This window comes from Thiomicrorhabdus chilensis DSM 12352 (assembly GCF_000483485.1).
Lineage (GTDB): Bacteria > Pseudomonadota > Gammaproteobacteria > Thiomicrospirales > Thiomicrospiraceae > Thiomicrorhabdus > Thiomicrorhabdus chilensis.
Genome location: NZ_KI519609.1, coordinates 835,460 through 1,066,145 on the forward strand (window position 1 = coordinate 835,460; position 230,686 = coordinate 1,066,145).

212 protein-coding genes and 3 tRNA genes (1 of these 215 only partly in view) are annotated in these 230,686 nt (G+C 47.8%); 137 read left to right on the forward strand and 78 right to left on the reverse strand.

What is annotated here, in order from left to right:
* Positions 1–96 precede the first annotated feature (96 nt).
* Positions 97–231 (reverse strand): hypothetical protein, encoded by a 135-nt coding sequence (locus B076_RS13385; protein WP_281168941.1) that lies wholly within the window; start codon positions 229–231, stop codon positions 97–99.
* A gap of 265 nt (positions 232–496) precedes the next feature.
* On the opposite strand from B076_RS13385, the gene B076_RS0103965 reads away from it, so the two are divergent.
* From B076_RS0103965 to B076_RS13145, 9 genes are all read left to right on the forward strand, one after another.
* A complete protein-coding gene (locus B076_RS0103965; protein ID WP_028486168.1) occupies positions 497–1,171 on the forward strand; it encodes a response regulator transcription factor in 675 nt (224 codons plus the stop codon).
* Positions 1,168–2,535, forward strand: coding sequence for a sensor histidine kinase (locus B076_RS0103970; protein ID WP_028486169.1), 1,368 nt, complete (start codon positions 1,168–1,170; stop codon positions 2,533–2,535). Before B076_RS0103965 ends, B076_RS0103970 begins: the two co-directional genes overlap by 4 nt.
* 83 nt (positions 2,536–2,618) lie before the next feature.
* Positions 2,619–3,971: a TolC family protein gene (locus B076_RS0103975; protein ID WP_028486170.1), complete on the forward strand. Its 1,353-nt coding sequence runs from the start codon at positions 2,619–2,621 to the stop codon at positions 3,969–3,971.
* Between the two features lie 86 nt (positions 3,972–4,057).
* Positions 4,058–5,236: an efflux RND transporter periplasmic adaptor subunit gene (locus B076_RS0103980; RefSeq protein ID WP_157753505.1), complete on the forward strand. Its 1,179-nt coding sequence runs from the start codon at positions 4,058–4,060 to the stop codon at positions 5,234–5,236.
* Between the two features lie 2 nt (positions 5,237–5,238).
* The gene (locus B076_RS12050) at positions 5,239–8,346 is read left to right on the forward strand and encodes an efflux RND transporter permease subunit (RefSeq protein ID WP_051347158.1); all 3,108 of its coding nucleotides are present in this window, start codon (positions 5,239–5,241) and stop codon (positions 8,344–8,346) included.
* 11 nt (positions 8,347–8,357) lie between these two features.
* Positions 8,358–8,693, forward strand: coding sequence for a DUF3240 family protein (locus tag B076_RS0103990; RefSeq protein WP_028486172.1), 336 nt, complete (start codon positions 8,358–8,360; stop codon positions 8,691–8,693).
* 290 nt (positions 8,694–8,983) lie between these two features.
* Entirely contained in the window at positions 8,984–9,886 is a 903-nt protein-coding gene (locus B076_RS12055) for a DUF6502 family protein (protein WP_211230180.1), read from the forward strand.
* The gene (locus B076_RS0104000; protein ID WP_028486173.1) at positions 9,883–10,947 is read left to right on the forward strand and encodes a DUF5666 domain-containing protein; all 1,065 of its coding nucleotides are present in this window, start codon (positions 9,883–9,885) and stop codon (positions 10,945–10,947) included. Before B076_RS12055 ends, B076_RS0104000 begins: the two co-directional genes overlap by 4 nt.
* A gap of 126 nt (positions 10,948–11,073) precedes the next feature.
* Entirely contained in the window at positions 11,074–11,244 is a 171-nt protein-coding gene (locus B076_RS13145) for a DUF3012 domain-containing protein (protein WP_169721405.1), read from the forward strand.
* Positions 11,245–11,457: 213 nt separating this feature from the next.
* Here the strand turns inward: B076_RS13145 and B076_RS0104015 are convergent, their stop codons facing one another.
* Complete coding sequence (locus tag B076_RS0104015) at positions 11,458–14,340, reverse strand: choice-of-anchor O protein (RefSeq protein WP_028486174.1); 2,883 nt, start codon at positions 14,338–14,340, stop codon at positions 11,458–11,460.
* Positions 14,341–14,511: 171 nt separating this feature from the next.
* Between B076_RS0104015 and B076_RS0104020 the strand changes: the two genes are divergently transcribed.
* Positions 14,512–15,276 (forward strand): nitrilase-related carbon-nitrogen hydrolase, encoded by a 765-nt coding sequence (locus tag B076_RS0104020; RefSeq protein WP_028486175.1) that lies wholly within the window; start codon positions 14,512–14,514, stop codon positions 15,274–15,276.
* Here B076_RS0104020 and B076_RS0104025 read toward each other — a convergent pair.
* From B076_RS0104025 to mutS, 7 genes are all read right to left on the reverse strand, one after another.
* Positions 15,273–17,963 carry a cation-transporting P-type ATPase gene (locus B076_RS0104025; protein WP_028486176.1) on the reverse strand — a complete coding sequence of 897 codons (2,691 nt, stop codon included), beginning with the start codon at positions 17,961–17,963 and terminating at the stop codon, positions 15,273–15,275. The genes B076_RS0104020 and B076_RS0104025 overlap by 4 nt on opposite strands.
* 138 nt (positions 17,964–18,101) lie before the next feature.
* Entirely contained in the window at positions 18,102–18,953 is an 852-nt protein-coding gene (locus tag B076_RS0104030) for a hypothetical protein (protein WP_028486177.1), read from the reverse strand.
* A gap of 193 nt (positions 18,954–19,146) precedes the next feature.
* Complete coding sequence (locus B076_RS0104035; protein WP_028486178.1) at positions 19,147–19,701, reverse strand: DUF1415 domain-containing protein; 555 nt, start codon at positions 19,699–19,701, stop codon at positions 19,147–19,149.
* Between the two features lie 66 nt (positions 19,702–19,767).
* The gene (locus B076_RS0104040; RefSeq protein ID WP_028486179.1) at positions 19,768–20,604 is read right to left on the reverse strand and encodes a DUF5718 family protein; all 837 of its coding nucleotides are present in this window, start codon (positions 20,602–20,604) and stop codon (positions 19,768–19,770) included.
* A gap of 22 nt (positions 20,605–20,626) precedes the next feature.
* The gene (locus B076_RS0104045; RefSeq protein WP_028486180.1) at positions 20,627–21,169 is read right to left on the reverse strand and encodes a cytochrome b; all 543 of its coding nucleotides are present in this window, start codon (positions 21,167–21,169) and stop codon (positions 20,627–20,629) included.
* Between the two features lie 122 nt (positions 21,170–21,291).
* Positions 21,292–22,155, reverse strand: a complete 864-nt coding sequence (locus B076_RS0104050; protein ID WP_028486181.1) for a tetratricopeptide repeat protein — start codon at positions 22,153–22,155, stop codon at positions 21,292–21,294.
* Between the two features lie 15 nt (positions 22,156–22,170).
* On the reverse strand, positions 22,171–24,759 hold the full coding sequence (mutS, locus tag B076_RS0104055) for a DNA mismatch repair protein MutS (RefSeq protein ID WP_028486182.1): 2,589 nt from the start codon (positions 24,757–24,759) through the stop codon (positions 22,171–22,173).
* Positions 24,760–24,801: 42 nt separating this feature from the next.
* Between mutS and B076_RS0104060 the strand changes: the two genes are divergently transcribed.
* From B076_RS0104060 to B076_RS0104115, 11 genes are all read left to right on the forward strand, one after another.
* Positions 24,802–25,332, forward strand: a complete 531-nt coding sequence (locus B076_RS0104060; protein WP_245566312.1) for a CinA family protein — start codon at positions 24,802–24,804, stop codon at positions 25,330–25,332.
* Positions 25,333–25,617: 285 nt separating this feature from the next.
* Complete coding sequence (gene recA, locus B076_RS0104065; protein WP_028486184.1) at positions 25,618–26,655, forward strand: recombinase RecA; 1,038 nt, start codon at positions 25,618–25,620, stop codon at positions 26,653–26,655.
* A gap of 10 nt (positions 26,656–26,665) precedes the next feature.
* Positions 26,666–27,250: a regulatory protein RecX gene (locus B076_RS0104070; RefSeq protein ID WP_028486185.1), complete on the forward strand. Its 585-nt coding sequence runs from the start codon at positions 26,666–26,668 to the stop codon at positions 27,248–27,250.
* Positions 27,251–27,324: 74 nt separating this feature from the next.
* Positions 27,325–29,916 carry an alanine--tRNA ligase gene (gene alaS, locus B076_RS0104075; RefSeq protein WP_028486186.1) on the forward strand — a complete coding sequence of 864 codons (2,592 nt, stop codon included), beginning with the start codon at positions 27,325–27,327 and terminating at the stop codon, positions 29,914–29,916.
* Positions 29,917–29,933: 17 nt separating this feature from the next.
* Entirely contained in the window at positions 29,934–31,160 is a 1,227-nt protein-coding gene (locus B076_RS0104080; RefSeq protein ID WP_028486187.1) for an aspartate kinase, read from the forward strand.
* A 239-nt stretch (positions 31,161–31,399) separates the two neighbouring features.
* Positions 31,400–34,432: an LVIVD repeat-containing protein gene (locus B076_RS12060; RefSeq protein ID WP_169721406.1), complete on the forward strand. Its 3,033-nt coding sequence runs from the start codon at positions 31,400–31,402 to the stop codon at positions 34,430–34,432.
* A 140-nt stretch (positions 34,433–34,572) separates the two neighbouring features.
* Positions 34,573–34,776: a carbon storage regulator CsrA gene (csrA, locus tag B076_RS12065; RefSeq protein WP_051347160.1), complete on the forward strand. Its 204-nt coding sequence runs from the start codon at positions 34,573–34,575 to the stop codon at positions 34,774–34,776.
* 139 nt (positions 34,777–34,915) lie between these two features.
* Positions 34,916–35,008 (forward strand) — tRNA-Ser (locus B076_RS0104100).
* An 80-nt stretch (positions 35,009–35,088) separates the two neighbouring features.
* Positions 35,089–35,165 (forward strand) — tRNA-Arg (locus tag B076_RS0104105).
* 184 nt (positions 35,166–35,349) lie between these two features.
* Positions 35,350–35,934, forward strand: coding sequence for a phosphonate metabolism protein/1,5-bisphosphokinase (PRPP-forming) PhnN (gene phnN, locus B076_RS0104110; protein ID WP_051347161.1), 585 nt, complete (start codon positions 35,350–35,352; stop codon positions 35,932–35,934).
* A gap of 16 nt (positions 35,935–35,950) precedes the next feature.
* A complete protein-coding gene (locus B076_RS0104115; protein WP_157753507.1) occupies positions 35,951–36,802 on the forward strand; it encodes an amidohydrolase family protein in 852 nt (283 codons plus the stop codon).
* Between the two features lie 80 nt (positions 36,803–36,882).
* On the opposite strand, the gene B076_RS0104120 is transcribed toward B076_RS0104115, so the two are convergent.
* The 6 genes from B076_RS0104120 to B076_RS0104145 all read right to left on the reverse strand — a co-directional run bounded on the left by B076_RS0104120 (position 36,883) and on the right by B076_RS0104145 (position 42,046).
* Positions 36,883–37,947 carry a DUF4382 domain-containing protein gene (locus B076_RS0104120; RefSeq protein WP_028486190.1) on the reverse strand — a complete coding sequence of 355 codons (1,065 nt, stop codon included), beginning with the start codon at positions 37,945–37,947 and terminating at the stop codon, positions 36,883–36,885.
* Positions 37,948–38,128: 181 nt separating this feature from the next.
* Positions 38,129–39,139 (reverse strand): tryptophan--tRNA ligase, encoded by a 1,011-nt coding sequence (gene trpS, locus B076_RS0104125; protein ID WP_028486191.1) that lies wholly within the window; start codon positions 39,137–39,139, stop codon positions 38,129–38,131.
* 149 nt (positions 39,140–39,288) lie between these two features.
* The gene (locus B076_RS0104130) at positions 39,289–39,735 is read right to left on the reverse strand and encodes a methyltransferase family protein (RefSeq protein ID WP_038150758.1); all 447 of its coding nucleotides are present in this window, start codon (positions 39,733–39,735) and stop codon (positions 39,289–39,291) included.
* A 158-nt stretch (positions 39,736–39,893) separates the two neighbouring features.
* Positions 39,894–41,000, reverse strand: a complete 1,107-nt coding sequence (locus B076_RS0104135) for an MBL fold metallo-hydrolase (RefSeq protein ID WP_028486193.1) — start codon at positions 40,998–41,000, stop codon at positions 39,894–39,896.
* A 14-nt stretch (positions 41,001–41,014) separates the two neighbouring features.
* Entirely contained in the window at positions 41,015–41,431 is a 417-nt protein-coding gene (locus B076_RS0104140) for a hypothetical protein (protein ID WP_038150406.1), read from the reverse strand.
* Between the two features lie 27 nt (positions 41,432–41,458).
* Positions 41,459–42,046 carry a TetR/AcrR family transcriptional regulator gene (locus tag B076_RS0104145; protein ID WP_028486195.1) on the reverse strand — a complete coding sequence of 196 codons (588 nt, stop codon included), beginning with the start codon at positions 42,044–42,046 and terminating at the stop codon, positions 41,459–41,461.
* A gap of 224 nt (positions 42,047–42,270) precedes the next feature.
* Between B076_RS0104145 and B076_RS0104150 the strand changes: the two genes are divergently transcribed.
* From B076_RS0104150 to B076_RS0104180, 7 genes are all read left to right on the forward strand, one after another.
* Complete coding sequence (locus B076_RS0104150; protein WP_028486196.1) at positions 42,271–42,939, forward strand: hypothetical protein; 669 nt, start codon at positions 42,271–42,273, stop codon at positions 42,937–42,939.
* A gap of 118 nt (positions 42,940–43,057) precedes the next feature.
* Positions 43,058–44,521: a polynucleotide adenylyltransferase PcnB gene (pcnB, locus tag B076_RS0104155; protein ID WP_028486197.1), complete on the forward strand. Its 1,464-nt coding sequence runs from the start codon at positions 43,058–43,060 to the stop codon at positions 44,519–44,521.
* Between the two features lie 5 nt (positions 44,522–44,526).
* On the forward strand, positions 44,527–45,024 hold the full coding sequence (folK, locus tag B076_RS0104160; RefSeq protein ID WP_038150407.1) for a 2-amino-4-hydroxy-6-hydroxymethyldihydropteridine diphosphokinase: 498 nt from the start codon (positions 44,527–44,529) through the stop codon (positions 45,022–45,024).
* A gap of 27 nt (positions 45,025–45,051) precedes the next feature.
* Positions 45,052–45,846, forward strand: coding sequence for a 3-methyl-2-oxobutanoate hydroxymethyltransferase (gene panB / locus B076_RS0104165; protein WP_028486199.1), 795 nt, complete (start codon positions 45,052–45,054; stop codon positions 45,844–45,846).
* Positions 45,846–46,700 (forward strand): pantoate--beta-alanine ligase, encoded by an 855-nt coding sequence (gene panC, locus B076_RS0104170; RefSeq protein ID WP_028486200.1) that lies wholly within the window; start codon positions 45,846–45,848, stop codon positions 46,698–46,700. The genes panB and panC overlap by 1 nt, the downstream gene beginning before the upstream one ends.
* A gap of 29 nt (positions 46,701–46,729) precedes the next feature.
* Positions 46,730–47,497: a motility protein A gene (locus tag B076_RS0104175; RefSeq protein WP_028486201.1), complete on the forward strand. Its 768-nt coding sequence runs from the start codon at positions 46,730–46,732 to the stop codon at positions 47,495–47,497.
* Positions 47,490–48,200, forward strand: a complete 711-nt coding sequence (locus tag B076_RS0104180; RefSeq protein WP_028486202.1) for an OmpA/MotB family protein — start codon at positions 47,490–47,492, stop codon at positions 48,198–48,200. Before B076_RS0104175 ends, B076_RS0104180 begins: the two co-directional genes overlap by 8 nt.
* A gap of 62 nt (positions 48,201–48,262) precedes the next feature.
* Here the strand turns inward: B076_RS0104180 and panD are convergent, their stop codons facing one another.
* The 4 genes from panD to B076_RS0104205 form a co-directional block, all read right to left on the reverse strand.
* Positions 48,263–48,652: an aspartate 1-decarboxylase gene (panD, locus tag B076_RS0104185; protein ID WP_028486203.1), complete on the reverse strand. Its 390-nt coding sequence runs from the start codon at positions 48,650–48,652 to the stop codon at positions 48,263–48,265.
* A gap of 197 nt (positions 48,653–48,849) precedes the next feature.
* The gene (gene ppc, locus B076_RS0104195; protein WP_028486204.1) at positions 48,850–51,639 is read right to left on the reverse strand and encodes a phosphoenolpyruvate carboxylase; all 2,790 of its coding nucleotides are present in this window, start codon (positions 51,637–51,639) and stop codon (positions 48,850–48,852) included.
* 170 nt (positions 51,640–51,809) lie between these two features.
* Positions 51,810–52,346, reverse strand: coding sequence for an inorganic diphosphatase (gene ppa, locus B076_RS0104200; protein ID WP_028486205.1), 537 nt, complete (start codon positions 52,344–52,346; stop codon positions 51,810–51,812).
* Between the two features lie 84 nt (positions 52,347–52,430).
* The gene (locus B076_RS0104205; RefSeq protein WP_028486206.1) at positions 52,431–53,402 is read right to left on the reverse strand and encodes a class 1 fructose-bisphosphatase; all 972 of its coding nucleotides are present in this window, start codon (positions 53,400–53,402) and stop codon (positions 52,431–52,433) included.
* Positions 53,403–53,602: 200 nt separating this feature from the next.
* Here B076_RS0104205 and thiI point away from each other — a divergent pair, with 200 nt between their 5' ends.
* Positions 53,603–55,045: a tRNA uracil 4-sulfurtransferase ThiI gene (gene thiI, locus B076_RS0104210; RefSeq protein WP_028486207.1), complete on the forward strand. Its 1,443-nt coding sequence runs from the start codon at positions 53,603–53,605 to the stop codon at positions 55,043–55,045.
* Between the two features lie 24 nt (positions 55,046–55,069).
* Here the strand turns inward: thiI and B076_RS0104215 are convergent, their stop codons facing one another.
* Entirely contained in the window at positions 55,070–56,596 is a 1,527-nt protein-coding gene (locus B076_RS0104215) for an MltF family protein (RefSeq protein WP_245566313.1), read from the reverse strand.
* Between the two features lie 205 nt (positions 56,597–56,801).
* Here B076_RS0104215 and B076_RS0104220 point away from each other — a divergent pair, with 205 nt between their 5' ends.
* From B076_RS0104220 to rlmB, 3 genes are all read left to right on the forward strand, one after another.
* Positions 56,802–58,214 carry a dihydrolipoyl dehydrogenase gene (locus B076_RS0104220; RefSeq protein ID WP_028486209.1) on the forward strand — a complete coding sequence of 471 codons (1,413 nt, stop codon included), beginning with the start codon at positions 56,802–56,804 and terminating at the stop codon, positions 58,212–58,214.
* A gap of 123 nt (positions 58,215–58,337) precedes the next feature.
* Positions 58,338–60,674 (forward strand): ribonuclease R, encoded by a 2,337-nt coding sequence (gene rnr, locus B076_RS0104225; protein ID WP_028486210.1) that lies wholly within the window; start codon positions 58,338–58,340, stop codon positions 60,672–60,674.
* On the forward strand, positions 60,671–61,408 hold the full coding sequence (rlmB, locus tag B076_RS0104230; protein ID WP_028486211.1) for a 23S rRNA (guanosine(2251)-2'-O)-methyltransferase RlmB: 738 nt from the start codon (positions 60,671–60,673) through the stop codon (positions 61,406–61,408). The genes rnr and rlmB overlap by 4 nt, the downstream gene beginning before the upstream one ends.
* 109 nt (positions 61,409–61,517) lie before the next feature.
* Here the strand turns inward: rlmB and B076_RS0104235 are convergent, their stop codons facing one another.
* Positions 61,518–62,720: a PfkB family carbohydrate kinase gene (locus B076_RS0104235; RefSeq protein WP_028486212.1), complete on the reverse strand. Its 1,203-nt coding sequence runs from the start codon at positions 62,718–62,720 to the stop codon at positions 61,518–61,520.
* Between the two features lie 492 nt (positions 62,721–63,212).
* Here B076_RS0104235 and fnr point away from each other — a divergent pair, with 492 nt between their 5' ends.
* From fnr to B076_RS0104275, 7 genes are all read left to right on the forward strand, one after another.
* Positions 63,213–63,962, forward strand: coding sequence for a fumarate/nitrate reduction transcriptional regulator Fnr (gene fnr, locus B076_RS12070; RefSeq protein WP_051347164.1), 750 nt, complete (start codon positions 63,213–63,215; stop codon positions 63,960–63,962).
* Positions 63,963–64,023: 61 nt separating this feature from the next.
* A complete protein-coding gene (gene pal, locus B076_RS0104245; RefSeq protein WP_028486213.1) occupies positions 64,024–64,545 on the forward strand; it encodes a peptidoglycan-associated lipoprotein Pal in 522 nt (173 codons plus the stop codon).
* A gap of 99 nt (positions 64,546–64,644) precedes the next feature.
* Entirely contained in the window at positions 64,645–67,281 is a 2,637-nt protein-coding gene (gene pepN, locus B076_RS0104250) for an aminopeptidase N (RefSeq protein WP_028486214.1), read from the forward strand.
* A 108-nt stretch (positions 67,282–67,389) separates the two neighbouring features.
* Positions 67,390–68,691 carry a penicillin-binding protein activator gene (locus B076_RS0104255; RefSeq protein ID WP_157753508.1) on the forward strand — a complete coding sequence of 434 codons (1,302 nt, stop codon included), beginning with the start codon at positions 67,390–67,392 and terminating at the stop codon, positions 68,689–68,691.
* Between the two features lie 90 nt (positions 68,692–68,781).
* Positions 68,782–69,849, forward strand: a complete 1,068-nt coding sequence (locus B076_RS0104260) for a hypothetical protein (protein ID WP_157753509.1) — start codon at positions 68,782–68,784, stop codon at positions 69,847–69,849.
* 291 nt (positions 69,850–70,140) lie between these two features.
* Positions 70,141–70,689 (forward strand): LPP20 family lipoprotein, encoded by a 549-nt coding sequence (locus B076_RS0104270; protein ID WP_028486218.1) that lies wholly within the window; start codon positions 70,141–70,143, stop codon positions 70,687–70,689.
* A 59-nt stretch (positions 70,690–70,748) separates the two neighbouring features.
* Complete coding sequence (locus B076_RS0104275; RefSeq protein ID WP_028486219.1) at positions 70,749–71,036, forward strand: hypothetical protein; 288 nt, start codon at positions 70,749–70,751, stop codon at positions 71,034–71,036.
* Positions 71,037–71,180: 144 nt separating this feature from the next.
* Here the strand turns inward: B076_RS0104275 and B076_RS0104280 are convergent, their stop codons facing one another.
* The 4 genes from B076_RS0104280 to flgA form a co-directional block, all read right to left on the reverse strand.
* Positions 71,181–71,768 carry a PilZ domain-containing protein gene (locus tag B076_RS0104280; RefSeq protein ID WP_028486220.1) on the reverse strand — a complete coding sequence of 196 codons (588 nt, stop codon included), beginning with the start codon at positions 71,766–71,768 and terminating at the stop codon, positions 71,181–71,183.
* A 203-nt stretch (positions 71,769–71,971) separates the two neighbouring features.
* Positions 71,972–72,439: a flagellar export chaperone FlgN gene (gene flgN, locus B076_RS0104285; protein ID WP_157753510.1), complete on the reverse strand. Its 468-nt coding sequence runs from the start codon at positions 72,437–72,439 to the stop codon at positions 71,972–71,974.
* Between the two features lie 54 nt (positions 72,440–72,493).
* Positions 72,494–72,805: a flagellar biosynthesis anti-sigma factor FlgM gene (gene flgM, locus B076_RS0104290; RefSeq protein ID WP_028486222.1), complete on the reverse strand. Its 312-nt coding sequence runs from the start codon at positions 72,803–72,805 to the stop codon at positions 72,494–72,496.
* Between the two features lie 109 nt (positions 72,806–72,914).
* On the reverse strand, positions 72,915–73,634 hold the full coding sequence (flgA, locus tag B076_RS0104295; protein ID WP_028486223.1) for a flagellar basal body P-ring formation chaperone FlgA: 720 nt from the start codon (positions 73,632–73,634) through the stop codon (positions 72,915–72,917).
* A gap of 104 nt (positions 73,635–73,738) precedes the next feature.
* Between flgA and B076_RS0104300 the strand changes: the two genes are divergently transcribed.
* From B076_RS0104300 to B076_RS0104595, 59 genes are all read left to right on the forward strand, one after another.
* Complete coding sequence (locus B076_RS0104300) at positions 73,739–74,716, forward strand: chemotaxis protein (protein ID WP_028486224.1); 978 nt, start codon at positions 73,739–73,741, stop codon at positions 74,714–74,716.
* 22 nt (positions 74,717–74,738) lie between these two features.
* On the forward strand, positions 74,739–75,995 hold the full coding sequence (locus B076_RS0104305) for a hypothetical protein (protein WP_245566314.1): 1,257 nt from the start codon (positions 74,739–74,741) through the stop codon (positions 75,993–75,995).
* Between the two features lie 538 nt (positions 75,996–76,533).
* A complete protein-coding gene (flgB, locus tag B076_RS0104310; protein ID WP_028486226.1) occupies positions 76,534–76,932 on the forward strand; it encodes a flagellar basal body rod protein FlgB in 399 nt (132 codons plus the stop codon).
* Between the two features lie 35 nt (positions 76,933–76,967).
* Complete coding sequence (gene flgC, locus B076_RS0104315; protein ID WP_028486227.1) at positions 76,968–77,378, forward strand: flagellar basal body rod protein FlgC; 411 nt, start codon at positions 76,968–76,970, stop codon at positions 77,376–77,378.
* An 11-nt stretch (positions 77,379–77,389) separates the two neighbouring features.
* Positions 77,390–78,079: a flagellar hook assembly protein FlgD gene (locus B076_RS0104320; RefSeq protein WP_028486228.1), complete on the forward strand. Its 690-nt coding sequence runs from the start codon at positions 77,390–77,392 to the stop codon at positions 78,077–78,079.
* 80 nt (positions 78,080–78,159) lie between these two features.
* Positions 78,160–79,746, forward strand: a complete 1,587-nt coding sequence (locus B076_RS0104325; protein ID WP_028486229.1) for a flagellar hook protein FlgE — start codon at positions 78,160–78,162, stop codon at positions 79,744–79,746.
* A 428-nt stretch (positions 79,747–80,174) separates the two neighbouring features.
* Positions 80,175–80,918 (forward strand): flagellar basal body rod protein FlgF, encoded by a 744-nt coding sequence (locus B076_RS0104330; protein ID WP_028486230.1) that lies wholly within the window; start codon positions 80,175–80,177, stop codon positions 80,916–80,918.
* A gap of 29 nt (positions 80,919–80,947) precedes the next feature.
* A complete protein-coding gene (gene flgG, locus B076_RS0104335) occupies positions 80,948–81,739 on the forward strand; it encodes a flagellar basal-body rod protein FlgG (protein WP_028486231.1) in 792 nt (263 codons plus the stop codon).
* 61 nt (positions 81,740–81,800) lie between these two features.
* Positions 81,801–82,511: a flagellar basal body L-ring protein FlgH gene (locus tag B076_RS0104340; protein WP_028486232.1), complete on the forward strand. Its 711-nt coding sequence runs from the start codon at positions 81,801–81,803 to the stop codon at positions 82,509–82,511.
* Positions 82,512–82,937: 426 nt separating this feature from the next.
* Positions 82,938–84,038 (forward strand): flagellar basal body P-ring protein FlgI, encoded by a 1,101-nt coding sequence (locus B076_RS0104350; RefSeq protein ID WP_028486233.1) that lies wholly within the window; start codon positions 82,938–82,940, stop codon positions 84,036–84,038.
* A 48-nt stretch (positions 84,039–84,086) separates the two neighbouring features.
* Positions 84,087–84,545, forward strand: coding sequence for a rod-binding protein (locus B076_RS0104355; protein ID WP_028486234.1), 459 nt, complete (start codon positions 84,087–84,089; stop codon positions 84,543–84,545).
* A 53-nt stretch (positions 84,546–84,598) separates the two neighbouring features.
* The gene (gene flgK / locus B076_RS0104360; RefSeq protein WP_028486235.1) at positions 84,599–86,482 is read left to right on the forward strand and encodes a flagellar hook-associated protein FlgK; all 1,884 of its coding nucleotides are present in this window, start codon (positions 84,599–84,601) and stop codon (positions 86,480–86,482) included.
* Between the two features lie 3 nt (positions 86,483–86,485).
* Positions 86,486–87,520 (forward strand): flagellar hook-associated protein FlgL, encoded by a 1,035-nt coding sequence (gene flgL, locus B076_RS0104365; RefSeq protein WP_028486236.1) that lies wholly within the window; start codon positions 86,486–86,488, stop codon positions 87,518–87,520.
* Positions 87,521–87,573: 53 nt separating this feature from the next.
* A complete protein-coding gene (locus B076_RS12955; RefSeq protein WP_051347165.1) occupies positions 87,574–88,839 on the forward strand; it encodes a murein transglycosylase domain-containing protein in 1,266 nt (421 codons plus the stop codon).
* A 90-nt stretch (positions 88,840–88,929) separates the two neighbouring features.
* Entirely contained in the window at positions 88,930–89,925 is a 996-nt protein-coding gene (locus B076_RS0104375; RefSeq protein WP_028486237.1) for an NAD-dependent 4,6-dehydratase LegB, read from the forward strand.
* Complete coding sequence (locus B076_RS0104380) at positions 89,918–91,102, forward strand: LegC family aminotransferase (protein ID WP_245566315.1); 1,185 nt, start codon at positions 89,918–89,920, stop codon at positions 91,100–91,102. Before B076_RS0104375 ends, B076_RS0104380 begins: the two co-directional genes overlap by 8 nt.
* A complete protein-coding gene (locus B076_RS0104385; RefSeq protein ID WP_028486239.1) occupies positions 91,095–91,772 on the forward strand; it encodes an acetyltransferase in 678 nt (225 codons plus the stop codon). Before B076_RS0104380 ends, B076_RS0104385 begins: the two co-directional genes overlap by 8 nt.
* A 6-nt stretch (positions 91,773–91,778) precedes the next feature.
* Positions 91,779–92,948 (forward strand): DUF2920 family protein, encoded by a 1,170-nt coding sequence (locus B076_RS0104390; protein WP_157753511.1) that lies wholly within the window; start codon positions 91,779–91,781, stop codon positions 92,946–92,948.
* Complete coding sequence (gene neuB / locus B076_RS0104395) at positions 92,945–93,946, forward strand: N-acetylneuraminate synthase (RefSeq protein WP_028486241.1); 1,002 nt, start codon at positions 92,945–92,947, stop codon at positions 93,944–93,946. Before B076_RS0104390 ends, neuB begins: the two co-directional genes overlap by 4 nt.
* A complete protein-coding gene (neuC, locus tag B076_RS0104400; RefSeq protein ID WP_028486242.1) occupies positions 93,939–95,138 on the forward strand; it encodes a UDP-N-acetylglucosamine 2-epimerase in 1,200 nt (399 codons plus the stop codon). Before neuB ends, neuC begins: the two co-directional genes overlap by 8 nt.
* 9 nt (positions 95,139–95,147) lie before the next feature.
* Entirely contained in the window at positions 95,148–96,227 is a 1,080-nt protein-coding gene (locus tag B076_RS0104405) for a nucleotidyltransferase family protein (protein ID WP_028486243.1), read from the forward strand.
* 5 nt (positions 96,228–96,232) lie between these two features.
* Positions 96,233–96,949, forward strand: a complete 717-nt coding sequence (locus B076_RS12080) for an acylneuraminate cytidylyltransferase family protein (protein ID WP_051347166.1) — start codon at positions 96,233–96,235, stop codon at positions 96,947–96,949.
* Positions 96,950–96,966: 17 nt separating this feature from the next.
* Positions 96,967–99,411 (forward strand): motility associated factor glycosyltransferase family protein, encoded by a 2,445-nt coding sequence (locus B076_RS0104415; protein ID WP_028486244.1) that lies wholly within the window; start codon positions 96,967–96,969, stop codon positions 99,409–99,411.
* 323 nt (positions 99,412–99,734) lie between these two features.
* On the forward strand, positions 99,735–100,601 hold the full coding sequence (locus B076_RS0104420; RefSeq protein WP_028486245.1) for a flagellin N-terminal helical domain-containing protein: 867 nt from the start codon (positions 99,735–99,737) through the stop codon (positions 100,599–100,601).
* Between the two features lie 146 nt (positions 100,602–100,747).
* Positions 100,748–101,614, forward strand: a complete 867-nt coding sequence (locus B076_RS0104425; RefSeq protein ID WP_028486246.1) for a flagellin N-terminal helical domain-containing protein — start codon at positions 100,748–100,750, stop codon at positions 101,612–101,614.
* Positions 101,615–101,646: 32 nt separating this feature from the next.
* A complete protein-coding gene (locus B076_RS12960) occupies positions 101,647–102,054 on the forward strand; it encodes a flagellar protein FlaG (RefSeq protein ID WP_051347167.1) in 408 nt (135 codons plus the stop codon).
* A gap of 25 nt (positions 102,055–102,079) precedes the next feature.
* Positions 102,080–102,538, forward strand: a complete 459-nt coding sequence (locus tag B076_RS12965; RefSeq protein ID WP_051347168.1) for a flagellar protein FlaG — start codon at positions 102,080–102,082, stop codon at positions 102,536–102,538.
* A 195-nt stretch (positions 102,539–102,733) separates the two neighbouring features.
* Complete coding sequence (fliD, locus tag B076_RS0104440) at positions 102,734–105,076, forward strand: flagellar filament capping protein FliD (protein WP_028486247.1); 2,343 nt, start codon at positions 102,734–102,736, stop codon at positions 105,074–105,076.
* 30 nt (positions 105,077–105,106) lie between these two features.
* Positions 105,107–105,541 carry a flagellar export chaperone FliS gene (fliS, locus tag B076_RS0104445; RefSeq protein ID WP_051347169.1) on the forward strand — a complete coding sequence of 145 codons (435 nt, stop codon included), beginning with the start codon at positions 105,107–105,109 and terminating at the stop codon, positions 105,539–105,541.
* 4 nt (positions 105,542–105,545) lie between these two features.
* A complete protein-coding gene (locus B076_RS0104450) occupies positions 105,546–105,836 on the forward strand; it encodes a flagellar protein FliT (RefSeq protein WP_157753512.1) in 291 nt (96 codons plus the stop codon).
* 92 nt (positions 105,837–105,928) lie between these two features.
* Positions 105,929–107,041, forward strand: coding sequence for a sigma-54 interaction domain-containing protein (locus tag B076_RS12095; protein WP_051347170.1), 1,113 nt, complete (start codon positions 105,929–105,931; stop codon positions 107,039–107,041).
* Between the two features lie 31 nt (positions 107,042–107,072).
* The gene (locus B076_RS0104460) at positions 107,073–108,221 is read left to right on the forward strand and encodes a sensor histidine kinase (RefSeq protein WP_028486250.1); all 1,149 of its coding nucleotides are present in this window, start codon (positions 107,073–107,075) and stop codon (positions 108,219–108,221) included.
* Positions 108,218–109,588, forward strand: a complete 1,371-nt coding sequence (locus B076_RS0104465) for a sigma-54-dependent transcriptional regulator (protein WP_028486251.1) — start codon at positions 108,218–108,220, stop codon at positions 109,586–109,588. The genes B076_RS0104460 and B076_RS0104465 overlap by 4 nt, the downstream gene beginning before the upstream one ends.
* Before the next feature lie 261 nt (positions 109,589–109,849).
* Positions 109,850–110,188: a flagellar hook-basal body complex protein FliE gene (gene fliE, locus B076_RS0104470; RefSeq protein ID WP_028486252.1), complete on the forward strand. Its 339-nt coding sequence runs from the start codon at positions 109,850–109,852 to the stop codon at positions 110,186–110,188.
* Positions 110,189–110,237: 49 nt separating this feature from the next.
* Positions 110,238–111,932, forward strand: a complete 1,695-nt coding sequence (gene fliF, locus B076_RS0104475; protein WP_028486253.1) for a flagellar basal-body MS-ring/collar protein FliF — start codon at positions 110,238–110,240, stop codon at positions 111,930–111,932.
* Between the two features lies 1 nt (position 111,933).
* Positions 111,934–112,956, forward strand: a complete 1,023-nt coding sequence (gene fliG / locus B076_RS0104480; RefSeq protein WP_051347171.1) for a flagellar motor switch protein FliG — start codon at positions 111,934–111,936, stop codon at positions 112,954–112,956.
* Entirely contained in the window at positions 112,957–113,745 is a 789-nt protein-coding gene (locus tag B076_RS0104485; RefSeq protein ID WP_028486255.1) for a FliH/SctL family protein, read from the forward strand.
* 90 nt (positions 113,746–113,835) lie between these two features.
* On the forward strand, positions 113,836–115,179 hold the full coding sequence (gene fliI / locus B076_RS0104490; RefSeq protein WP_028486256.1) for a flagellar protein export ATPase FliI: 1,344 nt from the start codon (positions 113,836–113,838) through the stop codon (positions 115,177–115,179).
* 35 nt (positions 115,180–115,214) lie between these two features.
* Positions 115,215–115,655 (forward strand): flagellar export protein FliJ, encoded by a 441-nt coding sequence (gene fliJ, locus B076_RS0104495; RefSeq protein ID WP_157753513.1) that lies wholly within the window; start codon positions 115,215–115,217, stop codon positions 115,653–115,655.
* 90 nt (positions 115,656–115,745) lie between these two features.
* Positions 115,746–117,659, forward strand: coding sequence for a flagellar hook-length control protein FliK (locus B076_RS12970; RefSeq protein WP_028486258.1), 1,914 nt, complete (start codon positions 115,746–115,748; stop codon positions 117,657–117,659).
* Positions 117,660–117,669: 10 nt separating this feature from the next.
* A complete protein-coding gene (locus B076_RS13390) occupies positions 117,670–118,668 on the forward strand; it encodes a methyl-accepting chemotaxis protein (RefSeq protein ID WP_084205704.1) in 999 nt (332 codons plus the stop codon).
* Between the two features lie 58 nt (positions 118,669–118,726).
* Positions 118,727–119,578 (forward strand): flagellar motor stator protein MotA, encoded by an 852-nt coding sequence (gene motA, locus B076_RS0104510; RefSeq protein ID WP_028486260.1) that lies wholly within the window; start codon positions 118,727–118,729, stop codon positions 119,576–119,578.
* Positions 119,579–119,608: 30 nt separating this feature from the next.
* Complete coding sequence (gene motB / locus B076_RS0104515) at positions 119,609–120,487, forward strand: flagellar motor protein MotB (RefSeq protein WP_028486261.1); 879 nt, start codon at positions 119,609–119,611, stop codon at positions 120,485–120,487.
* A 52-nt stretch (positions 120,488–120,539) separates the two neighbouring features.
* Positions 120,540–121,136, forward strand: a complete 597-nt coding sequence (locus tag B076_RS0104520) for a flagellar basal body-associated FliL family protein (RefSeq protein WP_028486262.1) — start codon at positions 120,540–120,542, stop codon at positions 121,134–121,136.
* Between the two features lie 21 nt (positions 121,137–121,157).
* The gene (gene fliM / locus B076_RS0104525; protein WP_028486263.1) at positions 121,158–122,177 is read left to right on the forward strand and encodes a flagellar motor switch protein FliM; all 1,020 of its coding nucleotides are present in this window, start codon (positions 121,158–121,160) and stop codon (positions 122,175–122,177) included.
* On the forward strand, positions 122,170–122,628 hold the full coding sequence (fliN, locus tag B076_RS0104530; RefSeq protein WP_028486264.1) for a flagellar motor switch protein FliN: 459 nt from the start codon (positions 122,170–122,172) through the stop codon (positions 122,626–122,628). Before fliM ends, fliN begins: the two co-directional genes overlap by 8 nt.
* Positions 122,628–123,146 carry a flagellar biosynthetic protein FliO gene (gene fliO, locus B076_RS12105; protein ID WP_051347172.1) on the forward strand — a complete coding sequence of 173 codons (519 nt, stop codon included), beginning with the start codon at positions 122,628–122,630 and terminating at the stop codon, positions 123,144–123,146. The genes fliN and fliO overlap by 1 nt, the downstream gene beginning before the upstream one ends.
* Before the next feature lie 25 nt (positions 123,147–123,171).
* The gene (gene fliP, locus B076_RS0104540) at positions 123,172–123,885 is read left to right on the forward strand and encodes a flagellar type III secretion system pore protein FliP (RefSeq protein ID WP_038150410.1); all 714 of its coding nucleotides are present in this window, start codon (positions 123,172–123,174) and stop codon (positions 123,883–123,885) included.
* Complete coding sequence (fliQ, locus tag B076_RS0104545; RefSeq protein WP_028486266.1) at positions 123,885–124,154, forward strand: flagellar biosynthesis protein FliQ; 270 nt, start codon at positions 123,885–123,887, stop codon at positions 124,152–124,154. Before fliP ends, fliQ begins: the two co-directional genes overlap by 1 nt.
* Before the next feature lie 9 nt (positions 124,155–124,163).
* Positions 124,164–124,943, forward strand: a complete 780-nt coding sequence (gene fliR / locus B076_RS0104550) for a flagellar biosynthetic protein FliR (protein WP_028486267.1) — start codon at positions 124,164–124,166, stop codon at positions 124,941–124,943.
* Positions 124,944–124,948: 5 nt separating this feature from the next.
* A complete protein-coding gene (gene flhB / locus B076_RS0104555) occupies positions 124,949–126,073 on the forward strand; it encodes a flagellar biosynthesis protein FlhB (protein ID WP_028486268.1) in 1,125 nt (374 codons plus the stop codon).
* Between the two features lie 31 nt (positions 126,074–126,104).
* A complete protein-coding gene (gene flhA, locus B076_RS0104560) occupies positions 126,105–128,198 on the forward strand; it encodes a flagellar biosynthesis protein FlhA (RefSeq protein ID WP_028486269.1) in 2,094 nt (697 codons plus the stop codon).
* Between the two features lies 1 nt (position 128,199).
* Positions 128,200–129,378, forward strand: coding sequence for a flagellar biosynthesis protein FlhF (gene flhF / locus B076_RS0104565; RefSeq protein WP_028486270.1), 1,179 nt, complete (start codon positions 128,200–128,202; stop codon positions 129,376–129,378).
* Complete coding sequence (locus B076_RS0104570) at positions 129,368–130,246, forward strand: MinD/ParA family protein (RefSeq protein WP_028486271.1); 879 nt, start codon at positions 129,368–129,370, stop codon at positions 130,244–130,246. The genes flhF and B076_RS0104570 overlap by 11 nt, the downstream gene beginning before the upstream one ends.
* A gap of 9 nt (positions 130,247–130,255) precedes the next feature.
* Positions 130,256–130,984 carry an RNA polymerase sigma factor FliA gene (locus B076_RS0104575; RefSeq protein WP_028486272.1) on the forward strand — a complete coding sequence of 243 codons (729 nt, stop codon included), beginning with the start codon at positions 130,256–130,258 and terminating at the stop codon, positions 130,982–130,984.
* A gap of 35 nt (positions 130,985–131,019) precedes the next feature.
* Complete coding sequence (locus tag B076_RS0104580) at positions 131,020–131,424, forward strand: chemotaxis response regulator CheY (protein WP_456154823.1); 405 nt, start codon at positions 131,020–131,022, stop codon at positions 131,422–131,424.
* 84 nt (positions 131,425–131,508) lie between these two features.
* On the forward strand, positions 131,509–132,192 hold the full coding sequence (locus B076_RS0104585) for a protein phosphatase CheZ (protein ID WP_028486274.1): 684 nt from the start codon (positions 131,509–131,511) through the stop codon (positions 132,190–132,192).
* Between the two features lie 126 nt (positions 132,193–132,318).
* Positions 132,319–134,307 (forward strand): chemotaxis protein CheA, encoded by a 1,989-nt coding sequence (locus tag B076_RS0104590; protein WP_028486275.1) that lies wholly within the window; start codon positions 132,319–132,321, stop codon positions 134,305–134,307.
* Between the two features lie 18 nt (positions 134,308–134,325).
* Positions 134,326–134,826: a chemotaxis protein CheW gene (locus B076_RS0104595; protein WP_051347353.1), complete on the forward strand. Its 501-nt coding sequence runs from the start codon at positions 134,326–134,328 to the stop codon at positions 134,824–134,826.
* Positions 134,827–134,926: 100 nt separating this feature from the next.
* Here the strand turns inward: B076_RS0104595 and B076_RS0104600 are convergent, their stop codons facing one another.
* From B076_RS0104600 to B076_RS0104620, 5 genes are all read right to left on the reverse strand, one after another.
* Positions 134,927–135,223 (reverse strand): EscU/YscU/HrcU family type III secretion system export apparatus switch protein, encoded by a 297-nt coding sequence (locus B076_RS0104600; RefSeq protein ID WP_028486277.1) that lies wholly within the window; start codon positions 135,221–135,223, stop codon positions 134,927–134,929.
* Positions 135,224–135,259: 36 nt separating this feature from the next.
* Positions 135,260–135,535 (reverse strand): STAS domain-containing protein, encoded by a 276-nt coding sequence (locus B076_RS0104605; RefSeq protein WP_028486278.1) that lies wholly within the window; start codon positions 135,533–135,535, stop codon positions 135,260–135,262.
* A gap of 82 nt (positions 135,536–135,617) precedes the next feature.
* On the reverse strand, positions 135,618–135,977 hold the full coding sequence (locus B076_RS0104610; protein WP_028486279.1) for a response regulator: 360 nt from the start codon (positions 135,975–135,977) through the stop codon (positions 135,618–135,620).
* Between the two features lie 60 nt (positions 135,978–136,037).
* Complete coding sequence (locus B076_RS0104615) at positions 136,038–136,562, reverse strand: chemotaxis protein CheW (protein ID WP_051347173.1); 525 nt, start codon at positions 136,560–136,562, stop codon at positions 136,038–136,040.
* Positions 136,563–136,729: 167 nt separating this feature from the next.
* Positions 136,730–137,767 (reverse strand): flagellar hook-length control protein FliK, encoded by a 1,038-nt coding sequence (locus B076_RS0104620; protein WP_028486281.1) that lies wholly within the window; start codon positions 137,765–137,767, stop codon positions 136,730–136,732.
* Positions 137,768–137,878: 111 nt separating this feature from the next.
* On the opposite strand from B076_RS0104620, the gene B076_RS0104625 reads away from it, so the two are divergent.
* The 3 genes from B076_RS0104625 (at position 137,879) to B076_RS0104635 (ending at position 141,302) form a co-directional block, all read left to right on the forward strand.
* Complete coding sequence (locus tag B076_RS0104625; protein ID WP_028486282.1) at positions 137,879–138,706, forward strand: CheR family methyltransferase; 828 nt, start codon at positions 137,879–137,881, stop codon at positions 138,704–138,706.
* 41 nt (positions 138,707–138,747) lie between these two features.
* A complete protein-coding gene (locus B076_RS0104630; RefSeq protein WP_028486283.1) occupies positions 138,748–139,875 on the forward strand; it encodes a protein-glutamate methylesterase/protein-glutamine glutaminase in 1,128 nt (375 codons plus the stop codon).
* A gap of 188 nt (positions 139,876–140,063) precedes the next feature.
* Complete coding sequence (locus tag B076_RS0104635) at positions 140,064–141,302, forward strand: methyl-accepting chemotaxis protein (protein WP_028486284.1); 1,239 nt, start codon at positions 140,064–140,066, stop codon at positions 141,300–141,302.
* A gap of 82 nt (positions 141,303–141,384) precedes the next feature.
* On the opposite strand, the gene B076_RS0104640 is transcribed toward B076_RS0104635, so the two are convergent.
* Positions 141,385–141,654 (reverse strand): hypothetical protein, encoded by a 270-nt coding sequence (locus tag B076_RS0104640; protein WP_028486285.1) that lies wholly within the window; start codon positions 141,652–141,654, stop codon positions 141,385–141,387.
* Positions 141,655–141,759: 105 nt separating this feature from the next.
* On the opposite strand from B076_RS0104640, the gene B076_RS0104645 reads away from it, so the two are divergent.
* The gene (locus B076_RS0104645) at positions 141,760–142,077 is read left to right on the forward strand and encodes a Nif3-like dinuclear metal center hexameric protein (RefSeq protein WP_028486286.1); all 318 of its coding nucleotides are present in this window, start codon (positions 141,760–141,762) and stop codon (positions 142,075–142,077) included.
* Between the two features lie 244 nt (positions 142,078–142,321).
* Here B076_RS0104645 and B076_RS0104650 read toward each other — a convergent pair whose 3' ends face one another.
* Both B076_RS0104650 and trxB read right to left on the reverse strand, forming a co-directional pair.
* Entirely contained in the window at positions 142,322–143,014 is a 693-nt protein-coding gene (locus tag B076_RS0104650; RefSeq protein ID WP_028486287.1) for an FKBP-type peptidyl-prolyl cis-trans isomerase, read from the reverse strand.
* A gap of 81 nt (positions 143,015–143,095) precedes the next feature.
* Positions 143,096–144,049, reverse strand: a complete 954-nt coding sequence (trxB, locus tag B076_RS0104655) for a thioredoxin-disulfide reductase (RefSeq protein ID WP_028486288.1) — start codon at positions 144,047–144,049, stop codon at positions 143,096–143,098.
* Between the two features lie 270 nt (positions 144,050–144,319).
* On the opposite strand from trxB, the gene B076_RS0104660 reads away from it, so the two are divergent.
* From B076_RS0104660 to serS, 5 genes are all read left to right on the forward strand, one after another.
* Complete coding sequence (locus tag B076_RS0104660) at positions 144,320–146,842, forward strand: DNA translocase FtsK (protein ID WP_028486289.1); 2,523 nt, start codon at positions 144,320–144,322, stop codon at positions 146,840–146,842.
* A 77-nt stretch (positions 146,843–146,919) separates the two neighbouring features.
* Complete coding sequence (locus B076_RS0104665) at positions 146,920–147,540, forward strand: LolA family protein (RefSeq protein ID WP_028486290.1); 621 nt, start codon at positions 146,920–146,922, stop codon at positions 147,538–147,540.
* Positions 147,540–148,904, forward strand: a complete 1,365-nt coding sequence (locus B076_RS0104670; RefSeq protein ID WP_028486291.1) for a replication-associated recombination protein A — start codon at positions 147,540–147,542, stop codon at positions 148,902–148,904. Before B076_RS0104665 ends, B076_RS0104670 begins: the two co-directional genes overlap by 1 nt.
* 28 nt (positions 148,905–148,932) lie before the next feature.
* Entirely contained in the window at positions 148,933–149,328 is a 396-nt protein-coding gene (crcB, locus tag B076_RS0104675; protein ID WP_211230181.1) for a fluoride efflux transporter CrcB, read from the forward strand.
* Positions 149,329–149,543: 215 nt separating this feature from the next.
* On the forward strand, positions 149,544–150,830 hold the full coding sequence (gene serS, locus B076_RS0104680) for a serine--tRNA ligase (protein WP_028486293.1): 1,287 nt from the start codon (positions 149,544–149,546) through the stop codon (positions 150,828–150,830).
* Positions 150,831–150,952: 122 nt separating this feature from the next.
* Here the strand turns inward: serS and B076_RS0104690 are convergent, their stop codons facing one another.
* Entirely contained in the window at positions 150,953–151,291 is a 339-nt protein-coding gene (locus B076_RS0104690) for an MGMT family protein (protein ID WP_051347174.1), read from the reverse strand.
* Between the two features lie 132 nt (positions 151,292–151,423).
* On the opposite strand from B076_RS0104690, the gene B076_RS0104695 reads away from it, so the two are divergent.
* Positions 151,424–151,514: transfer RNA gene (locus tag B076_RS0104695), tRNA-Ser, on the forward strand.
* A 111-nt stretch (positions 151,515–151,625) separates the two neighbouring features.
* Here the strand turns inward: B076_RS0104695 and B076_RS0104700 are convergent.
* The 4 genes from B076_RS0104700 to B076_RS12110 form a co-directional block, all read right to left on the reverse strand.
* Positions 151,626–153,260, reverse strand: a complete 1,635-nt coding sequence (locus tag B076_RS0104700) for a GGDEF domain-containing protein (RefSeq protein ID WP_028486295.1) — start codon at positions 153,258–153,260, stop codon at positions 151,626–151,628.
* A 202-nt stretch (positions 153,261–153,462) separates the two neighbouring features.
* Complete coding sequence (locus tag B076_RS0104705; protein WP_028486296.1) at positions 153,463–153,996, reverse strand: DUF2062 domain-containing protein; 534 nt, start codon at positions 153,994–153,996, stop codon at positions 153,463–153,465.
* 70 nt (positions 153,997–154,066) lie between these two features.
* Positions 154,067–155,362, reverse strand: a complete 1,296-nt coding sequence (locus B076_RS0104710; protein ID WP_038150420.1) for a 6-phosphofructokinase — start codon at positions 155,360–155,362, stop codon at positions 154,067–154,069.
* Positions 155,363–155,426: 64 nt separating this feature from the next.
* Positions 155,427–156,602 (reverse strand): ribonuclease D, encoded by a 1,176-nt coding sequence (locus B076_RS12110; protein ID WP_051347175.1) that lies wholly within the window; start codon positions 156,600–156,602, stop codon positions 155,427–155,429.
* Between the two features lie 45 nt (positions 156,603–156,647).
* On the opposite strand from B076_RS12110, the gene mpl reads away from it, so the two are divergent.
* Together mpl and B076_RS12115 are read left to right on the forward strand one after the other, a co-directional pair.
* Positions 156,648–158,036, forward strand: coding sequence for a UDP-N-acetylmuramate:L-alanyl-gamma-D-glutamyl-meso-diaminopimelate ligase (gene mpl, locus B076_RS0104720; protein WP_084205705.1), 1,389 nt, complete (start codon positions 156,648–156,650; stop codon positions 158,034–158,036).
* Positions 158,037–158,160: 124 nt separating this feature from the next.
* Positions 158,161–158,811 carry a DNA-J related domain-containing protein gene (locus B076_RS12115; RefSeq protein ID WP_051347176.1) on the forward strand — a complete coding sequence of 217 codons (651 nt, stop codon included), beginning with the start codon at positions 158,161–158,163 and terminating at the stop codon, positions 158,809–158,811.
* Between the two features lie 34 nt (positions 158,812–158,845).
* Here the strand turns inward: B076_RS12115 and B076_RS0104735 are convergent, their stop codons facing one another.
* The 8 genes from B076_RS0104735 to B076_RS0104770 all read right to left on the reverse strand — a co-directional run bounded on the left by B076_RS0104735 (position 158,846) and on the right by B076_RS0104770 (position 166,148).
* Positions 158,846–159,388 (reverse strand): elongation factor P hydroxylase, encoded by a 543-nt coding sequence (locus B076_RS0104735; RefSeq protein ID WP_028486299.1) that lies wholly within the window; start codon positions 159,386–159,388, stop codon positions 158,846–158,848.
* Between the two features lie 87 nt (positions 159,389–159,475).
* Complete coding sequence (gene hemL / locus B076_RS0104740) at positions 159,476–160,756, reverse strand: glutamate-1-semialdehyde 2,1-aminomutase (RefSeq protein WP_028486300.1); 1,281 nt, start codon at positions 160,754–160,756, stop codon at positions 159,476–159,478.
* A gap of 18 nt (positions 160,757–160,774) precedes the next feature.
* Positions 160,775–161,278 carry a peroxiredoxin family protein gene (locus tag B076_RS0104745; RefSeq protein WP_028486301.1) on the reverse strand — a complete coding sequence of 168 codons (504 nt, stop codon included), beginning with the start codon at positions 161,276–161,278 and terminating at the stop codon, positions 160,775–160,777.
* Between the two features lie 198 nt (positions 161,279–161,476).
* Positions 161,477–162,142 carry a ribose-5-phosphate isomerase RpiA gene (gene rpiA, locus B076_RS0104750; protein ID WP_028486302.1) on the reverse strand — a complete coding sequence of 222 codons (666 nt, stop codon included), beginning with the start codon at positions 162,140–162,142 and terminating at the stop codon, positions 161,477–161,479.
* Positions 162,143–162,301: 159 nt separating this feature from the next.
* The gene (locus B076_RS0104755; protein ID WP_051347177.1) at positions 162,302–162,772 is read right to left on the reverse strand and encodes a hypothetical protein; all 471 of its coding nucleotides are present in this window, start codon (positions 162,770–162,772) and stop codon (positions 162,302–162,304) included.
* Positions 162,773–162,851: 79 nt separating this feature from the next.
* Positions 162,852–163,361: a copper chaperone PCu(A)C gene (locus B076_RS0104760; protein ID WP_038150421.1), complete on the reverse strand. Its 510-nt coding sequence runs from the start codon at positions 163,359–163,361 to the stop codon at positions 162,852–162,854.
* Positions 163,362–163,449: 88 nt separating this feature from the next.
* Positions 163,450–164,061, reverse strand: coding sequence for an SCO family protein (locus tag B076_RS0104765; RefSeq protein ID WP_028486305.1), 612 nt, complete (start codon positions 164,059–164,061; stop codon positions 163,450–163,452).
* 83 nt (positions 164,062–164,144) lie between these two features.
* Positions 164,145–166,148, reverse strand: a complete 2,004-nt coding sequence (locus tag B076_RS0104770; protein WP_028486306.1) for a TonB-dependent copper receptor — start codon at positions 166,146–166,148, stop codon at positions 164,145–164,147.
* 291 nt (positions 166,149–166,439) lie between these two features.
* Between B076_RS0104770 and ilvA the strand changes: the two genes are divergently transcribed.
* Positions 166,440–167,966, forward strand: coding sequence for a threonine ammonia-lyase, biosynthetic (gene ilvA / locus B076_RS0104775; RefSeq protein WP_028486307.1), 1,527 nt, complete (start codon positions 166,440–166,442; stop codon positions 167,964–167,966).
* 106 nt (positions 167,967–168,072) lie between these two features.
* On the opposite strand, the gene B076_RS0104780 is transcribed toward ilvA, so the two are convergent.
* The 6 genes from B076_RS0104780 to purM form a co-directional block, all read right to left on the reverse strand.
* A complete protein-coding gene (locus B076_RS0104780; protein ID WP_157753514.1) occupies positions 168,073–168,486 on the reverse strand; it encodes a hypothetical protein in 414 nt (137 codons plus the stop codon).
* Positions 168,487–168,595: 109 nt separating this feature from the next.
* Positions 168,596–169,639, reverse strand: a complete 1,044-nt coding sequence (gshB, locus tag B076_RS0104785) for a glutathione synthase (RefSeq protein ID WP_028486309.1) — start codon at positions 169,637–169,639, stop codon at positions 168,596–168,598.
* 242 nt (positions 169,640–169,881) lie between these two features.
* The gene (dcd, locus tag B076_RS0104790; protein ID WP_028486310.1) at positions 169,882–170,499 is read right to left on the reverse strand and encodes a dCTP deaminase; all 618 of its coding nucleotides are present in this window, start codon (positions 170,497–170,499) and stop codon (positions 169,882–169,884) included.
* Positions 170,496–171,257 carry a DUF3108 domain-containing protein gene (locus tag B076_RS0104795; RefSeq protein WP_028486311.1) on the reverse strand — a complete coding sequence of 254 codons (762 nt, stop codon included), beginning with the start codon at positions 171,255–171,257 and terminating at the stop codon, positions 170,496–170,498. Before B076_RS0104795 ends, dcd begins: the two co-directional genes overlap by 4 nt.
* A 59-nt stretch (positions 171,258–171,316) precedes the next feature.
* Positions 171,317–171,976, reverse strand: coding sequence for a phosphoribosylglycinamide formyltransferase (purN, locus tag B076_RS0104800; RefSeq protein WP_028486312.1), 660 nt, complete (start codon positions 171,974–171,976; stop codon positions 171,317–171,319).
* A gap of 108 nt (positions 171,977–172,084) precedes the next feature.
* Complete coding sequence (purM, locus tag B076_RS0104805; protein ID WP_028486313.1) at positions 172,085–173,134, reverse strand: phosphoribosylformylglycinamidine cyclo-ligase; 1,050 nt, start codon at positions 173,132–173,134, stop codon at positions 172,085–172,087.
* A 169-nt stretch (positions 173,135–173,303) separates the two neighbouring features.
* On the opposite strand from purM, the gene B076_RS0104810 reads away from it, so the two are divergent.
* The 8 genes from B076_RS0104810 to B076_RS0104845 all read left to right on the forward strand — a co-directional run bounded on the left by B076_RS0104810 (position 173,304) and on the right by B076_RS0104845 (position 179,514).
* Positions 173,304–174,458 carry a DUF2066 domain-containing protein gene (locus B076_RS0104810; protein WP_038150422.1) on the forward strand — a complete coding sequence of 385 codons (1,155 nt, stop codon included), beginning with the start codon at positions 173,304–173,306 and terminating at the stop codon, positions 174,456–174,458.
* Entirely contained in the window at positions 174,459–175,166 is a 708-nt protein-coding gene (gene hda, locus B076_RS0104815; protein WP_028486315.1) for a DnaA regulatory inactivator Hda, read from the forward strand.
* A 113-nt stretch (positions 175,167–175,279) separates the two neighbouring features.
* Positions 175,280–175,822: a TlpA disulfide reductase family protein gene (locus B076_RS0104820; protein ID WP_245566316.1), complete on the forward strand. Its 543-nt coding sequence runs from the start codon at positions 175,280–175,282 to the stop codon at positions 175,820–175,822.
* Positions 175,823–175,865: 43 nt separating this feature from the next.
* Positions 175,866–176,399 carry a thioredoxin family protein gene (locus tag B076_RS0104825; RefSeq protein WP_038150423.1) on the forward strand — a complete coding sequence of 178 codons (534 nt, stop codon included), beginning with the start codon at positions 175,866–175,868 and terminating at the stop codon, positions 176,397–176,399.
* Positions 176,392–177,786: a TolC family protein gene (locus tag B076_RS12120; RefSeq protein WP_169721407.1), complete on the forward strand. Its 1,395-nt coding sequence runs from the start codon at positions 176,392–176,394 to the stop codon at positions 177,784–177,786. Before B076_RS0104825 ends, B076_RS12120 begins: the two co-directional genes overlap by 8 nt.
* Positions 177,783–178,316, forward strand: coding sequence for an efflux RND transporter periplasmic adaptor subunit (locus B076_RS0104835; RefSeq protein ID WP_245566317.1), 534 nt, complete (start codon positions 177,783–177,785; stop codon positions 178,314–178,316). Before B076_RS12120 ends, B076_RS0104835 begins: the two co-directional genes overlap by 4 nt.
* A gap of 102 nt (positions 178,317–178,418) precedes the next feature.
* Positions 178,419–178,679: a hypothetical protein gene (locus tag B076_RS0104840; RefSeq protein WP_028486319.1), complete on the forward strand. Its 261-nt coding sequence runs from the start codon at positions 178,419–178,421 to the stop codon at positions 178,677–178,679.
* A gap of 16 nt (positions 178,680–178,695) precedes the next feature.
* A complete protein-coding gene (locus tag B076_RS0104845; protein ID WP_028486320.1) occupies positions 178,696–179,514 on the forward strand; it encodes a PilZ domain-containing protein in 819 nt (272 codons plus the stop codon).
* A gap of 106 nt (positions 179,515–179,620) precedes the next feature.
* Here the strand turns inward: B076_RS0104845 and B076_RS0104850 are convergent, their stop codons facing one another.
* The 6 genes from B076_RS0104850 to ylqF all read right to left on the reverse strand — a co-directional run bounded on the left by B076_RS0104850 (position 179,621) and on the right by ylqF (position 185,396).
* On the reverse strand, positions 179,621–180,289 hold the full coding sequence (locus B076_RS0104850; protein WP_028486321.1) for a dienelactone hydrolase family protein: 669 nt from the start codon (positions 180,287–180,289) through the stop codon (positions 179,621–179,623).
* Positions 180,286–180,942: a phosphoribosyltransferase gene (locus B076_RS0104855; RefSeq protein ID WP_038150424.1), complete on the reverse strand. Its 657-nt coding sequence runs from the start codon at positions 180,940–180,942 to the stop codon at positions 180,286–180,288. The genes B076_RS0104850 and B076_RS0104855 overlap by 4 nt, the downstream gene beginning before the upstream one ends.
* A 173-nt stretch (positions 180,943–181,115) precedes the next feature.
* Complete coding sequence (locus B076_RS0104860) at positions 181,116–182,321, reverse strand: ABC transporter permease (protein WP_028486323.1); 1,206 nt, start codon at positions 182,319–182,321, stop codon at positions 181,116–181,118.
* A complete protein-coding gene (locus B076_RS0104865; protein ID WP_028486324.1) occupies positions 182,318–183,013 on the reverse strand; it encodes an ABC transporter ATP-binding protein in 696 nt (231 codons plus the stop codon). Before B076_RS0104865 ends, B076_RS0104860 begins: the two co-directional genes overlap by 4 nt.
* On the reverse strand, positions 183,010–184,269 hold the full coding sequence (locus B076_RS12125) for an efflux RND transporter periplasmic adaptor subunit (RefSeq protein ID WP_038150778.1): 1,260 nt from the start codon (positions 184,267–184,269) through the stop codon (positions 183,010–183,012). The genes B076_RS0104865 and B076_RS12125 overlap by 4 nt, the downstream gene beginning before the upstream one ends.
* Positions 184,270–184,454: 185 nt before the next feature.
* A complete protein-coding gene (gene ylqF, locus B076_RS0104875) occupies positions 184,455–185,396 on the reverse strand; it encodes a ribosome biogenesis GTPase YlqF (RefSeq protein WP_028486325.1) in 942 nt (313 codons plus the stop codon).
* A 261-nt stretch (positions 185,397–185,657) separates the two neighbouring features.
* On the opposite strand from ylqF, the gene B076_RS0104880 reads away from it, so the two are divergent.
* A complete protein-coding gene (locus B076_RS0104880; protein WP_157753515.1) occupies positions 185,658–185,978 on the forward strand; it encodes a hypothetical protein in 321 nt (106 codons plus the stop codon).
* A gap of 56 nt (positions 185,979–186,034) precedes the next feature.
* On the opposite strand, the gene B076_RS0104885 is transcribed toward B076_RS0104880, so the two are convergent.
* On the reverse strand, positions 186,035–186,823 hold the full coding sequence (locus B076_RS0104885) for a M90 family metallopeptidase (RefSeq protein WP_084205708.1): 789 nt from the start codon (positions 186,821–186,823) through the stop codon (positions 186,035–186,037).
* A 191-nt stretch (positions 186,824–187,014) separates the two neighbouring features.
* On the opposite strand from B076_RS0104885, the gene B076_RS0104890 reads away from it, so the two are divergent.
* A complete protein-coding gene (locus tag B076_RS0104890; RefSeq protein WP_028486328.1) occupies positions 187,015–187,902 on the forward strand; it encodes a DUF808 domain-containing protein in 888 nt (295 codons plus the stop codon).
* 56 nt (positions 187,903–187,958) lie between these two features.
* Here B076_RS0104890 and B076_RS0104895 read toward each other — a convergent pair whose 3' ends face one another.
* Together B076_RS0104895 and B076_RS0104900 are read right to left on the reverse strand one after the other, a co-directional pair.
* Positions 187,959–188,282 (reverse strand): DUF6172 family protein, encoded by a 324-nt coding sequence (locus B076_RS0104895; RefSeq protein ID WP_028486329.1) that lies wholly within the window; start codon positions 188,280–188,282, stop codon positions 187,959–187,961.
* Positions 188,283–188,398: 116 nt separating this feature from the next.
* Positions 188,399–188,707, reverse strand: coding sequence for a peptidylprolyl isomerase (locus B076_RS0104900; RefSeq protein WP_038150426.1), 309 nt, complete (start codon positions 188,705–188,707; stop codon positions 188,399–188,401).
* 180 nt (positions 188,708–188,887) lie between these two features.
* Here B076_RS0104900 and B076_RS0104905 point away from each other — a divergent pair, with 180 nt between their 5' ends.
* The gene (locus B076_RS0104905) at positions 188,888–189,436 is read left to right on the forward strand and encodes a DUF2058 family protein (protein WP_028486331.1); all 549 of its coding nucleotides are present in this window, start codon (positions 188,888–188,890) and stop codon (positions 189,434–189,436) included.
* A gap of 109 nt (positions 189,437–189,545) precedes the next feature.
* On the opposite strand, the gene B076_RS0104910 is transcribed toward B076_RS0104905, so the two are convergent.
* The 9 genes from B076_RS0104910 to B076_RS0104955 form a co-directional block, all read right to left on the reverse strand.
* Complete coding sequence (locus B076_RS0104910; RefSeq protein WP_028486332.1) at positions 189,546–189,827, reverse strand: hypothetical protein; 282 nt, start codon at positions 189,825–189,827, stop codon at positions 189,546–189,548.
* Positions 189,828–190,026: 199 nt separating this feature from the next.
* Positions 190,027–191,742: a proline--tRNA ligase gene (locus B076_RS0104915; protein WP_028486333.1), complete on the reverse strand. Its 1,716-nt coding sequence runs from the start codon at positions 191,740–191,742 to the stop codon at positions 190,027–190,029.
* Positions 191,743–191,850: 108 nt separating this feature from the next.
* Positions 191,851–193,863 (reverse strand): putative bifunctional diguanylate cyclase/phosphodiesterase, encoded by a 2,013-nt coding sequence (locus tag B076_RS12130; protein WP_051347180.1) that lies wholly within the window; start codon positions 193,861–193,863, stop codon positions 191,851–191,853.
* The gene (locus B076_RS0104925; protein ID WP_028486334.1) at positions 193,864–194,748 is read right to left on the reverse strand and encodes a substrate-binding domain-containing protein; all 885 of its coding nucleotides are present in this window, start codon (positions 194,746–194,748) and stop codon (positions 193,864–193,866) included.
* Between the two features lie 132 nt (positions 194,749–194,880).
* Positions 194,881–195,675, reverse strand: a complete 795-nt coding sequence (locus B076_RS12135; RefSeq protein ID WP_051347181.1) for an SDR family NAD(P)-dependent oxidoreductase — start codon at positions 195,673–195,675, stop codon at positions 194,881–194,883.
* A gap of 242 nt (positions 195,676–195,917) precedes the next feature.
* Positions 195,918–198,395, reverse strand: coding sequence for an AsmA family protein (locus B076_RS0104935; protein ID WP_028486335.1), 2,478 nt, complete (start codon positions 198,393–198,395; stop codon positions 195,918–195,920).
* 215 nt (positions 198,396–198,610) lie between these two features.
* Positions 198,611–199,237 (reverse strand): DUF2238 domain-containing protein, encoded by a 627-nt coding sequence (locus B076_RS0104945; protein ID WP_245566318.1) that lies wholly within the window; start codon positions 199,235–199,237, stop codon positions 198,611–198,613.
* The gene (locus tag B076_RS0104950) at positions 199,234–200,460 is read right to left on the reverse strand and encodes an APC family permease (protein ID WP_028486337.1); all 1,227 of its coding nucleotides are present in this window, start codon (positions 200,458–200,460) and stop codon (positions 199,234–199,236) included. The genes B076_RS0104945 and B076_RS0104950 overlap by 4 nt, the downstream gene beginning before the upstream one ends.
* A 21-nt stretch (positions 200,461–200,481) precedes the next feature.
* Positions 200,482–200,667, reverse strand: coding sequence for a hypothetical protein (locus B076_RS0104955; RefSeq protein ID WP_028486338.1), 186 nt, complete (start codon positions 200,665–200,667; stop codon positions 200,482–200,484).
* A 356-nt stretch (positions 200,668–201,023) separates the two neighbouring features.
* Between B076_RS0104955 and B076_RS0104965 the strand changes: the two genes are divergently transcribed.
* Positions 201,024–202,391 carry an anti-phage deoxyguanosine triphosphatase gene (locus B076_RS0104965; RefSeq protein WP_028486340.1) on the forward strand — a complete coding sequence of 456 codons (1,368 nt, stop codon included), beginning with the start codon at positions 201,024–201,026 and terminating at the stop codon, positions 202,389–202,391.
* A gap of 26 nt (positions 202,392–202,417) precedes the next feature.
* Here the strand turns inward: B076_RS0104965 and queG are convergent, their stop codons facing one another.
* Positions 202,418–203,620: a tRNA epoxyqueuosine(34) reductase QueG gene (queG, locus tag B076_RS0104970; RefSeq protein ID WP_028486341.1), complete on the reverse strand. Its 1,203-nt coding sequence runs from the start codon at positions 203,618–203,620 to the stop codon at positions 202,418–202,420.
* Positions 203,621–203,663: 43 nt separating this feature from the next.
* Here queG and tsaE point away from each other — a divergent pair, with 43 nt between their 5' ends.
* From tsaE to B076_RS12975, 3 genes are all read left to right on the forward strand, one after another.
* Positions 203,664–204,125: a tRNA (adenosine(37)-N6)-threonylcarbamoyltransferase complex ATPase subunit type 1 TsaE gene (gene tsaE / locus B076_RS0104975; RefSeq protein WP_245566319.1), complete on the forward strand. Its 462-nt coding sequence runs from the start codon at positions 203,664–203,666 to the stop codon at positions 204,123–204,125.
* Between the two features lie 65 nt (positions 204,126–204,190).
* Positions 204,191–205,705: an N-acetylmuramoyl-L-alanine amidase gene (locus B076_RS0104980; RefSeq protein WP_028486343.1), complete on the forward strand. Its 1,515-nt coding sequence runs from the start codon at positions 204,191–204,193 to the stop codon at positions 205,703–205,705.
* A gap of 160 nt (positions 205,706–205,865) precedes the next feature.
* Positions 205,866–208,112 carry a sensor domain-containing diguanylate cyclase gene (locus B076_RS12975; protein ID WP_051347182.1) on the forward strand — a complete coding sequence of 749 codons (2,247 nt, stop codon included), beginning with the start codon at positions 205,866–205,868 and terminating at the stop codon, positions 208,110–208,112.
* A 74-nt stretch (positions 208,113–208,186) separates the two neighbouring features.
* Here the strand turns inward: B076_RS12975 and B076_RS0104990 are convergent, their stop codons facing one another.
* The gene (locus B076_RS0104990; RefSeq protein ID WP_038150428.1) at positions 208,187–208,792 is read right to left on the reverse strand and encodes a 5-formyltetrahydrofolate cyclo-ligase; all 606 of its coding nucleotides are present in this window, start codon (positions 208,790–208,792) and stop codon (positions 208,187–208,189) included.
* 305 nt (positions 208,793–209,097) lie between these two features.
* Positions 209,098–209,370: a cell division protein ZapA gene (locus B076_RS0104995; protein WP_028486345.1), complete on the reverse strand. Its 273-nt coding sequence runs from the start codon at positions 209,368–209,370 to the stop codon at positions 209,098–209,100.
* A gap of 119 nt (positions 209,371–209,489) precedes the next feature.
* On the opposite strand from B076_RS0104995, the gene B076_RS0105000 reads away from it, so the two are divergent.
* The 6 genes from B076_RS0105000 to B076_RS0105025 all read left to right on the forward strand — a co-directional run bounded on the left by B076_RS0105000 (position 209,490) and on the right by B076_RS0105025 (position 216,054).
* Positions 209,490–210,080 carry a UPF0149 family protein gene (locus B076_RS0105000; protein ID WP_028486346.1) on the forward strand — a complete coding sequence of 197 codons (591 nt, stop codon included), beginning with the start codon at positions 209,490–209,492 and terminating at the stop codon, positions 210,078–210,080.
* 31 nt (positions 210,081–210,111) lie between these two features.
* Positions 210,112–211,482, forward strand: a complete 1,371-nt coding sequence (gene pepP, locus B076_RS12145) for a Xaa-Pro aminopeptidase (protein ID WP_245566320.1) — start codon at positions 210,112–210,114, stop codon at positions 211,480–211,482.
* 45 nt (positions 211,483–211,527) lie between these two features.
* Positions 211,528–212,727, forward strand: a complete 1,200-nt coding sequence (locus B076_RS0105010; protein WP_028486347.1) for an FAD-dependent monooxygenase — start codon at positions 211,528–211,530, stop codon at positions 212,725–212,727.
* Positions 212,724–213,998 carry a UbiH/UbiF/VisC/COQ6 family ubiquinone biosynthesis hydroxylase gene (locus B076_RS0105015; protein WP_051347183.1) on the forward strand — a complete coding sequence of 425 codons (1,275 nt, stop codon included), beginning with the start codon at positions 212,724–212,726 and terminating at the stop codon, positions 213,996–213,998. The genes B076_RS0105010 and B076_RS0105015 overlap by 4 nt, the downstream gene beginning before the upstream one ends.
* A gap of 27 nt (positions 213,999–214,025) precedes the next feature.
* The gene (locus B076_RS12150) at positions 214,026–214,871 is read left to right on the forward strand and encodes a potassium channel family protein (RefSeq protein WP_051347184.1); all 846 of its coding nucleotides are present in this window, start codon (positions 214,026–214,028) and stop codon (positions 214,869–214,871) included.
* A gap of 229 nt (positions 214,872–215,100) precedes the next feature.
* Positions 215,101–216,054, forward strand: a complete 954-nt coding sequence (locus B076_RS0105025) for a LysR family transcriptional regulator (RefSeq protein ID WP_028486349.1) — start codon at positions 215,101–215,103, stop codon at positions 216,052–216,054.
* 92 nt (positions 216,055–216,146) lie between these two features.
* Here the strand turns inward: B076_RS0105025 and B076_RS0105030 are convergent, their stop codons facing one another.
* Positions 216,147–217,559, reverse strand: coding sequence for a PhoH family protein (locus tag B076_RS0105030; protein WP_028486350.1), 1,413 nt, complete (start codon positions 217,557–217,559; stop codon positions 216,147–216,149).
* Between the two features lie 48 nt (positions 217,560–217,607).
* Positions 217,608–218,078 (reverse strand): peroxiredoxin, encoded by a 471-nt coding sequence (locus tag B076_RS0105035; RefSeq protein WP_028486351.1) that lies wholly within the window; start codon positions 218,076–218,078, stop codon positions 217,608–217,610.
* Positions 218,079–218,283: 205 nt separating this feature from the next.
* On the opposite strand from B076_RS0105035, the gene dapA reads away from it, so the two are divergent.
* From dapA to B076_RS12980, 5 genes are all read left to right on the forward strand, one after another.
* Complete coding sequence (gene dapA / locus B076_RS0105040) at positions 218,284–219,159, forward strand: 4-hydroxy-tetrahydrodipicolinate synthase (protein WP_028486352.1); 876 nt, start codon at positions 218,284–218,286, stop codon at positions 219,157–219,159.
* Between the two features lie 108 nt (positions 219,160–219,267).
* Complete coding sequence (gene bamC, locus B076_RS0105045; RefSeq protein ID WP_157753516.1) at positions 219,268–220,314, forward strand: outer membrane protein assembly factor BamC; 1,047 nt, start codon at positions 219,268–219,270, stop codon at positions 220,312–220,314.
* 63 nt (positions 220,315–220,377) lie between these two features.
* On the forward strand, positions 220,378–224,247 hold the full coding sequence (gene purL / locus B076_RS0105050) for a phosphoribosylformylglycinamidine synthase (protein WP_028486354.1): 3,870 nt from the start codon (positions 220,378–220,380) through the stop codon (positions 224,245–224,247).
* A gap of 191 nt (positions 224,248–224,438) precedes the next feature.
* Positions 224,439–226,352 carry a 5'-nucleotidase C-terminal domain-containing protein gene (locus B076_RS0105055; RefSeq protein WP_028486355.1) on the forward strand — a complete coding sequence of 638 codons (1,914 nt, stop codon included), beginning with the start codon at positions 224,439–224,441 and terminating at the stop codon, positions 226,350–226,352.
* A 228-nt stretch (positions 226,353–226,580) separates the two neighbouring features.
* A complete protein-coding gene (locus B076_RS12980; RefSeq protein ID WP_051347185.1) occupies positions 226,581–227,768 on the forward strand; it encodes a nicotinate-nucleotide--dimethylbenzimidazole phosphoribosyltransferase in 1,188 nt (395 codons plus the stop codon).
* A 159-nt stretch (positions 227,769–227,927) separates the two neighbouring features.
* Here the strand turns inward: B076_RS12980 and B076_RS0105065 are convergent, their stop codons facing one another.
* The 3 genes in view from B076_RS0105065 to ettA are tightly spaced (at most 26 nt apart) and all read right to left on the reverse strand, a layout consistent with a single transcriptional unit that may run on beyond the window.
* Complete coding sequence (locus B076_RS0105065; RefSeq protein WP_028486356.1) at positions 227,928–228,422, reverse strand: DsrE family protein; 495 nt, start codon at positions 228,420–228,422, stop codon at positions 227,928–227,930.
* 26 nt (positions 228,423–228,448) lie between these two features.
* Positions 228,449–229,363 carry a sensor domain-containing diguanylate cyclase gene (locus B076_RS0105070; protein ID WP_028486357.1) on the reverse strand — a complete coding sequence of 305 codons (915 nt, stop codon included), beginning with the start codon at positions 229,361–229,363 and terminating at the stop codon, positions 228,449–228,451.
* Between the two features lie 12 nt (positions 229,364–229,375).
* Positions 229,376–230,686 carry the 3' portion of an energy-dependent translational throttle protein EttA gene (gene ettA, locus B076_RS0105075; protein ID WP_028486358.1) on the reverse strand. Its footprint extends 360 nt past the window's final position, so the window shows 1,311 of its 1,671 coding nt (coding positions 361–1,671); the start codon falls outside the window, past its right edge — the gene reads right to left on this strand; its stop codon occupies positions 229,376–229,378.

Sequence of the window (230,686 nt, forward strand, 5' to 3'; positions counted from 1 at the left end):
GCAGTGATACCGAAAGTCAGTAGAGCAGCTAAGATAATCTTTTTCATTATTAAATTCCTTTTGTTTTCACTTAAATCAAACCGTTTGGGTTCGAGCTTAAAATTCCATCGTTAAGTGTGCGGATTGATCCGGAATGTTGGAGCCTGCATCAGGGTTAGCCGAAAAATGGTGGGCTGAAGCTGTGGCAGTGATACCGAAAGTTAATAAAGCTGCAAGAATAATCTTTTTCATCTTTTACCTCTTCTTCCTAGAAGTTCAACCCGTCAAGCAGGTTGTGAATTTATGTCCTGGCAATAATCCTAGGTCAGGACCTTTCGACTAAATGTGAAAGTTTTACATTTAATCTATGGGTGCAGTTTATATGGTAAATTTTCCCATGTCAAATGTTTTTTTGATCTTTTTCAATTTGCTTGAATGGGAAAAGCCCGCTTTTATTATTGGACCAATGTTTTAGAATAGGGCGATACGAATTCATTAGTTTATAAAGAGAGGTGCTGTGAAACTTTTGCTTGCAGAAGATGAAGCCTTGCTGGCTGAAAGTTTAAGTCAGCAGTTGATACGGTGTGGTTTTGTTGTGGATTGCGCCGCTGACGGGGAAGAGGCACTGTTTTTGATAAACGAGCATCCTTACGATCTGATCATATTGGATTTAGGCCTGCCGAAACAATCAGGCCTGTCGGTTTTACACAGCATGCGAAGCCAGCAAAATAACACGCCGGTCATTATTTTGACGGCACGTAACGGTTGGCAAGATCGTGTTGAGGGTCTGAAAAAGGGAGCCGATGATTACGTTGGCAAACCTTTCCATTTTGAGGAATTGCTGGCTCGTATTCAGAATTTGATGAAACGAGTTTTGCCGGAAACGGATGGGAGTCACGTGATGGCCATGAACGGTCTGAGGTTGGATTTAAATACCCAACAGGTGGAAACCTCGGAGGGTTCAAAACACAATTTGACCCATACCGAATTCAGGTTGCTGCGTTTTTTAATGAGCCACCCTAACAAGTTGCTTTCCAAATCGGAGATCATGGCCAAGATTGTTGATCAGAACTATGACCGTGACAGCAATGTGCTGGAGGTTTACATTCGAAGATTACGTAAGTTAATCGGAAAAGAGCATATCGAGACACAAAGGGGACAGGGGTATCGTTTTGTGGTGAATTCGTTATGAGATCGCTTGAAAAACAACTCGGATACACCTTAACGCTGACTTTGGCGGGGCTGTTTGTGGTGTTCTGGTGGGTGACAACCTATACCATCCACGAATTGACCGAGCGTTATATTGTCACCCGTCTGGAACATGATTCGGACACCTTGTTACGCCATCTCAAACTTGAAGACGGCCAGTGGCATCTGTCCGAGAACGCGGCAGAAGCGATTTATCTTAGACCCCACTCGGGACACTATTATCTGATCAAGTCCAGACCGCCTTCGCGGATAGCGAATCTTTTATCACCTTCATTGCAGGGGTTTTCCCTGTATACGCCCATCACTGAAAATCAGGCTTCGGTGTATGAAACCAATATGCCGGACAGTTCGCATACCTTGGTCTTAAGGGTGCCGTTTGAGAGAGATGGCGAGCACGGGTATTTATTTGTGGCCGAGGACCATTCACCGATTCAGGATAGCTTGCGCACGTTTGATGTGCTGTTCGCTCTGTTTTCATTGATGGGGTTGTTGGTTTTGTTGTGGACCCAGCGCCGCATTCTAAAACGCGGGTTTGATAGCCTAAATCCGGTGAAACAGGCGTTGAATGAAATTCAATCGGGCAAACAAGTGGCCATTCAGGCCGAGGTGCCTCAGGAAATCGCACCATTAGTGGAGACGCTCAATCAGGTGATGTCCCAGCTTCATGCGCGTTTGGAGCGTTCGCGAATGGCAACCGGCAACCTGGCGCATGCTTTGAAATCTCCGCTGAACTTGATCTATCAGTTTCTTGAAGACGAACGTATTAAGGCGCATCCTCAGTTACAGGGGGCATTGCAGGAGCAGGCGGAACGCATTCTTAATTTGATTGACCGTGAACTCAGCCAGGCACGAATGGCCGGAAGCGGCGTGGCACTGCAAGCCTTTCAGTTTCCACAAGATCTGCAAGACCTGATCAACACGATGCGGCAGCTGTATCGTGACAAGGCCATTGAATTTGAGATGAATTGTCAGATTGAAGATTCGCTACCTTTTGATCGCGAAGATCTGTTTGAACTGTTGGGCAATCTTCTGGATAACGCCTGTAAATGGTGTCAAAGTCGGGTTCGGATTTCGGTTGAAACTGAGCAGGCCTGGTTGGTCATCCATATTGAAGATGACGGCCAAGGCGTCGCGCAAAAAGACATCGATTTGATGAAGAATCGCGGCATCCGTTTGGATGAATCTCAGCCCGGTCACGGTTTGGGGCTGTCAATCGTGCATGAAATCGTCAAGGCTTATGACGGTCAAATCGCCTTCACGCAAAAGCAGCCTTTTCAGACGCATCAGCCGCCATTATCGGGTTTGCAAGTCACCATTCGCTTACCCTTACACACTTCCAAGGGATGAATTAAAAGAGTAAACGCCATTTTCAGCTTCAATTCAGTTTCATTTTTTAAAGTATCGCTTGATGATTCCAAAAAGGATTGAATATGAAATGTTTGACACGACTTTCTCAAAACGCTGAGCGCCTGAATGCTGGCTCTCAAGGTCGCCATCGCTATCGGGTTAATGTGTTTAGAACCGGCTTGTTGCTCTCGCTGCTCCATATCAGCCCGCTTCAGGCTCAGCCTTCAGTAGAGACACACAGCGCTTCGGCACCGGCCGATCTTAAAGCGGTTCTGCAAGCGGTCATCACCAAACAGCCCGAACAATTCGAGGTACCAAACTATACCTCTTTGGCGGCCAGTCACCAGAAGGTTTCTCAATCGTGGTTGCCCAATGGTATGAATATGATGGTGCGTCATGAAAGCGATGCGCTGACCGACGATACCGGATTCCAAAGCTGGGAAACCGGCGTGAGTTTTCCAGTCGCCATTGGCGATCAAGCCAACGCTTATGCCCAACTCGGCGAAGTGTATCAACAACAATCCATTCACTATCCCCAATTGCTCAATTTGCAGGCTTCGGCTTTGACTCGGCAATTGGTTTGGGAATTAAAAATGGCAGAGGTCGAATGGCAGCGTAGTCAACAAAACCTTGGGCTGGTCGCCGCTCTGGCTTCAAAAGTTGAAAGCTTGGTGAAAGCCGGAGACAGCCCGAAAATGGACCTGGTTCTGGTGCAGAAAGAGCGTGTACAGGCCGAAAAATCCAGTCTGGAAGCACAAAACCAATATCAGCAAAAACTGGCCAACTATCAGTTCTGGACAGGCTTTTCACAATTGCCACACGAAATTCAAGAGGTTCAAGCACCAGACTGGACGAATGCCCAGAACCAACTTGAATCCCATCCTCAGGTGCTTTGGGCACAAAGCCAGCTGCAGCAGGTTCAGGCTAGAAAGCAACTTGCAGAGACGCAGTCTGTAGAAAAACCGAATCTGTTTGTGGGAGCCAAATCCGAGCAGGATGATCAGACTTCCGCACGCACCAGTCTGATGCTGGAAATGAGCTTCCCTCTCGGTAAACCAGCCCGCTATTCTGCGCAGATGGCTGAACAGAATCTGGCCGTGAGTGAGTCTCAAGTTCGTTTGCAGAAAACTCAGCAAAACCTCTTTAACCAGGCCCGTCAGGCCTATCAGGTACTTCTCCAATCGCAGCAATTGGCCGACTTGGCGAGACAACAGGTTGGCCTGTCCGAACAAGCTTTAAGCATGGCGGAAAAAGCCTATGAGCTCGGAGAAACCAACATACAGACCTTGCTTCAGGTGCAAACCCAGATGTTGAAGGCGCTGCTGGACTCCGAACGGCAGCAGGTGCTTGTACAGCAGAATTTAGCCCTTTATTGGCAAGCATTGGGGCATGGGGTCGGTCAGGGAATCGATCACGCAGCTTCTATTGCGCAATAGCTAAGATTCAGCAGGCCTGTCCCTTGAAGGCTTAGGGAAGCTTGATTGAAAACGAACAAATAAGAATGTGAATTTAGGAAATGGACATGCAAACAAATCAGTATTTGAACCAGTTGAATCAATCATTCAAAAAGAACCTGGGGTTGACCGCGATGAGTGTCGCTTTATGGTTTGGTGGCACCTTGCCGCTGGCCGCCGCCGAAAACATTGCTCTGGATACCGTCCAACAGGAGGCGATGGGGTTTGAGTTTTCTGCTCTGGAGAAGGCGACGGAAGTCAGAAGTTATGCCTATCCGGCCAAATTGAGTTTGCCAGAACCTCACCAGCAAATGTTGACGGCTCCAATGGACGGTTTGGTTACGCAGGTATTCAGAGTTCATGGTTCCGTGTCTGAAGGTGAGCCGGTGATCGAGCTGTTAAGTTCCGATATGCTCAAGTCACAAAAAGAGTATCTGACGACCCTGTCCGAATTGAAGGTGGTGCAGCAGGAGTTGAAACGTGCACGCAGTCTGGTTCAGTCAGGCGTGGTCTCCAAAAAACAACTTCAGGCGACGGAAAGCCGTATGAATAGCCTGAATCAGCAGGCTCAGCAGCAACAGCAGGATCTTCAACTGATGGGCATGTCAGAGGCCGCCATCGACGAGTTGAAGCGAAGCAATCGTTTGCAGCCGGCCTTATTGACCATTAAAGCGCCCGCTAATGGAGAATTGTTCGATTTGACGGTTAAAAAAGGCATGCGTTTGACGACGAATCAGACCATTGCCAAATTTGCCGAATTGGATAGGTTGGTGGCGGAAGTGTTCGTACCGATAAACGAATCCAGAAAGTTGAAGCTTGGACAAAAAGTGCGCATCCCAATGGCTTCAGCGCAAGGAGAAATCGCCTACATCAGCCATCAGGCGGATCCCATGACACAATCCGTTGAGATTCATTGTGTATTCCCAAACACCGACGGAAAGTTGATTTCTGGTGCATTGCATTCACTGGAGTTTATTTCTGAATTGCCGCAACAAGCCGCCTTTAAGGTACCGCAAACGGCGGTGACTGAGGTGAACGGACAAACGGTGATTTTTTTGCGTAAAAAAGGTGAGAAGGCAAGCTTGATGATGCAAGCGGTGACACGCATCGAACAGCCAGATCAGATGGCAGTGGTTACACCACTTGAGCAAGCCTCTGGGGTACTCAATTTTGATCAATGGCAGGTCATGACTCGCGGAGCGGTGGCCATGCTATCGGTTCTGTCTGCGGGCGAAGGGGAAGAGTAATTATGTTGTCACGTTTAATGACATTCTTTCTAGCGCAAAGAGTCATGGCGCTGTTATTGGCGGTCGGCCTGGTGTCGGCTGGTTGGATGGCGTTCCAGAAAACACCGGTTGACGCTTTTCCGGATGTGTCTCCGACTCAGGTTAAGATCATTATGAAAGCGCCCGGTATGACGCCTTCCGAAGTGGAATCACGTATTATCGTGCCGATTGAAGTGGAGATGCTGGGCGTACCAGGGCAGCAGATGCTGCGTTCCATGGGAAAATACGGCATTGCCGACATCACCATCGATTTTGTTGAAGGCACCGACATCTACTGGGCCAGACAGCAGATTTCGGAACGCTTGTCGGGCGTCAGTCTTCCTGAAGGCATTTCCGGCGGTATCGCGCCTATGACGACCCCATTGGGTGACATCTTCATGTTTACCGTGGAGGGCGACACCCTTGATAATATGGAAAAACGCGATCTGCTGGACTGGGTGATTCGTCCGGCCTTGCGTGCTGTGCCGGGTGTGGCCGACGTCAACGCTCTGGGCGGGAAGGCCAGGGTCTATGCCGTGGTGCCGGATAGCCGCAAAATGTCGGCACTTAAAATTCCTTTTAGCGCCCTAACCGAGGCTCTAAATGCCAATAACCGTAATGACGGGGCCGGTCGTCTCACTCAGGGAGAAGAGGCTTTACTGGTGCGCAGTATCGGTAATCTGGAAGGGGTGGAAGACATTGGTAATATTGTGGTGGCCACCTATGAAGGCCGTGCCATCCATGTCAAAGACATCGCTGACGTCCGTGTTGAAGCGCTGACCCGCTATGGAGCCGTAACCCAGGATGGTCAGGGTGAAGCGGTTCAGGGATTGGTGATCGGTCTACGTGGCGCGAATACCAGTGAAGTGATTAAGGCAGTTCGCGATCAATTAGAATTGCTGAAACCGGCTTTGCCGGACGGCATCAGTGTGGATGTGTTCTATGACCGTGGCGACTTGATTGAAAAAGCGATCTCTACGGTTTCCAAAGCTTTGGTGGAAGCAGTGGTGTTGGTTGTCTTGTTGCTGCTGTTGTTTTTAGGCAATGTCAGAGCCGCGGTCACGGTCGCCTTGGTGCTGCCGTTGGCGGCGTTGATGACCTTTATTTTCATGAATTGGTTTGGCTTGTCGGCCAACTTGATGTCGCTGGGTGGTTTGGCGATTGCCATCGGGATGTTGGTGGATGCTGCCGTGGTGGTGGTTGAAAACATTGTCACCCATCAAGCCAAAGAAGCGCAGGGCTCGCACAGGCGTTTGCCAAAATTGCATATCATTTACCGTGCCATGCAGGAAGTGGCCATGCCGGTGATTTCCGGTATCGGCATCATCATGATCGTCTTCTTGCCGTTACTGACCCTGCAAGGTCTGGAAGGTAAACTGTTTGTGCCGGTAGCTTTGACAATCGTGTTTGCATTGGGCAGCGCCTTGATTCTGTCGCTGACCATTATTCCGGTGATTTCGTCCTATCTGCTGGGAGAGGCTTCGCATGAATTGCCTTGGTTAATGCGTCATCTGAGTCGCGGCTACCGTCCTTTGCTGGAATGGGCTCTGAAGCATGATCGGCTGGTGATGGTTCTAGCGTTGGTCGCCCTGCTGTTTGCCGGCGTTATTTACACCCAAGTCGGCAAGACCTTTATGCCACAGATGGATGAAGGGGATCTGATTGTGCAGCTTGAGAAGGTGCCTTCCATCTCCTTGGAGGAGTCCAAGCGTTTGGATCAGCAGGTGCAGAAGGCTTTATTAGCGCAAGTTCCTGAAATCGAACGTATTGTGGCGCGTCTGGGGGCGGATGAGATTGGTCTGGATCCGATGAGTTTGAATGATACCGACAGCTTTTTGGTACTCAAACCGCGTGATCAGTGGCGCATGGCAAGCAAAGAGGCTCTGATTGAGGAGATTCGACACATCCTGGAAACTCAGTTTCCAGGCATTAACTATGCTTTCACCCAGCCGATTCAGATGCGTGTTGACGAAATGCTGACCGGTGCCCGCGGTGATATTGCCATCAAAATATTCGGGGATAATCCGCAGGAACTGACCGTAACCGCCGAAAAAGTGGCGGCGCTGGTTGAGACCATCGACGGGGCAGAGGATGTATTCACCTCACAGAACGACGGTATGAAATACGTTCAGTTGCAGGTGGATTCCTATCAGGCCGGACGTTTGGGCGTATCTGTAAATGCCTTGCAAGATCGTTTACGCGCTTACCTGGAAGGCATGCCGGCGGGGGTCATCTATCAGGGCAATCGCCAAATTCCGTTGATTATTCGTGCTGACGGTTCCAGTCGCGCGTCTAAAATGGAATTTCTCAACCAGGCCATTGTACTGGACAACGGTCAAAGCGTGCAGTTGAATCAGTTGGTCAAGGTCGTGGAAGTGGACGGGCCGGTTTCGATTCAACGTGAGAAAGGCAAGCGCTTTTCGGTTGTGGTCGCTAACGTCAGCGGGCGCGATTTGGTGAGCTTCGTTGAGGAAGCCAAACTTAAAGCGGCTGAACTGGACGTGCCACCCGGTTATTATTATGTGTGGGGCGGTGAGTTTGAGAACCAGCAGCGTGCCGCTCAACGTCTTATGATTGTGGTGCCAATTGCATTGATCCTGATTTTCATCATACTTTTCAGTACCTTCCGTTCGGCGACCCAAGCTACAATGGTGCTCTCCAATATTCCGTTTGCACTGATTGGCGGGATCGTGGCCTTGTGGCTGACCGGCGAATATCTGTCGGTTCCCGCTTCGGTGGGGTTCATCGCTTTATTGGGGATTGCAGTGCTCAACGGGGTGGTGATGATGACCTACTTCAATCAGTTGATTGCCCAGGGCATGCCGGTGGAGCAAGTGGTTGTGGAAGGGGCAATGCGCCGTCTTCGTCCGGTGTTGATGACCGCCAGTATTGCCGCTTTAGGCTTGATCCCCTTGGTGTTTGCGAGCGGGCCTGGTTCTGAAATTCAACGCCCATTGGCCATTGTGGTGATCGGGGGGTTGATTACCTCAACTATCCTGACTTTGCTGATATTGCCGATTATTTACCGTATGTTCGGTGTTAAGTCGTTGGGCTTGGCGGATCAACCAGTGCAGTCAAGTCAGTCGAAATAAAAGGAACCATCATGACAACACAATTCAATTCCGATTTGCAGGCCGCTGATGAGAGTGTGGTTCTGCATCTTATTTTACCGGCGGACCAGGTTAATGATGTGGTTGATTGCCTGTTGGCCGAGCAGCCGCCACTGTTTTTTTCGGTGGTGGACGTCCAAGGTTATGGTCAGCCTCAGGAACGTTTAAGTGTTCGTGAGCAGGTGGCCGGGTATCAAAAGAAGGTCATGGTGCAGATCGAATGCCATCACAGCCTGAGCCAGCAAATACTCGCCAATATTAAGCACAGCATGCCTACCGCGACCATCAGTTATCGTATCCTGCCATTGATTGAGCATGGCCAGCTCTGAAAATCGTCAAATCTAGAAATGAACAGGCCTGGTTAATCCAGGCCTGTTCATTTTGGTTTGTGTGTTTATTTAATGGGTCTGCAGTATTCCAAGGCAACCGCTTTATGCCTATGCATAAAATGCAGTGCGGAATTCAGGCCAAAAAAAACCTGTCGATCTGACGATGGACAGGTTAAGGATCTGTACTCTGAGGAGACTTAGACTACATGATAAGCAATGATAATTCACTCCTGTGTGAAAAATTACCATTTCTTAAGGATTGGACTTTAGTCTAAATGTAAAAATTTACCATGTCAAATTTATTTTGCTATAATGGCACCATGAATGACATTACCGAAATCCAACAGAAGGCTTTATTCAAAGCCATCAAAAAAATCCTACGCCCTCTGGTGAGTTTATTGCTGCGCCAGGGAATCACCTACACGGCATTGATTGACCTGCTCAAAACCACCTATGTGGAAGTGGCCGATCAACAATTTACTTTGCAGGGCAAGAAACAGACGGACAGCCGTATCAGTGTCTTGACCGGTGTGCACCGCAAGGAAGTCAAGCGCATCCGCCAAGAAGAAACCTCCGAACTCGACGCCAAAGAGCGTAAAGCCAGTTTGGGCGCTCAGTTAATGGCGACGTGGTTGGGTAACCCTGAGTATCTGTGTGAAAAAGGCTTGCCTAAAGCGCTGCCACGCAATTCCGAAGGCTCCGAGGTGTCGTTTGATACCATGGTTCGCAGTCTCACCAAGGATGTGCATCCTCGATCCTTGTTGGACGAATGGTTGCATCAGGGCGTTGTGTTCATGGATGACAACGGATTGGTGGTGTTGGAAGAGTCCGGTTATGTACCTCAAGAGGATTTTGAGGAAAAGCTGTTTTTTGCAGGTAAAAACATTGGCGATCATCTCTCGGTCGTCACTCATAACCTGTCTGGCGAAACCGAAACCATGCTGGATCGAGCGGTTTATTACGAGGCACTTTCACAAGAATCCGTTAAAGCGCTGGAGACCTTTGCCAGAAAACGCTCTTTAGATTTGTTGACTGAGGTCAATCAGATGGCGAGCCGCTTGCAGCATCAGGATAAGAAGGCGCAGGACGGTGAGCACTCAATGCATTTCGGGGCTTATTTTTACCATTGTGAAACGTCTGAAGAATCAGTCGATCAGGCAAGTGAACAGGCCGATCAAGGATTAGAAAAATGAAGCCTTTGATGTGGATTGCCAAACTTTTGGTGTTGACGCTGTTTGTGCAGATGTCGGCGTGCACCACCACCGGTTCCGGAAAACAGGAGACATCTTCTGAAAACCAGATCGTTTTGCTCTCTTCCAATTCAGGATTTGGCGGAACCGGACGTACTCAGCCCGAGCAACAGGTTGCTATGGTTGAACCAGATTCGTCTATTGGGCACACGATGCAGCTGGACAGCGGATTCGGAGGCACGGGCCGGACTTCCAAAGGTTTTGGCGGCACCGGAGTGATTGGCACGATTGAGCAGTTTGGCAGTATTTGGGTGAATGGCATTGAAATCGGCTTGGGTCAGAAAACCCGTATTCACAGTAATGTGCCGGATCAGTCCAAAGAATTGCAAGCCAGCGATCTGCGAATCGGTCAGCAGGTTTGGCTGGAAACCCATCCAGATCCGGATAAGACCACCACGGCCGACATTCATATCTATTATCCTTTGGCGGGTAAGATCGAAGCCATGCAGACCCAAGATATGGCCACCGAGATTCAGGTTAATGGGCAAAGGGTGTATGTGGATGAAAGCACGCGATTGGCCAACAATCTTCAGTTGAAGGTGGGTGAGTTTGTACGCATCAGTGGATTGCCGGTCTATCGTCATGACAGTCAAGAGCGTGAAAACGCTTGGCGGGCGACCTTGGTCGAGCCTGAAGTCTCCGGCAAGACTTGGTTGAAAACCCATCCGGATGTGGTGTTTTCCGATCAGGTTAACCGGGTGGCGATGCAGGGTAATTGGTTGAAGGCCTATCATGCTGGGGAGTTCACACAAATCCCACCTGGTTTGTCGTCGCAACCAAAAATCAAGCTGGAGGGGCCAGACAAACAACGAACCGGGGATGCTTCCGGTGCTCAGGATGATTCAGCATCCCGGGCTCAACCGGATGCCGGAGTGACAGGCGTTGCAAGTTCCAGCCGAACCTCCTGGGGTGGGGTTGACAGTCTCCAGAGAAACAACAGGCCTACTGGTTTTTCTAGCGCCTTGCAAGGTGCTAGTGGACGGGCTTCGCCTGCAAGACGCTGATTGAATATCGATTCTTTTTTAATGAAACGCCTGAAAGGGCGTTTTTTTATGGGATTTTTCAGCTAAGATTATGGCGAAGATGAAGTTGAATTTTTAATCAATCGCCTTAAGCAAGGAGTGTGTTTTATGCTGGAGTCTGTGTCGGTAATGTTGTTAATGGTGGGGTTCGTATTGTTGTCTGGCTGTTCTGCGGAAATAGGCAGTGATGCTTGGTGTGCGGATCTCAAGGAAAAGCCAAAAGGCGAGTGGACGGCCAATGAAGCGACGGATTACGCCAAACACTGTCTGTTGAAGTAAAGGTGGTTAACAAACCTTGATGGGAAAACAACCGGGCTTTCTTTTGAAAGGGTGGGTTGTTTATCTTGCTATAAGATGCAAGCGGTTAAAACGCATCCAGTTTGCTTTGAAACAGGTAATAAAAAAGGCTTTTATCCATCAGGATAAAAGCCTTTTAAGTTTAAGGGCTCCGTCATAAACGGAGCCAGAATGTAACGTTCGGATTAGCGAATCTTATTCGGTGTAATCTTTACGCTGTCCCCAGATGTCACTGCCCAGCAGATAGTCTGCGGCGCTTTCTGAGGCTTCTTCAGGATCCAGCTCTTGCAGCCAGACGGTGTACAAGGTACTGCCATCCGGTGAAGCGATGTTCTGCACCTCTTTTTCTTCCGCCTCGGATTTGACAATGGCCTCATTGGTAGGTGAGCCGTCAACCGTTGCCGGAACGGTATCCCAGTTTTCACCATTGTCGGTAGTGCGAGTTACGAACAGATCAAGCTCCAATCCAGACGCCATCTCCGCAGTACCGTAGGTCACAAAGACCGTATTCGGTGCAGCGGTTTCCAGTCCTGCAATCGGTTCCGATGTTGGAATCAGACGTGGATCCAGCGTGGTAATGATGTTGTTGGAAATGTTGGAGATGTTTTTCGGTTCTTGCCAAGTGCTTCCATTGTCAAACGAACGAATGACATTGAAGTTGTTGGACAGATGACCGACCGACGCGACACGCCAAGACTGGGTGTACTCGTAACCGATAAAGATGGTGTCCCCTCTCAAGAAACCGCGTGGTGAGAACGTGTTCTCCCAGTTGTTTTCCCAGGTGGCATCATCCAGGTTAGTCGCATTCCAGGTACCAATCACGGTTTCTTCCGCATCAGCGGTACGCGAACTCAGGTTCCAGCTGTGGGAACTCCAGGTCTCATCCCCCATGATTGTCTGCATGTCTGCAACCGTATTGAGGTCTTCGACAGAATAACCGCCTTTGGCCAGACGCAAATACATGTCCGATGACGCCCCTTGGGTTTCAATGCCGGACTTGTAGAGGATACCCCATAAGTGATTATCGGCTGTCGCTTCAGAAGAGTCCACCTGGCTGACCATGGTCAAACGACGCACGTTTTCCAGAACAGGCGTGCCGTCTTCTTCATTAGGTCTTAGTTCATTGACGATTGTCCCGGCTGAAATCGGCGTTGGATCGGCCATCTTGAATGAATGCACATAAGCGATTTTACCTTGCGCTTCCAACGGAATGCTGTCCAATGTTTCCGTGTTAGGAACGCCTGGTAGGCTTTCTGCTTCCCCTTTGGTTTCCTCATAACCCAAGATAACGTTGTCACCAAAAATCCCAAGAATCGGACGGGATGCGCCAGTATCGCCGTTCAACAACTGTTTCTCTGTACTTTCCGGATCGTAAATGGCACGAATCGGATCCAGCTCGCTGGTATAACACTTGCCATCGTCATTGCTGGTAGCATCGACCAGATAACCGTTGTCAGTACAGATTGCAGCGCAGTAAAGCGCACTGGTGCCGGAATCAACATTTTCCTGTTTACAGACGGCGTTGTCACTAATGGGTACCGGATAGCTTAGATTGTAAAGCGACTTCGGTTTAACCGAGTCGTCAGTAACTTCTTCTGTGGCTGCAAAATAGTCATTACCCGCTCCATCTTCTAACGGAATATAGCTATACCAGATATCGGTTCTATGGTTGGTGGAAGCACCACTCCAACCTTCACCTGGACCGGCACCGCCACCAGGACGCAGGCCTTCGGTATCTTCTTGCCAGGCCATCACAAACCCTTCTTCACTGGATGAGATGGTGATCTTGTTGGAATCACGGCGTCCGGAAGTTAGCTGCATAGGGGCATGCCAGTCGATTTCATGGGTTTCTTCATTAAAGACACCGCGAGCCGTCCATACACAGCTGAAAGGCACTTCGTGCGCCGGAACCACGTCTTCACCGTAGGTTTCGATGCCTTCATAATTGATGGTGCCTTGCGGACCGTTCACCAGATACAAGTCTTCCGTGTCCGGATCCGCCAATTCAGAAGGATTTCCAGTTGGGCAGTACTTGTCGTTCCAAGCAACTAACACTTTGTTACCTTCGGTTTTGATGGCCGGTTTGAAAGAGTGGCCGTAGTAGTCATGTTTAACACCATCTCCCCAGAAATCGACCTGGATAGAGCTCTTATCTGCCGTATTGGAGATGTTGATCGGTTTCCAGCTCACGCCTTTGTCCAGCGACAGGGCGACAAAGGTATCGGCGACGTGGTCGATGTCCGGAATTTCCGAACTACCGGTTCCCATCTGGAAATCACCGGTGACGATGTCGGTGTAACTGACCAGCAGTGGGCGTGTCAATGCCGTCTCTTCAGAAGCTTCACCGGAAGCGTGGTATTGTGAGGTGTGAAGCATCATGCTGGTGACGCTGTGCCCACCGCTCCCCGCGCCCGGGGTTCTAGAAATGTTTTTATGCAAGGTGATGTCGCCACCGATGGTGGTGAAGGTGAAGTGCTCGACCGCTTCTTCCTCGGTGACCACGCCATCTTCATCGCCTTCTTCAGTCGGAGGTGTACTGGCAACGACGTCGGTCAAAGCAGGGATCAAGGTGGTGTCAATAAAGGTGCGCGCTTCTTCAACCGTCATGGTGGAAAAGTCGACACCATCCAGTAACCCTCGTTCTTCAAGCGCACGTTCCAATTCGGTTATCGCGCGGTTGGAAATATTAATGCCATTTCCTGCATCATTGTCTTCATCCAAAGACTGTAATAGGATGAGAATGGCGACCACTCGAGGATCGTTGACGTCTGCGCCTTCAAAGAAATCCAAAGGGGTGACGTTAAAGGTGCTTCCTTTCAAGCTTCCTAAGATGACTTTGTCACCAACTGAAAACTTGACCATGCCATTCTCTTTGAAACGGTATTTACCGCCATCTGCGGTAGTGCCGCTGACATGGCCGGTGTAGGTCAAACCGTTGACCGGCGAGTCGACAAAGGTACCGGTTTTGATGGTTGGATCGGTGCTGGTGGAAGAGCTGCCGCCGTTACAGCCATACAGGGTGACCCCCATAATGGCTGCCAGGGCGGCCGCTAAAGGTTGTGGGTGAAACTTGATCATGTTCTGCTCCTCATGATACGACTTACGTTATTTAAGCTTATTGCCTTGATTAACGATACTCTTTATTTATGCTACGTAAATCACCCAACTGGGTGAGTTATTATGTTTTTTGTTAAAAGTTATTTAAGATCATGTTTTTTAATAGGGTTTATAAGAAATGGGATGGTTTGTATGAAGGTATTGAGCGTGCAGTTGGACAGCATTTGGCAGGATGCGGAAGGAAACCTCTTGAAATTGAGAAAGCATTTTCAATCATATGAGATGGGGCAGTATGATGTGGTGGTTTTGCCTGAACTGTTTTATTGTGGCTTTTCCATGCAGGTTGATCAGGTATCGCAAACCCGACAAGGTGCGGTTTACAAGACTTTGAGTGAACTGGCCCAGCAATACGGGGTGTACATAATTGCCGGTTTTGCCGAAAGGGTTTCGTCAACTCAGGCGCGTAATTGTGCCTTGGTATTTGACCGAAACGGAAATGAGCAGGCCTGTTATGTGAAGAACCGGGCCTTCCAGTTCGCGGGTGAGGGAAAGCATTATCAAGCGGGAAACGAGTCGGTTCTGTTTGAGGTGGACGGGGTCGTCTGCAGTGTGTTTATCTGTTATGACTTGAGGTTTCCGGAGCTGTTTCGCCAGGTTGTACCGCAAGCCGAAATGGTCTTTGTCATCGCCAACTGGCCTGAGAGTCGTCAGTCCCACTGGGAGGTTTTGCTGCAAGCCCGTGCGATTGAAAACCAGTGTTTCGTCGTGGGGGTCAACCGCATCGGTCAAGACGGCAATGGGCTGATGTATGTCGGTGGCTCCATGGTGATTGACCCTTTGGGCGAGATCCTGTCTTATGCCGATTCCGAGCAGGCCTGCCAAATCACCGAAGTACCTATCAAACAAGTCAAATTGGTGCGCCTACAATATCCTTTTTTGGAGGATATAAAGTCTTAATTCTTTTTGGTGAGAAAACGCAGGCGCAGCTGTTTTTCGGTTTCAATAATGACAAACAGCATGATTCCCACGGCTAGAATTAGCAGTAGGTCTTGACCTGACAGGGCCTGGGTTTCAAATACCGCTTGTAGAGCCGGAATGTAAGTAATCGCAATTTGGGCGATCAACACCAAGGCAATCGCAATCCACACCTCTTTGGTGGCCTTGAGTGCACTCCAATCCAATGAGGTGGTGTTCATATTGCGGATATAAAGCAGCTGAAACACTTCCATGATCACCAGAGTGTTGACCGCCATAGTGCGAGCCTGTTCTATCGAGTAGCCGATATTAATGGCATGACTGTAAACACCAAATACACCGACAATAAAAAGCGAACTGACCAGAAAAATGTACCAGACCAGGGTTTTATCCAGCAGTGGCTGGTTGCGTGGGCGAGGAGGTTGCCGCATGGTATGACTGTTGGTCGGCTCAAAAGCCAGGGCGATGCCTAAGGTGGTCGCGGTAATCAAGTTGATCCACAGGATTTGCACCGGCGTAATCGGTAACGACATGCCCAGAAGAATCGCCAAAATAATGGTGGCGGCTTCCCCCGAGTTCGTAGGTAAAGTCCAGCTGATGACCTTTTTGATATTATCGTATGCGGTGCGACCTTCACGCACGGCGGCAGCGATGGATGCGAAATTGTCATCCGCCAATACGATTTCTGCGGCCTCTTTGGCGGCTTCGCTGCCTTTTTTACCCATGGCGATGCCGGCGTCGGCTCGTTTTAATGCGGGGGCATCATTGACGCCATCACCTGTCATGGCGACGGTCATGCCCTGGGATTGCAATGCCATCACCAATCGCAGTTTGTGTTCCGGACTGGTGCGGGCAAAGATGTCGGTTTCCAGCACTTGCTTGTGTAATGCCGGGTCGTCAAGTTTGTCCAGATCCAGTCCTGTCAGCACGCTATCCGGATTTTGCAAGCCGATCTGTCGGCCGATAGCCGACGCGGTGATGGCATGATCGCCGGTAATCATTTTGACTCGAATGCCTGCGGCATGGCATTCGCTAACGGCTTCAATCGCCTCTTCTCTTGGGGGGTCGATCAAACCGATGATGCCGAGCAGGGTCAAACCGTTTTCTAGATCGGGTCTTTCAAGAACGGTATGGTTCGGTTCAACCTGCTTGGCTGCAACCGCTAATACGCGTTGTCCCTGTGCAGCAAGCTGCTCGGACTGAGCAAGCCAAAAAGGTGCGTTGAGAGGGCAGTCATCACCATTTTCGAGCCGTTGGCTTGAACACAATTCCAGCAGTTTTTCAGGCGCACCCTTAAGGAAGATGAAAGCGTGGTTTTCATGGTCATGATTCAAGGTGGCCATAAAACGATGTTTGGCATCAAAGGGAATCAAGTCGGTGCGTGTCCAGTGTGTGCGTTCATCGTGCGTGTCGATGCCAGTTTTACCGGCAAAGGCCAGCAGAGCGCCTTCCATTGGATCGCCTGCCACAGACCATTCGGTCTCGGACTCACGCAGTTCGGCATCGTTGCAAAGGGCAATGGCGCGGCCAACTTCCTGTAACAAAGAGTAAGTTTGCGGCTCAATGGTTTCGCCGTCTTGTTGGATGTTGCCAATCGGCGCATAGCCGGAAGCATCGACTTCGAAAAACGATTCGGCCGTGAACAGACTGGCAACACTCATCTCATTACGCGTCAAGGTACCGGTTTTATCAGTGCAGATGACCGATACAGAGCCCAGCGTTTCGATGGCGGGCAGACGTCTGACGATGGCGTTGCGGTGCGCCATCGCTTTGACGCCCACCGCAAGAGTAATCGTGAGTACCGCTGGCAAGCCTTCGGGAATGGCGGCGACCGATAACCCGACCACTGCCATGAACAGTTCGCTAAAACTTTGTTCTTGAATGAATATGCCAAATCCGAGAATGAGGACGGCGACGCTGAGTATGACAACGGTGAGCCATTTGGCAAACACATTCATCTGCTCGACCAAGGGGGTGGTGAGGGTTTCTACTTTTGAAAGTAGGCCGCTGATGCGCCCTATCTCCGTCAGAGCACCGGTACCGATGACCACCCCCTTGCCTTGTCCGCTGGTTACGGTGGTGCCGCTGAACGCCATACAGAAACGGTCTCCGAGTGGTGCTCCCGGCTTGACCGCTTGAATGTGTTTGTCGATTGCGGACGATTCGCCCGTGAGGATCGCTTCTTGAATTTGCAGACCGTGGCTTTGCAGCAGTCTCAAGTCCGCCGGCACCTTATCGCCGGCTTCGAGCAAGACGATGTCACCTGGTACCAACTCTTCGCCGGCTATTGAATGCCTTTGGCCATCACGAATCACCGCAGCTTGGGGGGCGAGCATACTGCGAATGGCATCCATGGCTTGTTCGGCCTTGCCTTCCTGTATCAGCCCGATAATGGCATTAATCAATACGACGGCGAGGATGACGGCCGTGTCAATCAAATGTCCCAGTAAAAAGGTGATGCCCGCTGAAACAAGCAGAACATAGATGAGAATATTATGGAACTGTAGCAGAAAACGTTTTAACAGACTGGGTTTGACCGGTTGTGGTAGACGGTTATTTCCGTATTCCAATCGTTTTTGTTTGACTTGTTCGGCACTTAAACCGTTGGAATCGCTGTTAAGCTCAGACAATGCTTGCTGTGGGGGTTTTTCATGCCATTGTGTCGCCATGTTTGCATTCCATTGGATTGAGTCGTGAGTTTGAAAAATACCCTTTAGAGATTACAACAGAAAACACAGTTATGGAAAGTCAAAGATAAAGTTTTTATATGAAGGTTTTATGTGAAGGTTTAGGGGGTGTGTTTTTTGCTATTTTGCTATTTTGCTATTGTTATGTCGCCAATGACCTAACAATTTCAGAACCATTTTCTTTAAGAGACTGGAATTCGTTTCCTCAGTGTGTGAGGTAGGCATGGAAAAATTCGAAGGTTTTACGGTGACGATTCGGTCAATTGCTTTTTGCACCTCAATGGTTTCGGCTTGGTAGGCGTGGATATACACCTCAAACTTATCGTCTCGGTGCCGCTCAAGCCAAAGTCGCGCTTTTTCCTCTAAATCTGATTTCTTTGTTGACTTGGAGCCGAGCGCTTCGTTTTTTAATAGGCCATCGTGTAAAACCAGGTCTATTTCATGAGCCGAAAATTCCAGCAGGGTTCTCAGTCGTGATACGGTTTCCGCAGGCGTTTTGGGTCTTGCTTGGTTTGAAGAACCAGCAGGTTGCACATGCCTTTCCAAGGCGGGAATGGCTTCATAGAGTTCTTCATGATCCAGCTCGGTCAGCAGTTCGGAAAGGGTCAGTTTGAGCTGTATCTCCGATTTCTCGGATACCAGGTTTTCCAGCTCATCCGCCAGGGATTGCAGGCCGAGAAGGCGTTTTCGTTCCAGATCGAACAGTGCATCTTCAAATTGGAGTTTGAATTCAGTGATCCAGAAAGTAATGGCCGGAATCACCTGACGTATGCCTATGGCCGGATTTGTGAGCATGCGCCGCAACTCACTTTCCATCGACTCATCCTGGTTCTCCAGGCGTGTTTGGCCGGTATGTATGCTGCGAGAACCGTGTTTGCGAATAAAATCTTCGGCAACCGTTTCGATAACGTGCAGGTTAAGGTCTGACAGATCATTCAATGCGTTGGCTTGATTGAGCATTTGACCTGGCATCTATCTGTCCTCAAGGTTGATGTCGCATGATTATTTGATCAATATTAAAAAATACGTATCAATAGGTCAATAGAAACCATTTTGTTTTCCGGTTTTTATTTTTAATGGGGGAGTAAAGTAAGCTTGAGGTTAAGGTTTTGAAAGGACTTCTGAAAATCAGCAGGCCTGGTGTTGGGGGGCCGATTCAGAGCACTCAATCAGAAGAGTTAAGGTGAGGGAATAACTGCCGTATTTGGGTTTTTGTTAGGTTGCAAACGGTGTCAATATTGCGTTGAGGAATGGCCTTTGGATTTGGATAGTGTTTTAAAACCTTTTCGATACTGGCTTCGCGAATCATGTGCAATATCGGGTAAGGACTGCGGTTGGTGAGGTTTTCCGCGTCCTCCGGCTGGGTGCCGGAAAATTGGTAAAACGGGTGAAAACTGGCGATCTGATAGAAACCGGTCCAGCCAAGTTGCTCCAGCAGCGCGTCCGCCATATCCAGAAAGGCATTATAGTCATCAAAGTTCTCCAGCATCTGAGGTAACACCAGTAGGGTGGTCTCAAGCTGCTGCGGTTCGTGTTTGTCCAGAAACTGCAATTCTTCCGCCAGTTGCGCCAGCAGGCAGGTTGGCTCTTCGCAGTCGCTGATGACGATGCGTACCTGATTGTCGAGATAAGGTTTGGAGGCGAAAGGGCACAGATTAAGCCCGATTACGACCTGTTCGAGCCACAAGCGAACTTCATGTTCAATGTCGGTGTGCTTCATCGGTTTCGCCTCTGCTCTATTGAGCATAAGATTAATCAAAAAGTGTAGGCCGTTACTCGATTTTTCCTACAGTACCTGCTGTTTCAGAACCGAACTGTTGTGAAGTTCAATTTTTTCTCCAGAAGCGTGTCGCTTGATGCTGTTCAGATCGTTTTGAGTCGCGTCGTAAACATAAACGGCGAGTTCATCTCCAGGTTGTAAAAATTCGTTTTCACCAAAGTGGGTATAGCTGGTGGCCCCCAAACTGATGAGAATCTGTTTTGGGAAACCGGCGTTTGCGATGATTTCAGACAAATCCTCAAGCGGGCCAAAATCTCTTTGTTGATTGAGTTGTTTGAGCATCCAGGTTTTGAGTTTGCCGTAAAAATAATTGTAGGTCAGCACCGCACTGTCTTCGCCGTAAGCATGCAGTTGGCCGTCGCGTTTGACAAAAGAGGCGATATGGAACCCATCCATCTCCCCGCCTTCTTCAAAGCGACTGACGCTCAAGAATTGCTTGGATACGCCTTTGCTGCTGGGTCCCCAGTTTTTCTTTTCGCTGATTTTTTTGGCACCTTCCTTACGGATGGAGCAGTCATTGAAAGCCGCAAACGCTTTGGGAAGCAAGTCGCTGATTTGGCCATCAATGTAGCTGGCTTCAAACAATACACACACCTCGGCCTCAAGATGCAGGTGGGCGTCTTTTTGCAGGTTCTTGGGGTAGTGGATTTCGTCATGGCTCAATGGGTAGGTGCCCAGAGAGGTTTGAGAACCCGGTATGTAATAGGGAAACAAACCTTTGGGGGCACTTTCACATTCGGTGGTGACGTTGACGAAGTCGGCGTTTTCTCCGGCTTGTTCCAGATGGTGGGCAAAGTTGCCGGCAATGCCGAAACACAAGGTGTTGTTTAAATTGAAATTCATAGTCTTTAATAGCGCTTTTTAATTATTTTTTACCCAGCATGCGTTTCAGGGTGTTGTCTTTATAGATCAGGTGATGTTTCAGGGCTCCGGCGATATGCAGTGCAATCACTAGAATCATCAAAGGCCCCATGGTGCCATGAATGCCTTCTGCGATTTCATGCACGGTTTCGTTTTCGCCAACCAGGTTCGGCAAGGTGAACAGATTAAAGAAGGCGACTTCGTGCCCACCGGAATTGGACATGATCCAGCCGGAAATCGGCATCATAATCATCGCCAGATAGAGAATGCCTTTGACGCTGTGTGCAAGGATGTGTTCGAAGCGGTTATGCGAGATTTGTTCCGGATTGGGGCTGATTTTCAACCAAACCAAACGCAACATCATCAAGACGAACAGGCCGATGCCTAAAGATTTATGCAGGTCATACAATTCGAATTTTTCCGGGCTTTTCGGCAGTTCGTGCATGTAGATGCCCAGTGCGATGAGGCCGATGAATAGAAAAGCCGAAATCCAGTGATTAGCACGACTGACCAGTCCGAAAGCGTTTGTATCGTTGTAGAGTTTCATTCTGTTTCCTTACAGTTAAGTGTCAATGGAATTGAAGCGTAAAAATGCTGAGTGGCTTAAGTTTACATCGAATCTATGAAATTTGGATGAATTTATATGGTTGGCTGCACCCGTTATTCACCTTAATAAAGCAGGCTTTGCATTTGTCTGCGACCCGCTGATACCAGTTGTGGATGGCTGTCGGAGAGCATGTCGAACAAACTGATCAGGGCTTTTTGCGGTGCGCCTTCCTGGTAGGTTCGGTCTATTTGAAACAGCTTGAGCAGGGTTTGCATCGCTTTTTGCGGATGATTGTGCAGTGCTAAATAAGCCGCCAGTCCGTATAGTGAATCGGGATCGTTGGGGTCTTGTTGCAGGGTTTGCTGAATGCTTTCAATATCAGCGGAAAAGTCCGCAATCTTCGAAAAACTTAAAATTCCCCTTAGGCGTTTTCCTTCAGCAGATTGGTGCGCTTCCTCAGGCAGTTTGTCGAACAAGTTGGTGGCTTTGTCGAGGTGCCCGGTGAGCAGGTACATCTGCACCAGATCCAAGTGAACCCTGAAGTTATTGGGGTTGGTTTTGGCCGCTTCTGCAATTAATTGTACCGCCTCATCAAACTGGCCATTGGCAAAGGCCGACTGTGCTTGCTCGCGAAGCTGTTCGGATGGGTCTTTTACAAGATGCGGTTCAAGCAGAGTACGGTAGTCGGATTCGCTCTGCACTCCTGCCTGCTCAGCAATGATTTCGCCTTTAAATACTAATTTGTAATAAGGCACTTCACTGACTCCGGAACGGCTCGCCAGTTCCGGGTGTTGTCCGGCATGAATTTTGGCGAGGATGAATTGACCGGCAAATTCTTCCGCCAATTTTTCCAGCAAGGTATTGGCTTGCAGACTGGCTTCATTCAGCGGTTCCCAAAAATGCATCAGCACCGGGAGGGTGCTGGAGTGGCCAAGAATTTCGCTCAAGTTTTCAGTGGTGATGTCGGTAATGTACGCGTCTGACATGGATTGGGTGGCCTTTTAATTAAGCGTCGCTTTGAGTTGGTAGAGGGTCTCGAGTGCCATTTTAGGGGTCATCTCGTCCGGATTGAGGGCTTGCAAAGCCTCTTTAAGCGCCTCCGCTTGCGGGTCGGGTTGGACAGAACCGAACATATCAAACTGTACTTGGTCTAGCGCTGTTGTTTGAGACGTCTCGATGGTCTGGTTTTCCAGTTTGGCCAGATGCTGTTTGGCACTGTGAATCACTGCTTGCGGTACGCCAGCCAGTGCGGCGACCTGAAGCCCGTAGCTTTGCGAGGCCGGGCCTTCCTGAACCTGATGCAGAAATACGATTTTATCCTGATGCTCAATTGCATCCAGATGGACATTGACGGTGTTGCCGAACTGTTCGGCCAGGGTGGTCAGCTCGAAATAGTGGGTGGCGAACAGGCAGAACCCTTGGATGCGGGTGGCCATATGTTCGGCTATCGCCCAAGCTAATGCCAGGCCGTCGAAAGTCGAGGTGCCGCGACCGACCTCGTCCATCAGAATCAACGATTGTTCGCTGGCATGATGCAGGATGTTCGCGGTTTCAGTCATTTCCACCATAAAGGTTGACCGTCCTGAAGTCAGGTCATCGGAGGCACCAATGCGGGTGAAAATGCGATCAATAGGGCCAATCTCAGCAGAATCCGCCGGCACGAAGCTGCCCATGAACGCCATCAGGGTAATCAGTGCGGTTTGGCGCATGTAGGTGGATTTACCGCCCATGTTCGGCCCGGTAATGATTTGTAGCTGTCTTTGTTCGTCAAAGCGGGTGTCATTGGGGATAAAGGGCTCGTTAGAGACCGCTTCCACCGTCAAATGGCGACCTTTGGAAATGAGCAGGCCTGGTTGTTTTGTGAGAGTCGGACGGGTCAGGTTCAAACGCATGGCCTGGGTGGCGAGGTTCACCAAAACGTCCAGTTCAGACAGGGCACGGGCGCTTTGCTGCAAAGCGGAAAGAGACTGGTTAAGGGTTTCCAGTAATTGCTGGTAGAGCCATTTTTCGCGGGCCAGGGCTTTCTCACCGGCACTGAGGATTTTATCCTCAAAGCTTTTCAGTTCGGGAATGATGTAACGTTCCTGCGCCTTTAGGGTTTGGCGGCGCACATATTCGGCGGGAACCTGTGCCGAGTGTAATTTGCTGATTTCAATGTAGTAACCGTGAACCCGATTGTAGCCGACTTTTAAGGTGTTGATGCCGGTGCGTTCGCGTTCGCGTTGTTCAAGTTGCAGCAGATAATCCCCAGCCTCATTCTTGAGATTGCGCAACTCATCGAGTTCGGCATCGTAGCCTTCGGCAATCACGCCGCCGTCGCGGATCAGCATCGGCGGGTTGTCAGTAATCGCTTGATCAAGCAAATCCGCCAGTTGCGGATAGGTGGCGATCTGTTGAGCCAGCGTCTCCAGTTTTTCAACCTGGTGCGAAGCCAATAAGGTTTGCAGGTCCGGCAGGGTGTTGAGCCCGCGACCAAGTTGAAGCAGGTCGCGGGGGCGTGCCGAGTAGAGGGCGACTCGGCTGAGTATGCGTTCCATGTCGCCAATTTTTTTCAAGGATTGGTGCAACAGTTCGTCGTTTTGCAGGGCAATCATCTCTTCAATGGCATCCAGGCGCGCATTGACGGTATCTTGGTTGCGCAACGGCTGGTTGAGCCAGCGCTTCAGCATGCGGCTGCCCATGGCGGTGGCGGAATGGTCCAGAATAGAGGCTAGGGTATGCAGTGTACCGCCGTTCAGGTTGGTGTCGATTTCCAGGTTGCGGCGGCTGATGGCATCGAGCACCAGGGTGTCGTCGGTTCGGTAGGTGTTCAAGCTGTGGATATGTTCCAGAGCGTTTTGCAACATGGTTTTGGCATAGTGTAAGATGCCGCCCGCCGCAGAAGAGACGGCCGGTTTGTCATCACAGCCGAATGCCATCAAGTCTTGGGTGCCGAAGTGTTCGGTCAGGCGTTTTTTGGCGCTTTTGCTTTCAAAATGCCAGGCTGGATAGCGCACCAGGCCTGCGCGTTTTAGAATCGACTCCGGAAGTATCTCGCGCAGCAGGTCATCATCGGGCAACAGAAGTTCGGAAGGTTTGAGGCGTTCGATTTCGGCATTGAGTTGACCGACGCTTTCCAGTTGCGTGGCTTCAAAGCGGCCGCTGGCGACATCCAGATAGGCTAGGCCGTAAAGCTGGTTTTCCTGGGTAATGGCGGCCAGCAGGTTTTCGGAGTGGTCTTCCAGTAGCGCTTCTTCCACCAAAGTGCCCGGTGTGATGATGCGCACGACCTTTCGTTCCACCGGCCCTTTGCTGTTGGCCGGATCGCCGACCTGTTCGCAAATGGCCACCGATTCTCCGAGTTTGACCAGCTTGGCCAGATAACCATCAGCCGAATGGTGGGGAATGCCGGCCATCGGAATTGGCTGGCCGCCCGATTTGCCGCGCGCCGTCAAGGTAATGTCGAGCAATTCTGAGGCTTTTTGGGCATCTTCATAAAACAGCTCGTAAAAATCGCCCATGCGGTAAAACAGCAAGTGAGTCGGGTGCTCGGCTTTGATTGCCAGGTACTGCTGCATCATCGGGGTGTGTTGTGTCGATTTTTCGGCCATATTTTATGTTTGTGTCAATTTGAATAAAAGGTAAAAAAGGGTATGCTAGGGCATATTAAAGTGGATAGCAATAATGGAGTGGGTCTGATGGGGTTTGCAACCTTGGTTTCGGAAGTGGGAAAAATGTTGGTGGACAAGCAGAGCATGGTGGTCACCGCCGAGTCGTGCACGGGCGGGATGATTGCCGAGGCCTTGACCTCCATTGGCGGAAGCACCGCCTGGTTTGACCGTGCTTACGTCACCTACAGCTATGAATCTAAAAAAGAGATGTTGGGTGTTAAAGAAAGTACCATTCAAAAGAAAGGGGCAATCAGCCAGGAGTGTGTGCTGGAAATGGCTTTGAGTGCGCTGCAGCAATCGCATGCTAAAATCAGTGTGGCGTGCAGTGGCATTGCCGGGCCGGGCGGCGGCACACCGGACAAGCCGGTGGGCACGGTTTGGATTGCCTGGGCCAGACAAGGACACGACCAGGTTGAGTCTCAATTATTTCATTTTGACGGCGATCGCCAGTCGATTCGTGAACAGACGACTCAGGCGGCATTGATGGGGATTATGAAAATCCTTCAGGACTGACTTGGAGGCACGCTTGCCGAATCCGATTATTCCCAATCTAAACGCTAGGATTTGATTTTAAATTGTGGGATAATTCGGCGGCTATTTGGGTGACTCAAAAGTTCAGAGTGGCGGCGAATAACGCCGGCCTCTTGGAAGCGTTCTTTAAGAGCGCGCAGAGCCTTTGTTTAAACGATAGGATACGTCGCTTAAACAAGGGCTTTTTAATTACAAAGCCAACCGAAAAGCGGTATAGCCGTTTGCCGTCTGGATCAAGTTTAAGCCAATTAAAGGAACCGTACAGAGATGGATGAAAATAAGCAAAAAGCACTGGCCGCTGCATTAGGTCAAATCGAAAAGCAGTTTGGTAAAGGTTCGATTATGCGCATGGGCGACGAAGGTGTGGCGCGCGACATCGAAGCAATCTCTACCGGTTCTTTGGGCTTGGATATGGCGTTGGGCATAGGCGGTTTGCCTAAGGGGCGTGTTGTTGAAATCTATGGCCCTGAATCTTCCGGTAAAACCACTCTGACGTTACACGCCATTGCCGAAGCGCAAAAAATGGGCGGTACGGCGGCGTTTGTGGATGCCGAACACGCGTTGGACCCGATTTACGCTGAAAAGTTGGGTGTCGACATCGATAACCTGTTGGTCTCTCAACCGGATACCGGGGAGCAGGCGTTGGAAATCACCGATGCCTTGGTGCGTTCCGGTGCGGTGGACATCGTGGTGGTGGATTCGGTTGCGGCCTTGACGCCAAAAGCCGAAATCGAAGGTGATATGGGCGACTCACACATGGGTCTGCAAGCGCGTTTGATGTCGCAGGCGTTGCGTAAACTGACCGCCAATATCAAGCGCACCAATACATTGGTGATTTTCATCAACCAGATTCGTATGAAGATTGGTGTCATGTTCGGTAGTCCGGAAACCACCACCGGTGGTAATGCATTGAAATTCTATGCATCGGTGCGTTTGGACATTCGCCGTATCGGGGCCATCAAGAAAGGTGACGAAATCCTGGGTAACGAAACCCGTGTCAAAGTGGTGAAAAACAAAGTCTCTCCACCATTCAAGCAAGTGGAATTCGATATCCTCTATGGCCAAGGGATTTCGCGTGAAGGTGAGATCATCGACCTGGGCGTTAAAGAAAAATTGATTGAAAAGTCCGGCTCCTGGTACAGCTACAACGACCAGAAAATTGGTCAAGGTAAAGATAATGTTCGTCAATATTTGGTTGAAAATGCCGATATCGCTGAAACGCTGATGGCTCAAATCAAAGAACGATTGATGCCGGCCAAAAAAGTCAAAGATGCGGAAAAAGAAGCGGCGGCTGAAGCCGAGTAAGTGCTGAGCTTTGAAAAGCGCGGAAGAATTCCTACGGCAGTTTTCTGCCGACGATGTTGAGGTGAGTTCAACCACTGAGCGGGACTTGCAGCATGAGAATGCGGAACTGGCCGAACTGGCTCGAAAGATTGAAAACAGAGCTGTGGCTTTATTGGCGATTCGTGAGCATGGTGCCAGAGAATTAAAAGCCAAACTCTTGAGTAAGTTTCCTGAAACCACTGAATTGCTGGCCGAATGCCAGGAACCGGCAGGCCTGGTTGGACGGGTAGTGGAGCAGGTGATTGAACATTGCCAGCAGCGTAATTGGCAGAGTGATGATCGCTATATCGAGCAGGCGGTGCGCAGTCTGATGGAGAAAGGGCAGGGGCCCTTGAAAATCCGTCAGAAATTACAGCAGGCCTGTGAGCGAAGTGACCTGATTGAAGTCCACTTGGAGATGGATCAGGCCGATTGGCTGGATAGGATTCAGACGGTGTTGTTGAAAAAATATGGTGAAACGGCTAGACCACAGAATCGTAACGAGCAGGCCAAACGCATGCGCTTTTTGCAAAGCCGGGGGTTTCCGCCCGAACTGATTTGGAAGGCGTTCCGCTAAGCCGTTGGGCTTGATGATCACCCTGAGAAAGTTATTTAACAGAATTATTTATTATTGAATTAAGGTTTAATCCTATGACCAGTGCAGAACTTAGAAAGGCTTTTATAGACTTTTTTGTTAAGCAAAACCACACGGCCGTGCATTCGAGCCCCGTGGTACCGGCTAACGATCCGACGTTACTGTTTACCAACGCAGGCATGGTGCAGTTTAAAGAGACTTTTTTAGGTCAGGAAAAACGTGATTACAATCGTGCCACTACCGTGCAGCGATGCATTCGCGCTGGTGGAAAGCACAACGATTTGGAAAACGTTGGCTATACCGCTCGCCATCATACCTTCTTCGAAATGTTGGGTAACTTCAGTTTTGGTGATTATTTCAAGCGTGAAGCGATTCAATTTGCCTGGGATTTTCTGACCAAAGAACTGAAGCTGCCGGAAGAGAAGTTGTGGATTACGGTGTTTGAAGAAGATCAGGAAGCCGAAGACATCTGGTTGAAAGAGATGGGGGTGAGTGCCGAACGTTTTTCCCGCTGCGGTGCTAAAGATAATTTCTGGTCAATGGGTGATACCGGGCCGTGCGGGCCTTGCAGTGAAATTTTCTATGACCACGGTTCAGACGTGGCCGGTGGTCCTCCGGGATCGCCGGATGAAGACGGTGACCGTTACATAGAAATCTGGAACCTGGTGTTCATGCAGTTCGACCGTGCTGCGGATGGAACTTTGACGCCGCTTCCAAAACCTTCGGTGGATACCGGGATGGGCTTGGAACGTCTGGCGGCGGTCATGCAGGGTGTGCATAACAACTACAATATCGACCTGTTCCGCGCATTGGTCAAGAAAGCGAGTCAACTGACGGGTGAAAAGGACTTTGCAAACAATTCCTTGCGTGTGATTTCCGACCATATCCGTTCGTGTGCTTTCATGATTACCGACGGCGTTTTGCCTTCCAACGAAGGGCGCGGTTATGTGTTGCGTCGTATTATCCGCCGCGCGATTCGTCATGGCTATAAGTTGGGTCAAAGCCAACCGTTTTTCCATCAATTGGTCGATACGCTGGTTGAGCAGATGGGCGAGGCCTATCCGGAATTAAAAGCCGAAGCGGCCAATGTGGAACGTGCTTTGAAGCTGGAAGAGGAGCGTTTTGCGGAAACCCTTGAAAACGGCATGAAGCAGTTGGAAGACTATGTAGCGCAAATGAAGGGAACGGTGATTGAAGGCGATATGGCCTTTAAACTCTATGACACTTTTGGTTTCCCTCTGGATCTGACCGCTGACGTGGCGCGTGAAAAAGGCCTGACGGTGGATGAAGAAGGCTTTGCCAAGGCGATGGAAGCGCAACGTGAACGCGCACGTTCCGCCAGCAGCTTTTCAGGCAGCGCCCAGAGCCGCGTTGATTTTGAAGGTGAAACCCAGTTTGTCGGTTACGATCGTGATGAGGCGGATGCGACCATTCTGGCTATTTTTGTGGACGGTCAATCTGTCGCATCGGCCGCCGAAGGCACGGATGCCATCGTGATTCTCGGCAGCACGCCTTTTTATGCGGAATCCGGTGGGCAAGTCGGTGACAGCGGAAGTTTGACCGAAGGTATGAACAGTTTCCACGTCAACGATACCCATAAGCAAGGCAAGTTGTTCCTGCATCATGGAACAGTCACGGCGGGCAGCATTCACGTTGATCAGGATATCCATGCCAAGATCAACATCTCCGACCGCCGTGCCTGCGAGAAGAATCATTCGGCCACGCATCTGTTGCACGCGGCTTTGCGCACGGTTCTAGGTACTCATGTCCAGCAGAAAGGTTCTCTGGTGAAGCCGGATCGTCTGCGCTTTGATTTCTCACACTTTGAACCGATTTCAGCGACGCAACTGCGTGAAATCGAAAAAATGGTGAACCATAACATCATGTTGAACGAGCCGGTTGGCATGAATGAGATGGATATCGAATCGGCCAAAGCCAAAGGCGCGATGGCGCTGTTTGGTGAAAAATACGGCGATGTGGTGCGTGTGGTCGATATGGGCGATTTCTCAGTCGAGCTGTGCGGTGGAACTCACGTGAATTCGGTGGGTGATATCGGACCTTTCCGTATTGTCTCGGAGAGCGGTATCGCTTCCGGTGTGCGTCGTATCGAAGCGGCCACGGGTGAACAGGCCTGGTCAATGATCTATGATGAAGACGCGCGTTTGGAGCAGATTGCGGATTCGGTTAAATCTGATAAAAATCTGGTGGCGGAAAAAGTATCGCAGATGGTGGCCGATTATAAAGCGCTTGAAAAAGAGCTGAAACAGCTGCAAGGCAAGTTGGCCGCCTCCCAGGGGGACGATTTGGCGAGCCAGGCGCTTGAGATTTCCGGTGTCAAGGTGTTGGCGGCCAAGATGGAAGGAGCCGACACCAATACCTTGCGTGAAACCTTGGATAAGTTAAAAGATAAGTTGGAACCCGCTGTGGTGATTTTGGCTGCGGTTGATGGTGAAAAAGTGACCTTGGTAGCTGGCGTGAGCAAATCCGTGACCAACCGTTTTAAAGCGGGCGAGCTGGTCAATCATGTAGCCCAACAGGTTGGTGGTAAAGGTGGGGGTCGTCCTGATATGGCGCAAGCCGGCGGAAAAGACCCAAGTAAATTGGCAGAAGCATTGGCCTCGGTGAAAGCCTGGGTCGAGTCAAAATAAGAAGAAAATAGAAAGCAATGGCATTAATTGTTCAAAAATACGGGGGTACCTCGGTAGGCAATATCGAGCGTATCCAGAATGTGGCGAATAAAGTCGCCAAGTTCGTTGATGATGGCCATCAGGTAGTGGTCGCGGTTTCCGCTATGAGTGGAGAAACCAACCGTTTGACGGCGATGGCGCATGAAATTCAGGCGCGTCCGATCAAACGTGAAATGGATGTGTTGCTGACCACGGGTGAGCAGGTCACCATCGCCTTGCTGAGCATGGCGTTACAGGAAAAAGGCTATCCTGCGATTTCTTATACCGGATGGCAGGTGCCCATTAAAACCGATGCGGTACACAGCAAAGCCCGCATTGAGGAAATCGATTCAGAAAAGATTTTTGGGCAGTTGAACCAGGGCAAGGTCGTGGTGGTAGCCGGTTTTCAGGGAGTGACGCCGGATGGCGATATCACCACCTTGGGACGTGGTGGTTCTGATACCACGGCGGTGGCTTTAGCCGCGGCCCTGAATGCCGATGAATGTCAGATTTATACCGATGTGGATGGGGTCTACACGACCGATCCAAGGGTCGTGCCTCAAGCCAAGCGTTTGGATCATATCACCTTTGAAGAGATGCTGGAAATGGCCAGTTTGGGAGCCAAGGTGTTGCAGATTCGTTCGGTTGAATTTGCCAGTAAATACAATGTGCCGCTACGTGTTCTGTCATCCTTGCAGGATGGTGGTGGGACGCTTATTACTTCAGAAGAGAATTTTAAGGAAAACGAGATGGAAAAGCCGCTTATCTCTGGTATCGCGTTCAGCCGCGATGAAGCGAAATTGATGATTTTAGGTGTGCCTGATAAGCCGGGTGTGGCCTACCAGATTTTGGGGCCTATTTCTGATGCCAACATTGAAATTGATATGATTATTCAGAACCAGGGTATTGACGGCACCACCGACTTTACCTTTACGATAGCCAGAGGCGACCTGCCGGTGGCGTTGGATCTTCTTAAAAGTACCGCCAATAAACTGGGTGCGCGCGAAGTCTTGTCTGACGATACGATCGTTAAAATCTCGATGGTCGGCGTAGGCATGAAGTCGCACTCTGGCATTGCCAGTCAAATGTTCAAAACTTTGGCTGACAATGACATCAACATTCAAATGATCGGCACCACAGAAATTAAGATTTCCGTGGTAATTGATGAACAGTATCTGGAACTGGCGGTGCAATCGTTGCACGAAGCGTTTGAGCTGGATAAGTAATCAAGTCATTTCAAATGGATCAAATAAAGCCCGCTTAATGCGGGTTTTTTTATGTCTGAGTGTCATCTTCTCGCGTTTATCGGAAGATCAGCCTCATAACTTTAATTACCATTATTTTATTAATGTAATTTACATTAACAATTTGTTTTATAAGCAATTTTGATTGTGATTGTTCTTGCCAAGCTGTTTAAATGAATGGACTGTTATGGGGTATTAAATGTTTTCACATGGAGGTGAGCATGAAACGTCTGTATATAAAATCAAATGGTGATGCATGGTTCAAGTTTGTGTTTTCTGGCTTGATTCTGAGTGGTCTTCTGTCTTTTTCCGGTTGTAGTAGTAACAATAATGGTGGTGTGCAAGAAACCTGTAATATTCCTCAAGAAGCCTCATTGACGAGTCTAGAGCGAATTGGGGGTGCGATTTCCTCTGTTGAGTTGTTTAGCGAAGAAGGAACCGAATGGACGCTTTTCAATTTGGCTAATGAATTGAAAGCGACACAAGTCGGCACCACAAAAACCACCGAGTACAGCTTTGAAGTGGCAGGTTTCATTCATGACATTGATGTGGTGACTCAAGAAGATGGAAGTCGTTATGCCTTGCTGGCAATGGGGGATGAAGGGATTGCGGTTGTGAATGTGACCGATCCAAGCGCCATGACTTTAGTGACGTCCGTTAAGGTCAATTACGAGCAGACTGGAATTATTTGGACAGAAGGCGGCGGAGATGTCATTGGCGATGATGAAGACCCCAATACCATCGCCAGTACTCGAGCCCCAATTAGTTCTTTGGCAGTTTATGATGATGGTGATGAGAACACGCCCGTTGAGCTGCTGATAGGAGATGAAAATTATGGCTTGCATAAAACTTCCCTGTCGAATCTGTTTAATGAAATTCAAGGTGAAGGACGCGAAGCCGATGGGACACTGACAATCGATTCTGAGATTTATACCTTGCAGTATGCCGGAGAGACTGCATGGGGTGGCCCTAAAAACCTGACACTCTATGGTGACGGAGCCAACCAAAAATTGTTTGTTGCTCAAGGTTTCTTGGGAATGGGGATTTATGATCCAGTTACGCTCGAGAAAATCGGTCAATACAACCTCTACACCGATGCTACTGAAGCCAATGGCGGTGAAGACTGGTTTATTGATATGAATGTTGCAACGGAAGTTCAAGCGGGCAATATTGATGCTTGTACTGGAATGCCGAATTATAATCAGGCCAGTTTTGAGATCCAGGAAGTGTGGCACGGTGATGTGGATGCCCCTACGCCTTGGGCGGACTTTGATCGTTATGGCAAGTTCTATTATGACGCCCGTAAAATTGAAGTCGTCAACTACCCGGATGCAGGTGGGCCGGGTATTGATCAAACCATTGCCTATATCGCTTATGGATTGGCGGGTATGGTCGCCGTGGATGTCACTGGATACGACACAGCAGGGGCGCGCAATGCCGCTTGTGACGCGAATCTGGATGACGCCAATCCGTTTCTTCAAGCCAGTTATTTGGGTTATGCGCCTGCCGTACCCGCTCACGGGCCTGACGATCAGACTGGAGAAGAAGCTAAAAGTTTATATCCGTACTTTGGCGCAGGGATGTTGAAAGAAGCGGGTGTGGTGGATGTGAAAGTGGATGCCGCTAATAACAATGCGTATTTCTCTGACCATTTTGCCGGCATCGTGGTGCTGGGAAATGCCGATGACCCTGCGCAATGGAAAGGCGATAACGCGCCCTATAATAATGACGAGGTTGGGGGAACCTTAGGGGATCACTGGCCGGATTATGAGTTTGTCACTTCTTATGACATGACGCCAATCCCAGAAGGAGAAGAAGAGATTCCCCAATACCTCGAAGAGTCACCGGTATTATTGGCGACGGGTGAGGTCAGTGGCCATGGAAATAACTTTGCCTTATCCAGCGTGTTTGATTCTGCTACGAGCGGTCAGGTGGATTTATTGGCGACTTCTGGCGGCGGCGGTTTAAGTTTCATTGATGTTCAAATCAGTGGTGCTCTAGCCAGCAACACTTTTACTGTGCCGGTGCATTATGCAACTACAACAGAAATTGGCGCGGCGGCAGACGGAAGCGCCACTCAGGAAATCAATATTGGGCACTCCGAAGGGGTAGCGGCTTACGGTAGCTTTGTTTTCTTGGCTGATGGCCCGCATGGCATGTCGGTTTGGCAAGTTGCGGATGAAGACTGTAACCCGATTGATGACGTTCACCTGGTGGCCAATACCCTTCAAAGCGAGTATCCGGTGACCATTGGGACCGAAACCATCAACCCGACTCCGCATGCGTATGACGTGGTGTTGGATGTGGCCAATCAGTCTGCCTTGGTCATGTCTCAAAGCAGGGGGTTGCGACGTGTGAGTACTGTGCAGGAAGGTGCAGTCGGCTCACCTGTATTGCTTTATCCCCAAGACACGGATATTTTTGAGCACAATACCGATTCTGGAAATGTCGTCGACTATTTACATATGCAGGATCATACTTATGGGGTTGCCCTAAAAGGTTCCTTGGCTTTTACCGCCGATGGCAGTAATGGTCTGACCGTGTATGATTTGAGCAAAGACCCGACCGATCCAGCCAGTGGTTATGTAGTCAGTAATCTTGGTGGTGACACCAATTCGCAACCCGATTTGGGGCGTGCCTCGAGCGTGGCGCTGTGGGAGGATGCTGATAACAGCAAAACCTACGCGTTTGTTGCCGCAGGCAGTAACGGTATCGGCGTGGTCGATGTGACCGATGTTGAAAATATGGCTTTAGTGAAGGTGTTCGAGCCCATCAAAATGGAAGATGATCATGTGGGTAAAGCCGACGGTAAAAGTGTTGTGGTCAAGGTGGTGGATAATCACGCCTTTTTCACCTATGACAGTTTTGGTGTGGTTTCCTACAGTATCGCAGACTTGATCGCCCCTTTGGTTGAAGGTACCGATCCTACAAAAATATGGGCCCAAGGAGGAGAGGATCAGCGACCTGTGGCCAAAGCGCGATTTAAACTCCAAGATGAAACGATGTTTGGCAGTGCATCACTTTCTGAGTTAAGCGGCGGTTCATCCGGTATGGATGTAGTGCAAGTTGATGGCAAAAACCTGTTCTATATCGCCTATGGTGATGCTGGGGTCATCAAGGTTGACTGGACGGATCCATCCGCACCAGTTCTGTTAGAACATGCTAATACAGTGGGTTCGGCATTGGATGTGACTGTGATTAACGGACGTGCCTATGTTGCCGACAGCGGTGGCGGCATGGCTTTGCTCAAGTAAACTCTGTGCCCCAGCCGTTCTGTGGTTGGGGCAACCAACACTTTATAAGTGTTTTCTTATATTTTGAAATAAAAATTATGTATTATACGTAGTCTTCTGGTTGGCCTACACTATAGTTGTATTTCAAATGAGTATTTCTTATGTTAGTTTTAACGAGAAGAGAAGGTGAGGCCATGCTTATAGGCGATAATATTCGTTTATCGGTCATTGCCGTTAAAGGCGGTCAGGTACGTATAGGAATCGAGGCACCAAAAGAAGTGGCGGTGCATCGTGAAGAGTTGCTTTCTCAGGATTCGACAGGCCTGTCAGAACTTACCCGATTGAACGAAGACCTTAAGGTTTAGTTGAAAGCTTGAAGCCTGAACAGGCTGCCATTCTGATTTTGGTTCAATACCGTTCTCCGTGCAGGATAAAAAAACGCACAAATAACGCACTTTAGGTTTACAACCCTGCATATAACTTGTATCATACGCGCCTGAAATAGGAGACGTGGCCGAGAGGCTGAAGGCGCTCCCCTGCTAAGGGAGTATGGGGTTTGTAGCTCCATCGAGGGTTCGAATCCCTCCGTCTCCGCCATTTCATAACCAGTAAAAATTAAAGTGAAAAGTTTCTTGACAGTTTTATTAAAACTACCTAGAATACGCCACACTTAATAAGCGCCCGTAGCTCAATTGGATAGAGTACTCGGCTACGAACCGAGCGGTTAGGGGTTCGACTCCCTTCGGGCGCGCCATTATTCTTAAACCCCGTTTAGTCATTCGATTAAACGGGGTTTTTTATTATCTGACGTTTTATTTTCCTTTTTTATTTTCCGAACTGAACCGTTTCCTTGAACTGGTGTTTTCAAGCCATGCTTGCTTTAATACAATGATGCGAATGAATCTAGTTTTAAAGTTTGATTGAATAGGGCGGCGAAGATGTCACGTGAAAAGCAAAATTTGAATTCCGACAGGCCTGGTAGGTTGTTTTATGTGATGGGTCCCTCCGGTGCGGGTAAGGACACTTTGATGGCCTATGCCCGTGAGTCTTTGTGTGAAGCGCCGGTGATCTTTGCGCATCGTTACATTACGCGTCCAGTTGAATTGCACGGCGAAAACCACATCCACCTATCGGAAGCCGAGTTTGCCAATCGATTGCAGCGCGGCTGCTTTAAATTTCATTGGAATAGCCACGGTTGGTCGTATGGGCTGGGAACGGAGGTGGATACCTGGCTGAATCAGGGTTTGAATGTGGTGATGAACGGTTCTCGCGGCTATTTTGAGCAGGCCTGCCAATTGCATGCGGATTTGGTCGCGGTGCTGGTAACGGCCTCAGAGAGCACCTTGAGGGAGAGGCTGCTGGCAAGAGGGCGGGAAAGCGCGGCCGAGATTGAAGAGAGAATTGGCAGAGCGTCGAATTTTGAGCGTCTGGCGGCGGCGAATCTTCACCGAATCACCAATGAAGCTTCGATAGAGGCGGGTGGAGAGGCCTTGATCAACATATTTTCAGAGCAGGAAGGGTGACAAGATGGTTGGGGGCGTGAAACGTTTTTTAAAATCAGCAGGCCTGGTGGCTTTGATGGCCAGCAGCTATACCGTTCAGGCGCAAATGCCTATTTTTGACAGTCATCTGCATTACGGTGGCGAAGATACCAAAGTCTATAATCCTGCCGAGGTGATGGCGATATTTGACCGCAATCATGTAACTCATGCCCTGATTTCGAGCACACCGAATGACGGTACCGAAGCGTTGTATCATTATGCGCCGAAACGCATCATTCCTTTTTTGGGAGTGTATGAGACTTTACAGGACAAACGCGATTGGATGTGGGATGAATCGGTGTTGCCCAAGGTGGAAGCCGCTTTAAAAAAGGGTATTTACCGTGGTATCGGTGAGTTTCATATCTTTGCAAAGGATAAGAAGAGCCCGGTCTTTAAAGGCATCGTCAAATTGGCGCAAAAGCACGGTTTGATGTTACAGGCGCATGGTGATGCAGAAATCATCGACGAGATTTTTTCGATTGCGCCTGATGTCACGGTATTATGGGCACACATGGGCACGCGTCCGGAACCGGATTTTTTACGTTCGGTATTGCAGCGTCATCCCGAAAATTTATATATCGATACCTCGGTACGCGACACACTGTTGTTGGGTACAGACGGCTACTCCGACCATCATGGCCTGACACTGCAATGGAGGCAGTTGTTTATCGATTATCAGGATCGCTTTATGGTGGCGGTGGACACTTTCAGTGTGAACCGCTGGAATACCTTTGATTCGGTGGTGGCGGATATTCGTGAATGGTTGTCGCAACTCCCCGAACCGGTTGCGAGAAAGCTGGCGCATGAAAATGCGCAACGTCTTTTTTTGACTAAAAAGAGTCGTGAATAAGTTTAAAAGAGGTGGCTTGGTGAAATAACGGCCCAGTATTACTGGGCCGTTTGTTTATAAGGCAATATAAGCCGTGTTAGTTAAGATGCAGGTGGCGCTTCAATCGCCGGTGCGTTAATGGTAACTGGAGTAGTTTGGCCTGCCGTGACGGTGACAGTTTGGGTGCCGATGAACTGTAAATCATCACCGCTATTGGCTTGCATAGTAATATTGCCTTGGCCATCATCCGTTTCGGTGTAGCTTTCTGCGTCGGCATTACAGGTAAAGGCAACCTGATATTCTCCCGCTGGAACATAGCCGAATTCAAACTGGTAGACCCCTTCTGTGTTGGCCGTCACTAAAGCTGTGCTTAAAGGCTCACTGCCTGTCTCACTGATGTCTACCAATGGGTCGGTTATGCCTGAGAAAAGATAGGCTGCGTTGTAGCTGTTTACATCATCATCTGAACAGCTCCACTGACTGCCAACGGTATCCGTAGACAAAAGCTCTGTCGCAACGCTACCCGAAATGGTTCCGGTTAACTCGTCCTGAATAAGTTTCAGAACAGGTTTGAGTTTATATTCTCCATTACCTTGAACCACAATTGATTTACGCACATCAAAATCAATGGTAAAAGCGGCTTCGCCGTTTTCTGGAATGGTAATGTCGCCTTTAACTTTCAACCCTGTTTGCAGGCCGCTTGGAATGGTGATTTCGTGCTGGGCTCCCCCTTCAGTCAGGGTGATGTAATTTTCTAGATCCCCATCTTGATCATCTGTGTGAATATGAAGACGGATCTCAGAATAAGTGCCTGTTTCCAATTCTTGTCCGGACAGCAGTTTATAGTTCTGACTGCCTTGCAGGTCTAGCAGGTTAATGGAAACCGGAGCATCGAAAGTGATGTTGACCCACTCTGAAGAGTCAGCTGTATCTTCTTCCGTTGCTTCACTTGTTGTGTTTTCTGGCTGAGTGTCTTCGGTTTGTTTTTTGATTGAAACGCCACTGAATTCTACAATCACTTGACTGGCCTCATCGATCGGTGCATCGGTTAAGCTAAGATTGAGTGTTCCGGTTGTGCTTGTGCTGTCTACAGAGCCAGAACCACCGCCGCAGCCAGTTAATAAAATCGGTAAAGTCAGCAGGCCTGCTGTCAGCACGCTCTTCATGGTTCGCTCCTTATTTTTGCGTTATTTGTAAACCATTATAAACAGAATGCATGGCTGTGTGAAATAATCCCATTTACTTAGTATTTAAGGTCGTCGAATAGTTGAAAATATTTTGAACAGGCTTGGTTGTAAAAAAGCCCCGCTTTGCGAGGCTTTTAGTTGTTGCGAAACTGCTGGAGAATTACGGCAATACAAAACCGATGGTTTCGTGCACGTTTTTAAGGGTTTGTTGAGCCTGTTCACGAGCCTGGTCGGCACCTTTTTTGAGAATGGCGCGCAGTTCGCTTTCTTCACCGCGAATTTCATGGAATCGGGTTTGAATCGGTTCCAGGTAATCCACAACCAATTCGCCTAATTCGACTTTCAAGTGGCCGTACATTTTGCCTTCAAAATGCTGGACCACCTCTTCAATCGGTTTGCCGCTGATGACCGAATAGATGGTCAGCAGGTTGGAGACGCCCGGTTTGTTTTCCACGTCATAGACGATTTCCGATCCGGAATCGGTGACCGCTTTTTTGAATTTTTTGATGATCTTTTTGGGATCGTCCAGCAGGGCGATGAAGTTGTCTTTGTTTTCGTCCGATTTCGACATCTTGGATGTCGGGTCCTGCAGGCTCATGATGCGTCCGCCGGAGGTGGCTGGCGGAATGAATGGCTCAGGAATCTTAAAGACTTCGCGGTCAAAACGGTTGTTATAGCGAGTCGCCAAATCACGAGTCAGTTCCAGGTGTTGTTTCTGGTCGGCACCGACCGGCACCATTTCGGTCTGGTAGAGCAGAATGTCGGAAGCCATCAGCACCGGGTAGTCGAACAGGCCGACATTGATGTTTTGCGAGTGCTTCTGCGATTTATCTTTAAATTGCGTCATGCGATTGAGTTCACCCATGTAGGTCGAACAGTTCAAAACCCAAGCCAGCTCTGCGTGTTCCGGCACGTGCGATTGAATGAAGACCGTGCTTTTATCCGGGTCAATGCCTGACGCAAGGTAAAGGGAGATAAAGTCCAGGCTGCGGTTGTATAGGTCGTTCGGGTCTTGTTCTACGGTGATGGCGTGCATGTTGACTAAGGAGAACAGGCAGTTGTAATCGTCCTGCATGTTTACCCAGTTTTTGATTGAACCGATATAGTTACCGATCATCAGGTCGCCGGAAGGTTGGATGCCGCTAAATAGTGTGGGTTTTGTGTTTGCCATGAAAAGATACTTTTAGTAATTACGTTTAGTTGGCTTTAGTTCGCTGGGATACAGCGCTTTGAGCGTTAAATGGGAGTTATTTTCTCATTTTCTGAGCATAATGACTAGCGATGACTGGTCTGCAGCTTGAAGACTTGGGATTATTGGCCTTAAAACACAAATGGAATGATGCGTTTGCTGATTTCTTGATAGGCTCCATATTCCGGCAGGGCATCGATCAACAGGCTTTCTTCGTAAGTGGCTTTGATGAGCAGTGTGAGAATCAGACTGGCATAGAGGGCGATCGGCAGCCAGCTAAGGTTGAGCACGATCAGTGGCAGAAAAAACAGCAGGATAGAAAAATACATGGGATGACGGATGAAACGATAAGGGCCATGCGTGACCAGTTCAATTTCCGGCATGGGATCGGGTACGATATTGAAATGCCCCAAATGCATAGTTTGTACCGCCCACAGGCCGATGATGATGGCCAAGGCCTGCACGCCCAGGATGATTGAGTTTAGGCTTAAAGGCAGAATGAGTAATAAGATTCCGATTAAGGTGAACTGCAGTGCCACCAATGAAAACGAGATGATCGGATGTTTGATGCGTGTCATGTCTGAACCTCGAATAAAAAGCGAAAACCTAAAAGGGCTGGTTGCCGATAAGTTTATCAGTAAGTAAGCAAAAAAGGCACGACCCATTTCATGGATCATGCCTTGCCTTTATTCTAAACGTTTGGCGACTTTATCGCCTGGTTGTTATTCAGCGCTTCTTATTCAAAGCTTTGCCCCAAATCCCCTCCGGTCATTTCTTTGTAGATGTGTACCGCATTGTTTTCATGGGTTTGTTCATACACCGAGCGATGCTGGTAGGCGGATTGGTCAATTTTGTTCAAATCGATCTCTGTGCCGCCCGCATCGATGATCGTCTGCACCTCTTTGTGCATGAACTTAAGGTAGTCGTAAGTGTCTTGTTTGACTTGTTGCAAGCTGGTCGGGCCGCCGTGACCGGGTATGACAATCACATCTTTGGGCATGGCCTCCATAAACGCCTCAAAGGTTTCGGTCCATTTTTGCGTATCGGTGTAGGAGAACAATGCCAGCATGCGTTGGTTGTAAGCCAAGTCTCCGGGCAAGACGATATTACGCTTCGGCAGATAGACAATGGTTGATCCGGGGGTGTGTCCGGGACCGAAATTCATGATCTCGACCTGTTCGCCGCCGCCGACGTCCACTGTGATTTTGTCGTCAAAGGTCGTGAATAGATCGGAGACATCGCGTGCATTTTCGGTCAGCTGGTGGCCGACACGATCCCCCCAGCTTTTTTTGATATACGGATAGGCATTGTGAAAATCTCGGTTGGCGACACTGTGTGAATAGAGGTGTTTGACTCCTTGGTCAACCCAATAGCTGGCACCAAGGTAGGCATGCCCCTGACTGTTTTCCACCGCCAGCCACTTAACCGGCTTGTCGGTGATTTGTTTGATTTGTTGATGAAACGCATAAGCCACGGCCGGGTTAGGCCCGGCATTGAACACAAAGACACCGTCTTCAAATTCCATAAAAGTCAGGTTGTTGTTTAAGCCGAAATTGCTGGGATTATGCCAGATTAAACTGCCGACCACGGTATAAACGCCATCGGCCACTTTGATTGGTTTAGGCAGAGTCAGTTCTTTGCCGATGTAACCAACCGATTTCTGGGTTCGACTGACGTCTTGTGCATAATCCGAAAAAGAGGCTGCAAGTCCCTCGCCACCCTCATATTTCTTCATCTCTTCGGCGTAATGGCTGAAACTTTCAGTATAGGTATCCGCGGCTATTGCATGATGAGTGCTTGCAAGAATCAAGCTCAGGCTGCCGATTAGTAGATTTTTTTTCATAATGGACTCCATTTTTATGCAGACGGTAACTGTGTTTTTTGAACACTGCCAGAAACCGGTTTTGTAAAGAAGGTTTGCCAAATCATCGACAGGCTGTAGGGTTCAACTTTGTTCCATGGCATGAGCGACATGAAGCGCGCCAGAAAGCAGTAATTGACTAACACCATGGCCGTGGTTCCGATGATTTGCAGGTAGAAGACAAAAAACAGCGGTGGATATATCGCCACAACCAATAAAAGCAGGTAAGCGATTCTGACTTGAACGGCAAAGTTCGACAGTTTAGGGGTCAGCCAATAAAAATGCAGAACCTGAACTGCGTTTAAGATAATCGCCAGTTTGAGTGCCGCCGGCTCCAGTGTCACCCCTACAATGAGAAGAATGTCGGTGATGGCCCAGTAGGTCCAGATGAGATTGAATTTATCCGATTTCATTATGTTTTCCTGTATTGATTGAGTTGATTAAGTGGCCACGCTGCGCCAGCTTGCTTGGGTGATCTCATCCAGGTAGCTCATCAAAGGGCGCTCGAGCATGTTGTCCAGACTCAACTGTATGAGTCTGAGTACACCACCATAGGTACAAGCGGCGGCGACCATTAAATCCATTTGAATGATGACGCCTTCGTCCATGCCTTGTTGTATGGTGTTCCTCAGAGTCGTAAAGGGTTTTGACGAGCAGATAGGGAGCAGGTCAGGCATGAACTCTTTATGTCTGGCATGAAGGACAAACTGAGTGACGTGGGGGTGCCGTTGGGCAGTCAGCATTAACCATTCGGATAAGGCATAAAACCGATCCCAGCTTGTTTTGTGTTGTTCAAGTATCTGGGTTTGTTCGCGTTCAATCTGTTCCAGCAAGGCTTGCATCAAGGATTCTGCAATATCCTGTTTGTCTTTGAAACTGTGGTAAATCGAACCGGTACTCACACCGGAATGTTTGACTAAGTCCGGAATGGAGGTTTTGAAAAAGCCCTGTTCAACAAATAGGTAGAGTGCGCTGTTGAGTACTTTGCGCTTTACTTCTGGGAGTTCCGGCGTGTTGAGGTATGACATGATCGACCTTTTAGAATGTTCTTTCTAGAATGTATATTCTATTTTAAAGGTTGGGGAATTGCACGTTTTATTTGAAAAATTTGAAAGGTCATTATTAGCTTATGGGCTACATAAAAATTAGTAATGCTTGTATCACAAGGAATGATTTCATTTTTGGGGTCGGGTGAGGGTAGAATTCAGCATCAATAATTTTAATATTGACCCGATTAAAAGTAGGTTTTTCAATGATTTATCTGTTTAGAGTTTTTTCAGGTGGAGGCGGTGATTATCTGGAGTTTAATAATCGCCAGTCTTTGATTGAAGCCTATCTTGAGCATCGGGATTCCAGGCTATACGATTGGTCGACGGTTCCAATCAAGCAGGCCATTCAGGAAGAGGGCCGTTTATCCAAAATCTATTCTTTGAGAGCGATGCAAAACCTTGGAGATAAGATGGTGGTTCGGGTACTGGTCAAAGGTCAGCTGGAGTGGTATTCGCCGAGCAATGCGCATGGCATCCCTTCCGAATACAATGTCGCCGTGAAATTCTTTACCCATGCCTGCACACATTATAAGCTTACCACTTGTCATCACGAGGTCTTTGAAATCGCGAAAGAATCGCGCTTTAAAGCTCTTTCACAAGAGGTGATTCAAAGTATTTTAAAGCGAGTTGAAGGGACTCGTTGCGACAGTAAACTTGATCTTTATCTGAATATGAATTTGCGCAAACTGCGCAATTACGGGGTAGAGTCGCTCAAGGTTAAGGGGTCTTATGTGGATATCAAAGATGCCATAGCCCAGCAACCGGTCTCCTGTCCTTTTTTCAGCCAGTTTTTATTGAATTTGATGGATGTCTGTATTACTAAAGAGATTGAGCTCGTTGGCAAGCAACGGGTATACGAAAAAGTCATTTAATTTGCAGATTGAGCGAATAAATCCACTCAAATGGATTTGAAACCATGTAAAGCTTTGAACTCTGGGTAAAAGTCGCTAAAATGGGCTACTAATTTCTGACGCTCAATTATGGCCTTCTATGCAACGCATTATTCGTAAAATCACATCCTATTTTTCCCCCAGCAAAACCCAGACCCATCCGGCAAAGCCATCCATTCCACAAGCCCCTAAAGTCATCCCACGATCGGAACACGGTATCTCGCGTAGAGAGATTGATAAATCCGCCCTGGATGTGCTTTACGGTTTGAAACGTGCCGGCTTTGAAGCCTATTTGGTTGGCGGGTGTGTTCGTGATTTGCTGTTGGGGCTGGAGCCTAAAGACTTCGATGTGGTCACCAATGCCGAACCGGAAGAGGTAAAAGAGGTTTTCAAGAGACGTTGTCAGTTGATTGGTCGTCGTTTCCGATTGGCGCATGTGCGTTTCGGACGAACCGTGATTGAAGTGGCCACTTTCCGTGGCCAAGGCAAGGAACAAGCGCAACGTCAGGACTTTTTTGGGCGTAAAGGCAAGCAGAGCGGCAAAGCGCGAGAAGTGGACGATTCGGGCCGCCTGCTTAGGGACAATGTTTACGGCACCATTGATGAAGACGTGTGGCGTCGCGATTTCACGGTCAATGCGCTTTACTACAATATCAAAGATTTCAGTATCATTGACTATACCGATGGCTTGCAAGACATTAAAAACGGAACCTTGCGCCTGATCGGTGACCCTGAAACCCGTTACCGCGAAGACCCCGTCAGAATGGTACGTGCGGTGCGTTTTGCCGCCAAACTCGGATTTAATATCGATAAGTCCACCGAGGCTCCCATCGAAGAGTTGGGGCATCTTTTGAAAGATGTCTCAAACGCCCGCATGTTTGAGGAGGTGTTGAAACTTTTTCACAGTGGTGCCGGTGTTCAGGTATTTGAAAAGCTCCGTCATTTTGACCTGTTTACCTATCTGTTCCCCATTACAGAACAGCTTTTGCATGAAGAGCTGGAGGGCTTTCCGCGCATGATGGTCATCAAAGCGTTGAAGAGCACCGATTTACGTATCTCTGAAGGTAAATCCGTGAATCCGGCGTTTCTGTTTTCGGCCATGTTGTGGGAGCCGATGCTGCAGAGAAAGCAGGCACACCTTGACAGTGGCATGGTGCATCAAGATGCGTTTTTTGCCGCCGCCAATGATGTGATTGAGCAGCAGATTCGCAGCACGGCCATTCCTAAACGTTTTACCGCGCAGATGCGCGACATCTGGAACCTCCAGAACCGATTGTCTAAACGCCAGGGACCGCGGGCTCAAAAATTGATTGAGCATCCGCGTTTTAGAGCGGCCTATGACTTTTTGGGGGTGCGTGTTGCGGCTGGCGAGAGCGAACTTAAGAAGTTATTTGACTGGTGGACTGAGTATCAGGAAAAAGATCCGGTCGATCAGGTGGCGTTTGCCAATGCAGTCGAGAAAAAACCACAAAAAGGGCGCAGAAGACGTCAGAATCGCAATTTCTATCGCAAGCGAAGTCAAAAGAAATCTGACTCATCCGGCAGCACTAAATCGAGCGATTAAAGGTCATGCCACATCCCGTCTATATTGGTTTGGGCAGTAATCTGCAAGATCCTGCCAGCCAGATTGAGCAGTCGTTTCAGACGCTAGACCAGCTTTCTCAGACACGCTTGGTGAAGCATTCACGGTTATATTCATCTAAACCATTAGGGCCGCAGGATCAGCCGGATTTTGTCAATGCGGTGTGTTTGATCGAAACCGAGCTCGATCCCCAGACCTTGTTGGCTGCCTTGCAGGAAATTGAGCACAATCAGGGGCGTATTAAGAAACGCCGCTGGGGTGAGCGCAATATCGACTTGGATATTCTGTTGTACGCTGACCAAAAGCTGCAAACGCAGACTTTGACGATTCCACATCCTGAAATCGCGCAGCGAGATTTTGTGTTATTGCCCCTGGCTGAAATCACACCAGGCCTGCTGATTCCTGAACTTGGCCCAGTTGAGGATTTAATTTCACAGTTAGAAACCACCTTTGTAATTCCTTTGGCGTTAGAAAGACAATCATGAAATTCACTGAATTAAACAGGGATTGCTATGCGTAAGACAACACTTTCAAAACTGAAAAAACTCTATCGTGAGGGTGAGAAAATTGCAGCTATGACCGCTTACGATGCCAGTTTTGCACACTGGGTGAGTGATGCGGGGATGGATGTGATTCTGGTGGGGGATTCCCTGGGCATGGTAGTGCAAGGGCATGACACCACCTTGCCGGTCAGTCTGGATGAGATGGTGTATCACACAAAAATGGTGCAACGTGGAAACCAGCAGGCCTGGTGTATCGCCGATTTGCCGTTTATGGCGGATGCCACGGTGGACAATGCTCTGGAAGCGTCGGCCCGATTGATGAAGCAAGCCGGTGCCAATATGGTCAAGCTTGAAGGTGGTCGACGTGTTTTGCCTATAGTTGAAGCGCTTTCGGATTTAGGGATTCCGGTGTGTGGCCACTTGGGTTTGTTGCCGCAGTCGGTTGAAAAGTTTGGCTACCATGTCAAAGGAAAAGACCGAAATTCCGCGGACCGTCTTTTAGAAGAGGCCTTGGCTTTGCAGGAGGCCGGCATAGAGATGTTGGTGCTGGAGTGTGTTCCAAGTGTTCTGGCGGCCGAAATCACCTGCAAGCTGTCAATCCCTGTGATTGGGATTGGCTCCGGTCAGCAGGTTTCCGGGCAGGTTTTGGTATTGCATGATGTTTTGGGTCTGACGGTTGGCAAGACGCCCAAATTCTCTAAAAACTTTTTACAAGAGAGCGCTTCGGTGCAAGCCGCGATTAACGCTTATGTAGCCGCCGTTAAGAACGGGTCTTTCCCGGATGCCAGTCACGAGGTTGGATAATGAACAGCTTCGAAACCATAAAAAAACTCAGAATGCAGGTTCGTGATTGGAAGTCGCAGGGTCTGCGTATCGGCTTTGTTCCGACGATGGGGAATTTGCACGATGGGCACTTAAGTTTAGTGGAGTTGGCGAAGGCGCACGCGGATCGGGTCGTAGTCAGTATCTTCGTGAACCCGTTGCAGTTTGGCCCGGATGAAGATTTTGACTCCTACCCGAGAACGTTCGAGAGTGATCAGGCTAAACTTTTAGCAACTGGGGTGGACGCAGTGTTTTATCCTGCCGTGGATGAGATGTATCCTCATGGCGAATTTCAGACTATAGTGAGTGTGCCAGAGACGCTCACAGGCCTGCTTGAAGGGGCGAGCCGGCCTGGGCATTTTGATGGCGTGACGACCGTGGTGGCCAAGCTGTTTAATATGGTGCAGGCGGACGTCGCTGTGTTTGGGCAAAAAGATTTTCAGCAATACTGTGTGATTGAACGCATGGTGTCGGATTTGGCGCTGCCAGTCGAGCTTGTTAAAGCACCGATTGCCAGATCTGAGGATGGCTTGGCGTTAAGTTCTCGCAATCAATATTTGACCGCTTCTCAGCGTGTTATCGCGCCAAAGTTGCATACCGTGTTGACCGATGTGGCGGCAGCTTTAACTTCCGGTAACCGCAATTTTAATGAACTGCAACAGACTGCACAGCAGCAGCTTTTATCGGATGGGTTCGACTCTGTGGATTATGTGCAGATTGTGCACCCTAAGAGTTTACAGCCTTCTGACAGCCAAGATTCCGAGTTTGCCGTATTGGGCGTGGCTCGTTTGGGAAAAACCCGTCTGCTGGACAATATTTTGCTTAATAAAATCTGATTTCACACCGTTACTCCGGAATTGAGTTTATGAGTTTTTCAACCTTGATTGGTTTATTTGCAGGCGTTTCAATCGTGCTTATTGCAATGGCAATGGGCTCTTCTATCTCTTTGTTTGTCAATGTTCCTTCCTTGATGATTGTCATTGGCGGCACGATTGCTGCCACCATGATCCGCTTTTCAATGAAAGAGTCCTTCAATGCTATTGGCATGTCATTTTGCGTTTTGAAAGTCGATAATCAGATTAAGGACTTGAATGAACTGGTGGACATTACTGAGGATTTATTGAGGATCAGCCGCCAAAAAGGTGCGTTGGCCATGGAAGGTTATGAGATCAATCACGAGTTTTATCAGGCCGGTATCAGAATGCTGGTGGATGGCTATTCGCCGGAGCTGGTCAAGCAGACCTTAAAAGAGAAAAATCGTTTGCTAGTGGATAAAGCTGAAACCAGTGCCGGGGTGTTCCGTGCAATAGGAGAGGCCGCTCCGGCGTTTGGGATGATGGGAACTCTGGTCGGTTTGATTCAAATGTTGACTAATTTAAGCGATCCCTCCAGTATCGGGCCGGCCATGGCGGTGGCGATGCTGACCACTTTGTATGGGGCGATGATTGCCAACTTGTTTGCCTTGCCGACGGCTGACAAGATTGAATCCTGGGTGCAGGGCGAATCCTATCGTCAAATGATGATTATCGAGGCGATTGACAGCATCGCCCAGAGCCATAATCCGGCAGTGATGCGCGATTTACTTGCGCCTTATCTGCACGGAAATAAACGTCAGGTGGCTAAGGATGCCTAAAAAGCAGGCGGGTTCATCCTGGTTGATGACATTTGCCGACTTGATGTCGCTGCTGATGGCTGTGTTTGTGTTGTTGTTTGCCATGTCAACGCTGGAGATTCCAAAATACCGCTCTGCGGTTGAATCGCTGAGAGAGGCGTTGGATGGTTCACCTTTATCCGCAGATCAGCTCCTGTTTTTCGATTCTGTTGAGCAACAGGAGTTGCTGCAGAAAGAGGGCGTCCCGGTCGTAAATATAGGGCTTGAGCCGCTTTACGAAAAGTTGATTAAACGTTTTCCGGATGGGCAGCAGGGTGCTTCGATCAATGTCGAGTACAATCAAGTTGATGATGAGATTAAGGTTACGTTTCCAGAAGAGATTGCTTTTGACCCGGGCCGCGCCGATTTAAAACCTGAGTTTTCCGATCTACTGTTGAATTTTGATGGTTTTTACCGAGAAGACGTGTTGGTACGCGCCATGGGCCATACCGATAAACTTCCAGTTGTAGGGGGGCGATTCAATTCTAATTGGGAGCTTTCCAGTGCACGTGCGGCCAATGTTATATTGGAGCTGGTCAGCCAGGGGTTGATTCTTCCGGAACAGGCTGAGGCGATTGGTCTGGCGGATACACAACCACTTTCGAACGGTAATTCACCTGCTGATTTGGCTAAAAACCGAAGAGTTGAAGTCCTGATTAAGCCTTTATCTAGGGCTGAAAAGTGATTGGGGCTCAATCATCCCATGCTTGGGATGACTGCCGGTTGAGGTGACAGATGGTTAACGGATTAAACCGCTTTCACCATCTGAACCGGAATTGTGTTTCGCGTGTGGGTGATTTTGTTGTCGCCATCCACATAGACTAATTTGGGTTTGAATTGATCCGCTTCAGCCTCATCCATAGAGGCATAAGCCGCAATAATCAGCAAGTCTTCAGGGTTGGCTTTGTGTGCCGCTGCACCGTTAACGGAGATGATGCCTGAATTCTCTTCGGCGCGAATGGCATAGGTGGTAAAACGTTCACCGTTATTCACGTTGTATATTTGTATCTGTTCGTATTCACGAATTCCGGCCATATCCAACAGGTAGCCGTCAATCGCGCAAGAGCCTTCATAATCTAGCTCTGCATGCGTTGTTGTGACACGGTGTAATTTACATTTTAAAAGTGTTACTTGCATACTTATCTCTATTGTTCGCCGGAATGGGATCACCATTTCTCTCAGACTAAAGAAGATGTTTCGACCTTTAGACTGCGAAATTCAAAAAGTTGAGGTCGGTATTATACTGGCTTTTGGTGAAAAAATCACACAACAAAAAACCCGCTTTATTTAGCGGGCTTTGTTGATATTATTCAGATTTAAGGCATAAAGAAGGATTAACCTGTATTGCGCATCCCGGCGGCAATGGCATTGATGCTGTTAAGCAATGGCGTCAGCCAAACTTCTCTCTCCTCTTCAGTCAAGTTTTCATCCTTATATCGTCTCAATATGGCGACCTGGATATTGTTTAAAGGCTCCAGATAGGGCGTTCTGCGATTAAGTGACAGAGCCAGTGCCGGTGTTTCCGCCATCAGGTACTCGTTACCGGTCAGTTCCAGAATACGTTTAACGCCACGGGTATGTTCCTCGGCAATCATATCGTAGATTTTACGGGCGTTTTCCTGATTTCGTCCAAGTTTGACGTATTCAGCGCCTATTTGCAGATCGGTTTTAAACAAAGCCATCTGGATGTTGCTTAACAGGCCTTTGAAGAAAGGCCAGTTTTCATACATCTCTTTAAGCTCGGTTTCACCGTGCTGCTGAATCCACTTATCTAGTGCATAACCAGTTCCTTGCCAAGCTGGGAAAGTCAGACGAGCTTGTGCCCATCCGAAAATCCATGGAATCGCACGAATCGAAGACTTGGATAGGTTGCCTTTTTTACGGTGCGATGGACGAGAGCCGATGTTGAGTAAGCCGATTTCGGTCACTGGAGTTGCCTCGTAGAAGAACTCAAAGAAACCTTCGGTGTGGTCGGTCAATTCCCTAAAGCAGTCTTCACCATCTTGAGCAAGCTGTTGCATGGCCTGAAGATGTGCCGGGTTGTCCTTTTTAATCGGTTGAATGAGTCCGGTACTGGCCTTCATCAAGCCGGTGACACCCAGTGACAACTCATACATCGCGGTTTCGGCATTACTGTATTTGTAGGAGAGGACTTCACCTTGTTCAGTAAATTTAATTGAACCACGTACCGTTCCGGTTGGCTGTGAAAGAATTGCGTGGTGAGTTGGCCCGCCTCCACGTCCTACCGTACCGCCACGCCCGTGGAACAGTCGGCAATCAATGTGGTATTCGTCGGCAAGTGCCATGATGGATTGTTGAGCTTGGTACAGACTCCACGCCGATGATAAGTTACCGCCATCTTTGGCCGAATCAGAGTAACCGAGCATGATTTCCTGCTGGTTTCCTGAGGCCTTGAGCATAGTGCGGTAAGTTGAGTTTTCAAGCAGGGACTGAGTAACCGGCACAATGTGTTTGAGATCTTCAATGGTTTCAAACAGTGGACTGATTTGAATGTCACAGTAAGGTTTTCCAGCATTATAGCCTGCCAAACCTGCCTGGTGAGCCAGGAACAGCACTTCCATGACGTGACTGGCTTCATGTGTCATGGAAATCACATAGTTGTTGAAAGCCTTTGGGCTAATCTCATGGCGCATGGTGCGGATGACATTAAAGACCTCCAGCACCTCTTTGGTCATTTTGTCGAGTTTGAGGTGTTGGGTGTCGATGATGGTCGCAGAGGCCACATGGCTAGCCAGCAACTCCAGCTTGTCGCCTTCCGATAGCGAGTGGTAATCGATGTTCAGGTGTGAAAGCAGATCCGCGACCGCATCACTGTGCACGTTCGATTCTTGACGGATGTCTAGACGCATCAGGAAGAATCCAAATGTTTGCACTAGGCGAATCAAATCTTGCAGATCAGCGTTGGCCACGTTGGCGTCACCATGTTCACAAAGTGATTGGTGGATCAGTTGCAGGTCGGCAAGCAGTTCGTCTTCTGTCGAGTAGGCAAAGCCCGATTTTTTGATTGGGCTGCCATTCAGTTGCGCTTCGACATAGTTCAAGTTTTGCTGTAAGCGGCCTCGAATCAGGTAAAGGAAACGACGGTAGGGCTCATCCTTAAAGCGTTCAGGACGTTTTTTGAAAACCGCTTCCTGAAGGTCTGAATCCACAATGGTCGCCTTGTTGAGCAGGTCTTGGTTGATGTCGGTAATGTATTTTGAATGTGTCAGTTTGTGACTTAAGTCAAACACACGGTTTTGATATTCATAAAGTACCGAGCGGGTTTGCAATAGCAGTGCCTGTACCGTGGTTTCGTGGGTCACGTAAGGGTTACCATCCCGGTCACCCCCTATCCAAGAACCGAAGGTCAGGAAGTTTGGGGTCTCGATGTTATCGTTTGGATAGAATCGAGCCAGAGCGCGTTCCATGTAGCGATATACTTGTGGCACGGCGGTGAACAGGGATTGGCGGAAATAGTAAATACCGTTGCGAATTTCATCTTGTACGGTCGGTTTTTGACGGCGCACTTCATCGGTTTTCCAGAGCACTTGTATCTGGTACTGGAGCTTTTTGATGACTTCTTCTTGAGCGTAAGGGTTGTTGTAGGCTTCCGCTTCATTGAGTTCGCCCAGTGTTAAGAAGATCTTACGAAGGTTTTCCATGACGGCGCGTCTTTTGGATTCGGTCGGGTGAGCGGTGAAAACCGGAATATAGCAAAGATTGCCGAGCAGTTTTTTAACCTGTTCCGCTGAGAAATCCTGAGCTTTGAACCCTTCAATGGTTTTCAAGACAGAACCTTCCCATAAAGGGCCGTCCGACTTAAGCTGGCTTTGACGTTCGTGGTATTGGTGTTCTTCCTCGGCCAAGTTGACCAAGCTGAAATAGATGTTGAACGCACGGATGATCAAGATGAGATCCTCGGCAGACTGTTTCTCAATAAAGTCAGTCAATTCGGAACGCAGTGCGGGGTCTTCCTTTTCGTCCAGCTTGATGTAACCCGTCCGTAGTTTTTCGATGGCATCCAAAACGGGTTTGCCAACCTGAGTTTCAATGATTTCACCCAGAAGGCTTCCAAGTAGTTTGACCCTTGCTCTAAGTTGCTTATCTCGCTTTTCTGCAGCCATGTTCACTCTCAGTTTTTATAAACACAAATTACCGAAATTATAACAGAATAATTGAGTTTTTTTTGAAACTCTTTCGCTTGATGTCTTAAGTAAATATGGGGTTTTACTCTGTTATGCCCATTAAAAAAGCCCCTGAAAAGGGGCTTTTAGTGTGTCAAGGAAATTAGCGCTTATCCTTGTTGTTTTTGCTGATACTGTTTGGCACCTGCCAGAATTTCCTGACGTGCGACATCCACGTCGCCCCAGCCATCAATGTTGACCCATTTACCAGGCTCCAAGGCCTTGTAATGGCGGAAGAAGTGTTCGATTTGCTCTTTAAGGAGTGGGATTTCTTCAACTGCATTGATGTTTTTATAGATTGGTGTCAGTTTGTCTACCGGTACCGCAATGACTTTGGCGTCTTCACCGCCATCATCGGTCATCTTGAGGATGCCGATTGGACGACAGCGAATAACCGAGCCGATCATCAAAGGGTGAGGGGTGACCACTAATACGTCAACCGGGTCACCGTCGTTTGCCAGAGTGTCATTGATGTACCCGTAGTTGGCAGGGTATTGCATGGTGGCCCCTTGAATTCGGTCCACCCAGACCAAGTCGGTGTCTTTATCGACTTCGTATTTAATTGGTGAAGCAAACGCAGGAATTTCAATTACTACGTTAATGTCATTTGGCAGGTCTTTACCCGCTGGAACAGCTGCATAACCCATGGTGTAATCCTTGATAGTTAATGAGGGGGTTAAACTAAAACACCCGCAAGAGCGGGTGCTGAAATAAACGTTAGCAGGCGGGACTTAACCTTTGTGGTAAGCCACAACTTTTGCCACTTCGTTTTTAGAACCTAGCACAACCGGTACGCGGTCGTGAATGCCTTCAGGTTGAACATCCATGATATCCATACGACCTGTAGAAGAAGCGCCGCCGGCTTGTTCAACAATCATTGACATTGGGTTACCTTCGTACATCAGGCGAAGTTTACCGGCTTTAGAAGGGTCACGGTTATCGTACGGGTACATGAAAATACCGCCACGCATTAAGATACGGTGTACTTCAGCTACCATGGAAGCAACCCAACGCATGTTGTAACGCTTACCAAGAGGGCCTTCTTCACCCAGTAGGCAGTCATCAATGTACTGCTTCATTTCAGGTTCCCAGAAACGCTGGTTTGACATGTTGATTGCAAACTCGGCGGTATCTTCCGGAATGGTGATGTTTTCTTTGGTCAATACGAATTCACCGATGTTGGTATCAAGCGTGAAAACATTGACGCCATGTCCGGTTGTCATCACCAATAGTGATGAAGGGCCGTAAAGAACATAACCGGCAGCCACTTGCTTGCGACCGTTTTGCAGGAATACTTCCTGGTTGTCGCCAGCAGTATCGTCTTGAGCTTCAAGAACTGAGAAGATCGTACCTACGGATAGGTTAACGTCAATGTTAGAAGAACCATCTAGTGGATCAAACGTGACCAGGTATTTCCCCGATGCGTTAGCGGCAATCGTGTAGTCTTCTTCTTCAGAACCAACACCGCGAACATAAGGGTTGGCAACTAAGATGTCTTTAAGAAGATCGTTAGAGATAACGTCAAGCATCTTTTGAGTTTCACCTTGGACGTTTTCATCTTCGGTTGCACCTAGGATACCAGCAAGCTCACCTTGGCTTAGTTTGTACGCGATATCTTTACAGGCGACCATAACGTCTTTGATAACTAACTCTAGTTCAGCGCCTACGCCGTCTTTAGCCAGTACTTGATCTAATCTTTTCATCGAGGTTCTCTCTATGTTTAATTGAAATAAATTGCGGCAATTCTAACATGTTGGGTTCAAAAGGTACAAGTTCAAGCGCCCGAGCAAATCAATAATTCTGCTCGGTTTGTCATCCGTAAGGATGTGCGATTTTCTCTATAAGTGTTTCGGATTCGTTAAAATAAGCGGCTTGAATAGTCAAAAACGGTCAGAAAGTTGTCATGAAATTTATTGTTAAGTTATTCCCGGAAATTATGGTGAAAGGAACCGCCGTCAAGAAAAAGATGGTCAGTCAGTTGCATGATAATTTGCGAACCTTGCTGTTAAGGGTGAATAAGGATATTCAGACCAAGCGTTTCTGGGATAAGATCGAGGTGCAGACAGACGATCAGTATCTTGAAGCAGTGCGCCGGATTTTGACACAGACACCGGGGGTGGAGCAGGTGCTGGAAGTGATTCAGTTGCAGGCCGGCAAAGATCTGGAGGCTATCGCAGATAAGGTGGCGGAAGTCGCCTGCCCTTGGATTGAAGGGAAAACTTTTGTGGTACGCGCCAGGCGCAGTGGCACACATGAGTTTAGTTCTTACGAGGCTGAACGTTTCATTGGTGGCGTTTTATTTGAGAAAGGCAATCCTGCCGGAGTGGATCTGCATAACCCGCAAGTCAAGGTGGAGTTGGAAATCCATCAAAATGAACTGAATATCGTGACCGCAAAACGGGCAGGCCTGGGTGGATACCCTATGGGCACTCAGGGAGCCTTGTTGTCTCTGATGTCCGGAGGTTTTGATTCCACGATTGCGAGTTATCTAACGATGAAACGCGGGCTGAAGACTCATTTTGTTTTTTTCAACTTGGGAGGCGCGGCTCATGAAATTGGGGTCAAGCAGGTGGCCTTATATTTGTGGAGCCAGTTCGGAGCCTCGCACAGGGTTTCTTTTGTTACCGTGCCGTTTGAAGAGGTGGTTGGAGAAATTTTCCGCTCGACTCATGAGAGCTATATGGGTGTGACTTTAAAGAGGTTGATGTTGATGGCCTCCGAGAGAGTCGCCAAGGAAATGGGGATTGATGCACTGGTGACAGGAGAGAGTGTGGCGCAAGTGAGCAGCCAAACACTCAGGAATTTAGCGGTGATTGACAATGTCACCAATATGCTGGTTTTGAGACCACTTGCGACTATGAATAAGCCTGAGATTATGGCCATGGCGGATCAAATCGGTACCCGACATTTTGCCGAAAGCATGCCGGAGTTTTGCGGGGTGATTTCTAAAAATCCTGTGACGAATGCGTCTTTTGAGCGAATGAAGAAAGAGGCGGCCCGTTTTGATTACAGCGTACTTGACCGCGCCGTGGCGGATGCCGTGACCATTCCGGTTGATAAGATTGTTGAAGATGTCGCCGAGTCAGCCTATGTGGAAGTGCTGCAGCAAGTCCCTGAGAATACGGTTGTGATTGACATTCGTTCGGAAGCTGAGCGCAAAGCGCGGCCTCTAGAGGACGTTGAACTGATAACGATGCCATTTCACGAGTTGAATAAACAGTTTTCGAAGTTGGATCAGACGAAAAACTATCTGCTGTATTGTGAGAAAGGAGTGATGAGTCAGTTGCACGCCCAGTATCTCAAAGACAAGGGGTTTGAAAACGTTAAAGTCTATCGACCAGTATAATGTTTGATGCTTTAGGTTAAAGCTTTATTCTGCTTTTTTCAGGGGTGCCGATGTCGGGGAGTCAAGTTTCTCGGCTTCTAATTTGGCTTGTTCTGCTTGTTTGGCTTTTAAAAGTCTTTTGGTGTCCGAAAGGGCTTTGAAACTTTGCAGGGCAATTTTAGTTTTTTGGATGTTGGTGACATAGTTGACGGTTTCATGACCAATGGTGTTACGCGCCACCACTTCTACATTGTAAAACCATTTATTAGGATTGAGTCCCATTTTCTGGGCGGTGCGTTGCATTTTTCTGACTCGTCCCGGACCTGCGTTATAGGCCGCTAAGGAAAAGTTGATACGATCCTCTTCGCTGTATTGTTGGCCGGTGAAGTAATTGTCTCTCAAAAAAGCCAGGTATTTCACGCCTGCATGGATGTTGTTTTCCAGGTTTTTAATGTTTTTGATGGCCACGTTTTTGGAGCTGGCGGTGGAAGGTTTGATTTGCATAATGCCGTAAGCCCCAGCTGAGCTGGTGAGCTTGGTATTGAACCTGGATTCTTGGTAGGCCTGTGCTGCAATTAGGAACCAATCGAATTCATAGTAGTCGGAATAGAGTTGAAGGTAGTAGGACAGACATTCGATTCTGTCCAGTTCCGATAGAAGTTGCGGTTGTTTGATCCAGTAAGCGTTCTCAAAGTATTTTTTGTAAACCGAATTTCCCAATAATCTTCCGGGCTTGGCGTAGGAGTGAATGAAGTCGTTGAGGGATTGTTTGAGTTTCGGGAGATTCTGGTTGAGCGCCCAGGCAATTTTGCCACCTTGGTGAAAAACGATGTTTTCGTAGGCGATGAGTTCAGGAAGAGTTTGTTGGTAGATTTCAGCAATATGGCTGTCTACTACCGTATATTCGTAGATTCCGGCGTTGACCATTTCTAGAATGTCTTCCGCTTCCAGAAGGGGATCGGCTTTGATGATCTCAAAAGGTTCCAGTCCATTGAGCCCCAAAAACTGATTGTAGATTCGCAGGTGAATGATGTAGCTGCTGTTGGCAACGGCGATAATTTGTTTGCCGGACAGGTCTTCAAGTCGATTGATTTTGCTGGCATTCTTATGGCCAACCAGGATTTCACGGATGTCTTCAATGTACGGGTCGGTAAAGTCCATGGCGGCGCTGCGTTCCGGGGTGATGGTCAGCCCGGATGCAATCAAGTCGCCTTTGCCGGCACGCAACTCAGAAAAAAGTTTTTCAAAAGGGCGCACCAAAAAAACAATGTGAGTTTTATAGCGTTCTTTTCTCGGTCCCCTGTTCAGATAGTTTTCGTATGCTTTTAAGAGGTCGTATTCAATGCCTCGTTTGCCTTTTTTGGTTTCAAAAAAATTGGTTCGGCTGTTGTTTACCAATACGCGTAGGATGCGGCGCTGGCGAATTTCGTCTAGATCACCTATAAACGGCTGGTTGATGCGATCGGTCAGTGATGTTGTCTGAGGAGGTTTTTGGGCAGCGGAAGGCAGGCTTGTGGCAAGCAGAATAAGGCTTAGTGAATATACTAATGTCGTCCAGATGGGGTTCAACAACTTGACAGCCTGGGTTGAGGGTTGAGAATTTATTTTAGACAAGTTTTTTGCTGACACAAATTTATTTTACATAAACGCATGTCGCAATGATTTTCAGTCTTTATTATGAATCTTTAATGTCGATGTTGTTCTAAGCTTGCAACCGGTTTGCCGCGGAGTAAAATGAGGTCAAACATTAAAGATAAAAAACATGAGGCTGGATGCAATGCGTAGAGTGAAATATGCCATCTTAGGGGCGGGTACTTCGGGGTTGACTGCTCTAAGTTTGATCCGTAAACAGACTGATGACTTTGTCATCATCAACGGAGGTCACTATGGCACGACGTGCGCTCGAGTGGGTTGCATGCCCTCAAAAGCTATGATTCAGTCGGCTAATATTTACCATAAACGCCATCATTATGATGAGTTTGGATTGGCGGGCAGTGAGTCTGTCACCGTAGACACAGCCAAAGTGATGCAGCGAGTCCGGCGTTTGCGAGATCGTTTCACGACGGGGGTGAAAGCGGGCACCACCGACAGTTTGAAGGAGGGGCAGTTGATTTCTGGATATGCAAAGTTTGTCGGCGAAAACCGCCTGGAAGTAAATGGCGAGGTCATCGAAGCCGAACGCATTATTATTGCCACCGGATCACGTCCAGTGATTCCTGAGCCTTGGAAAGCTATCGGTGATCGATTGCATACCAGTGATACATTATTTGAACTCCCCGTTTTGCCCGAGCGCATCGCAGTGATCGGTTTGGGTATTATTGGACTGGAGTTGGGTCAGGCCATGTCGCGATTAGGCGTTTCCATAACCGGATTTGAGATGCAGGAACGGATTGCCGGATTGTCTGCACCGGAAGTGGCTCAAAAGGCAGTCGAGTTAATTTCAAAAGATTTTCCGCTTCATTTGGGAGAATCGGCTCAACTTGAAAGAACCGATCAGGGGGTGTTGATCAAAACTTCCAACTCCGAAGTGGAAGTGGATGTGGTGCTCGCGTCATTGGGTAGACGCCCCAACTTGGATCTGCTTGATTTGAACGCCGCGGGCATTAAGTTGGATTCTCGCGGCATGCCTACGTTTGATCTGAATACGATGCAGGTTGAAGATAAGCCTATTTTCATCGCAGGCGATGTCAATGCGTTTCGCCCTATCCTGCATGAAGCCGGTTATGAAGGGAAAATGGCGGCCATTAACGCCATCAACTATCCCGATATCACCGCTTATGAGCGCAAAACACCGTTGGGAATCGCTTTTACCGATCCTGATATTGGGATGTTTGGTATGTCTTACTCGTCTTTAAACCAGGATGAAGTAGAGGTGGCGAATTTTAATCTTGAGCGTAATAACGGCCGGGCGATTGTGATGCATGAAGATCATGGCATGATTTGCCTGTACGCTGATAAGTCGACCAAAAAGTTACTGGGAGGGGAATTGATCATGCCGCATGCAGAACATTTCACTCATTTATTGGCCTGGGCGGTTGAGCAGGGCATGACGATTGCGGATTTAGTGAAAATGCCTTTTTATCATCCGGTGCTTGAGGAGGCTCTGCAGTCGGCCATACAGAATCTGTATGATGCACTGTATGTCGATAGTGAAGACCGCATTGCGCCAGAATTAACAGTAATGCAATAAAAATTAACTGTTTTTTGGTATAATACGGCGGATTTTAATTAATATTAGCCCCGATAACGTCTTGTTGTAGAAAATACACAGAGCAAATCGTCTGTCCGCGGGCTTCAACTTAGATGGTATCGAGTGACTAGTCAACAATCAGAAGAACAACGTGATCCATATGCTCAGCGTGAAGCCGAGAAGTATGACAACCCTATCCCCAGCCGAGAATTCATTTCAGAAGTCCTAGAAACTGCACAAAAGCCTTTGCGTTTGTTCCAAATTGCCAAGTTGGTCGATGTGCCAGAAGAAGATGAAGAACGGTTTGAAGCCTTGTCGCGCAGAGTCAAAGCGATGGTCAGAGATGGACAGCTCATCCGCAACCGACGCGGCGCTTTTGGGCTTTTACAGAAAATGGATCTGATCAAAGGCCGTGTATTGGGTCACCCTGACGGCTTTGGATTTGTGGTTCCAGAAGATGGCGGGAAAGACCTGTTTTTATCTGAAAAAGAGATGCACAAGGTCTTGCATGGCGACATCATTATCGCATCGGTTGTCGGTGAAGACCGCAGAGGACGCCGTGAAGGCATGGTGGTTGAGATCGCCGAGCACGCCAATAAGCAGATTTTGGGTAGGCTTGGGTTCGAGGATGGTCTGGCTTGGGTTAGACCTAACAATACCCGCATTACCCAGGACGTATTTATTCCGCAAGATGGTTTGATGGATGCCAAGGAAGAACAGATTGTTTTGGTTGAGGTTATTCATCAGCCTTCGTTGCGTTCAGGTCCGATTGGTAAAGTGGTCGAAGTGCTTGGTGACTATATGGCACCTGGCATGGAAATCGATTCCGCAATTCATGACCACAATATTCCCAATACCTGGTCGGAAGAGTTATTGGCCGAATTGGCGGAGATTCCTGATGAAGTAACCGAGGCCGATTTGGAAGGGCGAAAAGATCTTCGCGGCCTCCAGTTGGTGACGATTGATGGCGCGGATACCAAAGACTTTGACGATGCCGTATTTGCCAAACGCCGTAAAAATGGTTGGCGTTTAGTGGTGGCAATCGCAGATGTTTCGCATTACGTAAAGCCGGGTACGGATTTGGATAAAGAAGCTCTGAAGCGTGGTAACTCAGTGTATTTCCCACAACGTGTGGTGCCAATGCTGCCTTCTAAGCTTTCGGATGGTCTGTGTTCCTTGAATCCTAAGGTGGATCGTCTTTGTATGGTGGCGGATTTAAGCATTACCGAAGACGGAAAGTTGGATCGCAGCCAGTTTTACCAGGCGGTTATGAACTCGAAAGCACGTCTCACCTATACCCAGGTCCATGAGATGTTGACCGATAAAAACAGTGCCTACCGCGAAGAGTTTGCAGAGCAGGTTCCGCATGTGGAAGCCTTGCATGAGCTTTACAAGGTGTTGCAGAAAGCGCGTGAGGAAAGGGGTGCTTTGGAGTTTGATACCACCGAAACACGTATTGTGTTTGATGAAGAGCGGAAGATTGAAGCCATTGTTCCTGTTGTGCGTAACGATGCCCATAAGCTCATAGAAGAGTGCATGCTGATGGCCAATGTGGCGACAGCACGCTATTTGAAATGGCACAAAATCCCTATTGTTTATCGAGTGCATGAATCCCCGTTGGAAGAGCGTCTTAAGAATTTAAGAACCTTTTTGGCCGACTTTGGTCTGGTACTGGGCGGCGGTGACGAGCCGACTGCGCATGATTATGCTGAAGTTTCCGCTAAAGTTGCGGGTGAGCCTTATGAGCATTTAGTGCAAACCGTGTTGCTGCGTAGTATGAATCAGGCTGTTTATACGCCTGATAATAAAGGCCATTTTGGTCTGAACTATGAGCATTACACACATTTCACTTCTCCTATTCGTCGTTATCCGGATCTTCTGGTTCATCGTGCCATTCGTCATGCATGGTTGAAGCAGGGTGTGGAAGGCTTTATGTATGATGATGCCAAAATGGCCGAATTGGGCTCACACTGTTCAGATACTGAGCGACGTGCAGACGAAGCGACACGAGATGCGGTCACGTTTCTTAAATGCGAGTTTTTATCCCACCGTTTGGGTGAAGAGTATGATGCGGTTATTACCGCGGCGACCAATTTTGGCTTATTTGTAGAAATCGATCCATTGTATGTAGAAGGTCTGATTCACATTACCGAACTTGGTGAAGATTACTTCCATTACGACAATGCCCGCCACTGCCTCAAAGGCGAACGTACTGGAAAAGTATATCGTCTTGGGGATCGGGTTCGAGTTCAAGTCGCACAGGTTAATTTGGATGAACGCAAAGTCGATTTACGTTTTATCACGGATGATTCTGCGCAAGAAGAGGTCTCGGCCGAAGATGGTTCTCCATCATCTGAGACCCCAGCGAGTGAAGAGCAGGCTGAACCGAAAAAACGACCTAAAAAACGTTATTACAATAAGAAGAAACGCGGTTCCCGCAACAGCAAAGGCAAGTCGTGAAACAAGAGCTTATTTACGGCCTGCATGCGGTAGAAAAGTTTCTTAAACAGTCTCCTCATTTGGTCTATCGATTGTCGGTTATCAAAGGCCGCTTGAACAATCGTCAGCAATCTTTGGTTGATCAGGCCAAGTCTTTGGGTGTGGCGGCCGAATTCGTGCCGAAATCCGCATTCAATGTGACCGAAGGCAATCATCAGGGGGTCATGGCCCTGGTCGCTCAGAAGCCTCAAATGAATGAATCCGATTTAGAGTCTTTGATTGAGGGGCTGGATAATCCGTTATTTCTGTTTCTGGATGAAGTGCAAGACCCGCATAACTTGGGTGCGATATTAAGAACGGCGGATGCGGTGGGCGTCGATGCGGTGATTATCCCTAAGCATAATTCGGTCGGCATGAACGCTACGGTTCGCAAGGTGGCTTCCGGAGCGGCTGATAATGTGAGGTTGATTGTTGTTTCGAATCTTGTTCGAAGCATCAAAGCAATGCAGCAGTCGGGTATGTGGATGATTGGTATGGCCGGGGAAACCGATGAAACCTTATATGACCATAATCTGACCGGTTCCATCGGGATTGTCATGGGCACTGAAGGGAGTGGTTTGCGTCGGTTGACCAAGGAAGCTTGTGATCATCTGGCAGCCATACCGATGGTTGGAGTAGCCGAAAGTCTGAATGTTTCGGTGGCCACCGGTGTGGCACTATACGAAGTATATCGCCAGCGCCATCAGCTTCGCTAAGATGTTTTGTGGTTAGAGGATGTACCTAAATAAAAAAAACCGGCAGGCCTGCCGGTTTTTTTATGTATATCGCTCATGGAGCTTATGGGACGACTCTTGAAGAATTTCCTTAGAGTAAGAAAATATCACCTTTGTCATCTGTTCTGACTTCCAAAGCTTCAAGCTGTTCATCCCAGCATGGGCCTTCAATGCAGAGTCCGTCCTCAATTCTAAAGAACGCGTCATGAACCGAGCATTTCATGGTTTTTTCAAATGGATTGACATCAATTTTGTAAGCTTCATTCAGCGGAACATTTTGGTGAGGACAGTTATTCAGATAGGCTTTCACAACGTTTTCATATTTAATCAGCACAACCGATTTTCCTGAACTCTTGTCTTCCACAACTAAGGTTTTGGTGGTGCCCAGCTGAGAAAGGTTGGCAATCGCGGAGCTGGGCTCGACAGGAGTCAATAAATTGTCCAGTCCGTGCTTAAGGCACTTTTGTGCAGCCAGTTGGCTGGCAGCCTGTACCGCTTCGACCAACGGCTTTCCGGCAATCAAGTGGTGGATGACGGCGGCATTGAAGGTGTCGCCAGCTCCCAGGGTATCTACAATCGGTGAGACCGTCTCAGCAGGAACGTGTTGGATTGTCCCTTGAGCTGGGCATAGCCAGGCACCCTTTGCACCCCAGGTGCAGATAAGGTGGCTGTTAGGTAACTTAGACTGCATGGCTTTTAATAAACTTTCACCATTGTCATGGCCTTTGGCTGTGGCATAGTGATGAGAGAATAAAATCAGGTTCGCTTGCGGTAGCAGCTCTTCGATCTCTTCTCGTGGTTTTTCAACCTCTAATGAGACGGGTTGATGGGTGAGAAAGGTCTTGGCTATGTTAAACATTCCTTTCAAGTTAGCGATGTTGCGGCCTTCAAAATGGAGCCAATCGTATTCTTCGATTTCAATTTTGGCGAAATGGTCAAAACTCAATTCGGGAAGATCGCGATAGTGAACGATCGCTCGATTGCCATTTTGGGCGTTTAGGTTGATATAGGAGCAGGGGGTGCGTCCTTTGATAAAACGTTGTATGTGGTCAACGTTGATGTTTCGTTCTTTGAGTCCGCTGATCAGTTGCTTGGCTTCGCTATCCCCACCGGTGGTGGTGCAGATGGCGGTATCGTGTCCAAGTTGGGACAATACATAAAGCGTGTTGCTGACATTTCCACCGATTTGAGTGTAACGTTCACTGGCACGCAACTCCTCGTCGTCGTGCGGGGCGTGCGGAACTTTTAATACGGTGTCTAAAACGGCGTTTCCAATTCCTAATATTTTAGCCATGGGGACCTTTATATGATTCAGTATGGATTGTTCGGGTTGGACAAGATTTTAGCATAGCTTGCCTCTGCGCTAGGAATTTCGTTTGTCAAGCAAGGCGCGGTGAATAAATTTATTAAAAAACTTGACATGGCAATATGTCGCTTTATTTTTTTATTCTATAATTTTTATCTACAATTGATTGTAACTTGTTGTTTTATATTGACTATAAGGTGTCCTTTTAAGTCTATTTGATTCCATTAATAAGGTCTGTGTATTATCCACAAAAGCTGTGGATAACTTTGTGAGTAATCTTCTAAAAAACAACTTAAGTGCTTTAAAATAGCCGTAAAATATTAAATTGCTTAAAAATTAAACAGTAAGCTTTTTTAGGTAAATAATCAGAATTATTTATTTACAAATAAGTAAGAAAAAAATAAAAAAATCATCTCAAGGATGAAAAAAAATTAAAAAGCGCTACAATCAACCTTATGCATCTACCTTAGAGCGAAAATTATGGCAGAGATCAAAACCGCATTTAACGCAAGTTGTCAGAACTGCGGATTGCAAAAGATTTGTTTCCCGACTGGATTGACTCAAAATGAGATGAATCAGTTGGATGACATAGTCAATAGAAAAGCGCCATTGCAAAAAAACCAGATGTTGTTTTCAGCAGGTGATAAATTTGTTTCACTTTATGCCATCCGCGCCGGTGGCGTTAAAGTCTATTCTTTTTCCGACGGTGGAGAGGAGATCATTCATGGTTTCTATTTGCCTGGTGATGTAATCGGTATTGATGCTTTGGCTTCCAGGGTGCACATGTTTAATGCCATGGCCTTGGATGTGACCAGTGTTTGTGCCGTGCCGTTCAATGAGTTGAATGATTTGTCCACCAAAATTCCGCATTTGACTCAACAGGTACTCAATATTATGAGTAAGGAGGTCGTGGAAGGGCGACTGCATTCTGAATTGCTGACTAAAAAAAATGCCGATCAACGGATTGCGCAGTTCATTTGGAGCATGGCGGAACGCTTTAAAAGCCGTGGCTATCACTACCTTGAGTTTCGTTTGAGTGTGTTGCATCGCGATGTAGCCACTTATTTGGGATTAACACCTGAAACCGTCTCGCGTATTTTGGCTAAGTTGCACCAAGAGAAGGTGGTGACTTGGAAAAAGAAAGAGGTTCACATTCACGACGAAAATGCATTGAGATCTCTGGCCGGTAATCATTTTTGTGATTCCCACTCGTGCGCAAAAGTTGTATAGTTATTCATAAATGTTGGGCATGCCCTATTTAAATAGTTTTTATAAAGAAATGGAAGGTAATATGAAATTTAGTAATTTGAAGGTTCTTTTTGCAGCTGGCTTCATGAGTTTGATGATGGTGGGGTGTAGCTCAACACCGACAACTGAAGAAGCAGATGAATCCGCGAGCCAAGAAGTCATGGACAAGACGGTAGTGGAAACGGCGGTAACAGAATCTACTTCTGATGCAACTGATTTAACCGAGATGCAGGCAAAGTTGGCAGGCCTGGTTGTGCGTTTTGATTTCGATCGCTCTGAAGTAAAATCTGAATTTTATGATGTGATCAAAGCCAATGCCGATTACATGATGGCGAACAGCTCGGCAAATGTCACCGTCAGTGGACATTGTGATGAGCGCGGTACGCGTGAATATAACCTGGCTTTGGGTGAGCGTCGTGCGAATGCGGTTAAGAGCGCCTTGATTGCTGAAGGCGTGAGCGCAGACCGTATCACTGTCATCAGCTTTGGTGAAGACAAGCCGGTTTCAGAAGCGCATAATGAAGAAGCCTGGTCTGCCAACCGACGCGCTGAATTTTCATATTAATTCATTGCGTTAATTCGGTTTCTAAGAGAGCCTTCCCGGCCTGAAAGTTGGGAAGGCTTTTTTGTTTATAGTGTTTATATCCCAAGAGTAAAAGTGTTTATGAGTTCAGTCACCCCTAGCATCCATTATTTATCCGACTATACACCGCCAGTCTTTGATATAGAGTCTGTGTATTTGGAGTTTGAGTTGAATCCGTCACATACCAAGGTGACGAATACTATGCAGGTGCGTTGTATTCAGTCTGGACAGCCACTGGTTTTGGATGGCGAACAATTGGATTTAAAACAAGTGTTGCTGGATGGAGAAGATGTGACCGAAGACTGCCTGCTAACAGGCGAATCCCTGAGTTTGCACGTATCTAAGCCTCAGTTTGAATTGAAAATCGTAACCCAGATCGCACCGCAGTCAAACACCTCTTTGGAAGGCTTGTACCGTACCAGTGGTAATTATTGCACCCAGTGTGAAGCGGAAGGCTTCAGAAAGATTACCTTTTTCTTGGATAGACCGGATGTTCTGAGTTTTTTTACCACCAAAATCGTGGCAGACAAGCAGGATAATGCGGTTTTGTTGTCTAACGGTAATCTGATTGAAACCGGAGAGCTTGCTGATAACCGTCACTATGCCATTTGGGAAGACCCTTACCGAAAGCCAAGTTACTTGTTTGCACTGGTCGCTGGAAACCTCAAGCACATAGAAGACCATTACATCACGGCAGATGGTCGCAAGGTTGCCTTGCGCATTTATGTTGAGCCTCAGAATCTGGACAAATGCCAGCATGCCATGGATTCCTTGAAGCGTTCGATGAAATGGGATGAAGAGCGTTTCGGTTTGATTTACGACTTGGATATCTACATGATTGTGGCGGTAGACGACTTTAATATGGGGGCTATGGAGAATAAGGGGTTGAATGTGTTCAACTCCAAGTTCGTTTTGGCAAAACCCGACACCGCTACTGATGTTGATTATGAAGGTATTGAAGCGGTCATAGGCCATGAGTATTTTCATAACTGGACCGGTAACCGAGTTACTTGTCGCGATTGGTTTCAGTTGACGTTGAAAGAGGGTTTGACGGTATTTAGGGATCAGGAGTTTACCGCTGACATGTTGTCGCCGGCGGTCAAACGAATTGAAGATGTGAAGCGTTTAAGAAACAATCAATTTCCGGAAGATTCTGGCCCCATGGCGCATCCGATTCAGCCCCAGTCTTATATCGAAATGAACAACTTCTATACCATGACCGTTTATGAGAAAGGGGCGGAGGTCGTGAGGTTGTACCATACCTTACTGGGTGAAACGGGCTTCCAAAAAGGCATGAAGCTCTATTTTGAACGACATGACGGTCAGGCCGTAACGGTCGAGGATTTCAGAAACGCCATGGCCGATGCTAATCAGGTCGATTTGTCACAGATGCATCATTGGTACATTCAGTCCGGTACGCCTACTCTAGAAGTCAAAGGGCATTACGATCCGTTTGCGCAGACTTACACCTTGCACTGTCAGCAGTCGCTGCCTGATCAAGCGGTTGCTTTTCAACCCTTGTTGATTCCGATTAAAGTTGGTTTGTTGTCCAAGGAGGGTAAAGAACTGACTCTAAAGGTGGCTGAATCTACGCAGGTGGAGATGAACACTCAGCAGACGCAGGCGTTGCTGTGGATGCAAGAGGGCTCTCAATCCTTTACCTTTGAAAATGTTCCGGAACCCCCCACGCCTTCTCTTTTACGAGGGTTTTCCGCCCCGGTGCACCTTCAGTATGATTATGCCGACCAGGATTTAAGTTTGTTAAGTCGGGCGGACAGCGATTCCTTTGTGCGCTGGGAGTCATTCCAAACCCTGGCGTTGAATGAGATTAAACGCAATATCAAACGTCATGAGAAAGACCAGCCTTTAGAGCTTTCCACGGCTTTAATTGAGGCGTTTGGCAGTGTTTTATTGGATTCCGAAGCAGATCCTGCTCTCATTGCCTTAACGATTAGCATGCCTGATTTAACCTATATTGGTGAACAGTTTGAGGTGATCAATGTCGATGCCGTATATGAGGTTCAGCGTTGGTTGAGAGCGCAATTGGCTCTAACCTATCAGTCTGAATTGCAGGAAATGTACGGCAAGCTGGCAGGTGTTCAGCAGGCATACCGTTACCATAAAACCGATATCGCGCAACGCATGCTTAAGAATGTCTGTTTGCGCTATTTGATGTTGTTGGAATCGCAGTTTGAACTGGGTCAGCAGCAGTTTCAGTCGCAGCAGAATATGACGGATGTATTGGCCGCATTGGAGACAATCGCTCATACCGATCATGCGCAAAGAGATGGGTGTTTGCAATCCTTTTACGAGACTTGGCAGCATGATCCCTTGGTGTTGGACAAATGGTTCGCGTTGCAGTCGGGTTCTCATCATCTTCACGCACTTGAACATGTTCAGGCATTGGTTGAACATAAGGATTTCAAATATGAAAACCCAAATCGGGTTCGCAGTGTGCTTGGGGTGTTCGGACGTGTAAATTTACTGGGGTTCCATCGTGCAGATGGCAGGGGCTATGAGTTTTTAGCAAACCAGGTGATTAAACTTGATGGCATTAACCCTCAAGTGGCGGCGAGAATTGTGGCTCCATTTACCCATTGGCAACGTTACGATCAACAGCGCCAAGCATTTATGAAATCCGCTTTGCAAAAAATATTGTCGGTAGACAGCCTATCTAAAGATGTCTATGAGATTGTTTCCAAGTCATTGGCAGAGTAAGCTAAATGGCAGGTAACAATTGCTTGAATGGTGAGGGTTGAGATGACGCGAAGGGGCAGATTGGCTTATAAAATTGGCTTTTGTCTATTTTTGGGGAGTTTTTATCCGGTGGCAAGCCTTGCCGTGCAACCCGGCTCCGATCCGGTGGGGTTGGAAAAGCAGATTCAGCAAATCGATCAGGAAATTGTATTGTTGCGTGCCGAACTCGCTAAAAGCAACGGAAATCAGCGCGCGTTATCCCAATACCTAGAGCAATTGCAAGCGATGGATCTATTGCCGGGTTTTCAAGCCCGGTTTGAAAACCTAAAAGCGGCGGCCTCTCAAGAGCAAGCCATGCAGGTGTCGGATTCCTATGAACAGTCTTTTAAGTTGCCGGATGCGCAAAGCAATGTGATTGTGCTGTTGCCCTTAAGTGGTCAATATGCTGCAGCGGGTGAAGCCATTTTGACCGCACTAAAGCTTCACTGGCCTTACCAAAAACCGTTTGTTGTGCTGGACAGTGCTATTTATGAGCAGATGTTCGAGCTCTGGGAGTTGGTCAAACTGTATTCACCGGATTTCATTATCGGTCCTTTGGATAAGCGTAATGCGGTGGCGTGGCAGGCTCTGCATACGGGTATTCCCACTCTTTACCTAAATCAATTGGCACAGTTCAGCGCCTCGGAAAAGGGATTGGCCCCCAATAAAGAGAAAGGCTTGCAACAGTTGGCAAGCTTTATTCAGCAAACCGGTTTGCAGCATCTTTTGATATTGGCTAAAGAGAATGAAGGGGCCAGAAAATTGGCGTTTGAATTTGAGCAGGCCTGGTTGAAATCCGACGCGTTTATGCATTTTCAGGTCGCAGAGGTCGGCGAATCGGTAGACCAATCTTTGCAAGATGCGTTGAATGTGACCCGATCCCGCTCTCGTAAGAACTGGCTGCAAAGAAACCTGCAGAGCGATCTGGAATTTGAGCCGCGTGCCCGGCAAGATATTGATGCGATTGTGCATTTTTTGCAGGTAGACGATGCCGTTCAAATCAAACCTTTAATCAATTTTTATCACCTTAATTCGAGTATGAGCCTGTGGTACCCCTCAGTGTATCCAAGCCGCTCCGAACTCCTGTCCTTGCTGCCTTCCTGGCAACAAACCTATGCGTTTATCCCGCCTTATCTCACCCTTGCCGAAGAAGAAAATGATGTCGAAAACAGTCTCTATGGAAAAAATGGCCTATTTTATGCTTTAGGTCAATTGGTGGCAGAAACTGTGAATAATTCGCTTGTTTTAAAAGCGCGTCAGCATCTTGCCTATTCGCAAGCGGGCGAATTAGTAAGTGATCACCAAGCCGAATTGCAGTTATTGCCCAGTGTGTATTGGTTAGACGACAAACAGTTACAACCAGTCGAAGCCTATCAGTTCTATTTTCAATGAGTGCTCACCTTGTGTAGGCACCGTCCTGAAAGCTGGACTTGATGTGCTGGATAGGGTTTTTCCCATAATGAAATAGAAAAGGAAAAGTTTGTGGCATCAGTGGATGAAACTTTCGATCCTAATGATCTTGACAGTATTGATGCGCTCCTAGATGAAGCGGAACAAGAGGTGAGTGAAGGCCTTGGTGAAGACGCTTTGCCGGACGAAAAGGAGCAGAAGGTTGATGTCGTGGACGAACAGATTGATGAGCCTGAATTAGAGGCTGAGACAAAGTCTGTTGCCGACGATGAACCCCTTATTGATCTTGATGACGTTGTTGACGAACCCGCAAGACCCTCGGTTGCCGAGGAGGCACCAGTTAAAAGGGTACAGGATTCAGATCCCGATCCGGATGATTTCCTTTCAAAAAGATCGGCAGCAAAAAAACAATCTAAAAATGGATTATCGGCGGCAGAAATGGATGCAATAAAGAAACTTATTATTATTTTTGGTTCGACACTCATTGTATTGGCATTGATCGCAATCAGTATCGGAATTTGGGGCGCTATCTCCGCATCCAGTGGTTTGGATGACGAAACTCATACTATGATCGAAGACATCAAGGCGGGCACCGAGCGCAACACCTTGGCAAATAGTTCGAGTAGTAAGACGATGCAGTCGATTGAAAAGAAAATGGATGCATTAAGTTTCCAAATCGAGCAATTGACTGCGGACATTACCGCTTTGGATAAACCAGCCAGTGTTCCATCTGTCGCAGGGACGACTAATTCAGGAAATGTTCCCGGAGGGGCGAATAACACAGCGGCTCCGCAGGCACAAAAGCCCGTGCAACCAGTCGCTGCGCAAGTGGCTCCGGTTGTGCAAGCTCCGGTTGCCACCAATCCGGTGGTTACCGATAAGCTCAATTCGATTTATTCCAAGATGAGCCGGGCCCAAAAACGCATCGATGAGGTGAATAAACGTGTGAAACAGCTTCAGGGACAATACAGCAAGGTATTGCACTCCATCAAGCTGGTTGAAAAGCAGATGATCGATCAACAGGTTAAAGCACCCAAAGCGGAAGACAAGGCCAAACCGGCGGCAAAAGCCCCAGGTTATCAATATTCAGCCCCTTATGGCGAGATGTATGATCAGGCCAATCCTGACTCATATCCTTAAAATTTAAAAGTAAGAGGTCTGTGGGATGAAGTTGTCAAAATACTTGAAAGGATTGTTTCTCGTCGCTTTGTCCCCCGGGTTGGTTGCTTGCAGTATTTTCTCCGGAGGGCAATACCAGCTTCCGGATTATTATGAAACGAGTTTGATACCACAGGATTACACTGTTGGGCAAACTTACAATTTAAAAGATTTACGATGCAGTCAGGTCAGCGGTATCTGTGATCGTCAGGATTATGTACAGCGTCGTCAATATGAAAAACCTTATTATTTGAGTAAGTAATGGAGAAAGTCATGAAAAAACGCACCTTATTAATTGCGAGTATATTGGCATCGGCTTCCTTGGCAGGATGTTCAACACCCTCTTCAATGCAAGGTTCATCTCAAGCCCCTATGGTTGAGAGCAAGCCAAAGCCGACGCCACCGGCTGTGGTCTATAGAAAGCCAGAGCGCATTAAAATAAACGGCATCGGTTATGGTGCGGAAAGCACGTTTGCAGCCTATACTCCGGGTCAGCGACGTTTGATGGCGATTAGAGCCTCAAAGCTGGATGCTTACCGAGCTTTGGCCGAACAGTTATACGGCATTAAAATTGACAGTAATACCGCCATCTCTACTTTGACGGCAAAAAATGACAGTTTTCGTGCCCGTGTGAATGCGGTTGTGCGTGGTGCCCGTGTTGTCAGCGTGACGCCTATGGCCGATCAAAACTATGAGACTGTGCTTGAAGTTTACGTTGATAAGAGCTTTTTTGAAGATGCCTTCATTTACAGTTCATCTTCCGCAGCGGCGATGACACCGAGTGAAGCCTGTGTAAATTGTTATGAAGCTGGCACTTATTGATTCTTGTGCGTTAAGCCCAAAGGAGTCTGATTCGGTTTTATTGGTTGGGAGTGTGGTGCATGACTAAACACAAAATATTGATCTCGGCGTTGCTTGCCTTGTTTGCTTGGGGGGAGGTGGCTCAGGCCGCCAGCATCAGTACCCGGGTAAGGGTGTTGGAAGGCAAGGTCTCCAAGCAGGATAGGCAGATCAAAGCGGAAAGCTCGGCCCGTAAAGCTTATGAGAATCGGGTGAATCAAAAACTCAGTTCGGTTGACGACTTGCAGAGCAAGGTGGAAAAAATTGTCAAGCAAATGGAAGCCGAGAAAAAAGGCAAGGGTGAAGACAAGCGTTACATGTTCCCCTGAACGCTTGCGAACCGAATCATCGTAGCCACAAGCTGGTTTTTTGGGCAGGCCTGTTCATATTACTCAAATAATAAAAAGCCCGGCAGTCTGATTGAGATTGCCGGGCTTTTTTTGTTTCTTAATTTGTATTGATGGTCTTAGGGCTTACAGGCCTGGTGCATTTTCATCACGCTGTTGGCGAGCCGCTTCAATTTCTTTAGACTGGATGAAAAACACCAGCTTTCTACGATCGTCTTCAGATAGGTTCTGGTAACTCAGCGACACGTTAAAACACTCTTCGTCATCGACAACAGGTGAAGCCTGGATGACATCACAGCGCACCAAAATCGGAGACTCATTTTCCAAGGGTTGAATCAACAAGTCGACCTTATCGGTCAGGTTGACCGGTTCGTTGATATTGAAAGAGATGCCGCCGCCGCTTAAATTGACCAGCCTTTGGGGAATGGCGCGTGTCAGTTGACTGGCGTCAATGGTTTGCATCATGAAATTAATTTTACTGTTCATGGCCATTAAGGCGGAAGCCAGTAAACTGCTTTTCTGGTTGATTTGGCCAATGACTTCATTGATTTGTTCATCCAGTTGAGTCAGGTTCTGCATGAAATATTCTTCAATGTATTTGGAGTCCGGATTGTCAGGCAGAACAACTTTTTCCAAATCTTCTTGAGGGATGATGCGGTAGCTACACGGCATCATGACGTCAATTCTAAAAAATAAACGTTGGTCATTTTTCATCTTAATTTCACTTCACTTGTCTGATTTGTTTGGAATCGGTTCACCCAAAACAAATGATTGCAGGTTCTCATGTGGTTATAGAGTGGAACCATCATAAGAGATTGAGTTGAGATTAGCAGAAATTAAGCCAAGTTCAAGTAACCAATAGGTAAACCCCTCAGGTTTTTAGACTATTGCTTGTTGTGGGAGAGGGTAATCGTGTTTTAAGCTTTACCCAAAGTCGATTGGCTTTTGCTGTGAAGCTGCTTTTCGCCGGAAGAGCCGTAAAGCTTCACCTCTGCAGTCGTTTTGCCTGTCAGCAAATCGATTGAAAACTCATTGATATTGCTGAGTATCTGAATCGCAATGCCGTTGGAGATATTCATATCGTGGCAAGCTTGACTCAGTTTCATGATGTCGTCAACTTTCACCTGTAATGAGTCTGAGATGGCTGAAAAGGCGTTGTTTCTTGCCAGATCCATCAAACTAGCTCCGTTGCTGTGGGGCTTTAACAGGGTTTCAAGATCATGCAGTGCGGATTCAAGCTGCTGGGCCGCCGTGGCTTTTTTTTCGAGAGTTGCACTCAACGCCTCGCTGGGAGGCTGTTTGAGCATGGAAGATTCGGTCTGTAAGATTTCGTGAAATTCATGCAATAACGTATTTAAAACATCGATTTGTGAGGAAAATCGCATTTTATCAAAATCCGATATGGCAATCAGGGAGGCCATCTTAACTAAGCTTCAGATCTACAGGCTGGACAATAAAGTATCAGACTGAATCAGTTTTTCAGCCACTTTTTGCGCATTAACCTGATAAGAACCATCGGCAATGGAAGCTTTCAAACTGGCAATGCGATCCGAATTGTCGATATCTACTTTGTCGGCTTTTTGTTCAAGATCTCTGACCTGTGTCAGCATGCCGGTCAAGGTGACTTTGTCTGCCACGCCGTCAGACGTCTTGGCATTTGAATCGTTTGCACCGGTCATTTTTTCCTGAGTTTTCAATTGCTCCGGAGCACGTCCTGATGACACATTTGTATTAAGATTTTTGATATCCATAATGTTTGGCCTCACACCTTTATGGCAGTCATTCTACCAATGATTCTAATATTCTAATAGAGTTATCGGCATCATTTGGAAAGCTTTAATGTTTTTTTACAAAAAATAATTAAGGTACCAGTACCGTGTTTGGAGCAATAACTATGCCTTTCACAACTTTTTTCGAAGCGCTGTTTTCCACCTCGACCTGCTGACGTTCCACTGCGCTTTGCAAAGCAACCCCTTTGGTCTTCACCTCAATCCCCCCGATTTGGGTAATCAAGGTCACGTTATGTTTTTTCAGAACCCAGTAGGGCGGTTGTAAGTCTCGGATAATGAGTACTTCATTTGGGGCAATGGCTTTTTTTGCCCGCATACCAATGGCTTTTTCAGCTGAAATCAGATGGTCATTGGGGACTTTTTTGTAGTGTAAATAAGTCAATTTAACGTCTTCAGGTTTTATAACGGCCTGTTTGAGTATTCCTTGAGTGCTGACAACCACAGGAAGTTTGCCGTCGATTTTGGCGGTCACAAAGGTTTGCCAGCTGGGCGAGTGACATTTAACCCCAAGAGTCACACGGCCGGTGTACTTTCCTTGGGAACGGTCCACAATTTCCAATGCGGACTGGCATTGCGGTAAACGTAAACGTTGGTTGAGTTTTTTGAGTTGGATTTTGGGCTCAATTAATTTTTGGTCAACTTTTTGCTTAAGGAAACTCATCGCTTGTTCATGAATGATTTCAAGCGATTGAGATTCCTCTGTTTGAGGCTGGGTATTGCCAGCAAGCGCAAATGATTGCGCCAGCAATGCAACCCAGAAAAGAATCATGTTAAAGTGTTTATTTCGCATGGATTCAGTCTAACATGACTTTAAACGACTTTTAAGAGCGCTTAGGCTATAGTGAGTGGTTAAGTCAGTGAACAATATTTAATAGATGGATAAGGTAGGAAACAATGTCGAGCTTTTTAAAAGGGGTTGACCAAAGAACATCCTTGGCTGGTATGAACCGTATGGAGCTGCTGTTATTTACCATTAAAGGTGAACAGCTGTTTGGCATTAATGTCTTCAAAGTCAGAGAGGTCATCCGTACTCCGGAGATTTCATGCGTGCCCAAGTCGGATCCAAGAGTGGTGGGTGTGTCGGATATTCGCGGTTTGACCATGCCGATGATCGATCTGGCAAAGGCATTGGATCTGGATGCGATTCATGAAGAAAATTATTCCGAAAGTTTGACCATTGTGACCGAATTTAATAGTTCTGTTCAGGGCTTCCTGGTAAAAGACGTGGATCGAATCGTCCATCTGCGCTGGGAGGACATTTTGCCTCCGCCGGACAGTCTGCAGGGTGTCAATTATTTAACGGGCATTACCCGTGCACGTGATCAGATTGTTGAGATTGTCGATGTCGAGAAGGTCTTGGCTGAAGTGTCCGGGCTGCCAGAAGGCATGTCGGACGAGTTTGTCTCTTCTCAAAAAACCAAAACCAGTGGTCATGGATACTTTGTATTGGGGGCGGACGACTCAACCGTTGCTCGTACCCAGTTAAAAAATACGCTGGATAAACTCGGTATTCAAAATAAAATCCTGAGCAATGGCAAGAAAGCGCTGGATTACTTGAAAAAGTGGGCTGATGAAGCGGATGCAGGGATTGCGCCTAAGATCAGCGACCGGGTACTGATGGTCATTTCGGATATTGAAATGCCAGAAATGGATGGTTATACCTTGACCACCAGTATTCGTAAGGACGAGCGTTTAAAAGACCTTTATGTGGTGTTGAACTCATCCTTGAGCGGTGGTTTCAATGAGTCCCTGACCGAGAAAGTCGGGGCAAACATATTTCTGTCCAAGTGGCATGGTGAGGAGTTGGCAAGAGTGATTGTCAACCGCATTGATGAGGTTTCAAGACAACGTGAAGCCTTACAAGAAGATTAGTCGATATTAAATGGGCTTGGATATGAAACGATGGCAGGGGATTTTATGGGCGGCGTTCATGCTCTGTTCAACCGCGGTGTGCAGCGCACCTTCCGAGGAAGACGTCTTTTTTGATGATCAAAACGGAGCCTGTGTAATTGTCACCGGAACCGCATCGACAGATGGAGTGGATGAGATGTTTGCCCGTCAGATGGCGATCCGCAACGGCCTGAGTTTCGCCAGTTTGAATAATAATGTCACGATCTCTTCGGATCAGTCCCTGGAAAACTATCAACTGACCCGTGATGCCACACGCTTTACCTCCAATAGCAAGGTGGAGAGTTATCAGGTGCTGGACGAAGGCTTGGAAGAGCCTTTTGATGAATACGGCGAAGCGATCAAACGCCCGTTGCATTACCGAGTCAAAATGAAAGTCTGCCTGACGGAAGATCCACAGGCCTGTCAAAATCTTGCAGGCAATCATTATCAGACACGTTTGGCGATTGCCCCGGTGGTGGTCGCAAAAAGTTATCAAGCCCGCGACATCGCCAATATTGTGCCGGGTTACCAAACCGAGTTGCAACGCCGTCTGGCCGGCAGTGGTTATCGCAATTTGACAGTGCTGGATGCGCAAATCGGCTTGATTGAAAACGGCGTCATTTTGCCTAACCTTTCAAAGGAACTGCTGGATCCGATTCGCGATCGTACCGGTGCCCAGTTTGTGATGTTGACGGTGGTGCGTTCGCTGTCATCCCATGCCGAAGACCAGCCTTATTTGAACCAGCTTAAACGCTTCTATAATCTGGAGGTCAAACCCGATACCCGTCATTTGGAAGTGGATTGGTACCTGGTGGATTTGGTTAAACGTACCTTAGTGCATCAGCAGCGTGCAGGCTTCGATGTCAAAGGCGAGGTTCGAGTGGGTCGGGATCGGCCATTTGGCAGTAACGCCTTTTTCGCCACTGACACCGGAACCGCGTTTCATGCTTTACTCCATCAGCAGGTCAATGACGTGGTTTCCGCCTTGCGCTGTGAACCCCTGGAGACGCAGATCATTGATGTGCGCAATGATGAATATGTCATTTATTTGAATGCCGATTCCGGTGCCAAGGTGGGGGACCAGTTGGCGGTGTACCATCGTCAGGGCAGAGCCGTTCAGTTTCAAGGTGTGGATCTGGGAATGGACGAATCTCCGGCGGCTTTTCTGAAGATAAAACGCATCCTGCCACGTTTTGCGGTGGCTGAATTGGTCGCCAAAAAAGGAGTGGTTCAGGTGGGCGATTCAGTTAAAGCCTGGTAATGCCTAAGTTCTAATCTTTTCTTGTGGCCGCAAGTTTTTGCGGCTTTGTGTTTTTTTGGAATCCTAGAAAGCACAGGTTTTGGTTTTTCTAGTGAGTTTGTCATTCCAGTCTGTTTTTTCTTAAGGTTTTCTTTAGCCACACTTTTTTCTGTTTGTGTTTTTTGCGTTGCGCTGTCCCTTAACAGAAAATAGAGTATCGATTCATATCATTTATTTTGCTCATTCCGTTGTGTCAGATGCTCACCCTGGGTTTTTGTTTAAATTGTTTGATTTAATTTAAGGGGTGTCAAAAAAATGACCAGGCCTGCTTGTTTTGCCTTTTAGGCCTTTTGATGGCGGTGCCTGAAAGGGGATTGCCCCCCCTTAAACGATACCTCTCGGCCGATTTCTAAAAAACTTTAGCCTTTTTTCATTTAAAAAAGCATTTTATTTCTTCGTTGGCATTTGAATTGCTAAAGACCAAGCATGAGATTTAATTCGGTTTGGTGGTCATAGGGCGTAAAAAAACGGCCTTATGATGGATCACGAAGGAGTTGAGATGGCAGAATCTATTTTTGGTATTCATGAACGTGCGTTACAGATTCGTACGGCACGTGGTGAAGTGTTGGCGAATAATTTGGCCAATGCCGATACCCCGAATTTTAAGGCAAGGGATATTGATTTTCGTCAGGCGATCACTCAGGCGGAAGAGAGTCAGTCTCAATCCAAGCCAGATTTGGTCAAAACCAATGCCCGTCATATAAGCGGGTTTGCAGAAACCACGACCGAAAGTTTTTTGAAATATCGAATGCCTACTCAGCCTTCGCTGGATGGCAATACGGTGGAAGCGCATGTGGAAAAAGCCAAGTTTATGGAAAACGGCATGCAGCATCAAGCGACGCTTGAGTTTATCGATAGCAAAATTTCAGGGATTCGAGGCGCGTTGCGCGGTGAATAATCTGTTTAAGATTGAAATAACGGAGGGCGTTTCAGATGTCCATGTTTAATATTTTAGATATTTCCGCTTCGGCCATGCATGCGCAGACCGTGCGTTTGAATACGGTGGCTTCCAATATGGCCAATGCCGATAGTGTCAGCTCCAATAAGGAGGAGACGTATCGTTCCAAACAGCCGGTTTTTCAGACCATTATGGATCAAACTACGATGGAACCCAAAGGCGGCGTGCGTATCAAAGAGATTGTTGAGAATCAGGCACCGCTTAAGATGGAATACAACCCGAACCATCCGATGGCAAACGAGGAAGGTTATATCTATCGTCCTAATGTCAATGTGGTGGAAGAGATGGCCAATATGATGTCGGCCTCGCGTTCCTATGAAACCAATATCGAGGTGATGAACACCTCTAAACAGCTTTTGTTAAGAACCATTCAGCTTGGCAAGTAAGGAGATAGGTCATGGCAGACAATTTAACCATTAATACCAGTTCGACGGACTATATGGCTGCAATGCAGCAGAGTTCAAATCCGGCTTCTTCAGCGCCCAGCAATGAAATGGGGCAGGCTGAGTTTCTGATGCTGCTGACCACGCAGATGCAGAATCAGGACCCCTCTAAACCGATGGATCCAACCAGTTTTGTGTCCGATTTGACACAAATGAGTCAGTTGGAATCGACCAACAAGATGACTGAATCCATTATGGCGATGACCATGGGTTTTCAAAACATGCAGACTTTGCAGGGAGCGGCTTTGATCGGTAAAAACGTTCAGGTGAATGGTGAAGACTTCTCGCATACGCAGGGACAGGCCTCCCAATTTAGTTTGTCTAGCGATCAGCCACTGTCTGATGTCAAAGTGGTGATTACCGATGCCAATGGCATTGTCAAAGAAATTGATGCCGGTTCCTTGCAGGAAGGCGAAAAGATTGTCGACTGGGACGGTTTGGATGATGTTGGCGCCGAAAGGGCGGATGGCCTTTACAGCCTAACCGCCTACGGCACTGACGAGAATGGCGACTTGAAATCCATTGATACCGTGGTGGGGTCAAGAGTGAATTCAGTTGGTGTGAATTCGGATGGTTCCATCGCTTTAACCCTGGCAACAGGCGAGCGAGTGAGCATGGATGATGTCAGGGAAATCAGCGGCTGACTTGATGCTGATCATTTAAATAATTTAAACAAATAAAACAGATAACTATTCTTAATTGGATCGGATACTAGGAGAAAATCATGGGTGTATCATACGATTTAAATGCCTTAAGTGGTATTAATGCGGCTTCAACCGGGCTGGGTGTAATTTCCAATAACCTCGCCAATGCGCAGTCTGTCGGTTTTAAGGGCTCACGTGCCGAGTTTGCCGATATGTTTTCAGGTTCCCAGAACTCGGCCGGTAACGGTGCGCGTGTGGAGACCATTACGCAGGATTTTGGACAAGGTACCATCAACGGAACAGGCCGTGAATTGGATATGGCGATTGACGGTGAAGGCTTCTTTGTCCTGGATGATAAAACCGACCGTTACGACAATGTCTATACCCGAAACGGCTCCTTTAAACTCGACAAAGAAGGGTTTTTAACGGATCAAGAGGGCAATCAGGTTCAGGGGTATTTATTGAATCAGGCGCTTTCAACTGAGACGTCTCCAGTTTTTGACACCACATTGAGTTCAATCGATTTGGATGAATTGAATAAAATCCCAAAAGCCACCGATGAGATGAATTTCGACATCAACCTGGACGGCCAGGCGATTCATAATGTGGATCCAACCGGCACCGTGGCGGGCACCGATGTGACGGATGACTCCGTTGGTGCTGGGGACAATTTAAATCGTCTGTTGGATCCGGAGAATAACGGTACTTCAGTCGGTCAATATGAAGGTTTTCCAGATTTCTCAACCAAAAAGACGATTCACGACAGTCTGGGTGGCGAACATACGCTAAACGCCAATTTTTACAAGCGTGATGTTGTGCCGGATACTGTTGCAGCCAGTGGTGAGAAGTACACCTCATGGATTGTGCAATACACCATTACCGATAAGGAAGGCAATATCACCGGACATTTGTCGGATACGGCCGGTAATCCGGTAGATCCAACAACGGGGTTACCGATTGCTGCGGCGGGTGACCCGACTGCAGCAGGCCAGCTTTACGAGTTGAGATTCGACACCAACGGAAATTACATCGGAACCTATGAACCGGATTTGACGGCAGGTATTACAACATTGGGTGTGGCCGATGCCGAAGATACGGTGCCGACGGCTGCGCAAGAGTTGAACTTTACCGCTGTGGCGGGAAGCCCTACGTTAAACTTCATTATCGATAATCCGCTTACCGGTGCAACCGATCCGTTAGGGGGAGAGTTGACAGGAACACCGGATAATTTCCAGATAGAAGTGGATTTTGAAGAGATGACCCAATTCGCCGGTTCATACAATTTGCGTGGTGTGACTCAGAATGGTTATGCCATTGGGGATTTGGTCGGTTTGAATACCGGGTTAGACGGTGTGATTGAAGCGCGTTATTCTAACGGGCGCTCGGTACCGGTAGCTCAGTTAGCCATCGCCAACTTCTCTGATAAAAACGCCATGCAGAAACTTGGGGGTCAAACCTATGCGGAATCTTTTGCATCGGGTGCGGTTCAGTTGGGCACGCCACAAAGCAGCGGGATGGGGGCGATCAATGCCGGTTCATTGGAATATTCGAATGTGGACGTGGCTGCTGAACTGGTCAATATGATTCAAACACAAAGAACATACCAAGCTTCTGCTCAGGTGATCTCAACTTCGCAGACACTGACGCAAACCATTTTGCAGCTTTAATTTAATTAGACAATTTAAAACGATTTTTTTCTGGTCTTAGCCGGCAATTTCTTGCCGGCTCTTTTTTGCCGCCCGGCAACACTCTCCCATAACAAGTTATCGGCTTGTTTCTGAAATCTTTAGTTTTCTTTTTAGAGAAGTTGGCATGGTGCCTGCTAAATACTTTTCGAATAATAAATAAAGTGTCAAAAAAAAGACAATTCGCTAAACACACAAGGGAAATACCGTTTTTTGACGGTTTAAAGATTCCTCTGCTTCAGTCGGGATGACGTCATTTATGTCATTTCACCCCAAGGGTACTTTCTAAGGGCGCGGACAAAGCGAGAAATCTATTAAGGTTTGAGAGATCTCTCCACTACGGTCGAGATGACAGATAAGGAATGAGATTTCCCAGACCAAATAAACGCAACAAAACCGGAAGAGTCGTTATGGATCGGATGCTATACATTTCAATGAGCGGGGCCAAAGAGGTGATGTTGTCGCAAGCCAACAATACCAACAATCTGGCGAACGCGAGCACGGACGGATTCAAGCAGGATTTTAATGAATTCCGTGCTCAGCATATGCAGGGCCCTGGCTGGCATACTCGAACCTATTCTTTGGATGAGCGGCCGGCGACCGATTTTACGCCGGGCGCTTTGAAAGTGACTGGGCGTGAGATGGATGTGATGACTCAGCAGGATGGTTTTTTGGCTATTTTGACGCCGCAGGGCGATGAAGCCTATACACGCACCGCCAGCATGCAATTGACGGCGGAAGGTGATTTGGTCGATGTCAAAGGCAATCCGATTTTGAATGTCGGCGGGGCGCCGATCAATATCCCGCCTTCCAAAAACATTACCATTGGCGATGACGGTACCATTTCGATTGTGCCGGAGGGGTCACCGAGCAACGAATTGGTGGTATTGGACCAATTGCGTTTAGTCCAGCCGGATTTGAAGCAGCTGCAAAAAGGTGAAGATGGCTTTATCCGCCAACTTCCCGGAGCGGAGCCACTTGATCAAGGGATTGTCAAAGTGGTCAGTGGCGCGGTGGAAAGCAGTAATGTGAACACAGCGGAAGCTTTGGTGAACATGATTGAGCTTTCGCGAAAATACGAGATGCAGGTGAAGATGATGTCCACCGCCAAGAGCCATGCTCAAAAATCCGATCAATTGCTGTCGTTGAAATAATAGCTGAAACAGAGAATTAGGAGAGAACCATGAACAGAGCATTATATGTGGCAAAAACCGGTCTGGAAGCTCAGCAGTTTCGATTGGCCGCAATTTCCAATAACTTGGCCAATGCCAATACTTATGCCTACAAGGCCGGCCGTGCCGAATTTGATGACTTGATTTATCAGAATGTGCGTCAGCCAGGAGCTCAGGCCACTCAGGATGAAGCCAATACCTTACCTTCCGGTTTGCAGTTGGGAACCGGGGTCAAAGCAGTGGGGGTTCAGAAAATCCATACCCAGGGTAATATCATGGTGACCGATAACCAATTGGATATCGCTATCGAAGGGAAAGGCTTTTTTCAAGCGTTGGATGCCAACGGTGATCTGATGTATACCCGAGACGGTTCCTTTCAGGTGAATCAGAATGGTGACCTCGTGACCTCGTCGGGCTATCTGGTTGAGCCCAATATCAATATTCCGCAAGATGCCACCGAGATTTCCATTACCCGGGATGGTGCGGTGTTTGTGTCACAGCCGGGCAATGTTCAGCAGAACCAGGTTGGTCAGTTGGAGTTGGCGACCTTCATCAACCCAGCCGGTCTGGAGTCTTTGGGTGGAAACTTCTATGGTGAAACCACTGCAAGCGGTGTACCTAACGTCAATAATCCGCAAACTGCCGAGGCAGGTGGGGTCTTGCAGGGCGCACTTGAAGCTTCAAACGTGAATACGGTCGAAGAGCTGATTGGCATGATCGAAGCGCAGCGCACCTATGAAATGAATTCAAAAGCCATTTCAGCCGCCGATGGCATGATGCAGTATCTAAATAACAATACCTAATGAAAATAACGAATAAAAATACAGTTCGCTAGATGATCAGAATGAATACGAGAGGTGTGAGATGAACACATTTACAAAACGGACGCAGACTTTAGGATGGGTGGCCATTGTCTCGCTTTTGACGTTGAGCGGCTGTAGCTCAACGCCGGAAAGGGTTGAAAATTTCAGCTATGAACCCAGCTACCCGTTAAATATTCCCCAGCAGGCGCAGACCCAGAATGGATCGCTTTATCAAAACGGTGGCATGACGTTGTTTGATGATTCACGTGCCCATCGAATCGGCGACATTATCACCATCAGCCTGACTGAAAAGTTTGATGCCAAAAAGAAAGACGAAGCCAAATACAATAAATCCAACAGTCAAGATTTTGGCGTCAGTACGCCATTGAACGTGTTTGGGCGCAGTGCCGGTCAGATGGCTTCGGAATTTGGAACCCTGGGCGTTGGCTATGGCTCAAACGGTGCCTTTGCCGGCAAGAGTGACGTCAAACAGAATTCCAGCCTAACCGGTTCCATTGCGGTGACGGTCGTGGAGGTCATCTCCAACGGCAACCTCGTGGTACGCGGTGAAAAACGTTTAACCATTCATGAAGGGGATGAGTTGATTCAGTTTGCCGGAATCATCCGTCCACAGGATATCCGTCCGGATAATACCATCGACTCGACCAAAGTCGCCGATGTGCGTCTGGTGTATAAGGACGTGGGTGTATCCGGCGATACCAACCGCCCCAGCGCCTTGACGCAATGGATGAACAAGTATTGGCCAATATAAAACTTTACAGTCTCTAAGTTGCTGTTATAATTTGAATTTATCCGGTCGTCTTTAGTAGGAATGCGCAGAGTCTGTGCAAGGCTAAAGACGCGGAACTCCCTTTACACCGGCCTGTTTTTCTAATCTCCTTTTTGCAGGTCGGTTTTTTCTTTGATACTTTTCCCGTTTTTTCTGATGTTTTCCTGACTGAGTTGCGGGTGAATATGGACCAATCCAAAATGAGCAGGCCTGCTGATTTTTAAAGAAAAACTCCCTATTTAAGTTCCCTTTGGCAGAATGACTGAAGATAAAATGAGACAATCGAGCGTTTTGGCACAGCCTCTGCTAAATAGTTTCTAACAATAAAAATATCCCCCGTTTTACTTATAAATACACTAAAAAACGGCGGTTAATTACCAGAAATTCCGTCACTCAAGGAGAATGACTATGATGACCAGGAAATTTGTCATGATTTTGACACTGCTAATGATCTGGAGCGGTCAAAGTTATGCGGAGCGCGTCAAGGATCTAGCCAATGTCGGTGGGGTTCGAGCGAACCAACTGGTGGGCTACGGATTGGTTGTGGGCTTGAATGGCTCTGGGGACAAGACGCCGTTTGCCGAGCAAAGCTTGCTCAGCATGCTGAATAAATTCGGCATTCATGTGCCGGCCGGCGTCAAAACCAATTCAAAAAACATCGCGGCAGTGGCCGTTCATGCTGAGTTGCCCGCGTTTGCCAAGCAGGGACAGAAAATAGATATCACGGTTTCGTCTTTGGGTAATGCCAAAAGCCTGCGGGGTGGGACATTGTTACTGACTCCGCTTAAAGGGGTGGACGGCAATGTCTATGCCCTGGCGCAAGGGAATCTGGTTGTAGGGGGCTTGGATGCGAGCGGAGCCGACGGTTCACGCATTACCATCAATATCCCCAGTGTAGGGCGAATCCCGGACGGCGCGATGGTGGAGCGAACCGTCAATACCGGGTTCGATTTGGGCAACAGCATTACCTTGAACTTAAAGGATGCCGATTTTACAACGGCTACTAATTTGGTCAATTCCATCAATGAGCTTTTGGGTGAGGGCACCGCCAGTGCCATCGATGCCGAGTCGGTCGAGGTGATGGCGCCGCGTTTGCCGAATCAGCGTGTCGCTTTTTTGTCCGTATTGGAAAACATTGAAGTCACGCCGGGTCAGGAAGCCGCAAAAGTGATTGTCAATTCAAGAACCGGTACCGTGGTCATCGGGCAGCACGTTCGCGTCAGTCCGGCTGCGGTGACTCACGGTGGCTTGGTGGTGCGCATCGGTGAAAATCAGGATGTTTCCCAACCTAATCCGTTTGCAGGTGGCAACACTGCGGTGACACCAGAAAGCGATGTGGCGATTGAATCCACCGGCAGTGGGCGCATGTTTGAGTTTCCGGAAGGGGTTTCATTAAATGATATCGTGCAAGCGGTGAATAAGGTTGGCGCGGCTCCCGGCGATTTGGTTGCCATTTTGGAAGCCTTGAAACAAGCCGGTTCACTTAAAGCCGACTTGATGATTATTTAGAGAGATTGATACGAGTGTGGCGCAAAGCGCCCATTTAAGGAGAAAACCATGAGCGGTGCTGATTTAATCAACTTGTCGCCCAATCAGGCTTCAGGTCCAAAGAACTATAATAACTATACGGACATTGGTGCCCTGAACGACCTGAAGCGGGAAGCACGGGAAGATCAACGTGCAGCCTTGCGTCCGGTAGCCGAGCAGTTCGAGGCGTTGTTTGTGCAACAGATACTCAAGGAAGCGCGTAAAGTCAGTTTTGATGACGGTTGGCTGGACAGCGACAGCGGTGATACTTACAAAGATTGGTACGATAAACAGTTGGCACAAGATCTTTCTGCTAAAGGAACGCTGGGATTTGCCGATAAAATAGTTGAACAACTTGCGCCTCGTGAATCAATGGTGTCAAAATGGCAGGAAAGCGACATGAAACAGACGCCCACCATGCCACAGCCGAAAGAGTCCGAAGGTGTGCAGTCTACCCAAGAGGCCTTGGCCTTGAGAAAATTAAAATAGAAAAAGTGTGGCTGTGTTGAGTTTCAATGTTTGACCAGAATAAGGAATAAATTATGGCGGATATGCTGTCGATTGGTTCGAATGCAGCCAATACCTACAAAACCGCACTGGATGTGACCAGCCATAACGTCGCCAATGTGGGGACGGAGGGCTATAGCCGCCAGAGGGCGGAGATATCCAGCAATTCGGCGGGTATTATCGGGCCGATCTACAATGGCGGCGGTTCGAGTGTCGATACGGTATTGCGTATTCAGGCTGGTTATATTCAAACCCAGTTGAATAGCAGCAATGCGTCGGTTCAGCGTTACGATCAGCAATTGCAACTTTCCAAACAGGTGGAAGGGGTCATTGCCAGTAACGACGAAGGCATTCAGGAATTCATGCAACGCTTTTTCGACAGCATGCAGAATCTGGCGAATAACCCGACTTCGGACACCAGTCGCCAGATGTTATTGGAAGAGTCCGGCAATCTGGAAAGCCATATCGGTAACCTGAACGCCGTTTTGGTTGATACCGAAAAACAGGTGAATACCCAAGTGACCAATTTGGTGGGTGAAGTCAATGATCGTTTGCAGACCATTCACGCCATCAATAAAGAGGTGACCCGGTCATTGGATACCGGCGCACAACCCCCTAACGACCTTTTGGATCAACGCGATCAAGCCATACTGGAATTGAGTGGTTACATTGACATCAAGACGTTTCCGCAAAGTGACGGGCGTATCGACATCCATACCGCAAACGGGCAACTGCCGTTATTGAGCGACAATACCATTACCCCGCTCAAAGCCGATTTAAGCCCTTATACGAATGACAACCGTATGGAAGTTTATATGAACATCGGCGGCACCGATCATGTGATCAGTGACCGAATCTCAGGCGGGCAGTTAGGTGGCGTGTTGGATTTTCGCAGTAACATGCTGGACCAGGCGCAAAATGATTTGGGTCTGACCTTGAATGGCTTGGTTTCATCGGTGAACTGGCAGCATTACCAGGGCTGGGATCTGAATGGCAACCCGGGACAGGAATTTTTTGCCCCTTTGCAGGTCAACGGCGCTTTGGGTGCGGATACCAATGTAGGTTCCGAGGACGGTTCCAATATCTCGGTGAGCTTTAATCCAAATGCCACGGTGTCTGAACCGCCTTATACCAATAATGTGTCTGCCGCCACGCCTCCTACGAATTTGGATGACCAGCCCCAGACTTATGGCGAAAAAGAAGGCTATCTGAATACCGCTTTGAGTGCGGTAGGGGAATTTGTCGCGCGTGAATACATCATTAAATCGGACGGAAATAACCCGGCCAGTTTCAGTTTTTATGATTATAAAACTGGTGAAGACATCAGTGGCACCGCGGTTGAAGTGCCGGCCAATTCAGGACGGTTTCAGCTTGACGGATTGGAGTTCGATTTGAGCACCATTCGTGCCTCTGGAACCACAGGAGCTGGGGATTCGTTTTTGGTGAAACCGCATCAGGCGATGTTGGATCAGTTTGAAACCATGGTGCAGGATACCAATGAGTTGGCCACTCGCGGCCAGAGCTCGATTGATGCCAGTGCTGACGGTTCGATTGATGATGAGCCACCTGCGGCTGCAGCTTATGGTGACAACGTGAATATGGCGAACTTGGCGAATTTGCAGTCGAAAAGTCTGCTGTTTTCAGATGGTAGCGGTCAGCCCACAGAAACCTTGCTGGGCGGTTATTCTAAAATGGCCAGCAATGCCGGTATGTACGTTCGCGGTACCGAAATTCAATTGACGGCGCAAACCAATGTGTACGATCAGATGATGAATCAAAGAGAGTCGATTTCAGGGGTGAGTCTGGATGAAGAGGCGGCCAATTTAATGCGTTTTCAGCAAGCTTATGAGGCCTCGGCGCAAATCATCGCCACCTCGCAAAGTATTTTCCAGACCTTGTTAGGTGCGGTAAGGGGATAAGAGATGAGAATTTCAACCAATATGTTCCATAATCAAGGATTAAGCTCCATACAAAGCCACCAGGAAGGTGTATTGGATACGCAGAATAAACTGAGTTCTGGTAAACGCGTCAATGCACCCAGTGATGACCCGGTGGCGGCAGCCCAAATTCATTCTTTGAACCGGACGATGGACACCATTGATCAATACGCCAAAAACGGTGAGTTTGCCAAATCCCAGCTGGCACAAGAAGAAACAGCGATTGCGGATACGATTGAATCCTTGCAACGTGCCCGTGAACTGGCGATTCAGATGAATAACGGTACTTATAACCCGGAGAACCGGGTGGCCACTGCGGAAGAGATTGGGCAGATTATTAATCAGGTCGCCAGTATGATGAACTACACCAACTCGGAAGGTGAAAAACTGTTTGCCGGCAACAGCGTCAATGTGGATGAAGCCTTTGTGGAAGACGTCAATAATCCGGGTTACTACGCTTACATCGGCAGTCCCAATGCCGGAGCGGATGAAGATCCGCAGGCGAATTTCGGTTCGCGCTTTTTGCAGATCGGTTTCGATGCCGACAATAAACTCAATCCGGACGATTTAGGTGACACCAGCCGTGTGCGTGTGACCGATAATGGCGACAAGGTATTTCAGGTGCTGAATCCGACCACGGTATTTACTGGTGGAGTGGTGGGTGGAGCTCCCTTGGCTAATCAACCGGATGCCAATATCCTGAATGTGTTGGTGGAATTTAAAAAGACCCTGGAAAACGGTGATCCACCACCGGATAGTTTGGTTGATGACATGGACAGCTCGCTGGTGCAATTGTCTCAGGTTCAGGCTGAAATCGGCGGGCGTCAAAACCGAATTCAGTCTCAGTATGACGCTGGCGAATCTTTCAAGATTTCTTTGGAGGAGCGTCGTATGACTTTGGAAGATATGGATTTGGTAAAGGGCATCACTGAATTGACCAAAAACCAAAACGCCTTACAGATGGCACAGCAGGTGTTTACGCGTGTACAGGATATGTCGCTGTTTAACTATTTGCGTTAATTTTTTAAGATTGGCCTTCGTTTTGCTAAAACCTCCTGAATGGAGGTTTTTTTGTGAAAAATTCACTGTCTTGGTTTTCAGCGGTCTTTGCATCCTTGCTGCTTTTATTGGTGGCAGGTGGAGCCTTTTCCGGCTTTCAGGATTGGATGAAATACCGTGTGAAAGCGCCTATGCCGGTCTCTCAGGGGGCATTGCCATTGGGCGGGATTCACGCCACAGGAATCCGCGGCATAGTCAGTTCGGAATCGATGGAGCCTAATGCGTTGGATCAAGAAACCAAACCTGTCAATTTATTGACTGAGCCCCCCGCCTACTCTTTGACAGAGTCCACGCAAGTTGCCATTCGATCAAAAAGTGTGTCACCAAACACTCCTTCAATAGCAAGTTCAGACAGGCCTGCTGGAATTGAAACCTCGAGTTTGAAAGATAATTTTCGTGGAGAGGTGAATGCACCACCAACCGTAATAGTGTACGACGATGAATTGGTGGTGGAGTTTGCAGCCGCAGGGCTGAGCAATCAAATGCTTAAACGTGCCCTGTCACGCCTACTGTTGAGTGATGAGCCTTTTACCGAGGATCTGCTGAGCACAGACACGATTCGCTTCAGGAAACGACCGTATTTCTATAAGCGGGTTTTGGATCAGTCGCAACAACCGATCCGCTACCCGGCTAACGCCTTTGAATACGTGGATTATCTTTTGGCATCGGATCATATTAATAAAGTAACTGATGAAGAGGGGGAGTTTTTGGTGGTGCATATCCCTTTAGTGTCGAGAGATTATCCTCAGCCGGTTCAACGGTATCAGCAATGGGTTGAAACCTATGCCAAACAGTTTGCGATTGAACCGTCTTTGGTGTTTGCGGTCATGGAGACCGAAAGCGGTTTTAAACCCGACGCGGTAAGCCGCTCGCAGGCGTTGGGGCTGATGCAGTTGAAAGCGCATACAGCTGGCAAGGACGTTTATAAACATATCGACTTCAAACAGGGCATGCCCAATAAAACCGATCTGTTTGATGAACAGAACAATATCCGCATGGGAACGGCCTATCTAGGCTTGTTGAATAACGACTACCTGGCAGGGGTGCGCAATCCTGAAAACAAGGAGTTGCTGACGATTGCCTCTTATAACGGTGGACTTTCCACTGTATTGAAACTGTTTGGCGAGGACGCGCAGAGCGCCATCCAGAGAATTAATCGCTTGCACCCCCGTCAGGTTTATCGTAAGTTACGGTTTGAGCATGACTCGGACGAGACACGACGCTATCTGGACAAGGTGCTGCGGGCAAAATCCAAGTATCAGCAGATTTTGGACGTTTGAAAATCAACAGGCCTGTCTGTTTTGACAGGCATTCTGCGCAGTATCGGCAGAACGAACTCGATTAACAACTCAGAGAGTAAAAAGTAAGACATGAATCATTGGCATGGAAAACAAGTTTTAGTCACCGGTGCAGACGGATTCATCGGTTCACACCTAGTGGAGTCGTTGGTGGAGGCGGGCGCTAAGGTTCGTGCTTTATGCCTGTACAACTCTTTTAACGATTGGGGTTGGTTGGAGCAAAGTCCGGTGCTGGCGGAGGTGGAGATCATCAGTGGCGATGTGCGCGATCCGTTTTTGTGTAAAAAGATTACCCAAGATTGCCATACGGTTTTCCACTTGGCGGCCCTGATCGCCATTCCATATTCCTATGTCGCGCCGAATTCTTATGTAGAAACCAATGTCAACGGCACCCTGAACATGGCGCAGGCCTGTCTGGATAATGGTGTGAGCCGTTTTATGCACACCTCCACTTCCGAAGTCTACGGCACTGCGCAATATGTGCCCATCAACGAAAAGCATCCGGTGCAACCGCAATCGCCTTACAGTGCCAGTAAAATCGGTGCGGATGCCATGGCGATGTCTTATTTCAATGCCTTTGAAATGCCGGTGTGCATTGCGCGTCCATTCAATACCTATGGTCCCAGACAGTCAGCCAGGGCGGTGATCCCGACGATCATCACCCAGATTGCCAACGGCAAAAAACGCATTGAACTGGGCGACACCTCGCCGACCCGTGATTTCAATTATGTGACGGACACCTGCCGCGGCATGATGGCCATCGCCGCCTCCGAGAAAACCATCGGGCAGACGGTCAATATCGGCTCCAATTTTGAGATCTCCGTGCAGGACACCTTGGAGCTGATCAAAGAGCTGATGGGCAGTGAGGTCGAATTTGTTCAGGACGAGCAGCGATTGCGCCCCAAGGATTCCGAGGTATTCCGCTTGTGGTGTGACAATAGCCTGATTCATGAATTGACCGGTTTTGAACCGCAAACCGATATTCGAGCAGGCCTGTCCAAAACCATCGACTGGTTTACCCAGGCCGACAACCTAAAACGTTATAAAGCCAATATCTATAATGTCTGAGATCATGCATCCACAGTCCGCAGTCCACAATACGCAAGCCCTGATTGCGATGATTCGCGAACACTACCAGAGTGAAGACTTCATTCCGCTGCATGCGCCTTGTTTGGGCCAGCCTGAAAAACAGACCTTGAACACCTGCATTGATTCCACCTTTGTCTCGTCGGTGGGTCAATTTGTCACCGAGCTTGAACAACGTTTTATCGATTACACCGGTGCGCGACATGCCGTTGCGGTAGTCAACGGAACCATGGGATTGTTTCTGGCGTTGAAGGTGGCCGGAGTGGAAAGCGATGACTTGGTATTGACCCAATCGCTGAGTTTTGTAGCGACCGCCAATGCCATTAAGATGTTGCAGGCCGATCCGCTGTTTCTGGATGTCGATTCAATGTCGTACGGATTGTCGGCCGATACGTTAGAGAATTTCCTAAATGAACAGGCCTGTCAAAAAGACGGGATGTGCGTGCATAAACAAACGGGAAAAGTGATTCGCGCTTGCGTGCCGATGCATACCTTGGGTTTTGTTGCCGAGATGGATAGAATCGTGGAGATCTGCCAGCGACATGGTATCAAGGTAATTGAAGACGCTGCCGAAAGTCTTGGGTCGTTTTATCAAGGCCAGCATAGCGGCACCTTCGGTGAGATGGGGGTGTTCAGTTTCAACGGCAATAAAATTCTGACCACCGGCGGGGGCGGCATGTTGGTGACCGATGACGCAGAACTGGCTAGCCATGCCAAACACTTGAGCACCACCGCCAAAATCCCCCACGCCTGGCTATTTGAGCATGACGAGATCGGCTATAACCTGAGAATGCCCAACTTGAATGCCGCTTTAGGTGTGGCCCAATTTGATCGTCTGCCGGGCTTTCTGCAAGAAAAAGCCACGCTCGCAGCAAGTTACCGTCATTTTCTGTCCCAACAGTCGGATTTGACCATGATGCAGGGGCTTGCATCAGCCCAGCCGAATTACTGGTTGAACGGTTTGATTCTGCCCGATCAGGCGTCGCGCGATGTGTTCCTGCAACAGGCCAATGAGGCCGGAATTCAAACCCGTCCTTTGTGGACACCGATGCATCAGTTGGAAATCTACCGGGACTGCCTGCGGTGCGAATTGCCCCAAACCGAATGGCTGGCAGAACGTGTGGTCAACTTGCCCAGCGGGGTGAAATGTCATGGCTAATACCTTAGATAGTGTCAAAACGCCTTTATTGCTGATTGGCGGGGGCGGCCACTGCGCCTCGGTGATTGATGTGGTTGAAAGTACGGGAAGTTATGAGATCGTTGGCATTGTGGAAGCGCCGGGCGCGGAATACAAAGAATTGATGGGCTATCCGGTTGTCGGAACGGATGACGATTTGGAAAGCTTAATCCAACAAACCCCCAATTGTTTGATTACGGTTGGCCAATTGAAAACCGCGGAATTGAGAAAAAAGTTGTACCAACAAGTCTTGGCGTTGGGTGGACAGATGCCGGTAATTGTTTCGCCGTTTGCCCGCGTGGCCAGACAAGTCGAAATCGGTGCAGGCACGGTGGTGATGCACTTTGCATTGGTCAACAGTCTGGCAAAAATCGGTCACAATTGCATTATTAATAATTACGCATCAATCGAGCATGGTGCTTCTATCGGGGCGCACTGCCATCTTTCAACCCGTTCGACTGTTAATGGCGATTGCCATATTGGCCACAGTTGTTTTCTAGGCTCGTCAGCCACCGTATTGCAGGGTAGGTCGATTGTCCCGGAAACGGTCATTGGCGCAGCGTCCTTAGTCACCCAAGATATTACTCATGCGGGGATCTATGTCGGCGCTCCCGCAAAACAATCTCTGGGCAACCGCCCTGAAGGATCTTGAATGCCCATGTTAGAAAAAGTTAGTTTCCCAACCACCCCAGATTTTGAACTTGGATTTGAACATTGTTCACGCCATACCGACTATCTGATTGCTCAACCAGCCGAGCCAGCCAAAGGTTTGGTGGTTTATGTCCCCGGCTTTGGGGAGGATGCGGGCGATTATCGACAAAAGTTCTGTTTAAGGGTGGCCGAAAAATATGGTTTGGCGGCAATGACCGTGGATTATCACTGTTTTTACAGTCGACCAGATGTGCAGAAATCGACGGTATATGAAGCGGAAGATGTCGCTTTGATCGAGAAATTATTTATGGCCAACAACCTGCCTTTTGCCGGAAATTCCATTGAGGAAGGGGTTGCCATTCTGAATCAGCATTTGGCTAAGAACAACCGCAAGGCTGCCATTACCGCCACCTTAACACCCGGTAAAGATGAATACCAAAATGGCGGCGTATTGCAGGCGCTGGATATTATCAATGCGGTGGGTCATGCCATTGACCAATACGACATTCCTGTGGATAACGTCATCTTGGTAGGCTCTTCTTATGGTGGTTACATTGCAAACTTGGCGACTAAGTTTGCGCCCAATACCTTTAGAGCGGTGTTTGACAACTCGTCCTGGGCGCAGCCGAACTTTATTTATATCGTCGGAAGAGAGTACGGCAAAGAAGAATATCTACACAATACCCATAGCCATATAACGACCAAGTTCTTTTTACGCACGGCCTGGACCTTAAGAAAAGGGTTGCCGAACACCTTTGATGGTAAACGTTTTTATGTGAGAACCTTTTCGGAAGAGCAGATTGGGCAGTTCGCCGGATATCAGCCTGAAACCTATTACTACTTTATTCACGCTGAAAAGGACAGACTGGCCTTGACCGAACATAAAATCCAGATGGCTACGTTTATGATTCAACAACAGATGAATGTACACATGGAAGTCATTGAGGCCAGTGATGTGGACGGTCAATATATTAAAACCATTGAACATGGAATGAACCTGTCGATGCTGACTTTTTTCGACAAGGCCTATGCCCACATCGACGATCATCGCATCGGATCGGAAAATGATTTTATGAATCGTTCTACAATTGGCTATGATTCCGGGGATTGCCGCTATGAGTTCGATTATTCCAGTCTGCCGGTTGTCGGACGGGTAGTGCAAAGGGCATCCGCATGAATACCTTCATCATCGCCGAAGCGGGCGTGAATCATAACGGTTCTCTGGAGAGGGCTAAACGGTTAGTCGATGCGGCACTGGCCGCCGGTGCCGATGCGGTTAAGTTTCAGACTTTTAAAACCGAAAAACTGGTGACGCAAGATGCCGAGCAGGCCGGTTATCAGGTTGAGAATACCGGTGTAAAAGAGAGCCAGTTCGACATGCTCAAACGTCTGGAGTTGAGCGAAGCCGATCATATCGAACTGTTTGATTATTGTCAGCAAATCGGCATTGAGTTCATGTCGACGCCGTTTGATGACGACAGCATTGATTTTTTGCATCAACTGGGCATGAAACGCTGGAAAATTCCTTCCGGTGAGCTGCTTTCCATTCCGTATTTGAGAAAAATCGCCGCCTTCAACCAAACCACGATTCTCTCAACCGGCATGGGCGATCTGCAAGAGGTCGGCTTGGCGATTGAAACCCTGGAACAAGCAGGCCTGTGCAAATCCAATTTAACCGTTTTGCATGCCAATACTGCTTATCCAACGCCTTATGAGGACGTAAACTTGCGGGCGATGCAGACCTTGGCCAACCATTTTGGCGTTTCGGCAGGCCTGTCCGACCACTCTTTGGGCATTGAGGTGCCAATTGCAGCGGTGGCGTTGGGCGCGACTCTCATTGAAAAACATTTTACCCTTGATAACACCTTGCCCGGCCCTGACCATAAAGCCAGCCTTGAGCCCGAACCTTTAAAGCAGATGGTTCAATCAATACGCCATGTCGAATTGGCGTTAGGAAGTGGGGAAAAAACCGCTTCTTCTTCGGAGCAGGGCAATAAGGCCGTGGCCCGCAAGCGCATTGTGGCGGCAAAAGCCATCACCAAAGGGCAAATTCTGACAGAACAAGACTTGACGCTTAAACGCAGTGACAGCGGCTGTTTTGCACAGCAGTGGGATGATTTGATTGGCAGCAAGGCTAAAAGGGATTACGCTTCCGGCGAGGGCATAGATGGCTGAATCGAAACCCAAAAAGATTTGCGTGGTGACCGGAGCGCGGGCCGAATACGGTTTGCTGTCAGGCGTGATGCAAGCGATTCAGGCGCAAGCCGAATTAGAGCTTCAGGTGGTGGCCTGTGCCGCGCACCTGTCGGAAAAACACGGCATGACTCTCAATCAGATTCTGGCCGACGGCTTTGAAGTGGATGCGCAGGTTCCGATGTTGGTCGAAGGCGACGATGAATACGCGATTACCCAGTCGGTGGGTCGAGGAGTCATAGGATTTGCGGACGCTTACCGGAAACTTGAGCCGGATATCCTGCTGATACTGGGGGATCGTTATGAAATTTTGGCCGCTGCGCAGGCGGCCTTGCTGATGCAGATTCCGATTGCTCATATTCATGGCGGAGAAAAGACCGAAGGAGCGGTGGACGAAGCGATTCGGCATGCCATCACCAAAATGGCGAGCCTACATTTTGCCGCCGCCGAATCCTATCGCTTACGAATCATTCAGATGGGCGAGCAGCCGGATAGCGTTTTTAACGTGGGCGCTCCAGGATTGGATCGGATTCGGAAATTGGCCTTACTGTCTGAAACCGAATTGCAACAGGATCTGGGAATCCACATCGATTCCCCGCTGTTTTTGGTGACCTACCATCCGGTAACGTGGGGGCATGTTCAGGGGCAGGTTCTGGAGGCGTTGCAGAACCTGTTTGCCGCCTTGGAGACGTTTGAAGAAGCCACCGTGGTCTGGACCGGCGCCAATGCCGATGCGGACGGCGAGAAAATCAACGCCTGGGTTCAAGAGTGGGCTGCTCAAACCAAACTTAATGTTTTTTTTAAGACAACACTCGGTTCATTGCGTTATCTGAGCTTGATGAAGTTCGCGGATGTCGTGGTCGGAAACTCCTCAAGTGGCATCATTGAAGCCCCGGTCATGGGGACCGCGACCGTCAATATCGGTGACCGCCAAAAAGGCCGATTACGTTCGCCGTCAGTGATTGATTGTGACGAGTCTACCGAATCGATTAAGCAGGCTTTGCAGTTGGCGTTAAGTGAGGAGCATCAGGCTGTCACAATGAAGAAGCAGAGCCTTTACGGGTCGGGAGACAGTGCAAATCAGGTCGCTGAGATTTTATCTGCATGTAATATAAACAAATCAGCAGGCAAAAAGTTTTATGATTTGCCCGATTGGCAACCACAGAGTGTTTAGGAGAAAGTGATGAACCTTTTTGACTGGCGACGAATTTCGGTGGATGAAACAGCTTCTATCAAACAGGCGTTAACCGTTTTGGATAAAGAAGCCTTGCAAATTGTGCTGGTTGTGAATCAAAGCGGGATTTTAATGGGCACACTGACGGATGGCGATGTGCGTCGTGCTTTGTTGCGTGGAGTGGGCTTGGAAGACTGTGTGCTTTTAGCCATGAATGCGACGCCAACGGTGGGTTTGCAAAGCCAGAGTGAAACCGCCTGGAAACGCAAGATACTTGAGAAGTCGATTCGCCACCTGCCGATCGTAGACGCAGAGCAGTATGTGATTGGTCTTTTTTATGACAAAAAAGAGGTGCAAAAACGTCTGAATCCGGTGGTATTAATGTTGGGTGGATTGGGCACGCGCTTGCGCCCTTTGACTGAATCGGTACCCAAGCCGATGTTGCGGGTTGGAGACCGGCCGATTCTGGAAACCATTGTGACGCATATTGCGGAGCAGGGTTTTGTGAACTTCTATTTCTGCATCAATTATCTGGGCGAACAGATTCGAAGTTATTTTGGTGACGGCAGTCAGTGGGGAGTCAATATTGAGTATATTGAAGAGGATGAACGTATGGGTACGGCAGGCGCATTGAGTCTGTTGCCGGAAGTACCGGAATTGCCGTTTATTGTGATGAACGGCGATTTGCTCACTAAGGTGAACCTTTCAGCCCTCTTGGATTTCCATAGCGAACACCATAATATCGCCACAGCATGTGTGCGTGAGTATGCCCAACAGGTGCCCTATGGTGTGGTTGAGATTGAAGGCGCGCGGGTTACCCAGTTGGTTGAAAAACCGGTTTATCGCTATTTTGTGAATGCGGGCATTTATGCCCTGTCTCCGCAAGCGATGGACAAGGTGCCGGAACAAGCCTTTTATGACATGCCGACCCTGATTGATGAGGTCTTGGCCGAAAAAGGGCCGGTGGGTGGTTTTCCGATTACCGAATACTGGATGGACATTGGCCAAATGCCGGACTTTGAACAAGCGCAAGCGGATTATGAAGTACACTTTCAAAAACGCGTAACCAGCAATAATGAACAGGCCTGATTGAAATGACACAGTTACACAGTAAAAAGGTTTTAGCATTGATTCCGGCAAGAGGTGGTTCAAAAGGGATTCCCAAGAAGAACCTGTTTCCCATTATGGCCAAACCTTTGTTGCAATACACCTTTGATGCGGCCAAGGACAGCGGCGCTTTAAGCAATATCATGATCTCATCCGAAGACGATGAGATTTTGCATTTTGCGCAGCTGCATGGCATTGATACGCGTTATCGGCGCCCGGCCAGTCTGGGAACCGATCAAGCTAAAACCGCCGATGTGGTCGAGGATGTTTTAAGGTGGTTGGAGCAGATGGGAGGGTATCCCGATGTATTGGTTTTATTGCAGCCCACTTCGCCATTGCGTTCGGCGGATGATATCAATCGTGCGGTTCAGCGCTTCATTGATTTGGATGCAGATTCTATGGTGAGTGTGCATAAAATGGTGGAACACCCCTATAAGAGCATGCATCTCGGAGGGGGTGGTACATGGCAATATCTGGCCAAGCCTGCCGAGAAAACCCATAGAAGGCAGGATTACGATGAAAATTATTATACGATCAACGGTGCTTTTTATTTAGTGAAACCAGATTGGTTCCGCGAAAAACAGGCTTTTGTGGTAGAGGGCGAGACGGAGTTGTTCGAAATGAGTCCGGTGGCGGGGATTGATGTCGATGAACTGGTGGATGTGTTTAAAGTCGAAGCCTATTTGAAAATGTTAGCGAAATAATAAAGAGAAGAGAAGCAATGACAGAGTTGATGATCGCAAAACAAAACCCTTATGGGGAACGTTACTTTGAAGAGTTAAACGGCAAGACCTTTGCAAACTCTTCCAGCAAAACGGTTTTTGATCGTTACTTCAAAGAGGCTTTTGATGCTGAATATCAGCTCTATCTGATCGTCGGTACCGATTCCGGTTTGCTTCCCGTGTACTTGCTGAATAAGTTTCAAACTGACCGAAAGGGGCGAAAGTTTGTTTTTATAGAGCAGCCGGAAGTCATTGAAAAGCTGGATTTGAGTGAGTTGCCGGAATGGTTGAGTGTGGTCTCGTCAGAGCAGAACTTGAAAGACCTGAGTGCGGATTGGATCGATTATATGATGACCAAACGCCTGGGTCTTTATAAGTCGATTGCGATTATGGATGAGCATTCCGATGCGGCGGTGGAGCTATGGGATGAAGTCAAAGATCAGTACTCAAGATTGCAGTTCTCGGACTTGGCAAATAACCATTCACGCCCGTTTGTTGAGGCGCAATTAAAAAACTATCCACGCAACAACTTTCCCATTAGCAACTTCAAGAAACGTTTGCAAGGTAAACGTGCGATTGTGATTGGCGGTGGCCCGTCTCTTGATAAATTGGTAGGGTGGATTAAGGAGCATCGTGACGAATTCTTCATTTTTGCCGTAGGACGTGTTTCCAAACGTTTGCATAAAGAAGGACTGGAACCGGATTTTATCGTGTCGGTGGACCCGCATGAATTGAGTTATGACAACAGTAAGCAGATGTTCTATTTTGTGGATCACAGTATTTTGTTGTCCTGCTACCACATCGCGCCGCGGTTATTGAGTCAGTGGTCGGGGGCAGCCTGTTATTTCGGAGAACTTTATCCGTGGGAGGAAGCCAGCGGTAACTCAACTTCGCCAGGGCCCACGGTATTGCATGGCGCGCTTGTTCAGGCTGCGTTTGTTGGCTGCCAGGAGATCTACCTGGCCGGTGCGGATTTGTGTTTTTACGAAGGTAAAACACACGTATCAGGGAGTGCCGAAGAGGAAGTGGGCAAACTCAGTATTCAGAATACGTCCAAAGTCATGACTTACAGCGGCGAAGAGGCGGAAACCGATATTCCGTTTGCACAAGGGGTGGTCGCTTTGGGCACGGTCGCCAAGTATTTGAATGAGACGAGAGGTACTCAGGTATACAACTTGAGTCCTCATGCCGCTCAAGCCGATTTTGTCGAGTATAGGTCGGTTGAATCAGTTCAAAGCCAACCGCAAAGCGTCTCCAAGGATGCGATTCTCGAGCAGTTGAAGTCCGAAATAGAGATGTCCGCTGATGAGATGCGCGACACTCTTGAGGAAAAGCTTAAAGTCATGCAGCAGGAACGCAAACTGATGGTCTCAGCTGAGAAGCTGATCAAGGAGGCCATCAAAAGCGTCAAACGTTATCGTGCCGATTTCAACCAAAAAGCTTTAGATAAAGCGCAAAAGCAACGAGCCAAACTGGATAGGCTTTTGGATGAAAAAAATATGATGCTCTTTTATTATGGTTATAACTATTTTACAAAGGTTATGAAACCGGTTGAAGATAATGAACGACTGACCGATGAAGAGATTTCACATACTCTGTCGACCTACTTTGACGGCATGAAAAAATCGATTCGCGATTATTTGAAGTTACTGGATGGGGTGATTGATGAAATTAAATTCATGCAGACCGAATTTAAGGCCGGCTCCTTGCCTTGTGAACTTTTTCCACGCTGGGAGGAGAAAAAGGAGTATGGCCGATCTGAAGTGTGGCGACGTTTTCATGAACCAGTATCAAATCAAATTCAGCTTAACTGTCTTGAAAAAGCCCGCGATGCTTTTTACTTGGACATCTCCGTTGAGCAAACCAAACAGGCGGCCCGTTTATTGGGTAAGGCGTTCAGCGTCAAAAACCTAATAGACAAGATCAAGCAGGCCTTTGAAAAGGGTTCTAAACAGGATCTTGAGGATTTGGTTGCGCCTGTGTCCAAATTGAAGAATTCAATGGATCAGCAAGGCCTTTCAAATTTTATCGAAGGCGCTTTGCTTGCCATCGACGACCCGAATTCGGCGATAGCGGTGCTTGAAAAAAACGAGCACCCCAAATTACAGGTGTATATTAAAAATTATCTGCTGTCTCGTTATATGGAGTCGGATAAGCATGAACACGCACTTCAGACGCTGCAAGATCTGTGTCAATTATCCAATGATTACCTGATTCCGTATGCCGATTATTTGAATATTTTGGGCCGTCCCGACCTGGCTGCCGAAGTGGCATTGGAACTGTTCAAGCAAGAACAGAGTAATTTGCCCGCCCTAATCAAGGTAGTGCATTATTCACATAAAGCCGATATGCAAGAATTGTTTGCCGATGCTTTAGAGGTTGCCCTGTCGATGGATTCTCAACATCCAGAACTTTTAGCTTACGTTAATTCCAACCCTGCTTAACAAGTCATCTCTTTAAAATGCTCGGATGGCCACTGCTTGGTCGTTCGAGCATTTTTTTCTACTTCCTTTCACTCTGCATTCCTGCAATAAAATTTTTGTTATTGCTTGCTTCGCTGTGTTTTTTAAATTGCTTTTATGAGTTCCCAACATCTCTTTAGAGCCTATTTTCCTGGGTTTATTAAGTAATTTCTAATTTTTTTCATTTTTTGTCTAAAGAAATTTTTCACAGGCCGTTACCGTAACTGAAGGCGGGAAACACCGTCTCATTTGGAATACAAAAAAACACAAACATACAAGATATTAAGTACACAAGGAGAAATATCATGGCAATGGTAATCAACACAAATATGGGATCTTTGAACGCCGTTCGTTTGCTGGAAGGTTCAAGTAAAGAACAACAAACTTCAATGGAACGTTTGACTTCGGGTCTACGTATCAACAAAGCAGCCGATGATGCAGCGGGTTTGGCGGTAGTCACGCAGATGAGCACTCAGATTCGAGGCACAGATATGGCGATTCGCAATGCCAACGACGGCATTGCTAAAGTACAGACATTGGATGGCGCTTCTGAAGAGGTGACCAGCATGATGCAGCGTATGCGTGAGTTGGGTGTTCAGGCATTGAACGGAACCTACAGCCAGGCAAACCGTTCTCAGATGGATGAAGAGTTTACCCAGCTGAAAGCAGAAATTGAGCGTATTGCGCAAACCACCAAGTTTAACGGTGTCAACATGATGAACGGAGCGGCTTCGGATGCGTCTAACGCAGCGCTGTTTCATGTGGGTTGGGAAACCGGTGCAAATAACAAGATCTCAATGAGTGTCTTGAACTTCTCGGCGGGGGCTTTCTCTGATGGGGCAGGTTTTGTGGTGTCAGACCTAACTTTGACGAGTACAGCGACAGGAACGACGGCGGCTTCTGCAACGGTTGTGGCTCTGGATGGAATGTTGTCGAGAATCAACACGCAAAGAGCATCATGGGGTGCATTGCAAAACCGTTTGGAATCTACGGTGTCCAACCTAACCAACGTCAATGAGAACATTCAGTCTTCGCGTTCACGTATCCAAGATGCTGACTTCGCAAAAGAATCGGCTAATTTGGCAAGAACCCAAGTACTGCAGCAAGCAGGGATGAGTATGCTGTCTCAATCCAACCAGCAGTCACAGAATGTGTTGCAGCTGTTGCAGTAAAACCAAATTTAAAAACGGGCAGGCCTGCCCGTTTTTAAAGACCTTTTAGGACCTAGTCCTAAAAAAAGATCTGTCGCTCATAAGGCAGGTAATAAAAGTTAGAAACCCACAAGGGTGCAACTAACAACATTAAAAGGAGATTTATCATGGCAATGGTAATCAACACCAATATGGGTGCGATCAATGCAAACCGTACATTGGAACGCACCGCTATTGAACAGCAAACTGCAATGGAACGTTTGACTTCTGGTAAGCGTATCAACGGTGCATCGGATGATGCGGCAGGTCTTGCTATCGCAACTAAAATGACGACTCAGACAATGGGTACGGACATGGCCATTCGTAACGCGAATGACGGTATGGCAAAAGTTCAGACTCTGGATGGTGCGTCAGAAGAAGTCACCAGCATGCTTCAACGTATGCGTGAGTTGGGTGTTCAGTCTTTGAACGGTACCTACAGCCAGGCTAACCGTACTCAGATGGAAGAAGAATTCACTCAGTTGAAATCGGAAATCGAGCGTATTGCGCAAACCACCAAGTTTAACGGTGTAGAGATGATGAACGGTAATGCTTCAGACGCTTCTGATGCGGCCTTGTTCCACGTAGGCTGGGAAACCGGTGCCAACAACAAGATCTCAATGAGTGTCTTGAACTTCTCTGCAGGTGCACTCTCTGATGGTGCAGGTTTTGTTCTGTCTGATGCAACCTTGACGAGTACGGCAACAGGAACGACTGCGGCTTCTGCAACGGTTGTGGCGCTTGACGGTATCCTATCTCGAATCAACACTCAAAGAGCTTCTTGGGGTGCGATCCAAAACCGTTTAGAATCGACCGTGTCTAACTTGTCTAACGTAAACGAAAACATTGCAGCAGCGCGTTCACGTATTGAAGATGCTGACTTTGCCAAGGAAAGTGCTGATCTAGCGCGTACTCAGGTATTGCAGCAAGCTGGTATGAGCATGCTTTCGCAGGCTAACCAGCAATCTCAGAACGTGTTGTCGCTGTTACGTTAATAGTTTCACGTCAGAGTTAAGGAGAGGCAGGTATGGATATCAACAATAACTTACCGCCCGCTGCTGTGAACTCGAATGTGCAGTCGGATTCAAAAACGGCTGCACCGAGAGGTGAATCACAACAGTCTGCAACGTCAGTCGTCTCTCCAGCCATGAAGACTCAGTTAGAAACACCGAAAGCGATTGCCGACCAAGCCGACCAACTCAATCAACAGTTGGCCCAGCTTGGTCAAACCTTGGCTTTCAGCGTGGACGAAAATACTCAGTCTTCGGTGGTGAAAATAGTGGATAAAACGACTGATGAAGTGATTAAACAATTTCCGTCGGAAGGTTCTTTGAAGATTATGCAAAATATCCAAAATTACCTGAATTCGGTACAACAGAGTGGACTGCCAACAAAAGAAGGTTTGACAGGTACCTTGTTCAATGAAATCATATAGATGATTGCTTGATAAGGAGTGGGGTATGGCAGATTTAAATGTTATACAACCAAACAATCTTGAAACCATTGGCATTGGTAGAACACCAAAATCATTGACTTCCAGTGAGGGTCAACAACTTGATAAAAGCCCAACGCCCCAGAAAAATGAGGCGGTTGCAGCGGATATCAAAACGTCAACCTCACCTGAAGTCAACGATCTTAACGACTCCGGATTGAATGACGAGGAGTTGAATGGCTTGATGGAGAACATCAATGTCCAGTTGAAGACCTTAAACAGTTATTTGAGGTTTGAAAAGGATGAAGAGACCGACAGAATGGTGATCTTGATCAAAAACGGCGAGACGGATGAGGTGATACGCCAAATTCCTGGCCAAGAATTTTTAACCATTTCTAAAAACATTACTAATTTTTTAGAAATGAGTAGACAGCTGTCTGAAAAGATGGCGCCTCCACTGGGTTTGATTACACATGAAAAAGCCTAGTTAACCATTTCCCTTGTGTGTTTAGCGGTCGTTGACCGCTTTTTTTATTTATGCAGATTAAAGTATCTTTGAGTTAGGCCGTTATTCTTATTAGAAGTAGGATTGGCATTTATAATGCTTTTTAAATGCAATAGAATCCGTTAACCAATAAAATAAAAAAATAGAATCCTTACCCAGGATGACCAGGAGCCCGATATGGCAAACGAAATCGGTAATACGCTGTTAAATAGCCTGACCAACAGTACATTTGATATTGGCGCTATGTCCAAAGCTTTGGCAGAAGCGGAAGTGGCAGGGCCGCGTTCAATTGTGGAACGTAGTCAAACCAAGACCGGCACCGAACTGGATGCGCTCAAATATTTGAAAACCAATTTAGAAGCCTTTAACAGCTACGTGACGGATCTGACCTCCCCCGCTCTTTTTCAGCAAAAAAGTGTCACCTCTTCAAATGAGAATGTGGTGACGGTGACGACTACCAGTGACGCCTCATTAGCCTCCTATCAGATCGAATCTAAACAGTTGGCGCAAGCCCACACAGTGGTTGCAAACAAAGGGTTCAATTCGACTTCCGATACGATTTCAGCAGGTACCTTGAATATCCAGGTGGGTGGGCAGACTCATGCGATTACCGTGGATGCCTCCAATAACACTCTAGAAGGTCTGCAAAAAGTCATTAACAATGGTGATTACGGCGTATCGGCTTCCATTATCAATAACGGCGGCAGTTATCAGATGATGTTTACCTCCAAGCAGAGTGGAGCGGCGGGTGAGGTATCGATCTCCGGATTGCCCGACTTTGATGTCGACGGAATGACCACCACATCAGAAGCGCAAGATGCCGTGATGGTTTTGAATGGTCTGACGGTAACCAGTGCAACCAACTCGTTTGACAATGTGATCGAGGGGGTCAATTTTCGTTTGAACAGTGCGGCGGCAGGGATTTTCAATACGGTTTCAGTCGCTCAGGACTCGCAGAATGTAACCGATACAATCACCAGTTTTGTAGATGTATACAATCAGTTAGACACCATTTTAGATGAACTGGGCAAGTATGATACCGGAGATCTGACAGAGGCGGAGTTGGAGTCGGAAGAGTACCAATACTATGGTGATTTAGCGGGGAGTGGTTTGTTACGTTCTGTCAAATCCGAGATCCGTGAGTCTTTGTCTGGAGCCATCAGCGAGTTGAGTGGCGGGACTTATCAGTCTCTTGCGGATATAGGGATCAATTTTGACCGAACAGGGGCGTTGGTTTTGGACGAAGCAAAACTTAGTGCGGTTGCCTCGTCTGACATGGAAGCGCTGTCATCATTGTTCTCCAAGGGCGGCAGCAGTGATGACCCATTGGTCAATGTATTGGCGGGCAATGATAATACACAGACTGGCAGTTATACTTTGGATATTACTCAACTGGCTGAGCGTGCTACGACTGCCGGAGCTGCGGCCACATTGAGTGCTGATGAACGTGTGGCCGGTGAACGTATTACGGATATGAACGCAGCTTTGACGATTGATGCTGGGGCCAGTTTTGATTTGAATGTAAATGGTTCTGTCAACACCATTGACTTAAGCGCCCTTGCCGGAACTTACAGCGTTAAAGACGAAGTTGTGAACGCAATTCAAGGGCAGATTGATACGGCTTTTGGTGCGGGAGTCGCTTCGATTTTATTCGATTCGAGCCAATCCAGGTTTGAAATTACGGCCGCGAATGGTCAAGGAAGTGTGGATGTTTCTGCAACTTCAGGTCTTGCAAATCAAGGCTTTTCGGGAGCCAGTTATGCGGGGGAAGCTTTGGTTGATTTGAGCGGGTCTGACGCCACTTTTAATGTGAAGGTGGATGAGTCGGTCAGCTCAGCAGTGACTGTGTTAGCTGGGCGTTACACTCTGGATGAACTGGCCGTGAACATGTCTAATAGCATCAATGCTAATACCGATGTTCAGGCTGCCGGTGCCGAGGTCAGTGTCACCCATGACGGTTCCGCATTTTCGGTGACGTCGAGCCGTTTTGGTGTTTTTTCGGCGATTGAGCTGACAGGGTTTGCCAATTTTGCGAATGCCGGTTTTACCGCTGATTTAAGCGATGTTGGGCAAAATGTCGACGGAACCATCACCACGGCCACCGGTTCGTTGAATATCGGTGCTTATGCCGATACGCAGGATGGCCGTAAAGTGAAAGTGAGCGACTTTGCAGCCATTGCAGGAGAAGCGGCCGAAGTGAGGGGGCTTGAGTTTGAAGTGCTGGGCGGCAATATTGGGGCGCGTGGGACCATCAACTTTTCTCAGGGGTATGCGAGTCAGCTAGAGCAGAGTATTAACAGTTTATTTGAAGACGACACAGGTTTGTTAAGCCAAAGAATCGGAAGTTTGACCGATAAAATGGACGATTACAGCGAAAAATCCAAAGACATTGACGCACGTTATGAGCGATTATTGATGAAATATCAACTTCAGTTTTCGGCACTGCAGTCGATAATGTCTAGTACGGAGCAGACAAGAAATTATTTGTCGGCAGCCTTTAGTGGAAACAATAATAATTAGAATGATATTTAAGCAGTAAGGGATAGCATTATGAATATGGCGATGCGAAATAAATTTGTTCAACAGTATGCTAACAACTACGTTGAAACGGCGGTTTCGGAAGCGTCTCCACACAAGTTGGTGGAAATGCTGTATGAAGGGGCTTTGAAAAACCTGAATTTATCAAAAGTCTTCATTGAACAGAAAGACCATGAAAAAAAGGCCGAGTTCGTGAATAAGGCGTTGGCGATTCTCAACTCATTAAGAGCGGGAGTGGATGTCGATAAGGGTGGTGACGTGGCTGAAAACCTATATGGTTTATACGACTACTGCTACCGACGCACCTTGGAGGCGTCGGCAAAAAATGATGCGGAAATTGTCAGCGAAGTGATTGAGCATATCAAGACCTTAAGCGAAGCCTGGAAAGCCATGCCGGAAAACATCAAGCGCTCATCAAAAGAGCAGATTGAGCAGTTGAGTGCGTGATAGAGTGGCATCGCTTGAAAAAACCAAAATTAAGCTCTTGGCGCATTCCAAAAATATGCTGAACGCCGCCCAGTCGGGTGATTGGGAGCAGTTTTCAGCGCTTGATACTATTTGGTTGCCCATGCTCCAGTCCGCCCTGGAAGAGCATGGGCATCATTTAGAGAATGTGGTTGTCCAAGTGTTGCAGGATAACCAAGGAATTAAGTCATGCATTACTCATGCACAGAAGCACATGGCTTCAGAAATGCAGCAAAATACACACGCCACGGCCTCCCTTAAAAAGTATCTGAAATAAAAACCCTTCAAAAAAGATTGCCAAATTTTTGACATCCTATGAAAACCCGTATATAAAGGGAGCCTAGAGGTCAATTACTAAATGGCGGATAGATGTCTCAAGAACTCTTGTCTTCTCTTGTTGGCGATGGGCCGGCAATGCAAAATGTCAAAAAACTCATTCTTCAAGTCGCACAAACCGATGCTTCCGTTCTCATTTTAGGTGAGTCAGGGACGGGAAAAGAGGTGGTGGCTCAGTCTTTGCATAATGTCTCCTCGCGAGCTTCCAAATCCTTTGTCCCAATCAACTGTGGTGCAATTCCGGGCGAATTACTTGAAAGTGAGTTGTTTGGCCATGAAAAGGGCGCCTTTACCGGAGCCATCACGGCCCGTAAGGGGCGTTTTGAGATGGCGGAAAAAGGCAGTATTTTTCTGGATGAAATCGGGGATATGCCTTTGCCTATGCAAGTAAAGCTATTGAGAGTCTTGCAAGAGCGAACCTATGAACGGGTAGGGGGCAATAAAAGTTTTCAATGTGATGTTCGAGTGATTGCCGCCACGCACCGTAACCTCGAAGATAACATCGCGGATGGCACCTTTAGGGAAGATTTGTTTTATCGTTTGAATGTGTTCCCGATAGAAATGCCGGCCTTAAGAGAGCGCCGTGAAGATATTCCGAGCCTATTTGATTTCATGTTTCAAAACATTCAAGCAAACGGTCGTCAGATCCCAAAGTTGACGGAACGTGCTTTGATTGCGCTTCAACATTATGATTGGCCTGGAAATGTCCGTGAATTAGGTAATTTGGCAGAAAGACTGTCCATCCTGTTTCCTGATCTACCGGTTGATTACGATGATTTGCCGCCCCGTTATCAGATTGATTTGCCTGAAGAGGTGAACTTGATTCAGGTTGAGGCTGCTAGCTCAGAGAAGCCTTCACAAAAGCCCCTTCAGGAAAGCCCTAAAGACATTAAAGTCAGTTTAGTTTCTGAGCCAGAATCCGGCGTTGAATCCTCTGAGAGCCCGTCGCAGTCAGCAAGTGGTTTAGAAGGTGTCCCCAATCTTGATGATGGTCTGGATTTGAAGTCTTATCTTGTGGAAATGGAAGTGCAGCTTATTCAGCGGGCACTTTCTCAAACTGAAGGCAATGTGTCTCAGGCGGCCAAGCTATTGCAGACCAATCGAACCACGCTGGTTGAAAAAATTCGCAAGTACGATCTGAGTTGAAATTATCGTATTGAAGGAGGAGAGTGAATCCGTGCTGAGTCAGGTTGAAAAAAGTCGTTTGGCGGAACTTGAACAAGCGTTTGAATTGTTTAACGAAACCTCCTTGCAGTTAACGCATGCCTACGAAGCCTTGCAGCATCAGGTGGCTGATTTGCAGAGGCAGCTGGCTCAAAGTGACCGGGAAAAGCGCAAGGTGGCCGACCGCTTGAGTCGCTTGCTGAATTTGTTGCCGGCTGGTGTGATCGTGCTCAATCAGGAGGATTGCATTGTTGAAATGAACCCCAGTGCGCAAACGATTCTTGGTGAGGATGCTTTGCACCGCAACTGGGATGTGGTGGTTAAAAATGCGTTTTTGATGAGCAATGATGCCGGAGAACTGATTACCCATGACGATACTGTTTTTCAACTTTCTGAAACCCCGTTGGATGAGGCGCTGGGTAAAATCTTGCTGGTGCAGGATGTCACCGCGGCTCGCCACTTGCAGGATCATGTCAATCGCCATCAGCGGCTGAGTTCGATGGGGGAGATGGCCGCGTCCTTAGCCCATCAGATCCGAACGCCCCTTGCTTCCGCCTTGTTGTATGTGTCGCAGATGAACTCCGAGCACCTGGATGAAACAAAACGTGAAAAGTTCGTTGGCAAAGCTCTGCATAGTTTGCGACATCTCGAAGGGCTGGTAAAAGATATGCTGCAATATGCCAAGGGCGGTAAAGGCAGTGAACAGCAAGTTGAGATCACCCAACTGCTTGAGCTGGTGAAACATGCGGTTGAAAATCAGGTCAAGCACTCCAATAGTCAGGTTCAATTTGATTCTTTTTTGCCCGGAATGGTGGTGCAGGGAGATATGGATGGCCTGGTGACCGCTTTACAGAATTTGATAGGCAATGCCATCGACGTTATTGGTAAAGAAGCTCGCGTGCAGGTAACGGTTAATAAAATATCCGACGATAAAATTGATATTGTGGTCAGTGATAACGGCCCCGGAATCGAAACCGATCAGCTGGAGAAGGTATTTGAGCCTTTTTATACCAGTCGAGCCAAAGGCACCGGGTTGGGCTTGGCTGTGGTTCGAGCCATTGCCGAGGCTCATAATGGGCAGGCCTGGGTGAAATCCATTCCGGGGTATGGATCACGTTTCGGCATTCGCCTTCCGTTGGCTGATGTAAAGGGGATGGAATGAGTATCGCAAAAATTTTGATAGTGGAAGATGATCAGGAGTTGCAGGAAGCTCTGGTGGATACCTTAAGCTTGAACGGTTTTGAGGTAATGAGTGTGAGCTCAGCCGAAGATGCTTTGGTGGCTTTGGATGATGATATCGGTATGGTGTTTAGCGATATTCGTATGGACGGGATGGATGGTTATACCCTGATGAAACGAATTCGTGCAATTAAACCTTACCTTCCCATTGTGCTGATGACCGCTTACGGAACCATTGAACAAGCGGTAGATGCGATGAAATCCGGTGCCGTCGATTACATTGTGAAGCCGTTTGAAGCCAATTTGTTGGTTGAGAAAGCCAAGGTGTACTTTAACCGTGATGCCTCCAGTGAAGATGATTTTGTGGTGGCAGATCCTGCTACCCAGCAACTCAAAGCCATGGCCACTAAGGTGGCCGATAGCGATGCCAGCGTTTTTATTGGCGGTGAAAGCGGTACCGGTAAAGAGGTGTTGGCGCGTTTTATCCACAATCAATCCAGCCGCAACCAGCAACCTTTTGTGGCGATTAATTGCGCGGCTATTCCCGAAAACATGCTTGAAGCGATGCTGTTTGGCTATGAGAAGGGAGCCTTTACCGGTGCGGCGAAGTCGATGCCGGGTAAGTTTGAACAGGCTCAGCATGGCACGATATTTTTGGATGAGATCGGTGAGATGAAGCCGGATTTGCAGGCCAAACTCCTGCGAGTGATTCAGGAACGGGAAGTGGAAAGAATTGGCAGTCATAAGGTGATTCATCTGGATGTTAGGGTGTTAAGTGCCTCGAATGTCGATATGAAAAAAGCGATTCAGGACGGGCAGTTTCGAGAAGATTTATATTACCGCTTGAATGTGTTTCCGATGCGCTTGCCGCCTTTGAGGGAGCGGCCAAGGGATATTGCCGCGATTTCCGAAAAGCTGTTGCAGCGTCATTGCGGTCGAAGCCGAATCGAACCCATGATTTCAGCGCCAGCGATGAAGCAGCTGATTGAATATACCTGGCCCGGAAATATCCGTGAGTTGGACAATGTCATTCAGCGCGCTTTGGTGATGATGTCGGGCGATACCATTCAAATACAGGATATCATGCTAGACATCGAGCATGCACAACCGCGTCAGATGGTTTCTCGAAATGAGACGTCAGCGGTTGCAGAGGAGTTTGACAGCGAGATTGCATTGCCCGGTTCGGAAATCAATAAAGGTCTTAAGGCACGCGAAGAAGCCTTGATTTTGGAAACGCTGCAATTTCATAATGGGCATCGACAAAAAACTGCGGAAACCTTGAATATCAGCCCAAGAACACTGCGCTATAAAATCGCCAAATTGAAAGAGCAGGGAGTGGATGTTCCTTAATGCAGGGAAATCTTTCAAGATTTTGACCTTCGATCAATAAAAGGTTAGCGGCGGCTTACGGGATAAGTTGAGTTTGAAATGAGCAGGCCTGTCGAGAAAATGACTGTTTTTTTGGCATATCAATTGCTGTTAGTCCTGCACGATTCATTATAAAATAAGGCATGGCCTTAAGCCGTCGTCTCCTAAGCAGGGTGAAATTGCCCCTAAAAGGGCGGCGGATTTTCATTGAAATGCAACCGAATAGTTGGAGTTCTGGTTCAAATGAGCACAATTGATACACAAAGCTTAATGTTACAGATGCGTTCCTTAGCAGCTCAAGCGGCATCCAAGCCAAACGAGCCGATGGAAACAGCGGCACAGAGCGGTCAAGAAAAAGCGGATAATTTTGCCGAGCTGTTGACCAATTCTGTCAATGCGGTGAACGCTGAACAGCACAAATCCGGTGACATGAAAAAAGCCTTTGAACGTGGAGATTTGGATGTTGAACTCTCTGAAGTGATGCTGCAGGCGCAAAAGGCCAGTTTGTCGTTTCAAGCCATGACCCAGGTAAGGAATAAATTGACTGAAGCCTATAAAGACATTATGAATATGCCGATTTAAGCGCGTTTCATCATTGAACTATTTATCTTAAACACAAAGAAGACAACCTATGGCAGATCAGCAAGCGTCATTTGACTCCGCTCTCAACCCGCAACCGCCGGTGGGGTTTGGGTCGACGCTTTTAAACAACCTTATGGCCTTGTCGGTCGCCAAGCAGGTCAGCTTAGTGATCGCGCTGGCTGCCAGCATTGCTCTGGTGGTCGGGATTTTGCTGTGGTCGCAAAACACTTCCTATACGTTACTGTTTGGCAGCCTTGATGCCAAGGATGTGAATGAGGTTGTCCAAACCCTTGAGCAGGAACAGGCAGATTATCGAATTGATCAGGCCAGTGGTGGCATCTTGGTTCCATCCGACCAGGTGTATGCTTTAAGGCTGAAACTGGCTGCGGCCGGCTTTCCCAAACAAGCGGCGACGGGTTACCAGCTGTTGGATGTCGAGCAAGGTTTTGGTATTTCCCAGTTTAAGGAAACCACACAATATCACCGTGCCCTTGAGGGGGAGCTTGCAAAGTCCGTGACTTCAATCAATTCGGTGAAGTCGGCTCGCGTTATGCTGGGCATGCCTAAACGATCTGTGTTTGTTCGTAAGCAGCAGAAGCCTTCCGCTTCGGTTGCGGTGAAGCTTTATCCCGGCCGGAGTTTGAATGAAGAGCAGGTGAGTTCGATTGTTTATCTGGTTGCCTCCAGCATTCCTAATATGGATGTGAAGGATGTGACGGTGGTGGACCAGCACGGAAACCTGCTGACCGGTGATGCTCACTCCAGCGGTACGCTCAATATGAGCATCAAGCAGTTGGATTACACGCGAATGGTTGAGGAAACCTTATCGAGCCGCATCATCAAATTGTTGGCTCCCATTGTGGGGGGGGATAATAAAGTACGTGCCCAGGTGACGGCCGAATTGGATTTTACCCAGCAAGAACAAACCCGCGAAAACTATGAACCGGATCCCGAGGCAATTCGCTCAGAGCAGGAAGTCAGGGAGATTAACCGGAACGAGGGGCCAATGGGTATCCCGGGTGCTCTGACCAATCAACCGCCGCGTGCTGGTTTGGCACCAGAAGAAGGTTACACGGCAGAGAATGACCCAAACCTACGGAATTCGTCTGAAAAATCGACAAAAAACTATGAACTTGACCGAACGGTCAGCCACATCAAGAATTCAGTCGGGAACATTCGTCGATTATCGGTTGCGGTCGTTCTTGACGACAAGGTCGCACTGGATGAAGAAAGCAACATTGTCAGAACGGCTTTGACCGATGATGAGTTGCTGCGTTATCGTCGATTGGTCAGCGATACTGTTGGCTTGGATGAAGCGCGTGGTGATACCTTGACGGTTGTCAACGCTTCGTTCGTGGTGGCTCCGGAGGAAGTGGTCGAGTCATCCCCTATTTGGCAAAAAAACTGGTTTTGGGATTTGGTTAAACAGTTGTTGGCTGGTCTAGCGGTGTTGATCATTATTTTTGGCGTCATTCGTCCGATGCTTAGGGATTTGTCTAAGCGAGAAGAACATGTTCTGGATTACCCTGAAAATGTAGCGGAAGAAGAGCAAGAACTTGAAAATGTGGATGAGATATCCAAAGCCTTGGAGCAGATGAACGAAGAGGTCGAGCAGACCGCGGCTCAGGCCGAGGCAGAATCCAATACGGAACGAGAATTGATTGAAAAGGTCAGAACCATGGTCGCAGCCGATCCTAAGATGGCCGCCCATGTAATGAAACAGTGGATGTCGGGGAACAAATAAAATGCCAGATTCAGCCATTGAAGAAGTCGGAGAGTCAAAAGACTTAAGCGGTTTAGACAGCGCCGCTATTTTTTTGCTTGCTTTGGGTAAAGAGAATGCCGCACAGGTTTTAAAACACCTGAATCCCCGTGAGGTGCAGCAGATTGGGACGGCCATGACCTCAATTGAAAATATCGGCCGTCGAGAAATTCACCAGGTCATGCAGGCCTTTATCGATGAACTGGGTGAAGATGTCCTTGGGGTTGACCCTAATGAATACGCGCAGTCACTGATGGCGGATGCCTTGGGTGAAGGCGGCGGGCACTTGATGGATGCCGCATTGCTGGGTGATCAGGTGAAAGGGCTTGAAGCACTCAAATGGATGCATCCTTCGACCATTTCCAATATGTTACGTAACGAACACCCTCAGGTGGTCGCAATCGTACTGTCTTATTTTGATTCCGATCAGGCGGCAGAAGTTCTCAGAGGGATTCCGGAGCGCTTTCAAGCCGAAGTCATTTATCGTATTGCCACCTTGACGACCATTCAGCCCCGTGCTCTGTTTGATTTGAATGATGTCTTGGAGAATGCGTCAAGCGATGGAGAGGGCGGCAAGTTGGCGACCATCGGTGGTGAAAAACGTGCGGCAGAAATATTGAACATGGTCGGCAGCGGGGTAGACTCCCGAATTCTTGACGACATAGCGGTAGAGCATGAGGATGTCAGTAAGGCGATTCAGGACAAAATGTTCGTGTTTGATGACATTGAAGGCATTGATGATCGTGGTATTCAAACCCTTGTCGGAGAAGTGCCTAATGAAGTGCTTATTGTGGCGCTTAAGGGTGCTGAAACCGCACTTAAGGAGAAGTTCCTATCCAATGTTTCCAAACGTCAGGCCGATATTATGCGTGATGACCTCGAGACGGGCGGTCCGGTTAAGTTGAGTGCGGTGGAAGAAGCACAAAGAACCATTATTCAGACCGTTCGTCGATTGGCCGATGAAGAGAAGTTGATGATGCCGGGTGGTGGAGAGGAGTTTGTATAGGTGGTAGACGCTCCCGATTCATTGAAGCAGGAACCGAGCGATGAGGTTGCGCAAGAAGTGGCTTCGCTTATACCAGCCAAGGAAGTGCCGCAACCTGAAGTCCGTGCGTGGAAGTTGAGCAACCTGGAGTTTGAGGCGATCCACAAGGAAGCCTCAACCGAGCAGGCGGTGTATGATGAGATCAAGCAGAAAATGCAGCCTGAAATCAATCGTCAGACTGAGGTTCTTAAAAAAGAAGCTTATGAATTAGCCAAGCAGGAAGGTTTTGATGCGGGTTACGCCGAAGGCAAAGTCTTAGGGGAACAAGAAGCGAAAGAGATTGCACTTGCCGAGGCGCAAACGGCACTTGAAAATAAAATTCAAACCATGGATTCACTGTTGAAGTCTTTCAATGCCCCTTATGAATTTCTGGAGCAGAAAGTGTTCGAGAACCTCGCTGACTTAGCGCTTAACATGGCTGAAGAGGTGATTCAGAAGGAAATTAGCCAACTCTCTTCGGAGTGGGTCGTAAAGATTGTCAATGAGTCGATCTCCGCACTTAATGATACTTCGCAGCCCATTGAGATTTTCTTGCATCCTGAGGATCTTTCACTCATTCAAACCCATGCCGCAGCGTTTTCTGAAAATTGGAACTTCCAACCCAGTGAAGATGTCACCGCAGGTACCTGCCAAATAAAACAGGGATTTTCATCCGTTGAACATGATTGGAAAAACCGTTTTGCAAGCATGTCCGTTAAACTTCAAGCCCAAGCTTTGGGTTCTAACACTGAAGAGAAAACAGCAGATTGATCGTTTGCTTTGAGCGGTTACTCTCTGGTCCATTTTCATTTCGATCGAACGTTAATTTAATCACTTACTTATCGTGTGCTGAGGTCTAGTATGAATGTCAAACAACGCCTAAACCAGTCGGTTTCCCAAAAGCTGGATAGGTTGGCCGATCAAATTCAGTTGCCTCCCTCTACGGTTGTGGCCGGTCGATTGGTACGCATGGTTGGCATGACGCTGGAAGTGGTGGGCACTTTTGCTCCTGTAGGTTCTCGTTGTCATATCGAGAGCGAAAAAAACGCGCCCATAGAAGCCGAGGTGGTCGGTTTTCATGATGACAGGTTGTTTTTGATGCCGATTGGCGATACCCAGGGCTTATCGCCCAATGCCAAGGTCGTACCGGTTCCCGGTGGCGTCAAAGTCAAAGTTGGTAGTGCAATGCTGGGGCGAATTGTCGATGGTTCCGGGCAGCCTTTGGATGAACTTGGTCCAATGGATGTTAAGGATGAGGTTTTGCTCTCCGGCAGAAGAATTAACCCGCTTAATCGCGCCCCGATTGAGGCCCCTCTGGACGTTGGTATTAAGGCAATCAATGGCTTGTTGACTTTGGGAAGAGGTCAGCGTGTCGGCTTGATGGCCGGTACGGGAGTCGGGAAAAGTGTTTTGCTCGGCATGATGACACGTTATACCAATGCCGATGTCGTCGTGGTTGGCTTGGTTGGCGAGCGTGGCAGGGAAGTGAATGATTTTGTCCGTAACAACCTCGGCAAAGAGGGCTTGAAACGTTCAGTGGTGGTGGCCACGCCTGCTGATGATCCACCGTTGATGCGATTGCACGGGGCGATGTTGGCAACGGCTATTGCTGAATACTTCAGGGATCAAGGGTTGAATGTGTTGCTGTTGATGGATTCTTTGACGCGTTTTGCTCAGGCGCAACGGGAGATTGCTTTGGCGGTTGGAGAACCGCCTGCCAGCAAAGGCTATCCGCCATCGGTGTTCTCTAAGTTACCGCAGTTGGTTGAGCGTGCCGGTAATGGTTCGGAAGGCTCAGGTTCGATTACGGCAATTTATACGGTCTTGGCAGAAGGTGACGATCAGGCGGATCCCGTTGTGGATTCCGCACGAGGAGTGCTGGATGGCCATATTGTTCTGTCCCGAGACATTGCAGATAGCGGCCGTTATCCGGCGATTGATATTGAATCCTCGGTGAGCCGCGTTATGGTTGATATTGTCTCCAAGGAACAGCTTTCTTTGGCAAGACGGTTTAAGCAGCTTTACTCGACCTATCAGCAAAATCAGGATTTGATCAATGTGGGAGCTTATCGCCGTGGAACGGACTCTGAAATTGATGCCGCAATACTCAAATATCCCGTTTTGAACCAATTTTTGTCTCAGCAGATTGAGGAACAATTTTCGGTAAAAGACAGCATGACGGAATTGCAGCACACCTTAAGTTAACGTTTTTTATTACATGATGTCTTAGCGGAGTGGTTTTGAAATCACGTATCGATAAAATTCAGACCCTGGTCGAGCTGGCCCGAATTGAAGAAGACAAGTCCGCAAAGACTGTCGCAGAGCTTCAGGGCCAGCATCAGCAACATCTTCAGCAGCTCGATATGCTGCAGTCTTATGTGTCCGAATACTCTCAAGTGACTTTATCCGCTGATCGACCCGTTCAGCCCATTCAAATTTTATCGACGCAGGCCTTTGTTGCTAAGCTGCATAGTGCAATTGATGCAGAGCAGAAGCAGGTTGATTCTCTGGCTGAAATGGTCGAGCAAGCTCGCCAGGCCTGGTTCAGTAAAAGGAGCCGGGTTAAAGCACTGGAAAAGCTATTGCAAAAAATTAAACAAAATAAGCAGGCCTGGTTGGACAAGCAGGAGCAACACTTTCTTGACGAACTTTCCAGTCAAAATTTTAATCGTAAAAGTTAATTCAACTTTAAATGGAAGCATCGGATGGCATTTACGGCATGCATTTTGCTGTAACCTTGACACTTGATATTCAGACGTGGTGATAACGCGATGTTAGAACAGATTTCATCTAAAACGAAACCTTCCGGAGTGATGTTGTCGACTCCAGCAGAACGGCAATCCTTGCCGGAAAAGTCTGGTTTTGCAACTCTTCTGGCATCCAGCTTAGAGTCTCCGGACAAGTCGCCAGTGAGCACGCCGGTAGGCCTTCTTAATAAAAAAAACCTACTTGACTTGGATGTCGGAGTTGCTCAGAGACCAGAGGACTCCAAAGCTTTGCATTCAATGGTTTCTGTCGCGGAAGACGCTGGCATGATTACCCTTGAAACCACGCAATCTGAAAAAGATGAATTTTCGATTTTATCGGCAGTTGCGGAGACAGAATCGCTAGAATCTACATCTGCTAACCCAGCAGAACCGGCGATGATGCCAATAAGCACTTTGAGCCACTCTGAAAACTCAGCACATGCGACTGGGAAGCTAAGTGGAAAGTCGGTTCAGATCGACTCCTTGGACGATGTCACTGCAGCTTTTCAAGCTATAAAGCCGGCTCCTGAACAGCCCGTCGATGGAGCAGTGACGGCACAAGTACAAGGGGCTGTAAAATCGCAAGACATTGTCAATCATGCTGCAGTCGTGATGGATGAAGTAGAATCTGGTCGTGTATTGAATATGACCAGTCTGCCAGTGAGGCAAGACATTCAAAAAATGGATGAAGTAGAGTCTGGTCGTGTATTGAATATGACCAGTCTGCCAGTGAGGCAAGATATTCAAAAAATAGATGAAGTTCCTGCAGAAAGGGATTTAGATTCAATGCCTATGGTGGATTCGTATAAAATGTCGTCGCCTGAAAAACAGGTTGCAACGAATGTTTCTGAAAAGATTGGATTGGAAAATGTCGTCTCTTCGGATTCAGAAGAACTTGAGGTTCAGAGTGGCTTAAAAGACGAGATGGAGCTTGAAATGGGGTTTGATGAATCTAAACCGCATCAAGTGATGCTTGATCAAACGACCGTTTTGAAAGAAGAGCCAGACAATTTGGTTCCCGTCATGGCTCCTTCTGAAGAAACCGAGCATTTGGACAGTCTGGATAGTTTGGGGGCGCATGTTTCTCCGGTGGTCGAACAGGCGGCAAAAGTCACCGCTGCGGATGTGCACGCCGGTAAAACACAGGACATTAAGTTTGACAGCCCGTCTTCAAGAACCATGAATTCTTCTGAACAAGGCCTTTCAGCTTCCATTGGACAGAAAGGCGGGGCGATGGATTTGAGTCAGCAAGGGCAGCAAGGTCAAGGTCAGCATGGATCCGGGCAGCAGAGTCAAGGGCAGGCGGTTCAGCAGCAGTTTATGCAGATGGCGCAAAACGTCTCTCAAAATGTTCAAGCATTGCGTCAGCAAAATATGGAACGCCAGACGCCTTTGATCTTGAATTCTGATTCTAACCTTGGCCAGAGCCAGGTGGCGTCAGAGTCAGAATTATTGAATTCGGCAACTGGAACGACAGATAAGCGTCCCCAGCTGCCGCAAGGTTTACAAACCATCGGTTTGCCGGTGAATCATCAGCGCTGGGGGCAAGCGCTTGGTCAGCGCGTGGTTTATATGGCAAATAACCAGTTGCAGCAAGCACAAATTACATTGAATCCTGAAAAGCTTGGGCCGGTCCAAATAAAATTGCATATTGATAAAGATCAGCAGGTGCATGTTGTGATGAATGCACAACAAGGCGTTACCCGCGAAGCGATGGAAACGGCGATGCCCAGACTCAAAGAGATGATGGAGCAGGCCGGAATTGATTTGGGGTCGGTTGACGTCAGCGACCAGCAAAACACCTCACAGGAACAAGAAGACGAACAGGCAGCCATGGGGTCAGCTAAGGTGAGTACCGAGGATGATGTGACGATGGCCGAAGAGGCCTCTGAAACGGTTGTTTATTCTGCAGATAATATTGTCGATTATTACGCTTAGGAGCATGAAAATGAATTTTCTCAATAAATGGTTGGCCTTATCTCTTTTGATGCCCGCTTCGGCGATGGCTTCCGCCGAGGCTGATATGCCAACCGCAGGTTTTGTTGCCATTGCCGTGGCGGTGACAGCCGTCATTGTTGGGTCTTTGGTCTACTTGTTATGGTGTAGTAAATCTTCTGTGTGTGAGCAGTCAGAGCTTTTAGATGATCTTGACGGGATGCTTAAAAACGAATCTTTAGATACGGCTCTTCAGTCAGCCAATACCAATCCTAAGTTGTTGAAAGCCATTAATCAGCTGTTGACTTTGGCTCAAGATAAAACGACCCATGCTTTGATCGAGAAATCTAGCGCGGAGGCACGTGTTGCTGATTTGGAAGGGCAGGTTGAGCAATTGAATGAGACGCTAGCGGCCTGTTATGCACAGCAAACGCAGATGTCTGCGAGCCAGTCGGAATCTACTGGCTCTCATGGGCAGGAGTTGATGCAGACAAGTGAAAAACTCTCTGAGGTAGTACGTTTGCTTGATTCGGGGTCATCCGTCGGACGTCAATCGGTTGAAAAGGTCATTTCGGAGGTCAGTGGCTTAACCGAAGAGGTAACCCATGCTTCGGGCGTCATCAAACAGCTTGAAGAAGACAGCAGTAATATCGGTACGGTATTGGTGTTGATTCGAGATATTGCCGAACAGACCAACTTATTGGCCTTGAATGCGGCAATTGAAGCCGCACGTGCCGGTGAGCATGGCAGAGGGTTTGCAGTCGTGGCCGATGAAGTCCGAATTCTGGCGGGTAAAACTCAGCAAGCCACAACCGAAATTCAGAAAATAATTGAAGAACTTCAGCAGCGTGCTCGAAATGCCGTGCAGGTTATGGAGAATGGGCAAGAGCGTGTCGGAACCACTCAGGCACAAGCTTCTAAGGTCAGTGAAGCGTTGAATGAGATTGCCCAGAACCTGGTGCAGTTGAATGATGCTCAAGAAGCGCTCTCTTCATTGGTTAGCAAGTATTAACTGAATGCACCATGTCGTTAATGAAAATAAATAATAAAAATAACCAGGTAAATCCAGTATGAAAGCAATAGTCGGTACATTAATTGTCATAGGAACGCTCTTGGGGGGCTATCTGCCTCACGGAAGTTTCGGCATTTTAATACAGCCACTGGAGGTTGTTATCATTTGTGGGGGTGCCTTGGGTGCTTATATTATTGCGAATCCGGGGTGGGTAGTAAAAGCCGGTTTTAGCGGTGGTTTGGGCTTGGCAAAACCCTCTCCTTATACGCAAGAGCTGCATATGGAACTCTTGGGCTTGATGTTTCGCCTGTTTAATAAGGCGCGTCGTGAAGGTTTGATGTCAATTGAAGCCGATGTGGAAGATCCCCATTCAAGTGAATTATTCAATAGCGCACCATTGGTTGCCGCCGATCATCATGCGATTGATTTCATCTGTGACTATTTGCGTCTGATGATCAGTGGTGCCTCAAACCCTTATCAACTGGAAGATTTGATGATTTTGGAACTGGATATTCATCATCATGAGGCATTGATGCCTTCTGAGGCGGTAGGAAAGGTTTCTGAAGGGTTGCCGGCTTTCGGTATCGTTGCTGCGGTATTGGGGATCATTGTTACGATGACTTATCTGGATGCGGGCCCGATGGAAATCGCACACCATATGTCGGTTGCATTAGTCGGAACCTTTTTGGGTATTTTGGTTGCTTACGGTTTTGTGGCACCGATCTCCGCTGACTTGGCTAACCGGGCGAATGCTGGCAGCGCTTTTTATAGTGTGATTAAGACGTGTTTGATGGCTAACTTAAATGGGTACGCCCCTCAAGTAGCCGTCGAGTTTGGTCGTAAAGCGATACCGGGAGCCATTCGTCCGAGTTTTAAAGAAGTGGACGAATATTTGCAGACGCAAAAATAAAGAGTGTTCAATTTTTACTAGAGAATCGCGATGAGTGATGAACAATCCATAATAATCAAACGAATTAATAAGTGCCCTCATGCTGCGCATGGTGGGGCATGGAAGATTGCGTTCGCGGATTTCATGACAGCGGCCATGGCTTTCTTTCTGATGCTCTGGGTCCTTGGTGGGGTGAATGACGAGGAGATGAAAGCGATGGCCGAGTATTTTCGCGATCCCACCGTGATAGAAGCCTCGCCGATGAAATTGATTGAGTCTCAAGAAGCCGGACAGACTTCCGATGCCATGATTGATATGGGTGGATTTCAAGATGCGCCTAAGGGTAAAGAGGGGGATGAGGATGGTTCAGGTAAGGCTCAGGAAATGGCGCAGATGGAAGCCATGAAAGCCGCGCTTGAGAAAAAAATGGACGAGAACCCGACCCTAAGCCAGCTTAAGGAACAGCTGAAAATTGATATTACCCCTAATGGTTTGCAAGTGCAGATATTGGATGATCGCAAAAAACCGATGTTTGGCTCGGGTGTGGATTTACCAAGAGAGTATGCTTCCAGATTATTAAAAGAGGTGGGGTCTGTTTTGGCTAAAACGACCAATAAAATCAGTATTGCCGGTCATACGGATTCATCAGGTTATCACGATGATTCCGAATACACTAACTGGGAATTGTCTGCGGATCGAGCTAATGCTGCGCGTCGTTTGTTGCTTCAGGGTGGCGTCGACAGTAAGCGCATTGCCCAGGCTGTGGGTTTATCAGATACAGTGCCATTTGATAAAGAAAACCCGTATAATCCACGCAATAGACGAATCAGTATTATTGTTTTGTCCAAAGAGGCTGAAAGCCGGTTAAGAAGCTTAAGTGAGGCTCCGGCTATAGAAGATTTAACACAAGAATTGGCTAATCCAAGCTAATCAGTTCATAACGCAATTTTAGAAATCAAACTGGAAACTTAAAGGTAAAAACATGGCAGAAGAAGAAGTAAAAGAAAAAAGTGGTGGTGGTAAAGGGCTTATCATTGCACTTTTGGTCATTATGATTCTGTTGATAATCGGTATTGGTGTACTGGTTTTTCTTTTGATGAGCGGGGGCGATAAGTCTTCCGATGAAGCAAATTCCGAAACCGAAATGCACGCTTCGGCCGAGCACGGTGAAGGTGAGCATGCAGAAGAGAACAGTCGTGCTAAAACCTATTCACCTAAGTTCAAACAGTTTGAGCCACCAGCTCCCGGATCACCGCCGGTATACTTTACCATGGAAAAATTTGTAGTGAATTTCAATGGTGATGGAATGGCCAAGTTTTTGGCAGTGGACTTGAAGTTCATGTCCTATTATCCTCAGCTTGTGGGTGAAGGGGGAGAGATGGAGCATTTTCGTCCCATCCTGAAGAATGATATTCAACGTTTACTGCGCAATCAGCACTACAATGATTTAAATACCGCCGATGGGCCGGATAAACTGAGAGAAGAGATTTTGGCCACGGCTAAGAAGATTCTGGAACAGCATAATATTTATCCGGATCTTTTAGAAGATGTTTACATGACACGTTTTGTCATGCAATAGGCAACGGAATAAGGCACGCGAATGGATGATATTCTAAGTCAAGATGAAGTCGACGCCCTGCTCAAGGGAATGGGTGGCGGCGATGTCGAGACCGAAGGGGATGACTCTGGGGATAGCACCAGTGCCAAGGTCTACGATTTCACAAACCAGGAACGTATCGTTCGTGGGCGTTTGCCTGCTCTGGATATTATCAATGAACGTTTTGCACGTGGATTTCAGCGCCATTTTAATGAAATGATTATGGCCAGCGTTGAAGTCACGCCCGGTGAAGTGAAAATCATTAAGATGATTGACTATCTCAGGAATTTATTTGTCCCGACAAGCCTGAATATTTATCGAATCAATCCTTTGAACGGTGTCTCCCTATTCACTCTAGATTCCAAGTTGATATTTACTGCGGTTGATATTTATTTTGGGGGAACCGGACTTTTGCCTTTCAAAATCGAGGGGCGTGAATACACCCCGGTAGAAATGAGCATGGTCCGCAGTATCTTGGATATCTCATCGGAAAACCTGCGTAAAGCGTGGGGACCGGTTATGGACATCGAAATTGAATATATGCATTCGGAGATGAATCCGAAGTTTGCGGGAATTGTCGACCCGACTGACATGATTGTTGTGAGTCCTATTAACGTCCGTTTCGAAGGAGTGGAAGGGCGAGTCGATATTGTCATGCCTTATGCCATGCTTGAGCCGGTAAGGGATAAACTTGAAGAGGGCATGCAGAACCTTCAAGGTGAAAGTGACAATCGCTGGTCAAGAACGTTGAAAGAGGAGTCTAAAAACATTGAGGTTGACCTCAGTGCTAATCTGTTGGAACTTCAGATGAATATGGATGACCTAATGAAAATGGAAAAAGGCGATATTATCCCTATCGAGATGCCGAAACAGGTCACTGTTAAAGCTGAGGGAATCGCTATTATGCGCGGTAAATTAGGTGAAAGCCAAAATAAGAAAGCCGTTAAAATTGAAGAAATACTGCATCATCCTGCTTATCAAGAGCGAAAGGTTGAAAATGTGAAGGAGTGGTACGATGAGTGATGAAGAGGATTTAAGCGCATGGGGTGATGCGCTGGCGGAACAAGCCGAGTCTGAGGCGGCTGATTCTGGTGATACGGCTGCAGAGGATGATCCATGGGGCGCGGCTTTAAATGAGCAGGCCGAAGCAGAGTCAGCGGCAACGACCTCTGCATTGGATGAGTTGGCTGCCAGTCGAAATGACGGTAAAGAAAAAGTGGATCTTGATGTCCTTCTCGATATCCCAGTCACTTTGCAGTTGGAAATCGGCCGAGCCAAGGTGTCGATCCGCAATTTGCTGTCTTACACCCAAGGCTCGGTTGTTGAAATGGATCGCTTGGCCGGTGAACCGTTGGATTTATTGGTGAATGGAACCTTGATTGCTCACGGTGAAGTTGTGGTCATCAATGACAAGTTTGGGGTGCGCCTCACCGACGTAATCAGTCCGCAAGATCGAATTAAGAAGCTGAAGTAATGCGTATTGCTCAACCTATAATCAGTCTTATCCATGCAAAAAGAGGTTTTTTCAAACCTCTTTTTGCTATGTTGCTTTTAATTGCAACGTCATCGACCTTTGCTGAAGAGTCGTTAATTGGTGAATCCGTAGCTAAACCGAGTGACTATTTTGGCCAAATTATGTTGTCTCTTGTATTGGTATTGCTTATCATCTTTTTAGCGGCGTGGCTATTAAGACGATATGGTCGATTTCCAGGTGTGGCAGACGGTAATTTACGTGTAATAGGAGCTTTGTCAGTTGGTCAGAGAGAGCGCATATTGTTATTGCAGGTAGGAAAAGAGCAAATTTTGGTCGGAGTAACCAGCACTAGAATCAGTACCTTGCATCAGTTGACCGACTTGGTTGATAGCCGTACTTCAGAGCCCATGAAAGGACCTTTTGCTCAACGTCTGCAGGAAGCGTTATCGCAGCGAAAAGGGGCGTCAAAGCAATCCGAACAGAATGATGTGAGCCAAATAAACAGTGAAAATCCATAAATCCCTATTCATAGTCATTCTCTTCATGGTGCCCGCCGTAACTTGGGCGATGCCTGGCATTCCAGCCTTTACCGTTGAAACCGATGCGACCGGAAATCAAGACTACACTTTAACCATGCAGATCCTGTTATTGATGACAGGACTGACCTTATTGCCAGCAGCCTTGATTGCGATGACTTCCTTCTTGAGGATTATTGTAGTTTTAGCCTTGCTGCGACAGGCATTGGGAACGATGCAGACACCCTCCACTAAGGTGTTGATTGCCCTGGCGATGTTTTTAACGCTGTTTATTATGTCGCCTGTATTGGACAAGGTCTATGATACGGCGGTGGCGCCTTATCTGGATGAGCAGATTCAATTCAAGGAAGCGGTCGAAGTCGGTTCAAAACCGATGTATCAATTTATGTTACAACAGACACGGGAAGATGATTTGGGCATGTTTGCTGAAATGGCTGGGGTGACTCTGGAGGACCCGCAATCCATACCTTTCAAGGTGTTGATTCCGGCCTTTATGACCAGTGAACTGAAAACCGCTTTTCAGATAGGGTTTATGTTGTTTATTCCTTTTTTGATCATTGATCTGGTGGTGGCAAGTCTATTAATGTCAATGGGGATGATGATGTTGTCACCGATGATCATTTCCTTGCCATTCAAGCTGATGCTGTTTGTTTTGATAGACGGTTGGGTGTTGGTGGTCGGCACTTTGGCCAATAGTTTTGTTGTACCTGGGGGAATCTGATGCAGCAGGAATTGGTTTTGACATTGGGACAAAGAATGTTGGAGGTCACCGCCATGTTGGCCGCTCCACTGCTGGTTCCTGCCTTGATTGTAGGGTTGTTGATCGGGATGTTTCAGGCCGCTACCCAAATCAATGAAATGACATTGAGTTTTATTCCTAAATTGGCCATTGTTGGAGTCGCTTTAGTGGTGTTTGGCCCTTGGATGCTGACTACGCTGTTATCCTTTACCCGAGAGCTATATGAAAATATTCCAGCTCTGATTGGTTGAGGTTAAGTGATGGCTTTTAGCTATAACGAATTTCTTCAACTGTTAGGTTTGTATTTCTGGCCATTTGTCAGGATTGGTGCGATGTTGTCAGTCTTGCCAATCTATGGCATTAATTCCGTTTCTCCTCAAACTCGCATCATACTGACCTTATTTATAACCTTGGTGGTAGCCCCCAACTTGGCACTGCCTCCAGCGGTTGACCCTTTTACTTGGCAGGGAGTGTTGTTTCTGATTCAGCAAGTGTTGATCGGTCTGGCCATGGGCACGGTATTTTTAATTGTGTTCCAAGCCTTTGTGATGGCGGGGCATTTGATTGCCATGGGGATGGGGTTAGCTTTTGCGCAGATGGTTGATCCTGGAACCGGTGTGAATGCTCCGATCGTTTCCCAATACTTTACGATTATTGTGACCTTGTTATTTTTGGCTATGAATGGCCATTTGTTGATGATTCAAGTCGTTGTCGACAGTTTTGAATATTTGCCGGTCGGCGTGCATTTTCTGACGCAATCCAGTTTACGGGACTTGGTTGAATTTGGCGCTTATATGTTTTCAGCCGGGGTATTGATTGCGTTGCCGGCTATTACTGCGTTATTGTTAATCAACGTGGCCTTTGGGGTGGTGACTCGAGCAGCACCGGCATTGAATATTTTTGCAGTGGGCTTTCCGGTTACGTTGTTAGTCGGTTTGGTCATGTTGGCCTTGACGACTCCGGTTGTTTTGCCTCATCTGCAAGAGTTGGTACATCGTTCCGTTGATTTGATCAGCAGCTTCAGATTGGTAGCAGGTTAGCGGATATGGCTGAAAACCAAGACGGCACAGAAAAATCGGAAGAACCCACCGAGAAGAAATTACGAGAATCCCGTGAGAAAGGGCAAATCCCGAGATCTAGAGAGTTAACAACGGTATTGATGACTTTATCGGCGGGTGTGTTTCTGCTGCTGTATGGAAGCGTCATGTTCAGCAATATTGAGGAGTTGGCGATCAAAGGCATTCAATTTGATCGCGATATAGCGTTTGATGAACTCAAGATGTGGAGTCTGATTCAAGGATTGTTGCTCAGTGCCATATATATGATTATGCCGTTCATGTTGTTGATGGCTTTTATCGCCATCGTATCGCCTATGTTATTGGGTGGGTGGTCTTTTAGCACCAAGGCCATGGCTCCCAAACTCAGCAAGCTAAATCCGGTGTCTGGAATCAAACGCATGTTTTCCGCCAAAGCTCTGTTGGAACTTTTCAAAGCCTTGGCAAAGTTTACTTTAGTCATTTCGATTGCGACATTCTTTCTGTATTCGATTTTTACTGAGGTGCTAGGGTTGGGCTCTGAACCGCTTAAACAAGGGCTTGCCCATGCCGGTACCGTAATCATAGAAGCCTTTATTTTCGTGAGTTTGTCGCTGATTGTGGTGGCATTGATCGATGTGCCGTTTCAGCTTTGGGATCACAACCGCCAGTTGAAAATGACCAAACAGGAAGTGAAAGAAGAGTTCAAGCAGCAAGAGGGGAATCCCGAGGTTAAGGGGCGCATCCGACAGATACAACGGGAAATGTCCCAACAGCGCATGATGCAAAAAGTGCCTGAGGCCGATGTGATCATCACCAACCCAACCCATTTCGCGGTGGCCTTGAAGTATGACCCGCAAAGTATGCAAGAGCCGGTGGTGGTGGCGATGGGAATCGACTTCATGGCATCTCAAATACGGACCATTGCAAAAGAGCATGATATTCCGATTGTAGAAGCCCCACCATTAGCCCGTGCTTTATACTATAATGCGGAAGTCGAGCACGCGATTCCTTATGATTTATTTAAGGCGGTTGCGGCGATATTGGCTTATGTATACCAATTAAAGACAGGCGGGCAAACGGCTCAAACTAATTTTGAAAACCTTCCCATTCCTGAAGAGATGAAAACCGAGTAGTTTCTTCGAGAGAAAGTGAATTAAAGGCAAGATGGATCTTCAACAACTGTTTGCAAATATAAAGCAAAACTTCACTCGTGGATTGGGTGTGCCTATTGCCGTTTTGGCACTGCTGGGCATGGTTACGATTCCACTTCCGCCGATGTTGCTGGATGTGTTTTTTACCTTCAATATTGCCCTGTCTTTGGTTGTATTGATGGTGACTTTATACGCCAAACGTCCATTAGATTTCGCTATTTTCCCAACGATTATTTTATTGGCTACTTTATTTAGACTGGCTTTGAACATTGCCTCTACCCGTGTCATCCTGTTGGAAGGCCACCAAGGCGGAGCCTCTGCAGGCCATGTGATTGAAGCCTTTGGTGAGTTTGTTATTGGCGGGAATTTCGCAGTCGGTTTGGTGGTGTTTGCAATACTGGTGGTCATAAACTTTGTGGTCATCACCAAAGGGGCGGGGCGAGTTGCCGAGGTCAGTGCTCGTTTCACCTTGGATTCCATGCCCGGTAAGCAGATGGCGATTGATGCCGACTTGAATGCGGGCTTGATCACCCAAGAGCAAGCTCAAGAGCGTCGCCGTGAGATCACCTCTGAAGCCGATTTTTACGGTTCTATGGATGGTGCCAGTAAGTTCGTGCGCGGTGACGCCGTCGCCGGAATCATTATTTTGTTTATTAATCTTATTGGCGGTTTTGCGATTGGTATGGGTCAACACGACCTAGCATTCAGTGATGCCATTGAGGTCTATACCATCCTGACCTTAGGGGACGGTCTGGTTGCACAGATTCCGGCTTTATTGCTGTCAACGGCGACGGCGATTATTGTGACCCGAGTGTCAGGAGACCAAGATAATGACATGGGGCAACAGATGCAGATGCAGATGTTTGCCAATCCGCGCTCTTTGGGAATGACGGCTGGTATCGTTGGTGTTTTAGGGTTGATTCCTGGTATGCCGAATTTAGCATTTTTATCGTTTGCCGGGGTTGCCGGAGCAGGCGCCTACCTGATTCATCGTAAGCAACTGGAGGCTCCACCGCCTGAAAGCACCGTCACCCCTGAAGAGGAAGCCGAGGTAAAACCTGCGGAATTGAGTTGGGATGATGTTCAGTCATTGGATGTGTTGGGCTTAGAGGTTGGTTATCGTTTGATTCCAATGGTGGATCAGTCTCAGAATGGACAGCTTTTAGAGCGCGTAAAGGGTGTAAGACGCAAGGTCTCCCAAGAACTAGGCTTTTTAGTGCCGCCCGTTCATATTCGCGATAATTTGGACTTAAAACCAAACCAATATAGAATTATGTTGATGGGGGTTAACTCCGGTGAAGGAGAGGTTTTTCCTGACAAGGAGTTGGCGATCAATCCGGGGCAGGTATTTGGTGAGGTCGCCGGAACGCCGACCAAAGACCCAACTTTTGGCCTAGAAGCGGTTTGGATTGATGTAAAAGACAGGGAGCAGGCCCAGGCTCTGGGTTATACGGTAGTGGATGCGAGTACCGTCGTGGCTACCCATATCAGTCAGTTGCTGCAAGACTATGCTTATGAGTTGCTTGGGCATGAGGAAACGCAACAGCTGTTGGACAAGTTAAAACAGACTTCTCCCAAGTTGGTGGATGAACTGGTTCCGGATCGTCTGTCTTTGGCGGCAATCGTTAAGGTTCTTCAGAATCTGCTCCAAGATAAAGTAGCCATTCGTGATATGCGCACTATTTTAGAGGCTTTGACCGCTAAGGCGTCGCTGACACAAGATGCCAATGAATTGACACAGTTTGTTCGCTCTGCACTCGGTAGGTCGATTGTCCAGGATATATTGGGAGCGGAATCAGAGCTTAAAGTCATTACCCTTGAGCCAGGACTGGAACAGTTGTTGCTACAGGCTACACAAGGTGCGCCGGAAGGCCAGTTGGCCATTGAGCCGGGATTGGCAGAACGTCTGCACAGCACCCTAAAAGAAGAATCGCAGAAAATGGAAATGAGTGGTCAGTCGGCGGTATTGTTGGTGGCTCCACAGATTCGTGCCCAGTTAGCGCGGCTGTTTCGCTATAGCCTTCCAACATTGCATATTCTGGCTTATTCTGAAGTGCCAGAAAACCGACAGATCAGTGTGGTGGCCAACGTAGGACAGGGAGGGTAATTTGAAAATTAAGCGTTACTTCGCTCCTACGATGCGTCAGGCCATGTTGCAGGTAAAAGAATCGCACGGAGACGATGCGGTTATTTTGTCGAGCCGGACCACGGACGAAGGGGTCGAAATTGTGGCGGCTGCCGATCCGGAAGCTCAGGCTTATCAGGAAGAAAAAAACAAGAAGTCGAGCGGCAGCAGCTATGTTTCTCCGGAGCCATCATTGCAATCGGCTATACAGAAAGAAACGCCTTCCCATTCCCCTGAAATCAGTAGCATGGCTCAGGAGTTGAAAATGGTGAGAGCCATGCTGGAAAATCAGCTTTCCGGTTTGGCTTGGGGGCAAAATGAACAGATGAATCCTGAAAAGGTTCAGCTGATTAAGCGTTTGGTTCAGTTGGGAATTGGATGGACACTGAGTCAAGAGCTGGTTGAAAAAGCCGATTTTCAAAATGGGCAGGCCTGGTCAGAGATACTCTATGAAATTGAGCGCCGTATTCCCATTGAAGAGCGTGATGTTCTCGAAAACGGTGGGATTGTGGCTTTAGTTGGGCCTACCGGAGTGGGTAAAACCACCACCATCGCGAAAATGGCCAGTCGCTTCGTGATGCGACATAGTCCCAATGATTTGGCTTTGATCACCACGGACTGCTATAAAATTGGTGCCCAAGCACAGCTTAAAACCTTTGCGGATTTGATCAGTGTCCCGGTTCACGTGGTCAAGTCTCAAGGCGAGTTGTATGCTTTGTTGACATCCTTGAACAATAAAAAGTTGATTCTAATTGATACTGCCGGAATGAGTCAGCGTGATTTGCAGTTGTCACAACAATTGACGTCAGCGCACGAAGGGATCCGTACTGTGCGTAATTATTTGGTGATTTCGGCGGCAACGCAGTTGAATGTCATGAAAGACATTGTTAAATCTTTCGGGCAGGTGGGTTTACAGGGCTGTATTTTGACCAAGGTGGACGAAGCATTGCAATTAGGTAATATTTTAACGGTTCTGATTGAAGAACGTCTTTCATTGGCCTATCTGTCTGAAGGACAAAGGGTGCCAGAAGATTTAATGCCTGTTAAAATTCGTGACCTGATAGATCGGGCCATTGTATTGGGGCAACAAAACTCAAATATTCAAAGTGATGAGAGTGCATTCCGTATGGGAATGGGAAAGGAGATATCTGATGCTCAATGATCAAGCAGCAGGCTTGCGAGCAATGCAATCCGGGCAAATGCAAAATGCCAAACCAGCCGGAAATCCGGTTAGAGTCATCGCGGTCGCCAGCGGTAAGGGCGGAGTGGGCAAGACCAATGTATCGGTTAATCTAGGGGTGTCGCTCAGTAAAATGGGCCAGCGTGTTTTGTTGATGGATGCGGATATGGGCTTGGCCAATGTCGATATTATGCTGGGTCTGCAAACCCGATACAATTTGGCCCATGTGCTGGATGGCGAGAAAACTTTGAAAGAAGTCATTGTCGAAGGTCCGGCAGGTTTAAAGATTATTCCCGCCGCTTCGGGCGTCAAACGCATGGCGCAGCTAACGGCTATGGAAAATGCGGGAATCATCAATGCATTTTCGGAATTGAATGGCGAACTGGATGTACTGATCATAGATACCGCAGCCGGGATTGCCGACAGTGTGGTGAGCTTTTGCCGAGCCTCCCAAGAGGTGGTGGTGGTGGTAACGGACGAGCCAGCGTCGATCACGGATGCTTATGCATTGGTTAAGGTGCTTAGCCGGGATTATCAAGTTTCACGTTTTCGGTTATTAGCCAATATGAGTCGTTCCGAGCAACACGGTCGTCAGTTATATGAGAAGTTTTCACGGGTTTGCGAGCAATTTTTGGACGTGAGCCTTGATTATTTGGGTACCGTGCCTTATGACAACGATTTGAGGGAAGCGGTGCAAAGACAGGTTCCGGTTACGATTAGCAAGCCCAACAGTGCGGCGGCAAAATCGTTTAAAGAGATGGCTCATGTCATAGATTCATGGCCGGTACCGCAAGGCGTCACAGGTTACCTGCAGTTTTTCGTTGAAAGTTTGTTTCAATCGGGTCATTAGGAAATTGCCATGAGTGCAACCGAGGTTTATACGTCAGTACAGAAACATGCATGTAATACGCAGGCAGACAGCCTTGAGGAATACTTGCCGCTGGTTAAGCGCATTGCCTATCACCTGAAAGGGCGTTTGCCGGATAGTGTATTTGTGGACGATTTGATTCAATCCGGCATTATCGGATTGATTGAAGCGATGCAGAAGTTTGATGCCACTCAGGGAGCCAGTTTTGAAACCTATGCCGGTATCCGGGTGCGTGGTGCCATGTTGGATGAAATTCGGAAAGGCGATTGGACGCCGAGATCCGTGCATCGTAAATCACGGGAAGTGAGTGATGCGATCAATCGTCTTGAATCTCGCAACGGTCGCGAGGCCAAAGCGGATGAAATTGCTCTGGAAATGGGAATCACGGTGAATGAGTATCACGCGATTTTAAAAGATACCAGCGGGGCACAACTGCTCTCTATCGATCAGCCTGATCACGATGAGTTGTCCGAAGACCGTATGTTGGGTTCTTTTTTATCGCCATTTGCCGAGCTCACAGAGGCTGGATTTCAGCAAGCTTTAGCCGAGCAAATTATGGAATTGCCGGAAAAAGAGAAGTTGGTGATGGCTTTGTATTATGACGAAGAATTGAACCTCAAAGAGATAGGTGAAGTCCTTGAGGTGAGTGAGTCCAGGGTCAGTCAGATTCACAGTCAGGCAATCAAGCGTTTACGGGCGCGGTTGGCTGACTGGATTTAAATTTATGATAAGAATAGACGTTTAAGGAAAGCGAAATGCAAATTAATAGAGATATGAATATTTTGGTTGTCGATGATTTCTCAACCATGCGTCGCATTGTGAAAAACCTTTTAAAAGAGTTGGGGTTCAGTAAGTTTGATGAAGCCGACGATGGCTCGACAGCTTGGCCCATGGTGCAATCTGGAAAATACGATTTCATTGTGAGTGACTGGAATATGCCGCAAATGACCGGAATTGATTTGCTGCGTCACGTCCGTGCAGATGAGAATCTTAAGGATACTCCTTTCTTATTGATTACTGCAGAAGCGAAACGAAGCCAGATTCTTGAAGCCGCACAGGCGGGTGTGGATGGTTATATCGTCAAGCCTTTTACAGCCGCCACTCTGAATGAGAAAATACAAAAAATATTCGCACGTGTTGCTGAAAGACAATCATCTTAAGTCCTTTAATGAACTAAGAATGTAAAAAAACCCTTGAGTGATCCGTTCACTGTTGAGGGTTTTTTTTTGACCAGAGGAAATACCATGACATTTGCCACCCAAATAGATAAACAACAGGTTCAGGCTTTATTGGAGGCTTTGGAGCAGGATGATCGCTCTCAAGCCAGTCATCTATTGGATGAACTCACAAAAATCAGAGAAGGTGAGTTGCATCAACAATTGCGTGTCTTGACGCAAAATTTGCATCAGACACTGGATGACTTGGATTTGGATACGCCGATATTATTACATGCTAAACACGATCTGCCTGATATTACTGAGCGGTTGAGATATGTGATTGATGAAACCCAGACAGCCAGTGAAAAAACCCTGGGTTCGGCTGAAAATGCCCTGAGTTTCTTGGAACAACTTGAGTCAATATTGAGTGAAGGCATGACCGAGGAGTCGCGTAAGGATGGTAAGCCATTAATTGAACAGTGTAGTTCGGAGTTGACCAACATTATGCTGGCTCAATCTTATCAAGATTTGACGGGCCAGGTATTGAATCGGGTGATCTTAATTGTCACGGCGCTCGAAGAGAGCTTAAGAGAATTGATTCAACGCTCCAAGCACGAATTTCACGCCATTCCTGATAAGCATGTGGATGAAATGCAACGAAAGCAGCAAGAGGCTCATGGGGTGGGGCCTAATGTGACGGCCAAATCGAAACAAGATGCGGTCGAGAGTCAGGATGATGTGGATGATCTGCTAGACGATTTGGGTATCTAGAGTGGCCAACGGCGTTAAAGGTGATGGCCTCGCAGATTTATGGCATGACGTTTGCTAACTATTCTTAAGTTATTAAATACAGAGCATAAAGAGTCAGAGATGGCTTAGCGAGAAGAGGTAAAGGTTGTGGATGAAGATATTTTACAAGACTTTTTAGTCGAAGCGACCGAGCTGGTTGATCAACTCAATGAGCAACTGGTTGATCTGGAGCATTCGCCTGATGATCGTGATTTATTAAATGCGGTTTTTAGAGGGTTTCATACCATTAAAGGCGGCGCTGGCTTTTTAGGAATCACTCCCCTTATTGAAGTCTGTCACCGTGCAGAAAACGTGTTTGATAAGATTCGTAATGGAGAAGTTGAATACGATGCCGTGACTGCAGATGTAATTCTGAGAGCGTTTGATATTATTTCTGATGCCATTGTCCAACTCAACGACGGTCAACGTGATCTACCTGAAAATGACCCGGGTTTATTGAGTGAACTGGATGCCCTGACCAAAAAACAACACGCACCGGACGTGGCCGCTGCAGATGAAAACATGACGGACGAACCTAAATTGCAGTTGGCCGAGGGGTTAGATCCAGATGGTGAGATTACCGATGATGAATTCGAAGCACTATTGAATCAGCGAGACAGCTTGGAGGGGGCTGGAGCCGCGTCTGAGTCATCAGAAGCGGGTGATTCAACTCCGAAGGTTGAGCTGACGTTGGATGAGGGTTTGGATCCTGATGGCGAGATTTCGGATGATGAATTTGAGGCATTGTTGAATCAGCGTGACATGTTAGAGATGGCGGCAATGGATAGTGAAATGCCGCCGGAACCTGAACCAAAACCTGTTGAAGAGGCAATACCTGCCGCTGTGGTGCCCAAAAAAGAACCGGAGCCTGCCCCCAAAAAGGTGGCGACAAAAGCCGAGTCCTCACCGGCTAAAGCGCCATCTAAAAATACAGCAGAATCGACGGTCAGGGTCGATACCAAAAGGCTTGACGAGATTATGAATCTCGTGGGTGAGTTGGTGTTGGTCAGAAACCGCTTATTGACACTGAGAACAACCCAGGGAAGCAGTGAAGATTTGTCTAATGCCGTTGCTAACTTGGATCATGTGACCACGGACCTTCAGACATCGGTTATGAAAACGCGTATGCAACCGGTTAAAAAGGTGTTTGGAAGATTTCCTCGAGTGGTCAGGGATTTGGCACGCAAACTCGGAAAAGAGATTGATTTGGAGTTGCGTGGTGAAGAGACCGATTTGGATAAAAACCTGGTAGAGGCATTGGCCGATCCATTGGTGCATTTGGTCCGCAACTCGGTTGATCACGGGATTGAAATGCCAGAGGATAGAGCACAGGCAGGCAAGCCTCGCAAAGGCACGGTTATTTTGGCCGCCGAGCAGGAAGGAGACCATATATTATTGTCGATTACCGACGACGGAAAAGGCATGGATCCTGATGTTCTGCGTCAAAAGGCCGTCGAAAAGGGCATGATGGATGAAATGACGGCCAATCAGCTTGATGACAAGTCTGCATTTGAACTGATCATGTCGGCCGGATTTTCCACAGCGGATCAAATCAGTGATATTTCCGGGCGCGGGGTCGGTATGGATGTGGTCAAAAGTATGATCACCAAATTGAATGGCAGTATTGATATCCATTCCGTGCTTGGTGAAGGTACACGTATGAGTATCCGTGTGCCTCTGACGCTGGCCATTCTGCCTACCTTAATGGTTTCATTTGAGGAAGACAATTATGCGATTCCGTTGACCAGTGTTCAGGAAATCTTTGATTTCGATCCGGAAAAAACCAATAAGATCGACGGCCAAATGATGGTCAGATTGAGAGATAAAAGTATCCCGCTTTACTTTTTGGGCGAATGGCTAACTCCCGGGCAACAAAAGGACAGCTATGCCGAGGATAAGGTGGTCATTGTATCGATTGGAAATCAAAGGGTTGGCTTGGTCGTAGAGCAGGTTAATGGTCAGGAAGAAGTCGTGATCAAACCTTTAGGCATGATGCTTAAGAAAGTACCAGGCTATGCCGGAGCAACCATTACCGGTAACGGAAGCATTGCACTGATTTTGGACTTGCCAGGTGTGATACACCGCTTTCAGTACTAATGGAGTTAGGATATGAATATGGATGGGCAGCAAGAGATGTCAGGTAATCAATTAATAGATGCGGGGATGGATGAGGATGTCAGTTATTTAGGACCCAGTGCCCGTTGTGTTTTGTTTACCCTTGAAGATGAGATCTATGGCATTCATGTCAAGAAAATCAGAGAAGTTCTGAGGGTCGGCAAGATTCGCGAGGTGGCAGGCACACCAGCCAATGTGCTGGGGGTGATTAATGTTCGTGGGGTGATCGTTACGGTGGTGGATACGCGTATTATTTATGGCATGCCACCTAAACCGGTTACCGACCTCTCCAGAATCATTATTGTCGAGATCGATGATGAAAATACCGTGGGAATGATGGTCGACTTTGTGATGGAGGTGAAGGACATACCTGAAAGCAAGTTCGAAGCTCTGTCATCAACCAAAGAAAATGCTTCCCGCTATATTCAAGGTATTGCGCACTATCAAGATAATGTCATTATTCTTGTAGACGTTGATAATATGCTGACCCAACTAGAGTGACCGATGTAGGCGAGTCACTTACTTTTGCTTCCCTGTTTTATTCTGTTTTAGGTCGCAGATTTGGTTTGAGTTAGGCCCTTACATTTTTTGTTGGGGCTTATTATTCAGAGGACTGCCCGGGAATCGGTTTTTCATTGATCTGATAAGCGAAAATCAATACTTGGGCAATGGCTTCGTAGAGCACTTCTGGAATTTCTTGGTTTAATTCGACTTGACTGAGCAGCTCAACCAGTTGTTGATCTTCTTTAATCGGGATATTGTGCTGTTTGGCGATTTCCAAAATCTGTTCGGCAACCAGGCCTGCCCCTTTTGCCGTAACCAGCGGAGCCCCTTTACCTTCATATTCAAGCGCAACCGCTACTTTTTGGTTAAGGGTGGTTGTGGTGGACTTGTCCATGTCTGCCAAGCATTCTACGGCGTGAAGTGGGGCTGATTAATTGAGCTGTAAAGCTTGAGCAAGCCCGATTTTCTCAGCAGAGGTCTTCAGAAGTTCGTTGGCATTTTGCCATTCGATGCTTTTCTGGTTTTTCCTGGCGGATTCAATCAACATCAACAAGGCTTGAAGCCCACTTGTGTCAATGGTCTCAATTGCCTGGGCATTGAGAACGATGTTATCTCCAGTGTTCAAAAAGGCTTGGTTGAGTTCTGTGTAAGTACTGTCAATGGTGTGAATGGTGAGACTCTCTGGAAGGGTGATGGTGTCACTCATCTTGTTACCTCTGAAATCAAATGATTGGAAATCCCGCTAAAGCCACTTTCATGATGTAAATCCTGAAGGTGGCTTTGATAGATTAAAGGACTCGGTTAATAACCGAAAGCAGCTTTTCCGGGCTGAATGGTTTTACAATCCAGCCCGTTGCACCCGCTTCTTTACCTTTGGTTTTCATATCACCGGAAGATTCCGTGGTAAGACACAAAATAGGGGTGAACTTGTAGTTTGGCATGGCACGCAAAGCCGTAATCAGTTCAATACCATTCATGTTTGGCATGTTGATGTCGGTGACAATTAGGTCAAACTGGTTTTGTTTGGCGATATCTAATGCGATTGCACCATCTTCTGCTTCGCTGACGTCATGCCCGGCGGACTTTAACGACATACTCACCATTTGGCGCATTGATTTAGAATCGTCTACAGCTAAGATTTTTGACATTGTAACTCTCTCACGGTCTAATTTTTTTACTAGAAACTAATACGGCTAACTTACTTGGTTTTATTCGGCATTTAAGCTTTTTTTGATGGATGCCAGGATGCCATCGTTAATCAACTGGTTAACGTTCAGTACGACAATCATTTTATCTGCTACTGTGGCTAAGCCGTTGACATATTCGGTATGGATGGTCCCACTCATGTCAGGAGAGGATTGTATCTCTTTAGGGTTTAAAGAATATACATCAGAAACACCATCGACAACCAAACCGATAATCTTTTGGCTGCCATTGGAGTCCACTGCACGAAGAATAATCACTACGGTTGAATCATTGTAGGTGACCTCATTCAATCCAAAACGAACCCTAAGGTCAATGATAGGGACGACGGCACCTCGAAGGTTGATTGCTCCCATGACATATTTTGGCGTGTTTGGAATAGAGGTGGTTTTTTCCCAACCCTTAATTTCTTGGACGGTTAAGATGTCCACACCGTATTCTTCGTTGCCCAAAATAAAACTTAAAACCTGATCATCATGTTCATTTTTATGATCAATCTGCTCTTGAATTGTATCAAGATTCGTATCCATAGTTAGTCTCTCAATTCGTTGAAACTATTGACGGTAAAGTACCCTATTCAAATTCAAACGTCCAGCCCTTTATGGGGTTATTTTGTCTAAACCCGGGATTAAATCGTCCCTCATGGCATCTATTGTTCAAAAAAACAGTAACTTGTTAAACAGGACTAAAGCAATCCTCATACCTTAATATCAATAAGTGTGACTTGAGTCGTAAAATTCGATTGCTGTGGCTTGGTTTCCGTTACGGTTAGGCTAGAGAGCTCTAGCCCCAGTTCTTTCAATTGAGTGGAAAGCTGCTCCAAAGATCTTGCAACTCGTTGCTTCAAGGGGTCGGTTTCGCACCATATCTGACAATTCAGGCTCTGTTGCTCACCGTTTAGGGTCAGTTTGACCACCATTTCATCGTTTTCCACATTCAGCTGCAGGATGACTTCCCAATCGGAGTTCGGCTTGGTGTGTTTGCGAAAAATCTCAATTTGTATGGATTCCAATCGATCTTGGTTGGCCAATGGCAGTTCCAAAGAGAACAACTGAGGGTTTTCAAACAGTTGGAGTTGTTGAATGCTGAGTTTGTTGATTGCTTGACTGATCAGGTTTGAAAGCTGTTTGAGAGGACCGGAAGACGGGGCCTGCTCCAGGGCTTTAAAGGTGTTTTGTTGAAGCTTGAGAAGTTGAGCTTTGGTGTCGGAGCCGAGCTTTTTGTCATCGGATTTAGTGCGAAGTTTGTTTTCTAAAAAAAGTCCACTGTTACTGATACTGGTTTTGAGTTGGGATCCGTTTAAAAGCGGAGTTGGCTTTAAGGTCAGTTCAATCAGTTGATTAATGATGGTTTGAATGTTTTGCGGCAAATTGGGTAGTTGGTTGATGCGTTGCAGGGCTTGATGAATCGCTAATTGACTGCCTAAGGATTGCTTATAGCCAGTTTGTAAACTCAATTGCGTACTTGAATGAAGTGACGGTTCTGGCTTGGGGATGGTTAAGACCAAAGTTGGCTGGGTTTGTTTGACGGTGACTTGAAACGGTCCTTTGGGCACCGGATTCAACTGGTGCTCGGCCAATAACACTTGTTTGCCAACCAGAAGCTGTACCTGATTTCCATTGACCTGTTGCGCACTGACCGTTAAGGTTTGCCCAATTTTGAAATCCGAAATCAATAGAGGCGCATTTGGTTTTATGTGAAGTTGACCAGTTTTTAAGTCGGAGATATTTACCATTTGGGTTAACTTTTAAGTTATTCTTGCAAATTATCCACAATGCCACTGAAACCATTTTGCTTTTTGACGGTAGTAGGGGATAATTTTTACAAATTTTAGAGTTATCTTACTATGAGTGATCGTGAATTTGAGTTTACCGAAAAAGATTTTGCCAGGATTAAAAAACTGGTTTACGACTTTGCGGGTATTGACTTAAATGAATCAAAAAAGAATTTGGTCTATAACCGTTTGTCGAAACGAATTCGATTTTTGGGTTTACAGAGCTTCAGGCGCTACCTGGATTACGTTGAAGAACAAGGGGAAAGTGAGTTTGTTAATCTAATTAACTCGATTACGACCAATTTGACGTTCTTTTTTAGAGAAAACCACCATTTTGAGTATTTGGCCAACACCGTCATCCCGATGTTGTTGCAGCAAAATCAAACAAGTCGCAAGCTTCGTATCTGGTCCGCCGGTTGTTCAACCGGTGAGGAACCTTATTCACTGGCCATTACCTTAAAAGAGACGGTACCCGCGGGTTGGGATGCCAAGGTCATTGCGACCGATCTTGATACTACCGTGGTTGAAACAGCTCTAAATGGGGTTTATCCGATGGAGCGTTTAAAAGGGGTGAGTGAGACCCGTAAAAAAAGATGGTTCTTGAAAGGTAAGGGAGCACAAGACGGCTTGGTAAAAGTAAAGAGCGAATTGCGGGATGTGATTGACTTCGGGCAAATCAATTTGATGAATGAATGGCCCTTAAAAGATAAAATAGATGTCATATTTTGCCGAAATGTTGTGATTTATTTCGATAAGCCGACGCAGTCGAAATTGTTTGGACGTTACGCGGATTTATTGCCTGACCACGGTCACCTGTTTATCGGTCACTCCGAATCCTTGTACAAGGTCTGCGACCGTTTTTCGTTAATTGGTCAGACCATATACAAAAAAGAATATTAAATGCGTTATTTTTCAAAAGAGTGTGAGATTGAGGGAACGGAATGTCTAAAACGAAAGTCTTAATCGTTGACGATTCAGCGCTAGTGCGCAATATGCTTGAGGAAATGTTGTCATCCGATCCGGCGATTGAAGTGGTGGGCACGGCCTCAGACCCTTATATGGCCCGAGATAAAATTAAACAGTTGCATCCGGATGTCTTGACCTTGGATGTTGAAATGCCGCGTATGGATGGTGTGACATTTTTGAAAAACCTGATGCGTTTACACCCCATGCCGGTGGTGATGGTGTCTACATTGACCGAAGTCGGGGCAGATGTCACCTTTGAAGCGCTTGAACTAGGGGCGGTGGATTTTGTCACCAAGCCTAAAATTGACTTAGTGAACACGTTTGAAGATTATACGGCTGAAATTTGTCGAAAGGTTAAGGCTGCGGCTGGAGTCAGTAAGATGGCCTTAGAGCGGAAGTATGCCCGTTACAGTGCCAATCTGCAGAGTAAGGCTCCGGTTGTTAGCTCTAGCCCCGCAAAAAAAGTGGCTGAAAAATATACCGCAGATGCAGTCTTGGCGAAACGTAGCTTCAATAACCGGCATTTTCGCACCACTGATAAAGTTATTGCCTTGGGTGCCTCGACCGGCGGTACCGAAGCGATTAAAGAGGTGTTGATGCGGTTGCCGGCTCGCACTCCCGGGATAGTGATCACACAGCACATTCCGGCCGCGTTCAGTTTGCCTTTTGCGAAAAGAATGGATTCGGTTTCCGAAATGACTGTCATGCAGGCGGAGGATGGGCAGCAAATATTGCCTGGCCATGTCTACATCGCCCCGGGTGGCCGGCACCTTTTGATTGCTCGTGATGGCGCTCGTTATATTTGCCGCTTGAATGATGGGCCTCCGGTGAATCGCCATAAACCTTCGGTTGATGTCATGTTTCGCTCGGTCGTACAGAATGTCGGTCCAAATTCAATCGGCGTATTGTTAACCGGAATGGGGAACGATGGGGCGGAAGGTCTCAAAGAGCTTCAAGGTGTGGGTGCGCCTACTCTGGCCCAGGATGAAAAAACCAGTGTGGTCTGGGGCATGCCTGGAGAAGCGGTGAAACTGGGGGCCGCCGATATGGTTTTGCCTCTGGAGAAAATCGCTCAAAAAATTATAGATTTTGCTGATCAATAGCACTCTCAAATCAATCAAATTCATCATCATGACCAAGTTTGGCATGCACCATGCTAAAATTCCGTTGGTTCAAGCAGGCCTGGCTGCATCGTCAAGAAGCGGTTCAACCTGCTGCAGTTCATATTAAGAGCGCTGAATAAAAGCCTCGTCAATATTCATATAGTTAATTAGAGTTAAGGAAAGGTCGCATGCTTCAAGTCATTAAAAGTTATTGGGCGGCATGGTTGTTCACCGTTTTGGGTGTCGTTTTGAGTTTCTTGGATATCCCTTACATCGCACCGGCCAGTATGGTCATTATTTCGCTTGTTTGGAGCCTTCAGGCGGCAAATTTTGCCAGCACGGCTCAATCAAAGCAAAAGGAGCATGTTGACCTTACCTCTGTAGAGCCGCCCCGTTCTTCAGCAAGCGTTTCCATTTCGACAGTGGACGCGTCGATTCAAACAGTGGTCGGCGATTATGAAGGTGTTATTGAGAGAGAAGTCGAGGTCATCAGCGAAGAGATGGTTCAGGTCAAGGAGTTGATCTCTGAAGCGATTGAAACACTTAATAATAGTTTCTCTGGTTTGCACGAGCAAACCCAAGCCGAATATAAAATGGTATTGTCTCTGTTGGAAAATTTGGGGGGAGATGCCAGTTCTGAGCACATGAGCGTACAGCGTTTCTCTTCTGAGATTAAGGTGGTGTTGCAGTATTTGATTGATCTGTTGACCAATGCCAGTCAACGAAGCACTCAAACCGTTGCTAAAATTGATGATATGGTCGGCCAGATTGAAGCCATCTTCACTCTTTTGGAAGATGTGAAAGGGATTGCCGATCAGACAAACTTACTCGCCTTGAATGCGGCTATTGAGGCGGCGCGTGCCGGTGAAGCAGGGCGCGGATTCGCTGTGGTAGCGGATGAGGTGCGTAAGCTTTCCTTGAACTCCAACTTGCTGAATGAGCAGATTCGTAAACAGGCGGAAAAGGCGCGGGGCACCGTCGATCAAGTTCGCAGCATTGTCAGTGAAACGGCCTCTAAGGATATGGAGCATGCCGTTTCTTCTCAGTCCAAAGTGGATGGCATGCTGAATGACCTTGAGCAAATGAACGTGGGGATTTCCGATAAACTGGGTGATATCTCTTCCGTGATTTCCGAAATTGAGGTCAGTGTATCGAATGCCATGCGTTCCTTGCAGTTTGAAGACATTGTTCGACAGTTGGTTGAGCAGAGCATGAGTCACTTGTCCGGTTTGAATGAGTTTTCAAATAAAATCAGTCAGTTCCTGGCCGAAAGTGTGAATGTGCCGGTGGCGTCTGAAGATGAATTTAAAGAACGCGTTGAACAGCTTAAGTTGATTATGCAGCAGCAGCGACAGCAAATTGAAGACAACCGCATGACTCGAGTGAAAGCGGACAGCATGGATGAAGGCGACGTAGATCTCTTTTAGTAAGGAGTAGGTTCCCACTTCGCGATACTTATAAAAAAAGCCCCAATCGGGGCTTTTTTTATAAGTATCGCGAAGTGGGAACTTATGAAGGAACCATCCCGCCCATTTTATCGTTCCAGAGACTGCCCAAAATTAAACTGAAAAAGATACCGGTTGCAAACACAATATACCAATAGCGTCTTAACTTTATTTGTTGTTGGCTTTCATGTTCTGGGCGATCCTTAAAAAACACCAATAACAAACCGATTGCCGAAATAAAGCCGGCAATATTGGCAAAATAGTGTATTTGTGTGAGTAAGGATGTCACGCCCAGCAGTAGAATGACAGCGTAAGTAATCAGCAGTGGTTTCATCTAGAATCCTTTTAGATTTGATGGGTTGAACAGTCTGTTGTGTTCGTATTGTATTGAATTTATGGATTCGAGTTAAGCGTTTATGTAATCGAAGCGAGGTGAAAGATGTATAAGTTTTGTTTTTTTGTACCGGAAAGCCATCTTGAAGCGGTCAAGAAAGCGGTGTTTGCTGCGGGTGCGGGTAGAATCGGCTCCTACGATCATTGTTGTTGGCAGGCCGAGGGAATGGGACAGTTTAGAGCTCTAGAGGGAAGCCAGCCGTTTATCGGTGAGTTAGGGCAGGTGGAAAAAGTGAAAGAGTATAAAGTTGAAATGGTCTGTGATGAGGCTTTTATTCGGCAGTCGATCGGTGCGTTGCTGGCGGCACACCCATACGAAACTCCAGCTTATGAAGTTTATCAATTAGCCCAATTTCCTGACTAGAAAAATGGTTAAAGAAGGGAATGCTTTTATTTGCACTGTTAATGACCTCTTATAATTTTATTTTATAAGTAGGTAAAAATAAACATATAAGAAAAGTTTGATATGGCTACGTAATTCTATTAACATGAAACCTGTTGTTAAACAACACTCCTCTTGAAGAGCAACTTCATTTAGCCACTTTGGGCCAAACCCAGTTAATTGTTTTAACTGGGTTTTTTTATTTTCGCTTCTTTTGCTTCAGGACTTATTCGGCTTTCTCGAACTTGATTAACTCAATGTTGAAAATCAGGGTTTCATTAGGTCCGATGCGATTCCCAGCCCCTTTTTCGCCATAGGCCAGTTCTGCAGGAATGTAGACTTCCCATTTTGCACCTGCATTCATTAGCTTAAGTGCTTCTCCCCAGCCTTTGATGACATTGCTCATTTGAAATTCCAGTGGAGAGCCGCGTTCATAAGAGCTGTCAAATACGCTGCCGTCAATTAGGCTTCCTTTGTAGTGCGCAGTAATCATATCGTCTTCAGTCGGTGACGGGCCTTTGCCGGCTGTGATGATTTTGTATTGCAAACCACTTGCTGTGGTTTTGACGCCGGTTTTGCTTTTGTTTTCAGCCAAAAAAGCTGCCCCGGCCTGGGCGTTTTCATCGGCCAATTTCTTACGCGTTTCCAACTGCTTTTGCATTAAGGCTTGTTTGACCTCGTTTACCGCGGTCTCCATCTCTTCCTGACTTAATTTTAAAGGTTTATTTTCCAGGCTGTCCTGCATTCCCTGAGCCAAGGCATTGACATCAATCTGCAAGCCTTGCTTGGTGAAGTTTTTAGCCAAATCCACTCCCAGTGTATAACTGGCTTTCTGTTCGACTGTTTTAAGTTGTGTGTCAGCCGCCAAGCTAGCTGCTGAGAATGTAAGGCCGATGGCGACCAATAATGCTTTTTTCATAAATCTTTCCTTATCAATAGCGGAGGTAAGCAAGTAGATGTAATAAAAAAACCACCAGGATGGTGGTTTTTGAAGACGAAATCAGTTGCCTAGATTGTCTAGATATTTTTCAGCATCCAGGGCCGCCATACAACCGGCACCCGCTGAAGTGATGGCCTGTTTGTAATGTTGATCCATCACGTCACCGGCTGCGAAAATTCCCGGGATCGAAGTTTGCGTGGCATTGCCTTGCAAACCACTCTGCACTTTAAGGTAGCCGTTCGTCATTTCCAGTTGATCGGCAAAAATGCCAGTGTTTGGCGTATGCCCAATGGCGATAAAGACACCGGCTACGTCAATCTCTTTGCTCTCTCCAGTTTGGTTGTTTTTCAAACGTAAACCGGTGACGCCCATGTTGTCGCCCAAAACCTCTTCAAGCTGGCTGTTGAATTCGATCTTGATGTTGCCATTGGCGGCTTTTTCATGCAGGTGGTCGGCCAGGATTTTTTCTGAGCTGAATTTATCTCGGCGATGAACAATCGTGACTTCCGCAGCGATGTTAGATAAATACAAAGCTTCCTCGACGGCGGTGTTTCCGCCGCCGATGACCGCCACCTTTTGATTGCGGTAGAAGAATCCGTCACAGGTTGCACAGGCCGAAACGCCTTTGCCTTTGAATGCCTCTTCGGATTCAAGTCCCAAGTATTTGGCGGAAGCCCCGGTGGCGATAATCAACGCATCGCAGGTATACTCGCCTGAATCGCCAATCAGCTTGAAAGGTTTGCTGGTCAATTCAGCCGTATGGATATGATCGAAAAGGATTTCTGTTCCGAAGCGTTCGGCGTGTTTTTGCATGCGCACCATCAGATCCGGGCCGGTCAATCCTTCAGGATCGCCTGGCCAGTTATCCACTTCTGTCGTGGTTGTCAGTTGGCCACCTTGTTGCATTCCTGTCACCATGACCGGTTCTAAGTTAGCACGCGCCGCATAAACCGCAGCCGTATAGCCGGCTGGTCCTGAACCCAAAATGAGTAGTTTGCAATGTTTTGTCGCCATAGTGTATTCCTTATTACATTTATCTAACAGAGTGAGTGTATCGGATTTACGCCATTAAATTCAACTGGCTTTGTTTTCTTCCCGGTCATCTCTGAATTATTCAGAATTATTAATTTACCGATATGCTAAAATTTTAGCAGTTTTTAATGGATAAACCAGACCCACCGGTACGAATATTCACGAATCGCGAGGAACTGGTTTATGTCATTGTCTTCGCCCCAAGGGCAAAATTTTCATGTAGTTGAGTGTAACAGAGAACCCATATTTTCAATGACCTTTAAACCCGTTAAATCACGAGCCGATTCAAATTCAACCTCAAGCGACGAACCTCAAAGCAAAAGTCGTTTCAACTGGGTGCTCAAGGATGCCTTGGTACTCAGTTGCATTGGATTGGCTTTTTTCCTGTTTATTGTGTTGTTCAGTTACGATCCACAAGATCCCGGGTTTGATTCGGCAGGGGGCGTCTATGAACTGAATAATTATGGAGGTAAAACCGGAGCCTGGTTATCCTCGATGATTCTATACGTGTTCGGTATTTTTGGCTTTCTGATCCCATTCGGGATTCTCCTGGCCGGCTGGGTCACCCTCAAAATTCGTTCCGAAAGTGATTTGGATTATGTGCGTTTTGGTCTGAGTCTGGTCGGCTTGCTGCTGCTGATTTCTGCCGGTGCGGGCTTGGCCAATCTGTATCTGCAACCGGACAACGCCATGATACGTTTGCCATACTCCGCAGGGGGCGTCTGGGGCTACGAGCTCAGCAGCTGGTTGGTCAGCAGCATCGATTTGCTAGGAGCGACCTTGTTTCTATTGGTGGTGTTTGCCATCGCCTTAAGCATGCTCAGCAGTTATTCGTGGCTGACGATCATTGAAGTGACTGGGCGCCTTGCTTGGCTATTAAGCCAAAGCATTCAACAAAAATTACAAAAGCAATTGGATCAGAACGAGGGTCTAAAAAAATGGTCTGATAAAGTCCGCTCTAAATCCGGCCGAGCAGAATCGGCAGGCCTGGTCTCGACAAGTAAAACGAGCGAACCTCGGGTAAAGGATAAGGCTCGATCCAAAATTATCGCTGCATTTAAAAAGTCGGACTCGGTCAGTCAAGAATCGGCTATCCAGCCGAACGAACCCACTTTGGAAAGTGCTTCAATCAAAGAGACCGACTTGGAGGATAACAGCCCGCCGTTTGAAATCGATCAGCCTGCCGTATCTAAAGCTGCCTCCGAACCCAAAGTGGGTAACTTATCGCACGTTAAGGTCGGTAGTAAACAAAAAGCCAGTAGCACGGTGCCGATTGTGCAAAGCGGTGACTTGCCGAGTCTGGATCTGCTCGATCCGCCACCTGATTATGAAGAAGGCTTTTCGGAAGAAGATTTGAAATCGCTCTCAAGCTTGTTGGAGCAGCGTTTATTGGAATTTGGCGTGACCGTCAAGGTAGAATCGGTGCAGCCCGGTCCGGTGGTCACTCGTTTTGAGATCCTGCCGGCACCCGGGGTGAAGGTCAGCCAGATCAACAATTTGGCGAAAGATTTGGCTCGTGTTTTATCCGTTAAATCGGTGCGTGTCGTGGACATTATTCCAGGCAAGGCGTTTGTGGGTATCGAGATCCCGAACGAGCAACGTGAATTGGTGAGTTTCAGAGAAGTCCTGTCTTCAGACGAGTTTCAACGTGCTAAGTCGCCGTTGACGGTAGCGTTAGGTAAAGACATTTCCGGCAAGCCGGTGGTCGCCGACATCGGCAAAATGCCGCATCTGTTGGTGGCGGGGACCACCGGTTCGGGTAAATCGGTGGGGGTCAACAGCATGATTCTAAGCTTGCTTTATAAGAGCCGGCCGGATGAAGTGCGTCTGATCATGGTCGACCCTAAAATGTTGGAACTGTCGATTTATGAGGACATTCCACATTTGTTGACGCCGGTTGTCACGGATATGAGCGATGCCGCCAACGCCTTGCGCTGGTGTGTATTTGAAATGGATCGACGTTACCAATTGATGGCCAAAATGGGTGTGCGTAATATCGCCGGTTTCAATCTTAAGGTTCAAGAAGCAATCGATAAGGGAGAACCGATCATCGATCCGATGTATCAACAGGCCGCTAATTACGGCCATGATATGGGAGAAGCGCCGCCAACGCTTGAGACATTGCCTTACATCGTGGTGGTGGTCGATGAATTTGCCGACATGATCATGGTGGTGGGCAAGGAAGTCGAGCAGTTGATTGCACGTATTGCGCAGAAAGCCCGTGCGGCTGGGATTCACTTGATTTTAGCGACTCAGCGTCCGTCGGTGAACGTCATTACCGGTTTGATCAAGGCGAACATTCCCACCCGTATCTCTTTTATGGTCAATACCAAAATCGATTCGCGCACCATTCTTGACCAAGGTGGGGCGGAACAGCTGTTGGGCATGGGGGACATGCTGTTTCTGCCTCCGGGTTCCGGTTCGCCGCGTCGTGTTCACGGTGCCTTTATGACGGACGAAGAGGTGCATAAGGTTGCCGAGTTCATCAAGTCACAAGGGCAGCCGCAGTATCTGGAAACCATTACGCAGGGTCCAACTTCGGATAACGGTGGTGATGGCGGTTATGAAGATGCCGAGCAGGATGCCTTGTATGATGAGGCGGTAGAATTTGTGGTTCAGGGACGACGGGTTTCGATCTCATCGATTCAGCGGCGTTTCAAAATCGGTTATAACCGCGCCGCGCGGATTGTGGAAACCATGGAAGCCGCAGGCGTGGTGTCGTCGATGCAATCCAACGGCAACCGTGAAGTATTGGCGCCTAAACCGCAGGAGTAAGATGGTGGATTGCCCGTGTCATTGCTGTGCACCTGATCAATTAGCTTGAATTTAAACCCCATAAAGAAGAGTCTTCGATGAAAATCAAAAAAAGTGTGAAATGGCTTGCCGCCATCAGTTTATGGGCGGCTTGGCCGGTGTATGCCGAATCGGCTTTACAAACTTACGTGAACCAGCTGAAAACCTTCAGTGCCGATTTTGAGCAGATTCAGCCGGATGAGACCTTATTTGAAACCTATCCTTCCAGTGGCTACTTCAAACTGCAGCGTCCGGGTAAGCTGGTATGGCACTATCTCAAGCCCGAATCGCAGAAGATTGTGGTGGATGGGGTCAACCTTTGGGTGCAGGACGATGACCTGGAACAGGTGACAGTGCGTTCTATTGATGATATCAAGGCTGAGATTCCGTTGAGTTGGTTGCTTTATGACGAGCCGATTGAAGACCGTTTTACCATTATTCCGGCTGGAAACCGTAAAGGCATGGAGTGGTTTAACCTTCAGCCAAAAGCGGCGACTTATTTCCAGAGCATTGAAATCGGTCTGAAAGACGGGCAGATGAAAGAGGTGTGGATGTATCAGAGTGCCGATAACGTCACCCGAGTACGCTTTAAAAACATAAAAATGAACCAGAGTATTCCTGGCAGTGAATTTGTGTTCATTCTTCCGCAGAATTTTGATCAAGTAGGACAGCCTCGATAATGACTGTCTATCAGCCGCTTTCCGACAGACTGCGCCCTCAAAAACTTGAGGACTATGTTGGGCAGACCCATCTGTTGGGCTCCAATCGCGCCTTGTCGAGAATGTTTTCAAGTGGTAATTTGCATTCTATGGTGTTCTGGGGGCCGCCGGGAACTGGAAAAACCACCCTGGCACGCCTGATTGCAAAGCAGTCTGACTTGCAGTTCATCAGCCTGTCCGCCGTGCTGGACGGCGTCAAGGAAGTGCGCGCCGCGGTGGAACAAGCCAAACTGCATCGCCAGCAGTTTCAGCAAGGCACACTGTTGTTTGTGGATGAAGTGCACCGTTTCAATAAAGCGCAGCAGGATGCATTTTTACCGTTTGTGGAAGACGGCACCTTTATTTTTATTGGGGCCACCACTGAAAACCCATCGTTTGAGCTCAATAATGCCTTGTTGTCACGTGCCCGGGTTTACGTGCTGCGCAGTCTAGAAGAGTCGGAATTGGCGCAGGTTTTAGAGCGCGGCATCGACTTACTGTCCGCAGATTTGCAGCAGGCGGCGGGATTGCGTCTGCAGGTTGAGGAATCCGCCTGCCAGTTGCTTTTGGAGGCGGCGGATGGCGATGCCCGGCGTTTGCTGAACCTCTTGGAACAGGCCGCCGATTTTGCCGAACCGGTAAGTGATGACGAGAACTCCGAAAGCGACCCGACAGAATCGGCAGGCCTGGTGGTTTTGAATCAAGATCATTGTAAAGAGGTTATTCAAGGCGGGTTAAGACGTTTTGACAAGGGAGGCGAGGCGTTTTACGATCAGATTTCCGCTTTGCATAAATCGGTGCGCGGTTCCGATCCCAATGCGGCACTCTATTGGTTGGTGCGTATGTTGGACGGTGGCGTCGATCCACGCTATCTGGCAAGACGTCTGGTGCGCATGGCCAGCGAAGAGATCGGCAATGCCGACAATCGCGCCTTGCAGGTGGCCGTCAATGCGGCCGAAGCCTATGAGCGCCTGGGTTCACCGGAAGGCGACCTGGCACTGGCGCATGCCGCCACCTATCTGGCGGTGGCCCCCAAGTCGAATGCAGTTTACATGGCCTATAAAGCCGCTCTGAAAGACGTTCAGCAACATGGCTCTTTTGAGGTGCCCTTGCATTTGCGCAATGCGCCGACCAAACTCATGAGTGAAATGGATTACGGTAAAGGCTATCGTTATGCGCACGACGAACCGGATGCGTTTGCGGCGGGTGAGAGTTATTTTCCGGAAGAGATGCCGGAACGCGATTATTATGAGCCGGTCGAGCGGGGCTTGGAAATTAAAATCGCGGCTAAAATGCAGCATCTGCGCGAGCTCAATGCAAAGGCCATTTACAAACGCAGAAGCTAAAAATTTTTCAGATTGAAATCGGGGAGACATGATGGGGTTAAACATGACGGCATGGGCTTGGTTTGCAATCGCCGCTGGAGGTGCTTTGGGCGCTTTGTCGCGTTTTGCGCTGTCTCACCAGGTGTATCAATGGTTGGGGCGTGATTTTGCCTGGGGAACCCTGTCGGTGAACCTGTTGGGCTCCTTTGTAATGGGGTTGGCCGCCGTTCTGTTGGTCGATAAGCTGGGCGCGTCCAACGAGTGGCGTCTGTTTATCATGGTCGGCTTTCTCGGCGCCTTCACCACCTTCTCCACTTTTTCCTATGAAACCATGCAGTACCTGCAAGTCGGCGAGTTCAATAAAGCTTTTTTCAATATCGCTGTCAGTGTCATCACCTGTCTGCTGGCTGTATGGGTCGGCATGCTCGCCGCAAGGCAAATGTAAATGGGTGTGGGCGTTTGGCTAACATCTGCCTGTTTGGGTTTACATTTGCGCCTTTTTCAAACCTATTCACCTGTGCACGCATTTGACCTTGGAATCGATGTGTAAATTCGCTCTGAATTCGTCGGAGCGCCATCAAATTAGTGTTAAAATAGGGCGCAAATTTTCAGGTGTTTTTGACACTGCAAAACAGAATGAATTAAATACAGAGAGCCATAATGTTAGACGCTAAGCTACTGAGATCAGACCTGGAAACGGTTGCCGAAAAATTGAAAACACGCGGTTTTGAATTGGATACCGCGCAGATTGAGGCTTTGGAAGCGCAACGCAAAGAGTTGCAGGCCAAGACCCAATCCCTTCAAGCGGAACGTAACAGCCGTTCAAAAGGCATCGGTAAAGCCAAAGCCAATGGCGAAGACATTGCGCCTTTGTTGGCGGAAGTGTCCGACTTGGGCGATCAGCTGGAAGCCGCCAAATCCGCTTCGGATGAAGTGCAGTTAGCGCTGGAAGACATTTATGCCAGCATTCCCAATCTTCCGCATGAATCCACGCCAGTCGGTGGCGGAGAAGAGGAGAATGTCGAAGTCCGTAAATGGGGCGAACCCAAACAATTAGATTTTGACGTTCAGGACCATGTGGATCTGATGGAAGCACGCGGCTGGTATGACAACGACGCCGCCGTTAAAATTGCCTCTTCACGTTTCTCTGTATTGAAAGGTGCGGTTGCCAAATTGCAGCGCGCGTTGACTCAGTTCATGTTGGACAGTCACGCGCAGAGCGGTTACAACGAAGTCTATGTGCCTTATATCGTCAACCAGCACAGCTTGCGTGGAACGGGGCAATTGCCTAAGTTTGAAGAAGACCTTTACAAGCTCAGCAAGCACGAAGAACACGACACCAATGACCGCGACCTGTATCTGATTCCGACCGCCGAAGTGCCGATTACCAACCTGTATCGCGATGAAATCATAGACGAAGCCGATTTGCCGATCCGTCTGGCAGGGCATACCCCATGTTTCCGCTCCGAAGCAGGCTCTTATGGGCGCGACACCAAAGGGCTGATTCGTCAGCACCAGTTTGAAAAAGTCGAGATGGTGCAGATCGTGCATCCGGACACCTCCTATCAGGCACTGGAAGAGTTGACCGAGCAGGCTGAATCGATTCTGAAGAAGCTGGGGCTGCCGTACCGGGTCATGGCGTTGTGCAGTGGCGACATCGGCTTCTCATCCGCTAAGACCTATGATCTGGAAGTCTGGTTGCCGGCGCAGAAGGCTTATCGCGAAATTTCGTCCTGCTCCAATTTTGAAGACTTTCAGGCACGTCGTTTGATGGCGCGTTTCCGTTCCGGTCAGGATAAACCGCAACTGGTGCATACTCTAAACGGTTCCGGTTTGGCGGTAGGGCGCACCTTGGTGGCGGTACTGGAAAACTACCAGAATGCCGATGGCAGCATCACCGTTCCCGAAGCCCTGCGTCCCTACATGGGCGGGATTGAGGTACTTTAATCCTTCTTTGCAAATAGCCGCAAATTTAAAAGCATTTTCTGCTGAGCATAAAAACCAGGCCTGCTCATTTTCGGCAGGCCTGGTTTTTTTATGTCTTGAGGTAAAGCAGGCGTAAACACAGTTTACTGCTTAAAGTCATATAACCGCGTTTCAAACTCCACCACCTTATTATTCACTACCTTCACACCTTCCTGTTCCAAAAGTTCGATTTTGGTCGCGCTTCCCAACGCATACTGACCCACTTCGCCATTACTTTTCACCACTCGGTGGCAGGGCACCTTTATTAAATTCGGGTTGTGCGCCATCGCATTGCCCACCGCTCGGTATGCCTTGCTATTCAAAACCTCTGCAATGGCTTTGTAGGTAGTAACTCGCCCCTTGGGAATACGCTTCAGCAACGCGTAACAACATTGGTTAAAGTCGCAAATCTGTGAATCTGATGGGTCAGTGGATTGGGTCATAGAAATGAACAGGCCTGGTTAAAAAATTGATATCTAAGAGTTTAAATCAGCGTGGATAAAATTTTACAAAAATATGACCAAAACGCCTTGCAAAAAACTCTCAGGGCTCTATAATACGCCACATCAAACATTGGTGGACTGGCTGAGCGGTTGAAGGCGGCGGTCTTGAAAACCGTTGTAGGTTTGTAGCCTACCTGGGGTTCGAATCCCTAGTCCACCGCCATATCCTAAAACCTCGTATCGGGTAACTGATACGGGGTTTTTTTATGCCTGTTTACTTACTTCTCAAGCCTTGAAACGCTTATCACCTTAACGTTCCTGAACTAATGTGAACTCAGCGCTCAGCCAGACAAATTTTGTCTTCTTTATTTTGTTTAGCTTGATACATGGCGGCATCGGCCATAGCAATAAGGTGTTCAAGGTTTTCACCATGTTGTGCAGAAAGGGCGATACCGATGCTGCCGCTTAAATGCAGTGTGTGAGGCGCGACTTGAATCGGCGCGCTGATCTGTTCATTCAATTTGTCGGCCAGATGTCTGGCATCTAGGGGACGTTTGATATTTGGGGTGATAATAGCAAACTCATCTCCACCCAGTCTTACCACTATGTCTGAAGTACGAACGCTGTTTTGAATGCGTTTGGCAATGATCTTGAGGACTTCGTCTCCAATGTTGTGGCCATATTGATCGTTAACCGGTTTAAAACCATCCAGGTCTAGAAAGAATACCGCGTAGGGAATGTTGTTGAGGCCGTTTAAAATCTTATTGCGTGTGCTTTTCTGATAGAGCGTGTGGCGATTGTAGAGTCCGGTCAGTTCATCATGATAGGCCATGAAATGGGTTTTGTTTTGAAAGTAGAGTTTATCTTGACGATAGGTGGCAAGAAGATAGGCGAATATGGCAAGTATGATCAGCGACGCGGCCAAAAAGGGGAGCGCTTCTCTGAGCAACGCATCCGTTTGCGGGGAAAAGGAGTCTTTGGGTATGAAACTGACTAATATCCAGCTGTAGTCGTTCAGGTCTTTTTGGGTTGCAAAGGGGTGATTGTCAAAATCATAGCGCCAGCTGTCCGGGAAGGTGTCAGGTTTTAACGGCAGAATGGTTCGGAATGTGTATAAGCCCTCAGGGGTATTGATTTGACCAAGGGATTGTTTTTGAATGCTTTGCCACAGTTCAGGCTCTTGGTAAGCAAATGAGACTTGCTGTTTGTCGGCGAACATGAACCCCCATGCCTGATTGGGTTTCAGGCCTTTCAACCAGTAACCGTCTTGGTCGAGCAACATCATTTTTGCAGGTGAATCCACAATATGTGCTGCATATTCGAGTGCTTCAAAAATGCGGTTACCCAAATAGTTTAAAACCAGAATGCCTTGTGGGTTGCCGGCATCGTCAAAGATATTCATTCCTGCACGGATCATCGGTTTATACGGAATCTCCAGTTGGTTGTTCTCTATGTTCAGATCCATTCTGGATACATAAATTTGCCCGGATTGTAGGTTGCAAATGTCGCTCACATAATAACGGTGTGCTTTGTTTTGCAGTTCGTCTTCGGGCACAATGTTTGGCAGGCCGTCGTTGAAGTTGACGCGAACCAATTCTTGTCCTTGGTGGCTGATGTAGCGAATTTGGTCATAGCGCCCACGTCCTTTGGTAACCGTCAAGTAAGTGTCTGACAGCATTTTTTTGTAGGCCTTAAGCGCTTTCTCAGACTTGGGGGCGGTGTTATGGATTGGCAGAGAGGCAAGGGTTAAGAGGTCAGAAAGCATCTCTTCATACTCTTGCATAATGGCTTTTTCATGAATGCTGAGTACGTGCTGCTCTTGATGTTTTAAAAAATCAAATTCCTGTTGAGATTTCAGTAAATACCAAAAGATGACAACGCTAAGAAGAATGAATGTCAATCCGCTGAAAATGATTGCGAACTGTTTTAAAAGCGAGGTGTTTATTGATTTGTATCTTGCCATTGCCATAGTATAAATCAAACTGCAGTGGCGACTGTTTGAGTTTGACAAAAATCGCAGGGGGCAGACCGATTATAGCTGCCAAGTTGAAGAGGGGAGTTGTGGGTCATGATTCATCGCCAGTTTCTATTGACTAGAATTATAGGTAAAAATAGAGAGTTTTTATAGAGGCGATTGTCTGAAATTGACAGGGTTTGTTGGCCATGTCGGCTTACTTTGGATGTTGATTGCGCAATCGACTGTGTATAGCACGTACGGTTTGAAACAAATGAAAGTGTTGGATTATGAAGTACAGAATGCCTCCAAAAATCACGCCAAGCAGGATATTGCCCAGAAAAAACGGTTGCCATATATGCGGAAACACTTCATTAAACCAAGCTTCGGAAGCGATGGGGATATTAGATGAGATGTCGTAGAGGTCTGGTGTGCCCATCACCAAGACACCGAACTTGTATCCGCCATACCAGATGGGCCACATGGTCAGCGGGTTGGTAATCCAGGCAAGGGCGGTGGCCAGTGGGATATTGGCTCTGATGTAATAGGCGAGTACCGAGCCGAGCACCATTTGAAAAGGAATCGGCAGCATCATACAGAATGCACCAATAAAGCCGGCACGAGCGAACGACTGGCGGTCTCCGGCCCAATACACACGATCTTTGAATCGTGGAAAATATTTTTTCAGAAAAACCGACTGCTTGGTCTTGCGGCCGATCTGATGAATTTTTAAGCGTATGAATCTTAACATTTTTTAATCATATCAAACTTCAGGAGCTAGGGTGTGGATAAGATTCTAAAACCATCTTGGGTTTTGCGCATCATTTGATTGCAATAAACTCACTCAGCTGTTTGGGGACGCAATCGAATTTCAGCGGGTGAATGTCGGGTAGCCCATTTTTAAAGCTCACCGGACGTTCTCCTTGGATCAAGGGTTGCAGATATCCCAAGGCGCTGGGCGTGATGTCCATGCCATCCTCGCTCAGAAAGTCGTCGGGGACCAGATACTCCAGATCCGCAACCGCATTCAGTTCCACGTTTTTATAGTGCCAGCTCAGCGGCTGTTCACTGGTCAGCTTGATGACGGGCAATACTCCATGTTCACCGTCCAGCGCGGCTTGCACGGCAGCTTCGCCCGCTCCATAAGCCATCTCCCAATCGGTTTGGGATACAAGGTGACTGGCGGCGCGTTGCAGATAGTCCGGCACGGCACTGTGCGTTTTGCAGTCAAACGTCTGGCTGACGATTTTGGCAATAGTATGAGCCACACCACCCAGCTGGGTGTAGTCTTTGAGATGGGTGTGCTCGACATTCTCAATGGATATGTATTGGCCGTTCTCATCGGTCAGCCCTTCGGAGACGATGCAGGTGCAGTAACCGTGACTCTTGATGAAAGAATCCACTTTTTCAAGAAACGCCTGACGGTTGAAAGCGCGTTCGGCAGGCAGAATGATGAGGGGGGCGTCGGGAATTTGCTTTTTAATCAGGCCTCCGGCAATCGCCAGCCAGCCCGCATTGCGCCCCATTGCCTCTATGGCAAAAAAACGGGTGGAGGTGTTGCGCATGGAGTATAAGTCCAACGTCGCTTCAAGCAGACTGGTAGCCAGATATTTGGCGGCACTGCCGAATCCCGGGCTGCAATGCGAAAATGCCAAGTCATTGTCAATGGTTTTGGCGACGCCGATGCAGATCACCGGATGACCATGTTCGCAGCAATAATCCGCCACCTTTTGAGCCGTGACCATTGAGCCGTTGCCGCCGTTGTAGAAAAAGTAGCCGATATCGTAGGTTTTAAGAACCTCCAGAACACGCTGATATTGCTGAGGATTGTCTTCGATCGGGTCCAGATCGAATCGGCAAGCCTCAAAAGCCGCTCCAGGCTGGTTCTTGATGCGTTCCATGGTGTTTTCAGGCAGGTTGGTGATGTCCACCAAAGCCTCTTCCAGCACGCCCTTTATGCCGTTAATGGCGGCGTAAATACGATTGAAATGCTTAGGATGGCGTTGACATGTTTCGATGACACCCGCCGCACTGGCGTTGATCACAGCAGTTGGGCCGCCGGCCTGTGCGTAAAGTACGTTTTTTGAAGGAGTGGTTCTTGAAGGTGAAATGCCCATGGTTTTGCCTGTCGTTTTCGATGAATGGCATTATAACGAATTGAGGCAGGCACTAAGTTGCTTTTTAATGACGCTTTAAAAACACTATTCCCTGTTCGATGTGCAGGTCAGCCTGACCCTTCAATAAGCTTTGCAGAGGTTTTAAAACCAGCAGGGCGCGCCATCCGCTCAAGGAATCGCTGCTAGACGTTCGGATCAACTCCTGCAACTCGGATTTGTGGATCAGATTATGCATATTAATGCGGTAATCCAGAGCGATCTGCTGGCAATAACTCAGGCACAGGTTAAGCAACACGTCTTCCTGTGGCGTGACGGGCGCCGGTTTTGGCTCGGGTTGCGGCCAGTTTTCCGGGGAAGTGGCAAACACCTGGTCAATGCATTCAATCCATTGCGTCCCATAGTCTTTTACCGAAGAGGGTTTGACGTGCGGCACTTTATAAAGTGCTTCAACCGTTTGCGGCGGACGTTTGGCAATGCCGACAATGACCTCGTCGCTCATGACCCATTTTTTGGGTTGGTTATGCTCTATCGCAAAACGCTCGCGCCATTCTGCCAATGCGTACACGATGGCCAGTTGCTTGGGTTTGAAATTACGAACCCCTTTGACCTTGCGACCGGCCTGCTTCGTGTCGGGTTTATATAAGCTTTCGTCAAGCAGGGCTTGGCAATCTTGTTGAACTGCATGCAACTGTTGCGGCGTGAGCGCCTGCATGAATTTTTCATATAGGGGAGCTAGATAATGGACGTCATCGATGGCGTATTGAATCTGCTCTTCGCTTAAGGGGCGGGCATGCCAGTTGGTGCGGGTTTGGGTCTTGGGCAGTTTGTGATTGAATTCGGCTTCAACCACCCGCGCAAACCCGGCAATATCACCGTGTTTGAAAAAAATGGCTGCCAATTGGGTGTCGAAAATTGACACCGGCATTTTGTGCGCAAGTTGATACAATACCTCAATGTCCTGACGGGCGGAATGGAACACTTTGAGCAGGCCTGGTTCACAAAGCAGGTCAATCAAGCCGGTAAGTTGACCGTTTTCCTGAATGGCCAGCGGATCGATGATCGCCACTTCACCCTGATTGTCCTGAATTTGCACCAGACTCAATTCGGCAAAGTAAGTGTCGGTTCGGATGAATTCGGTATCGATGGCGATCCAGTTGATATCGGCATCATCAATCAAATGTTGGCTATAACGGTTAAGTTCGTCTTCGGTTTGGATTGAGAGATAGGGTATGGTTTGCATAGCCAAAGTTTAAGAGCAACCTCAGCAGAGAGCAAGGATAATTGTGTGAAAAGGCAAAAGATTCATATTTTGGGCATTGCGGGTACCTTTATGGGAGGCATCGCGCAGATTGCCAAGGCGATGGGTCATGAGGTCAGCGGTTCCGACAAGGCAATCTACCCACCGATGAGCACGCAATTGGAACAAGCTGGTATCGAGGTCAGCAATGAGCAGGATCTGGATTTTTTAAAAGCCGAACCCGATGCGGTGGTTATTGGCAATGCGTTGAGTCGCGGGCATGTTGCGGTCGAGGCCACTTTGAATGCGCAACAGGTCTACACCTCGGGGCCCCAATGGCTGGCGGAAGAGATTTTGAAAGACCGCTGGGTGATTGCGGTGGCGGGCACGCACGGCAAAACCTCAACCGCGTCCATGGTGGCGTGGATATTGGAATACGCCAAACTCAATCCCGGCTTTTTGATCGGTGGCGTGCCGGAAAACTTTGGCGTGTCGGCGCGACTCGGGGATTCTCCATTTTTTGTGGTGGAAGCCGACGAATACGACACCGCCTTTTTCGACAAGCGTTCCAAGTTTGTGCATTACCACCCAAGAACGTGTGTGCTCAATAATCTGGAGTTCGACCACGCCGATATCTTCGATTCCATCAAGGACATTCAAAAACAGTTTCATCATTTGGTACGCACCGTGCCGGGCAATGGTTTGATTGTGATGCCCAGCGATGAATCCAACTTGGAAGAGGTGATCGAACAGGGCTGTTGGACCCCGGTCGAAAAGCAGGGCTCATCTGGAGACTGGAGTTACGCACTCTACGAGCAAGATGGCTCCGAGTTTGAAGTGAGGTATCAAGGCAGCTGTTTGGGACGGGTCAAATGGGATATGAACGGTTTGCACAATGTTCGCAATGCCTTAAGTGCGGTGGCCGCCGCAGTACATTGCGGCGTGCCGGCGCGCATAGCGGTGGAAAGCTTATCAAGCTTTAAAGGTATTCGCCGCAGAATGTCGTTGGTGGGTGAGGTCAATGGTATCCGCATTTATGACGATTTCGCCCATCATCCAACCGCCATCGCCACCACCTTGCAAGGCGCCAAACAGCGGTTGAGCAAAATGAGCAGGCCTGGTTCAAGTTCGTCGGGCCGGCTGGTGGCGGTGTTTGAACCGCGTTCCAATACCATGCGTTTGGGCGTGCATGCGCAAACCTTACCGGCTGCGTTTGATCAAGCCGATGCGGTTTATGCGTTTATCGACCCGGAATGGAACTGGCAATTGCCGCTCGAGGACTTTAAGTCCGAAGTGTTGGTGAGCCACAGTTACGATGACTTGTTGGAGTCTCTGTTGAAGAATCTGGCGAGTGGCGATACGGTGGTGATTATGAGCAATGGCGGATTTGGCGGTCTGCACCAAAAGTTGCTTTATGCCTTGATTGAAGCAAGTTAAGCCGGCTGGTTTGGTATGTGGGCCTTATTGGAAGTTGGCATTTTGCTGTTGGTGGTGTTTTGGATTGTATGGATGATCAAGCCGCCTAAGTCCAAAAATCCGCCAAAAGGAAAGTAGTCTTTAAATGGAAGCAAAGCACAACGGGAGTTCAGCACAGCCACCGATTTCCGATGCGTTTGAAACGCTGATCTGGGAGTGTTTGAAGGGGGGTGGGCGCGTCCGCGAATATGAGTTGATGCAGTACCTGAGTGCCGAAGGCTGGCTTGAGTTTAAACCGAGTTTGGACGAATTGGCGTTGTTTCGCGCACACTTTCTGCTGTTTCATCTGCTTTATCGGCTTCAAGATCGCTGGCAAGTCGAAGGGCGTGGCCGTTTGTCGATTCATACTACCTGCATCCAACTGCAAAAAAGCGCTTTGGATGTTGACGCTGATGGGGATTCTAAAAATTCGGCAGGCCTGTCCAAATCCGATCCGATCAAAGCCTATTACCTTGATTACAACGAGTTTCTGAACACCCAGAAAGAGGAGGTCATCGGCTTGCTGGAAGATTTCTGGCGGCGCTTGGCCGGACACCAGCCGGTTTCTTTGAAAACAAACACCAAAGCAGAGGCTTTGCAGTTACTGGGCATGGTTCATGCGGATGTTACGCCTCAAGCCGTCAAACAGCGATTCCGTACACTGAGTCAACAATATCACCCGGACAAGGGCGGTGACGCACATCAATTTCGGCAGATTTGCGAGGCCAGGGATATTCTGCTGTCGAGTTTAGGATAAGCTGAAAAGAGCGAATGAGATTATTGGGGGCTGTTCAATCAAGCCGTTCCAATGAGAATTCTGCTTTGCAGAGTGGTTTATTTTTACGGTAGTGACTGATTAAAGTCTCGGACCACATTAAGGCACGTTTAGGCAGGCCTGTCTCCAGATAGTCATGGACTTGTTTGAGCACCGCTTGTTTAAAGTTTTCTGAAACTCCGGCTTCGCCATTCAGATTGTCGGCGCTGAAATGGAATCGAAAATCGGCCGATTGCGAAAAAATCCACTCCAATGCCTGAGGTTTGACTTCCACTTTTTCAAATTGGACTTGCTGTTGAGCACTGCGTCCATCCGGTTCATACCAGTAACCGAAATCTTCCAATAAGCGTCTTTCTTTACCGGCAACACACCAATGGGCAATTTCATGGAGAGCGCTGGCAAAAAAACCATGTGCAAAGATAATACGGTGAAAGGGATGTTGGTCATCGGCAGGGCGATAGATCGGTTCCGCTTCGCAGCATACCAGTTGGGTACGGTAGGTGGATGAGAAGGTTTCATTAAACAGGGCTACCGCCTGTTCGGGAGTGTGTTCAGACATTTTGATTAATCGTGTTTGGGATTGCTGATGCAGGGTTGGTCAGACCCAAGGCTCTTTTAGGGAGCCTTGGATCTTGATTTGAAAGCGTTACAGTTTAGCCATCACTTTATGGGCGGCTTCAATGGTGGCGTCAATGTCGGCTTCGGTATGGGCAGCTGAAACAAATCCGGCTTCAAATGCCGAAGGGGCCAGATAAACACCTTCATCCAACATGCCGTGGTAAAAGGCTTTGAAGCGTTCCATGTCACCTTTGGCGACTTGGGCAAAGCGGGAGATGTTTTTGTCTTCACTGAAGAAAAAGCCAAACATGCCGCCAACCTGATTGGTGGTAAAAGGTATGTTGTTGTCATCCGCCGCCGCTTGCAGGCCTTTTACCAAACGGGTGGTTTTCTTTTCCAGTTCTTCGAAGAACCCCGGCGCGCTGATCAGTTCCAGGGTTTTCAGACCGGCGGCCATTGCAATCGGGTTTCCGGACAGGGTGCCCGCTTGATAGACCGGGCCCAAAGGCGCGATGTGCTGCATGACTTCTTGCTTGCCGCCAAACGCGCCCACCGGCATGCCGCCACCGATGACTTTACCGAAAGTCGTCAAATCTGGAGTGACGTTGTAACGTCCTTGCGCACCTTGCAGGCCAACGCGGAAACCGCACATGACTTCGTCAAAAATCAACACCGCACCGGATTCGTCACATACTTGACGCAGGGTTTCAAGAAAGCCTTCTTCCGGCGGAATGCAGTTCATATTGCCCGCTACCGGCTCGACGATGATGCAGGCGATCTGATCACCAATCTCGGCAAACACCTTACGAACCTCATCCGAATCGTTATGGGTTAAGGTCAAGGTCTCTTCCGCCAGTGCCGCTGGAACCCCGGGAGAAGAGGGTACCCCCAAGGTCAAAGCACCGGAACCGGCTTTCACCAACAGGGAATCGGAATGGCCGTGGTAACAGCCTTCGAATTTGACGATTTTGTCGCGACCGGTGTAACCACGCGCCAGACGAATTGCCGTCATAGTGGCTTCGGTTCCGGAACTCACCATGCGCACCATGTCCATGGAGGGGATCAGGTCGCAAACTAGGTCGGCCATGGTGGTTTCGATTTTGGTCGGGGCGCCGAACGACAAGCCGAATTCGGCTTTTTCCTGAACGGTTTTAATTACTTCGGGGTGGGCGTGCCCCAAGATAGCAGGTCCCCAGGAGCCGACGTAATCGATGTAGGTTTTGTCGTCTTCATCGACCAGATAAGCACCTTTTGCCGCTTTAAAGAAGACCGGATCGCCACCGACACTCTTAAAGGCTCGTACAGGTGAGTTTACCCCGCCCGGAATATGTTTTTGGGCGGCTTGAAATAGATCATGTGAGTTGCTCATCGGGTTTCCTTTAATGCTTTAGAGTTGAGGGCTCATTTGTTTGATGCGTTCGCTGACGAGGTCAAATTGGACTTCTCCCACCTGACGGTAAACGATGTTGCCATTGGGGGCGATTAAAAAACTGGTCGGGGTCAGCAGAACTTCGCCAAACGCTTCGGCGATCTTGCCGTCCTTATCCATTACAAAAATAAACGGATAGGGATTGTTCTGAATGAATTTTTCCACCTGTTTGGCGGGGTCGTAGTTCATGGAAACGGCGACGATTTCAAAGCGGTCGCCCAGAGTTTGTTTCATCTTGGCCAGGTGCGGCATCTCTGCAATGCAGCCGGGGCAGGAGGTGGCCCAAAAATTAACCAGTATCGGTTTTTTAGGTTGGCTGAGGTCGATGCTTTGCCCCTGCGAATCCTTAACGGTGACACTGGGCGCTTTGCCCAAACCGTCCGAAAAAACCGTGAAGTAAAGTAGGCTGCCTAATAAGGCCACCACTAAAATCCCGAAAAGTTTACTGCCAATGTTTTGCATAGGAAAAATCACTTCTGTTATGGGTCTTGTTATCTGATGGGGGAAGCGTGGATATGATGCCGATGCAAGCCCCATTCTTTAACCGTACGCCTAAATAAAAAAACGGGTCGGCATTGTTAGACAATGGACCCGCTAATTCCGCCTTGGTTTCCTGAGGAACCTCTGATTCAATCAGAGGTTCCCTAAGGGAGACGCTGCTTATTTGGCTGTTAGGGTTTCAACCCCGTTAGCGGTGCCACATAAGAAAACATCGGCATTGCGAGCCGCAAACAAACCATTGGTGACGACGCCAACAATGCTGTTGAGTTCGTTTTCCATGGCGACTGGATCGGTGATTTCTAGGCCGTGGATGTCAAGAATGACGTTTCCGTTATCGGTAATAAAGCCATCACGCAATACCGGTTCGCCACCAAAACGTTTGACGATTTCGCGTGCCACATAGCTACGCGCCATCGGGATGACTTCAACCGGTAGCGGGAACTTGCCTAGTACATCGACTTTTTTGCTGTCATCGGCAATACAGACGAATTTATCGGCCACCGCCAACACGATTTTTTCACGGGTCAAGGCGCCACCGCCGCCTTTGATCAGGTTGAGCCCAGCATCGGCTTCATCGGCACCGTCAATGTACACGGACATTTCGGCAACAGAGTTCAAATCTAAAACCGGAATACCATGACCTTTAAGACGTTCCGCAGTGGCTTCGGAACTGGCGACGGCGCCTTCAATGGTCCCTTTGATTTTAGCCAGCTCATCAATGAAAAAGTTGGCGGTTGACCCTGTTCCTACACCGATGATGGTGTCGGGTACAACGTATTCAATCGCGGCTTGAGCCACTTTTTGTTTGAGTTCATCTTGTGTCATGATTATCTCTTTTCTAATTATTTATGATTTCAATCTGTTTTTTTGTCGCACAATTGTAATCAATAACGGGGTCGTTGTATAGCGCCTCGGGGTGTGCCCAAAATTGTGACCAGGCCTGCTTGTTTTCAAAAGTGCGCAGGCCGAGTGGCGAGGGCAGTCCTATTTAGGCGCTTGATATAAAACCGGAGGCGGTTCTACAGTCGGTTTCTCCACAACCAGAGACGGGGGCATTTCGCCTTCTTTACGCTCGTAAACTTCGACAATCATGCCCGATTGGGAGACGTAGTACATATCCGGGTAGACATGAACCGATTTGAACGTCATCGGACGAATTTGGCGTGACTGTTCGGCCAGAGGTTTTCCTAAGGCCATGTACATGCCGCACATGGTGGAGGTGGTTCCAACCTGTTTTTTAGGAATGCGTTCATAATCCTTGTGGCTGAGCTGGCCACGAAGATCAAGCTCTTTAAAATAGGATTCGCGTAGGACATCAGACTCCAGGGTTGAGTAGTTGACGCATAGATCAAGGTTGCTCATCTTACTGATGGCACTGTCTTCAGCCATGGCACTGTTAAGGCACAGGCCTGAAATCAGTAATCCGAATAGGTTTCTCTTTAAGTTTATATTCATTTATCTACCTGTTTTTATTAAGGTTTTTGTCGGGTTGAAGGCGATATAGTTTACCGCTTCAACTCGCTTGAATCCAATTCTAATGCATGTTCTTGTTCATATTTTGGTGTTGCATCGGCATATTCATGCCTTTGAGTGATTTGACCGGCATGGAAACAGATTTTTGGCTACCGTCTTCAAAGGTCAGTTCCACCTCAACGGTTTGACCGGTTTTAAGGGGTTTGTGCGGCCCGATCAACATGATGTGCAAGCCACCCGGTTGCAGAACGGCTTGACCGTTGGCAGGTACGGTAATGTTTGGAATCTTGCGCATACGCATGACGCCATTGTCATTGGTGTGGGTATGCAGTTCCACTACTTTGGACACTTCGGAGTCGGCTTGCAGGATTTTGATGTCTTGGTCGCTATTGTTAGTCAGGGTCATGAAGCTGGCACTGGCCGGTGCTCCGGGAGGCACTTCACGTGCGTAAGGCTCGCTGACTTCAATATGTTCGGCTTGGGTGGCCATGGCGGCAACAGACAGTAAAGATGTCAGCGTGCCTAAAGCCAGAGCGGTCAATTTGGTTTTATAGTTGGTTTTGTAAGACATGGTAAAAGTCCTTTTGATAAGTTGCCTGCTCCCGGTATTTTATTGACACCCGGGTAAAGGCTCAGTCTAGATTAATGGGAATTGTAGGTTATTTTTCAAGATATTGGCGTATCGTTTTTATAAATTGTTCAGGATTGGTGGCATGCGGCAGCTGTTGTTGCAACACGCCATCTTGGTCAACGACATAGGTAAAGGCCGAATGGTCCACGGCATAGTTGGTGCCGTTATTGGGGTCATCGACTTTTGCGTAGACCACGCCATATCGTTGTGCAATTTCCGAAATTTTTTGCGGCGAACCGGTCAGACCGATGATGTTGGCTTCAAAATAATCGGCATACTGTTTCAGTCTGGCGGGCGTGTCACGTTCCGGGTCCACCGAAACAAACAGAATCTGCAATTGGTTCTTTTCTGCAGGCGTCAATTGTCGATAAGCCACCGAGAGGTTCCCAAGGTTGGTCGGGCAGATATCCGGGCAGTAGGTGTAACCGAAATAGACCAACACCAGTTTGCCGGTGAAATCGCTTAAGGATTGTTCACCTTGGCTGCTGGTCAAGGTGAAATCCCCGCCATGAGGTCGATCCGAAGAGACCAGGTGAGCCGATTTGGCGCTGCTTTGCTGGCCAGAACCCGGGATGAAAAAGGAACCGATGCCAATCAGTACACCTAAAAAAACAATGATCAAAAGGGGTTTGGTTTTCAAAACAAATTTCCTGTTGTAATGCAAAAAGCCGCCTAAGAGAGACTCCTAATGCGGCTTTTGCAAGGGTTTATCAAGTGATAGCGTTAAAATTTGGCTGCAACTTTAGCCCAGACATTTCGTCCTGGTTCCATGACATTGTAATAGCTACCAGAGTTAGAATCTATGCGATTGATGTGATTGTAGTAGGCATGGTCGAATAGATTGTCGATCCCCGCCGACAAGGTGAAGGTTTTATTCACATTATAACCAGCATACAAATCCACCGTGCTCCAAGCCGGAGTTTCGATTTCACTGACCACTTCATAGACCTCGTTTTGCGCGGTGGCGAAGTTGAAGCGTCCACCGGCGTACATTTGACTGGTCTGGTATTCGGCAAACACATTTCCGGACAGCGGTGTCATGTTGATCAGGTTGTCATTGTCGGTGGTATTTTCGCCCTGCGTCAGTGCCGCATTGAAACCGGCTTTGAAAGCATGGTTGAAATAATAGGTTCCGGCCATTTCCATACCGTATAGCGTCGCGTCCTTATTGACGTAGACGGAAGACCCGGAAGCGTTTTTAGTATTTAGGATGTAATCTTCAACTTGATCATAGAATGCCGAAAGGCTCCAATCGTAGTGTTTTGCGTTTTGGCTGACACCCATGTCCAATTGGTTGTGTTTTTCAGGGCTCAAGTCAGGATTGCCCACCCACCAGTCGGCGGGGTTCATGCCACCCTTATTCATAAATCTTTCAGTCGCATCGGCGGTACGCGTTGTATGACTCAGACCGATATAGCTGTTCCAGCCGTTTTTGTAACCGCGTTCATAACGTGCCAGCGCATTCCAGTTACCTTCTTCAACTTTAGTGTCGCCGGAATAGTCGCTGTTGGCATTGGTATATAGGTTCGTCGACATCATGTTTGTGTTGCGCGCTTCGGCAGTTACTTGATCATAACGTAGGCCTAAGATGACTTTTTGGTTGTCGCGGAACAAGGAGGTGCTTTCAGCAAAGACGCTGTTCTGTTCAGTCAAGACATCAGGCCACATTCTAAATAAAAGCGCATCAGGATCAGGATAACGATTGTATAAGGCTGCTTCCTTGATTTCAGATTGTAAAATCAGACCGTAATCCAGGGTGGTGTGCCCAAGCTGGGTAGTCAGGGTGATTTTGCCCCCGGTGGTTTCGGTGGTGGATGGTGTTTCCATTAGTTTTGTGGAATCCATAGGCATACGCAATTCAAAGTTGTTCATCACGTGATCGACGTTTGATTGGTACACTTCTACCTCCAGCCCCTGAAGGTTTTTTGCCAGGTTTTTGCCTTCATAGCTCAAACGTTTGATTTCACCTTCAGATAATGGAGCATCCATTCCAGCGCCCTCGTAAAGAGCATCGTCGGTACGGCTCTTTTCATAAGAGAATTTGAACTCATTATTGGCATCCGGACGCCATCCTAGATCGATATGGCCTTGTTGACTTTCGTAGCTGGAACGGACCTCATCGCCATTACCGTCTTTATAGTTATCAGCCGATTTTTTGGAGCCTTGCAGTACCACATAAAATTCATCATTGCCGGCTTCGACTTTAGCGTTCAGGTCTTGAGTCAGACCGTTTGAACCGGTTGCCGCGCTGATTTCACCGTTAAAGGGCTTGCCCTCTTCAAAGGTTGGAGAAGTGCGTTCGAAAATAACCGTTCCACCGGTTCCGCCTGCGCCATATTGCACCGATTGAACCCCTTTGATGACGGTTACGTCATCATAACTGGCGATTTCGGCATAAGAAGTGGGAGGATCCATGCGGTTTGGACAGCCGCCGGCGATTTCAGCGCCGTCCAGAATGATGTTCAACTGGGTGTTTTGCTGGCCGCGAATTTGCACATCCAAGCCGTGTCCCCCCATGCGGGTTGCGTCCACGCCGTTGACCTGTCTTAGGATTTGACCGGTTTCGGTATTGCCGGTTTGTGTCAGTTCTTCTTTGGTCAAGATCTCCTGTTGCGAAGCCACCTCTTTATCGACAACATGAATTGGAGAAATTTCCGTGGCCATAGCCAGTCCGGGTGCGGCAACTGCAGACAAAATTGCAATGGAGAGTTTGCTTCTTGAGAACATAAAAGAACCTTTTTTTACGTGGTTAATATAATGTCGGCTATTTTACGCAGTCGACCGTCACAGATCATTGAGATATTCTGACACGATTCCTTTAAAAGGTGGAAAGACTTTGACTGAATGGTTGAGGAATCCTTGAGGAGATTGTGCTGTCTTGGTATGGCATGACTCAGTTAAATCCAAGGCCTGATTTAGGTTGAGCGGATTTAGCATAGTAGGTGATGCTATAATGGCGAAAATTTCAAACGCAAAATTATTATGTGATTCCGAAAGTCGCGAATCTGAGGAAAAGGAATGCCTGAAGAGATATTACGCCGTGTACTGACGGCACCGGTTTACGATGTGGCCTCTGAAACTCCGTTGGAAGTCGCTCCTTTGTTGAGTAAGCGCTTGCAAAATAAAGTGTGGCTAAAACGGGAAGACTTGCAACCGGTGTTTTCGTTTAAGTTGCGGGGTGCTTATAACTGCATGGTGCATTTGACTGATGAGCAGAAAAAAGCGGGAGTCATCGCGGCTTCGGCAGGCAACCATGCACAAGGCGTTGCATTGTCGGCGAGCAAAATGGGCATTGATGCGAAAATTGTCATGCCTCAAACCACTCCTCCGATCAAAGTTAACGCCGTTAGAAACTTGGGCGGCAATGTGATTTTGCACGGCGATACTTATGATGAAGCCTCCAAGTTCGCCAAACAGTTGGTGGCCTCTGAACAACGCACCTATATTCATCCTTATGACGACTTGGATGTTATTGCCGGGCAGGGCACCATCGCGCTGGAAATGCTCAGACAACATAGCGGTGCGTTTGATGTGATATTTGTTTGTGTCGGCGGCGGCGGCTTGATCTCCGGCATCGCTTCGGTGATCAAGCAGGTGTCACCCAAAACACGTATTATCGGAGTCGAGCCCGAGGATGCGGCCAGTATGACCGAAGCCTTGAAAGCGGGCGAGCGTATTGTACTCGATCAGGTTGGCATTTTTGCCGACGGCGTGGCCGTGGCGCAGGTTGGGGAGATACCGTACCGAATCGCACAAACCTGTGTGGACGAAATGATTACCGTTAAAACCGATGAGATTTGCGCCGCGGTGAAAGACATTTTTGAGGATACGCGTGCAATCGCTGAACCGGCTGGTGCTTTGGCCGTGGCGGGCATGAAGAAATTTGTTGAACAGTATTCGGTTTCCGGTTTGGAAATGGCGGCGATTGTCAGTGGTGCGAACATGAATTTTGACCGTTTGCGTCATATTTCGGAACGTACTGAGCTGGGTGAAAAACGTGAAGCCATTTTTGCCGTCACCATTGATGAAGAACCGGGTAGTTTCAAGCGTTTCTGTGAGTTGTTGGGCGGGCGTCGAGCGATTACCGAGTTCAATTACCGATATGCGGATTCCAGTCGGGCAGTGGTGTTTGTTGGTGTTCGAACCGAAGGCGGAAAGCCGGAACGTGAAGCGATTTTGAGCGAATTGGCCAAACAGGGTTACGCGGTGGAAGACATGACCGATAACGAAATGGCCAAGCTGCATTTGCGTTATTTGGTGGGTGGGCATGCCAAAGGCATCGCTAATGAACTTTTGTATCGTTTTGAGTTTCCGGAAAGACCTGGCGCGCTCCTACAGTTTTTGACGCAGATGAGCGAGGAGTGGAATATCAGCCTGTTCCATTACCGTAATCATGGTGCCGCTTACGGCCGGGTTTTGGTCGGGGTTCAGGTGCCGCCGGAGCAAAACCAGGCGTTTGAATGTTATTTGCAGAACTTGGGATACACTTATGTGAATGAACAGGAGAACCCGGGGTATCAACTGTTCTTGAAGCCGACGGCTTAAACTGCGCCAGTGGCTATAAGTTTATTTTAGGTTAAATCAAAACCGGCAGGCCTGGTGAACACTATATGCACACCAGGCCTGTCGGTTTTGAAAAGTCCCAATTGTTTTATTTGAACTCGTCGCAGATATGACCCTGAGGTTGGCCGTTTTCATCGGTCTTTAAGGTTGGAAAGGACGGCATAAAGTCGTTGCTCTGCATTTCCTGAGTGCACTTCTGGATCTGTTGGAAGGCTTTGGATTGATTGATCTGTTTTCCGAATTCCACCGCTTTGCTTTGCGCCTCGTCACGTTTTCCGGCCTGACAAAGCGCTTTTAATTCGGTTTCCAGTTGATTGATTTGAACTTCATAAGCGCGCAGTTCATTTTCATCCACTTGCTGCAGGCACTGTTGCATTTTCTGCATCTGCATCATCATCTGCTGCATGCCCTGATTGTTCATAGAGGACATATTCTCCGCATGAGCGGGCATCAGGGTTGCGGAAAGTGTTGTAAAAATCAGCGTTTTTAATAGGTTAGACATGATTTCTCCAGTTTTGGATTAGGGGAGTGGGGTGTTAAAAGCGCTTGTCCACTTTCAGTGAGGCGCAAGTTATTTATGGATAATCTCAGGCTGATGCCAGGCCAATCCGTTAATTTTCGGACTGCCTGAAGTCGCTCAGACGCTTCAACAGATATTCTAAATCGGCTCGCTTTTCTTCTTTTTCGTGTACCTTGTCTTCAATGAAATCGACCACTTGAATCTGCAGCTTTTTCTTGTCTAGTTTATTAATGTTGCTGATGCCGCCCGGGTTGAGTACATTGACCTCCAAAATTTTATCGCCAATCATGTCCACGCCCACAAAATAAAGACCATCAGCGGCCAGTCGCGGTCCGATTTTACGGCATACCGCCATTTGTGAATCGGTCATTTTGTATTTGTGTGCGGTGCCGCCCACTTGGATGTTGGCTCGCACATCACCTTCTGGTGGTTTGCGGTTGTAGGCCCCCAGGAACTTTCCGTCCAGCATCAGTACACGCACATCGCCGTCTTCGGCACCTTCTATGTACTCCTGGATAATGATGTAGTTGTCGTCTCCCTGGCCGTGAATGTAAAAGTCCAGAATCGAGTTGATGTTCGACTGGGCATTTTTTTCCAGAACGATTACTCCATGTCCACCAGAGCCGACTAGGGGCTTTAGTATCACCTTGTCGCCCGGCATTTCATCAATGGTCTGGCGAATGAATTCTTTGTTTTTGGAGACGTAGGTAATCGGCAGAAAGTTGTTGTTGGGGTCATTAAAGGTTGTGGTGTAGAGTTTGTTATTGGCTTTACGCACGCCGTCGATATCGTTGAGGATGACGCATTCGTCTTTGATGGCATCCAAAAAATTAAACATGATCGGATCGATCGGAGGATCCTTGCGAATCATCAGACTGTCCAAACCATGTAGCGGAGTGAGGGTTTGTTTGAACGTGACTTTTTTGTAGAACTGGGTGATGTTTTCCGGGATTTTTTCCATCTTCTCGATTTTTTTTACGTAGCCATAGGCGATATTGTTTCGCACGGTGAGGTTTCTCGGGTAGAGAATGAAAACATTATGCCCCCGTTTCAAGCATTCGCGAATCACGAGTATGGTGGAGTTTTTGAGCGGTTCGATTTGATCCCAGTCTGCAATAATAAAGCCAATGTTCATAAACGGATTACCTTTTTTAAAGGGCTGAAGAGGGGGCGGGACGAGAAAATATTCAAGTCTTTTCAGGATTATATTGATTAAGGTCGGGTATTTTTTAGATAAAACGGATTATCGGATAATTTGGGAAAATGTAAAGTAAAAATGGCTAAAAGCCATGTGAAGTTTTAAAGGCGGGTGGAATGCAGGGCTGAATGTTAAGATTCAGCCCCAATGTTTTGCATGGCATACAGGGTTAAATGCGTTTAATCACCTAGCAAATCCAGCTGCACTTCTTCGGGTTGATCTTGGTTGATACGGCTTGCGATGGGCCCTTTTTGGTTGCGGTATTTGGCATCCAACCGTTTGTTGTAGGGTTTGACGGAAGCGCTGGACAGGGTTTCGAAGTTGATGGCGCAGATGTCCATGCCAGGGCGTAGAGCCAGAGGGAGTTTTCCGCTATTGAAAATTTCCAGTACGATCTGACCATGCCAGCCCGGGTCGATACGGTGTGCGGTCACATGCACCATCAAGCCAAGGCGTGCCAGACTGGAGCGGCCATCGAGCCAGCCGACCAGGTCGTCGGGAATGGTGACGGACTCAAAGGTCGCCGCTAACGCCAACTCGCCGGGGTGGAGAAAGAAAGCTTCTCCTTCCGGGATTAGAATCTCTTCCCCCATGACGGTATCCATAATCGCCTGCATTTCATCACGCGGGCCGCTTAAATCGATATAAGGCGCAGTATGATCGTTGAATACCCTGAAGCGGTTGTCGAGGCGCAAATCCACACTGATGCCTTTGATTTTTTCTTGTGGAGGTTGCGGCTCAATGGTGATTTTGCCCACTTTAAGGTGTTGGATGATGTCGCGGTCGCTCAGTTTCATAATGGTTTGGGTGGCTCTTCTAGTAACAGGGTAATGGTTTTCTCAGATTCGATATTATAAACGTCAATGCGACCTGGAAAGTAGTCATATCTTGGCAATAACCAGATTTTGACTTTGGCTTTGCTGGTTTCAAAGCGATACTGTTCGGCGTCAATCTTAGTTTTCAGGTCAGCCAATTCAAGGACGTCGTCAGGCTTAACCAGCTTGATGTCCAATGCGGCCTGATAACCGGTATCCTGCAGGTGGAAACCGGTTAAAGGCTGCTGGTTGAGTCGGTAGAACTGCAAGGCATAAGCAATCGAAACCATGTCATAGAGTCTATTCTGCAACGGCCAGAAACGATCCTTTTCGACATAATGTACTTGCGGAGGATTTTCCTGGGTTTTGGCGAAATGCACGGTTTTAACGGAATCGCGGGTGATGGTTTTTTTCAGGTAACTTTGCCAGGTGAGCTGCTGGTCGGTTTGTTTAAGGCGAATGTTTTCTTCGGTGGTCTCTTTGATGAATAGACTTGCCAGGCCGCTCGGTTTGGCAGTGGCGGTTAAAACGCATTCCTGATCGACACATCTGAGGGTTTGGCTGGAGGTGCCCAGCTTGATGTCAAAGGCGTCAACTGCAAATGTTGCGTTAAACTCAGGCAGGGTGGCGGCCTGAATGGAAACAGGTAGAAGCAGCCCAAAGCAAAGTGCCGCACTTTGTTTTGCGGCCTGGGTGTAAGATAGCAGCAAGTTGAAAAAGCGAGTTATGAGATGAAGCATGTGGATAAACTCCTTTAGCGAATCTTGAAAACACCCCTTAAATCGTTTTTTCGGAGGTTTCAGATCGATTCGATTTCTTCATATTGTAACGGTTTTTCAAGCGGGTTTTGGTTGAACCAGGCCTGCCCATTTTGGTATTTCAATTTTCCTTGTGCAAACCACGCAATCACTCGCGGGTAAGCAAGATGCTCCTTGAGGTGAACCTTGTGCTGGAGGCTTTGCGCATTGTCCTTGGGTGATACGTCAACCGTTGCCTGTAGAACCACCGGTCCGCCATCCAGCTCAGGGGTCACGAAGTGAACACTCAGCCCGTGTTTGGAATCGCCGGCATCAATGGCTTTTTGATGAGTGTCCAGTCCCGGGTATTTTGGCAACAGGGAAGGGTGAATGTTGAGCATTCTTCCCAAGTAATGTTCAGTGAAACCGTCAGTCAGGATGCGCATGAAGCCTGCCAGCACAACCAGATCGACTTGTTTGACATCAAGTTCCTTTTGCAAAGCGGCATCGAATGCGGCACGATCCGGATAGTTCCGGTGGTCGATGGCCAGGTGCTCGATGCCGGCGTTTTGCGCACGCACCAAACCATAGGCGTCGGCTTTATTGGATAGAACCAGAACAATCTCGTATAGCTCGGGATGTTGTTTTTGATATTCGATGATTGCTTGAAGATTAGAACCGCTTCCAGAGATGAGAACGGCAATGCGCAGTGGTAGTTTCATAGGTCGGTTTGTTCGGATGGTCATTAAAATGGCCTCTCGTGGATGTGTGTCCAGACTTCAGAGGCCAGATAGTTGGCTGGCGTGTTGCTTTGCCAGCCAGCAGGCTGGCTATCCCTTAAATAGGGAAACGCTTGGTTCTGCTTGATCCGAGGCTTCGATTTGCCCGATCACAGTCACACTTTCACCCATTTTGGTTAGGGCATCAACCGCCTTCTGCTGATCGTTCTCATCCACCACGATGACCAAGCCAATCCCGCAGTTAAGAGTGCGATGCATCTCTTCATATTCAAGATTGCCAGCTTGTTCCAGCCAATCGAATACCGCAGGACGCTTCCAGCTGTTGGTATTGATATTAGCCATGGTGTTTTCAGGCATGACGCGAGGAAGGTTTTCCAGTAAACCGCCACCGGTGATGTGAGAGACGGCATGAATTTCAACCGACTTCATTAATTCCAATAGGGATTTAACATAGATTTTTGTCGGAGCCATCAGGGCGTCGATCAATGGTTGGCCGTCAATATCTTTTTGTAAGTCAACATTGGAAACTTCGATGATTTTACGAATCAAGGAATAACCATTGGAGTGCGGGCCGCTAGAAGCCAAGCCAAGCATGACGTCACCGGCTTTGACTTTGGTGCCATCAATCAGATCGGCTTTTTCGACAATGCCGACACAGAAACCGGCCAAATCATAGTCGCCCTTAGGGTACATGCCCGGCATCTCGGCCGTTTCTCCACCAATCAATGCGCAGCCGGATTGCAAACAGCCTTCACCGATGCCTTTGACCACGTCGGTCGCGACCGTAACATCAAGCTGACCGGTAGCATAGTAATCCAAGAAGAATAGTGGCTCGGCACCCTGTACAATCAAATCATTGACACACATGGCCACCAAGTCGATCCCAACTTGATCATGTTTGCCGCTGTCAATTGCTAGACGCAATTTGGTCCCGACCCCGTCGGTTCCAGAGACCAATACCGGATTTTTGTACTTGTCCATTGGCAGTTCGAATAAGGCTCCAAATCCACCTAAGGAAGCGGAGACCTCCGGACGTGCCGTGGCTTTGGCAATGGGCTTGATGGCATCAACTAATGCATTACCTGCATCAATATCAACACCGGCATCTTTGTAGCTGATCGATTGGTTGTTTGAAGTCATAGCGTTTTTCTAATTTCCAATTAAAAGGCTTTGTTAATGCGGCACATCCGTAAGAAAACCCAAAAGACTTGAGTGGCCGGATAATGGCTGTGCAAAAGTCTCTATAAAAGTCTCTACCGAGTACACTAAAAAATATTATGATATTGTAACGAAAATTTAAGAGTCAGATATGAGAAGTTTTATTCTAATCGCGTTGTTAATGGCATTTATTCCTTTAAATGCGGTTAAGGCCAATTCGGGTTCAAACGGCACACCGAGTTTATTTAATCTGGTGGAGACGTTTGATCCCGAAATCGATGCCTCGGGCAAGGTGGTTAAGTCCCCCGATTTAAACGATAAAATCCGTCAAGGCATGCGACATCTGCTGGTGCGCTTGACCGGTGACCATGCCATTTTGCGTTCGGAGGAAGGTAAAGCCTTTGTGGCGGATGCCAAAGCCTGGTTGACCAGCTATTATTTTGAACCTCGTAAAGAGGAAGGGGTGACGGTTGGGCAGAATCTGGTATTGGTGTTTGATCGACAGAGAATGCTAAAAGCATTTCAGACAGGTCAGATTCTGATTTGGCCGCTTTCAGAAAGGCCTGAAACCCTGGTGTATGGTTCCTTTGTGCAGGCCGGATCGATCTTGAAACTCAATCCGGAAACCCTCAGTTACCGTCCTGACATAGAATTTCGAGCTTATCCTGGTTTGTTGGCTTTGCCTCTGGATTTTCCAGAAGGTAACCAAGGCTGGATTTACCCGCTTGCGGGGGGCGCAGGCTCGTCCGATATTCAGGAGCGTTTGATTGAGAGCGCCAGCCAGTATTTGCTGACTTTTCAGGTAACCAAATCTAATAGCCAGCAGTATGAACTGCAGTGGCGAGTTTATTCGGCCAGCGGCACAGAGTTGTTTTCCGGGCAGCAGCAGGGAGCGCAATTGCCTGCTTTGATGGAGGCTATGTTTGATCGCTTGATGGCTAATTACTCCTATGGTTATCGTCAAAACGCAAGCGTATTGGGCGTCGCAACCCTGGGGATCAACCAGGTTGCCAGTGCCGAACAGTTGATTGAACTCGAATCCTATTTAGTGGCTCAGAAACCCACCATTCATCAAGTCTCATTGAACTCAATCAAGGGACAAAGAGCTGAGTTTGAGGTTGTTTATCAAGGCCGATACGAATCTTTGGTGGCTTTGTTCAGCCGTATAGACAACGCGCGCTTGCTTTCTGAAAGCGCCTTGACAGGCAAGGTGGAATTGAAATTGCGCGGTTTGGCCGAACGGCCGGAGACGCAGTTGATCGATCTGTCCAAAGAATATGAAACCAATTTAAGAGAGGAGCGCTAGATGTTTGTACAGATGCCTCTGAAAATTGGCTTAAGGGATGATGCTTGCTTTGAGACCTTCGTGACCGAGCAAGAGTCGTTGGCGGTGGCTTTAAACGCCTTGCAGTCGGCGCTTAAACAGGCCAAAGGTGGTGCCTTTTATTTGTATGCGGAAAGTGGAGCGGGTAAAACGCATCTGTTGCAGGCCGCATGCCGTTATGTCACCGAAAAAGGGCGCGCCAGTGTGTATTTGCCGATGCAGGACGCGGGTTTGCCTTTGATTCCGGATGTATTGATCGGGCTGGAGCAGACTCCCTTGGTTTGCTTGGATGATATGGATAAGATTATCGGCCAGCCCAAGTGGGAATTGGCTTTGGCCAATCTGTTGACGAAGTCGAGCGTACAGGGCCATAATGTGATTTTGGCCGGCGAACAACCGGTTTTGGACTGGTCTTTGGTGACGCCTGAATTAACCAAAGCATTGATGAATGTTTTGCCTATCAAATTGTCGGTCTTGCATGAGAAAGAGGAGGTCATCATGGCCTTGCAGCGCCACGCTAAACGTCTGGGCTTTGAACTCCCGGTTGAAGTTGGAAATTATCTGGTCAAGCAGTTTTCCAGCGATCTTCAGGAGCTATTGGCGGTGCTTAAGATGTTGGAGCAGGCAACCTTGGTTGAAAAACGTCGTCTGACTCTGCCGTTTGTCAAAAAGGTGTTAGGACACAGTTGATTTAAATCAGTCGTATTTTCTCGGTTTCGTTGTTCAAGTGGCGGGTTTAAGTTGTCATCGACAGGCCTGTTCAAATGGAATCGAATTTTTCAAATTATCTAAAAAGGAACAGCATGCAAGCTATGAGGTATTCACTAAAAAAAGGTCAAATCAATACGCTGAGAATGTTACGTATTTTCTCGGTCTTTGTTATGATGGGCATGGCTTCGTCAGCCTTCGCAGAGCCACCGAGTGAACCCATTGAACTGGTCGATTTGGATGGCAAAGCCTCGTTGTTATCCGACTATAAAGGCAAGTGGGTTATTTTGAACCTTTGGGCCACCTGGTGTCCTCCGTGTTTGGTGGAAATCCCTGATTTGGTGATGTTTCATGAAGCCCATAAGGACAAGGACGCGATTGTCATTGGGGTGAACTACGAAGACAATGACCCGGCTAAAGTCAAAGCCTTCGCCGAGTCGCAAATGATCAATTATCCGATTGTTCGTTTTAAGCAGAAGGTCGATGGTCGAACCACCCCTTTAGGGAAATTACAGGGACTGCCGACCACCTATATGGTGGCACCGGATGGAACGGTGGTGGCAGCGAGAACCGGAATGGTCGATCAGAAAATGCTGGAAGAGTTTATTCAACGTTTCAGCGAAAAACAGAATCAGTAGCGCGGGTTCAATACGCACACTGCAATCAAATAAGGAGCGTAAGGTGAAAAAAGTGTTTAAAGTTTGGTTGTTGGCGGCGGTAACCGTCGGCAGTTTGAGTTTTTCAGCCTGGGTGCAAGCCGCCAGTTTTTTTGATGAATCGTTTGGCAATTATCAAGAAGAACTTGAGGTGGCCAAAGAGAACGGCAAACAAGGCATTTTCATCTTTTTTCACATGGAAGAGTGCCCGTTCTGCCATCGTATGCGCACGACCATCATGACCGAACCCGACGTGATCAAATTGTTTAAAAAACACTTTTTAACGTTTGAAGTGGACATCGAAGGCAGCAATGAGGTCACCGATTTTGATGGCACCGTTTCAACCGCACAAGACATGTCCGAGAAAAAATACCGGGTGCGTGCAACGCCGGTGATGATGATTTTTGATCTGGATGGCAAGCCGATTCTCAAGTACACCGGGCCGACACGCACCAAGGAAGAGTTCAAGTGGTTGGCCGATTACGTCGTGGACGGAGCTTATGAGCAGATGTCGTTCACCAAATACAAACGTCAGCAGAAGCGAGCGGCTCGTGAGTAACGTCTATCCAATGAAGCCTTCCTGGCGCGCGTCTTTAAAAAGTGCACTGCTGCAGGCAGGATTGGTTGTGAGCCTGCCTTTCTGTTCATCATCGGTGGCCAATGCGGCCACTCTGCCAAATCCACTGACTTTGGATTATGTCCTGTCGTTGCCTCTGACAGAGCACCCTCAACTAAGTTCCCAGCAGGCTCTGCTTGACAAGCTTCAAGCACAACGGGCTTCGCAGGATGCCGCAGACAATTTCAAACTCGATCTTGTCGGGCGTCTGGCTTGGCGTGAATATGCCGAAAAGGATGAGGATTACCATCTGGCGGCTTTGCACGTGCAGAAGTCGTTGTACGATTTCGACCGTAATCAGAATCTGGTCGATGCACTCGGTGCCAAGCAGCAGGCACAAACCATTCTTTATGCCGATGCCGAACAAAGAATGAAGCTCGAGATCATGCAGAGTTTTTTCAATGTGCTGTTGGCGGATTTTCAATATCGAATCGACAACGAAGCCATGGCCGTTGCTTACGTGGGTTTGGATAAGGCTAAAGATCGATTGGAGCTCGAGCGCATTTCCGATGTCGAGTACCTGCAGATGGAAAGCGAGTATGAACGTATTATGGTGAAACGCACACGCTCTGAATATAACCAGTTGCAAACACGACTCACCTTGGCGAACCTTCTGGATTTACCTAAGGCCCGACCCGATGAATTGAGCTTTCCAAAGCTGGAAAACTACTCTCAACGCGAAACCGAAGATCTAAAACTGGAAGTCTTACAGCAGCGGGTGTTGGATAATAACAGTCGGTTAACTGCACTCAAACAACGCATGCAAGGCGCGCAGTTGGCTTTGCAAAGTCAACAGGCTGGAAATAAACCCAATCTCTCGTTGGATGCATGGGCCGGAAAGTTGTCGAGTTACCCTGAGATCCGCGAGGGCAATTGGCAGGTGGGCCTCACGTTGGACATTCCTTTATATGATGGTGGTCTGACGGCCGCCAAAGTCAGTGAAGCCAAAGCCGAACTTGAAGAGCTTAAGGCTCAAACTCGACTTTTGCAACAGGCTCTGAGGGATGAAGTCGCCGAACTATATTTCCAAATCAAAATGTTGCAGGCTGAAAAACAGCAGAATTTGGTGTTTGGAGATTACGCAGACTTGTATCTCGATTACAGCCGTGCACTTTATGAAAACGAAACCGCGACCGATATCGGCGACTCTATGGTTCGACTTTCTGAAGCCAATTACAATCAGGTGGCCTGGCAGTTCAAGCAAGCCATGTTATGGGCGAAGCTGGATTATCTGACAGGAGAGAGTCGCCTGACTTCATCTCCATCCGAGGCCGTTTCTGAAGATACTCAACCGGCTGTTTCTAAGCCAAAGCAAGGAAATCCATCATGATCTTAAATCGATTCAGTCACACTTACCGAACCATGCTTGGCGCTTTGACCTTAGGCGTTTGCTTGGGGTTATTGCCACTTCAGGCGCAAGCGCAGACCGCTACTATCGGATCCTTGGTTGCGGGGCAAATCACTCAGATTAATGTGGAAGAGGGACAGAGTGTCAAGCAAGGCAGCGTGCTGCTTAGAGTCGATCAACAGCTGTATCAGGCTAAATTAGACTACCTGAAAGCGGAAGTGGCGCTGAAGCAGGCGCAATACAATGACGCCAAAATCGAGTTGGAACAGGGCTTGGATTTGTATGACCGTACGGTCACTTCCAAACGTACCTTGGACGCGGCGCAATTGCAGCATGATTTGGCTAAATCGAGTTTAGCCAAAGCCAAAGCCGAGTTGAAAATGGCACAGGCCTGGTCAAAATACTATACCGTTCGGGCACCTTATGCCGCTAAGGTGGTGCGAATTCACGCCCCTCTTGGTAGCACGGTTTACAAAGAAAACACGCCGATGATAGAGCTGGAAAAACAGTAAGACTCTGGCAGTGTATTTGATTTGAGATTACACTAGTGTTCAACCAGGGTGTCCATTTTGTTGGGGGCTGAGGAAGACTTTTCATTTAAGCAGGAACAAGATATGTTATCGACCCGTATCCAATATGGTTTCAAGTACTGGCGTTTGGCGCTGCATTTGCTCTTCAAAACCAAGCACTTTGGCGTCAATAACCTTTGGTGGGCAAAGCAGCCTTCTGCAATTGGCTGGCACTGGTATCAAATTCTATGGGGTCTGTTGACGGTGATGCCGATTGTGCGTAATTACCAGTCACTGAAGGTAAGAAGTTGCCTTGGCTGGTTGCCGGAATCGGAATGCATTGCATTGGGCTTTAAATCCAAGTGACCTGAAGGGGAAGACTGTGATTCAGTTAGATTTGGAACAACGACAGTCCTCGCGTTTTTCGCGTGAATTTCTGGTCACTGATTACGAAGACCATCGGTTTGCGGAGCCGTTTGAAGGCCATGACGTCAATCTGACGGGGTTGAGTTTTTGGGTGCAGCAACCCGACCTGTTTTTTCCCCAGCAGTTGTTAAGCCTGCGCATCAAGAATATCCATACCGATGAAACCTACTGCTTGGAAGGGGTTGAAATCGTGCATCAACGTGAAGATGGCGGTGAATATCTTTGTGGCTGCCACATCGCACAGGTGACGAGTTCCCAGTTGCTTGCCCATCATCGTATTGTCATGTCGGATGCCAACAGTGCGTTGATTTCCATGCAGGACAGTCACATTTCCGAATTTAACTTCGTCGAAGACGGTTCGCCTTTGTCGACTGATCAAGCGGATTATCAGGAAGCCGGCATAGCCTTGAATCTGGCGGTGTCGCAGATGCAGTCGGGCCGCCAACTGGGCGAAGCTTTGTTGGATGATATGCAGCAATGCTTGAGCAATTTGCAGGGCGAGTCTCTGAAAAGCGAGCTGGGCCGTCAATTTGAGCGTTTTTCCGAAGCCTATCAAGAGATGACGGAAACCACGGTGGCATTGGGCATGTTGGCGAAATTATTGGCGCATACGCCGGATCAGTCACAAGACCGTCAGGCCTGGAAAACCATGATTGCCGATTTTGAGAACCGCTTCTTAACGGAACAGCAGCAGATCGCTTATGATTTCATGCATCAGGGCATGAATGCCGAAGAAGCGCTAAAGGTTGCAGAACGTTATCTAAAAGAAGGATAGCACACTCAGATTTTGCTTTTACAGAATCGGCAGGCGCCTGTCTGTTAAGTTTCAAGTGCTTCGGCGATTGTATTTCAAACCGCATTTCAGGGCAGACAGTGATTTTCTACAAGTGTTTGATAAACCAAGCTTTTGCGGCTAAGGCGGCCGTCTCTAGTGTGCCTGCTTCCTCAAACAGATGGGTCGCCCCTTCAACCACCTGCAATTCACAATCGGTCGCTTGCATTGCATTTTGGGCAAGTTGATTCAACTCCAAGACCTCCCGGTCAAGTCCTCCAACAATCAGCAATGTCGGTGCCAGAACCTCCGGAAGAGAGGCCATCGCCAAATCGGGACGACCGCCCCGTGACACCACGCATTCAATTTCGTTTGGTCGGGATTTGGCGGTATTCAGTGCAGCGGCGGCTCCGGTACTGGCGCCAAACAAGCCGATTGAGAGTTTGCTCAGTTCCGAGTGTTCACTCAACCAGTCAACAGTGGCAATGGTTCTTTGGGTAAGTAAGTCAATGTCAAAGCGGTATTCACGGGTAAACTCGTCCACCCGGTTTTCTTCTGCAGTCAGCAAGTCAAACAGCAGGGTTGCCAAGCCTGCGGAATTCAGCAATTGGGCAACATATTGGTTTCGCGGGCTGAATCGGCTGCTCCCGCTGCCGTGCACAAATACCACTAGACCGGTTGCGTTTTGCGGCCATGTCAACACACCGTCGAGTACGACATTGCCTGCATTCACAGAGAGGTTTTGAGGGGTTCCGTTTTGAAGCCGATAGGCATTCATGCTGCACTCCATGCTAAATTGAGCAGTTGCGTGACTTCCTCGTCACTGACTTGTGAAAAAGATTGATACCATTGACCAATGGATGAGAATTGGTGTGGCTGAATGGGGCAGACAACTTCGTCTACACTGTCACGTAACGCATCAATGGTTTCAGGTGGGGCTACCGGAACCGCGACAACGATTTTTTGGGGGGATTGCAGGCGTACCGCATCAATCGCGGCGTGCATGGTTGCTCCTGTGGCCAAGCCATCGTCGACAATGACGACTATCTGGTCAGTCAGATTTGGCACAGGCTTTTGTCCTCGGTAGGCGTGTTGACGGCGATGCAGTTCGGCACGCTCCTTGGCTTCGACTTCCTCGACTTGCGTCTGGGTGATCGCATAGGCTTGAATAACCTGAGGATTGAGCACTTTGATGTCTCCACTGGCAATCGCTCCCATGGCCAATTCCGGGAAACTCGGCGTCCCTAATTTTCGAACCAGGAGAAGATCTAAGTTCACTTTTAAAGCGCGGGCTATTTCAAAAGCGACGGGGACGCCACCACGTGGCAACGCAAGTACAATGACATCCTTGCGGTTGCGGTAGTGCAGCAGCTGTTCTGCTAAAGCTTTGCCAGCGGTTTCTCGATTTTCGATTGGAACTTGCATTGCCATAGCGTGACCACCTTTGTTAAATCTAAAATACACAGTTCAAGCTTAAAAATGACCACTAGAATTGTCAATCCAGGCGGTCACCATGTTTGCGCTTTTTGATGAAATGTTGTTTTAAATCAATATTTAATGCGTCTAGATGTTGGACGGGTTGATGATTGCAAGACGATGCAAGCTCACTCATGCCTCAAAGCCACAATCGGGTCAAGCCTTGCGGCTTTGCGAGCAGGGAAATAGCCAAATATCACTCCAATCAGAGCAGAGAACGCAAAAGCCAGCAGAATAATAAGAGGGTTAAACACTAACGGAATCGACATGAGAACGGAGAGTCCATAAGACGCGAATATGGCCAATAAAATTCCAAACAGCCCTCCAAAAGAAGACAATACGATCGATTCCACCAAAAACTGCAACAACACCTCTTTTTCCAAAGCGCCGATTGCCAGTCTAATCCCGATTTCGCGGGTGCGTTCGGTCACCGAAACGAGCATAATGTTCATGATGCCGATTCCCCCAACCAGCAGGCTGACCGCAGCCACCGCTCCCAGCAACATCGTCAGCACTTTGGTGATGTTGCTCAGCATGCTGGCGATCTCTTTCATATCCATAATCGAGAAGTCGTTTTCTTCATTGTCAGATAAATGCCGTCGCTCCCTCATCAAAGATTCGATTTTAGTTTGGTAGTCGGCTGTATCGAGGCCTTCCTGTATCGCGACCTGAATACGACCGACGTCGGTATTGCCGCTGATGCGACGTTGAAAGGTTTTTAACGGCATCAGGATTAAGTCATCTTGATCCGATCCGAAGCTGCTTTGTCCCTTTGATTCGAGCACGCCGATAACCTGGCAAGCCATTTTGTTGAAACGGATTTTGCTGCCAACCGGATTGAGTGTGCCAAACAACTCTTCCTGAATGGTTGTGCCTATGACGCACAGCGCTCTTCCAGCGCGGACTTCTGTCTCGGTAAAGGTTCTGCCTAATTCCGTATCCCATTCGCGCACGGTAAAGTAGTCCGTTGTGGTTCCGTGTAAGGTGGTCGACCAGTTCTCGTTGCTGTAAATGATGGTCGCAGCCGCACTCGACATGGGGGCGACCGCTTTTACGCCACGGATGTCACGTTGAATGGCCAGCGCATCGTCGAGTTTGAAAGCGGCGGCGCTGCTGCGGACCCCCATGCTCATTCGTTGCCCCGGACGGATGCTGAGTAGATTGGAGCCCAGGCTGGCCACATCTTGGGTCACCTGCAAGGTTGCGCCGCTTCCCAATGTGACCATAGTAATGACCGAGGCCACGCCGATGACGATGCCCAGCACCGTCAGGAAGGAACGCATCAGGTTACGGCGTATTTCGCGTATGGCGAGTGTCAGGGCATTCCAGATCATAGGCCGGACTCCTCTTTGGAAACGATTTGCCCGTCCTTAAACAGAATATGGCGGTCCGCGTAGGCGGCCATATCTTCTTCATGGGTGACCATAATAATGGTGATGCCTTTCTGGTTAAGGTTGGAAAGAATCTCCATGATTTCAAGCGAACGCGCAGTGTCGAGGTTCCCGGTAGGTTCATCCGCCAAAAGCACTTTGGGTTGAGTGACAATGGCGCGAGCAATCGCAACACGTTGCTGTTGGCCCCCGGATAGTTCTCCCGGCGTGTGATCGACATAGTCTTCCAAACCGACGGTTTTCAATGCGTCCATGGCCAATTCGTGGCGTTGTTTGCTCGACATGCCCCGGTAGATCAAAGGCAGTTCCACATTCTCCAGTGCCGAGGTGCGGTTAAGCAGGTTGAAGCCCTGAAAGACGAATCCGAGGTAGTAACGGCGTAATAGAGCCCGTTGACCGGTTGTCATGCTTTCAACCTGCATGCCGTCAAACAGGTAATGGCCGGAAGTAGGCGTGTCCAGACAGCCAAGAATATTGAGTGCGGTTGATTTTCCCGAACCGGAGTGACCCATGATGGCGATAAATTCGCCTTCCTGAATCTTTAGGTCAATGCCATTGAGCACGGTGGATTGAGCCAGCCCTGTGCCGTAGGTTTTGACGATCTGCCGGAATTCGATCAGAGGCTGGTTCATCATTTCTTCTCGTTAAAAGTATCAATGATGACGGCCTGTCCGAGCTCAAGGCCACTTAAAATTTGGGTATTCACACCGTCGGTCAGTCCCGTGGTGACCTCAACTATCACTGGCTGGTTGTTTTGCAGAACCCAAACGTGGGGTACATTATGGTTGGCTTTTTTCTTTTTGGCCTGCATCGGTGGTCTAGGCATGAGCTGATTGAGTACACTGCCGGAGCTTTCGCTGGCATCGACTGGGGGTTCGAAACGCAAGGCAGCCTTTGTCACCAAGAGGCTATCTTTGACTCCGACGATGGTAATGTCGGCGGTCGACGTCATGCCGGGGCGCAGTCTGCCGTCCGGATTGTCTACAATCAGACGGGCTTGATATGTGACCACGCCGTCAACCGTTTCCGAAGCCAAATGCACTTTGGTAATGGTGGCGGTAAAGCTTTCGTTGGGATAGGCATCCACGGTAAAGGTTGCCTGCTGACCGGCCTTGACTGATCCGATGTCGGCTTCATCAATGTCCAGCAAGAGTTCCATCTGGGTCAGGTTTCTTGCCAAAGTGAATAGAACCGGTGCCTGCAAAGAGGCGGCTACGGTTTGCCCGGGGTCGATTTCACGTGACAGGACCACGCCATCAAAGGGTGAGTGGATGGTGGCTTTGCGCAGTTTATCCTGTTGCAGGGCCAATGTCGCTTTGACCTGCAAAAGTTGCGCTTGACTGGATTCCAAATCGGCTTCGGCTTTCAGGTAGGCTGATCTGGCGTTGTTCAGTTCCTCTTCGGAAACGAACCGGCTGGGCAGGAGCTTCTCTTTGCGCTCAAAGGTGGTTTTGGCTTCGGATAGCGCGATTTCAGTTTGTTTAACCTGTGCTTTGGAAACTTCGACATTCGCTTTCGCCTGTGCCACCTGCGCTTCCAGTGTGGTGGTGTCCAGTTTAAGCAGAACCTGTCCCATTTTGACCAGATCATTTTCCTCGACAAATACTTGCTTGACCGTTCCGGACGTCTCCGAGCTCATTTCGACACTATCCAGTGGTTGCAAGGTTCCGGTTGCCGTGACTTTCACTGTCAGGTCGCCTTTAAAGGTTTTCTCCGTTTGGTAGTTGAATTCCCCATTATGGCTGGACGGGCCTTGCAGGAAATACCAAAGCGAGCCGCCAAGAAGTGAAAGAATGACTAGAGGAATCCCCCAGCGACGGATTGAAGATTTCTTGGGCTGAGCATTAAGTATTTGAGTTTTAAGGTCTTGATCATTGGACGAAACGGGCATTTTATCAATCCTTGCGATGATAAATTTACGAAGATTCATCATATCACGCAGAGAAAAAACCAGTCTAGATTAAGTGTAATCAATATTACCTTTATTGATTCAAATCAAAAAGAAAAGATAAAAATGAGCAGGCCTGTCCAAAAAAATGAGAGGTAAAGTCTCGAGAACAGAGCGATTAAACAACTTTAAGCATTGCGTTTACGGCGTGCGCGACGCGCTTTCTTATCGGCTTCGCGTGCTTTTTTCTTGTCTTCTTTTTGCTGGCGCAAAAGTTCGACCTGTTTGAGTTCCTGTTGCATCATTTCCGGCGTTTCCAAGGTGATGCCGCCGAGTTTATGGTCGCGGTACTCCATAATCAAAATCCGTGAAATCTTGTCCAGATCGACCTGGCCGCCGGAACGCAAACATCCTCGCTTGCGGCCGATGGCTTCCAGAAACTCGATGTCGCTATGCGGCAGCTCGTCCAATTCAAAGCGGGCTTTGAGTGGTTCCGGATAGGCTTGCATCAGGTATTCCGCCGCGTAAGAGGCGATGTCAGGCAGTTCAAAAGCGGTCTCTTTGATGCCGCCGGTGATGGCCAAGCGGTAACCGCTGTTTTCGTTTTCGATGTTGGGCCATAGCATGCCCGGGGTGTCGATCAGGGTAATGTTGTCTTCCAGCTTGATGCGTTGCTGGTTTTTAGTCACCGCCGGTTCGTTACCGGTTTTGGCGATGGTGCGTCCGGTAATGCTGTTGATCAAGGTGGATTTGCCGACATTGGGAATGCCGATAATCAAGGCGTGAATGGTTTTTACCGTATCGGCTTTTTCAGGCGCCATCTGTTTGATGAGTTTGAGAACCTGCTCGCGTTTGTCGGATTGTTGGGCATTAAACGCCAGAGTCTGCACGCTCTGTTCCCGTTCCCAAAATTCCTGCCAGACCTGTGTTTTTTCAGGATCGGCAAGATCCGTCTTGTTAAGGATTTTGATGGTTGGTTTGTCTTTGCGAATCTCTTCAATCAGCGGGTTTTGACTGCTGAAAGGTATGCGGGCATCCAGTACTTCGATAAATACATCAACCTGGTTGAAGATTTCGCGTACTTCTTTTTGGGCTTTGTGCATGTGCCCCGGATACCATTGAATTCCCATTGTATTTCCCTGATTTTTGGATAGAAGAATTATAGCGCTTCTGAAGGGTTTTATGTTTTTAAATGGTTTTCGATGCTGCCGTTAAATAGCTTAAATGGAGGGGGACTTGAAAGGTTGTGATACCTTATGTATAGGTTTTGATTAATGTGTGTATTCAAATGTTTTATTTCCTAGTAATTTACTTGGTCTTTATACTGTAATTCATAAACAAGGTCTTTAGCACCGTTTTCGTTTTATTACGTTTGATCAGGGAGAAGGCCAATGGCAACGGTATCGAGTTTACAGCCTAAGATGACCAGTGGATTGGAATCCGTAGAGTCCGTTTTGCACACAGTTCCATCCGATTCGGGAAAGGTGGTGGAGTTTCATTCCAGAGAGTTGGATATGATGCCCGGCGATTGGGCGGAATCCGGAAATCCAACGCCCTATGAATTAAGGGTGACCCTGCAAACTTGCAAGCGTCTATGGAAGCTCAATCAGGAGGCTTTGCAGCATCCCGATTGTGATCATCAAATAACACAGCAAAACATTAAAGTCTTGGAAAGGATGTATATCGTTTTGATGGATTATCTGGTGGAGTGAGTTCAGTTGTAAGGTTTTCCAGCCCTGCTGTCCGGCAGGGCGCAACCCGATCCAGTTTATTCTGTCAGCCGCCTTAGCGGGTTTTGGCGGTAGAAAAGGCTTAAGGCTTGGTAAACCTCAGGAAACTTCTTGAATAGTTGATTCGGCGCCCTGAAGAAGTATTCGCTGCACACCGCAAAGAACTCTGCCGCAGAAGTTGCCGCATAGGGATCTATGTCGGGGCGCAAGCCATGCTCGGTCTGAAATTGCAGGTGTGAAAAGGCTGAATTGAAAGCCTCTGTCCACTCTTTTCGAATCATGCCGGAATGCAGTGGAGGCAGGCCGTTGGCCACACCGTTAAGCATGTCCAATTTGTGGGCAAATTCGTGTATCACCACATTGTGTCCTCTTTTCGGTTCAACCAGGTTGGCCTTGACCTGCTCCCATGAAACAATCACCGGCCCGGTTGACCAGGCCTCCCCGCCCAAAAGTTGTTCCTGCTCAGACACCAGACCGATGGCGTCGGTCACTCTACGTTTGACCTTGAATGTCGCAGGATACAGTATGATATCGTGCCAGCCGTCGTAATAATCCAGACCTAATTTAAGAATCGGTAAACAGGCTTGTGCGGCCACGGCCACCTTCATTTCCTCGGTCACCTGCAATTGTTGGGCACCGATGAAATTTTTGTTTTGCAAAAACAGCACGCTGAGTTCGCGCAAATGGGCTTTTTCCACTGAATTCAAGCCCTTGAAAATCCGCGCTTGATGCATCAGCGAATGCCAAATACCACGGGGGATGGGGTGCTGAATCAGGGTGCTACGGATCAGCAGACGCTTCAGCCATTTGAACGGATTGATAGTCACTTTGTAAACTTCATTTAAAATTGATCGGTGGTCTCAAGCGTAGCATAATTTCAATTGTTCGTTCAGTCCGGCTTAGGCCGGCATCAACCCAGATTTTTAATTGCGTTTCAGGCTGCGGGTATGCTGAGGTTGATTGTGGGACTGAAAAGCCTGATGATAACCAGTCATCAAACGTGATAAGGAAAGACGTCATGGCTTCAGGGATTTTTGTCATCCTGGATGATATTGCGACCTTATTCGACGATGCCGCCACCATGTCGAAAGTCGCGGTCAAGAAAACCGCCGGAGTATTGGGAGATGATCTAGCGGTCGGGGCCGAAAGGGCGTCCGGCTTCAAAGCTTCCAGAGAGCTCCCCGTTTTGTGGGCGATTACTCAGGGGTCATTTAAGAACAAGCTGATCATTTTGCCGATTGCGTTTTTATTGAGCGCTTTTGCACCTTGGTTGATAAAGCCGATATTACTGTTGGGGGGCGTCTACTTGAGTTTTGAAGGGGCGCACAAGGTGTATGAGTTTCTGTTTCATCCAAGCAAGTCAAGACCCGTTGCCGAAACCGTTCACAGCAAAACCGAGATTCTTGAACAAGAAAGCGACAAGATAAAATCCGCGATTTTCATGGACTTCATTTTGTCCATTGAGATTGTGATTTTGGCGCTCAGTTCGGTCTCCGAGCAGACGCTGCCGATTCAGATTGTCGCCGTGACTTTTGTGGCTCTGCTGGCTACCGTTGGGGTTTACGGAATCGTCGCTTTGTTGGTGCGAATGGACGATGTCGGCCTAGGACTTTTGCAATTTTCCGAAAAACATCAAGGTTTCAAACGCTTGCTTGCCGAGCAAACCGGTCGTGGATTGATTCTATCCTTGCCCAAAATCATCCGTCTGCTTTCGGTGGTCGGTACCCTGGCGATGTTGCTGGTAGGCGGGGGAATTTTTGTCCACAATCTTGAAGCGGTGCATCATGCCATTGAGTTCATGCCAATACTGCTTGCCGAATTGTTGATCGGCTTGATTGTGGGCCTGGTTGCATTAGGTGTCGAGAGACTGCTTCATCGCTTTTTGAGAAGAAGTGGTAAGGTTTAGGCATTAGCCCAATAAAAAAAGCGGCCGTAAAAGCCGCTTTTTTTATTGGGCAGGCTTCATTCAAATTCTGCTTCTGGTTCAGGCTTGTCTTCTTGGGGTCTTGCCACACGAACTCCTGGCTTAGCGAGAATTTCCAAGTAGAAGCTCTGCAGATTATCCGTTTCGGCCTGATTGATGTGCTGGTCGATTTCGGCCACATGAATCACGACACTGCTTTCCTTGTCGCTCCCGAAGCGGCAGTCGAAATCCCAGAAGTCGGCGCTTTTAGGCAAGGCTTTGTTGCGCTCTCTTTTGATGTATTTCTTAACCTCGTGTTTGATGGCTTCTACCCGTCTGGCCGGGGCGATTTTTTCATGGGTCAAGGTAAAGGTTTTTCTCATAGGGTTCTCAAAGTAAAAGGGAAACGGAAAAGGGCAGAGAGTATAAGCCATTTTATCAAAAGACGTTGATTTTCCTTGTGATAACGACCGGGATTTTTTTAAAGAGTTCTCTGAGATTAACGGCTGGAGTCACCGAAATGTCGTTTTTTAATCCATAGCAAATGGTAGCCGTGCACGCTTTTGATGGGGCCGACGACGCTTTCCATTGGTGCTTCGAAAATCGCTTTTTCCAATTCACTGACGATGACACCGGGTTTGGTCAATCCCAAATCGCCGCCGATTTTGGCAGACGGACACAGAGAATGCTGTTTTGCAAGCGCCATGAAATCTTCCAGGTTATGAATCAGAGGTTTCAAATCCAGGCAGGCCTGTTGATTTTCAAGCAGAATGTGGTGCGCTTTGGCGCGTGAATCGGGATGAAGCATAGTTGGTATTGGTTGTGATGAAATTGTTATGGGATTGTTAATTGTTTTTTTTATTAAAGCACAGTTCGCTTTAAACGCATAATGGCTTTGCGAGTCGTGGCTTCAATCTTAACGCTTTGTTGTTTTGGACTTGGTTGAATGCGGTAGAATAAGACCACATTAAATGAACGGGCACAAGATATGGCAGGAAACCTATTTGACCAGCTTAAAAAAGCCGGCCTGATTAACGAGCAAAAAGCCAAGCAGGCCAAGAAGGCGAAATACCAGCAAACCAAAAAAAGCAAAGGCAAAAGGGGCGATCAGGCCGAGAGTGAGGCCGCCAAGCTTGCAGCCGAAGCCGCCCGTAAGAAAGCAGAACGCGATCGCCAGTTGAATCTGGAGCGTGAACAAGCTCAGCAGCAAAAGGCCGAACAAGCGGCTTTGCGTCAATTGATTGAATCCAATCGCCTGCGCGGATATGAAGGAGAGTTGACTTACCACTTTGCGGATGAGAAAAAAGTCAAAAGCCTTCAGGTCAATAAACAGACCCGTCAAAAACTGGTGAACGGCGAGATACGCATTGTCTCTTTTAATAATGCTTATGTGCTGTTGTCACGAGAAGCCGCTGAAAAAGTCGAACAACGTGATGCTGCCCTGTTGATTCCATTGGCCGAAGCGGAAGAGTCGATGTCTGAGGAAGATCGGGATTTCTATGCTAAGTTTGCCGTGCCTGACGATCTGATCTGGTAGGGGGCAGGAGCGAGCGCTAGCTCGCGTCCTTTGTGTTAGCAATCGTGATTTCACTTAGGGCTGGGCGCAACGTAAAAGATTCGCTAGCCCAGGTTCGAATCGTTATAGCTTAACGTTGTGACGCTTTGATATACTCGCGGGCGCGCTCAACTTTATCGATGCAATTTGGATATTTTCCAAATTGTTGTTGGATTTTTGCAGCGCTTAACAGACTAAGCGCCTTGGTGTATTCGACCGTACCATCAAAACCGTTGGCTTTGGCATAGTCGAGCTCTTTATAGGCAATGTCGAGGCCGTTTTCGCATTGCATTGCCAGCGAACTATTGGGATTGCTGGCACAACCGGCCATTAAAAACATAAACAGGCTTACTATCAGTATGTTTGTTCGCATATTAAATACCTCGATTTAATCTTGAATACATTGATCGGAACAACATTTTCATTTTAACGGATTCTGATAGGCATTACATTAACTTATTCTATGCTAAAAAGTACTTGTGATTGGGTCATGAGTGAACAGGCCTGTCCAGTTTCTACGACATAAAAAAAGCGGCATTAACGCCGCTTGTTATCGTTAGCTCAAAGAGTGATTATTGGCCCAGTTTCTCCATCAGAAAGTCGATGAAACCCTCTTGAGCAACATCCTGGGATTTTTCGTCACGGCGGTTTTTGTATTCCAACATGCCTTTGTCCAAGCCGCGCTCTCCAATGACGATGCGGTGCGGAATACCAATCAGATCCATGTCGGAGAACATGACCCCTGGACGCTCGCTACGGTCATCCAGCAACACTTCAATGCCTTTTTCCGTCAACTCTGTGTAAAGCTGTTCAGCGACTTCGGCCACACGTGGAGACTTGTGCATTTGCATGGGAACAATGCACACTTGGAAAGGTGCGATGCTTTCCGGCCAGATAATGCCTTTGTCGTCGTAGTTCTGTTCGATGGCAGCGGCAACCACGCGGGTGACGCCGATGCCGTAACAGCCCATTTCCAAAATCTGCGAGCGGCTGTTTTCATTCTGTACCGTGGCGTTCAAGGCACGCGAATACTTGTTGCCCAATTGAAAGATATGACCCACTTCGATGCCGCGGCGGATTTCGATTTTGCCGTTGCCGCATGGGCTAGGGTCGCCTTTGACGACGTTACGGAGGTCAGCTACCAAGAATGGCGTGGTATCGCGATCCCAGTTGGCACCGGTGAAGTGGAAACCGTCTTCATTGGCGCCACAGACAAAATCGCTCATGTTGGCCGCGGTACGATCAACAATCACCGGGATTTCCAAACCGACCGGACCGATGGAACCGGCTGAGCAACCCGCCGCGGCTTTGATGGCTTCGTCGCTGGCCATTTCAAACGGCTCGGCTACTAAATCCAATTTCATGGCTTTGATTTCGTTGAGTTCGTGATCGCCGCGCACTACCAGCGCAACCACCGGAGTCTCTTCGTTTGCGCCTTTGACCAAGATGGTTTTGGCGACGACTTTTTTCTTAAGCTGTAAAAAGTCGCAGACCTCTTCGATGGAATGTTTGTTTGGAGTTTCGACTTTAGTCAATTCAGAGCTCGGTGCCGGGCGTTCCCCGCGCGGTGCCAAGGCCTCGGCCAATTCAACGTTGGCAGCGTAATCGGAACCGGTCGAGAAAGCGATGTCGTCTTCGCCCGAATCGGCCAGTACGTGGAATTCGTGTGAACCTTCGCCGCCGATGGACCCAGTGTCGGCCTGCACCGGACGGAAATCCAAGCCCAGACGGGTGAAGATGCGATTATAGGCATCGTACATGTCGTCGTAGGTCTGCTGCAGGCTCTCTTGATTCATATGGAAAGAGTAGGCGTCTTTCATGATGAATTCACGTGAACGCATCACGCCGAAACGCGGACGGATTTCGTCACGGAATTTGGTCTGGATTTGATAGAAGTTGATTGGCAATTGCTTGTAACTGCGAATCTCCTTGCGAACCAAATCGGTGATGATTTCCTCATGCGTTGGCCCCAAAGCGAAATCGCGTTGGTGGCGGTCTTTAAAACGCAGTAGCTCTGGACCGTAATCGGCTAGGCGTCCGGACTCTTCCCATAATTCCAGAGGTTGAACCACCGGCATCAACAACTCTTGCGCGCCTGAACGGTTCATTTCTTCGCGAATGATCGCCTCTACTTTCCGTAATACACGTACACCAAGCGGCAACCAGTTATAAAGTCCGCCGGCTAAAGAACGGATAATGCCGGCGCGGATCATCAGCTGGTGACTGATGACGACCGCATCGGAAGGGGTTTCACGGGTAGTGGATAACAGTAAATTAGAGGTTTTCATTGCAAAGCGGTACCTTAAATCTGAAAAGAAATGTGCGCGTATTTTAACATGCGAAGCGCTCAACGCGTGTTGATATTGTTGCCGGATTGTCGGCTTTCGCCGCGTTTTTTATTGAAGCGGCGTCAAGACACAGCAGGTGTTCTGCTGTAGAAAGTGTTCAAAACTTTCAACCGGAAGTGGCGGGGCACAATAGAAGCCCTGGTAGGCTTCACAGCCGATCGACTGCAGATACTCGAGTTGAGCCTGGTTCTCGACTCCTTCCGCTACGACCGACAAATCAAGGGTTTTGGCGATTTTGACGATGGTTTCGATAAAAATCGCACCGGAATCGGTGTCATAATCATCCATAAAGGATTTGTCGATTTTCAAGGTGTTGATTGGAAAACGTTTCAGGTAGGCCAGCGAAGAGTAGCCTTTACCGAAATCATCCAGTGAAATCGAGACGCCATAGTTGCGTATTTTGTTGAGCAGCCTGAGGTTTTGTGGTGAGTCTTCCATAAACACCGATTCGGTCATCTCGATGTCGAGCTTATTGGGTTTGATTCTGGCCGAGCTGATTAAACTTTGGAATTTATTCTCGAAGTGGGTGTCCAGAAACTGGACGGGAGAGAGGTTGACCGAGATTTTCAGGTCAATGATGCCGGCTTCTTTCCAAGCTGTTTGTTGGCGAACGGCCTCCTGCAGGATCCAGTCGCCCAGATCGACCATTAAGCCGTTTTTTTCTGCGGCGGGAATAAATTCATCGGGCGGAATCAGACCTTTGTGCGGGTCGATCCAGCGAACCAAGGCTTCAGCTCCAATGACTTCCCCGGTACGGGTTGAGATTTTTGGCTGGTAATAGAGTCTGAATTCACCGTTCTTAAGGGCTCTCCGCATATTTTGTTCGAGTTCGATGTCTTGAATGACTTGTTGCTGTAACGCTTCGGTAAAGAATTTGAATTGGTTTTTGCCGGCGCTTTTGGCTTCGTACATGGCGATGTCGGCGTTTTTCATCAATGAGGTGATGTCGACCCCGTCCTTAGGGTAAAAAACCACACCGGCACTGGCGGAGATTTTGATGGGGTGGGATTCGACGAGATGGACACTGGTGATGTGCTCCAAAACTCGTTGAATGATATGGCTGAGTTCAACCATGCTTTTATAGTGACTCAAAACTATGACAAATTCATCACCGCCGACGCGTGCGATGATGTCGTATTTTCTCAGCACTTCCTGCAGAATTCCGGAGATGTTTTTGAGTAATTCATCTCCGATGTCATGGCCAAGGGTGTCGTTGACGGTTTTAAAGTTATCCAAATCCACAAACAACAGCGCAAATTCGGTTTTGTTGCGCGAGGCTTCGTCAATCAGCCAGCCGAGTCTTTCGTTGAGCTGGTTGCGGTTTGCCAACCCGCTTAAGTTGTCGGTTCTGGCAAGCCGGTAGAGTTCATCACGCTCATGCTCCAAACGGTCGAAAGTCTGTACCATGGAGGATCGCACGTATTCCAGCTCGCGGATTTTGAAGTGTTGCGGTGTTTCCGATTGATAGTAGGCATATTGTCTTAGGTGTTCAAGCGGATGAGTGATGTATTTGCGCAGGGCTAGCCATAAGAGCAGAAAAACCAGTAGCGGAGTCAAGCCGAAAACCAATAAGAAATTGAGTTGATTCTCGGCAAAATAATTGCTGACATGATTTTTATCGAGATAGATGAATAACTCGAACTGTGCGGGCTGATCCTGGATGAAAAAACGGATTTTCGTTTCGAAAATCTGACTGTTCATCAATTGTTGTGCCGAAATGTTCTGTAGGTTTGACAGCGTAATCTTATCAGGTGGCGGTTTGGATAGGGAGGTGTCGGTAGACAGCAGGATGTGATTACCGTAAGAAACGGCCATGGCGCGGATTAAAGGGTTGTTGGCGACCTTGCGGTGTAAAAAGGATTTGAAGGATTTTACCGACTCGATGGTGCGCATTTCCGTTGAAATGATATAGGCGGTTTCGGAAAGGTCATGCCGGATGTTTTCAATGATCAGGTTGGTTTTTTGTTGTTGGTCATTGAGGTAGTAATAAGCAAACACCGAATAAAACACTAGGATGATGAATACTAAAGCCGCAATGACGAAACGATGAATGGATAGCATTTACATAAGGTCTCTAATGGGGAATTGAGCTTGATTGAGACGTTTTACCAAGGCATCCGAAAGTTCATGGTTTAACCATTCGATATCCTGCAACCCTGATTGAAATTCTTCAAAGCTGTTGTTTTCAAGGTAGGGTTTGACCTTCGTGTAGTATTCATGAGGATCGTTGTTTAAGGCTTGAAGTGAACGATTCACAATGGTTTTCAAGGCTTTGAACTGATCTTCATGAGCCGCAAAATTTTCTTTGTTGGTGTAAAGGGCATCGACAACCAGAAGATCCAACCCATTTCGAGTCGACCCTAGGGTTTGAAAGCCGAGTGTTTTGAGTTTGTGGTTATAAGGTACATAGGTCACAACGATAGTGGGCCGCTTGATTTTGGGTAGGCTTTCAAGCTCGGACACAATGCGTAATTGATCGTTGTTGATATAGTTGAATGTTTTGTTTTCCAGGCGGTTTCTTTTGATGAAGTCCTTGAAAACTACATGGTTGATCGAGTTGATCTCAAGGTAGACGTCAATGGTCGCTGAACTCTCCTCAAGTGCCTTCAGGCTGTGGTTGCTCATGACCATGTCGCCGCCTTTGGAGCGGTTGAACATAATGATGGGCATCAATGAGCGTTCTTGTCCCAGTACTTGACGGTATTCATATTGGGTACCGGTAAAGGCATGCATGTGGTTGGTTTGATAGATGTGCATGCTCTCACCAAGCGAGACCACGGTGGACAGTTTGATGTTGTGTTCATCCAGCCAGCCACTCTCTTTGGCGTAAAAAAGTGGCGAATAACCAATCCAGGAGTTGGCGATGATTTTGAGTTGAGGTGCCTCTTTGCTGCTGCAGGCCGAGAGCAGGATGAACAGGGAAAGCAGCAATAATTTTAGTTTCATGGTGAGACGGCCTTTGTAAAAGAGTTGTATCAGAAAGCGATCGGTTGTTTTTAAGTTTAATTAAACCAGCGTGAAAAGACTTGTTCAAGTGAAAAAAACAATATTTAAAGTGTTTATGAGTTTGGGGTTGGGTCATGTGTGTGGTCGTGGTTTAGCCTTTTCTTCCTCGATGACTGTGGTGGTTGGACCGCCAGGCGCTTGGTGAATCGACATGAGTTCAATTCGGTTGATGTTGACGTGCGGCGGCTGGCTCAGCACCCAACGAACCGATTCGGCCACGTCTTCCGATTTGAGCGGTTCAAGTCCCTCATAGACACGGCTGGCGCGTTCGGCATCGCCTTTGAAACGTACCAGAGAAAATTCACTCTCATTGAGCAGGCCTGGCTCGATATTGGTAACGCGCACGGCGGTTCCCAGCAGGTCGCTTCTTAGATTGATTGAAAACTGTTCCACAAAGGCTTTGGTTGCACCGTACACATTGGCGCCTTTGTAGTGATAGGTTCCGGCAATGGAACCGATGTTGACGATGTGGCCATGATTCGCCGACACCATTTTGGGCAGAAGCTGTCGGCTTAAGAAGGCCAAGGAAAGACAATTGGTTTCGATCATGGTCTGCCAGTCGTTCCAATCGGTTTCATGCGCGGGTTTGAGACCCAAAGCCAAACCGGCGTTGTTGATCAGAATGTCGATGGATTGAAAGGCTTGCGGCAAATCGTCAAGTGCTTGCCTGAGTTTGGAATGATCATTGATATCGCAGGCGATGATGTGGCATTGAGTCAAAGGTTCCAATTGTGCCTGTAGCTGCTGTAATCGTTCTTCTCTGCGAGCCAGCAGAACCAGTTTCAGGCCTTGCTGCGCCAAGATTTCAGCCGTTGCTTTGCCGATTCCCGATGAGGCGCCGGTAATGAGTGCGGTTTGATAATTCATGATGTGCCAAGTTGATGAGTATATGCGGTTTTTGAGGTCAGTTTTCCTGAATTTTACCTGAATTCTACTAGGTTTTATTATTAGGGTCATTTTAGGCCAGTTCAAAAGGAATGCCAGTCATTTCGACCGCTTTTTCAGCTTTTGATAATGAGCAGGCCTGGTCTGTTGGGCGGCGGTTATAGAGCCTAATGAAAAAAGGCCTCAATAGAGGCCTTTGATAAAACAAAATTGAGGGCGGAGTCTTAGAATTTGAAGCCTTTCAAAATATTGCTTTTGAGTTCATCTTCGAGTTTTTTCTGGACCTCTTCCTTTTTCTCCTCGATTTTCTTTTCGACTTCTTGCTTGGCTTTTTGCTCAAGCAGCGATTCCAGGTCTAACGACACTTTAGGTGATTTTAAAGCCCCTTTGAGTTTGACCGGAATGGTCAGACCATTCAATTCCTTGAGGTCTTCACCGCCTTGACCCTTGTCACTGGCGACAATTTTGGTTTTAACCAGGTAGTCGAGCTCTTCTTTGACCAGATTGACTTTTCCGAGTCCGTTAATGCGCATATAAGGTGCTTGTGCCAACAATTTTTTGGTGTCCACCACGCCGTTGGTGATTTGCACTTCGCTGATCAGTGAACTGAAGTCAGTTTTTAACTCCTCGGTCGGTCCGGCGGCTTTTTCACCGGCGATTTTGGCTTTGGCCTGACGGATTGATTGCGCCAGATTGAAGCCTTTGATGGCGCCGTCCTTAAGGTTGACCGCAGCGCTTCCATTGAGGTTCTGTTTAAAGGCCGATAGACGATCGCCAGCGGTGGTGATGTTGGCGTTGACGGAACCGGTGCCGCTTAAGCGGTCATTGTCGGTAAAGGCCAGCAATACATCGCCGACCGGGACGTTTTTGGTGTCGGTTTTAAAGGCGTATTTAGGCAGTTTGCCACGTACATCCAAGCTCGCCGAGGCCAGCAGTTGAGTTTTGAAGATGTCCATTTTCAACGGATTAAGATTGATCAGACCGCCTTGACCTTTCACCGTGGCCACAATATTTTTGGGATTGAGCTTGTCATAGGTCACGCTTCCGGCCTTGAGGTTGGCATCAATGCTCAGGTTTCTCAAGAGTTCGGTTGGCAGAGTAATCGGGGTATCCGCGGTTTCTGTTTCAGGTGTCGGTTCTGGCGCTTGTTTGGGTTTGGGCGGCAGATAACGGTTTAGGTTGATTTGGTTAAGAGCCAGGTTAAAGCCGATGTCCGGCTTTTCAAAGTTCTGGAAGCTGGCCTGACCTTTGAGTTCGCTGTCGTCCAGTTTGACTGACAGGTTTTTAACTTTTACCGCTTGAGATTGGCTGTCAAAATCCACCGCCAGTGTGGCTGAGGCGCGTGTAAGGGTGGTTTTATCTGACATGCGCTCAACTGCGTCGATTTTTAGTCCCAGTTGAGTCAATAGCCGACGCAGGTTGGTTTCGTTGAGCGCCAGTTGAGAACTTACTTTGGGATGGGTTTTCAGCTGGCTGAGTTGCACTTGTCCCGAGGCTTTAAGGTCCAAAGCTTGCAGCTGGATGTCTTTAAGCGCGGCGGTTTGCGCCTGCATGTTCAGCTCCGGCTGAGTGCTTAAGGAGACGTTAGCCTGGCCGTTTGGCAGAGTGTCTCCTTTGAGTTCTCCGTCCAGGGTGAAACGTCCGGATTTTAAGCTTTGGTTAGCCAGGTTGAATTCCGGGTTTTGGAGATTGATCTCGCCTGTGGCGTGACTCAAAGCAAAATCCTCAGAGCCCTGCATGTCATAAGTGAGTTTCACCGTTTGCGCTCCGGTGGTCTGCTTTTGCACATCGGTTTTAAGCTGGGTTAGACTGAGCTTGCCTTGGATTTCTTTGGCGACAAAATCTTTTCCGCCTTTAACCGAGTAAGTCAGAACCAGTTCAGGTAGATCGATTTGGGTTTGCCCCAGTGCGAATTTCAGAGAGGGGATGTCTAGTTCGGTTGTGAGCTTGGCGACCGGAATGTTTTCCCCTTTAAGTTCATTGCGCTGCACCAGGTTTTGAATTTCGATTTGGCCATTCTGTTCAATCTTGATGTCCACCGATAAGTCGGTTTGGGTCTGCATATCTGGGTTGGTGATCTGGGTGTCGGCTTGCAAAACGACATTGAAAAATTCACCAAAAGTAACGGCATCCGAACTCAGGTTAAAAGGTGTCAATGAAACCGTTTGCTGGTTCAGCTGGTCGTTCCATTGTATGTGACTGTCCTGAATGTCCAAGCCGCCGAAACTCAAGGCGGCGAGTTCTTCAAACGAATCGTTTTGGTGGTGCTCTTCTTCTTTGTGATGTTCCGTTTTTCCAACGGTTTTAGTCACCAGGTCATCCCAGTTGGTCACGCCTTGCGCATTGCGTTCCAGATTGAGGTTGAGTCCATGCAGGGTCAAGGCATCGATTTCAAGTTCCCCTTTCAATAACGGCAAAATGGCGACCCCCACGTTGACTTTATCCACCGTCGCAAAATCGCTGGCCTCAAATCCTTGCGCATTGCTCATTTTTGCATTTTCCAGGCTCAAGCCCAAATGAGGGAAGAGGGAGATTTGCATGTCACCGATGGTGAGCTCGCGTCCGGTCTTGTCACTGATGAATTGGGTGATTTCCTGACGGTGGTCGTTAGGATCGACCGTTGCAATGAGAATGCCGATCGCCAGTACCAGTAAAACAATCAGGCTGACGAAACCGATTAGAATTTTTTTTGCAAGGCTCATGGTGAATCTCCGTGGTGTTGGATTGGCTTGAGCGTTGGGCGTTTTATCGCCCGTTTGATTGATGACTTTAAGACAAGCTTGTGCATGGCGTTGGATGTTAAAGTCTATCCATCATTTAACCATAACTTGTTGCTAAGTGAAAATGCTTGTTCGGCAAGTTTTTGTTTGCCAAACAAAATCGGCAGGCCTGCTTGGTTGGCGCAGGTGATTTGGGCTTAATGCAGGCGTTTTAGTTGTGCGTCGTGCAGACGGTTGAGTGCCATCAGAGCCGTCAGAGCACCGATTAAAGCCCAGAACATGTCCGACTGGGTGTCCCAGACATAGCCCTGCGTTCCCAGGAAAGCCTCAGCGGCTTCTTCTGAAAGCAGAGCCGCACCCCATTCAATCAATTCATAACTGGCGCTGACCGCCAGCACAAAACAAACGATAAAAAAATTACGCCAGAGAATACCATTAAAGACTTGTTGGCGAATCACGATTTCCCGCGCGACCAGAGCCGGAACAAATCCCTGGGCAAAGTGGCCGAGTTTGTCGTAATCGTTGCGTTCGCTTCCCAGCCAGGTTTGCAGTTCGCTGAAAAGAGGAACTTGAGCGTAGGTGTAATGCGCACCCACCAATAGGATGATGGCGTGGATCAAAATAAGCTGATAGGCCAGCGGGGTTAAAGGGTAACGTCGGCGGGTGGCAAGCAAAATGATTGCCGCCAGAATCGCTGGCAAAGCTTCCAAAAACCAAGTCAGCGTGTCTTGGGGCTGGTAAGCCGACCAAACGACTATGCATAAGAAAATCAGCCCCCATAACCATGCGTGAATGGGGCGAGGTGGCACGTTTGCGGATTTCAAGATGCGACCCCTTTGAGAAAATCGAATAGCTCATAAAGAACCAAGGTGGAACTCGATAGGAAGCCTAATAACGGCACCCAGCGCGGCACGCTTAGGATGCCGTAGGGTGCGGGTTGGTGATGCTTAATGCGCCACAAGGAGAGATTGACGATGGCAAACACGCTGAGCATGATGATGGAGGTGGTTTCAGCCAGAGTCGACAGGTTGCCCGCAAGCGCGAGCACCAGCACGATAAGACTGGCGGTTAGAGTGGCCAGCAATGGGGTGTGCGTTTTGGCGTTGACCCGGCTGAAAGGTTTGGGAATGAGTCCTCTGCTGCTTAAACCGTATAACACTCTGGAAGCCATAATGGTTTGAATCAGTGCTCCGTTGATGATGGCGAATATGCCGATATAGGTGATGAGGGTCGCATTTTCGCCGCTGTGGAATTCATATAGAAAAGCCAAGGGTGCCTGACTTTGAGCTAGGGTGTCAGGCGGAAAAGAAAGCAATGCGATTAGCATGATGCTGATGTATAACACCGTGGTGATGCCTAAGGTGAAGATGATGGCCAAAGGCAAGGTGCGTTTGACGTCCTTGATCTCCTCAGCGACATCCACCATGTCTTCGAAACCAATGAAGGCGAAAAAGGCCAACAACACCCCCGAATAGACCAGCCCCAAACTGCTCAGGTTCCAATCGGGCGTAAAGTGATGCGACAGCTCAGGCCAATTTTCAAAACTGGGCAAACCGCTATAAATGATGAGCAGCAATCCCCCGACTTCGACCAAGGTGATGGTTGCGGCCACAAATACCGATTCGGCGATGCCCCATGCCGCCAAACCACCAATGATCAACACCATGATAATGATGCCGAGTTGTGCCGGCAGATCGATTAGCTCTGACAGATAGCCGACAAAGCCGTTCATAAGGGCGGAAGCGGAAACCAGTCCGGCCAAGACCACCATGAGGCCAATCAGGGTTGACAGTCGATCGGAGTCGAATCCTTGTTTGACATAAAGTGCTGCACCGGCCGCTTGTGGGAAACGTCCGGAGAGTTCCGCAAACGAGAGGGCGGTCATGCCGGCGAGCAGAGCCGCGACCAAAAAAGCCAGAGGGGCCAAGTAACCCGATACGCCGGCCAGTTCGCCCACCAGGGCATAAATGCCAGCGCCAATGGTTGTGCCCAATCCGTAGAGCACCATTTGCGGAAGAGACAGAGTTCGGTTCAGGGTCGCTGTCATTGCAAAGAGCCGGTCATCCGATCAGTCATACTTGTTTTTGCAGTTTTCCACCGCTTTCCAGTAGGCCCGGTTGGCATTGGGGTCGTTGCTGGAGCTGTCCCATAAACCGCTTTGTTGGTCGATGCAGGTTTTGAGTTCGGCATTCTCACAGCCGCTCAAAATGCTGAAACTTAATAATGACATGATCAAAAGCATGGCTGTCTTCATGTTTTACGACTCCATCTGGTTTGCTCGAAAATCAAGGCTGAAACCAAAACCAGTTTGATTCCAATAATTGGTGTTTGCAATAAGATACTACTTTAAATGGCGTAGGCTGTTCAAACAAATGTATTTTTAGTGCCGATAAGTGATTGTGGATGGCTTTCAGTGTCGAGTTTTGAACAGCAAACTGGGCCGTTGTTTGAAAATGAACAGGCCTGTCTTTGTGAACATTGATGGTTGCAGGCGATTTTTTGCCTTAGCCTTGAGTAATCAAGCTTGCATCCTGAAAGGCTTTTCGTATGATGGTAGCCAAAAGCCGGTCGTTGACCGCGTCATTTAATAGCCCCGTTAATGGAGTCAGCATGAACCTATCGCCCAATGAAGTCTGGACGCAGCGTTATACCGATTTTTTGAAAGATCAAGATGCGAGGGCAGCCAGGATCGTCTATCAGCGCGACCGGGCAAGGGTTATTCATTCGGCTTCCTTTCGTCGTTTGCAGGCTAAAACCCAAATTTTTGGGTTGAGTGAATCCGATTTTTACCGCACGCGCCTGACTCATTCCATGGAGGTGGCTCAAATCGGTTCCGGGCTGGTGGAACAGTTGATTACATTGGGCACCGAACAAGTTGGTAAAGAGGCTGACTATATCCAATGGTTGCCATCGGTCTATTTGATTGAGGCCATTTGTTTGGCGCACGACTTGGGACATCCACCCTTTGGACACGGCGGCGAAGTGGCGCTGAATTATATGATGCGCCATTTTGGCGGGTTTGAAGGCAATGCGCAAACCTTGCGGATTTTGGCCAAGCTGGGGGAGTACACACCTGAAAATGGATTGGATCTGTCGCGTCGTACCACTTTAGGAGTGATGAAATACCCGGCTCTGTATGATGAGGTCGTGGCCAATAACGAGGACTACCAAAGACAGCTTCTGGAACCGGAAGTCAACGATTTTCGAACCCTGCAGATGCATCGCTGGAATCCGCCTAAAAGTTTATATTCGGAAGAAAAAGCGGTGTTCGATTGGGTGCTGGCGCCTTTTTCCGATTCGGACCGTGCCTTGTTCACCGAGTTGTCGCACTGCGAGGGAGCTTGCCATAACCGCACCAAATATAAGGCGCTGGATACCACCATTATGGAATTGGCGGATGACATCGCTTATGGTATTCACGATTTGGAAGACGCGGTGGCCATGAAAATGGTGACGCGCGACCAATGGCAGCAAGAGGTGATGGAACACGCCAGCTTTAAGCAATTTGCTTTGTGGGATGGTGAAATGACTGAGCGTTTATTCAGCGGATCTTCACGCGCACGCAAACACGCCATCAGTAAAATGGTCGGCATTATGGTGGAAAGCATCTATATGGATGAAAATCCGGCGTTCGAGCATCCGTTGTTAAGGTATCAGGCGCGTTTGCAAACGGGCCAGAGTGCCGTTCTGGAGCTTCTAAAGACCTTTGTGTTTAAGAACGTCATCACCATTCCCGAAGTAAAGGGCATGGAATATAAAGGCCAGTTGATCGTGTTGGAGCTGTTTAAATCACTGCGTGCCAACCCAAGTACTTTATTGCCTTCCAGTACCTATCTAAAATACCAATCGGCTTCCAATGAACAGGCACAACAGCGCGTGATTTCCGATTACATTGCCGGTATGACCAATACTTATGCGTCGCGTCTGTACGCCAAGTTGTTCACACCAACCCAGGGATCGGTATTTGATGTATTGTAAGTCCAGCGCTCAGTGAAAGGCAGGCTTTAAGGCTTTGGAAGATAGTATTTCGGGGCTTTGAACGGCTTGATTTTGGGGTTTTTAGACTGTTTTTCCGGTTCTTTTTCAATTCCTTCAAAATCAGCAGGCCTGTTTGTTTGCGATTGTGCTTTGTAGAGAGCAAGGTTCTTTAAAGCCCAGTCGATATGTTCGTCCACCAGAGGGTTGATGGCTCCGGTTTGAGCTCTCAGTGCCGCCTCCGCCTGCGAGAGTGTTGGTGTGTCAGTTTGCATGTTCCCCAGAGCGATAGCCAGGTTGCGTTTCCATTGAGGGTAGCCGATGCGTCTAATCGGAGAGCCTTCAAAGCGTTTCAGAAAGGTTTTTTCATCCCACTTCCAGAGTTCAATCAGGCTGGCCGCATCCAGTTCGTGCCTAGGCTGAAAGGCGAGTTCCTGTGTGTTGTCGGTGAATTTGTTCCACGGACAGACCAGTTGACAGTCGTCACAGCCGTAAATGCGGTTGCCCATTTTGGAACGTAATTCCACCGGAATGGCCCCAGCATGTTCGATGGTCAAATAGGAGATGCATTTTCGGGAGTCGACCACCGCATTGTCGACAATCGCCTGAGTCGGGCACTCATCAATGCAGGCGGTGCAGGGGCCACAACCTTGTTTTTCAAAAGGGGAATCGGATTCAAGCGGCAGATTGGTGTAGAGTTCGCCAAGAAAAAACCAGGAACCGGCCCGTGGGTGGATGATCAAACTGTTTTTGCCAATGAATCCGAGTCCGGCTTTTTGCGCCAAGGGGCGTTCCAAAACCGGTGCGCTGTCGCAAAAGGCACGATAGCTAATTTCGGGGGCGTGTAGACGAATTTTTTCTGCCAGTTGCTGCAGGCGTTTGCGCATCAATTTATGATAGTCTTTGCCCAGCGCATAACGTGATACATAAGCGTTTTCCGAATGGTGTAGCTGGGCAAGCGGCGAATGTGCATTGAGATCCAGATAGTTCAGACGTACGCTGATGATGGAAATGGTACCGGGTTCTAGTTCATTGGGGTGGGTGCGTTTGGTGCCGTGGCGCACCATATAATCCATTTCGCCATGAAAGTTCTCACCTATCCAGTTAAAATACCGGCTTTCATAATCGGTGAGATCGGTGTTGGTAATGCCGACATCGGCAAAACCCAGATCAAGGCCCCATTGTTTGATTTTTTGCGACAGTGAGAAGTTGTTAGGAGTATGAGGTTGCATAATGACGAATTCTAAGACAGATTCAGGCAAACGGCTAATCTTTTTGAAAGACGAAACTGAAAGCACGCGTTTTGCCGAGGCCGTCGCTTGCCTGGTGGAACAACAGAACCTTGATAAGACGGGGCTGATGGTTTACCTGAAAGGCGACCTTGGGGCTGGAAAATCATTCTTTTCAAGGGCCTTCGTGCAACACTTTTTACCCGCGCAAAAAGTCAAAAGTCCAACTTATACACTGGTGGAAAGTTATAAAACTTGTAATTTTGCGATACATCACCTTGATTTATATAGACTTTGCGATCCGGAAGAGTTAGAGTACTTAGCTATTAGGGACGTATTGTCAGGTTCCTACGTCGCATTGGTGGAGTGGCCGCAGAAAGCCTTAGGCCTTTTACCCGCCGCGGATATTGAGTTGAACTTTTGTTATGAGCAGTTGGGTAGGCAGGTTGAGTTAACCGCTTTCAGTGACGCTGGCAGGCGTTTGTTGGAGGGGTTGTTGGAATTTTGACGCTCAAGTTGGCACGCTGTTTGTTTATAAGTTGGTAAATACACTTTTTGTTGTGAGATAAGGTTATGAAATCACTCATTTTTACCAGAAAAACAATGTTGCTATGGTTGGCGATGATCCTGTTAGGAAGCACGTCGGTTGCTTATGCGCAAGCCGAATTGGCGAACTTGCGGGTTGGCCAGAAAACCGACAAAACCCGAATAGTGTTTGATATCAAACAAAACCACAGCTTTAAAGTGTACAAACTCAATAATCCATCGCGAATCGTGGTTGATTTCAAAAAAACCGACAACCGTTTGAACTTCTCCAATAAGCATTTCAATGACAGCCTGTTGTACCGTGTGCGTGTATCCGAAAATTCTCGTCTTTTGCGCATTGTTTTGGATTTGCATAAAAATTTGGATTATCACTATTTTACTTTGGGTAAAAACCGTTCAGGTGCAGAGCGTCTGGTCATTGATCTGCTTAGCCCTCATGCCTCATCCACAAAAGTGGTTAAGGCCGCGCCAGAAAAATCTCAAACTCAATCTTCAAAATCCTTGCTAACCAAGGCGACCAGCAGTCAAAAGGCATTGGTTTCAGTGCAGAAATCCAAGCCTTTGGTTGAAAAGCCTTCACAAGTGAGTCTTAAAGTGGCCCGCGAAGTAAAACGCAATCAAGCCACCCAGTCGTTGTTGGATCAAGGCAGTTCAGTTCTGGTCAAGCAAGATATGTTGGTGGTGGCCATTGACCCTGGGCATGGTGGTAAGGATGTGGGAGCCGTGGGGCATAACCATGTGTATGAAAAGAATGCGACCTTGCAAATGTCGCGTGAACTTAAGCGTTTGATCGATCAGCAACCAGGGATGCGCGCGGTTTTGACTCGTGATCGTGATGTGTTTATTCCTTTGCACGAGCGCGTTAAGATTGCCAAAAAACACGATGCTGACATTTTTATTTCAGTTCATGCCGATGCTTTTCACGATAGGTCTGTCAGGGGAGGTTCGGTTTATGTATTGTCCAATGGCGGCGCCAGCAGTGTGATGGCGCGTTTGTTGGCGAAAAGCGAGAATGCCTCACTTCAGGATATCTCCTTGAAAGGTTATGACCGTGATGTGGCGTTTGCCTTGAGTGATCTGACTCGTGAGGCGAATATTCGTGCGAGCCGCAAACTTGGCAAGCATGTTTTGAAAGAGATGCAAAAGTCGGTCAAGATGCATAAGCACTCATTGCAGTCCGCCGAATTCGCAGTGTTGAAGTCGATTGATATGCCGTCGCTTTTGGTGGAAACCGCATTCATTTCCAATCCGAGCGAGGCGCGTAAACTCATGAATAAGACGTTTCAGTTGAAAATGGCGGCTTCGATTGTGCGTGGCTTGCAGCAGTTTGTAGAAGGTAACGGTCAGAAACCACGCTGGGGAGAGAGTTTGTATGTGCATTACAAAGTCCAACCGGGGGATACGCTTTCTGAAATAGCCAGTAACTACAATGTATCCACCTCCACCTTGAAAAAAATCAATGGCATCAAAAACGCCAATCAGCTTTATGTAGGCAAAAAAATCAAAATCCCACTATCCGAACAAATGGTTGCTGGATTATAAGAAGTGCTTATAAATCAACCGATAAAGCTCATTTTTTTGGTGGATTTCATGCTCTTGGCTATTCGTCATTTGAATGACCGTTTATAATGGTTTTAAATGCGATATTGAATCAGGAAATCCTTTTTTCTGTTCGTTGCAGTCAATTCAAATAGAGTAATGCATGCGATCAATCCCGAAATTCCAAATACTAGAGAATGTCAAAGCCAAGTCATTGGCGATTATTTTGGGGTTGGCCGCACTCTATATCAGCGTTTTTTTTCTGATTCAATATTTACAAAGCAGCGCGTTCGTCAAGCAGGAGCTCCAATCCTTTCGTGAAGAGGTGGTGCGACTGTTTAATCATGAGAATCAAATCCAGGTTTCTTTTTACCAGACCCGTCTTAAATGCCATTTAGCTTCGCCCGGAATTATGAAGGCTTTTGAGGAGCGAGACTCAAAAACCTTGTTTGAAGCCTCCAAGCCGAAATTCGACATACTCAGAACACAAAATCCTAGCGTGACGCGCATGCAGTTTTATGCTCCCGATGGAACCAGTTTACTTAGAGTTCACGAGGAAGGTATGTCCGGAGACGACATTGCTAGCTTGAGACCAATGGTGGATTATGCGGTTAAGAATCAAAGTTCTGTATCGGGTTTTGAAGAAGGTTATTTTGGCCTCGCTTACCGAATCATCGAGCCGGTTTTTAATGAGCAGAATCGTTATATCGGCAGCGTTGAATTCGGTTTGCAGACAAGACACTTTGAAGAGGTGGTCAAAGCGTTGTTCCCGGATATCAGGGTGATGATGGTGGTGCCGCAGAATCGCTTAAAAATGCCCCGCGGTAAAGAGTCTTATGAAGCCTATCAGGGTTATTATCTGGTGGGTGAGGATCCCGACCTGTTCAAGCCTTTCTTCAGTAATGGAAAAGAACGCAAATCTGATGCTTTGGTTGAAGTCGAAAACCGCAAGTATCTGTTGATAAACGATCTTTATCTGAATGACTATGAAAATAAACCGTTTATTCAGCTCTTATTGCTTAAAGATATGCATAAGATGGATAAGGTGTTTTATAAAGAAGTGTCAACCAGTGCTTTGATTGCGTTGTTTTTGCTGCTGATGACCTGGTTGGCGGCCGACTTCAGCTTGCGTTATTTTGTTAAAAATGTCACGCGTTTGAACAAGGAGTTGGCGGAATCCCATGCCAAAATGGATGCAGTCTTTAGAAGTACGCGCGAAGGGATTGCGATATTAAACCTGAATGGCCGGTTTATTTCGGTCAACCCTGCGTTTACCAAGCTGTTGGGTTACAGCGATTTTGAGTTGTTGGGCATGTCGTTTGAGCATTTTACCCACACCAGAGCCTCTGAGCAGACTAACAAACTATTGAAAGCCGTGGTCGAAAAACAGTTCATCGATAATGTCGAGCAGTTGGTTGTTTCCAAATCGGGCAAAAAGACGCTATTGCAAATTTCATTTTCGCTGTTGCCGGATGAACGCCGAATCTTAATGGTCACTCGCGATATTACGCATATCAGGGCCCAGCAAGTTGAACTGGAGCGCTATATGAATGCGCTGGATGAGAATGTGATTACCTCCAAAACCGATCTGGATGGCAACATCACCTTTGCCAGTCAGGCTTTTTGTGATGTTTCCGGCTATTCAAAAGAAGAGTTGATGGGGCAAAAACACTCGATTATTCGTCATCCCGATACGCCGATGCATGTCTATGAAAAGATGTGGGAGACCATCACTTCCGGTCATGTCTGGAAAGGGGAGCTGAAAAACCTGCGTAAGGATGGTTCGGCCTATTGGGTGTTTGCGGCGATTGGTCCTGAATTTAACGAGCTCGGTGAAATTGTCGGGTACACCGCGATCAGGCATGATATTACCGATAAAAAACGGGTTGAGGAATTATCGGTAACGGATGAACTGACGGGTTTGTATAACCGGAGATATTACAATGAAATTTTTGAGCGTGAGCTGAACCGAAGACGGCGTGACCGCTTACCGTTCTTGTTTGTGCTGATGGATATTGACCACTTTAAACGTTATAACGATACTTATGGTCACCAGGCGGGTGATGAAGCCCTGACTAAGGTCGCAGATGCAATCAATCAATGCTTCCAGAGAACGGGGGACTACCTGTTTAGACTGGGCGGTGAAGAGTTTGGTGCTATTTTAAATGTCGATTCCGAAGCGGGAGTCGAACCCGTTCTGGCTCGGATTCACCAATGCATCGCCGCCTTGGAGCTGCCCCATGCCGGCAATCCGCCTTATGGTGTGGTGACGCTGTCAGTGGGCGCTTATCTGGAAACTGAATACCTCAAATCACGCAATGAAACCGCCATTTATCTGATGGCCGATAAAGCCTTATACGAAGCCAAGAATGAAGGAAGAAGCCGTTCGGTTCTGAAAGTGAATCTCTGACCCGCTGACTGACCTTCTAGAGTGTTTGGTTTCTGGCCAGAATCGACAGGCCTGTCTGAAATGGATTTGAGTTTTTATTGCTCGGTAAAAGGGATGAATCCATTTTCTGTGAAAATCCCATCAAGCGGGACATCCCAGGATTCGTTGGGCAGTGTTTCGACCTGCTGGCAGGCGTGTGCCCATCCAATTAATAAAGGCGTTTTGACTTGCGGATTTTTCAGCTTGAATGCAAAAGTTCGATCATAAAATCCCCCCCCCATTCCCAAGCGATGCCCCTTGAGATCAAATCCGACCAAAGGCATTAATACCAAATCCATCTCTTCTCCGCTTTGATGTTCTTCAAGTGGAACATCGGGTTCAGGGATGTTGAAGCGATTGTTTTGCATTTTGCTGTCGCTTCGATAAGGCGAAAACCCCATGTGCCAATCGGGTTGTGTCTCCAAAGCAGGTAAAAAAAGTTCGATTTGCGGTTGTTGCCACAGAGCTTCTATCACCGTATCGGTTCCAAGTTCGCCATCCTGGCTGAGAAACACGGCCACTTTTCTGGCTTCTTTCAGGTAAGGGCTGTTGAGTAAATGTTGGCAGGCTGAAATTTCGTGTTGCTGTTGTTGCTGCAAATTCAATTGTTGGCGTTTTAGCCGCAGTGATTTTCTGAGGGTGTGATGACACGTTTGCTTCATTGAGAAAGGTTCACTGGGTTGAAATGGGGAGCACGGAACCATTGAACTAAAATCCCTGAACCGAACAGTTCAGGTGGCAGCCTCCGCTAAGAGTTTAGGCTTCTCGGGTTAGCAAGCTAACGAGATGCTCACCACTCAAAGTTTCTGGCCCCAATATGGTAATTATCGGAAGGGGGTTTATGCCCAACGACTCCGTGCCGTGGCTTCATTATAGCACCGCATGGGGTGGACTCTAAATAAGAAATATCGCTCATTCCGATGATTTCTTTTAATGGCCGCGAATAAACGGAAGTGATTGGGAAAGTTTATCGGTCTGAGCTTGCGTCGCTGGCCAGCTGCTGAATGGTGTTGTCAATTTGTTCTTCAAGATGCAAGGTGTATTGCACGGTCTGGTCTTTCATCTGTAGATGTTCGTAAGCTAAGTTCAAGGCCACCATCAGTACCTTACTTTCGCCCTTTAGGCTCGGCAACTGTTCAAGTCGGTCTTCAATTAGGGTTGCGGCTTCGATTAAGCCCTCTTTTTCCTCGGGTTCACATGGGATTTCAAATGTGTGATTCATTAAGGTCAGGGTTAGCACGGCAAAGGCTCCTAATTGAGATGAATTTGGGTTTTGCAGAGACCGACGACGAGTCTTTTTCTACCTATAAGTATGGTATTATTCACCAATAAATTGAGTTTAACAAGAGAATGTTGGAAATGGATTTTGATCAAGTAAAAGAGGTGCTGGAACCCTATCCCGAATTAGAGTCTCCGTCCTTTGTGCAGGGCATGTTAATCGGATTGATTTGCGGGGATAACGATATTGAGGAGAGCGTCTGGATTCGAAAGCTTTTGGAAGAAGCTCAGGCAAAGTCGGTTAAAGAGTCGTTTTTAAAAACGTTGCATGAGCTTTTCTTGTCTACCAATAATGGTTTGAACGGTTCAGGTTTTGAGCTGGAACTGTGTTTGCCGGATGATTATCAGGATTTAGTTTTGCGTGCCGCCATGTTGGGTCAATTATGCGAAGGCGTGCTTTATGGTTTGGGCCTGATCGGACGTTTACAAGATTCCGAGGCCGAAATTTCCAAAGAGGTGCGTGAACTGATTCATGATTTTGGGGATATTTCGCGCATTGATATCGATGGGCTGGCACAAGCCAAAGAGTTGGGTGAGACTGAGGAAGGCGACTTGATGGAATTGATTGAGTTCGTTCGGGTCGGCATCCTGACCTTGAATGAAGATTTGAACCCGACTCAGGCGGCTCCGATCATGCCTGAAGAAGCGGATATGTCGGATACAATCCACTAGGCGTAGCGCGTCTGTTAAATTTGAGAGTGTTATGTCAAAAACTGTTTTAAATTCAGCCGATTTGATGATTGAAATGGCGCAACAGCACCGCGAACATCTGTTTTCCAAGTTGCCGGAAAGCAGCGCTGTGCTAGTGGCTTCGGGGAGCGAACAAATTCGTAACCGAGATGTTGAATTTCCATTCCGTGCCGAGAGCGATTTCTTTTATCTGAGTGGTTTTTCGGAGCCGGACAGTGTGCTCTTACTGGTTAAAAACCAGGGAGAGCGGTCAATGTTGTTTGTCCGACCGCGAGACCCGCAGCAAGAGACTTGGCAGGGACGCAGGCTTGGAGTGGAGATGGCTCCGGTTGTGTTGAAAGTTGACCTAGCTCATAGTGTTGAAGAGATCGATGAGCAGGTTGTCGAGCAGTTGCAAAACATTGAGCACTTGTTTTTCAGCTTTGGTCAGCTGGGGCAGTGGATGGAGTCTGTGGAGTCTTGGCTGGCACAGTTAAAGGCACAAGTGCGTAAAGGTATTTCCGCGCCAAGCAAGTTGGTCGATTTGGATGATTTGATGCATGAGATGCGCCTGTTCAAGTCTGATGATGAAATAGAGTTGATGCGTCAAGCCGCACAGATTTCAGTGCAAGGGCATTTGGCTGCCATGCGCCATGTTTTTCCCGGTCAGTATGAGTTTCAGCTTCAGGCGGCTTTAGAGGGCGAGTTCATGCGTCTTGGCTCTCAAAAAGTAGCGTTTAATTCGATTGCCGCCAGTGGCGATAATGCCTGCATTTTGCACTATACCGAAAACAGTGACCAGATGGGCGAACATCAGCTGGTTCTGGTGGACGCTGGAGCGGAATTTCGTGGCTATGCGGGTGACATTACGACGACTTTTCCTGTCAGTGGGCGTTTTACACCGGCTCAGAAACAGCTTTATGAGTTGGTGTTGACGGCTCAGAGGGCGGCAATTGATTGCATTGCACCGGGCGTTAGTTATCAAGCGCCTCATCAGGCGGTTATCAAGATCCTGACAGCGGGGTTGGTCGAGCTTGGGTTGTTGTCCGGAGAAGTCGATGATTTGATTGATGAAGAGGCCTATAAGGACTTTTTTATGCATGGCACGGGCCACTGGTTGGGCATGGATGTACATGACGTCGGTCGCTACAAGCAGCAAGGCGAATGGCGTGAGTTTGAGCCGGGAATGGTGCTGACGGTTGAGCCAGGCCTGTATGTTTCGTCGGACCTGGAAGGGATTGACGAACGTTGGTTGGGAATCGGTATTCGCATCGAAGATGACGTCCTGGTGACCGACAGCGGTTGTGAGGTGTTGACTTACGGATTGCCCAGAACGGTAACCGAGATCGAATCCTGGATGGCGGAGCATAATCCCCATCTTTCTTCAGAGTCAGGCAAAAGCTAAATCACATGAACTCTGTATCGAGTAACAAACTTAAGTAGAAGCAAAATGGTAAAACCGACATTGTATTGTGACGCATTCATTTCCGGTGGAGGGCCGGTTGGCTTAATGCTGGCGTTGGGCTTGGCTCAAAAAGGTTTTGAGGTGGTGTTGGCCGAAGCCTATGAGCCAAACGATGCGTTGCAAAATTCCAAGGGTTCTTTTGACGGGCGGGTTTTGGCGCTTTCTCAAGGTTCGAGGCAAGCCCTTGAGAGGATACAGTTGTGGTATGCGCTGGAACCATTTGTAACCGATATCAAACATGTTCATGTGTCTCAAAAGGGCTACCTTGGGGTGACGAAATTGCATGCCGATGAAGTTGGAGTGCCCGCTTTGGGTTACAGCATTCAGTCGAGTGATTTGGGAAAGGTACTGTGGCAGGCTGTCAGAACACAAGCCCGTGTTCATTTGCTCTGTCCGGCAAAACTTACCGATTTCAAAGAAGGCGACGACAGCGTCTTGGCAAATGTTACGACTGAAGCTGGAGAGACCTTACAAGTTCAGGCTAAGTTGATGGTGGGCGCAGATGGAACCGATTCCAAAGTGCGTCAAATTCTGAATTTAGGTATAGAGCAGAAGTCTTACCATGCTTTTGGGGTGATTGCTCAAATAGAAACCGAGGAGGCGCCTTGCGGATGGTCTTATGAGCGTTTTACCGAAGAAGGTCCGGTTGCCCTATTGCCGATGAAAGAGCGTTTTCACAAGGCGGTTTTGGTGTGTCCGCAAGATCAGGTCGAACAGGTCATGGCATTGGATGATGACGCCTTTATTGATCTGTTTGCCTCCAAAATGGGTGAGCGTTTAGGAGGGTATATACAGGTCAGTCCACGTGTGTGTTATCCGTTGAAGGAAACTTACGTTCCGCAAATGCAAAGTGGACGTGCAGTTCTTATGGGCAACGCCTCGCATACACAACATCCGGTTGCGGCACAAGGGTTAAATTTAGGAATTCGCGACCTAGATGACTTTTTAGTGGGGCTTGAACCTCAGCAGGATTTGGGTTCAGAAACCTACTTGCGGGCTTATGCACAAAAAAGAAAATCCGATCATGAAAGCGTGATGGGATTAACCGACAGTTTGATTCAGGTGTTTCAGCACGCTTCTCCGGTGGTCGGGCATTTACGCGGCATCGGTTTGATGGCGATGCAAGCTATGCCAGCCCTGAAGAAGCGTTTTGCACGGTTTGCGATGGGAGGTTCTCAATCATGAAATCAAGCAAAGATGCGTTGAAGAAGCAGAGCCTTTCAACACAGGAGGCTATTGACAGACAGTGGGATGTCGTGGTCGTTGGAGGCGGAATGGTCGGCGCTGCCACGGCTTTGGCTTTGGGCCAGCAGGGGTTTGATGTCTTATTGCTGGAGCGCCAGGCGATCGGCACCGATTGGAATTCAGAAGAGCCGTATCATACTCGTGTAAGTGCTTTAACCCGTGCCTCTGAAAATATCTTAAAAAATCTGGGGGCGTGGCAAGGAATCGAAAACCGGCGCTGCCATGCATTTACGGCGATGCATGTGTGGGATGAGGTATCGTCGGGAGAAGTGCATTTTTCGGCACTCGAAATGGGAGAACCCAATCTGGGGCATACGGTTGAAAACAGTGTGATTCAAGCCGCTCTTTGGGAGCAGATCGCACAAAATGATCGTGTTCAAATATTGCTGGAAGCCAGAATTGAAAAAATGCAGTTTGAAAATCAGCAGGCCTGTCTATTTTTGGAAGACGATGGAAAAATCGAGACTCAATTGGTGATTGCCGCAGATGGCGCTCACTCTCAGGTCAGACAGCTTGCGCACATTGGTTTGGATACACACGATTATGAACAATGTGCGGTAGTTGGATGTGTGAAAACCGAAAACAGTCATCAAGACACCTGTTGGCAACGTTATCGCAAAGAGGGGCCATTTGCGTTTCTGGCGATGGGCAATAATGTCAGTTCCATTGCCTGGTATTTGCCAAACGAGAAACTGGAATGGGCGCTTTCGTTGTCTGATGAAGAGTTTGCGCATGAAGTCGGAGTGGCGTCCGACTGGAAGCTCGGTCGTGTGGTCGAGGTGGCGCAGCGCAGTGCGTTTCCATTGGTCAGGCGTCATGCACAACATTACGTTAAGTCCAACTTGGCGTTGGTGGGTGACTCGGCTCATACCATTCACCCACAGGCTGGCCAGGGAGTGAACCTGGGCCTGTTGGATGCGGCCGTTTTGGTGGAGGTGTTGTCTGAAGCGCGTCAGCAAGGCAAAGCTATTGGACGCTTGTCGGTGCTGCGTCGTTACGAACGTTGGCGTCGCGGGGATAACGCTTTGGTGCAACGCTCAATGGAAGGGTTTGACTGGCTATTCAAGCAAGATGTCTTGCTCAAAAACGAATTCCGTAAGGCTTTTTTACCGTTGGCGAATCGTTTAAATCCGATAAAAAATTGGCTGATGGGACAGGCTTTGAATGGTCGCGAGGCCTTGCCGGAACTGGCTAAAAAAAGAGCCCTTTAAACCTGAACGAGAAAGCGAAACACAGTTATGGATTTTAAAGTCATTTTAGGGATAGCCGGCGTACATTACCGAGAGAATGCACGTGCCAAAAGGATTGGCGGGCAGTTCGAGGTTTTGGTTTTACTTGCCTTGTTTGCGGTTTTTGTCCAATTGCTGATGTTTTATTCCGGTTCTGATGTGGACACTTCCTGGGTTTCCACTATTATTTGGTTTGTGTTTGCCGCCGAACTGGGGGTGAACTTGTTTAATGTGAATGACCGCTGGCGTTATCTGCGGCAGAACTGGATGAATGTGGTGATTGTGCTGTTGGCCTTTCCTTGGATAAATTGGGGCAGCGATTGGGCGGTGATCGTGCGTTCTTTAAGATTGGTGTTATTCCTGCGCTTCTTTGCCCATTTCTACAAAGATGTTAGCGCCATTTTGAAACGCCACAAACTTGGGCAAATACTTATTGGCGCCGCCTTTTTGATTGTCGCTTCCGGAGGTTTGTTTGCTTATCTGGAAGAGCGGGATCTTGTCGACGGGATCTGGTATGCCATCGTTACCGTCACCACGGTGGGCTATGGTGACGTTGTGCCCATGTCTGAGAATGGCCGTATCTTCGGAACCTTTTTGATACTTTTCGGTGTGGTGTTGTTCTCATTGGTCACAGCGAATATCTCCGCTTTTTTGATTGGTTCTGGTCAAAAGCAGCAAGAGAAGGATATCTTGAATTACGTACGTAAGATGGAAGAACGCCTTGAGCTTCAAACTGTCGAGAACCAAGAGCAAGTTGAGAAAATCATTAAACATATGACAAAAGAAATTCAGGCACTCAAATCCCAGCTACAAGAGGCTGAGATAAAGTGTTCTGATGAAGAGAAGTCCAAATAATCAACGGCTTATGGATCAGTATGGTAGCGTAGAGTGTTTTGTCTACTAACGTATTTTTCAATTCTGAATTGATGATTTCAGGATGGGGTGGATTGATTCCATGATTAAAGTCGGTGAATAAGTAATTCGTCTCAATTTTATATGGCTATCAATAAGTTTGACATTTGCTTATTAAAGTCCTATATTCACTGGGTTTAATAAATTTTATAGACCATAAAGGAAATTTCGGATGGCAGATAGACGTCTTCAAGTCTTCCACACTGTTGCGAAAGTAATGAGTTTTACTAAAGCGGCTGAAACGCTACACATGACACAGCCTGCAGTGACTTTCCAGGTAAAACAACTCGAAGATTTCTTTAACACCCGTCTTTTTGATCGAACCCACAATAAGATTACCTTGACCGATGCCGGCAAGGTGGTCTACGACTATGCCGATCAGATACTGGAACACTATGAGAAGATGAATAGTGAAGTCCGTGAGATGACTGGGGAGGTGACCGGGAGTTTGGTGATTGGGGCCAGTACGACCATTGCGGAATACATGCTGCCAAGTTTGCTTGGCGCCTTCAAAAAACAGTTTGAGGATGTCAATATCCGACTTCAGGTCGGCAATACCGATGCGATTGTTTCTATGGTCGAAAACAATATGATTGACTTGGGTCTGGTTGAGGCTCCTGTCCATAACAAGAACCTTGAAGTAGATGTTTGCCGTCTCGATGAAATGCAGCTGATTTGTCCTTTGGATCACCCTTTGGCTAAACGTGATAAGGTTTCCATCGAGGAGATGAGAAAATATGGCTACATCTCTCGCGAAGAGGGCTCTGGTTCGCGTTCGGTGATAGATAATTACATCCGCGAGCAAGGTTTGAGTTACAGTGATTTGAATGTGGTGATGGAGCTAGGTAGTCCGGAAGCGGTCAAGATGGCGGTTGAGTCTGATGTGGGTGTTGCGATTGTGTCGCGCACCACTATTTCGAAGGAGTTGCGTCTTAATACACTTAAAGCGATTCCGCTTGATCCGCCTATTGTGCGTCCATTCTCCCATGTGCGTCAAAAGCATAAGTTCCGTCACCGTGCGGTAGGCGAACTGCTGGATTTTGCCATTAACTATTGTCGTGATAAGGCGCTTGAGCAAGGATTTGCTTTGCCTGAAGAGGTCTTGAAGGATCGAGGCGACAAGTAAGGCTGTAAAAATCCCAGGTGATTGAAGTGTAAGCTAGAAAAAAGGCCGTTTAATACGGCCTTTTTTATTGGTGCTTTTTAGGTGTGTCAATGTTACAGAGAGTCAGACGCATATAGCGCCAATCTGGATCTTTCCCCTTGTTGCAAGGTGATGTGGGCACCATGTTCCCAAGATTTGAAACGGTCCACGACATAGGTTAAACCGCTGGTCGTTTCGCTGAGGTAGGGAGAGTCGATCTGACCGATGTTACCGATGCAAATGATTTTTGTGCCTTCTCCCGCACGCGTGATGAGAGTTTTCATCTGTTTCGGTGTCAGGTTTTGCGCCTCATCTAAAATAATAAACTTATTCTGGAAGGTGCGGCCGCGCATGAAGTTAAGTGACTTGATTTTAATGCGTTTACTGATAAGTTGTTGGGTACTCTCTTTTTCCCATTCGGTTGAGTTGCTGTTTTCCGCATTGGTAAGCACTTCCAGGTTGTCCATCAATGCCCCCATCCAGGGCGTCATTTTTTCCTCTTCGGTTCCGGGTAAAAAGCCGATGTCCTCTCCAATGGGGATGGTTGCACGCGTCATGATGATTTCGTTGTAAATATTGAGATCTAAAGTTTGTTCCAGAGCGGCTGCCAGAGCCAACAAGGTTTTACCGGTTCCGGCAATCCCGAGTAAAGAAACAAAATCAATTTCAGGGTCCATTAAGAAGTTCATGGCCATGTTCTGTTCAGCATTACGCGCATGGATTCCCCAGACCCCCTGGCTTTCCTTGCCAAAATTCTGCATGTATTCCAGAATCGCTTTGCCGTCATGAATGGAGCGTACTATGGCTTTAAATCCGGCCTCATTGTCACTGATCAAGCACTGATTGGCATGCCAGTTACAGTCTTTGTCCACATCAAGTTCGTAGAAAGTACGGCTGCCGTCCTGCCAGGATTTCATCTGCTTGCCGTGTTCTTCAAAGAAGTTTGCGGGAAGGGTTTCCCAGCCGGTGTAGAGCAGGTCCACATCTTCCAGTACTCGATCGTTGTAATAGTCCTCGGAATGCAGTCCTACCGCAGAGGACTTGATGCGCATATTGATGTCTTTGGTGACTAAGGTGACGCTGCGGTTAGGGAAGCGTGCTATAAGCGCCAGGCCGGTCTGCAGGATGTGGTTGTCAGCTTTGTGGCTGGGCAAAGAAATAGGCAGTTCAACCAAAAGAGGTTCGGTTTCAAAAAACAGTTTACCCAAATGCAATGCATCCTTGTTTGCACTGGGGTGTATTCTTTCCAAGGGCAGGCCTTGTCTAATCTCGTCAAAACTTGCATCGCTGATAATCTGATCGATTAAGCGGTTGGTTTCTCGGACATTGCGAGAGACTTCGGAAATCCCTTTTTTGGCCGAGTCGAGTTCTTCCAGAACAGTCATGGAGATGAATATGTCATGTTCTTCAAAATTGAACATCGCCATGGGGTCATGCATTAAAACATTGGTGTCTAAGATGAATAATCTTCTGTTTTCATTGGTCATGTACGGGCGTCCTGTTTTTATTGAAAACGATATGATCTGTCGAGTTATCTAGTTGCAGTGTTGTTTTAGGCTTTGCAGTACTTGCTGCGCATGTTCTTTGACTTTGACGTTGCGCCATTCTTCGATCAGTTCTCCTTTAGGGTTGATTAGAAAGGTGCTGCGTACAATACCCATGTACTCTTTCCCAAAGTTCTTCTTAAGTTGGTAGGTGCCGAAAAGGTTGCAAAGTAGGGCGTCAGGGTCAGAAATCAAGTCAAAACTAAAATTCTGTTTGGCTTTGAAATTCTCGTGGCGTTTCATGGAGTCCATGGATACACCAAAGATTTGGCAATTGAGTTGCTTGAATTCGGGGTGAAGCAGGGTAAAGTCTAGACCTTCAGTGGTACAGCCGGGCGTGCTGTCTTTGGGGTAAAAGTAAAGGACGGTATATTGTTGGGTCAGGTCTGACTGGGTAATGATTCTGTTTGAGGTGGCTTCAAGGGAGAAATTTGGGACGATTTCACCGGGTTTTATCGACATTTCTGAGGTTTCCATAGTAGTGAATTTGGATTCAGTATGCCGGGTTTTGAATATGCTTTCAATAAATAAAATCCCATTTGTTTGAACAGGTTCCGGACGTAGTTTTGACGGGCGAATTAGCACCTAATTAAGGTTGAAGTGTTGGGGGGGAAAGGGTAATATTACTGTTTTTTGGGCTAGCGCTGATCTATTGGAGAATTTCGCCGTGTTTAGAGGCAGTATGGTGGCATTGGTCACCCCTATGTTAGAAGATGAATCAATCGATTACAAATCGCTTGAGAAGCTGGTGGAATTTCACATTGCATCCGGAACCGATGCCATAGTCGCCGTAGGGACTACGGGTGAGTCGGCAACCTTAGATATGCAAGAGCATTGCGAAGTCGTAAAGTTTGTAGTGGACAAGGTTAATAAAAGAATTCCTGTTATTGCCGGAACGGGAGCCAATTCAACCACTGAAGCGATTGAGCTAACTCAGTGCGCTAAAAAAGCGGGGGCGGATGCCTGTCTGCTGGTCACGCCTTATTACAATAAGCCGACACAAGAAGGGCTTTATCTGCATTATAAAAAAATTGCTGAAACCGTGGATATTCCACAGATCCTATATAATGTCCCCGGGCGAACAGCATGTGACCTGTTGCCGGAAACGGTTATCCGTTTGGCCAAAATTAAAAATATTATCGGTATCAAGGAAGCGACCGGGGACATTGGTCGTATTGCTCAAATTAAAGCGGGTGTCTCCGACGAGTTTGATTTGTATACCGGAGATGATGCGACGGCTGTGGACTTTATTTTGGCTGGTGGCCATGGTGGCATTTCGGTCACTGCGAATGTGACGCCTAAACTGTTGCACGAAGTTTATTTTGCCGCTTTAGAGGGCGATTCTGAAAAGGCCAAACGTTTGGATGCGCCTTTAACGGGTCTGCATCGTGATCTTTTTGTTGAAGCTAATCCGATTCCGGTAAAATGGGCTTTGGCTGAAATGGGTTTGATTGGTCATGCGATTCGTTTACCTATGACGCAGCTTTCCGAAAAGTACCATGCCGTTGTAAGAGCCGCGATGCAGCAAGCGGGTGTCGTTTAGACAATTCACTAAAATTAAAGAGTAACAGTCCTACACATGAACGCACCGACCAAACTTATTCCTATATTTTTAACCTTTTCCATGATTGGCTTGAGCGGGTGTTCCACTGTGTCAAGTTGGATGGGCTCAGACGAGCCAGATTACCGTGAATCCAATGCTCGTTTGGCAAAAAATCTGGAAATGCCGCCTAATTTGTTTCACCCGTCTAAGAAACAAGAAGAAATGGAAATCGTGTTTCAGGAATTGCAGGCTCCTACGGAACAAAATGATTACATTCCAACCTACAAAGCAGCCGGTGTTTCGATTCAATCCAATCTTTCAGAGCGCTGGTTAGAAATTGATAGCTCCAATAGCGATCATGTGTGGAACAGTGTCAAACGCTTTTTAGAAAATTCGGGCATGCAGGTCAAAGAAGAGCGTAAAGATATCGGCATCATCAAAACCGATTTCAGCAAGCGCACCGAACTGGTGCCGTTGGATGATGTGAGTCCGCTGACCCGCATGCTGAACAGTTGGCGTCCTGAGTTGGCAGAAGGGATTTATGACCGTTTTGTGGTCAGGGTGGAGACACTTAAGGAATCAAATAAAACCAGAGTCTATTTTCACCATCATATGGTGGTTTCTCCAGACACTAATGCCGAATTGGGTGGCGATGAGCGTTGGCGCATCAAGCCCTATAATCCTTTGATGGAAGCTGAAGCGCTTTATCGCGCGATGATTTTCTTTGGTTCTACTTCGGACGTGGCTTTGGCACAGTTAAAAGTAACCGGTCAAATGAGTGAAGAATTTAACGGTGAGCAAGAACTTGAGAGTTTAATTTTGCATGCCAATCTGTCCCAAAGTTGGGGCTATTTGCAGGCAATGGTCTATCGTGCCGACTGGCAGGTTGACCAATCCAAACCTGAACTACATAAAATGTGGGTCAAGGTGCCGGAGTCGGCCAGAAAAGATGATTCGCTGATTTCCAAATTGGCATTCTGGAAAACGGACGAAGATAAGATGGCGTTGCCTGAAGTGATTTTGTTGCAACTTGAGAGTGATGAAAAAGATTCGACTAAAACACGTTTAACAGCCAAATCTTTGGAAGGAGATACACCGCTAAATGAAGCTAAGCGAAAATATCTGTTTGAGCGTTTAGGGTTGTTGGGCCAGTAAGTTTATTTTGATTTCAGACCCTCGGAGATCGGGGGTTTTTGTTTTTTTGGAAGGACAAAAGTTATGCAAATTGTTTGGGGAAATCCTGCTCACTCTGATTATCGATTAAATCAGCTTTTAAATAAGCTGCAGGAGGCCGGAACCATTTCTGCGATACGTTCGCAGTTCATCTATTTTGTGGATAACAGTGCCGCTTTATCCTCAGAGGAAACCGCCCACCTAAAGATTTTGCTAAACGACTTTGAGAATGAGGTGGAATCGACTTTGAATGCTCAGAGTTGCATGGTGGTTCCGCGTTTGGGCACTATTTCTCCATGGTCATCTAAAGCAACGGATATTGTACATACCTGTGGCATTGAGTCGATCGAACGTATTGAGCGTGGAATTGTTTATTTTCTTGAAGGCGTGAATGCTGATGAACAAGGAGCCATGGAGGCGCTGTTGCATGACCGTATGATGGAACAGGTTTTGCATACTTTCGATGAACTTGATGGCATGTTTTCTCATCAATCTCCGAAGCCTTATTCCACTGTGGACGTTTTGTCGGGTGGACGCGATGCTTTGGTTCAGGCCAATGCGGAAATGGGGTTGGCGCTCAGTGATGATGAAATCGATTATCTTGTTGAAGCTTTTGTCAATTTAAAGCGCAATCCCGTGGATGCCGAGTTGATGATGTTTGCCCAAGCTAACTCTGAACATTGTCGTCATAAGATCTTCAATGCCGACTGGACGATTGATGGTCAAGATAAACCTAATTCACTATTTGGAATGATTCGCAACACCTATCAGAAAAACCCGCAAGGGGTTTTGTCTGCCTATAGCGACAACGCAGCGGTGGTTGAAGGTTATCAAGCGACTCGTTTTTTTCCTAACCCTGAAACCCGTGAATATGGTTATCATGCCGAACCGGTGCATTTCCAGATCAAGGTCGAGACCCATAACCATCCGACGGCCATATCCCCTTGGCCGGGCGCCGCGACCGGTTCTGGTGGTGAAATACGTGATGAAGGTGCGACAGGTCGAGGCTCAAAGCCGAAAGCCGGTTTGACTGGGTTTACGGTATCCAATTTGAATATCCCGGGTTTCAAGCAACCTTGGGAACGAGACTATGGCAAGCCCGGACGCATTGTGACCCCTTTTGAGATCATGATTGAAGGGCCTTTAGGCGCCGCAGGATTCAATAACGAGTTCGGTCGTCCGGCAATCAACGGTTATTTCCGTACCTATGAAAACACGTTGATCACCCATGATGGTGAAGAGGTACGCGGTTATCACAAGCCGATTATGTTGGCTGGTGGTTTGGGAAGTATCCGTGAACAGCACATTCAAAAAAATGACATTCCCGCTGGTGCAAAGCTGGTTGTACTAGGCGGGCCGGCGATGTTGATTGGACTGGGAGGGGGGGCCGCCTCATCTGTTGACAGCGGGGCGGGTTCCGAGAGTTTGGATTTTGCTTCCGTACAGCGAGAGAATCCGGAGATGGAACGTCGCGCGCAGGAAGTCATTGATCGTTGCACCTATTTGGGTGACAAGTCACCGATCGCTTCAATTCATGATGTAGGCGCCGGTGGTTTGTCGAATGCCTTTCCGGAATTGGTCAATGACGCCGGCAAAGGGGCGATTTTTGATTTAAGAAAAGTCCCTAATGATGAGCCGGGCATGTCGCCGATGGAAATCTGGTGTAACGAGTCTCAAGAGCGTTATGTGATTGCGATCTACCCAGATCAAATCGAGCAGTTTGAAGCAATCTGTAAACGTGAGCGCTGCCTGTATGCCATTGTAGGTGAAGCAACCCAGGAGCAAAAACTGGTCGTCAATGATACGGTATTTGACAATAATCCAGTGGATATGCCTTTGAATGTGTTGCTGGGCAAACCGCCTAAAATGCATCGCACGGTCGAGTCAAAATTGATTCCGCAACCTGGATTTGAAACCGCGGTGATTGATCTTGAAGAGGCGACGGAGCGCTTATTAAAACTTCCGACGATTGCCGATAAATCTTTTTTGATTACCATCGGTGATCGCAGTATTACTGGCATGGTGACACGTGATCAGATGGTGGGGCCTTGGCAGGTTCCAGTTGCCAATGCCGGGGTGACCTGTTCTGACTATCAGGGCTATACGGGTGAGGCGATGGCTTCCGGTGAGCGTCCTCCGGTTGCATTGGTCAATCCAAAAGCTTCCGCGCGTCTTTCGATTGCCGAGGCGATCACCAATATCGCCTGTGCCAAAATTTCTAAAATGAGTGATATCAAGATTTCGGCAAACTGGATGGCCGCTGCCGGTCATGAAGGTGAAGATGCGGCTTTATATGATGCCGTTGAGACCGTTGGAATGGAGTTGTGTCCTGCACTGGGTATTGCGGTTCCTGTCGGAAAGGATTCGATGTCGATGAAAACCGTTTGGCAGGAAGGGGATGTGGCGAAGTCGGTTGTGTCGCCGGTCTCGTTGAATATTACGACCTTTGCGCCGGTGGAAGATGTGCGCAAGACTGTCACCCCTCAGTTACGCACTGATCTAGGCGAAACAGAGTTGTTGGTAATCGATTTGGGTAAAGGTCAGAATCGTATTGGTGCCAGTTGTCTGGCACAGGTTTACAATCAAATTGGGGATGTGTCCGCCGATCTTGACAATGCCCAGGATTTATTGAATTTGTTCAATGCTACTCAGGCTTTGCTGGCCGAAGATTTGGCGCTCGCTTATCATGATCGCGCTGATGGTGGTCTGTTGGTGACCTTGTTGGAGATGGCCTTTGCCGGTCATTGCGGTCTGAATGTAGATGTCTCTGCGTTAGGTTCGGAGCCGGTAGCTGCATTATGTGCGGAAGAGGTGGGTGTCGTCATTCAGGTGCTGTCTTCGCAGAAATCTCGTGTTCAAGCGATTATTGAGAGTCATCAGCTGGCTGCCATGGCGCACTGGATTGGTGGTATCACATCGGATGATCAGGTTGAAATTGCCTCTCAAGGGAAAACTGTCCTGAGTCAACCTCGCAAAAAGTTGCAGGCCTGGTGGTCTGAGACCAGTTATCGCATGCAAGCTCTGCGCGACAATGATGAGTGTGCAAAACAGGCGTTTGATGCGATTGAAAACGATGCCGATACCGAAATTTCGGTTCAGGTGACGTTTGATGTGAATGAGGATATTACGGCCGAGTTTGTCGGTAAACCACGTCCAAAGGTGGCGATCCTTCGCGAACAGGGTGTCAATGGTCAGCAAGAAATGGCGGCCGCTTTTGATCGTGCCGGTTTTGATGCCGTGGATGTGCATATGTCCGATGTCTTATCCGGTAGTGTTCAGTTTGATGGTTTTAAAGGTCTGGTTGCCTGTGGCGGTTTCTCTTATGGGGATGTACTGGGGGCTGGCCGAGGCTGGGCGAATTCTATCCTCTTTAATGAAACTGCTCGCAGCGAATTTGAGACTTTCTTCCAGCGTGAAGACACCTTTACTCTAGGTGTGTGTAATGGCTGTCAGATGCTTTCCAATCTGAAAGAGATCATTCCTGGAGCCGAAAGTTGGCCAAAGTTTGTGCGTAATCAGTCAGAGCAGTTTGAAGCGCGTTTTTCTTTGGTTGAAATTCAGGAGTCGCCTTCGATCCTTCTAAAGGGGATGGAGGGAACACGCATTCCGGTTGCGGTGGCGCATGGTGAAGGGCGTATGGATTTCGGGCAGCGATCCGCTGACGAAGTGGCAGGCCTGGTTGGTTTGCGTTATGTGAATTCATGCGGCCAGCCTACTGAAAACTATCCGTTCAATCCGAACGGAACGGTGGGCGGTATGACCGGGTTAACTACTACGGATGGACGCGTCACTATTATGATGCCGCATCCGGAACGCGTATTTAGAACCGTGCAAAACTCATGGCATCCAGATTCGTGGTTGGAAGACGCTCCTTGGATGCGTTTGTTCCGAAATGCTCGCAAATGGGTCGGTTAACACCGGCTTGAGTTAGAATTGCGTATTTAATATAAGTAAATACTTATAAGGATTTTCTTATGTTGAATAACTTTAGTTTATTTGACTTTATTGTCTATATTCTTTAAATTTGTTGGACTTTTTTTAACGTCGGCCTGTGGCGTAATCGTCACAGGTTGTCGAATCTTAAAACTAAAACGGAGAGAGACCTAATGTCTTTAAATCGTCGTGAATTTTTACATGTAATGTCTATGGCTGCGGCTGCAGGGATGTTACCAGGTACTGCGAGTGCAATGTCTTCAGGTACGGACAAGGCGGCGGCAGCAAAAGCTTCTGCAGAAATCTATAACCAACCTATGAAGGGTAAGGTTCGTCTGCTGCACATTACAGACACGCACGCTCAGTTAAAGCCAATCTATTTCCGTGAACCAAATGTTAACTTGGGTACCGGTCCAGCATTTGGTAAGTTGCCGCACGTTGTGGGTGAGAAGCTGTTGAAAGAGATCGGCGTTCAAGCAAATACGCCTTTGGCTCACGCGTTCACTTACATGAACTTCCAGGATGCGTCTGAACAGTACGGTAAAGTCGGTGGTTTCGCACACGTTAAAACCTTGTTAGACAAGTTGCGCGAGCAAGCTGGTGGACAAGATAATACTCTGACTATGGACGGTGGTGACTTGTGGCACGGTTCCGGTACGGCTCTATGGACCCGTGGTGGAGACATGGTTGAAGCGTCAAACCTTTTGGGGGTTGATATCATGACTGGTCACTGGGAATTTACCTATAAAGAAGACGAAGTTCTTAGAAACTTGAACAACTTCAAAGGTGAATTCTTGGCGCAAAACATCCGTATTAAAGAAGATTCATTGTTTGGTGATGCTTACCTAGAGATGGTTGAAGCACACAATGGTACGGGTCTGTACTCTGAAGATGAAGCGCGTGCGTTCAAGCCATATACAATCAAAGTCGTAAACGGCGAACGTATTGCTGTTGTTGGTCAAGCTTTCCCACGTACTGCAAACGCCAACCCACAAGCAAACTTCCCGGATTGGTCTTTCGGTCTTCGTGAAGATGCTCTTCAAGAAACGGTTGATAAAATCCGTGAACAAGAAAAGCCTGCTGCAATCGTTATGATCTCTCACAACGGTATGGATGTAGACATCAAGATGGCTTCGCGCATCAGCGGTTTGGATGCAATCTTTGGTGGTCACACGCATGACGGTATTCCTAAGACGACTCCAGTTAAAACCCCTGAAGGTGGTGTATGTCATGTAACTAACGCCGGTTCTAACGGTAAGTTTGTTGGTTGCATGGATTTGGATATCCAAAACGGTAAGTTGAAAGGTGTGGATTACAAGCTATTGCCTGTATTCTCAAACATCCTGGATGCAGATCAGGAAGTTCAGACTTTCATTGATCACCTTTATACTCGTAAGTATGACACCAACATCATTGAGTCTCGTGATCCTTCACGCGCTTACAGCAAAGAGCGTCTAGGTAAGACTTACGGTGAAATCCTAAATGAAGAACTAGCGGTTGCTGAAGACACGCTATACCGTCGTGGTAACTTCATGGGTACGTGGGACCAAATCATCGTAAACTCTCTACGTGAAGAGCACGATGCACAAATCGCAATGTCTGCGGGTGTACGTTGGGGTACTTCTGTTCTGGCGGGTGAGATGATCACTATGGAACGCGTAATGGATGAAACTTCTATGACTTATGGTGAAACCTACAAGTCTGAAGTGACCGGTGCTCAAATGAAAGATATCCTAGAAGGTATCTGTGAAAACCTATTCCAAAAAGACCCATACCTACAGTCTGGTGGTGATATGGTTCGTCTGGGTGGTATGGACTACACTTGTGAGCCAAATGCATCTTTGGGTAACCGTATCTCTGACATGCGTTTGGATGACGGTACGCCTCTAGAAGCCAACAAAACTTACTCTGTTGCTGGTTGGGCACAGGTTGAAGCAGTAGGTGATGGTCGCTTAATGTGGGACGTTGCAGCTGACTACCTACGTCGTAACAAGAACGACATGAAGCTTAAGAAGGTGAACCATCCTAAGCTTAAAGGTGTTAAAAACAACCCAGGTATCGAAAACTACCCAGGTGAAATGGCTTAATTTACAATTAAGTTTAATGCCTATTAAAAAGCCGGCTTTATGCCGGTTTTTTTATGTCTGGATGGTTTTTAAAATAGGCAGGCCTGCTTGTTTTGAAAAGGTAACTGTATCACGCGTTTTGTTTCAGGTTTAATGGATAAAGTAATAGTAATTAACGATATTTTTGAGTTTATAGAATAATGGAGTAAATTTTTACCCCGTTATTCGAGCGCTATCGAAGGAAAAATTATGATTGAAAAGCTCTTTTGCGCAAATCAGGAACTGAATGAAGAAGTGGTGAATACCGTTCTTCAAAAGCAATATCAGTTTAATGACAGTGAAGAATCATTGGGGCGATTTGCAGAAATTGTTGTGAAATTGGCGACGCATCAGCAAACCGCCAATCCTCAAATTGCAAAGCCTTGGGTATCTATTTTTGCAGCGGATCATGGCGTGGCAGTGGAAGGGGTTTCAGATTTCTCACAAGAAATGACCGCTCAATGGTCAGAGTCAATTTGCAAGGGGAAGGCCGCTATTAATGGTTTGGCTCAGTATTCAAAACTCGATATTGAAGTGATTGATGTTGGCTTGGCAAGTGACATACCTGACCATGCTGTTTTGGAGGTTGCCAAGGTTGGACAAGCCACACAAAACTTTCTAAAACAGCCTGCGATGACTCAAGAGCAAATGTTGCAAGCGATGGAGGTAGGGATAGCGGCGGTTGAACGGGCTAAAGATTCTGGAGTCGACTTGTTTATCGCGGGTGATTTAGGAGTGGCTAATACGGCTTCTGCGATTGCGATGGTGTCGGTGTTGAGTGGCAAGGCCCCCATCGAACTGATGGCAATGGGGCGTTCTCGCGTTCTGCGCAGTGAGCGAGATAAGGCTGAGCTCATTGAGCGTGCCATAGAATTGCATAAAGAGCATTTGACTTCGCCATTAAGAATTATGCAGCATCTTGGCGGTTTCGAGACGGCAGCTTTGTGTGGTGCCTACATCCGCGCCGCGCAACTTGGTATGACGATTGTAGTGGATGGATTTATGTCTACGGTTGCCGCTTGGTTGGCTGACTTAGTCAGTCGAAATGACCAGTTGCTGCATTGCAAATCCGTGGACATGATGATGGATTTGGGTCAGTTCTCAGTGCCAGAAACCTTGTTCTGTATTTGCGGTACTTGCCCAAGACTGGTGGAATGGTGTTTCTTCTCGCATCAGTCTTCTGTCAATGTTCATGAATGGGTGTTGGAGATTTTAGCGGTTGATCCCCTGTTGAAGTTTGAAATTAAAACAGGTCAGGCCTTTGGGGCCGCTATGGTGGTGCCATTAATACAACAGGCGTGTTTTGTGCACAGTTATTTGGTGAAATTTGATAGCGAAGAGGAAGAGAGTTCGAAACGTGGTTATGAGCTACATGACCAACCCCCGTTTATTCACTAGCGCCAAAAGCTGAACTGGCGGTTAATGGACTGCAGTGAGTCTTTAGGTGGAAGAGTGAGGTTTAATATAATATTGATTTAATGGCCGGTTTTGGCTCACTTAAATGCCAAGCTTGAAAAGGGTAAAGGCCTTGCTTTACCCTGTGATCAACTTACAGTGTTATTGGATTTTGAGGTAAGCAAATCCTTCACTCTGCAATATGGCGATTTTAGCGACGCCGGAAGGGGTCAGTTCAATGCCTTCATAAACTTTGTCTTTAGGTAAACCGACTTCATCGCGGGTTTTATCACATAGGTGGACCTTGACCCCTCTGACTTTAATCAAACTTTGCAGACGCCCTTTGAGTTCGTCACGACGTTCAAGCAAGTCTTTATCGGCTTCATAAGGCGTGCCTTTAAGGTTGTCATTGGTGGTGAAGCGCAAACCATAACCAACAAATACCAGATGTACTTCCGCTTCCATCAGTTCCGATTCATAGAAGTTGAGGATGTTGTTGATTGATGTCAAAGTCGCTGAATAACGGGTCGGATCGTTGAAATCCACATGGTAAACCACCTTGGCACCATCGTCAGCGGCGTGAGCCGGTGTCAAGGAAGCGAGCGCCAAGGTTAAGCCCGCCAGCAAAGTCATAAAACGTTTTGTTAGGTTCTTCATAGGTTGCTTCCTTTGGGTTTTATGGGTTAAAGAATGTTGGTGATGTCTTTTTTGCCTTCAATGGCTGCGATGGCTTCGTTGACGCGGGCAAACAAAGTTTGGCTGTCCTCGTCTGGTTTGCGTAGTTCGGTGACACCGGCATGGCTGGTCAGGCAAGTGGTGGTGCCGTCATCGAGTTTGATTTTTTGCGCGGTGATGGTTTCCTGTGAAAGTTTGGCGATGCGGAAGGCATCCACCGCTTTGACTTCAGGCAGGACGACCATGAATTGATCACAGCTCAGGCGACCGATGTGCCCAAGGTCTTTCACAACGTTTCTGATGGCATGCGCAGCCGTCAAAATCGCCGTGTCGCCTAATTCATGGCCATAACGATCGGTAATGCGTTTAAAGCAGTCCAGGTTGATCTTGAAAAGGGACAAAGGCTTGTTATTCATTTTGGCCTTATTGATCTCCTCATTGACGATGTCCAAGAAGAAGTCGCGGTTGTAGAGGTCGGTCAATGGGTCGTTGGAAGAGAGGTGCTCCAATTGCTCTTCCATGTGTTTGCGGCTGGTGATGTTGATGGCCAGCCAGATCGCTGCCGGTTGATCATAAGTACCTTCCTGCACCGGGTAAACACGGGCTTCATACCATTGACCACCCTTGGTGCTGCTGTCATGAACACCTTCCACTTCGTCATCAGCCAGTTGATATTCAATCTCCTGAAGGCGTCCGCTTTTGATGGCGTTTTGTACGACCAGCAAGAAACGTTCAGCCATTTTTTCCGGCAGAACATCGTGATATTTTTTACCGATCAGTTCCGAGCCATCGGCATACAGCGAGCGTTCCTGTCCACCGATGATGTCGAGGTAAGTGCCGTCCTGACCCATGATGAAAATCGGATCGGGCATGGCTTTGGCAATGGCGTCCAGGTGTGAATGTACTGCAATGTTATCCGTCATGTTAAATCCTGCTTAGTCTTTGCTGATCGGTTTGTATTTGATGCGATGAGGTTGTGCGGCATCTGCACCTTTACGGCGTTTCAGGTCTTCTTCATAATCTGAGAAGTTTCCTTCAAACCATTCCACATGGGAGTCGCCTTCAAAAGCCAGCATGTGAGTTGCGATTCGGTCAAGGAACCAACGATCGTGGGAAATGACCACGGCGCAACCAGCAAATTCCAGCAAGGCTTCTTCCAGTGCACGTAAAGTTTCAACATCCAGGTCATTGGTTGGCTCATCCAGAAGCAATAAATTTCCACCGCTACGTAGGGTTTTGGCTAAATGCACTCGGTTGCGCTCACCACCGGAAAGCGTGCCGATTTTTTTCTGCTGATCGCTGCCTCTGAAATTGAAACGGCTGCAGTAGGCGCGTGAATTGACTTCGGTGTTGCCGACCATAAAGATGTCCTCGCCACCGGAAATCTCTTCCCAGATGGATTTGCTGTCATCCAGTGCATCGCGGCTTTGGTCAACATAAGAGAGCTGCACGGTTTCACCGAAATCAATGCTTCCGGAATCAGGTTGTTCCTGACCGGTGAGCATTTTGAACAGGGTGGATTTACCCGCACCGTTGGCACCGATGATGCCGACGATTCCACCTTGCGGCAGGCGGAAAGTCAAATCGTCGATCAGTAAGCGGTCGCCAAAACCTTTGGAGATGTGGTTGACTTCAATGACTTTTTCACCCAAACGTTCCGCAACAGGGATGAAAATCTCATTGGTTTCGTTGCGTTTCTGATGTTCCTGACTGCTGAGTTCGTCAAAGCGGGCCAGACGGGCTTTTGATTTTGCATGACGTCCTTTGGCATTGGAGCGCACCCACTCGAGTTCGTTTTTGATGGTCTTGATGCGTGCAGCTTCGGATTTGGCCTCTTGCTCCAAACGTTTCTCTTTTTGATCCAGCCAGGAGGAGTAATTTCCTTCAAATGGAATGCCTTCGCCGCGATCCAGTTCAAGAATCCACTGTGCTGCATTGTCTAGGAAGTAGCGATCGTGCGTGATGGCCACAACCGTGCCCGGAAAATCGAGTAAGAAACGTTCCAGCCAGGCGATGGATTCTGCATCCAGGTGGTTGGTCGGTTCGTCCAGAAGTAGCATGTCCGGTTTTTCAAGTAACAGTTTGCACAGGGCGACACGGCGACGTTCCCCGCCGGAAAGTTTACTGACGTCAGCCTCCCAGGGTGGTAGGCGTAGCGCGTCTGCCGCGATGTCCAGAGTTCGGTCGAGGTTGTGGCCATCTTTCGCCTGAATCAAATCTTCGATTTCAGCCTGTTTTTTGGCCAA

Bases quoted from the DNA above. Each gene is read 5' to 3' on its own strand.
- B076_RS0105055 (WP_028486355.1), top strand. From the start codon at position 224,439: ATGTCTTTAAATCGTCGTGAATTTTTACATGTAATGTCTATGGCTGCG.
- B076_RS0104670 (WP_028486291.1), top strand. From the start codon at position 147,540: ATGACTGTCTATCAGCCGCTTTCCGACAGACTGCGCCCTCAAAAACTT.
- B076_RS0104600 (WP_028486277.1), bottom strand. From the start codon at position 135,223: ATGGACAAGTCCACCACAACCACCCTTAACCAAAAAGTAGCGGTTGCG.
- B076_RS0104570 (WP_028486271.1), top strand. From the start codon at position 129,368: ATGCTCAATGATCAAGCAGCAGGCTTGCGAGCAATGCAATCCGGGCAA.
- B076_RS0104820 (WP_245566316.1), top strand. From the start codon at position 175,280: ATGCAAGCTATGAGGTATTCACTAAAAAAAGGTCAAATCAATACGCTG.
- crcB (WP_211230181.1), top strand. From the start codon at position 148,933: ATGATGGGGTTAAACATGACGGCATGGGCTTGGTTTGCAATCGCCGCT.
- B076_RS0104605 (WP_028486278.1), bottom strand. From the start codon at position 135,535: ATGAGTGACACCATCACCCTTCCAGAGAGTCTCACCATTCACACCATT.
- B076_RS0104030 (WP_028486177.1), bottom strand. From the start codon at position 18,953: ATGCCAGGTCAAATGCTCAATCAAGCCAACGCATTGAATGATCTGTCA.
- B076_RS0104520 (WP_028486262.1), top strand. From the start codon at position 120,540: ATGGCAGAAGAAGAAGTAAAAGAAAAAAGTGGTGGTGGTAAAGGGCTT.
- B076_RS0104635 (WP_028486284.1), top strand. From the start codon at position 140,064: ATGCTTCAAGTCATTAAAAGTTATTGGGCGGCATGGTTGTTCACCGTT.
- B076_RS0104415 (WP_028486244.1), top strand. From the start codon at position 96,967: ATGACAGAGTTGATGATCGCAAAACAAAACCCTTATGGGGAACGTTAC.
- flgK (WP_028486235.1), top strand. From the start codon at position 84,599: ATGGCGGATATGCTGTCGATTGGTTCGAATGCAGCCAATACCTACAAA.
- fliG (WP_051347171.1), top strand. From the start codon at position 111,934: ATGCCAGATTCAGCCATTGAAGAAGTCGGAGAGTCAAAAGACTTAAGC.
- B076_RS12135 (WP_051347181.1), bottom strand. From the start codon at position 195,675: ATGAATTATCAAACCGCACTCATTACCGGCGCCTCATCGGGAATCGGC.
- alaS (WP_028486186.1), top strand. From the start codon at position 27,325: ATGACCAGTGCAGAACTTAGAAAGGCTTTTATAGACTTTTTTGTTAAG.
- B076_RS0104760 (WP_038150421.1), bottom strand. From the start codon at position 163,361: ATGTCTTACAAAACCAACTATAAAACCAAATTGACCGCTCTGGCTTTA.
- panD (WP_028486203.1), bottom strand. From the start codon at position 48,652: ATGCAAGTAACACTTTTAAAATGTAAATTACACCGTGTCACAACAACG.
- B076_RS0105000 (WP_028486346.1), top strand. From the start codon at position 209,490: ATGGATTTTGATCAAGTAAAAGAGGTGCTGGAACCCTATCCCGAATTA.
- B076_RS0104045 (WP_028486180.1), bottom strand. From the start codon at position 21,169: ATGAAACTCTACAACGATACAAACGCTTTCGGACTGGTCAGTCGTGCT.
- B076_RS0104320 (WP_028486228.1), top strand. From the start codon at position 77,390: ATGGCAGACAATTTAACCATTAATACCAGTTCGACGGACTATATGGCT.
- B076_RS0105065 (WP_028486356.1), bottom strand. From the start codon at position 228,422: ATGAAGAACCTAACAAAACGTTTTATGACTTTGCTGGCGGGCTTAACC.
- queG (WP_028486341.1), bottom strand. From the start codon at position 203,620: ATGCAACCTCATACTCCTAACAACTTCTCACTGTCGCAAAAAATCAAA.
- B076_RS0104660 (WP_028486289.1), top strand. From the start codon at position 144,320: ATGACCTTTAAACCCGTTAAATCACGAGCCGATTCAAATTCAACCTCA.
- B076_RS0104980 (WP_028486343.1), top strand. From the start codon at position 204,191: ATGAAATCACTCATTTTTACCAGAAAAACAATGTTGCTATGGTTGGCG.
- B076_RS0104965 (WP_028486340.1), top strand. From the start codon at position 201,024: ATGAACCTATCGCCCAATGAAGTCTGGACGCAGCGTTATACCGATTTT.
- B076_RS0104020 (WP_028486175.1), top strand. From the start codon at position 14,512: ATGAAGGTATTGAGCGTGCAGTTGGACAGCATTTGGCAGGATGCGGAA.
- flhB (WP_028486268.1), top strand. From the start codon at position 124,949: ATGGCTGAAAACCAAGACGGCACAGAAAAATCGGAAGAACCCACCGAG.
- B076_RS0104855 (WP_038150424.1), bottom strand. From the start codon at position 180,942: ATGGCAATGCAAGTTCCAATCGAAAATCGAGAAACCGCTGGCAAAGCT.
- B076_RS0104840 (WP_028486319.1), top strand. From the start codon at position 178,419: ATGTTATCGACCCGTATCCAATATGGTTTCAAGTACTGGCGTTTGGCG.
- B076_RS0105070 (WP_028486357.1), bottom strand. From the start codon at position 229,363: ATGACGGATAACATTGCAGTACATTCACACCTGGACGCCATTGCCAAA.
- B076_RS0104000 (WP_028486173.1), top strand. From the start codon at position 9,883: ATGAAGCCTTTGATGTGGATTGCCAAACTTTTGGTGTTGACGCTGTTT.
- fliQ (WP_028486266.1), top strand. From the start codon at position 123,885: ATGCAGCAGGAATTGGTTTTGACATTGGGACAAAGAATGTTGGAGGTC.
- B076_RS0104650 (WP_028486287.1), bottom strand. From the start codon at position 143,014: ATGAAAAAAGCATTATTGGTCGCCATCGGCCTTACATTCTCAGCAGCT.
- ylqF (WP_028486325.1), bottom strand. From the start codon at position 185,396: ATGGGAATTCAATGGTATCCGGGGCACATGCACAAAGCCCAAAAAGAA.
- flgC (WP_028486227.1), top strand. From the start codon at position 76,968: ATGTCCATGTTTAATATTTTAGATATTTCCGCTTCGGCCATGCATGCG.
- B076_RS0104860 (WP_028486323.1), bottom strand. From the start codon at position 182,321: ATGATCTGGAATGCCCTGACACTCGCCATACGCGAAATACGCCGTAAC.
- B076_RS12130 (WP_051347180.1), bottom strand. From the start codon at position 193,863: ATGCTATCCATTCATCGTTTCGTCATTGCGGCTTTAGTATTCATCATC.
- purL (WP_028486354.1), top strand. From the start codon at position 220,378: ATGCAAATTGTTTGGGGAAATCCTGCTCACTCTGATTATCGATTAAAT.
- flgA (WP_028486223.1), bottom strand. From the start codon at position 73,634: ATGCGAAATAAACACTTTAACATGATTCTTTTCTGGGTTGCATTGCTG.
- B076_RS0104770 (WP_028486306.1), bottom strand. From the start codon at position 166,148: ATGTTCTCAAGAAGCAAACTCTCCATTGCAATTTTGTCTGCAGTTGCC.
- B076_RS0103975 (WP_028486170.1), top strand. From the start codon at position 2,619: ATGAAATGTTTGACACGACTTTCTCAAAACGCTGAGCGCCTGAATGCT.
- B076_RS0104700 (WP_028486295.1), bottom strand. From the start codon at position 153,260: ATGGCAATGGCAAGATACAAATCAATAAACACCTCGCTTTTAAAACAG.
- trpS (WP_028486191.1), bottom strand. From the start codon at position 39,139: ATGGCAAACACAAAACCCACACTATTTAGCGGCATCCAACCTTCCGGC.
- B076_RS12060 (WP_169721406.1), top strand. From the start codon at position 31,400: ATGAAACGTCTGTATATAAAATCAAATGGTGATGCATGGTTCAAGTTT.
- B076_RS0104355 (WP_028486234.1), top strand. From the start codon at position 84,087: ATGAGCGGTGCTGATTTAATCAACTTGTCGCCCAATCAGGCTTCAGGT.
- B076_RS0104330 (WP_028486230.1), top strand. From the start codon at position 80,175: ATGGATCGGATGCTATACATTTCAATGAGCGGGGCCAAAGAGGTGATG.
- dcd (WP_028486310.1), bottom strand. From the start codon at position 170,499: ATGAAACTGAGCGACCGCGACATCATCCAACACCTTAAAGTGGGCAAA.
- panC (WP_028486200.1), top strand. From the start codon at position 45,846: ATGAACAGCTTCGAAACCATAAAAAAACTCAGAATGCAGGTTCGTGAT.
- B076_RS0104080 (WP_028486187.1), top strand. From the start codon at position 29,934: ATGGCATTAATTGTTCAAAAATACGGGGGTACCTCGGTAGGCAATATC.
- ilvA (WP_028486307.1), top strand. From the start codon at position 166,440: ATGCCTGAAGAGATATTACGCCGTGTACTGACGGCACCGGTTTACGAT.
- B076_RS12125 (WP_038150778.1), bottom strand. From the start codon at position 184,269: ATGCCCGTTTCGTCCAATGATCAAGACCTTAAAACTCAAATACTTAAT.
- B076_RS0104795 (WP_028486311.1), bottom strand. From the start codon at position 171,257: ATGCTTCATCTCATAACTCGCTTTTTCAACTTGCTGCTATCTTACACC.
- B076_RS0105010 (WP_028486347.1), top strand. From the start codon at position 211,528: ATGGTAAAACCGACATTGTATTGTGACGCATTCATTTCCGGTGGAGGG.
- B076_RS0104595 (WP_051347353.1), top strand. From the start codon at position 134,326: ATGGATGGGCAGCAAGAGATGTCAGGTAATCAATTAATAGATGCGGGG.
- gshB (WP_028486309.1), bottom strand. From the start codon at position 169,639: ATGAACATTGGCTTTATTATTGCAGACTGGGATCAAATCGAACCGCTC.
- B076_RS0104690 (WP_051347174.1), bottom strand. From the start codon at position 151,291: ATGACCCAATCCACTGACCCATCAGATTCACAGATTTGCGACTTTAAC.
- B076_RS0104305 (WP_245566314.1), top strand. From the start codon at position 74,739: ATGAAACGATGGCAGGGGATTTTATGGGCGGCGTTCATGCTCTGTTCA.
- B076_RS0104710 (WP_038150420.1), bottom strand. From the start codon at position 155,362: ATGGGCATTTCACCTTCAAGAACCACTCCTTCAAAAAACGTACTTTAC.
- hda (WP_028486315.1), top strand. From the start codon at position 174,459: ATGTTTGTACAGATGCCTCTGAAAATTGGCTTAAGGGATGATGCTTGC.
- B076_RS12970 (WP_028486258.1), top strand. From the start codon at position 115,746: ATGTTAGAACAGATTTCATCTAAAACGAAACCTTCCGGAGTGATGTTG.
- B076_RS12115 (WP_051347176.1), top strand. From the start codon at position 158,161: ATGGAAGCAAAGCACAACGGGAGTTCAGCACAGCCACCGATTTCCGAT.
- B076_RS12980 (WP_051347185.1), top strand. From the start codon at position 226,581: ATGATTGAAAAGCTCTTTTGCGCAAATCAGGAACTGAATGAAGAAGTG.
- B076_RS0104390 (WP_157753511.1), top strand. From the start codon at position 91,779: ATGTTAGAAAAAGTTAGTTTCCCAACCACCCCAGATTTTGAACTTGGA.
- B076_RS12095 (WP_051347170.1), top strand. From the start codon at position 105,929: ATGTCTCAAGAACTCTTGTCTTCTCTTGTTGGCGATGGGCCGGCAATG.
- fliN (WP_028486264.1), top strand. From the start codon at position 122,170: ATGAGTGATGAAGAGGATTTAAGCGCATGGGGTGATGCGCTGGCGGAA.
- B076_RS0104340 (WP_028486232.1), top strand. From the start codon at position 81,801: ATGAACACATTTACAAAACGGACGCAGACTTTAGGATGGGTGGCCATT.
- B076_RS0104640 (WP_028486285.1), bottom strand. From the start codon at position 141,654: ATGAAACCACTGCTGATTACTTACGCTGTCATTCTACTGCTGGGCGTG.
- B076_RS0104850 (WP_028486321.1), bottom strand. From the start codon at position 180,289: ATGAATGCCTATCGGCTTCAAAACGGAACCCCTCAAAACCTCTCTGTG.
- B076_RS12080 (WP_051347166.1), top strand. From the start codon at position 96,233: ATGACACAGTTACACAGTAAAAAGGTTTTAGCATTGATTCCGGCAAGA.
- B076_RS0104130 (WP_038150758.1), bottom strand. From the start codon at position 39,735: ATGACACGCATCAAACATCCGATCATCTCGTTTTCATTGGTGGCACTG.
- fliS (WP_051347169.1), top strand. From the start codon at position 105,107: ATGAATATGGCGATGCGAAATAAATTTGTTCAACAGTATGCTAACAAC.
- fliM (WP_028486263.1), top strand. From the start codon at position 121,158: ATGGATGATATTCTAAGTCAAGATGAAGTCGACGCCCTGCTCAAGGGA.
- fnr (WP_051347164.1), top strand. From the start codon at position 63,213: ATGGCAGAGATCAAAACCGCATTTAACGCAAGTTGTCAGAACTGCGGA.
- panB (WP_028486199.1), top strand. From the start codon at position 45,052: ATGCGTAAGACAACACTTTCAAAACTGAAAAAACTCTATCGTGAGGGT.
- neuC (WP_028486242.1), top strand. From the start codon at position 93,939: ATGGCTGAATCGAAACCCAAAAAGATTTGCGTGGTGACCGGAGCGCGG.
- B076_RS0104630 (WP_028486283.1), top strand. From the start codon at position 138,748: ATGTCTAAAACGAAAGTCTTAATCGTTGACGATTCAGCGCTAGTGCGC.
- B076_RS0104905 (WP_028486331.1), top strand. From the start codon at position 188,888: ATGGCAGGAAACCTATTTGACCAGCTTAAAAAAGCCGGCCTGATTAAC.
- B076_RS0104060 (WP_245566312.1), top strand. From the start codon at position 24,802: ATGCTAGGGCATATTAAAGTGGATAGCAATAATGGAGTGGGTCTGATG.
- B076_RS0104705 (WP_028486296.1), bottom strand. From the start codon at position 153,996: ATGTTAAGATTCATACGCTTAAAAATTCATCAGATCGGCCGCAAGACC.
- trxB (WP_028486288.1), bottom strand. From the start codon at position 144,049: ATGGCGACAAAACATTGCAAACTACTCATTTTGGGTTCAGGACCAGCC.
- B076_RS0104900 (WP_038150426.1), bottom strand. From the start codon at position 188,707: ATGCTTCATCCCGATTCACGCGCCAAAGCGCACCACATTCTGCTTGAA.
- fliD (WP_028486247.1), top strand. From the start codon at position 102,734: ATGGCAAACGAAATCGGTAATACGCTGTTAAATAGCCTGACCAACAGT.
- B076_RS0104615 (WP_051347173.1), bottom strand. From the start codon at position 136,562: ATGGATACGAATCTTGATACAATTCAAGAGCAGATTGATCATAAAAAT.
- B076_RS12150 (WP_051347184.1), top strand. From the start codon at position 214,026: ATGGATTTTAAAGTCATTTTAGGGATAGCCGGCGTACATTACCGAGAG.
- purN (WP_028486312.1), bottom strand. From the start codon at position 171,976: ATGAAACTACCACTGCGCATTGCCGTTCTCATCTCTGGAAGCGGTTCT.
- B076_RS0104890 (WP_028486328.1), top strand. From the start codon at position 187,015: ATGGCTTCAGGGATTTTTGTCATCCTGGATGATATTGCGACCTTATTC.
- mutS (WP_028486182.1), bottom strand. From the start codon at position 24,759: ATGGCCGAAAAATCGACACAACACACCCCGATGATGCAGCAGTACCTG.
- B076_RS0104040 (WP_028486179.1), bottom strand. From the start codon at position 20,604: ATGAATTTCAATTTAAACAACACCTTGTGTTTCGGCATTGCCGGCAAC.
- B076_RS0104880 (WP_157753515.1), top strand. From the start codon at position 185,658: ATGGCAACGGTATCGAGTTTACAGCCTAAGATGACCAGTGGATTGGAA.
- motB (WP_028486261.1), top strand. From the start codon at position 119,609: ATGAGTGATGAACAATCCATAATAATCAAACGAATTAATAAGTGCCCT.
- B076_RS0104935 (WP_028486335.1), bottom strand. From the start codon at position 198,395: ATGAGCCTTGCAAAAAAAATTCTAATCGGTTTCGTCAGCCTGATTGTT.
- fliI (WP_028486256.1), top strand. From the start codon at position 113,836: ATGAATGTCAAACAACGCCTAAACCAGTCGGTTTCCCAAAAGCTGGAT.
- B076_RS0104270 (WP_028486218.1), top strand. From the start codon at position 70,141: ATGAAAAAACGCACCTTATTAATTGCGAGTATATTGGCATCGGCTTCC.
- B076_RS0104350 (WP_028486233.1), top strand. From the start codon at position 82,938: ATGATGACCAGGAAATTTGTCATGATTTTGACACTGCTAATGATCTGG.
- B076_RS0104120 (WP_028486190.1), bottom strand. From the start codon at position 37,947: ATGAAGAGCGTGCTGACAGCAGGCCTGCTGACTTTACCGATTTTATTA.
- pal (WP_028486213.1), top strand. From the start codon at position 64,024: ATGAAATTTAGTAATTTGAAGGTTCTTTTTGCAGCTGGCTTCATGAGT.
- B076_RS12960 (WP_051347167.1), top strand. From the start codon at position 101,647: ATGGATATCAACAATAACTTACCGCCCGCTGCTGTGAACTCGAATGTG.
- purM (WP_028486313.1), bottom strand. From the start codon at position 173,134: ATGACTTCAAACAACCAATCGATCAGCTACAAAGATGCCGGTGTTGAT.
- B076_RS0104575 (WP_028486272.1), top strand. From the start codon at position 130,256: ATGAGTGCAACCGAGGTTTATACGTCAGTACAGAAACATGCATGTAAT.
- B076_RS0104835 (WP_245566317.1), top strand. From the start codon at position 177,783: ATGATCTTAAATCGATTCAGTCACACTTACCGAACCATGCTTGGCGCT.
- ppc (WP_028486204.1), bottom strand. From the start codon at position 51,639: ATGGCTGCAGAAAAGCGAGATAAGCAACTTAGAGCAAGGGTCAAACTA.
- B076_RS0105015 (WP_051347183.1), top strand. From the start codon at position 212,724: ATGAAATCAAGCAAAGATGCGTTGAAGAAGCAGAGCCTTTCAACACAG.
- B076_RS0104145 (WP_028486195.1), bottom strand. From the start codon at position 42,046: ATGTCATACCTCAACACGCCGGAACTCCCAGAAGTAAAGCGCAAAGTA.
- hemL (WP_028486300.1), bottom strand. From the start codon at position 160,756: ATGAGCAACTCACATGATCTATTTCAAGCCGCCCAAAAACATATTCCG.
- B076_RS0104135 (WP_028486193.1), bottom strand. From the start codon at position 41,000: ATGAAAAAAAATCTACTAATCGGCAGCCTGAGCTTGATTCTTGCAAGC.
- B076_RS12110 (WP_051347175.1), bottom strand. From the start codon at position 156,602: ATGCAAACCATACCCTATCTCTCAATCCAAACCGAAGACGAACTTAAC.
- flgL (WP_028486236.1), top strand. From the start codon at position 86,486: ATGAGAATTTCAACCAATATGTTCCATAATCAAGGATTAAGCTCCATA.
- folK (WP_038150407.1), top strand. From the start codon at position 44,527: ATGCCACATCCCGTCTATATTGGTTTGGGCAGTAATCTGCAAGATCCT.
- B076_RS0104810 (WP_038150422.1), top strand. From the start codon at position 173,304: ATGAGAAGTTTTATTCTAATCGCGTTGTTAATGGCATTTATTCCTTTA.
- B076_RS0104665 (WP_028486290.1), top strand. From the start codon at position 146,920: ATGAAAATCAAAAAAAGTGTGAAATGGCTTGCCGCCATCAGTTTATGG.
- B076_RS0104745 (WP_028486301.1), bottom strand. From the start codon at position 161,278: ATGCAAAACATTGGCAGTAAACTTTTCGGGATTTTAGTGGTGGCCTTA.
- B076_RS13385 (WP_281168941.1), bottom strand. From the start codon at position 231: ATGAAAAAGATTATTCTTGCAGCTTTATTAACTTTCGGTATCACTGCC.
- pepN (WP_028486214.1), top strand. From the start codon at position 64,645: ATGAGTTCAGTCACCCCTAGCATCCATTATTTATCCGACTATACACCG.
- B076_RS0104420 (WP_028486245.1), top strand. From the start codon at position 99,735: ATGGCAATGGTAATCAACACAAATATGGGATCTTTGAACGCCGTTCGT.
- recA (WP_028486184.1), top strand. From the start codon at position 25,618: ATGGATGAAAATAAGCAAAAAGCACTGGCCGCTGCATTAGGTCAAATC.
- B076_RS0105025 (WP_028486349.1), top strand. From the start codon at position 215,101: ATGGCAGATAGACGTCTTCAAGTCTTCCACACTGTTGCGAAAGTAATG.
- neuB (WP_028486241.1), top strand. From the start codon at position 92,945: ATGAATACCTTCATCATCGCCGAAGCGGGCGTGAATCATAACGGTTCT.
- B076_RS0104645 (WP_028486286.1), top strand. From the start codon at position 141,760: ATGTATAAGTTTTGTTTTTTTGTACCGGAAAGCCATCTTGAAGCGGTC.
- B076_RS0104580 (WP_456154823.1), top strand. From the start codon at position 131,020: ATGCAAATTAATAGAGATATGAATATTTTGGTTGTCGATGATTTCTCA.
- B076_RS0103970 (WP_028486169.1), top strand. From the start codon at position 1,168: ATGAGATCGCTTGAAAAACAACTCGGATACACCTTAACGCTGACTTTG.
- fliP (WP_038150410.1), top strand. From the start codon at position 123,172: ATGGTGCCCGCCGTAACTTGGGCGATGCCTGGCATTCCAGCCTTTACC.
- B076_RS0104910 (WP_028486332.1), bottom strand. From the start codon at position 189,827: ATGCGAACAAACATACTGATAGTAAGCCTGTTTATGTTTTTAATGGCC.
- B076_RS0104140 (WP_038150406.1), bottom strand. From the start codon at position 41,431: ATGAAATCGGATAAATTCAATCTCATCTGGACCTACTGGGCCATCACC.
- B076_RS12050 (WP_051347158.1), top strand. From the start codon at position 5,239: ATGTTGTCACGTTTAATGACATTCTTTCTAGCGCAAAGAGTCATGGCG.
- B076_RS0104180 (WP_028486202.1), top strand. From the start codon at position 47,490: ATGCCTAAAAAGCAGGCGGGTTCATCCTGGTTGATGACATTTGCCGAC.
- B076_RS12055 (WP_211230180.1), top strand. From the start codon at position 8,984: ATGTCAAATTTATTTTGCTATAATGGCACCATGAATGACATTACCGAA.
- phnN (WP_051347161.1), top strand. From the start codon at position 35,350: ATGTCACGTGAAAAGCAAAATTTGAATTCCGACAGGCCTGGTAGGTTG.
- B076_RS0104465 (WP_028486251.1), top strand. From the start codon at position 108,218: ATGAGTATCGCAAAAATTTTGATAGTGGAAGATGATCAGGAGTTGCAG.
- B076_RS0104150 (WP_028486196.1), top strand. From the start codon at position 42,271: ATGATTTATCTGTTTAGAGTTTTTTCAGGTGGAGGCGGTGATTATCTG.
- B076_RS0104425 (WP_028486246.1), top strand. From the start codon at position 100,748: ATGGCAATGGTAATCAACACCAATATGGGTGCGATCAATGCAAACCGT.
- B076_RS0104620 (WP_028486281.1), bottom strand. From the start codon at position 137,767: ATGGTAAATATCTCCGACTTAAAAACTGGTCAACTTCACATAAAACCA.
- B076_RS0104325 (WP_028486229.1), top strand. From the start codon at position 78,160: ATGGGTGTATCATACGATTTAAATGCCTTAAGTGGTATTAATGCGGCT.
- B076_RS0104300 (WP_028486224.1), top strand. From the start codon at position 73,739: ATGTCGAGCTTTTTAAAAGGGGTTGACCAAAGAACATCCTTGGCTGGT.
- B076_RS0104915 (WP_028486333.1), bottom strand. From the start codon at position 191,742: ATGAAAACCTCTAATTTACTGTTATCCACTACCCGTGAAACCCCTTCC.
- motA (WP_028486260.1), top strand. From the start codon at position 118,727: ATGAAAGCAATAGTCGGTACATTAATTGTCATAGGAACGCTCTTGGGG.
- B076_RS0103990 (WP_028486172.1), top strand. From the start codon at position 8,358: ATGACAACACAATTCAATTCCGATTTGCAGGCCGCTGATGAGAGTGTG.
- B076_RS0105030 (WP_028486350.1), bottom strand. From the start codon at position 217,559: ATGACCAATGAAAACAGAAGATTATTCATCTTAGACACCAATGTTTTA.
- B076_RS0104380 (WP_245566315.1), top strand. From the start codon at position 89,918: ATGTCTGAGATCATGCATCCACAGTCCGCAGTCCACAATACGCAAGCC.
- B076_RS0104755 (WP_051347177.1), bottom strand. From the start codon at position 162,772: ATGAATATAAACTTAAAGAGAAACCTATTCGGATTACTGATTTCAGGC.
- B076_RS0104015 (WP_028486174.1), bottom strand. From the start codon at position 14,340: ATGATCAAGTTTCACCCACAACCTTTAGCGGCCGCCCTGGCAGCCATT.
- csrA (WP_051347160.1), top strand. From the start codon at position 34,573: ATGTTAGTTTTAACGAGAAGAGAAGGTGAGGCCATGCTTATAGGCGAT.
- B076_RS0104175 (WP_028486201.1), top strand. From the start codon at position 46,730: ATGAGTTTTTCAACCTTGATTGGTTTATTTGCAGGCGTTTCAATCGTG.
- B076_RS0104950 (WP_028486337.1), bottom strand. From the start codon at position 200,460: ATGACAGCGACCCTGAACCGAACTCTGTCTCTTCCGCAAATGGTGCTC.
- flgN (WP_157753510.1), bottom strand. From the start codon at position 72,439: ATGCGATTTTCCTCACAAATCGATGTTTTAAATACGTTATTGCATGAA.
- B076_RS0105035 (WP_028486351.1), bottom strand. From the start codon at position 218,078: ATGTCGATAAAACCCGGTGAAATCGTCCCAAATTTCTCCCTTGAAGCC.
- B076_RS12975 (WP_051347182.1), top strand. From the start codon at position 205,866: ATGCGATCAATCCCGAAATTCCAAATACTAGAGAATGTCAAAGCCAAG.
- B076_RS0104610 (WP_028486279.1), bottom strand. From the start codon at position 135,977: ATGTCAAAAATCTTAGCTGTAGACGATTCTAAATCAATGCGCCAAATG.
- fliF (WP_028486253.1), top strand. From the start codon at position 110,238: ATGGCAGATCAGCAAGCGTCATTTGACTCCGCTCTCAACCCGCAACCG.
- flhA (WP_028486269.1), top strand. From the start codon at position 126,105: ATGGATCTTCAACAACTGTTTGCAAATATAAAGCAAAACTTCACTCGT.
- B076_RS0104990 (WP_038150428.1), bottom strand. From the start codon at position 208,792: ATGAAGCAAACGTGTCATCACACCCTCAGAAAATCACTGCGGCTAAAA.
- B076_RS0104035 (WP_028486178.1), bottom strand. From the start codon at position 19,701: ATGAAGCACACCGACATTGAACATGAAGTTCGCTTGTGGCTCGAACAG.
- B076_RS0104375 (WP_028486237.1), top strand. From the start codon at position 88,930: ATGAATCATTGGCATGGAAAACAAGTTTTAGTCACCGGTGCAGACGGA.
- B076_RS0104220 (WP_028486209.1), top strand. From the start codon at position 56,802: ATGCGTAGAGTGAAATATGCCATCTTAGGGGCGGGTACTTCGGGGTTG.
- fliR (WP_028486267.1), top strand. From the start codon at position 124,164: ATGGCTTTTAGCTATAACGAATTTCTTCAACTGTTAGGTTTGTATTTC.
- B076_RS0104385 (WP_028486239.1), top strand. From the start codon at position 91,095: ATGGCTAATACCTTAGATAGTGTCAAAACGCCTTTATTGCTGATTGGC.
- B076_RS13145 (WP_169721405.1), top strand. From the start codon at position 11,074: ATGCTGGAGTCTGTGTCGGTAATGTTGTTAATGGTGGGGTTCGTATTG.
- B076_RS0104780 (WP_157753514.1), bottom strand. From the start codon at position 168,486: ATGTCTAACCTATTAAAAACGCTGATTTTTACAACACTTTCCGCAACC.
- fliE (WP_028486252.1), top strand. From the start codon at position 109,850: ATGAGCACAATTGATACACAAAGCTTAATGTTACAGATGCGTTCCTTA.
- flgM (WP_028486222.1), bottom strand. From the start codon at position 72,805: ATGGATATCAAAAATCTTAATACAAATGTGTCATCAGGACGTGCTCCG.
- flgB (WP_028486226.1), top strand. From the start codon at position 76,534: ATGGCAGAATCTATTTTTGGTATTCATGAACGTGCGTTACAGATTCGT.
- pepP (WP_245566320.1), top strand. From the start codon at position 210,112: ATGTCAAAAACTGTTTTAAATTCAGCCGATTTGATGATTGAAATGGCG.
- B076_RS0104275 (WP_028486219.1), top strand. From the start codon at position 70,749: ATGACTAAACACAAAATATTGATCTCGGCGTTGCTTGCCTTGTTTGCT.
- pcnB (WP_028486197.1), top strand. From the start codon at position 43,058: ATGCAACGCATTATTCGTAAAATCACATCCTATTTTTCCCCCAGCAAA.
- B076_RS0104280 (WP_028486220.1), bottom strand. From the start codon at position 71,768: ATGAAAAATGACCAACGTTTATTTTTTAGAATTGACGTCATGATGCCG.
- B076_RS0104955 (WP_028486338.1), bottom strand. From the start codon at position 200,667: ATGAAGACAGCCATGCTTTTGATCATGTCATTATTAAGTTTCAGCATT.
- B076_RS0104050 (WP_028486181.1), bottom strand. From the start codon at position 22,155: ATGTCAGACGCGTACATTACCGACATCACCACTGAAAACTTGAGCGAA.
- B076_RS12965 (WP_051347168.1), top strand. From the start codon at position 102,080: ATGGCAGATTTAAATGTTATACAACCAAACAATCTTGAAACCATTGGC.
- B076_RS13390 (WP_084205704.1), top strand. From the start codon at position 117,670: ATGAATTTTCTCAATAAATGGTTGGCCTTATCTCTTTTGATGCCCGCT.
- thiI (WP_028486207.1), top strand. From the start codon at position 53,603: ATGAAATTTATTGTTAAGTTATTCCCGGAAATTATGGTGAAAGGAACC.
- serS (WP_028486293.1), top strand. From the start codon at position 149,544: ATGTTAGACGCTAAGCTACTGAGATCAGACCTGGAAACGGTTGCCGAA.
- B076_RS0104205 (WP_028486206.1), bottom strand. From the start codon at position 53,402: ATGAAAAGATTAGATCAAGTACTGGCTAAAGACGGCGTAGGCGCTGAA.
- ppa (WP_028486205.1), bottom strand. From the start codon at position 52,346: ATGGGTTATGCAGCTGTTCCAGCGGGTAAAGACCTGCCAAATGACATT.
- B076_RS0104235 (WP_028486212.1), bottom strand. From the start codon at position 62,720: ATGGCTAAAATATTAGGAATTGGAAACGCCGTTTTAGACACCGTATTA.
- B076_RS0104895 (WP_028486329.1), bottom strand. From the start codon at position 188,282: ATGAGAAAAACCTTTACCTTGACCCATGAAAAAATCGCCCCGGCCAGA.
- B076_RS0103980 (WP_157753505.1), top strand. From the start codon at position 4,058: ATGCAAACAAATCAGTATTTGAACCAGTTGAATCAATCATTCAAAAAG.
- B076_RS0104025 (WP_028486176.1), bottom strand. From the start codon at position 17,963: ATGGCGACACAATGGCATGAAAAACCCCCACAGCAAGCATTGTCTGAG.
- B076_RS0104585 (WP_028486274.1), top strand. From the start codon at position 131,509: ATGACATTTGCCACCCAAATAGATAAACAACAGGTTCAGGCTTTATTG.
- B076_RS0104405 (WP_028486243.1), top strand. From the start codon at position 95,148: ATGAACCTTTTTGACTGGCGACGAATTTCGGTGGATGAAACAGCTTCT.
- B076_RS0104625 (WP_028486282.1), top strand. From the start codon at position 137,879: ATGAGTGATCGTGAATTTGAGTTTACCGAAAAAGATTTTGCCAGGATT.
- fliO (WP_051347172.1), top strand. From the start codon at position 122,628: ATGCGTATTGCTCAACCTATAATCAGTCTTATCCATGCAAAAAGAGGT.
- rpiA (WP_028486302.1), bottom strand. From the start codon at position 162,142: ATGACACAAGATGAACTCAAACAAAAAGTGGCTCAAGCCGCGATTGAA.
- flgG (WP_028486231.1), top strand. From the start codon at position 80,948: ATGAACAGAGCATTATATGTGGCAAAAACCGGTCTGGAAGCTCAGCAG.
- B076_RS0104865 (WP_028486324.1), bottom strand. From the start codon at position 183,013: ATGATGAACCAGCCTCTGATCGAATTCCGGCAGATCGTCAAAACCTAC.
- B076_RS0104925 (WP_028486334.1), bottom strand. From the start codon at position 194,748: ATGAAACTAAAATTATTGCTGCTTTCCCTGTTCATCCTGCTCTCGGCC.
- B076_RS0104735 (WP_028486299.1), bottom strand. From the start codon at position 159,388: ATGTCTGAACACACTCCCGAACAGGCGGTAGCCCTGTTTAATGAAACC.